The organism is Streptomyces sp. NPDC029159 (assembly GCF_055564055.1).
Genome location: NZ_JBVHWT010000002.1, coordinates 57,672 through 258,465 on the forward strand (window position 1 = coordinate 57,672; position 200,794 = coordinate 258,465).

Annotated in this window: 150 protein-coding genes, 2 pseudogenes and 1 riboswitch (1 of these 153 running past the window's edge); of the genes and pseudogenes, 87 read left to right on the forward strand and 65 right to left on the reverse strand. The window is 71.0% G+C overall.

Going from position 1 to position 200,794, the window contains the following annotated elements; translation table 11 throughout:
- A protein-coding gene (locus tag ACZ4U4_RS04615) for a trypsin-like serine peptidase (protein WP_467868984.1) crosses the window boundary here: on the reverse strand, positions 1-170 show its beginning. Its footprint begins 1,051 nt before the window's first position; 170 of the gene's 1,221 nt are visible here — the first part of the coding sequence; it begins with the start codon at positions 168-170; the stop codon falls past the left edge of the window.
- A 285-nt stretch (positions 171-455) separates the two neighbouring features.
- Here ACZ4U4_RS04615 and ACZ4U4_RS04620 point away from each other — a divergent pair, with 285 nt between their 5' ends.
- From ACZ4U4_RS04620 to ACZ4U4_RS04640, 5 genes are all read left to right on the forward strand, one after another.
- Positions 456-1,835, forward strand: a complete 1,380-nt coding sequence (locus ACZ4U4_RS04620; RefSeq protein ID WP_467868985.1) for a diaminobutyrate--2-oxoglutarate transaminase family protein — start codon at positions 456-458, stop codon at positions 1,833-1,835.
- Positions 1,836-1,905: 70 nt separating this feature from the next.
- Positions 1,906-3,825 (forward strand): IucA/IucC family protein, encoded by a 1,920-nt coding sequence (locus tag ACZ4U4_RS04625; protein ID WP_467868986.1) that lies wholly within the window; start codon positions 1,906-1,908, stop codon positions 3,823-3,825.
- Between the two features lie 126 nt (positions 3,826-3,951).
- Positions 3,952-4,623 (forward strand): GNAT family N-acetyltransferase, encoded by a 672-nt coding sequence (locus ACZ4U4_RS04630; protein ID WP_467868987.1) that lies wholly within the window; start codon positions 3,952-3,954, stop codon positions 4,621-4,623.
- A gap of 211 nt (positions 4,624-4,834) precedes the next feature.
- Positions 4,835-6,691, forward strand: coding sequence for an IucA/IucC family protein (locus tag ACZ4U4_RS04635; protein ID WP_467869757.1), 1,857 nt, complete (start codon positions 4,835-4,837; stop codon positions 6,689-6,691).
- Between the two features lie 41 nt (positions 6,692-6,732).
- Entirely contained in the window at positions 6,733-8,709 is a 1,977-nt protein-coding gene (locus ACZ4U4_RS04640; RefSeq protein ID WP_467868988.1) for an ATP-dependent DNA helicase, read from the forward strand.
- Positions 8,710-8,794: 85 nt separating this feature from the next.
- Here the strand turns inward: ACZ4U4_RS04640 and lexA are convergent, their stop codons facing one another.
- A complete protein-coding gene (gene lexA / locus ACZ4U4_RS04645) occupies positions 8,795-9,595 on the reverse strand; it encodes a transcriptional repressor LexA (RefSeq protein ID WP_467868989.1) in 801 nt (266 codons plus the stop codon).
- Positions 9,596-10,297: 702 nt separating this feature from the next.
- Between lexA and nrdR the strand changes: the two genes are divergently transcribed.
- Positions 10,298-10,825, forward strand: a complete 528-nt coding sequence (gene nrdR, locus ACZ4U4_RS04650) for a transcriptional regulator NrdR (RefSeq protein ID WP_384601943.1) — start codon at positions 10,298-10,300, stop codon at positions 10,823-10,825.
- 120 nt (positions 10,826-10,945) lie between these two features.
- The gene (locus ACZ4U4_RS04655; RefSeq protein WP_467868990.1) at positions 10,946-13,807 is read left to right on the forward strand and encodes a vitamin B12-dependent ribonucleotide reductase; all 2,862 of its coding nucleotides are present in this window, start codon (positions 10,946-10,948) and stop codon (positions 13,805-13,807) included.
- A gap of 236 nt (positions 13,808-14,043) precedes the next feature.
- Here ACZ4U4_RS04655 and ACZ4U4_RS04660 read toward each other — a convergent pair whose 3' ends face one another.
- A complete protein-coding gene (locus ACZ4U4_RS04660) occupies positions 14,044-14,565 on the reverse strand; it encodes a TerD family protein (RefSeq protein ID WP_467868991.1) in 522 nt (173 codons plus the stop codon).
- Between the two features lie 322 nt (positions 14,566-14,887).
- Positions 14,888-15,475: a TetR/AcrR family transcriptional regulator gene (locus ACZ4U4_RS04665; RefSeq protein WP_467868992.1), complete on the reverse strand. Its 588-nt coding sequence runs from the start codon at positions 15,473-15,475 to the stop codon at positions 14,888-14,890.
- A gap of 156 nt (positions 15,476-15,631) precedes the next feature.
- Between ACZ4U4_RS04665 and ACZ4U4_RS04670 the strand changes: the two genes are divergently transcribed.
- The 6 genes from ACZ4U4_RS04670 (at position 15,632) to ACZ4U4_RS04695 (ending at position 21,087) form a co-directional block, all read left to right on the forward strand.
- On the forward strand, positions 15,632-17,044 hold the full coding sequence (locus ACZ4U4_RS04670) for an amidase (protein WP_467868993.1): 1,413 nt from the start codon (positions 15,632-15,634) through the stop codon (positions 17,042-17,044).
- Positions 17,045-17,158: 114 nt separating this feature from the next.
- Positions 17,159-17,764 carry a YdbC family protein gene (locus tag ACZ4U4_RS04675; protein ID WP_467868994.1) on the forward strand — a complete coding sequence of 202 codons (606 nt, stop codon included), beginning with the start codon at positions 17,159-17,161 and terminating at the stop codon, positions 17,762-17,764.
- A 157-nt stretch (positions 17,765-17,921) separates the two neighbouring features.
- On the forward strand, positions 17,922-18,581 hold the full coding sequence (locus ACZ4U4_RS04680; protein ID WP_030288195.1) for a histidine phosphatase family protein: 660 nt from the start codon (positions 17,922-17,924) through the stop codon (positions 18,579-18,581).
- A 10-nt stretch (positions 18,582-18,591) separates the two neighbouring features.
- Positions 18,592-19,491 carry an ADP-ribosylglycohydrolase family protein gene (locus tag ACZ4U4_RS04685; RefSeq protein WP_467868995.1) on the forward strand — a complete coding sequence of 300 codons (900 nt, stop codon included), beginning with the start codon at positions 18,592-18,594 and terminating at the stop codon, positions 19,489-19,491.
- Between the two features lie 202 nt (positions 19,492-19,693).
- On the forward strand, positions 19,694-20,395 hold the full coding sequence (locus tag ACZ4U4_RS04690; protein ID WP_345086901.1) for a ribonuclease HII: 702 nt from the start codon (positions 19,694-19,696) through the stop codon (positions 20,393-20,395).
- Positions 20,396-20,460: 65 nt separating this feature from the next.
- A complete protein-coding gene (locus ACZ4U4_RS04695) occupies positions 20,461-21,087 on the forward strand; it encodes a hypothetical protein (protein WP_467868996.1) in 627 nt (208 codons plus the stop codon).
- A 197-nt stretch (positions 21,088-21,284) separates the two neighbouring features.
- Here ACZ4U4_RS04695 and ACZ4U4_RS04700 read toward each other — a convergent pair whose 3' ends face one another.
- The gene (locus ACZ4U4_RS04700) at positions 21,285-21,974 is read right to left on the reverse strand and encodes a hypothetical protein (RefSeq protein WP_467868997.1); all 690 of its coding nucleotides are present in this window, start codon (positions 21,972-21,974) and stop codon (positions 21,285-21,287) included.
- Positions 21,975-22,604: 630 nt separating this feature from the next.
- On the opposite strand from ACZ4U4_RS04700, the gene ACZ4U4_RS04705 reads away from it, so the two are divergent.
- The 8 genes from ACZ4U4_RS04705 (at position 22,605) to ACZ4U4_RS04740 (ending at position 36,284) form a co-directional block, all read left to right on the forward strand.
- On the forward strand, positions 22,605-24,764 hold the full coding sequence (locus tag ACZ4U4_RS04705; protein WP_467868998.1) for a RecQ family ATP-dependent DNA helicase: 2,160 nt from the start codon (positions 22,605-22,607) through the stop codon (positions 24,762-24,764).
- A gap of 593 nt (positions 24,765-25,357) precedes the next feature.
- Entirely contained in the window at positions 25,358-27,115 is a 1,758-nt protein-coding gene (locus tag ACZ4U4_RS04710; protein WP_467868999.1) for a DUF4192 domain-containing protein, read from the forward strand.
- A 214-nt stretch (positions 27,116-27,329) separates the two neighbouring features.
- Positions 27,330-29,330: a glycogen debranching N-terminal domain-containing protein gene (locus ACZ4U4_RS04715; RefSeq protein ID WP_467869000.1), complete on the forward strand. Its 2,001-nt coding sequence runs from the start codon at positions 27,330-27,332 to the stop codon at positions 29,328-29,330.
- Between the two features lie 49 nt (positions 29,331-29,379).
- Positions 29,380-30,144, forward strand: coding sequence for an NUDIX hydrolase (locus ACZ4U4_RS04720; protein ID WP_467869001.1), 765 nt, complete (start codon positions 29,380-29,382; stop codon positions 30,142-30,144).
- 157 nt (positions 30,145-30,301) lie between these two features.
- Positions 30,302-32,311: an ATP-binding cassette domain-containing protein gene (locus tag ACZ4U4_RS04725; protein ID WP_467869002.1), complete on the forward strand. Its 2,010-nt coding sequence runs from the start codon at positions 30,302-30,304 to the stop codon at positions 32,309-32,311.
- A 120-nt stretch (positions 32,312-32,431) separates the two neighbouring features.
- On the forward strand, positions 32,432-33,403 hold the full coding sequence (locus ACZ4U4_RS04730) for a FadR/GntR family transcriptional regulator (RefSeq protein WP_467869003.1): 972 nt from the start codon (positions 32,432-32,434) through the stop codon (positions 33,401-33,403).
- Between the two features lie 392 nt (positions 33,404-33,795).
- Positions 33,796-35,343, forward strand: coding sequence for an RNA polymerase sigma factor (locus ACZ4U4_RS04735; protein ID WP_467869004.1), 1,548 nt, complete (start codon positions 33,796-33,798; stop codon positions 35,341-35,343).
- A gap of 131 nt (positions 35,344-35,474) precedes the next feature.
- A complete protein-coding gene (locus tag ACZ4U4_RS04740) occupies positions 35,475-36,284 on the forward strand; it encodes a serine protease (protein ID WP_467869005.1) in 810 nt (269 codons plus the stop codon).
- A gap of 124 nt (positions 36,285-36,408) precedes the next feature.
- Here the strand turns inward: ACZ4U4_RS04740 and ACZ4U4_RS04745 are convergent, their stop codons facing one another.
- Entirely contained in the window at positions 36,409-36,639 is a 231-nt protein-coding gene (locus tag ACZ4U4_RS04745) for a DUF7455 domain-containing protein (RefSeq protein WP_391641079.1), read from the reverse strand.
- Between the two features lie 443 nt (positions 36,640-37,082).
- Between ACZ4U4_RS04745 and ACZ4U4_RS04750 the strand changes: the two genes are divergently transcribed.
- Complete coding sequence (locus ACZ4U4_RS04750) at positions 37,083-39,203, forward strand: DNA gyrase/topoisomerase IV subunit B (protein WP_467869006.1); 2,121 nt, start codon at positions 37,083-37,085, stop codon at positions 39,201-39,203.
- A 149-nt stretch (positions 39,204-39,352) separates the two neighbouring features.
- Positions 39,353-39,537 (forward strand): annotated as a pseudogene (locus ACZ4U4_RS04755) (cation acetate symporter); the annotation flags it as partial.
- Positions 39,538-39,549: 12 nt separating this feature from the next.
- On the opposite strand, the gene ACZ4U4_RS04760 reads toward ACZ4U4_RS04755, so the two are convergent.
- The 3 genes from ACZ4U4_RS04760 to ACZ4U4_RS04770 all read right to left on the reverse strand — a co-directional run bounded on the left by ACZ4U4_RS04760 (position 39,550) and on the right by ACZ4U4_RS04770 (position 43,639).
- Positions 39,550-40,227: a DUF7342 family protein gene (locus tag ACZ4U4_RS04760; RefSeq protein WP_467869007.1), complete on the reverse strand. Its 678-nt coding sequence runs from the start codon at positions 40,225-40,227 to the stop codon at positions 39,550-39,552.
- Positions 40,224-41,870, reverse strand: a complete 1,647-nt coding sequence (locus ACZ4U4_RS04765) for an ATP-binding protein (RefSeq protein WP_467869008.1) — start codon at positions 41,868-41,870, stop codon at positions 40,224-40,226. The genes ACZ4U4_RS04760 and ACZ4U4_RS04765 overlap by 4 nt, the downstream gene beginning before the upstream one ends.
- A gap of 758 nt (positions 41,871-42,628) precedes the next feature.
- Entirely contained in the window at positions 42,629-43,639 is a 1,011-nt protein-coding gene (locus tag ACZ4U4_RS04770) for a sucrase ferredoxin (protein ID WP_467869009.1), read from the reverse strand.
- 733 nt (positions 43,640-44,372) lie between these two features.
- On the opposite strand from ACZ4U4_RS04770, the gene ACZ4U4_RS04775 reads away from it, so the two are divergent.
- Positions 44,373-45,767, forward strand: a complete 1,395-nt coding sequence (locus ACZ4U4_RS04775) for a CobW family GTP-binding protein (protein WP_467869010.1) — start codon at positions 44,373-44,375, stop codon at positions 45,765-45,767.
- Positions 45,768-45,984: 217 nt separating this feature from the next.
- On the opposite strand, the gene ACZ4U4_RS04780 is transcribed toward ACZ4U4_RS04775, so the two are convergent.
- A complete protein-coding gene (locus ACZ4U4_RS04780; protein WP_467869011.1) occupies positions 45,985-48,432 on the reverse strand; it encodes a DNA gyrase/topoisomerase IV subunit A in 2,448 nt (815 codons plus the stop codon).
- A 294-nt stretch (positions 48,433-48,726) separates the two neighbouring features.
- Between ACZ4U4_RS04780 and ACZ4U4_RS04785 the strand changes: the two genes are divergently transcribed.
- From ACZ4U4_RS04785 to ACZ4U4_RS04800, 4 genes are all read left to right on the forward strand, one after another.
- Positions 48,727-50,064 carry a M16 family metallopeptidase gene (locus ACZ4U4_RS04785; RefSeq protein ID WP_467869759.1) on the forward strand — a complete coding sequence of 446 codons (1,338 nt, stop codon included), beginning with the start codon at positions 48,727-48,729 and terminating at the stop codon, positions 50,062-50,064.
- A gap of 38 nt (positions 50,065-50,102) precedes the next feature.
- Positions 50,103-51,485 (forward strand): M16 family metallopeptidase, encoded by a 1,383-nt coding sequence (locus tag ACZ4U4_RS04790; protein WP_467869761.1) that lies wholly within the window; start codon positions 50,103-50,105, stop codon positions 51,483-51,485.
- Between the two features lie 242 nt (positions 51,486-51,727).
- A riboswitch (cyclic di-AMP (ydaO/yuaA leader) is annotated at positions 51,728-51,884 on the forward strand.
- 12 nt (positions 51,885-51,896) lie between these two features.
- A complete protein-coding gene (locus ACZ4U4_RS04795) occupies positions 51,897-52,673 on the forward strand; it encodes a M23 family metallopeptidase (RefSeq protein WP_467869012.1) in 777 nt (258 codons plus the stop codon).
- A 227-nt stretch (positions 52,674-52,900) separates the two neighbouring features.
- The gene (locus ACZ4U4_RS04800) at positions 52,901-53,593 is read left to right on the forward strand and encodes a GntR family transcriptional regulator (protein ID WP_467869013.1); all 693 of its coding nucleotides are present in this window, start codon (positions 52,901-52,903) and stop codon (positions 53,591-53,593) included.
- A gap of 297 nt (positions 53,594-53,890) precedes the next feature.
- On the opposite strand, the gene ACZ4U4_RS04805 is transcribed toward ACZ4U4_RS04800, so the two are convergent.
- Positions 53,891-54,172 carry an HPr family phosphocarrier protein gene (locus tag ACZ4U4_RS04805; RefSeq protein ID WP_030285249.1) on the reverse strand — a complete coding sequence of 94 codons (282 nt, stop codon included), beginning with the start codon at positions 54,170-54,172 and terminating at the stop codon, positions 53,891-53,893.
- A gap of 211 nt (positions 54,173-54,383) precedes the next feature.
- Between ACZ4U4_RS04805 and ACZ4U4_RS04810 the strand changes: the two genes are divergently transcribed.
- The 5 genes from ACZ4U4_RS04810 (at position 54,384) to ACZ4U4_RS04830 (ending at position 60,900) form a co-directional block, all read left to right on the forward strand.
- The gene (locus ACZ4U4_RS04810) at positions 54,384-57,233 is read left to right on the forward strand and encodes a bifunctional acetate--CoA ligase family protein/GNAT family N-acetyltransferase (RefSeq protein WP_467869014.1); all 2,850 of its coding nucleotides are present in this window, start codon (positions 54,384-54,386) and stop codon (positions 57,231-57,233) included.
- Between the two features lie 88 nt (positions 57,234-57,321).
- Positions 57,322-57,915, forward strand: a complete 594-nt coding sequence (locus tag ACZ4U4_RS04815) for a DUF5998 family protein (protein ID WP_030285252.1) — start codon at positions 57,322-57,324, stop codon at positions 57,913-57,915.
- Positions 57,915-59,105 carry an alkaline phosphatase family protein gene (locus ACZ4U4_RS04820; RefSeq protein WP_467869015.1) on the forward strand — a complete coding sequence of 397 codons (1,191 nt, stop codon included), beginning with the start codon at positions 57,915-57,917 and terminating at the stop codon, positions 59,103-59,105. The genes ACZ4U4_RS04815 and ACZ4U4_RS04820 overlap by 1 nt, the downstream gene beginning before the upstream one ends.
- A 196-nt stretch (positions 59,106-59,301) precedes the next feature.
- A complete protein-coding gene (locus ACZ4U4_RS04825; RefSeq protein ID WP_467869016.1) occupies positions 59,302-59,952 on the forward strand; it encodes a thymidine kinase in 651 nt (216 codons plus the stop codon).
- Between the two features lie 123 nt (positions 59,953-60,075).
- Positions 60,076-60,900 (forward strand): MMPL family transporter, encoded by an 825-nt coding sequence (locus tag ACZ4U4_RS04830; protein WP_467869017.1) that lies wholly within the window; start codon positions 60,076-60,078, stop codon positions 60,898-60,900.
- Positions 60,901-60,958: 58 nt separating this feature from the next.
- Here ACZ4U4_RS04830 and ACZ4U4_RS04835 read toward each other — a convergent pair whose 3' ends face one another.
- Positions 60,959-61,762, reverse strand: coding sequence for a VOC family protein (locus tag ACZ4U4_RS04835; RefSeq protein ID WP_467869018.1), 804 nt, complete (start codon positions 61,760-61,762; stop codon positions 60,959-60,961).
- Between the two features lie 249 nt (positions 61,763-62,011).
- Between ACZ4U4_RS04835 and ACZ4U4_RS04840 the strand changes: the two genes are divergently transcribed.
- Positions 62,012-62,848, forward strand: a complete 837-nt coding sequence (locus ACZ4U4_RS04840) for a sulfurtransferase (protein ID WP_467869019.1) — start codon at positions 62,012-62,014, stop codon at positions 62,846-62,848.
- A 67-nt stretch (positions 62,849-62,915) separates the two neighbouring features.
- Here ACZ4U4_RS04840 and sepH read toward each other — a convergent pair whose 3' ends face one another.
- A complete protein-coding gene (sepH, locus tag ACZ4U4_RS04845; RefSeq protein WP_467869020.1) occupies positions 62,916-63,983 on the reverse strand; it encodes a septation protein SepH in 1,068 nt (355 codons plus the stop codon).
- 500 nt (positions 63,984-64,483) lie between these two features.
- Here sepH and ACZ4U4_RS04850 point away from each other — a divergent pair, with 500 nt between their 5' ends.
- The gene (locus ACZ4U4_RS04850; RefSeq protein ID WP_467869021.1) at positions 64,484-65,644 is read left to right on the forward strand and encodes a hypothetical protein; all 1,161 of its coding nucleotides are present in this window, start codon (positions 64,484-64,486) and stop codon (positions 65,642-65,644) included.
- A gap of 64 nt (positions 65,645-65,708) precedes the next feature.
- On the opposite strand, the gene ACZ4U4_RS04855 is transcribed toward ACZ4U4_RS04850, so the two are convergent.
- Both ACZ4U4_RS04855 and ACZ4U4_RS04860 read right to left on the reverse strand, forming a co-directional pair.
- Positions 65,709-67,049: a D-arabinono-1,4-lactone oxidase gene (locus ACZ4U4_RS04855; RefSeq protein ID WP_467869022.1), complete on the reverse strand. Its 1,341-nt coding sequence runs from the start codon at positions 67,047-67,049 to the stop codon at positions 65,709-65,711.
- A gap of 603 nt (positions 67,050-67,652) precedes the next feature.
- Positions 67,653-68,918: an MFS transporter gene (locus ACZ4U4_RS04860; RefSeq protein WP_467869023.1), complete on the reverse strand. Its 1,266-nt coding sequence runs from the start codon at positions 68,916-68,918 to the stop codon at positions 67,653-67,655.
- A gap of 316 nt (positions 68,919-69,234) precedes the next feature.
- Between ACZ4U4_RS04860 and ACZ4U4_RS04865 the strand changes: the two genes are divergently transcribed.
- Together ACZ4U4_RS04865 and ACZ4U4_RS04870 are read left to right on the forward strand one after the other, a co-directional pair.
- Positions 69,235-70,380 carry a ferrochelatase gene (locus ACZ4U4_RS04865; RefSeq protein WP_467869024.1) on the forward strand — a complete coding sequence of 382 codons (1,146 nt, stop codon included), beginning with the start codon at positions 69,235-69,237 and terminating at the stop codon, positions 70,378-70,380.
- Between the two features lie 129 nt (positions 70,381-70,509).
- Positions 70,510-71,310 carry an inositol monophosphatase family protein gene (locus ACZ4U4_RS04870; RefSeq protein WP_467869025.1) on the forward strand — a complete coding sequence of 267 codons (801 nt, stop codon included), beginning with the start codon at positions 70,510-70,512 and terminating at the stop codon, positions 71,308-71,310.
- A 67-nt stretch (positions 71,311-71,377) separates the two neighbouring features.
- Here the strand turns inward: ACZ4U4_RS04870 and ACZ4U4_RS04875 are convergent, their stop codons facing one another.
- Complete coding sequence (locus ACZ4U4_RS04875; RefSeq protein ID WP_467869026.1) at positions 71,378-71,551, reverse strand: hypothetical protein; 174 nt, start codon at positions 71,549-71,551, stop codon at positions 71,378-71,380.
- A 302-nt stretch (positions 71,552-71,853) separates the two neighbouring features.
- On the opposite strand from ACZ4U4_RS04875, the gene ACZ4U4_RS04880 reads away from it, so the two are divergent.
- The 4 genes from ACZ4U4_RS04880 (at position 71,854) to ACZ4U4_RS04895 (ending at position 75,488) form a co-directional block, all read left to right on the forward strand.
- A complete protein-coding gene (locus ACZ4U4_RS04880; RefSeq protein ID WP_030285276.1) occupies positions 71,854-72,507 on the forward strand; it encodes a response regulator transcription factor in 654 nt (217 codons plus the stop codon).
- Between the two features lie 3 nt (positions 72,508-72,510).
- Positions 72,511-73,770, forward strand: coding sequence for a sensor histidine kinase (locus tag ACZ4U4_RS04885; RefSeq protein WP_467869027.1), 1,260 nt, complete (start codon positions 72,511-72,513; stop codon positions 73,768-73,770).
- Positions 73,771-74,328: 558 nt separating this feature from the next.
- Positions 74,329-74,631, forward strand: a complete 303-nt coding sequence (locus ACZ4U4_RS04890; RefSeq protein ID WP_016575747.1) for a DUF4193 domain-containing protein — start codon at positions 74,329-74,331, stop codon at positions 74,629-74,631.
- Between the two features lie 14 nt (positions 74,632-74,645).
- Complete coding sequence (locus ACZ4U4_RS04895; RefSeq protein WP_467869028.1) at positions 74,646-75,488, forward strand: hypothetical protein; 843 nt, start codon at positions 74,646-74,648, stop codon at positions 75,486-75,488.
- Between the two features lie 13 nt (positions 75,489-75,501).
- Here ACZ4U4_RS04895 and ACZ4U4_RS04900 read toward each other — a convergent pair whose 3' ends face one another.
- Positions 75,502-75,945, reverse strand: coding sequence for a DUF3093 domain-containing protein (locus ACZ4U4_RS04900; RefSeq protein ID WP_467869029.1), 444 nt, complete (start codon positions 75,943-75,945; stop codon positions 75,502-75,504).
- Between the two features lie 58 nt (positions 75,946-76,003).
- Here ACZ4U4_RS04900 and ACZ4U4_RS04905 point away from each other — a divergent pair, with 58 nt between their 5' ends.
- From ACZ4U4_RS04905 to ACZ4U4_RS04915, 3 genes are read left to right on the forward strand one after another with little or no spacing between them, the layout of a single operon-like run.
- The gene (locus tag ACZ4U4_RS04905; protein WP_467869030.1) at positions 76,004-76,597 is read left to right on the forward strand and encodes a PaaI family thioesterase; all 594 of its coding nucleotides are present in this window, start codon (positions 76,004-76,006) and stop codon (positions 76,595-76,597) included.
- Positions 76,594-77,115 (forward strand): dUTP diphosphatase, encoded by a 522-nt coding sequence (gene dut / locus ACZ4U4_RS04910; RefSeq protein ID WP_143941510.1) that lies wholly within the window; start codon positions 76,594-76,596, stop codon positions 77,113-77,115. Before ACZ4U4_RS04905 ends, dut begins: the two co-directional genes overlap by 4 nt.
- Before the next feature lies 1 nt (position 77,116).
- Positions 77,117-77,887: a DUF3710 domain-containing protein gene (locus ACZ4U4_RS04915; protein WP_467869031.1), complete on the forward strand. Its 771-nt coding sequence runs from the start codon at positions 77,117-77,119 to the stop codon at positions 77,885-77,887.
- A gap of 301 nt (positions 77,888-78,188) precedes the next feature.
- Here ACZ4U4_RS04915 and ACZ4U4_RS04920 read toward each other — a convergent pair whose 3' ends face one another.
- Entirely contained in the window at positions 78,189-79,013 is an 825-nt protein-coding gene (locus tag ACZ4U4_RS04920) for a MerR family transcriptional regulator (RefSeq protein ID WP_467869032.1), read from the reverse strand.
- A gap of 417 nt (positions 79,014-79,430) precedes the next feature.
- On the opposite strand from ACZ4U4_RS04920, the gene ACZ4U4_RS04925 reads away from it, so the two are divergent.
- The 6 genes from ACZ4U4_RS04925 (at position 79,431) to ACZ4U4_RS04950 (ending at position 86,577) form a co-directional block, all read left to right on the forward strand.
- Positions 79,431-80,165 carry an ABC transporter ATP-binding protein gene (locus ACZ4U4_RS04925; RefSeq protein WP_467869763.1) on the forward strand — a complete coding sequence of 245 codons (735 nt, stop codon included), beginning with the start codon at positions 79,431-79,433 and terminating at the stop codon, positions 80,163-80,165.
- Positions 80,166-80,562: 397 nt separating this feature from the next.
- Entirely contained in the window at positions 80,563-81,402 is an 840-nt protein-coding gene (locus ACZ4U4_RS04930) for a pentapeptide repeat-containing protein (RefSeq protein ID WP_467869033.1), read from the forward strand.
- Between the two features lie 421 nt (positions 81,403-81,823).
- Positions 81,824-84,406: a DUF4118 domain-containing protein gene (locus ACZ4U4_RS04935; protein ID WP_467869034.1), complete on the forward strand. Its 2,583-nt coding sequence runs from the start codon at positions 81,824-81,826 to the stop codon at positions 84,404-84,406.
- 148 nt (positions 84,407-84,554) lie between these two features.
- The gene (locus ACZ4U4_RS04940; RefSeq protein WP_030285294.1) at positions 84,555-85,238 is read left to right on the forward strand and encodes a response regulator; all 684 of its coding nucleotides are present in this window, start codon (positions 84,555-84,557) and stop codon (positions 85,236-85,238) included.
- 94 nt (positions 85,239-85,332) lie between these two features.
- The gene (locus ACZ4U4_RS04945; RefSeq protein WP_345086802.1) at positions 85,333-85,731 is read left to right on the forward strand and encodes an OB-fold nucleic acid binding domain-containing protein; all 399 of its coding nucleotides are present in this window, start codon (positions 85,333-85,335) and stop codon (positions 85,729-85,731) included.
- Positions 85,732-85,734: 3 nt separating this feature from the next.
- Positions 85,735-86,577: a DUF3159 domain-containing protein gene (locus ACZ4U4_RS04950; RefSeq protein ID WP_467869035.1), complete on the forward strand. Its 843-nt coding sequence runs from the start codon at positions 85,735-85,737 to the stop codon at positions 86,575-86,577.
- Positions 86,578-86,676: 99 nt separating this feature from the next.
- Here ACZ4U4_RS04950 and ACZ4U4_RS04955 read toward each other — a convergent pair whose 3' ends face one another.
- Both ACZ4U4_RS04955 and ACZ4U4_RS04960 read right to left on the reverse strand, forming a co-directional pair.
- Complete coding sequence (locus ACZ4U4_RS04955) at positions 86,677-87,348, reverse strand: potassium channel family protein (RefSeq protein ID WP_030285300.1); 672 nt, start codon at positions 87,346-87,348, stop codon at positions 86,677-86,679.
- Positions 87,345-88,013: a potassium channel family protein gene (locus tag ACZ4U4_RS04960; RefSeq protein WP_467869765.1), complete on the reverse strand. Its 669-nt coding sequence runs from the start codon at positions 88,011-88,013 to the stop codon at positions 87,345-87,347. The genes ACZ4U4_RS04955 and ACZ4U4_RS04960 overlap by 4 nt, the downstream gene beginning before the upstream one ends.
- A 512-nt stretch (positions 88,014-88,525) precedes the next feature.
- On the opposite strand from ACZ4U4_RS04960, the gene ACZ4U4_RS04965 reads away from it, so the two are divergent.
- The 7 genes from ACZ4U4_RS04965 to ACZ4U4_RS04995 all read left to right on the forward strand — a co-directional run bounded on the left by ACZ4U4_RS04965 (position 88,526) and on the right by ACZ4U4_RS04995 (position 103,426).
- Positions 88,526-90,508, forward strand: coding sequence for an NAD-binding protein (locus tag ACZ4U4_RS04965; protein ID WP_467869767.1), 1,983 nt, complete (start codon positions 88,526-88,528; stop codon positions 90,506-90,508).
- Between the two features lie 137 nt (positions 90,509-90,645).
- On the forward strand, positions 90,646-91,761 hold the full coding sequence (locus ACZ4U4_RS04970) for a PucR family transcriptional regulator (RefSeq protein WP_467869036.1): 1,116 nt from the start codon (positions 90,646-90,648) through the stop codon (positions 91,759-91,761).
- 166 nt (positions 91,762-91,927) lie between these two features.
- A complete protein-coding gene (locus ACZ4U4_RS04975; protein ID WP_467869037.1) occupies positions 91,928-92,527 on the forward strand; it encodes a hypothetical protein in 600 nt (199 codons plus the stop codon).
- Between the two features lie 113 nt (positions 92,528-92,640).
- On the forward strand, positions 92,641-94,779 hold the full coding sequence (locus ACZ4U4_RS04980) for a flotillin family protein (protein ID WP_467869038.1): 2,139 nt from the start codon (positions 92,641-92,643) through the stop codon (positions 94,777-94,779).
- A gap of 124 nt (positions 94,780-94,903) precedes the next feature.
- Positions 94,904-99,769, forward strand: coding sequence for a DNA repair ATPase (locus ACZ4U4_RS04985; RefSeq protein ID WP_467869039.1), 4,866 nt, complete (start codon positions 94,904-94,906; stop codon positions 99,767-99,769).
- Between the two features lie 139 nt (positions 99,770-99,908).
- Complete coding sequence (locus ACZ4U4_RS04990; protein ID WP_467869040.1) at positions 99,909-101,960, forward strand: APC family permease; 2,052 nt, start codon at positions 99,909-99,911, stop codon at positions 101,958-101,960.
- Between the two features lie 137 nt (positions 101,961-102,097).
- Positions 102,098-103,426: a class I SAM-dependent RNA methyltransferase gene (locus ACZ4U4_RS04995; RefSeq protein ID WP_467869041.1), complete on the forward strand. Its 1,329-nt coding sequence runs from the start codon at positions 102,098-102,100 to the stop codon at positions 103,424-103,426.
- A gap of 755 nt (positions 103,427-104,181) precedes the next feature.
- Here the strand turns inward: ACZ4U4_RS04995 and ACZ4U4_RS05000 are convergent.
- Genes ACZ4U4_RS05000 through ACZ4U4_RS05015 form a run of 4 tightly spaced genes read right to left on the reverse strand, consistent with a single transcriptional unit; the run spans position 104,182 to position 112,094 of the window.
- Positions 104,182-105,246 (reverse strand): Wadjet anti-phage system protein JetD domain-containing protein, encoded by a 1,065-nt coding sequence (locus ACZ4U4_RS05000; protein ID WP_467869042.1) that lies wholly within the window; start codon positions 105,244-105,246, stop codon positions 104,182-104,184.
- Positions 105,243-109,700, reverse strand: coding sequence for a coiled-coil domain-containing protein (locus tag ACZ4U4_RS05005; RefSeq protein ID WP_467869043.1), 4,458 nt, complete (start codon positions 109,698-109,700; stop codon positions 105,243-105,245). Before ACZ4U4_RS05005 ends, ACZ4U4_RS05000 begins: the two co-directional genes overlap by 4 nt.
- A gap of 28 nt (positions 109,701-109,728) precedes the next feature.
- Positions 109,729-110,544, reverse strand: coding sequence for a hypothetical protein (locus ACZ4U4_RS05010; RefSeq protein WP_467869044.1), 816 nt, complete (start codon positions 110,542-110,544; stop codon positions 109,729-109,731).
- Positions 110,541-112,094: a hypothetical protein gene (locus ACZ4U4_RS05015; RefSeq protein ID WP_467869045.1), complete on the reverse strand. Its 1,554-nt coding sequence runs from the start codon at positions 112,092-112,094 to the stop codon at positions 110,541-110,543. The genes ACZ4U4_RS05010 and ACZ4U4_RS05015 overlap by 4 nt, the downstream gene beginning before the upstream one ends.
- Before the next feature lie 660 nt (positions 112,095-112,754).
- On the opposite strand from ACZ4U4_RS05015, the gene ACZ4U4_RS05020 reads away from it, so the two are divergent.
- The 5 genes from ACZ4U4_RS05020 (at position 112,755) to ACZ4U4_RS05040 (ending at position 117,201) form a co-directional block, all read left to right on the forward strand.
- Entirely contained in the window at positions 112,755-113,372 is a 618-nt protein-coding gene (locus tag ACZ4U4_RS05020) for a tyrosine-type recombinase/integrase (protein WP_467869046.1), read from the forward strand.
- 228 nt (positions 113,373-113,600) lie between these two features.
- Positions 113,601-113,807 carry a helix-turn-helix domain-containing protein gene (locus tag ACZ4U4_RS05025; protein ID WP_384600701.1) on the forward strand — a complete coding sequence of 69 codons (207 nt, stop codon included), beginning with the start codon at positions 113,601-113,603 and terminating at the stop codon, positions 113,805-113,807.
- Between the two features lie 66 nt (positions 113,808-113,873).
- Positions 113,874-114,962 carry a tyrosine-type recombinase/integrase gene (locus tag ACZ4U4_RS05030; RefSeq protein WP_467869047.1) on the forward strand — a complete coding sequence of 363 codons (1,089 nt, stop codon included), beginning with the start codon at positions 113,874-113,876 and terminating at the stop codon, positions 114,960-114,962.
- A 418-nt stretch (positions 114,963-115,380) separates the two neighbouring features.
- Positions 115,381-116,346, forward strand: coding sequence for a serine/threonine-protein kinase (locus ACZ4U4_RS05035; RefSeq protein WP_467869048.1), 966 nt, complete (start codon positions 115,381-115,383; stop codon positions 116,344-116,346).
- 168 nt (positions 116,347-116,514) lie between these two features.
- Complete coding sequence (locus ACZ4U4_RS05040) at positions 116,515-117,201, forward strand: RraA family protein (protein WP_467869049.1); 687 nt, start codon at positions 116,515-116,517, stop codon at positions 117,199-117,201.
- A 1,081-nt stretch (positions 117,202-118,282) separates the two neighbouring features.
- Here the strand turns inward: ACZ4U4_RS05040 and ACZ4U4_RS05045 are convergent.
- On the reverse strand, positions 118,283-119,953 hold the full coding sequence (locus tag ACZ4U4_RS05045; RefSeq protein ID WP_467869050.1) for a TIGR04141 family sporadically distributed protein: 1,671 nt from the start codon (positions 119,951-119,953) through the stop codon (positions 118,283-118,285).
- Between the two features lie 141 nt (positions 119,954-120,094).
- Between ACZ4U4_RS05045 and ACZ4U4_RS05050 the strand changes: the two genes are divergently transcribed.
- Entirely contained in the window at positions 120,095-121,759 is a 1,665-nt protein-coding gene (locus ACZ4U4_RS05050) for an N-6 DNA methylase (RefSeq protein ID WP_467869051.1), read from the forward strand.
- Between the two features lie 153 nt (positions 121,760-121,912).
- Here ACZ4U4_RS05050 and ACZ4U4_RS05055 read toward each other — a convergent pair whose 3' ends face one another.
- From ACZ4U4_RS05055 to ACZ4U4_RS05090, 8 genes are all read right to left on the reverse strand, one after another.
- Positions 121,913-124,042 (reverse strand): UvrD-helicase domain-containing protein, encoded by a 2,130-nt coding sequence (locus ACZ4U4_RS05055; RefSeq protein WP_467869052.1) that lies wholly within the window; start codon positions 124,040-124,042, stop codon positions 121,913-121,915.
- A gap of 27 nt (positions 124,043-124,069) precedes the next feature.
- Complete coding sequence (locus ACZ4U4_RS05060) at positions 124,070-125,395, reverse strand: McrC family protein (protein WP_467869053.1); 1,326 nt, start codon at positions 125,393-125,395, stop codon at positions 124,070-124,072.
- Positions 125,392-127,191 (reverse strand): AAA family ATPase, encoded by a 1,800-nt coding sequence (locus ACZ4U4_RS05065; RefSeq protein ID WP_467869054.1) that lies wholly within the window; start codon positions 127,189-127,191, stop codon positions 125,392-125,394. The genes ACZ4U4_RS05060 and ACZ4U4_RS05065 overlap by 4 nt, the downstream gene beginning before the upstream one ends.
- A gap of 112 nt (positions 127,192-127,303) precedes the next feature.
- Positions 127,304-129,814, reverse strand: coding sequence for an Hsp70 family protein (locus ACZ4U4_RS05070; RefSeq protein WP_467869055.1), 2,511 nt, complete (start codon positions 129,812-129,814; stop codon positions 127,304-127,306).
- Between the two features lie 49 nt (positions 129,815-129,863).
- Positions 129,864-130,451 (reverse strand): nucleotide exchange factor GrpE, encoded by a 588-nt coding sequence (gene grpE, locus ACZ4U4_RS05075; protein ID WP_467869056.1) that lies wholly within the window; start codon positions 130,449-130,451, stop codon positions 129,864-129,866.
- Positions 130,448-130,720, reverse strand: coding sequence for a hypothetical protein (locus ACZ4U4_RS05080; RefSeq protein ID WP_467869057.1), 273 nt, complete (start codon positions 130,718-130,720; stop codon positions 130,448-130,450). The genes grpE and ACZ4U4_RS05080 overlap by 4 nt, the downstream gene beginning before the upstream one ends.
- Positions 130,717-132,873: a hypothetical protein gene (locus ACZ4U4_RS05085; RefSeq protein ID WP_467869058.1), complete on the reverse strand. Its 2,157-nt coding sequence runs from the start codon at positions 132,871-132,873 to the stop codon at positions 130,717-130,719. Before ACZ4U4_RS05085 ends, ACZ4U4_RS05080 begins: the two co-directional genes overlap by 4 nt.
- On the reverse strand, positions 132,827-133,465 hold the full coding sequence (locus tag ACZ4U4_RS05090; RefSeq protein ID WP_467869059.1) for an ATP-binding protein: 639 nt from the start codon (positions 133,463-133,465) through the stop codon (positions 132,827-132,829). Before ACZ4U4_RS05090 ends, ACZ4U4_RS05085 begins: the two co-directional genes overlap by 47 nt.
- A gap of 145 nt (positions 133,466-133,610) precedes the next feature.
- Between ACZ4U4_RS05090 and ACZ4U4_RS05095 the strand changes: the two genes are divergently transcribed.
- On the forward strand, positions 133,611-134,477 hold the full coding sequence (locus tag ACZ4U4_RS05095) for a helix-turn-helix domain-containing protein (RefSeq protein ID WP_467869060.1): 867 nt from the start codon (positions 133,611-133,613) through the stop codon (positions 134,475-134,477).
- The gene (locus ACZ4U4_RS05100; RefSeq protein ID WP_467869061.1) at positions 134,470-134,661 is read left to right on the forward strand and encodes a DUF397 domain-containing protein; all 192 of its coding nucleotides are present in this window, start codon (positions 134,470-134,472) and stop codon (positions 134,659-134,661) included. The genes ACZ4U4_RS05095 and ACZ4U4_RS05100 overlap by 8 nt, the downstream gene beginning before the upstream one ends.
- A gap of 58 nt (positions 134,662-134,719) precedes the next feature.
- Here the strand turns inward: ACZ4U4_RS05100 and ACZ4U4_RS05105 are convergent, their stop codons facing one another.
- From ACZ4U4_RS05105 to ACZ4U4_RS05115, 3 genes are all read right to left on the reverse strand, one after another.
- Positions 134,720-138,835: an Eco57I restriction-modification methylase domain-containing protein gene (locus ACZ4U4_RS05105; protein ID WP_467869062.1), complete on the reverse strand. Its 4,116-nt coding sequence runs from the start codon at positions 138,833-138,835 to the stop codon at positions 134,720-134,722.
- Positions 138,835-141,795: a helicase-related protein gene (locus ACZ4U4_RS05110; protein WP_467869063.1), complete on the reverse strand. Its 2,961-nt coding sequence runs from the start codon at positions 141,793-141,795 to the stop codon at positions 138,835-138,837. Before ACZ4U4_RS05110 ends, ACZ4U4_RS05105 begins: the two co-directional genes overlap by 1 nt.
- A 92-nt stretch (positions 141,796-141,887) precedes the next feature.
- Entirely contained in the window at positions 141,888-148,214 is a 6,327-nt protein-coding gene (locus tag ACZ4U4_RS05115) for a protein kinase domain-containing protein (RefSeq protein WP_467869769.1), read from the reverse strand.
- A gap of 275 nt (positions 148,215-148,489) precedes the next feature.
- Here ACZ4U4_RS05115 and ACZ4U4_RS05120 point away from each other — a divergent pair, with 275 nt between their 5' ends.
- The 3 genes from ACZ4U4_RS05120 to ACZ4U4_RS05130 all read left to right on the forward strand — a co-directional run bounded on the left by ACZ4U4_RS05120 (position 148,490) and on the right by ACZ4U4_RS05130 (position 149,777).
- Positions 148,490-148,864 (forward strand): transposase, encoded by a 375-nt coding sequence (locus tag ACZ4U4_RS05120; protein WP_467869771.1) that lies wholly within the window; start codon positions 148,490-148,492, stop codon positions 148,862-148,864.
- Positions 148,865-149,140: 276 nt separating this feature from the next.
- Positions 149,141-149,284, forward strand: a complete 144-nt coding sequence (locus ACZ4U4_RS05125; RefSeq protein WP_359828049.1) for a hypothetical protein — start codon at positions 149,141-149,143, stop codon at positions 149,282-149,284.
- 211 nt (positions 149,285-149,495) lie between these two features.
- Positions 149,496-149,777, forward strand: coding sequence for a tyrosine-type recombinase/integrase (locus ACZ4U4_RS05130; RefSeq protein WP_467869773.1), 282 nt, complete (start codon positions 149,496-149,498; stop codon positions 149,775-149,777).
- Between the two features lie 655 nt (positions 149,778-150,432).
- On the opposite strand, the gene ACZ4U4_RS05135 is transcribed toward ACZ4U4_RS05130, so the two are convergent.
- The gene (locus ACZ4U4_RS05135; protein ID WP_467869064.1) at positions 150,433-151,137 is read right to left on the reverse strand and encodes a response regulator; all 705 of its coding nucleotides are present in this window, start codon (positions 151,135-151,137) and stop codon (positions 150,433-150,435) included.
- A complete protein-coding gene (locus ACZ4U4_RS05140) occupies positions 151,134-152,762 on the reverse strand; it encodes an ATP-binding protein (protein WP_467869775.1) in 1,629 nt (542 codons plus the stop codon). Before ACZ4U4_RS05140 ends, ACZ4U4_RS05135 begins: the two co-directional genes overlap by 4 nt.
- A gap of 222 nt (positions 152,763-152,984) precedes the next feature.
- On the opposite strand from ACZ4U4_RS05140, the gene ACZ4U4_RS05145 reads away from it, so the two are divergent.
- Genes ACZ4U4_RS05145 through ACZ4U4_RS05160 form a run of 4 tightly spaced genes read left to right on the forward strand, consistent with a single transcriptional unit; the run spans position 152,985 to position 156,303 of the window.
- Complete coding sequence (locus ACZ4U4_RS05145; RefSeq protein ID WP_467869065.1) at positions 152,985-153,800, forward strand: ABC transporter ATP-binding protein; 816 nt, start codon at positions 152,985-152,987, stop codon at positions 153,798-153,800.
- Entirely contained in the window at positions 153,790-154,680 is an 891-nt protein-coding gene (locus ACZ4U4_RS05150; protein ID WP_467869066.1) for an ABC transporter permease, read from the forward strand. Before ACZ4U4_RS05145 ends, ACZ4U4_RS05150 begins: the two co-directional genes overlap by 11 nt.
- Before the next feature lie 40 nt (positions 154,681-154,720).
- Entirely contained in the window at positions 154,721-155,782 is a 1,062-nt protein-coding gene (locus tag ACZ4U4_RS05155) for an ABC transporter substrate-binding protein (protein WP_467869067.1), read from the forward strand.
- Positions 155,783-155,790: 8 nt separating this feature from the next.
- Positions 155,791-156,303, forward strand: a complete 513-nt coding sequence (locus ACZ4U4_RS05160; protein ID WP_467869068.1) for a WD40 repeat domain-containing protein — start codon at positions 155,791-155,793, stop codon at positions 156,301-156,303.
- A gap of 568 nt (positions 156,304-156,871) precedes the next feature.
- On the opposite strand, the gene ACZ4U4_RS05165 is transcribed toward ACZ4U4_RS05160, so the two are convergent.
- Positions 156,872-157,084 (reverse strand): hypothetical protein, encoded by a 213-nt coding sequence (locus ACZ4U4_RS05165; protein WP_467869070.1) that lies wholly within the window; start codon positions 157,082-157,084, stop codon positions 156,872-156,874.
- Positions 157,085-157,346: 262 nt separating this feature from the next.
- Here ACZ4U4_RS05165 and ACZ4U4_RS05170 point away from each other — a divergent pair, with 262 nt between their 5' ends.
- The gene (locus ACZ4U4_RS05170) at positions 157,347-158,024 is read left to right on the forward strand and encodes a TetR/AcrR family transcriptional regulator (protein ID WP_467869072.1); all 678 of its coding nucleotides are present in this window, start codon (positions 157,347-157,349) and stop codon (positions 158,022-158,024) included.
- Between the two features lie 392 nt (positions 158,025-158,416).
- Here ACZ4U4_RS05170 and ACZ4U4_RS05175 read toward each other — a convergent pair whose 3' ends face one another.
- Entirely contained in the window at positions 158,417-158,758 is a 342-nt protein-coding gene (locus ACZ4U4_RS05175) for an MBL fold metallo-hydrolase (RefSeq protein ID WP_467869074.1), read from the reverse strand.
- A 738-nt stretch (positions 158,759-159,496) separates the two neighbouring features.
- Between ACZ4U4_RS05175 and ACZ4U4_RS05180 the strand changes: the two genes are divergently transcribed.
- Positions 159,497-160,813, forward strand: a complete 1,317-nt coding sequence (locus tag ACZ4U4_RS05180; RefSeq protein WP_467869076.1) for a flavin monoamine oxidase family protein — start codon at positions 159,497-159,499, stop codon at positions 160,811-160,813.
- A 323-nt stretch (positions 160,814-161,136) separates the two neighbouring features.
- On the opposite strand, the gene ACZ4U4_RS05185 is transcribed toward ACZ4U4_RS05180, so the two are convergent.
- The 17 genes from ACZ4U4_RS05185 to ACZ4U4_RS05265 form a co-directional block, all read right to left on the reverse strand.
- Positions 161,137-161,667 carry an NUDIX hydrolase gene (locus ACZ4U4_RS05185; protein WP_467869078.1) on the reverse strand — a complete coding sequence of 177 codons (531 nt, stop codon included), beginning with the start codon at positions 161,665-161,667 and terminating at the stop codon, positions 161,137-161,139.
- Between the two features lie 76 nt (positions 161,668-161,743).
- Entirely contained in the window at positions 161,744-162,382 is a 639-nt protein-coding gene (locus tag ACZ4U4_RS05190; RefSeq protein WP_467869080.1) for a class I SAM-dependent methyltransferase, read from the reverse strand.
- Positions 162,383-162,389: 7 nt separating this feature from the next.
- Positions 162,390-163,073, reverse strand: a complete 684-nt coding sequence (locus ACZ4U4_RS05195) for a phosphatase PAP2 family protein (RefSeq protein WP_467869082.1) — start codon at positions 163,071-163,073, stop codon at positions 162,390-162,392.
- Positions 163,070-163,315, reverse strand: coding sequence for an acyl carrier protein (locus ACZ4U4_RS05200; protein WP_467869084.1), 246 nt, complete (start codon positions 163,313-163,315; stop codon positions 163,070-163,072). The genes ACZ4U4_RS05195 and ACZ4U4_RS05200 overlap by 4 nt, the downstream gene beginning before the upstream one ends.
- Positions 163,312-164,127: an ABC transporter permease gene (locus ACZ4U4_RS05205; protein WP_467869086.1), complete on the reverse strand. Its 816-nt coding sequence runs from the start codon at positions 164,125-164,127 to the stop codon at positions 163,312-163,314. The genes ACZ4U4_RS05200 and ACZ4U4_RS05205 overlap by 4 nt, the downstream gene beginning before the upstream one ends.
- Positions 164,120-165,031: an ABC transporter ATP-binding protein gene (locus ACZ4U4_RS05210; protein WP_467869088.1), complete on the reverse strand. Its 912-nt coding sequence runs from the start codon at positions 165,029-165,031 to the stop codon at positions 164,120-164,122. The genes ACZ4U4_RS05205 and ACZ4U4_RS05210 overlap by 8 nt, the downstream gene beginning before the upstream one ends.
- On the reverse strand, positions 165,028-166,596 hold the full coding sequence (locus ACZ4U4_RS05215; RefSeq protein ID WP_467869090.1) for an alkaline phosphatase family protein: 1,569 nt from the start codon (positions 166,594-166,596) through the stop codon (positions 165,028-165,030). Before ACZ4U4_RS05215 ends, ACZ4U4_RS05210 begins: the two co-directional genes overlap by 4 nt.
- Positions 166,593-167,198 (reverse strand): histidine phosphatase family protein, encoded by a 606-nt coding sequence (locus ACZ4U4_RS05220; RefSeq protein ID WP_467869092.1) that lies wholly within the window; start codon positions 167,196-167,198, stop codon positions 166,593-166,595. Before ACZ4U4_RS05220 ends, ACZ4U4_RS05215 begins: the two co-directional genes overlap by 4 nt.
- A 1-nt stretch (position 167,199) precedes the next feature.
- Positions 167,200-168,183, reverse strand: coding sequence for a UDP-glucose 4-epimerase GalE (gene galE, locus ACZ4U4_RS05225; RefSeq protein ID WP_467869094.1), 984 nt, complete (start codon positions 168,181-168,183; stop codon positions 167,200-167,202).
- Complete coding sequence (locus tag ACZ4U4_RS05230; protein ID WP_467869096.1) at positions 168,180-168,887, reverse strand: PIG-L deacetylase family protein; 708 nt, start codon at positions 168,885-168,887, stop codon at positions 168,180-168,182. Before ACZ4U4_RS05230 ends, galE begins: the two co-directional genes overlap by 4 nt.
- Positions 168,884-170,263, reverse strand: a complete 1,380-nt coding sequence (locus ACZ4U4_RS05235) for a glycosyltransferase family 4 protein (protein WP_467869098.1) — start codon at positions 170,261-170,263, stop codon at positions 168,884-168,886. Before ACZ4U4_RS05235 ends, ACZ4U4_RS05230 begins: the two co-directional genes overlap by 4 nt.
- Complete coding sequence (locus tag ACZ4U4_RS05240; RefSeq protein WP_467869100.1) at positions 170,263-171,174, reverse strand: GNAT family N-acetyltransferase; 912 nt, start codon at positions 171,172-171,174, stop codon at positions 170,263-170,265. The genes ACZ4U4_RS05235 and ACZ4U4_RS05240 overlap by 1 nt, the downstream gene beginning before the upstream one ends.
- A gap of 2 nt (positions 171,175-171,176) precedes the next feature.
- Positions 171,177-172,190, reverse strand: a complete 1,014-nt coding sequence (locus ACZ4U4_RS05245) for a radical SAM protein (RefSeq protein ID WP_467869102.1) — start codon at positions 172,188-172,190, stop codon at positions 171,177-171,179.
- A complete protein-coding gene (locus ACZ4U4_RS05250; protein WP_467869104.1) occupies positions 172,190-173,152 on the reverse strand; it encodes an NAD-dependent epimerase/dehydratase family protein in 963 nt (320 codons plus the stop codon). Before ACZ4U4_RS05250 ends, ACZ4U4_RS05245 begins: the two co-directional genes overlap by 1 nt.
- Positions 173,134-173,928: a nucleotidyltransferase family protein gene (locus ACZ4U4_RS05255; RefSeq protein WP_467869106.1), complete on the reverse strand. Its 795-nt coding sequence runs from the start codon at positions 173,926-173,928 to the stop codon at positions 173,134-173,136. The genes ACZ4U4_RS05250 and ACZ4U4_RS05255 overlap by 19 nt, the downstream gene beginning before the upstream one ends.
- A 163-nt stretch (positions 173,929-174,091) precedes the next feature.
- Positions 174,092-175,090, reverse strand: a complete 999-nt coding sequence (locus ACZ4U4_RS05260) for a GDP-mannose 4,6-dehydratase (protein ID WP_467869108.1) — start codon at positions 175,088-175,090, stop codon at positions 174,092-174,094.
- Positions 175,091-175,189: 99 nt separating this feature from the next.
- On the reverse strand, positions 175,190-176,482 hold the full coding sequence (locus ACZ4U4_RS05265) for a glycosyltransferase (protein WP_467869110.1): 1,293 nt from the start codon (positions 176,480-176,482) through the stop codon (positions 175,190-175,192).
- A 498-nt stretch (positions 176,483-176,980) separates the two neighbouring features.
- On the opposite strand from ACZ4U4_RS05265, the gene ACZ4U4_RS05270 reads away from it, so the two are divergent.
- Positions 176,981-177,118 carry a hypothetical protein gene (locus ACZ4U4_RS05270; protein ID WP_467869112.1) on the forward strand — a complete coding sequence of 46 codons (138 nt, stop codon included), beginning with the start codon at positions 176,981-176,983 and terminating at the stop codon, positions 177,116-177,118.
- Between the two features lie 276 nt (positions 177,119-177,394).
- A complete protein-coding gene (locus ACZ4U4_RS05275) occupies positions 177,395-178,162 on the forward strand; it encodes an SDR family NAD(P)-dependent oxidoreductase (RefSeq protein WP_467869114.1) in 768 nt (255 codons plus the stop codon).
- 68 nt (positions 178,163-178,230) lie between these two features.
- Here the strand turns inward: ACZ4U4_RS05275 and ACZ4U4_RS05280 are convergent, their stop codons facing one another.
- Entirely contained in the window at positions 178,231-179,268 is a 1,038-nt protein-coding gene (locus ACZ4U4_RS05280; protein WP_467869116.1) for a C40 family peptidase, read from the reverse strand.
- A 352-nt stretch (positions 179,269-179,620) separates the two neighbouring features.
- On the opposite strand from ACZ4U4_RS05280, the gene ACZ4U4_RS05285 reads away from it, so the two are divergent.
- Positions 179,621-180,640, forward strand: a complete 1,020-nt coding sequence (locus ACZ4U4_RS05285; RefSeq protein WP_467869118.1) for a metallophosphoesterase family protein — start codon at positions 179,621-179,623, stop codon at positions 180,638-180,640.
- Between the two features lie 82 nt (positions 180,641-180,722).
- Here the strand turns inward: ACZ4U4_RS05285 and ACZ4U4_RS05290 are convergent, their stop codons facing one another.
- From ACZ4U4_RS05290 to ACZ4U4_RS05300, 3 genes are read right to left on the reverse strand one after another with little or no spacing between them, the layout of a single operon-like run.
- Positions 180,723-180,938 carry a DUF397 domain-containing protein gene (locus ACZ4U4_RS05290; RefSeq protein ID WP_467869120.1) on the reverse strand — a complete coding sequence of 72 codons (216 nt, stop codon included), beginning with the start codon at positions 180,936-180,938 and terminating at the stop codon, positions 180,723-180,725.
- Positions 180,939-180,993: 55 nt separating this feature from the next.
- A complete protein-coding gene (locus tag ACZ4U4_RS05295) occupies positions 180,994-181,263 on the reverse strand; it encodes a DUF397 domain-containing protein (protein WP_467869122.1) in 270 nt (89 codons plus the stop codon).
- Positions 181,260-182,171, reverse strand: a complete 912-nt coding sequence (locus ACZ4U4_RS05300; RefSeq protein ID WP_467869124.1) for a helix-turn-helix domain-containing protein — start codon at positions 182,169-182,171, stop codon at positions 181,260-181,262. The genes ACZ4U4_RS05295 and ACZ4U4_RS05300 overlap by 4 nt, the downstream gene beginning before the upstream one ends.
- A 171-nt stretch (positions 182,172-182,342) precedes the next feature.
- Between ACZ4U4_RS05300 and ACZ4U4_RS05305 the strand changes: the two genes are divergently transcribed.
- Positions 182,343-182,864 carry an ATP-binding protein gene (locus tag ACZ4U4_RS05305; protein WP_467869126.1) on the forward strand — a complete coding sequence of 174 codons (522 nt, stop codon included), beginning with the start codon at positions 182,343-182,345 and terminating at the stop codon, positions 182,862-182,864.
- Between the two features lie 120 nt (positions 182,865-182,984).
- On the opposite strand, the gene ACZ4U4_RS05310 is transcribed toward ACZ4U4_RS05305, so the two are convergent.
- On the reverse strand, positions 182,985-186,128 hold the full coding sequence (locus tag ACZ4U4_RS05310; protein ID WP_467869777.1) for an amidohydrolase family protein: 3,144 nt from the start codon (positions 186,126-186,128) through the stop codon (positions 182,985-182,987).
- A gap of 348 nt (positions 186,129-186,476) precedes the next feature.
- Here ACZ4U4_RS05310 and ACZ4U4_RS05315 point away from each other — a divergent pair, with 348 nt between their 5' ends.
- The 6 genes from ACZ4U4_RS05315 (at position 186,477) to ACZ4U4_RS05340 (ending at position 192,653) form a co-directional block, all read left to right on the forward strand.
- Positions 186,477-187,763 (forward strand): flavin-containing monooxygenase, encoded by a 1,287-nt coding sequence (locus ACZ4U4_RS05315; RefSeq protein ID WP_467869128.1) that lies wholly within the window; start codon positions 186,477-186,479, stop codon positions 187,761-187,763.
- A 10-nt stretch (positions 187,764-187,773) separates the two neighbouring features.
- Positions 187,774-188,253, forward strand: a complete 480-nt coding sequence (locus tag ACZ4U4_RS05320; protein ID WP_467869130.1) for a RidA family protein — start codon at positions 187,774-187,776, stop codon at positions 188,251-188,253.
- Positions 188,250-188,927: a DUF1028 domain-containing protein gene (locus ACZ4U4_RS05325; protein WP_467869132.1), complete on the forward strand. Its 678-nt coding sequence runs from the start codon at positions 188,250-188,252 to the stop codon at positions 188,925-188,927. Before ACZ4U4_RS05320 ends, ACZ4U4_RS05325 begins: the two co-directional genes overlap by 4 nt.
- Positions 188,924-190,069, forward strand: coding sequence for a M20 family metallopeptidase (locus ACZ4U4_RS05330; RefSeq protein ID WP_467869134.1), 1,146 nt, complete (start codon positions 188,924-188,926; stop codon positions 190,067-190,069). The genes ACZ4U4_RS05325 and ACZ4U4_RS05330 overlap by 4 nt, the downstream gene beginning before the upstream one ends.
- 246 nt (positions 190,070-190,315) lie before the next feature.
- Positions 190,316-191,686, forward strand: coding sequence for an MFS transporter (locus tag ACZ4U4_RS05335; RefSeq protein WP_467869136.1), 1,371 nt, complete (start codon positions 190,316-190,318; stop codon positions 191,684-191,686).
- A 52-nt stretch (positions 191,687-191,738) separates the two neighbouring features.
- A complete protein-coding gene (locus ACZ4U4_RS05340; protein WP_467869138.1) occupies positions 191,739-192,653 on the forward strand; it encodes a LysR family transcriptional regulator in 915 nt (304 codons plus the stop codon).
- Between the two features lie 452 nt (positions 192,654-193,105).
- Here ACZ4U4_RS05340 and ACZ4U4_RS05345 read toward each other — a convergent pair.
- The 3 genes and pseudogenes from ACZ4U4_RS05345 to ACZ4U4_RS05355 all read right to left on the reverse strand — a co-directional run.
- Positions 193,106-193,222: pseudogene (locus ACZ4U4_RS05345) on the reverse strand (TetR family transcriptional regulator); the annotation flags it as partial.
- A 1,029-nt stretch (positions 193,223-194,251) separates the two neighbouring features.
- Complete coding sequence (locus ACZ4U4_RS05350; RefSeq protein ID WP_467869140.1) at positions 194,252-195,175, reverse strand: 5'-methylthioadenosine/S-adenosylhomocysteine nucleosidase family protein; 924 nt, start codon at positions 195,173-195,175, stop codon at positions 194,252-194,254.
- Complete coding sequence (locus tag ACZ4U4_RS05355) at positions 195,172-196,917, reverse strand: hypothetical protein (protein ID WP_467869142.1); 1,746 nt, start codon at positions 196,915-196,917, stop codon at positions 195,172-195,174. The genes ACZ4U4_RS05350 and ACZ4U4_RS05355 overlap by 4 nt, the downstream gene beginning before the upstream one ends.
- Positions 196,918-197,002: 85 nt before the next feature.
- Here ACZ4U4_RS05355 and ACZ4U4_RS05360 point away from each other — a divergent pair, with 85 nt between their 5' ends.
- From ACZ4U4_RS05360 to ACZ4U4_RS05370, 3 genes are all read left to right on the forward strand, one after another.
- Positions 197,003-197,731: an NUDIX hydrolase gene (locus tag ACZ4U4_RS05360; protein ID WP_467869144.1), complete on the forward strand. Its 729-nt coding sequence runs from the start codon at positions 197,003-197,005 to the stop codon at positions 197,729-197,731.
- Between the two features lie 398 nt (positions 197,732-198,129).
- Positions 198,130-199,017, forward strand: a complete 888-nt coding sequence (locus tag ACZ4U4_RS05365; RefSeq protein ID WP_467869146.1) for a DUF1259 domain-containing protein — start codon at positions 198,130-198,132, stop codon at positions 199,015-199,017.
- Between the two features lie 402 nt (positions 199,018-199,419).
- A complete protein-coding gene (locus ACZ4U4_RS05370) occupies positions 199,420-200,625 on the forward strand; it encodes a cytochrome P450 (protein WP_467869148.1) in 1,206 nt (401 codons plus the stop codon).
- Positions 200,626-200,794: the final 169 nt, after the last annotated feature.

A 200,794-nucleotide genomic window follows, 5' to 3' on the forward strand; every position in this document is an offset into this window, starting at 1 on the left:
CCGCCCGGGGCGTCCTGCGCCGCGGACGCACTGGCCTTGGCATCCGCGTCGCCGTCGGGCCCGCAGGCGGTCGCGGTCAGCGCCACGACGACGGTCAGCGCGGCGGCCAGGGCCGGGGAACGGCGTGCGCGCGACGTGGTGCGGCGGGCGGGCGGACGTATGGAACGCATGGGTGAACTCCCCCTGAGACATCGAATCTGACCGGCGGTGGCACGCCCCGCGCGGCTCTTGTCATGAACGCCGAGCCCGCCGGACGCAGGCCCCCACTATGCCGGTGCCGAGAGGGACGACGTTAGCCGGGCCCCCGGTTCCGGCTGGTAACGGCCTGGGGAGTAACGATCTTTCCCCGCGACCGTGATCCCGCGCCGCGAGCGTCGTTGGTACGTACGGGGGAACGCCGGGCCGCCCGCCGGGCCCCGTGCGCCGTAGCTCAGCATCCGGAGGACACGACCGACGTGGCGTTGACCGAATCCGTACCGACGGCCCCGCCGCCGGGCCACGAGGGGATCCTGCGACGGCAGGCCCAGCGGGAATCCGCGGCCCGCACCTATGCCCGCTCGCTGCCGATCGTGCCGGTGCGCGCCCGCGGGCTGACGATCGAAGGGGCCGACGGCCGCCGCTACCTCGACTGTCTCTCGGGCGCCGGGACGCTCGCCCTGGGGCACAACCACCCCGTCGTCCTCGAAGCCGTCCGCGCCGTCCTCGACTCCGGCGCCCCGTTGCACGTCCTCGATCTGGCCACCCCGGTCAAGGACGCCTTCGTCACCGAGCTGTTCGCCTCGCTGCCCGCCGAGTTGGCCGAAAACGCGCGGATCCAGTTCTGCGGGCCCGCCGGGACGGACGCCGTCGAGGCCGCCCTCACCCTCGTCCGCACGGCCACCGGTCGGGACGGGCTGATGGCCTTCTCCGGCGCCTACCACGGCATGACGACCGGCGCCCTCGCCGCGTCCGGCGGCGCCCGGCACACCGCCGTGACCCGCCTGCCCTACCCGTACGACTACCGCTGCCCGTTCGGCACCGGAGGCGCCCGCGGCGCCGAACTCGGTGCCCGCTGGACGGAATCCCTCCTCGACGACCCCAAGAGCGGGGTGCCCGACCCGGCGGGGCTGATCGTCGAGCCGGTCCAGGGCGAGGGCGGCGTGATCCCCGCCCCGGACGCCTGGCTGCGGCGGATGCGGGAGATCACCGCCGCCCGCGGCATCCCGCTGATCGTCGACGAGGTCCAGACCGGCGTCGGCCGCACCGGTGCCTTCTGGGCCATCGAGCACAGCGGCATCGTCCCCGACGTCCTCGTCCTGTCGAAGGCGATCGGCGGCAGCCTGCCGCTCGCCGTGATCGTCTACCGCGAGGAGCTGGACACCTGGCGGCCCGGCGCGCACGCCGGGACCTTCCGCGGCAACCAACTCGCGATGGCCGCCGGACGTGCCACCCTCGCCCACGTCCGCGAGACCGGACTAGACCGGCACGCCGCCGCCCTCGGCGCCCGGATGCTCGCCCGGCTCCAGGCCCTCGCCGCCGCCCACCCCTGCATCGGCGACGTCCGCGGCCGCGGCCTGATGCTCGGCGTCGAACTGGTCGACCCGGCGGCCGAAGCGGGCCCGGCGGGCGATCTGCCCGCGGACCCCGGCCTCGCGGCGGCCGTCCAGCGCGCCTGCCTGGACCGCGGCCTCATCGTCGAACTGGGCGGCCGCCACCAGTCCGTCGTCCGGCTGCTGCCGCCGCTGACCCTCACCGACGAACAGGCCGAAGCGATCCTCGACCGCCTCGCCGACGCCCTGGAGTGCGTCCGCACGCCGCCACCCGGCTCGCGAGGCGGCACCCCGCACACCCTCTAGCCGCAGTGTTCCGCCCCGCCCCGGGCGGACCGGCACGCCCTCCCCACCCCACACAGTGAGGCACCTCCCCATGAACGAACGCCCCGCGACCGACGGGACGCAGGCCCCCGAACGCCCCGCCCACCACCCGGACACCTTCGGCCCGGCCGTACCCCGCCAGCAGCAGCGGCACGGCGCCGACCCCGCGCCGCCACCGGACGCCGTACCGCACCCCCTCCCCACGGACCCCGACCCCCTCGACCACCCCGACCCCGCCCGCGCCGCCGACGCCGCCGCCGTCGAGAACCTGCTGCGCTGCTGGATCCGCGAGAGCGGCGGCCACCGCCCGGCCGGCGGCCGGCTGCGCATCCCGCTGCACGCCAGCGCCACCGCCCTGCACGTCCCCGTCCGCTACTGGTCGCCCACCGGCCTGCACCGCCTCGGCGCCCCCGCCCTGGAGGGCGCCCCGGCCGACGCCGCCCCGCTCGACGCGGTCACCCTCGCCGCACTGCTGCGCCGCGAGGCCACCCACGGCGCGGCCCGCCCCGGCGCCGAGACCGCCTGCGGCGACGGCGCCGACCTCGTCGGCCGGGTCGCCTCCTCCGTCCGCACCACCGCCGTCTTCCTCGCCGACCGCCGCGCCCGCCCCGCCGACGCCGGACACTCCCGCTTCCTCGACGGCGAGCAGTCCCTCCTCCTCGGCCACCCGCTGCACCCCACCCCCAAGAGCCGCGAGGGCCTCACCGACGCCGAACACCACGCCTACGCACCCGAGTTGCGTGGCGGCTTCGCCCTGCACTGGATGGCCGTCCACCCCTCGGTCCTCGCCGCCGACTCCGCCTGGACCGAACGCGGCCGGACCGTCCCCGCCGACCGGCTCGCCCACGCCCTCGCCGCCGGCGCCCCGACCCCGCCCGACGGCACCGTCCCGCTGCCGCTCCACCCCTGGCAGGCCCGCGATCTCGCCACCCGCCCCGAGGTCGCCGCCCTCCTCGACTCCGGTGCCCTCACCGACCTGGGGCCGGGCGGGGAGACCTGGTACCCGACCTCCTCGGTCCGCACCGTCTGCCGCCCCGGCTCCGAGGCGATGCTCAAGCTCTCCCTCGGGCTGCGGATCACCAACTCCCGCCGGGAGAACCTCCGTAAGGAACTGCTCCGCGGTGTCGAGATGCACCGGCTGCTGCGCACCGGCCTCGCCGCCGACTGGCAGGCCGTCCACCCCGGGTTCGACATCATCCGCGACCCGGCCTACCTCGCCGTCGACGGCCCGGACGGTGCCCCCGTCCAGGGCCTGGACGCCGTCGTCCGCCACCACCCCTTCCGCCCCGGTGACGACGCGGTCTGCCTGGCCGGGCTCACCTCTCCCCGGCCCTGGCCCGGCCGTCCCGCGATGCGCTCCCGCCTGGCCGTCCTCGTCACCGCCCTCGGCGCGCGGACCGGTCGGCCCCCCTCGGCCGTCGCCACCGAATGGTTCCTGCGCTACCTCGAAGCGGTCGTCCGGCCCGTCCTGTGGCTCGACGGCACCGCGGGTGTCGCCCTGGAGGCCCACCAGCAGAACACCCTGGTCCTCCTGGACGCCGACGGCTGGCCCGCGGGCGGCCGCTACCGCGACAACCAGGGCTACTACTTCCGCACCTCGCGGCGGGACGAACTCACCGCCCGCCTGCCCGGTCTCGGTGAGGCCAGCGACACCTTCGTCCCCGACGACGTCACCGACGAACGCTTCGCCTACTACCTCGCCATCAACAACGTCCTCGGCCTCATCGGGGCCTTCGGCGCCGAACGCCTGGTCCGTGAGGAGGTCCTGCTCGCCGCCTTCCGCCACTTCCTCGCCGACGCCGCCACGGCGCCCGTGGCCCACCGCTCCCGCCTCCCGGAGCTGCTGCTGACCACACGCACCCTGCGCTGCAAGGCCAATCTGGCCACCCGGCTGCACGGCCTCGACGAACTCGTCGGGCCCGTCGACACCCAATCCGTCTATCTCGCCCTGCCCAACCCCCTGGTCGCCTAGGGCCTTTCACCTGCACCCGCAACCAGCGGAACACCCCGGGGCGCGGCGCACCCGTCACCGCCCCGGCCCGCCCGCCCCGGGGCCGCGCCGATCCGCGGCTCCGGGCCACGAGAGGAGAGCGCCGCCGTGCCACCCACCGAACCCGGCTCCGGCACCACCCCCGCCCGGCAGTCGCCGCACGCCCCGGAGCCGCCCGCCGCACGTCCCCCGGCCCACGCCGGACCCGCCGGGCCGCTCCTCGACGGGCTCGCCGACTGGCCGCCCGCCCGGACCGCCGAGGGACCGTTCGCCCTCGTCCCCGTGGATCCCGCCGCCGACCTCGCCCGTATCGCGGCGTGGATGAACGATCCGGCGGTCGCGGCCTATTGGGAACTGCCCGGCCCCGACGAGGTCACCGCGGCACATCTGCGCCCCCAGCTCACCGGCGACGGCCGCAGCGTCCCCTGCCTCGGCGTCCTGGCGGGCGTCCCGATGAGCTACTGGGAGGTCTACCGCGCCGACCTCGATCCACTCTCCCGCCACTACCCGGCCCGCCCGCACGACACCGGAGTGCACCTCCTCCTCGGCGCGGACCACCGGGGACGCGGCCTCGGCACGGCCCTGCTGCGCGCCGTCGCCGACCTCGTCCTCACCCACCGCCCGCGCTGCACCCGCGTCGTCGCCGAACCGGACGTCCGCAACACCCCCTCCGTCTCCGCCTTCCTCGCCGCCGGATTCCGCTACGACCACGAGATCGAACTGCCCGGCAAACGCGCGGCGTTGATGATCCGAGACCGCCACCCCCTCGACCCGCTCTGACCCGGGGCCGTCCACCGACGGCCCCGCACCGCTTTCCGGAGCGCCCCCCTCCCGCGCCACCGCCCCTCCGAAGGAAACGCGCCGCCCCTGACCGACCCCCAACCATCCGGTGACCGCCGGCTTGTCCCCGCCGTGCCGGTGCGGTCCCACAACGAGGAGTCCCGCCGTGACCGCTGACCACCGGCCCGCCGCACACCGTGCCGCCGACGACATCCGGCCCGCCCCGCACATCTGGCGCCGCGCCGCCCGCCGCCTGCTCGCCAAGACCCTGGCGGAGTTCGCCTACGAGGAGATCATCCGCCCGGAACCCGTACCGGAGGCGGAGCCCGAACCCGGGCGGAGGCCGGAGCAGGCGGCCGACCCGCGCGCCGCAGGGCCCGCGCCCGCCGTGCCCGCCCCCGATACGACCGAGCCCGCCATCCCCGACGGCCGCCCCGCCTGCTACCGGCTGCCCGTCGCCGACGACCTCGTCTACCGCTTCACCGCCCGCCGCGGCGCCTACGGACACTGGCGCGTCGACCCCGACTCACTCACCCCGGACGCCGATCCGCTGCGCTTCCTCGCCCGCGCCCACGACACCGTCCTGGAACTCCCCGGCGACACCACCGGCCACCTGCTGCGGGAGCTGACCGCCACCCTCACCGCCGACGCCCGGCTGGACGCCACCGCGCTCGACGCCGAAGCCCTCGCGGACCTGGACTACGCCTCCCTGGAAGGCCACCAGAGCGGCCACCCCTGGCTCGTCGCCAACAAGGGCCGGCTCGGCTTCTCCGCCCGGGACACCGCGGAGTGGGCCCCCGAATCCCGCACCCCGCACCGCCTGCCCTGGCTCGCCGCCCACCGCGACCTCGCCCACTACCGCGGCATCCCCGCACTGGCCACCCCCGACCGTCTCTACGGCGAGGAGCTGCCCCCCGCCGTCCGCGACCGCTTCGCCGGCGCCGTCGCCGCCGAGGGCCGCGACCCCGCCGACTACCTCTATCTCCCCGTCCATCCCTGGCAGTGGGACGAGACCGTCGCACCGCTCTTCGCGCCGCAACTCGCCGACAGATCCATCATCGCGCTCCCCACTGACAACGACCTCCGCCTGCCGCAGCAGTCGATCCGCACCTTCCTCAACATCACCCGCCCGCACGCCCGCACCGTCAAGCTCCCGCTGTCGGTCCTCAACACCCTCGTCTGGCGCGGACTGCCCACCGAACGCACCGCCGCCGCCCCCGCCGTCACCGGCTGGGTCCACGCGCTGCGCGACCACGACCCGTATCTGCGCGACGAGACGCGGGTGATCCTCCTCGGCGAGACCGCCTCCGTCACCGTCCACCACCCGCTCTACGACCGGCTGCCCGGCGTCCCGTACCAGTACAAGGAGCTGCTCGGCTGTATCTGGCGCGAGCCGCTCACCGGCCACCTCGACGCCGGGGAGCGCGCCCGCACCCTCGCCTCGCTGCTCCAGACCGACCCGCACGGCCGTGCCCTGACCGCCGAGCTCGTCCGCCGCTCGGGTCTTGCGCCCCGCGTCTGGCTGCGCCACCTCTTCGCCGCGCTGCTGCCGCCGCTGCTGCACTTCCTCTACCGCTACGGCACGGTCTTCTCCCCGCACGGCGAGAACGCCATCGTCGTCTTCGACGACCGGGACGTGCCTGTACGGCTGGCCGTCAAGGACTTCGTCGACGACGTCAACATCAGCGCCACCCCGCTGCCCGAGCACGGGGCGATGCCGGACGAGGTCCGCGAGGTGCTGCTGACCGAGCCCCCGGCGTTCCTCACCCAGTTCATCCACTCCGGGCTGTTCATCGGCGTCTTCCGCTACCTCGCGCCGCTCTGCGAGGAGCAACTGGACGTTCCCGAAAGGGAATTCTGGTCCCTCGTCCGGGCGGAGATCCTGCGCCACCACGAACGTTTCCCCGCCCTCAAGGAACGGCACGCCCTCTTCGATCTGCTCACCCCGCGGATCGAGCGGCTGTGCCTGAACCGCAACCGGCTGCACACCGACGGCTACCGCGACCGCGCCGAGCGCCCGCACGCCACGGTCCACGGGACCGTCCCCAACCCGCTGCACGCGCCGTGACGGGGCGGGCTGTCAGTGGTCCCGCGTAGGCTGGCCACGCTATGACGAAGCCCTCCCTCAACGATCTGCTGCACGCCGCCGTCGCCGCCGTCGGCGGCACCGAGCGGCCCGGCCAGGTGGCGATGGCCGAGGCCGTCGCCGAGGCCGTGCACGACCAGTCGCATCTGCTGGTCCAGGCCGGCACCGGCACCGGAAAGTCCCTCGGCTATCTGGTGCCGGCGCTGGCCCACGGCGACCGCGTGGTCGTCGCCACGGCCACTCTCGCCCTCCAGCGCCAGCTCGTCGAGCGTGACCTGCCGCGCACCGTCGACGCCCTCCATCCGCAGCTGCGCCGCCGCCCCGACTTCGCCATGCTCAAGGGCCGCTCCAACTACCTCTGCCTGCACCGTCTCCACGAGGGCGTGCCGCAGGAAGAGGAGGAGGGGCTCTTCGACCCGTTCGAGGCGGCGACGCCCACCAGCAAGCTCGGCAAGGACCTGCTGCGGCTGCGCGACTGGGCGGACGAGACCGAGACCGGCGATCGGGACGACCTGACCCCCGGCGTCTCCGACCGTGCCTGGGGCCAGGTCTCGGTCGCCTCCCGGGAGTGCCTCGGCGCCTCGAAGTGCGCGTACGGCGCCGAGTGCTTCGCGGAGGCGGCCCGGGAGCGCGCCAAGACCGCCGATGTGGTGATCACCAACCACGCCCTGCTGGCGATCGACGCGATCGAGGGCGCGCCGGTCCTGCCGGAGCACGACGTGCTGATCATCGACGAGGCCCATGAGCTGGTCTCCCGGGTCACCGGTGTCGCCACCGGCGAGCTGACCCCCGGCCAGGTCAACCGCGCGGTCCGCCGCGCTGCCAAGCTCGTCAACGAAAAGGCCGCCGACCAGCTGCAGACGGCGGCCGAGACGTTCGAGCGGCTGATGGAGCTGGCGCTGCCGGGCCGGCTGGCGGAGATCCCCGAGGATCTCGGTTACTGCCTGATGGCGCTGCGGGACGCCGCCCGTACGGTGATCTCCGCGCTGGGCTCGACGCGCGACAAGAACGTCCAGGACGAGGACGCGGTCCGCAAGCAGGCCCTCGCCTCGGTGGAGAACGTCCACGCCGTCGCCGAGCGCATCGCGGGCGGCTCCGAGTACGACGTCGTCTGGTACGAGCGCCACGACCGCTTCGGTGCGTCGCTGCGGGTGGCGCCGCTGTCGGTCTCCGGGCTGCTGCGCGAGAAGCTCTTCGCGGACCGCTCGGTGGTGCTGACGTCCGCCACCCTGAAGCTGGGCGGCGATTTCAACGGCGTCGGCGCGTCCCTGGGCCTCTCCCCGGAGGGTGTGCAGGAGGACGACGCCCCGGTCTGGAAGGGCCTGGACGTCGGCTCGCCCTTCGACTACGGCAAGCAGGGCATCCTCTACGTCGCCAAGCACCTCGCGCAGCCCGGCCGGGAGGGCAGCCGGGACGACATGCTCGACGAGCTGGCGGAGCTGATCGAGGCGGCCGGCGGCCGGACGCTGGGCCTGTTCTCGTCGATGCGCGGGGCGCAGGCGGCGGCCGAGGCGATGCGGGGCCGTCTCGACATGCCGGTGCTGCTGCAGGGCGAGGAGACTCTGGGCGAGCTGATCCGTACGTTCGCGGCGGACGCCCGGACCTGCCTGTTCGGCACGTTGTCGCTGTGGCAGGGCGTGGATGTGCCGGGCCCGAACTGCCAGCTCGTGGTGATGGACCGGGTGCCGTTCCCGCGTCCGGACGATCCGCTGATGAGCGCCCGCCAGAAGGCGGTGGAGGAGGCCGGCGGCAACGGCTTCATGGCGGTGGCGGCGACGCATGCCGCGCTGCTGATGGCGCAGGGCGCCGGACGGCTGGTCCGGGCGACGGGGGACCGCGGCGTCGTCGCCGTTCTCGATCCCCGGCTGGAGCGGGCCCGGTACGGTTCCTTCCTGCGGAAGTCGATGCCGGACTTCTGGTACACCACCGACCGCAATCAGGTCCGCCGCTCGCTCGCGGCCATCGATGCGGCGGCCCGGGAGGCGGAAAGCGGCGCGTGACCCAGCCCGGCGGCCGGGCGTCGCCGGGCAGCGCAGAGCCCCGGAACCGGCGCAGTGGTCCCGGGGCCCGCTCGTGGGGGCGAGGTCAGACCCGCCGCAGGACCGCCACGACCTTGCCGAGGATGGTGGCCTCGTCGCCGGGGATCGGCTGGTAGGCGGCGTTGTGCGGCAGCAGCCACACATGGCCGTCCTCGCGCTTGAAGCGCTTGACGGTGGCCTCGCCGTCCAGCATCGCGGCCACGATGTCGCCGTTCTCCGCGACGGGCTGGCGGCGGACGGTGACCCAGTCGCCGTCGCAGATCGCTGCCTCGATCATGGAGTCGCCGACGACCTTGAGGACGAACAGCTCGCCGTCGCCGACCAGCTGCCGGGGGAGCGGGAAGACGTCCTCGACGGACTCCTCGGCGAGGATCGGGCCGCCGGCGGCGATCCGCCCGACGAGCGGGACGTAGGACGCCGCGGGCTTGCCCGCCGTCTCCGTGGCCGCGCTGCTGGCCTGGTCGGAGCCGCGGACCTCGTACGCGCGGGGGCGGTGCGGGTCGCGCCGCAGGAAGCCCTTGCGCTCCAGGGCCATGAGCTGATGGGCGACGGAGGAGGTGCTGGAGAGCCCGACGGCCTGGCCGATCTCCCGCATCGACGGCGGGTACCCGCGGCGCTGCACGGAGTCCCGGATGACCTCGATCACGCGGCGTTGGCGATCGGTCAGCCCCGAGCTGTCGGCCCGGATCCCCGGCGGCCGTCCCGGCAGCGCACGGGTGGGCTTCTGCTCCGCAGTATCCGGCGCGGCGTCGTCCATCGGTGTGCTCCGTGCCACTTGAGGGTGTTCGAACCGGCTCTGGGAGTGGCTCTGTGCGGTGATGGTCGCGCTGTCTGCGGTGGTGGTCACGTCGGCCCCTCTCGGAATGTGCTCCCTAGTTAGCCAACGGTAGTTGCTTTCGAAAGGTTGCGCCAAACACACGTTCGAGTGAAAAACAGCGAATCTGCTGACTCGCTCGCATGTCTGGTGTATAGGCCAGGAGCCCGAACGGCGATTCGGCTCCGCGTCCGCCGCGCCGTATCTCCCGCGGACTCCGTCGCATTCGGAAAGACGGCAAAGCCTCGGTGAAGAGTCATCGGGGCGTCGACGGGTGAGGCGGCTTTCCCGGCATCGCCCGTGGCGTGGGGTCCGAAGGCCACTTCGCTCCGTATTATCCCCTTCGGCCCGTGCGTGCCCGTAGCGGGGTGGGAGGGGGCGGCGCGGGGCCGTCCGGATCGCGCCCTGCGCCTCTGTCGCTGCCTGCGGATCCCGCCGTTCCGGCCCCTGCGGGTCGCCTCGCGGCGGGCTTCCCGTACGCTCGTGGGCGACCCCGACAGTCCGCCGCCACCGCGACACGCGGTAGGCGGCTATGTGCGTCCCGACACCACATCTAGTGCTTGTATGGCGCCGACCGCCCACAAGTTGTGGTGTCTGGTCCGGTGGGCCCCCGCGCATCGCCTATGCTGGTGACTGCTCCGAGGGCCTGGAAAGGGCCCTCGTGGGGCCGATCAGTCGTACGCGGGCTTCCGGCGACGTACGTCCGCGCAGTTCCGAGGTGAGGAGGGTGGAGCCATGCACTGCCCCTTCTGCAGGCACTCGGACAGCAGGGTCGTGGACAGTCGCACCACCGACGACGGCACATCGATCCGCCGCCGTCGCCAGTGCCCCGACTGCTCCCGCCGTTTCACCACCATCGAGACGGCGTCCCTGACGGTGATCAAGCGGAGCGGGGTCACCGAGCCCTTCAGCCGCACCAAGGTCATCGCGGGCGTGCGCAAGGCGTGCCAGGGGCGGCCGGTTACCGAGGACGCCCTCGCCAAGCTCGGCCAGCGGGTCGAGGAGGCGGTGCGCGCCACCGGTAGCGCCGAGCTGTCCACCCATGACGTCGGGCTCGCCATACTGGGACCGCTGCGGGAACTCGACCTTGTCGCGTACCTGCGTTTCGCGTCCGTGTACCGGGCCTTCGACTCGCTGGAAGACTTCGAGGCGGCCATCGCCGAGCTGCGTGAGCAGCGCGAGCAGGGCCCGCCCGAGCGGGAGTGCGGGGCGGACGGCGGCGATGCCGCGTCCGTTCCCGAGCCCGCCACCGCCGCCGACTGAGCGCGGCGCAATCACATCTGACCGGGGCGCGTGCAGGCGCTCCGGCCGCAGAACGACAGACACTGTGCCACGGGAAGAAGTGTGCACATATGGGCGTTTTCGCCCGTATAGGGAGGCGGAATGACAGAGACGACGAGCGGCCCGGCACGCGGCTCCCGCGCCAAGGGCAGCAAGGCGAGCAAGGGGCTGCGTATCGAGCGCATCCACACCACCCCCGGCGTGCATCCGTACGACGAGGTGGAGTGGGCGCGTCGTGACGTCGTCATGACCAATTGGCGCGACGGCTCGGTCAACTTCGAGCAGCGTGGCGTCGAGTTCCCCGAGTTCTGGTCGGTGAACGCGGTCAACATCGTCACCAGCAAGTACTTCCGTGGTGCGGTCGGCTCGCCGACCCGCGAGTCGAGCCTGCGGCAGCTGATCGACCGGGTGGTCAAGACCTACCGCAAGTCCGGTGAGGACAACGGCTACTTCGCCTCCCCGGCGGACGCCGAGATCTTCGAGCACGAGCTGGCGTACGCCCTGCTCCACCAGGTCTTCAGCTTCAACTCGCCGGTCTGGTTCAACGTCGGCACCCAGCAGCCGCAGCAGGTCAGCGCCTGCTTCATTCTCTCCGTCGACGACTCCATGGAGTCGATCCTCGACTGGTACAAGGAAGAGGGGATGATCTTCAAGGGCGGCTCCGGCGCCGGTCTGAACCTCTCCCGCATCCGCTCCTCCAAGGAGCTGCTCTCCTCCGGCGGCAACGCCTCCGGCCCGGTCTCCTTCATGCGCGGCGCCGACGCGTCCGCCGGAACCATCAAGTCGGGCGGCGCCACCCGCCGCGCCGCCAAGATGGTCGTGCTCGACGTCGACCACCCCGACGTCGAGGCATTCATCGAGACCAAGGTGAAGGAGGAGGAGAAGGTCCGCGCGCTGCGCGACGCCGGCTTCGACATGGACCTGGGCGGCGACGACATCACGTCCGTCCAGTACCAGAACGCCAACAACTCCGTCCGCGTCAACGACGAGTTCATGAAGGCCGTCGAGAGCGGCTCGAAGTTCGGCCTGCGCGGCCGGATGAACGGCGAGGTCATCGAGGAGATCGACGCCAAGGGCCTCTTCCGCAAGATGGCCGAGGCCGCCTGGGCCTGCGCCGACCCCGGCATCCAGTACGACGACACCATCAACCACTGGCACACCTCGCCGGAGTCGGGCCGGATCACCGCCTCGAACCCGTGCAGCGAGTACATGCACCTGGACAATTCCTCGTGCAACCTCGCCTCGCTCAACCTCATGAAGTTCCTGCGCGACGACGACCAGGGCAACCAGTCGTTCGACGCCGAGCGCTTCGCCAAGGTCGTCGAGCTGGTCATCACGGCGATGGACATCTCCATCTGCTTCGCCGACTTCCCGACCGAGAAGATCGGCGAGACCACCCGCGCCTTCCGCCAGCTGGGCATCGGCTACGCCAACCTCGGCGCCCTGCTGATGGCCACCGGCCACGCCTACGACTCCGACGGCGGCCGTGCGCTCGCCGGTGCCATCACCTCCCTGATGACCGGCACCTCCTACAAGCGCTCCGCCGAGCTGGCCGCGGTCGTCGGCCCGTACGACGGCTACGCCCGGAACGTCGACGCCCACAAGCGCGTCATGCAGCAGCACTCCGACGCCAACGGTGCCGCCAAGCGCATGGACGACCTGGACACCCCGGTCTGGGCCGCGGCGACCGAGGCGTGGCAGGACGTGCTGCGGCTCGGCGGGAAGAACGGTTTCCGCAACGCGCAGGCATCCGTCCTCGCACCGACCGGCACCATCGGCCTGATGATGGACTGCGACACCACGGGCGTCGAGCCGGACCTCGCGCTGGTCAAGTTCAAGAAGCTGGTCGGCGGCGGCTCCATGCAGATCGTGAACAACACGGTCCCCAAGGCGCTCAAGCGGCTCGGCTACCAGCCCGAGCAGGTCGAGGCGATCGTCGCCCACATCTCCGAGCACGGCAACGTCATCGACGCCCCCGGCCTGAAGCCGGAGCACTACGAGGTCTTCGACTGCGCCATGGGCGCCCGCTCGATCTCGGCCATGGGCCACGTCCGGATGATGGCCGCGGCGCAGCCGTTCCTGTCGGGTGCGATCTCCAAGACCGTGAACCTGCCCGAGACGGCCACCGTCGAGGAGGTCGAGGAGGTCTACTACGAGGGCTGGAAGCTCGGCCTGAAGGCCCTCGCGATCTACCGCGACAACTGCAAGGTCGGCCAGCCGCTCTCCGCCAAGAAGAAGGAGGAGAAGAAGGCCGAGCCGGTCGCCGAGAAGAAGGTCGTCGAGTACCGCCCGGTCCGCAAGCGCCTCCCGAAGGGCCGTCCCGGCATCACCACCTCCTTCACCGTCGGCGGCGCCGAGGGTTACATGACCGCCAACTCCTACCCGGACGACGGTCTCGGCGAGGTCTTCCTGAAGATGTCCAAGCAGGGCTCGACCCTCGCGGGCATGATGGACGCCTTCTCCATCGCGGTGTCGGTGGGCCTGCAGTACGGCGTGCCGCTGGAGACCTACGTCTCGAAGTTCACCAACATGCGCTTCGAGCCGGCCGGTATGACGGACGACCCGGACGTGCGGATGGCGCAGTCGATCGTCGACTACATCTTCCGCCGCCTGGCGCTGGACTTCCTGCCCTTCGAGACCCGCTCCGCGCTCGGCATCCACTCCGTCGAGGAGCGCCAGCGTCACCTGGACACCGGCTCGTACGAGCCGTCCGAGGAGGTCGACGTCGAGGGCCTGGCGCAGTCCGCGCCGCGTCAGACCGAGGCGCCCGCCCCCGCGGCCCCGGCTGCGGAGACCGAGGACCCGGCCCCGAAGAAGCAGGCGCACACCAACGCCGAACTGGTCGAGATGCAGCTCGGCATCAACGCCGACGCCCCGCTCTGCTTCTCCTGCGGGACGAAGATGCAGCGCGCGGGCAGCTGCTACCTCTGCGAGGGCTGCGGCTCGACCAGCGGCTGCAGCTGAGAACGGCGGAAGGCATCGGACGCCGCAGTGAGCGTCCGGTGCCGGAGCCGCTGATCCGCAGGTGAGAGAGGGAGCCGACCCCGCGTCGGCTCCCTCTCCGCCGTTTCCGCCCGTTTCCGCCCCGGGGTGTCCGAGGGGCGGATCGCCTGCGGTGGCGCCGGCCGCGTCCGTGATCGCGGCGGCCGGGCGCCACGCCGGAGACGGCCTCCGGCGAGGCTTCCCGTGCGGTGCTGCGGTCAGCTGCCCATCAGGGCGGTGAAGGCGTTCGGGTCGGCGTCGAAACCGCGCACCCCCTTCTGCAGGCGCCATTCGCCGTCGGTGTCCCGGGTGAACGCGGCGACGACGGCGGCCTTCGACGGGGCGACCGAGGCGAAGTCGTCCTGGACGAGGTCGGTGTAGCCCTCGCGGATCTGGACCTCGGTGTTGGGCACCTCGCCGAAGGTCTTGGGGCCGCCGCTCTGCTGGATGACGACGCCCACCACGACCCGGGTGTAGCGCTCCGCCAGGCGCTCCAGCTCCAGCGTCATGACCTCGTCGGAGCCGAAGCCCTGACCGGTGCGGCTGTCGCGGTTGAGGGTGATGGTGCCGTCGGGGGAGCGGCTGTCGAAGTGGACGAGGTAGACGGGCTTGTCCGTGGGGGTGTCCGCCTCATAGGTGGCGGCGATGAGGTCGAGGTCGTTGTCCGGCTCGCCGGCGGGGCTGGGGTCCCACTTGAGCGTGACCTCGACCTTCTCGATGCCTTTGTTGAGCGTGCTCACCGGGCTTGTCCTTCCGTCGCTGTCCGTCTCACCGCCCGCGCGGAACGGCTCCGCGCGCGGCCGACTGCCCTTCCCGGCCCGGGCGGTGAGGCGTACGGCCGGTGGCGGGCAGCCGCGGAGCGCCGGGCGGTTGCCCTGGTCGTGCGGGCAGCCCGCCGTAACACCCCGTTGGATGTCCATGGTGCCATGGCGGTGTGTCATCGCGACCGGACGAACTGTGCCTGTGGACAACTGCGTTGGTCGGGAATCTGGCTTGATCCATTGCCCCGTAGGGGGGTTGGGAGGAGGCCCGGTACGGGGCGGCCCTGGATCCGCGCCGGTCTCACTGCTGCGGCTCGCCCCACAGGCGGCACAGATGGTGGTCGAGGACGTCCAGCGCGGCGGCGGGGGAGATGTGGTCGATCAGCACATGGGTGGTGAGGCCGTCGACCAGGGCGAGGAGGGTGCGGGCCTCCAGGGAGGCGTCGGCCTCCGGTGCCGCCTGGGCGAGGAGCGCGGTGAACGCCTCCTGGAGTGCCGTGTAGTTGGCGCGCAGGATCTCCGCGAGCGGACGGCTGACGGTGGCCTGGGCGAGGAAGGCGAGCCAGACGCGGGCCTCGGCCCGGTGCTCCTGCCGCAGCAGGGAGAGTTCCGTCGCGGCGTGCCCCAGGGTGGTGCGGGCGGACTGTGCGGGGGACTGGGAGATGCGCGCGGAGACCCGGGTGGTGACGCGTTCGCCGATGTAGGTGAGGGCGAAGGTGAGCATCTCGTCCTTGGTGCGGAAGCAGCGCTGGACCGCCCCCATGGAGACGTCCGCGCGGGCCGCGACGTCCCGCAGGGTGACCCCTTCCAGACCGCGTTCCTCGGCGAGTCGGCAGACCGCGTCGGCGATCTGCCGGCGTCGGCCCTCGTGGTCCACCAGCTTCGGCATGGCACTCCGTTTATTCGATGCGTACGTATCGCCGGTCAGGGTACGGTGTTTTTTCGATGCGACTGCATCAATACGACTGGTGGGGGCGGGAATGCGACAGTGCTGCCCCCGGGATGCGCCTGCCCCTGAGGGCGGGGTGACGGGAGGAGTCCGGGCATGCGGGACGCACTGTGGCGGAAGTCGGCGGGTGCGCAGGCGGCGGCCGTACGGGAAGGGACCGTGACGGCCGCCGAGCTGCTGGAGGCGCATCTGGCGCGGATCGCCGAGGTCAACCCGGAGGTCAACGCGGTGACCCAGCTGATCGCCGGCCGGGCACGCGCCGACGCGGACGCCGTCGACCGCCGCCGGGCGGCAGGTGAGGAGCTGGGACCGCTGGCCGGGGTGCCGTTCACGGTCAAGGAGACCACCGCCGTCGAGGGCGTCCCGACGACCTTCGGCGCGAGCGCCTTCCGGAACGCCACGGCGCGCGCCGATGCGCCTCCGGTCGCCCGGCTGCGCGCCGCCGGGGCCATCCCGGTGGGGCACACCAACATGCCCACCCTCGTCCTCGCCGGGATGCACACCCGCAGCGAGCTGTTCGGCGACACCGTCAACCCCTGGAGCCGCGCGGTCACCCCGGGCGGCTCCAGCGGCGGCGACGGGGCGGCCGTGGCGAGCGGCATGGTGCCCCTCGGTCTCGGCAACGACGCCGGGGGCTCGGTCCGCATCCCCGCCGCCTTCTGCGGCATCGCGGGGCTGAAGCCGACCACGGGCCGCTACCCCGCCGACCACCGCGTCGGCGCCGACGACCCCGCCCTGGCCGCCCAGGAGTTGGTGGTCGACGGACCGCTCGCCCGCACCGTCGCGGACCTGCGGCTGGTCCACGGGGTGCTGGCCGGGGCCGCCCCGTGCGACCCGAGGGCCGTCCCCGCACCGCCCTTCGGCGCGCCGCTGCCGGGCCCCCTCAAGGTGGCGAAGGTGACCGACCCCGGGGGCGAAGGGGTGCACCCGTCGGTCCGCGCGGCCGTCGACGCCGCGGCGGACGCCCTGAGCGACGCCGGTTACGAGGTGTGCGAACTCCCCGACGTCCCGCGTCTGGAGGAGACCCTGGACGCGTACGCCCGGATGACGCTCACCGAGTTCGCCGCCGCCTGGCCGCGCGTCAAACCGCTCCTGGGGGAGGGCGGCCACCGCTTCATCGAGTGGGGCATGGCGCGCACCCGCCCCGTGGACCTCGCGGAGTATCTGCGGCTGACCGGGGCGCGGCTGGGCATCCGCCGGGACTGGGCGGCGTTCCTGGCGGAGTACCCGCTGGTCCTGGGGCCGGTGTTCACCCTGCCGCCGTTCGCCCCGGGGGAGGAACTGCGCGACCCGGAGAGCTCGTTGCGGCTCCGGCGCGCCATGCGGCTGTGCACCGCCACCAGCTTCGCCGGGCTGCCCGCCGTCGCGGTGCCCGCGGGAGAGGCCGACGGGCTGCCCCGCGGCGTCCAGCTCATCGGCCGCTCCTTCCGGGAGGACCTGTGCCTGGGCGCCGCCGAGGAGGTGGAGCGGCGGCTCGCCGTCCCGGTGCCCATCGACCCCCGCCCGTAAGGTCGTTCGTACGACGGGGCCCGGGCGCCCAGGCCCCGTCGTCGCGTGCGGATCCGCGGATGTTCGCCGGTCGGCGGCGGTGATTTGGCCGGTCCCGGGCCGTACGATGGCGCGGTGCTTGTCAAGTGGATTCGCCTCACCGTCGTGGACCGTCGAGGGTTCGAGCGGGGGCAGCGGAAATGGGCGGGACTGCTGGGGGAGCCGGGATTCCGGGGGCAGGGCGGCGGCTGGAGCAGAAGCCGTCCCGGGGTCGCCCACCTCGTCGCCTTCTGGGAGAGCCGGGCGTTCTACGACTCCTTCATGGCGCGCTCCCACGACCGGCTCGCCGCCGCCCAGGTGGGAACCTTCAAGGACAGCCAAGTCCGCCTCTTCGAGCACGAATTCGACGTGAAGGTGGGCTTCGAGCCGGTCTTCGCCGATGTCGACGTCCTGCGGCTGGCCCACTCCCAGGTACGTGCGGACCGCGTCGAGCACTTCACGCTGATGCAGGAGAAGGTGTGGAACCCGGCGATGGCCGGATCGCCGGGCATGGTGCGCGGGATGCTGGGGCGGGCGCCGGGGGAGGAGTTCCTGGTGCTGTCGATGTGGCAGTCGGCCGCCGAACGCGGCAAGTACCGCCCGGAGCGGGTCGAGCGGCTGGCCCTGCGCGCCCAGATAGCGGCCGATGTGGAGGCCCTCGCGGGTGATGTCGTCCAGCTCGAACCGGCGTGGACGGTCTGAACGCACGCCCCCGGGGTGCGCCCGGGCGCCCTTGGTGGCGCGTGGATGATCACCCCCAGGGGTGCCGGACGGAGTCGCCCGCCGCGCCCCGGGGCGAGCGGCCTTGCCCCGTGTCCGCCGGTCGCGACGCGCGTGGCGGGCGTTCTAGGGTGGCCGCATGGCACGGCCGCGACGCATCGTCCTCATCCGCCACGGAGAGTCGGCGGGAAACGTCGACGACACCGTCTACGAACGCGAGCCGGACCACGCGCTCAGCCTGACGGACAAGGGCCTCCACCAGGCCCGCGAGGCCGGGGGCCCGCTCCGCGACATCTTCGGCGACGAAAGCGTCTCCGCCTACGTCTCCCCGTACCGCCGCACCCACCAGACCTTCCGGGCCCTCGGTCTCGACCTGGACCGGGTCCGCGTCCGCGAGGAGCCGCGGCTGCGCGAGCAGGACTGGGGCAACTGGCAGGACCGCGACGACGTACGCCTCCAGAAGGCGTACCGCGACGCCTACGGGCACTTCTTCTACCGCTTCGCCCAGGGGGAGTCGGGCGCCGACGTCTACGACCGGGTCGGCGCCTTCCTGGAGAGCCTGTGGCGCAGCTTCGAGGCCCCCGACCACCCGCCGAACGTCCTGATCGTCACGCACGGTCTGACCATGCGGCTGTTCTGCATGCGGTGGTTCCACTGGTCGGTCGCGGAGTTCGAATCGCTCGCCAACCCCGGCAACGCCGAACGGCGCATCCTCCTCCTCGGCGACGACGGCCGCTACACCCTGGACCGGCCGTTCGAGCGCTGGCGGGAACCGGAGCCGTACGGCATCTCCGGTTAGAGTGCGAGCGATGACCGCCGACGACCGTGACGCAGACCGCCGCGCGCGGGCCCTCGCCAGCCTGCGCGGACTCGCCGTGGGCGACGCCCTCGGCGCCCGCTTCGCCACCCCCGCCCACCTCCCCGCCCTCCGGAGCCGCGCCCTGCCGCCCGGCCCCTGGCGGTGGACCGACGACACCGAGATGGCCTGCTCCGTCCTGGCCGTCCTGAACACCCACGGCCGCATCGACCAGGACGCACTCGCCCGGTCCTTCGCCGACCACCACCACGCCGACCGCGACTACGGCCCGGCCGTCGACCGCCTGCTGCGCAGCCTCCGCGACGGCGCCGACTGGCACGACCTCGCCGCCGCCCTCTTCAACGGCCACGGCTCCTGGGGCAACGGCGCCGCCATGCGGATCGCCCCACTGGGCGCCTGGTACGCCGGCGACGCCGAGCAGGCCACCCACCAGGCCGAGATCTCCGCCTACCCCACCCACCAGCACCGCGAGGCCGTGGTGGGCGCCATGGCGGTCGCCGCTGCCGCCGCCCTCGTCGCCGACCCGGACCGTGCCATCGGCCCGGCGCAGCTGATCGACGACGTCCTGGCGCTGATCCCGCGCAGCGCCGTCCAGGCCGGCCTCCGCCGCGCCCGGGACATGCTCGACTACGGCGACCCCGGCACCGTCGCCGCCGTCCTCGGCTGCGGCCGCCGCACCAGCGCCCACGACACTGTCCCCTTCACCCTCTGGGCCGCCGCCCGGCACCTCGGCGACTACCCGGCGGCGTTCTGGGCCACCGCCCGGGCCGGCGGCGACGTGGACACCACCTGCGCCATCGTCGGCGGCATCGTCGCCGCCGCCCCCGCGGGCGCCCCGCCGGCCGACTGGCTCGCCGCCACGGAGCCGCTCCCGGCCTGGGTACCCGCCTGACCCACCGGGCAGGGCCCGGCCCGGGGAAACGCCGCGCCAACAGGCGCCCCGGCCCGGCGACTTAGCCCCGGAGGAGCGCCGCACGGCACCCCGTGCCACCCGCCCCGTGCGCCCCCGAGACCGGCCCCGGCGGCGGCGTTCGCACTCTCATCCGGATCCGGTGGCGACGCGCGCCCCGAATAGGCGTACGCTTGCTGGCGCCATGCCGTACGAGCCTCCCACCCATACCGTCGAGCGATCACTGCGCGCCACGACGGGCGCCAAGATCGTCGCCGGTGTCGACGAGGTCGGGCGAGGAGCCTGGGCCGGTCCCGTCAGCGTCTGCGCGGCCGTCACCGGCCTGCGCCGCCCGCCCGCCGGACTCACCGATTCCAAGCTGCTGACCCCCAAGCGCCGCACCGACCTCGCCGAGGTCCTCGGCGACTGGGTTACCGCGTACGCCCTGGGGCACTCCTCCCCGGAGGAGATCGATGCCCTGGGCATGACCGCGGCGCTCCGGCTCGCGGCCGTCCGCGCCCTGGAGGCGCTGCCGGTCCGCCCGGACGCGGTCATCCTCGACGGCAAGCACGACTACCTGGGCGCGCCGTGGCGGGTCCGCACGGTCATCAAGGGCGACCAGTCCTGTATCGCGGTCGCCGCCGCGTCCGTGCTCGCCAAGGTGCGGCGCGACGCGATGATGGCCGAACTGGGCGTCGACCACGCCGAGTTCGACTTCGCCGGTAACGCCGGATACCCCTCCCCGACCCATCGCACCGCCCTGGAGGAGTACGGTCCCACGCCGTACCACCGGGTCTCGTGGTCCTACATGGACGCGTTGCCCCGGTGGCGGCATCTGAAGAAGGTGCGCGTCACCCCCGAAGCAGCCGCTCTGAAGGCCGGTGGCCAACTCGGCTTCGACTTCTGAGCGGTGCGGGCGTCGAGGCGGACCCGCCGACACGTCCCGCACCCACGTTTGATAGATATCCCTTCATGCCTCTCATCCCCGAGGAGCCTCAGATTCACGAGAGTGTCCCGGGTCCCCGCGCAACTCCGGCCGCCGGCCGCACCGCGCCGACCCCCCGCCCCGTTCCCGGCCCCCGCCCCGCGCCTGCGCGCGGACCCCACGCGGCCGGAATCCGTCCGGGCAAGCCCGGTCCGCCCGCACCGCCGCGGGCGCCCGTCACGGCCCCGCCCGCACAGCGCACCGGCCCCCGCCCCGCGGCGGCCACCGACGCCCAGCTCCAGCTGATCCCGGCCCCCGCCGACGGCGCCCTGGACGCCGCCGACGAGGCCGTCGACCTGCTGCTGGACTCCGGTCGCGCACCGAGCGACATCCTGGTGCTCACGACCGGTGACCCGCACCCCTGGGCCGCCCACGAGCTGTCCTTCGGCGAGGCGTCCTACTGGGCGCAGTACGACGCCGCGGAGGACGTGTTCTACGCGGACGCCGCCGCCACCCGGCCCGCCGGACGGCCCGTCGTGGTCGTCGCGGTCAACGGCGGTACCGACGAGACCACGGCACGGGCCCTGCCCGCCGCCCTGGCGCGCGCCGGTGCACTGCTGATCGTCTGCGGCGACCCGCAGCGGATCAACGCCGTGCTCGGCACGTCCGCCTGACCGGTCCCGCACGCAGCGGCCCGCCGGCCATCAGGCCGGTCGGGCCCGCACGCGTACCCGGAGGCGGCCCCGGGGCGCACGGTGCGGCCACGGGCGCGGCGAGGCACGGACCGCGAGCCGTGCGCCGCCCGCCGCCGTGCTTCCCCGGTGCACCCGGGGGCGGCGGCTCCGCTTCCGAAGCGGCCCGCCCCGCCGCCTCAACTCCCGCTCGCGGCAACGCTCCTGTGCCCCCGGCCGCCCGCCGGAGCCTCGGACTCCGGCAGCCGTCGGGGCCGCTCCACGCCGTCGGCGGACCGCCGCGCCCCGCCCGGCCGCCGGGCCGCCTCCGTACGGGGCCGCTCGCCGTCCGCCGTGACCGCGGTGCGTCCGCCCGGCCGCCGTCCGCCGCGCTCCTCGCCCAGCACCTGCCAGCGCTCGCCGTTCATCATGAGGTACGCCCCGCACCGCAGCCCGTGCAATGTGCACGCATCCCGCAGCCCCCACATCCAGGCGCCGTCCGTCTCCGTCCACCGCAGCTCCCCCGCGCGGCAGTACACGAGCACCGCCGTGCGTACCGGGACCCGCAACCGCAGATCGTGCGGCACGATCCGCCGTAGCTGCACCAGCAGGGCGTGCCGGAACCGCCAGCCGTCTGGGTCGGCGGTGGCGAGCGTGAACGACGCGCTCGCCCGCACCCGCTGATCCGGGTCGAGCACCGCGACCACCGCGGTGGCGAGCGCCGGGGCGTGCCGCTCGTGCAACCCGTTGACCAGCTCACGAGGGGTGCGCAGCAGCGGAATCCCGGCCGTGGCCCACTCGTCCGGCTCCAGCACCCGGCGGCGCCGCACGGCCGGGTCGGCGGACGCGGGCCGGGACACGGGTGTGCGCGGGGCATCGGCGAAATCCACGGTCCTCCCTTCGGCCGCGCGTCCCGTCGGCGGGACATATAGGGCGCGTGACTCCACGGCGCCCCGGCATGCACGGCCGGGTACGCGGAAGCGGCACCGGCCCCGCACGGGCGCGGGGTACCCCACACGCGCGCACTCCCGCCTCACCGATGGCGCTGCCTCCATCCTTCCCGCCACCGCCCCGCCCGACGCCCTGGCACTCCGTCCGCATGCGGCCTGCACGGGCCCTTTCCGGCCGCGGGCGTACGGGGCGTATCGCGCGGGCGGATGGGGGCTCACTGCGTGGCGCCCTGCGGACCGGCACGCGCTCGGCGGCGTCGCGCTCGACTGGGCCGACGGCCGACCCGCTGCGGCCGCGGGACGCGCCGCGGCGCCCCCGGACCGGGCCTCCTATGGGGGCGGACCCCCAATTTCGTCTGTGTGCCGAGTACCGCGCCACGACTTTGGGCCGTTCCGGCGAGCCCGAGCCTTGCGTCTCTGACCTGCGTGAACAACCTGGTTCGGGAAGCGCGGATCCGTCTGCTCGGACGTCCGGCGACGCCGCTGCCGGACGGCGGAGGTGGGTGCGGGCGGCCTCCGCGGCGGTGGGCGGTTCGCTGTTTGTCAGTGGCGTGCGGTTGCATGGAGGGCATGAACGAACAGGAGCTGCGTGCCGAAGCCGACGCCATCCTCGCCGAGCTGGTCGGCGACCCGGGAGGCCCGGCGACGCTGCGGGAGGACCAGTGGCAGGCGGTGGCCGCCCTGGTGGTCGAGCGCCGCCGTGCACTGGTCGTGCAGCGCACCGGCTGGGGCAAGTCGGCGGTGTACTTCGTCGCCACCGCGCTGCTGCGCCGCCGCGGCTCCGGCCCGACGGTGATCATCTCGCCGCTGCTGGCACTGATGCGCAACCAGGTCGAGTCCGCCGCCCGCGCCGGAATCCAGGCGCGGACGATCAACTCCGCCAACCCGGAGGAGTGGGACGCCATCCACGAGGAGGTCGAGCGCGGCGACGTCGACGTCCTCCTGGTCAGCCCGGAGCGCCTCAACTCCGTCGACTTCCGCGAACGGATGCTGCCGAAGCTCGCGGCCACCACCGGCCTGCTCGTGGTGGACGAGGCGCACTGCATCTCCGACTGGGGCCACGACTTCCGCCCGGACTACCGCAGGCTGCGCACCATGCTCGCGGAACTCTCCCCGGGCGTCCCCGTCCTCGCCACCACCGCCACCGCCAACGCCCGGGTCACGGCGGACGTCGCCGAGCAGCTCGGCACGGGCGCGGGGGAGGCGCTGGTGTTGCGCGGCACCCTGGAGCGGGAGAGCCTGCGGCTCGGCGTGGTCCGGCTGCCGGACGCCGCACACCGGCTGGCCTGGCTCGCCGACCACCTCGACGAACTGCCGGGCTCCGGAATCGTCTACACCCTCACCGTCTCGGCCGCCGAGGAGGTCACCGCCTACCTGCAGGGCCGCGGCTTCCCCGTCGCCTCCTACACCGGCCGCACCGAGAACGCCGACCGCCAGCAGGCCGAGACCGACCTGATCGACAACCGCGTCAAGGCGCTGGTCGCGACATCCGCGCTGGGCATGGGGTTCGACAAGCCCGACCTCGGCTTCGTGATCCACCTCGGCTCGCCGTCCTCGCCCATCTCCTACTACCAGCAGGTGGGCCGCGCGGGCCGCGGCGTCGCACACGCCGATGTCCTGCTGCTGCCCGGCAAGGAGGACGAGGCCATCTGGCGCTACTTCGCCGAGGTCGCCTTCCCGCCCGAGTCCCAGGTCCGCCAGACCCTCGCCGCCCTCGGCGACGCCGGCCGCCCGCTGTCCGTACCCGCCCTGGAGGCCCAGGTCGACCTGCGGCGCAACAGGCTGGAGATGATGCTGAAGGTGCTGGACGTGGACGGCGCGGTCCGGCGCATGAAGGGCGGCTGGACGGCCACCGGCGCCGACTGGGTGTACGACGCCGAGCGGTACGCCTGGGTCGCTCGGCAACGCGCCGCCGAACAGCAGGCGATGCGCGACTACGTCAGCACCTCCCGGTGCCGGATGGAGTTCCTGCGCCGCCAGCTGGACGATGAGGGAGCCGCCCCCTGCGGCCGCTGCGACAACTGCGCGGGGGAGTGGGCCCACTCCACGGTCTCCCCGGCGGCGCTGGCTGGCGCCACGGGCGAACTGGACCGCCCGGGCGTGGCGGTCGAGCCCCGCCGCATGTGGCCGACGGGCATGGCCGCCCTGGGCATCGACCTCAAGGGCCGCATCCCGGCACAGGAACAGTGCGCCCCTGGGCGGGCCTTGGGCCGCCTCTCGGACATCGGCTGGGGCAACCGCCTGCGCCCGCTGCTGGCCGAGCAGGCCCCCGACGGCCCCGTTCCGGACGATGTCCTCCAGGCCGCGGTGGCGGTCCTCGGCGACTGGGCCCGCTCCCCGGGCGGCTGGGCCTCGAAGGCCCCGGACGCCGCCGCCCGCCCGGTGGGCGTCGTCGCCGTCCCGTCCGTCAGCCGCCCCCGGCTCGTCCACTCCCTCGCCGAGGGCATCGCCCGCATCGGACGCCTCCCCCTCCTCGGCTCCCTCGCCCACACCGAGGAGAGCACCGGCCACCGGAGCCACCGAAGCAACTCCGCACAGCGCCTCCAGGCCCTCTCCGCTGCTTTCACCGTCCCCGGCGAACTGGCCGACGGCCTCGCCCGCACACCGGGCCCGGTCCTGCTCGTGGACGACTACACCGACTCCGGCTGGACCCTCGCCGTCGCCGCCCGCCTCCTGCAACGGGCGGGCACGGAGCGGGTGCTGCCGCTGGTGCTCGCTGCGGCGGGGTGAGCGGGCGGGGGCTGCCTGGCCCTGGCTGAACGGTGCGATGGCGCGGGCTGCTCCTTGGCGGAAGGCGGGGCGCGGTCGTTGCGTTCCGGCGCAGCGGTTTGGCTTACGGCCGCTGGCCGCTGGCCGCTGGCCGCTGGCCGCTGACCGGCTGCTCTGGCCTTCGTCGGGGACGGGGTGTCGCCGTGCCGGGATGGTGAGGGCGGGCCGGGGGCGACGCTCCTGGCGGTGTTGTGCCGGGCGCCTGCCACGTCTACGGGGGAGACCGCCCGGCGTCTGCGTCCGCGTCTTCCGCACCGTACGGGTGTGGGGCGACAGCTCTCGGCCCTCCTGGTGCAGGAGGCGCCGGAGCTGCGGACGCCCTCCGCCGCTATAACAACCACCGGCGCCCCTCAGAGCCGCGCCCGGCCTCTCGGGGCGCGCCCGACGTAACGGCGACTCGCCGCATCCGCCCTGCCCGGGCCCTGGAATGCGCCGTGTGCCCACGGCTCGCGCCCCGGGGCTCGCCCCTGCCGCGGTACCTGTGGATATCTCCGTCACCCGAGGGTTGTCCACAGGGGTCGCGGCGCAGCGGACAGGCGCGGGATCTTCGAGCCATGAACCAGCACAGCGAACGGCCTCACGACCCGAACCGCACCGGCGAGCCGCACCCCCGCACAGGTACGTCCGCCTCCTCCGGGCGCCCGGAGGAGGCGCCCACGGCCGCCGCACCGGCCCCCACGCGGCCACCGGCTCCGACGATTCCCGCGCCCCGCCCGCCCCTCTCCGCAAAGTCCCAGGAACCCGACTCATCCCCGCAGGAGCCCGTCCGCCCCGACGTCGGGGCCACCCGTGTCACAGGGCCACAAGATCCCGCCCCCACCGAGCGAACCGAGGCGTCCCGCCCCGGCGCGACTGGCCACACCGACCTCTCCCTGCCCGCGAACCTCTTCCTCCCGACCGGCCCCGTTCCGGACAACCAGGACCCGGACGCCACCGGCCCGGCGGCCGCCACCACACCCGGCGCCGCCGCACCCGAGGGAAACCACACCGCCGACCCCGACTCCGAGCCCGAACAGCAGGTCACCCTGCGCGACGCCGCCGATCTCGCCGACGCCCTGCCGTATCTGATGGGTTTCTATCCCGACGACAGCATCGTCCTGGTGGGACTCCACGGCCCCCGCGGACGGTTCGGCGCCCGGGCCAGGCTCGGCATCCCGGCCGACCCGGAGCAGTGGCCCGACGTCGCCGACCAACTCGCTTCCTGCCTCATCACCACCGCCGACGACCGCGGCGTCCGGCCCGCGGGCATGCTGATCTTCCTCTGCCAGGAGCCGAAAAACGGCGAACGCGGCCAGGACGTCACCCGGCGACTGCGGCCCCTCGCCCAACGCCTGCGCATCGCCTGCGGCGCCCTCGACGTCCCCGTACTCGAAGCACTCTGCCTCTCCAACAACCGCTACTGGTCCTACTGCTGTCCCAACTACCGCTGCTGCCCCGCCGACGGAAAGCCCATGGTCATGCCCGGCACCTCGGTCATGGCGGCCGCTGCCGCGTACGCGGGCATGCAGGTGCGCGGTTCCCTCAAGGAGATGGAGGCCCGCCTCACCCCACGCACCGGTCCCCGCGCCGCCGAACAGGTCAAGGCGCTCGACACCGCGGTCAGCCGGTTCCTGCCCCGGATGCTCCACGCCAATGGCGCCCGGGCCGTCCGCCAGGACACCCTCGACCGGGCAGCCGCCATGATCCACCGCTTCCGGGAGGACACCCCCACCGGAAGCAACCGGGCCCGCGACGCCTGCGACGACACCCTCCTCACCGACACCGAAGCCGCCGAACTCATCCTCGGCCTCCAGGACCGCCTCACCCGGGACCGGGCCGCCGAATGGCTGGAAGGCCCCTCCGCCGCGGCCGCCCTCCGCCTCTGGCGCGCCCTTGCCCGCCGCTGCGCGGGCGCCTACCTCGAACACTCCGTCGCCCCGCTGACCCTCGCCGGATGGGTCGCCTGGTCCACGGACGACCAACCCTCCGCCCGCGTCGCCCTCAGCCGCGCCCTGGGCATCGACCCCGACTACGTCTTCGCCCAGCTCCTGCACCGCGGCATCAACGAGGGCCTCGATCCCGAACCGTTGCGCCGCTGCCTGAGGAGCGAACGAGAGGAGCGCGAAGCACGAGCGGCCCGCACGACGGGCGGCTCCCGCGACGCGGCGGCCGCCACCCGCACCGCACCGGCCACTGGCACCGGTCCCGCCACCGCACGCTCCCGCCGCGCACCGGCCGGCCGTCCCAGCACGCCCCGGGGCAGCTCCGGCCCGCCCGGCACCCGTCCCGAAGCCCGCCGCACCCGACGTGGTGGTGACCGGAGCCGCAGGTGATCCAGGAATGCGGTGCGGCCGGCGTGACCTGCACGCCGGCCGCACCGTTCAGGTGGGTGGCGTCAACAGCCGTCCGCACCGGTACCACCAAGGAGCACCACCCGTGCCAGGCATCGAACACTCCACCCCACCGACCCCACGCGCCCCCGGAACACCCCGCCCTGCCCCGCCCCGCGTCCCACGACCCCAGCCTCTCCACGCCTCGCTGATCTCCGTGGCGCTGCCCCATCTCGCGATCTCCCCGCCTGACGGCCAGCTCAGAGGAGAGAACGCCGACGGCTGCTACCGCGATGGCCGTCGCATACTCTCCCGCTGCGAACTGCGCGCCGGAGCGGGCGAACCCGTCATCCTCCAGAGCAAGCAGCCCGCGGCGGATCACACCCGATTCCTCGGCACCGTGCGCCTGACCGGCGACCGCAGCCCCGATCCCGACATCCGCCTCGAACGGCTACGCCGCGCCGACGGCAGCGAACGCCTCACCTTCCGCAGCAGCGCCTCGCGCCCCGTCCGGCTCCCCGTCGATCTCCGGCTCGGCACCGACCTCGCCGAACTCGGCGCCGCGGCCACCGGCCTGCCCGGACCGGACCTGCGCCCCGCCGTCCACGGAGCGGGCCTGCGCTGGTCCGGCCCCGGGGCGCACGCCGCGGTCACCACGACCCCCGCTCCCGACGACGCCCTCGCCTCCGCCGGCCTCCTGCGCTGGGAACTCGACATCCCACCCGGCGGCAGCCGCACCATCGACCTCCGCCTCACCCTGGAACTCACCCCGTCCGGCGGCCCGGACACCCGCACCGCGCCCGACAGCCCCCACCCCGGCCCGGAGCTCCGGGGCCCGTACGCCGCACCTCGACCCGCCGGCCCGCGGCTGCGCACCGCACGGCCGCAACGTCTGTGGGCGGCCCGCCTGGAATGCGACGACCCCCGTGCCGACGTCCTCTTCGCCACCTCCCTCGACGATCTTCACGGCCTCCTGACCCGCGACCCCGGCACCCCCGCCGACCTCTACACCGCAGGCGGCATCCCCTGGCGCCCCGGCCTCTCACCGGCCGAAGCCCTCTGGTCCGCCCGCATGCTCCTGCCTCTCGGCACCCACCTCGCCGCCGGTACGCTCCGCCTCCTCGCCCGCACCCAGCACACCGGACCGGGACCGGACTCCGGGCGCCTCCCCGGCCCCCTCCGCGACGCCGGACCGCACGCCCCACCCAGCTGCGCCGGCACCGAAGCCACCCTGCTCTTCCCCACCGTCCTCGCCGAGGCACGCCGCTGGGGCCTGCCCGACCACGAGACCGAGCACCTGCTGCCCACCGCCGCACGCTGCCTGGACTGGCTCCTCCGCACCTCCGCCACCGGTCGCCCGCCCTACATCCCCGACCCCGCCCCGTCGGGCCCGTACCGCTGTGAAACCCAGGCACACGCCCACCGCGCCGCACTCCTCGGCGCCGACCTCCTCGACGCGTACGGCCAACCCCGCGCAGACGACCTGCGGGAATGGGCGGCCGACCTCCGCACCCACTTCCGTACCGACTTCTGGCACGAGGACCGCTACGGCGGCCGTCCCGCCGCCCTGATCACCCCTCAGGGCCGTCTCCTGGCACACCTAGGAGCCACCACCGGGCACCTCCTCGACACCGGTCTGCTCGGCGGCGGCCGGTATGCCCCGGGTCTCCTCGACCCCGTCCGCACGGCCCAGCTTGCTGCCCTCCTGGCCGGCCCCGCCATGGACACCGGCTGGGGCCTGCGCAGCCTGAGCGCCAAGGAGAAGGGCCACAACCCGTTCGGGCACCGCAGCGGAGCGGTACGTCCCCACGAAACCGCGGTCACTGCCGCCGGACTGGCCGTCACCGGCCACGAACCCGCCGCGAACGCCCTGCTCAAGGGCGTCCTCGATGCATCGGAGAGCTTCGGCCACCGACTTCCCGAGATGTACGCGGGGGAGCAGCGCACCGCCGGAGCCACGCCCGTGCCCCACCCGGCGGCCTGCCGTCCCGCCTCCGTCGCAGCGGCCGGAGCCGTCCACCTCCTGCTGGCCCGCGCCGGTCTGCGCCCCGACGTCCCCGGCGGCACCCTCACCCTCCGCCCCGTGGGCAGCGCCCCGCTCGGCGCGCTCCAGTTCACCGGCCTCCGCGCCGCCGGACAATCCCTCGCCGTACGGATCAGCCGCCTCGGCATGGGCATGGTGGAGGAGGCCGCCGATGGCTTGCAGCTGAAGTCCTGATCTGGCGCGACGGCCTGTTTATCGTCAGGCGGACGACTATGATCACGACATGCCTCCCTACGACCCGTCGGCCTTCCCGCCCTTCGCCGTCACCGTCGATCTGGTCGTGCTCACCGTGCGCCGCCACTCCCTCTGCGCCCTGGCCGTGCGCCGTGGTGAGCCGCCGTTCCAGGGGCGATGGGCGCTGCCCGGCGGCTTCGTCCGCGCCGACGAAGACCTGGCGGGCGCCGCGGCCCGGGAGCTTGCCGAGGAGACGGGTCTGCACGCCCATGACCCGGCCGACCCCACCGCCCCGTACGGCGCGCATCTGGAACAGCTCGCCACCTACGGTGCCCCGAAGCGCGACCCCCGGATGCGGGTGGTGAGCGTCGCCCACCTGGTGCTCGCCCCCGACCTGCCCGCCCCGCGGGCCGGCGGCGACGCCCACGGCGCCCGCTGGGCACCGGTCGAATCCTTCCTCGACCAGGAGCCCACGAACGCACCCGAGGAGGAGGCCCCGGCCCCGCTCGCCTTCGACCACGCCCAGATCCTCGAAGACGGTGTGGAACGCGCCCGCTCCAAGATCGAGTACTCCTCGCTCGCCACCGCGTTCTGCCCCCAGGAGTTCACGGTCGGCGAGCTGCGCCGCGTCTACGAAGCGGTCTGGGGCGTCGCCCTGGACCCCCGCAACTTCCACCGCAAGGTCACCGGAACCCCCGGGTTCCTCGTCCCGACCGGCGGTACGACGACCCGTCAGGGCGGCCGCCCGGCACAGCTGTTCCGTGCAGGCGGCGCCACCCTGCTCAACCCGCCGATGCTGCGCCCCGAGGCTTGATCTCCCCGGCGGGCGCGCTCGCGGCATCACCGTGACACGGCACGGCACCTCACTCGGTAATTACGAGTAAATAGGACATATAGGGTTACCTTGGCGGAGTGAGCCCCTTCGTGCCCTCCACCCCGTCCGACCGGTCTCACGCCCCGCGAGGGACGCGATGATCCAGGCCATCGGGCTGACCAGCGACCCCCGCGGCGAACACCCGCCCGCCGTCAACGACCTGACCTTCGACGCCCGACCAGGAAACGTCACCGTCCTGCTCGGCCCCGCCGCGTCAGGAAAGACCACTGTGCTGAGGCTGATGCTCCAACTCCAGTCCGGTCGCGGCGTCGCCCTCTTCCGCGGACGCGCACTGCACCGGGTTCCCAACCCTCCACGCGAAATCGGCGTCGTCCTCGGCGACGTCCCCGGCGACCCGTCGCGGACTGTCATCGGTCACCTGCGTCTCCTCAGCGCGGCAGTCGGCGTACCCACCGGCCACGCCGACGACGTCCTGGACCTCGTCGGCCTCACCGGCCTCGCCGACAAACAGCTCGGTGACCTCTCCCGAGGCATGGACCGACGCCTCGCCCTGGCCGCCGCCCTCCTCGGAGACCCTCACACCCTCGTCCTCGACGAACCCGCCGACGGCCTGCAACCACGCGACACCGCCTGGCTCCACGGACTGCTACGCGGCTACGCGGCCCAAGGTGGCACCGTTCTCGTCACCTCGCGCCACTCCCGCGAAGCCGCCCGCAACGCCGACCGCGTCATCACTCTCGACGACGGTCACCTCGCCGCCGACCAGGACGCGGCGACCTTCGCCCGCACCCGTATGCGCCCCCGCGTCGTCGTCCGTTCCCCGCACGCCGATCGCCTCGCGGCGGTGCTCACCGACGAATCACAACGCGCGCACCATGCCTCGGACCCTGCCATCGGCCGCGGCATCGAAGTCGTCCGCGAGAGCGGTAGTCGCCTCGCGGTGTACGGCAGCGACTGCGCCGCAGTCGGCGAAACAGCCTTCCGTCACCGGGTGCTGGTGCACCAACTCGCCGACGAGTCAGGCGACAGCGGCCTCGTCGAACCGCTCCACCGAGCAGATGGTCGACAATCTCATGCAGCGACTGCGTCTCCCGATGCAGCCGACGTGTCTGACCACGTCACTGTCACCGAACCCGCATCCGTAGCCGCAACCCTCAATATCGATATGCCGACATCCCGTGTTGGCGACATGGCGCCATCCCCAGCCAGCGACTGTCGCCACACACCCCCTGTCACCCCCACCATCGCCCCCGACGACCTCACCGACACCCTCACCCTCCCCGTCATCACCGCATCCGTGCCCGCCCCAACTCCCCGCCCCGCACATCCCCCCAGGGCCGCCTCCTCCCCCCAACTGCAGATCCCTCGCCTACCAGGCCCCGGCCCCGCCTGGCCCCTGCGCTACGAAGTCCGCCGCACGGTGAGCGACCGCACCGTCGCCCTGGTCGCTGTCATCTCCCTTCTGGCGTCGCTGGTGCCGGCGCTCCTCCTGGCGCGTCACGGCGCCGCTCCCTTGTCGCGCGTGTTGAGCGGATGGCCGCGCCAACTTCCGTTCCCGCCTGCTGCGCTCGGTGCAGGGATGGTCGGATCGCTGGCGTTCGGGCAGGAGTTCCGCTTCCCCGCGCTGGCTCATGAACGCGGTGCCGTTCCCCGCAGACTGGGGCTGTTGGTCGCGAAGCTGGTGGTCAGCGGAGCCTGCGCGCTACTGCTCGGCGTGGTCGTCCTTCTGGCCGACGAGGCGGTCGTGCGGCTGGTGTTCGGGGTCGACGGGCTGGGCGGGCTCCCCGACGTCCCGGTTTTCGTGGTCGGTTGGGCGGGGCTGCTGGTCGGCTGCGCCTGGGCGGGCGTGCTCGCCGCCGGGCTGTTCCGTTCCACAGCAATGGGGTTGGCGGCGGTGCTCGCCGTCCCGGTGCTCGTCGTTCCGGCCCTGCGGTACGTGCTGGCCGAGCAGGCGGGCCGTTCGCTGGCGGGGCTCACCGCGAGGCTGCGGGCTTCGGGTCCCGTTCGGTGGCCGTCCGGATTCGATCACGGCGCCTCCGTTGTCGTGCGTTGGGTGACTCAACCCGTAGGTGGCGCACTGGCGTTGTCCGTCGCCGCGCTGGTCTGCGCTTATGGCCTGACGGTGCTCCGGAGTCGGGTGCGCTGACCGTCGCGTACGGGTGTGGCGTGTGCCCCTGGGGCGCTCGCTGTCCACAACTCGCCCTGGAGCGCGCATTTCTTTCCGATAAAGCGTCAATTATGAGGTACCGGGCGATCACCCTTTCGTGTGCTTTTCACCAAAGACCTCAAGGGTGTTCGGGACGCCGCCGACAAAGGATGCGTGAGTACCCTTGCGCACACCATGATGACCGCGGCTCGCCCCGCCGATGCCGGCCACGCAGGCCCGGGCGAGCTCGACCGCTACCCCTACGGCACCGCCGTCAACAGTGCCCCGGACCGCGTCGCACCGGCGTGGGACGGCGCCGAGGCCGACATCGCCCGCGCCGGCCGGCGCACCGCCAGCAGCCGTGGCCGGGGCCTGCACGGCCAACTCGTCCAGCAGCTCGGGCAGATGATCGTTTCCGGCGATCTCGGCGCCGACCGTCCACTTGTCCCCGAGGAGATCGGCCAGCGATTCGAGGTCTCCCGCACCGTCGTCCGTGAGTCGCTGCGGGTGCTGGAGGCCAAGGGGCTCGTCAGCGCACGCCCCAACGTGGGCACCCGGGTGCGCCCTGTGAGCGACTGGAACCTCCTCGACCCCGACATCATCGAATGGCGCGCCTACGGGCCGCAGCGCGACGCCCAGCGCCGGGAGCTGTGCGAGCTGCGCTGGACCATCGAGCCGCTCGCCGCCCGCCTCGCCGCCGGGCAGGGGCGCGAGGACGTCCAGCAGCGGCTCGCCGACATGGTCGACGTCATGGGGCACGCCGCGGCCCAGGGCGACACCATGAATTTCGCCCGCGCCGACGCCGAATTCCACGCCCTGCTGCTCCAGCTCGCCGGCAACCGCATGCTCGACCACCTCTCCGGCATCGTCTCCTCCGCCCTCCACGTCTCCGGCGGCCCGTCGGGCGGCTGCGAGCGACCGGCCGAGACCTCCGTCGGCCAGCACATGCGGATCGTCGACGCCATCGCCGCCGGGGACGCCGCGGCCGCCGAGGGCGCCATGCGCCAGCTCCTCGCCGCCCACGGCGAGAGCGGCGGCCAGGCATCCGGGGCGCCCGCGGACCACGTCGTGCCCGCCCCTCGCGAGCACTGACGGCGCCACCTCCCGCGCACCCGCCACGGACCCGGAGGCGGTCGGTCCGGCGGCGCGCATCCCGAAGGCCGGGGCGCCGCACGGCAGCGCGACCGCAGCCCGCCGGATCCGGGCGTCATCCGGATCCGGCGGCGGGCTTCGGCAGGGTTGCATGCCATACGACGGGGAATGTGTCGTTATGAGGTGTGACTCGGGCCACGCGGATTGGGCGTAACGCTCGTCGGGGGAGCGCGATGACTTAAGAGGTGATAGCCGAGGAGGGAATACGGGCGGCGTCGGTGACGCTGTTCAACTCCCCGGTTACCCCTGCGCCGCCGGCCATCCCCTCCGGCGGTCGTCGGCTCCGATCCACACAGGACGGGGTCGGAAGCCGTTTCCATCGTTCCGAGAGGTTGTTCGTGTCGGCCAGCACATCCCGTACGCTCCCGCCGGAGATCGCCGAGTCCGAGTCTGTGATGGCGCTCATCGAGCGGGGAAAGGCTGATGGGCAGATCGCCGGCGATGACGTGCGTCGGGCCTTCGAGGCTGACCAGATTCCGCCAACCCAGTGGAAGAACGTTCTGCGCAGCCTCAACCAGATCCTCGACGAGGAGGGTGTGACGCTGATGGTCAGTGCCGCAGAGGCGCCCAAGCGCACCCGCAAGAGCGTCGCAGCGAAGAGTCCGGCGAAGCGCACCGCCACCAAGACCGTCGCGGCCAAGACCGCTGCGGTGAAGAAGACCACCACGGCCGCCTCCCTGGGGGACGCGTCCGCCGAGGCGGAGTCCGCGCCTGCCAAGAAGGCTGTGGCCAAGAAGACCGCGGCCAAGAAGACGACCGCCAAGAAGACGGCGGCCAAGAAGACGACCGCCAAGAAGACGGCGGCCAAGAAGGACGTCGACGAGCTGCTCGACGACGAGGTGACCGAGGAGACCGCGGCGCCCGGCAAGGGCGATGCGCCCGAGGCCGCCGAAGGTGCCGAGGCCGCCGGTTTCGTCCTGTCCGACGACGACGAGGACGACGCGCCCGCGCAGCAGGTCGCCGCGGCCGGCGCCACCGCCGACCCCGTCAAGGACTACCTCAAGCAGATCGGCAAGGTCCCGCTCCTCAACGCCGAGCAGGAGGTCGAGCTCGCCAAGCGCATCGAGGCCGGCCTGTTCGCCGAGGACAAGCTGGCCACCGAGGAGAAGATCGCTCCCAAGCTCAAGCGTGAGCTGGAGATCATCGCCCTGGACGGCCGCCGGGCCAAGAACCACCTCCTGGAGGCCAACCTCCGTCTGGTCGTCTCCCTGGCCAAGCGGTACACCGGCCGCGGGATGCTCTTCCTGGACCTCATCCAGGAGGGCAACCTCGGTCTGATCCGTGCGGTCGAGAAGTTCGACTACACCAAGGGCTACAAGTTCTCGACCTACGCGACGTGGTGGATCCGCCAGGCCATCACCCGCGCCATGGCCGACCAGGCCCGGACGATCCGTATCCCCGTCCACATGGTCGAGGTCATCAACAAGCTCGCGCGCGTCCAGCGCCAGATGCTCCAGGACCTGGGCCGCGAGCCCACCCCGGAGGAGCTGGCCAAGGAGCTCGACATGACCCCCGAGAAGGTCATCGAGGTCCAGAAGTACGGCCGTGAGCCCATCTCGCTGCACACCCCGCTGGGCGAGGACGGCGACAGCGAGTTCGGTGACCTGATCGAGGACTCCGAGGCGGTCGTCCCGGCCGACGCGGTCAGCTTCACGCTCCTGCAGGAGCAGCTGCACTCGGTGCTGGACACCCTCTCCGAGCGCGAGGCCGGTGTCGTCTCGATGCGCTTCGGCCTCACCGACGGCCAGCCGAAGACGCTGGACGAGATCGGCAAGGTCTACGGCGTCACGCGTGAGCGGATCCGTCAGATCGAGTCCAAGACCATGTCGAAGCTGCGTCACCCGTCGCGCTCCCAGGTGCTGCGCGACTACCTCGACTAGCGGACACGGCAATACGGTTTCTGCGGGCCCGGCCCCCTTCGAGGGGCCGGGCCCGCGGCCGTCCGGGTGCGCAACGCATCCGTTTGGGTCACGCTGGGTGGGCGATCACTGCCTCGGAGTCAGGAGTCCGTATGCGCCCGATCTTCCGCGCCGTACCCGGAGCCCTCGCCATGGTCCTCGCTGCACCGTCCTTGGCCGTGGCCGACGCATCGGTGGTCGGGGGACAGCCCGTACAGGTCGTGGAGAGCCCCTGGGTGGTGGCTCTCGCCTCCCAGAACCGCTTCGGCAAGCAACGGTCCGGTCAGTTCTGCGGCGGCGTCCTGGTCGGCCGCTCAACGGTGGTGACCGCCGCGCACTGCCTGAGCACCCAGGTGCTGGGGATGCCCTGGCAGCAGGTCCGCGACCTGCGCGTGCTCGTGGGGCGTGAAGATCTCGCCGGCACCGGGGGACAGGCGCTGAAACCGGCCAAGGTATGGGTCAATCCGCACTACGACAGCCGGACGAACGCCGGGGACATGGCGGTCCTCACCCTGCCGAGCCCCGTCACCAACCGGGCTATCCCGATCGCCCCCGAGGGCTCCGGGGCCTACGACGAGGGCACCTCCGCCGTGGTGTACGGCTGGGGCGACACCACGGGCCGGGGCGCCTACGCGACGCATCTACGGTCCGCGGCGGTGAACATCCTGTCCGACGACGCGTGCACCCGTGCCTACCCGGGCACCGCCGACGGGGCGTACCACGCCGCCACGATGCTCTGTGCGGGTGAACCGCAAGGGGGCCGAGACGCCTGTCAGGGGGACTCCGGCGGTCCGCTGGTCGTCGAGGGGCGCCTGGTGGGGCTGGTGTCGTGGGGCGCCGGCTGCGGGGAGCCCGGGAGCCCCGGGGTCTACACGCGGGCGTCCGCGCTGGTCCCGGCCGTCGAGCTGCACGGCGCGGGCTGAGGGCCGCCTGGCGCGGCCGGGAGCGGGAAAACACGAGTGCGGGCGGTCTCCCCGGTGATACCCGGGGTGACCGCCCGCCGCACGGCCTGGGCCGCTACTCGCTCGTCGTCGTGGATGCGATGTGTCAGCGTTCCTCATCGGGCGCAGACGCCGGAGGGGCGGTCAGCCGCTCCGTCTCGTCCTGTATTTCCGCGGCGATCTTCTTGAGTTCTGGCTCGAACTTGCGACCGTGGTGGGCGCAGAAGAGCAGTTCTCCGCCGGACATCAGGACGACGCGCAGGTATGCCTGGGCGCCGCAGCGGTCGCAGCGGTCAGCGGCCGTCAGCGGGCTCGCGGGTGTCAGAACAGTAGTCACGTCGCCTCTTCTCTAGCTCGACGAGCTGTCGTACCAGGGTCAACATCCAACCAGGCCGAAAACGTTCCCGCTCGTGCCTTTTCCTCGAAAAAAATCTTCGAGAGGTTGGCCGGGTGCTGCCGGGTGGCGGCGAATGAGCCGTATTGCTTGGTGGTTCGATCACGGTTGCTGGGTGTGTCCTCCCGGCTGGCTTGCCGGTCGTTGATGAGGACGTGCCCGGAGCCTAAATGGTTCATGCCTCGAAGGGAACGTGATGTTCGCGTCACGTCCGCCTCACCCCTTCGAGGGATCGAACTGGCGATCGAAATTCTACTACCATGAGCGTGGTGGCGGGTGGCGTCACATCGGCTCTACCTGGCCTCGGTACGCTCTTGACCGGCGATACCGCCACAACCGAGTCCGCGGAATGCGGACTGCCAGAAATTCAGCGAGGAGCGAACCGCGTGACCGCCGAGATGTCCGTGCCGTCCACCGCAGTGCTGACCGGGGCTGACCGGGACGGTTCCAACTACACCGCGCGGCACCTGCTCGTCCTGGAGGGACTCGAGGCCGTCCGCAAACGTCCCGGTATGTACATCGGCTCCACGGACAGCCGCGGCCTGATGCACTGCCTGTGGGAGATCATCGACAACTCCGTAGACGAGGCGCTCGGCGGCTACTGCGACCGCATCGAGGTGCTCCTCCACGCCGACGGCTCCGTCGAGGTCCGGGACAACGGCCGCGGCATCCCCGTCGACGTCGAGCCCAAGACCGGCCTCAGCGGCGTCGAGGTCGTCATGACCAAGCTGCACGCCGGCGGAAAGTTCGGCGGCGGCTCCTATGCCGCCTCCGGCGGTCTGCACGGCGTCGGCGCCTCCGTCGTCAACGCCCTCTCCGCCCGCCTCGACGTCGAGGTCGACCGCAACAGCAAGACACACTCGATCAGCTTCCGCCGCGGCGTCCCCGGGACCTTCACCGCATCCGGCCCGGACGCCCCCTTCGAGCCGGGCAACGGCCTGGTCAAGGGCAAGCGCGTCGCCAAGACGAAGACCGGCACCCGGGTCCGCTACTGGGCCGACCGCCAGATCTTCCTCAAGGACGCCCGGCTCTCCCTGGAGACGCTGTACGCGCGAGCCCGGCAGACCGCCTTCCTGGTCCCCGGCCTCACCCTCGTCGTCCGCGACGAACGGGGCATCGACGGCGCCGCCGCCACGGAAGAGACCTTCCACTACGACGGCGGCATCAGCGAATTCTGCGAGTACCTCGCCCAGGACAAGGCGGTCTGCGACGTCCTGCGGCTGAGCGGGCAGGGCACCTTCAAGGAGACCGTCCCCGTCCTGGACGACCGTGGCCACATGACCCCCACCGAGGTCACCCGCGAGCTGGGCGTCGACATCGCCCTCCGCTGGGGCACCGGGTACGACTCGACGGTCAGGTCCTTCGTCAACATCATCGCGACCCCCAAGGGCGGCACCCACGTCTCCGGGTTCGAACGGTCGGTCGCCAAGACCGTCAACGAGGTGCTGCGGTCGAGCAAGCTCCTCCGCGTCGCCGAGGACGACGTCGTCAAGGACGACGCCATGGAGGGGCTCACCGCCGTCGTCACCGTCCGGCTCGCGGAGCCCCAGTTCGAGGGCCAGACCAAGGAGGTGCTCGGCACCTCCGCCGCCTCCCGCATCGTCGCCCAGGTGGTCGGCCGGGAGCTCAAGGCGTTCCTGACATCCACCAAGCGCGACGCGAAGCAGCAGGCCCGCGCCGTCCTGGAGAAGGTCGTCGCCGCGGCCCGTACCCGTATCGCCGCACGTCAGCACAAGGAGGCGCAGCGCCGGAAGACGGCTCTGGAGTCCTCCTCCCTGCCGGCCAAGCTCGCCGACTGCCGCAGCGACGACGTCGAGCGCAGTGAACTCTTCATCGTCGAGGGCGACTCGGCGCTCGGTACCGCCAAGCTCGCCCGGAACTCCGAGTTCCAGGCGCTGCTGCCGATCCGCGGCAAGATCCTCAACGTACAGAAGTCGTCCGTCTCGGACATGCTCAAAAACGCCGAGTGCGGCGCCATCATCCAGGTCATAGGAGCAGGCTCCGGCCGCACCTTCGACATCGACACCGCGCGGTACGGCAAGGTCATCTTCCTCGCCGACGCCGATGTCGACGGCGCGCACATCCGGTGCCTGCTGCTGACGCTCTTCCAGCGCTACATGCGGCCCATGGTCGAGCAGGGCCGGGTCTTCTCCGCCGTCCCGCCCCTGCACCGCATCGAACTGATCAACCCCAAGAAGGGGCAGGAGAAGTACCTCTACACCTACTCCGACAACGAGCTGCGGCAGACGCTGCTCGAACTGGAGCGGAAGAAGGTCCGCTACAAGGACAGCATCCAGCGCTACAAGGGCCTCGGTGAGATGGACGCCGACCAGCTCGCCGAGACCACCATGGATCCGCGCCACCGCACCCTGCGCCGGATCAACATCAGCGATCTCGAAGCGGCGGAGCGCGCCTTCGACCTCCTGATGGGCAACGAGGTCGCCCCGCGCAAGGAGTTCATCACCAACTCCGCCTCCACGCTGGACCGTTCGCGTATCGATACCTGAGCCCCGCCGGGCGCGCTGAGGGGGTCTTCCTCCATCCAGGAGTGGAGGAAGACCCCTCGAGTGGAGGAAGACCCCCTCAGCTTTCCACCCGGGCCCCACCTCGCGGGCTGATCCGTCGGAGGCGGACGTTCCGTAGCGTCGGTGGCCGTGGGCAGCCCGACGCGGTCTTCCCCAGGGGCGGCTTTCGCCTCTTCGCCTTGGAGGACCCTGGCGTCGTATCGATCCCTCTGGGTTTTCTGTCAGGGGGTTTGGGATGGTTACTTCTGACGAGCTCGCTGATGATGCCCCATACGCGGAGATCGAAGTACGGTCCCTGACCGGCGCCGGTGCGGCCTGGACCACGTCTTCATACCCACGCATAGCGATGCTCGGGGCGCCCGGTCTCACCGTATCGGAGAGTCAGGCGAACGCGTCCTGCCCGCTCCAGGAGCTTCAGATAGCGCTGCGCCGTCTGCCGACTGAGTCCGGCTCGTACCGCAACATCCTGAGCGGACAAGGGCGCACCGGAGGTACGGAGGACGGTGCGCACACGGTCGGCTGTGGCGGCGGAGTGGCCCTTCGGCAGCTGCTCTGTCGCAATCCTGCCGGCTGACCCCAGCGCTCCGAAGATCCGGTCCACCTCTGACTGCTCGGCCTGGCCGCCGCCCTCGAAAGTTCGACGCAAGGCGGCGTATCCCTCCAACTTGGAGCGCAGGCCGGCGAACGTGAACGGTTTGACGAGGTACTGCAGAGCGCCGTGACGCATGGCCGCTTGAACCGTCGCGATGTCACGCGCCGCGGTCACCATGATGACGTCTGTCGGAATGCCGCGGCTCCGTAGGCTGCTCACCAGTTGCAGCCCCGTCCCATCGGGGAGGTAGTGGTCCAGGAGGATCAGGTCGACCGCGTGGGTGCGCAGCGCTTCGTGTGCCTGGGCTGTCGTATGGGCGAGGCAACTGACATGGAATCCTGGCACTTTGCCGACGTAGGCGGCGTTGATCTTCGCTACGTGAACGTCATCGTCCACCACGACGACATTGATCACTGATTGGCTCCTGTCGCCTCGTCGGGGAACGCATTCGTAGCGGTGCCGTCACGCCATGGGGCATCGGCTGCTGCCCTTGGAACAGCTGAGCGTCCCTCGGGCAACTCGTCGGACAACGCATCGGGGAGCGTGACCGTGAAGACAGCACCGCCTTCGGGGCGTTCGCCGACCATCGCGGTGCCGCCGTAGCGTTCGGCCAGTCTCCGCACCAGCGCCAGGCTGATGCCACGCTGGCCATGAGGCGGTGCTTCCTTCGTCGTCCACCCCTCGGTGAAGACCGAGGCGTGGTGAGTCGTCGGGACGCCGGGACCGTTGTCGCTGACGCGGATGACCGCTGTCCGCCCGTCCGCGTGGAGCTGCACTTCCAGTTGCGGGTCGGGCACCGCGGCTGTGGCATCCAGGGCGTTGTCGACCAGGTTGCCGAGAATGGTGACCAAGCTGTGGGGATCGATGAGGCGGTCGGGGAGGTGAGTGCCGGAAGAGAAGGTGAGCGAGACGCCGCGTTCGGCAGCCATAGTCGCTTTACCGACAAGAAGAGACGCCACAAGCGGATCGTGAATGCGCTCCGTGACTTGCTCGGCCGTTGCTCGATGGGCACCGACTGCATGCTGGATGAAGGAGCTGGCCTCCTCGTGAAGTCCTAGCTCCAGCAGGCCGAGCAGCGTGTGGAGTTGGTTGGCATGTTCGTGATCCTGGGCGCGCAGTGCGTCGATAAGGCCGCGGGTGCCGTCCAGTTCGCGCCCCAGCCGCTCCAGTTCCGTTCGGTCCCGCAGTGTGACCACTGCCCCGCCATCGTCGGTGGGCATCCGGTTGACCACGAGGACGCGTTGACCGCTGACGGCCAGTAGATCCGCTCCGGACACGCGGCCGGTCAGTACATCCGCCGTGCGGCCAGGAGGGAGAGCAGCATCCGCTGCCTTCCCGGTGGCCTCGGACGGCAGGTCCAGCAGCCGCTGTGCCTCGTCGTTCAGCAGGCGGATCCGCCCGTTTCTGTCGAGGGCGAGGACTCCCTCCCGGATGCCGTGCAGCATTGCTTCCCGTTCGCTGAGCAGGGCGGAAATGTCAGAGAACGCCAGGTCATGCGTACGACGTTGCAAGCGACGGGCTACCAGATAGGCAGCGAGTGCTCCTACTGCCAGGGCGCCGCCCGCATAAGCGAGCAGTTGCGGGACGGTGGAGAGAAGCCGTTCGTGCACGCTCTCGTAGGCGATGCCCACGGAGACGGCGCCGATGATCTCCTTCTCGTCGTTGCGAAGCGGTACCTTGCCGCGGGCCGATCGGCCGAGGATTCCGTCGTCGATCTCCATGACCTCGTGGCCTGCGAGGGCCAGACTGGGGTCGGTGGAGACGCGCCGTCCGATCTCGTTCGGGTCGGTGTGGGACCAGCGCACACCGTGCCTGTTCATGACCACTACATACTCGGCACCGGTGGCGTTGCGGATTCGCTCGGCTGCCCGCTGGACGGGGCCGTGGCGCGTGGGGCGTGAGTTCTCCAGCGCGTTGTCCAGTCGAGGCTCGGCAGCGGTGGTCTGGGCGATGGACAGGGCGCGGCGCATCGCCTGGTTGTCGAGTTCCGCGCTGAGCGGGGCGAGGAAAAGTCCGGTGGCGAGTGCTGTCACACCGGTGGCAATGGCCAACTGCATCAGCAGAACTTGAGCGAAGACGCGACGCGGCCAGTGGAGGCGTGGTCGCCACCAGTAGTGGGCGACTGCGGCGCATGCGGTGGTGGCTCGTCTTGACCGGTACGACATCGGCCTGCGATGCGTATCGGCCCCCGGCGGGGGTGTGCAGTGGTGGCCTTCGGCACCTGATGACTTGGGCGGCAGGACGGTGTGACCCGAGGGCTTCTCAGCGCTCGGGATCGGAAACCTTGGTCTTTCCGGGTCACCCATTTGGATGAACATTAAGGGCGGGCGCTGCCGCCTCGGTAATCCCTTGCAGTGCGAACCGGGCCTGTATACGGCTGGTGCTTATGCGATGACAGAGGGGAGTACTGGGTGGTCGGGAGCTGGTTCGGCGGAGTTATCCACAGGGCTTTCAACCGCGGATCGTTCAGTCCTAACCTCGCGAAGTGAGGGCGGGCGACACCGGAACAGCTTGGCCTGGAGGGAGAAGGCCGTGAAGCGTCTGATGTTGTTGCGCGCGACGCAGCGAGCGGGGGAGACAAGGGATGAATGCAGTAACGCGGGACTGTGCTACGCGGGGGACCCTGCCCATTCCGGGTGGTGGGCGAAGGGGGTACCTGGTGTGGCCCGTGCTCGGAATCGGCATCGCCGTCGCGGTGGCCTTGACCTTCCGGGCGGGGCCTTCCACAAAGGGGAGTCAACGGGGGGCCGTTCCAGCCCAGGAGGTGAGGGGAACTGCTCGCAGGCAGGCCCGGCGTCCTGTTGCCGTAAGTACGTCAGGACGCCGCGACGAGGCGACTGCTCCCCAGGCCCGTGGGCGAGTCGCTGCTGAGGCGAGTGATGGCCGTAACGGCCATACGCGCAGGTGGGCCGAGCAACGAGCCACAGCTCGCGGGCGCAGGAGCACCATCGGTCCGTTGTTCGACCAGCACCCGCCACAGACGGCCGTCGGAATGGGAGACGGTAATGGACCAGGCGGGGAGGGTTTCCGAAGCGGTGGCTCGCGGGGCGGCCGGGTGGTCGGCTCGCGCCGTTTCGGTCCGCACCGCGTCGGTCCGTACGACGTCGAGTGCGTCCGCACGGTGCTCACCGAGCATGGCCCGGACGGCGAGGTCGGCGGCCTGGGCGGGGCGGTCCCAGGTGGAGCGTCCTCGGCAGTGGTCGAGCAGGATCCGGCCGTCGCCGGCCGCCTCGATGGCGTGCCTGACCAGGTCGGCCGAGGCACGACCGTAGGCGTACCCGTAGGGCAGCACGACAAGGGTGGGCGCAAAGCGGTGCCCACCGATGTGGGTGACCTCCCATGCCTCGGTGCCGCTCTTCGCGAGGTCGGCGGCGAGAGGGCGCCCCAGGACGGCGCAGCACCGGTCCCGCTTGCCGTTCGTGCAGACCAGGACGAGAGGGGGGCCGGCGTAGGCGTCCCAGAGCCCATCGTGATGACCGGCGCCCGCGGCGGTGAAGCCCAGCCGGAGCAGGCTCTTCGGATCGGCGAGCGTGGTGGTGCGGATCCAGGAGCGGCCCGGTGCGGTATGGGCGAGGAACGCACGGCGCCGGAGCATGGAGCCTCTCCTGCTGTACGGGCCGGGGCGGCGGATCAGCGCAACGCGGACGCCGGTCCCGTCGGTAGCAGCCTTCAAGGCTCGTCCGAGGTCCGGGTCGAGGTGGCTGTTCGTCAGCGCCTCGGCTCCCCACGGGCCCGGCTGCTCGATGAGCAGCCAGGTTCGGGCGGTGGCCGCGGTTCCGGCGAGGGGCTCGGCGCCTTCGCGGGAAGCAAGAGTGCAGGTGCTCACGAAGGTAAGCCTAACCTGCCTGAGGTGGAGGGTGACCCGGACAACGTGCTGGCGGGGGAGCGGGCTGCGGATGCTGGAGGAGGAGACGCAGGTGGTGAGCCGCGCGACGGGCACATGAGCGACTGCCGTCCCCACCGGGCGACGGGCGATGTTCGGAGGCATCGCAGGAAGTCTGCTGCCACGACGGGGCCGCGCGGGGCTGCGCGACCTGCCGGTGGACCGGGGCGAAAGGGCACCGGGCGGTCCCGGCGGACAGGACGACGGTAGGGCTGGGAGGGCGCGGGGTGGCCTCGGGGTGGCACGGTGCTCAGAGCTCTCTGGAGACTCGGCTGTAGTCCTGTGAGACTCAGCGGCAGATATCAGGGACGGGGGAGCGTCGTTCCCTCCCGCCAGTAGTGACTGAGGCGGTGTCCCTCAAGGCGGGGAGCACCGCAGCTTCAGGCCGTAGGCAACCGCGGTCATGGGAACTAGTGCTCTGGTTTGGCCTGCGGGATTGGATTCTGCTGGGGGCTGGGTTTCCCACCCCGCTTGCCTTGCTGCTGGTTGTGGGAGAAGGCGTGGGCGGCAGACGGCTCGGCTGATGACGGCGGATGCGGACCGCTTCGCTTCGTCGGTCGAGGTGCGTCACCTGGGCGCAGTGCGGGGTCCGTTACGATCGGCAGCCTGATTTCCGCCGGTCCGCTCAGTCCGCCACCGTGTCGCGGTCCGGCCTCCGAACCATGGAGGCGCCCCCTTGGCCACGCAGCAGATTCCGGTCGTCGTCCTCGCCGGCTTTCTGGGATCGGGCAAGACCACGTTGCTCAACCATCTCCTGGCGGCAGGGGACGGCACGCGCATCGGCGCCGTTGTCAACGATTTCGGGAGCATCGAGATTGATGCGATGACGGTCGCCGGCCAGGTGGACTCGATGGTTTCGCTCGGTAACGGATGCCTGTGCTGCGCGGTCGATACCAGTGAGCTGGACGAGTACCTGGAGCGTCTCGCACGGCCCGCAGCCCGTATCGACGTCATCGTCATCGAGGCCAGCGGCCTGGCCGAGCCCCAGGAACTCATCCGCATGATCCTCGCCAGCGAGAACACGCGGATCGTCTATGGCGGCCTGGTCGAGGTCGTCGATGCCGCCGAATTCGATGCAACGCGCAGTCGCCATCCTGAACTCGACCGGCATGTGGGCATCGCCGACCTCGTCGTTCTCAACAAGGCTGACCGCATCGGTGACGAACAGCGCCGACGGCTCACCACCACCTTGAGTGAGCTGGCGCCGGGGCGGCCCGTGATCTGCGCGGCATACGGACGTATCGACCCGGAGATGTTCTTCGACCGCGGGCCGGGAGATGACTGTGACCCTGCGGTGAAGCAGCTGTCATTCGAAGACCTGCTGCGCGAAACGGCCGACTACCGTGCTGCGCGCCGTCGCGACGAGGAGGCGGTCACGCGTATTGGTTCGCAGAGTGATTACCAGTCGGGTGCGGCACCGCGTGACAGTCACCATCCTCAACCTGAGCTGGTGGTTGCCCGAGACGGCAGTACGCGTGCGTATGACGCGTCGCCCGAGGACCAGCGACAGTTGCAGCCTCACGAGGGGCATTGCCACGCCGACGGTGAACCATGCTCGGGCGACTGCCGCGGACAGCATCTGCACAGTGGCTACCAGAGCGTGGAGTTCATTTCGTCCATCGCCATGCACCCGCGTCGGCTGATGGACTTCCTCGACAGTCGCCCGGCAGGTCTGTACCGCATCAAGGGGTTCGTGCACTTCGATGTCCCGGGAAGCAGGCAGAAGTTCGGGGTGCATGCGGTGGGCGACTTTCTCCGCTTCTACCCGACGTCCTGGGAGCGCGGTGAGGAACGTTGCACGCAGCTCGTTCTCATCGGTAGCGGTATCGATGCTGAGTCACTGCAGAGTGAGTTGAGCGCGTGCAGGATGACGGAAGCGGTGACTGTCACCGCACCGCCCCCTCACGCCACACCCGCGCCCAACCAACCACCCCAGGGCGCAACATCACCCCAAGACGCGGCACCACACCACCCCACGTCCTCCCACGACGACGACCTCCTGGAGCGCGCCATGTGGGGCGTCCTGCGTTACGTAGCCGATCGCGATGACCAGGACGGTCAAGGGGCATAACGCCGACCACGAAGCCCCAGCAGCCCAGGGACAACGGCGATGACCCGCCCGCCTCTCTCCCCCCCCCGCCCCGCCGCCCTGCCCACACAGCACAAGGGGCGCCCCCCATCCCACCCGATGCGGGAGCGCCCCTTCAACGTGACTGTCGGCTCAGCTCAACGTCGCTGCTGCCCCAACGCCGCAGACAGCAGTCGGCCCGTCGGCCGTGACGGTGCCGCTACACCGGCCCCGCCACCGCCGTCACCTGCTTCGCCAGCGGTACGCCGGAGCCGTCGCGTCGCGGGTCCGGCTCCGGGAGGGGGGCCGGGGCGCCCTTGGCGTCGGCGGCGCGGGCGGGGGCCGCGCCCGCCCAGGCGAAGGTGAGACAGTCCTCGCCCTTCAGGAAGCGCTGGCAGCGGACGCCGCCGGTGGCGCGGCCCTTGCGCGGGTACTGGTCGAACGGGGTGAGCTTGGCCGTCGCCACCGAGTCGTCGAGCATGCCGTGGGAACCGGCGACGGTGAAGACCGCCGCGTCGGCGGCCGGGTCGACGGCGGCGAAGGAGAGCACCTTGGCCCCCGCGCTGAGCTTGACGCCTGCCATACCGCCCGCCGGGCGGCCCTGCGGCCGGACCTGCGAGGCCGGGTACCGCAGCAGTTGCGCCTCGTCGGTGATGAAGACCAGGTCCTCCTCACCGGTGCGCAGTTCCGCGGCGCCGACGATGCGGTCACCCTCCTTGAGGGTGATGACCTCCAACTCGTCCTTGTGCGCCGGGTAGTCGGGCACCACGCGTTTGACGATGCCCTGTTCCGTACCGAGTGCGAGGCCGGGCGAGGACTCGTCGAGTGTGGTCAGACAGATCAACGTCTCGTCGTCCTGCAAGGTCAGGAACTCCGACAGTTGCGCGCCGCCGGCGAGACTGGGGGCGGCCGCCGTCTCGGGGAGCTGCGGCAGATCGATCACCGGCAGCCGCAGCAGCCGTCCCGTCGAGGTCACCGCACCGACCTCACCGCGCGTGGTCGCGGGTACGGCGGAGACGATGACGTCGTGCTTGACGCGCTTGGCATCGGCGTCGAACGGAGTGTCCCCGCCGACCGTCCGGGCCAGCAGGCCCGTCGACGACAGCAGCACCCGGCACGGGTCGTCGGAGACCTCCAGCGGCACCGCGGCGACCGAGGTGCCGGCGGACTCCAGCAGCACCGTGCGGCGCTCGGTGCCGTACTTCTTGGCGACGGCGGCGAGTTCGCCGGAGACCAGTTTGCGCAGCTCGGCGTCCGAATCCAGGATGCGGGTCAGCTGCTCGATCTCCTTGCGCAGCGTGTCGCGCTCCGACTCCAGCTCGATGCGGTCGAACTTGGTGAGCCGGCGCAGCGGCGTGTCCAGGATGTACTGCGTCTGGATGTCGCTGAGGGAGAAGCGCTCGATCAGCCGCTCCTTGGCCTGCGCGCTGTTCTCGCTGGAGCGGATCAGGCGGATGACCTCGTCGATGTCGACAAGGGCGGTGAGCAGGCCCTCCACCAGGTGGAGCCGGTCGCGGCGCTTGCCGCGGCGAAATTCGCTGCGCCGCCGTACGACCTCGAAGCGGTGGTCGACATAGACCTCCAGCAGCTCCTTGAGGCCCAGGGTGAGCGGCTGGCCGTCGACGAGGGCGACGTTGTTGATGCCGAAGGACTCCTCCATCGGCGTCAGCTTGTAGAGCTGCTCCAGGACGGCTTCCGGGTTGAAGCCGTTCTTGATCTCGATGACCAGACGCAGACCGTGTTCGCGGTCGGTGAGGTCCTTGACGTCGGCGATGCCCTGCAGCTTCTTCGAGCCGACCAGGTCCTTGATCTTCGAGATGACCTTCTCGGGACCGACGCTGAAGGGCAGTTCGGTGACGACCAGGCCCTTACGGCGCGCGGTGACGTTCTCGACCGCCACCGTGGCGCGGATCTTGAAGGTGCCGCGGCCCTTCTCGTACGCGTCGCGCACCCCGCCCAGCCCCACGATCCGGCCACCGGTGGGCAGATCGGGGCCCGGTACGAACCGCATCAGCGTTTCGAGGTCGGCGTTGGGGTGCTTGATGAGGTGGCGCGCGGCGGCGATGACCTCGCCGAGGTTGTGCGGCGGCATGTTCGTCGCCATGCCGACGGCGATCCCGGACGCGCCGTTGACCAGGAGATTCGGGTATGCGGCGGGGAGGGTGACCGGCTCCTGCTCCTGACCGTCGTAGTTCGGCGCGAAGTCGACGGTGTCCTCGTCGATCGACTCCGTCATCAGGGACGACGGGGACGCCATCCGGCACTCGGTGTACCGCATCGCGGCGGGCGGGTCGTCGTTGCCGAGCGAGCCGAAGTTGCCGTGGCCGTCCACCAGGGGCAGCCGCATCGAGAAGGGCTGCGCCATGCGCACCAGGGCGTCGTAGATGGAGGCGTCGCCGTGGGGGTGGAGCTTACCCATGACCTCGCCGACGACGCGGGCGCACTTGACGTAGCCGCGGTCGGGGCGCAGGCCCATCTCGTTCATCTGGTAGAGGATGCGGCGCTGCACGGGCTTCATGCCGTCCCGCGCGTCCGGCAGGGCGCGGGAGTAGATGACCGAATACGCGTACTCGAGGAAGGAACCCTGCATCTCGTCGACGACGTCGATGTCGAGGATCCTCTCCTCGAAGTCGTCCGGCGGCGGGGTCTTCGTGCTGCGGCGGGCCATCGCGGCTGCGGCTCCTTCTGCTGCGTCTACTGCCGATGTGTGGGTCGACCAGCCGTTGGTGAACAGCTGCCGGTCCGACCGGCGGGGGATCGACCGGTGAGTCTGCTGACTCCGACGCGGACCATTGTGGACCGCCCCACCGACAACGCCGGACGCGACTCCCCTCCAGGGGGCCGTGGCGCGCCTCCGGACGCTCGTACGGGGGTGGTCGGACGGGAACTTCGCCAGATGCCGACGCGGTTGCATACAGTGACAGGACTTCCTCGCAAGCGGATCGAAGGGACGTACATGCCCATGGGTCACACGGCCACAGAAAAAGCCGGCTCCGGCGGCCTGACAGCGACCGAGCACCGGCTGGCCAACGGCCTGCGCGTGGTGCTCTCGGTAGACCCTCTGACACCGGTGGCAGCGGTCTGCCTCTGGTACGACGTCGGCTCCCGTCACGAGGTCAAGGGCCGTACGGGTCTGGCCCACCTCTTCGAGCACCTGATGTTCCAGGGGTCCGCGCAGGTCAAGGGGAACGGTCACTTCGAGCTGGTGCAGGGCGCCGGCGGGTCGCTGAACGGCACCACGAGCTTCGAGCGCACCAACTACTTCGAGACCATGCCCGCCCATGAGCTGGAGCTGGCGCTCTGGCTGGAGGCGGACCGGATGGGCTCCCTCCTGACCGCGCTCGACGAGGATTCGCTGGAGAACCAGCGCGACGTCGTCAAGAACGAACGCCGCCAGCGGTACGACAACGTCCCCTACGGCACGGCCTTCGAGAAGCTGACGGCCATGGCGTACCCGGAGGGCCACCCGTACCACCACACGCCGATCGGGTCGATGGCCGATCTGGACGCGGCGTCCCTGGAGGACGCGCGGGCGTTCTTCCGCACCTACTACGCGCCGAACAACGCCGTCCTGTCGGTGGTCGGCGACATCGACCCCGAGCAGACGCTCGCCTGGATCGAGAAGTACTTCGGGTCGATTCCCTCGCACGACGGCAAGCAGCCGCCGCGCAGCGGCGAGCTGCCGGAGACGATCGGCGGCCAGCTGCGGGAGGTCGTCGAGGAGGAGGTGCCCTCGCGTGCCCTGATGGCGGCCTACCGGCTGCCGCACGACGGCACCCGGGAGGCGGACGCCGCCGATCTCGCGCTGACCGTCCTGGGCGGCGGCGAGTCCTCGCGCCTCTACAACCGCCTGGTGCGCCGCGACCGCTCCGCCGTCGCCGCCGGGTTCGGTCTGCTGCGGCTGGCCGGCGCGCCGTCCCTGGGCTGGCTGGACGTCAAGACGTCCGGTGGCGTCGAGGTCGCGGACATCGAGAGCGCCGTCGACGAGGAGCTGGCCCGGTTCGCCGCCGAGGGGCCGACCCCGGAGGAGATGGAGCGGGCGCAGGCCCAGCTGGAGCGCGAGTGGCTGGACCGCCTCGCGACGGTCAGCGGTCGCGCCGACGAACTGTGCCGCTACGCCGTCCTGTTCGGTGACCCGCAGCTGGCGCTGACCGCCGTGGGGCGTGTTCTGGACATCACGCCCGAGGAGGTGCAGGCCGTCGCCCAGGCCCGGCTGCGCCCCGACAACCGCGCGGTGCTCGTGTACGAGCCGACCGCCGCCGACGACAGCGCCGACAACGACGAGGAGGCGGACCGGTGAGCGACGCCACCACCCGCGAGGACCTGGCCATGAGCGAGATGACCTTCCACCCGCAGCCCCGGGGCGGGGCGCCCAGGCCGTGGGCCTTCCCGGCGCCCGAGCGCGGTGCGCTGCCCAACGGCCTGACGGTGTTGCGCAGCCACCGCCCCGGCCAGCAGGTCGTCGCCGTCGAGGTCGACATCGTCGCGCCGCTGGAGACCGAGCCGGAGGGTCTGGACGGCGTCGCCACGATCATGGCGCGGGCGCTGTCGGAGGGCACCGACCGGCACGACGCCGAGGAGTTCGCCGCCGAACTGGAGCGCTGCGGCGCCACGTTGGACGCCCACGCCGACCACCCCGGTGTCCGCGTCTCCCTGGAGGTCCCCGCCTCCCGGCTGTCGCGCGCCCTGGGGCTGCTCGCCGACGCGCTGCGCGCCCCCGCCTTCCCCGAGGGCGAGGTGGAGCGCCTGGTGCGTAACCGTCTCGACGAGATCCCGCACGAGCTGGCCAACCCGGGGCGCCGCGCCGCGATGGCGCTGTCCAAGGAGCTCTTCCCCGCGTCGTCGCGGATGTCGCGGCCCCGGCAGGGCACCGAGGAGACCGTCGGACATATCGACGCGGCGGCCGTCCGGGCGTTCTACGACGCCCATGTGCGGCCCGCGGCGGCCACCGTCGTGATCGTCGGCGACTTCACCGGCATCGACGTGGACGCGGCGCTCGCCGACACGCTGGGCGCCTGGCAGGGGCCGGCCGCCGAGCCGGTCGCCGTCACGCCGATCACCGCGGACGACACCGGCCGCGTCGTGATCGTCGACCGCCCCGGCGCGGTGCAGACGCAGCTGCTCATCGGGCGGATCGGCGCCGACCGCCACGACCGTCAGTGGCCCGCACAGGTCCTCGGTACGTACTGCCTGGGCGGCACCCTGACGTCGCGTCTGGACCGCGTGCTGCGTGAGGAGAAGGGCTACACCTACGGGGTGCGGGCCTTCGGTCAGGTGCTGCGGTCGTCGGCGCCGGACGCGCCCGGGGGGCCCACCGGCGCCTCGATGCTGGCGATCAGCGGTTCGGTCGACACCGAGTCCACCGGCCCGGCCCTCGACGACCTGTGGAAGGTGCTGCGCACCCTCGCGGCGGAGGGGCTGACCGACGCCGAGCGGGACGTGGCGGTGCAGAACCTCGTCGGCGTCGCGCCGCTGAAGTACGAGACGGCGGCAGCGGTCGCGGGCACCCTCGCCGACCAGGTGGAGCAGCATCTGCCGGACGACTACCAGGCGCAGCTGTACGCGCGGCTGGCCGAGACCGGCACGGTCGAGGCGACCGCCGCCGTGGTCAGCGCGTTCCCGGCCGACCGGCTGGTGACGGTGCTGGTCGGTGACGCGGCGCAGATCGCCGAGCCGGTCCGGGCGCTGGGCATCGGCGAGGTGACGGTCGTCAGCGGCTGACGAACCGTGGGGCGGTGGCCCCGGCCGGGCTGTTCCGGCGGCCCGGCACAGTAGGGCAGAAGGGGATCCCGGGGTGGCGAAGTGCCCTCGGGATCCCCTTTGTGCTGTGGAATGTCAGCTTCCGGTTCCCTCGTCCCGGTGTGGCGTAACGCACAAAAACGCGTTTCTGTTTGCCGATTGAAAGTTGCCGCGATTAGCGTCAAGCGCGCTGTCCGCCAGCAGCAGGCCGCAACCGCGGCACCGGACAGTCATCGCCGAGTCCCCGTACGGCGCGAGCCAGGGGAGCCGGGGACCCACACGTCCCCTGGGGTGAATCGGGTACCTCTCCGGAGGAACCCGTAGGAGACCTTCCTGCTCCGAACCCGTCAGCTAACCCGGTAGGCGAGAAGGAAGGAAAGGACCAGCCAGCACATGGCGTTCACCCGTGCCACCGGGAAGCACCGCCGTCCGAGCCGCAGCGCCCGGACGACCCGCAACATCGCCGGCATCGCCGGTCTCGCCGCATCCGGCGTCGTCGCCTCCGTCTCCTCTCCCGCGATGGCCGCCACCTCCGGTGCCGGGCACGACACGGGTCTGCAGCGGGCCGTCGTCCTCGGCGACGAACTCGCCGAGCGCGTCCAGGCCCAGGCCGATGCGCAGCAGGCCGTCGCCGAGACGGCCGAGGCCAAGGCGAAGGCCGAGGCCGACGCGGTGAAGCAGGCCCAGGCCGCCAAGGCGGCGGCCGACAAGCGGCACGAGGCCGAGGTCCGCGCGGCCCGCGAGGAGGAGCGCAAGCGCCTCAACGCCTTCGTCGCCCCGATCGCCGGCTCGTACGTCTCCACCGCCTACAAGGCGTCCAGCGGACTGTGGTCCTCCGGCACCCACACCGGTATCGACTTCCACGCCGCCACCGGCACCACCGTGCACGCCGTCGGCGCGGGCACCGTCGTCGAGGCCGGCTGGGGCGGTGCGTACGGCAACAACATCGTCATCAAGATGAACGACGGTACGTACACCCAGTACGGCCACCTGTCGCAGATCGGTGTCTCGGTCGGCCAGCAGGTGATGCCCGGTCAGCAGATCGCGCTGTCCGGCGCGACCGGCAACGTCACCGGCCCGCACCTGCACTTCGAGGCCCGTACCGGCCCCGACTACGGCTCGGACATCGACCCGATCGCCTACCTGCGCGCGCACGGCATCAACGTCTGACCCCGCACTTCCCGGAGCCCCGGACCGCCCTGACAGGGTGTCCGGGGCTCTGTCGTGTCCGGTGCCGTACGGCGGATGGCCGGATTTCCCGGGGGCCGGGGAACGCACTCACCAAAAGATTTCCATGAATGTGTGAAGGCGGTAAAGGAGTCGACACCGTCGAATAGAGTCACGGAAAAGGCGCCGTGCACCGGCGTTTTCCGGGGAGGACGGTGGAGGTGCCCACGATGACGCAAGGCGAGATTTCCGTGCAGCGCATCTCCACGGCGATTCGTGACGACATCGTTTCCGGCACGCTGATCCCCGGCAGCCGGCTCGTCGAGGACATTCTGGCCACCCGGTACGGCGTCTCCCGGGTGCCGGTCCGCGAGGCGTTACGGACCCTGCAGTCGGAGGGGTTCGTCACCGCGCGGCGGCACGCGGGCGCCTGCGTCGCCGCGCCCACCGCTCAGGAGGCGGCCGACCTCCTGGACCTGCGGGCCCTCCTGGAGCCGATGGGCGCCGCCCGCGCCGCGGCCCGCCGCACCGATGCGCAACTGAAGGTCTTACGGGGCGTGGTGCGGCTCGGCAGGGAGCGCGCCCGCCGCGACTGCCCGGGTGACCTGCCCCGTCTGGACGGCTGGTTCCACGAGACGCTGGCGCGGGCGGCGGGCAATCCGGGGCTGACGGCGCTGCTGACCCAGGTGCGGCGGAAGATCGAGTGGATGTACGTCGTCGAGCGTCCGGCGCGGTACGCGGAGACCTGGGACGACCACGGCGCGGTGCTGGACGCGGTGGCCCGCGGCGACGCGGAGGCGGCACGAGCCCTGATGGCCTCGCACGTGGCGCGGTCACTCCCGGCCTACCGCCCGCGGCACCGGCAGCCCGCGGCGCGCCCCGTGCCGCGCCCCGTCGGCAGTGGGCGTGTGCGTTCTTCCTAGAGGCGCGATGAAACGGGACGGCCGGAGCATGGCGGAATCCTGTCGGCCTCGTACGGGAAATTGCGGAATCGGGTTCCGATAAAACACGCCATCCGGGAATTGCCGCACCGAGTGGCGTGTATTCAACTATTCGGCCGTGCGGCGCAGACGGGCCGGGAATTACGGGCGGGGGAGTGTGCGGCGCTTCGGCGCGCGGCGTTCCGTCGCCGGGAACGCGAAAGGCCCCGCCGCGGTGACCGGTTCCGGTCGGGGCGGCGGGGCCTTTCCCCGGTTGCGGGGAGGCGGGGGAGTCCCGGCTCAGACGGTCTCCGGCAGCTCGTCGAGCCCCTCGGCGACCAGCTTCGCCAGACGCTCCAGCGCGGCCTCCGCACCCTCGGCGTCCGAGGCGAGCACGATCTCCTCGCCGCCCTGGGCGCCCAGGCCCAGCACCGCGAGCATCGAGGCCGCGTTCACGGGGTTGCCGTCGGCCTTGGCGATCGTCACGGGAACGCCGGCGGCGGTGGCCGCACGGACGAAGATCGAGGCGGGACGGGCGTGCAGCCCTTCGGCCCAACCGACATTGACGCGGCGCTCAGCCATGGTGTTGCCCTTCGAGTCGTCACAGTTGTCTAGACCAGTCTCTCACGCGGTCCCCGGTGCTCCGGAAGTCCCACCTCCGGTGTTCCGCACCACGTCCGGACCGGTCCGCCGCTGCCGCGCGGGCTCCACCGTTCGCCCACCCGCGGCCCGCCTCGCACCCGGCCCCGCGCGCACCGGGCCGGTTGTCGGTGGCCGGTCGTACGCTGTCCGCATGCAGCAGCCGCCGGATCATGCGTACCCGAGCCACTGGGAAGCCGATGTGGTGCTGCGCGACGGCGGCACCGCCCGGATCCGCCCGATCACCCCGGACGACGCCGAGCGCCTGGTCTCCTTCTACGAGCAGGTCTCGGACGAATCGAAGTACTACCGCTTCTTCGCGCCCTACCCCCGCCTCTCCGACCGCGACGTGCACCGCTTCACCCACCACGACTACGTCGACCGGGTCGGCCTCGCCGCCACCGTGGGCGGCGAGTTCATCGCCACCGTCCGCTACGACCGGATCGACCACCGGGGCCTGCCGGCCAAGGACCCGGGGGACGACCAGGCGGAGGTCGCCTTCCTGGTGCAGGACGCCCACCAGGGCCGCGGCGTCGCCTCCGCGCTGCTGGAGCACATCGCCGCCGTCGCCCGGGAGCGCGGCATCCGCCGGTTCGCCGCCGAGGTGCTGCCCGCCAACACCAAGATGATCAAGGTGTTCACGGACGCCGGGTACACCCAGCAGCGCACCTTCGAGGACGGCGTCGTCCGGCTGGAATTCGATCTCGAACCGACCGAGCAGTCGATGGCCGTGATGCGCGGCCGCGAGCAGCGCGCCGAGGCCCGCTCCATGCAGCGCCTCCTCGCCCCCGGCTCGGTCGCCGTCATCGGGACCGGCCGCACCCCCGGCGGCGTCGGCCGCACCGCGCTGCGCCACCTCCTCGACTCCGGCTTCACCGGCCGCGTCCATGCCGTCAACCACGCCTTCCCCGAGGGGACGGACCGCCTCGAACCCGAGGGCGTGCCCGCCGTCCGCTCGCTGCGGGAGATCGACGGCCCGGTCGACCTCGCGGTCATCGCCGTCCCCGCCGACCGCGTCCCCGAGGTGATCGACGACTGCGGGGAGCACGGCGTCCAGGGAGTCCTGGTCCTCTCCTCCGGGTACGCCGAGGCCGGCGCCGAGGGGCGCGAACGCCAGCGCGCCCTGCTGCGCCGCACCCGCTCGTACGGTATGCGGCTGATCGGCCCGAACGCCTTCGGCCTGATCAACACCGCCCCCGGTGTCCGGCTGAACGCCTCCTTCGCCCCGGAGATGCCCGCCACCGGCCGCATCGGGCTCTTCACCCAGTCCGGCGCGATCGGCATCGCCCTGCTCAGCGGATTGCACGAGCGCGGCCCCGGCGACGGCTCGCCCGCCGGGATCTCCACCTTCGTCTCCGCGGGCAACCGCGCCGACGCCTCCGGCAACGACCTGCTCCAGTACTGGTACGACGATCCGGACACCGACGTCGCGATCCTCTACCTCGAATCCATCGGCAACCCCCGCAAGTTCACCCGCCTCGCCCGCCGCACCGCCGCCGTCAAACCGGTCGTCGTCGCCAAGGGCGCCCGCCACCACGGCACCGCGCCCCTGGGCCACACGGTTCCCACCGTCCGCATCCCGGACAGCACCGTCGCCGCCCTGATGCGGCAGGCCGGGGTCATCCGCGTCGACACCGTCACCGAACTCCTCGACGCCGGGCTGCTGCTCGCCTCCCAGCCACTCCCCACGGGCGCCCGCGTCGCCGTCCTCGGCAACTCCGAGGCGCTCTCCCTCCTCGCCTACGACGCCTGCCTGACCGAGGGCCTGCGTCCGCGCCGCCCCCGGGTGCTGCCCTCCGCGGCGTCCCCGCACGACTTCCACACCGCCCTCACCGAGGAGTTGGCGCGCGAGGGCTGCGACGCGGTCGTCGTCACCGCGATCCCCTGGGTCGGCGAGGGCGAGGCGACCACCCGGGGAGAGGCCGAGGAGCTGGCCACGGCGCTGCGCTCGGCGGCCGCCACGGGCCCCGCCAAACCCGTTGCCGTCGCCCACCTGGCCATGGACGCGCTCGCCATGGCCCTGGCCGCCCCGGCCGTTCCGGGGAGGGACGAGGACGCGGCCCCGGGCGGCGACCTCGCGGGCCCGGAGCCTGGAGCGGATTCCGCCACCCCGTACCCGGCCGCCCGCGTCCCGCTCCCGGCCTATCCTGCCGCCGAGCGCGCGGTCCGGGCCCTCGCCGAGGCCGTCCGGTACGCCGCCTGGCGCCGGGAGGCCGCCGAGCCGGGCCGGGTCCCCGCGTACGACGACATAGAGGAGGCCGCGGCCGGCGCCGACATCGCGCGGCTGCTCGACCGCCTCGACCCGCCCGCCGGCCGCTCCGTCCCGCTGCCCACCGAGGACGCCGCCGCCCTGCTCGCCCGCTACGGCATCCCCACCGAACCGTCGCTGCCCGCCCCCGGCCCGGACGCCGCCGCCCGCGCTGCCGCCCGGCTCGGCTACCCGGTCGCCCTCAAGACGACCGCCCCCCACCTCAGACACCGCAGCGACCTCGGCGGCATCCGCCTCGACATCGCCGACGAGGAGGATCTGCGCCGCACCTATGGCGAGCTGACCGCGGCCCTCGGTACCCCGGAGGAGCTGGTGCCCGTGGTGCAGAAGATGGTGCCGCGCGGCGTCGACACCGTCGTCCGCGCCGCCATCGACCCGGCGGCCGGTGCCGTCCTCTCGTTCGGCCTGGCGGGCGCCCCCTCCCAACTGCTGGGCGACATCGCGCACCGCCTCATCCCCGCGACCGACCGCGATGTCGACGCCCAGATCCGGTCGATCCGCGCCGCCCCGCTCCTCTTCGGCTGGCGCGGCTCCCAGCCGGTCGACACCGCCGCGCTCGCCGATGTGCTGCTGCGGGTCTCCCGGCTGGTCGACGACCACCCCGAGGTGGTGGGCGTCGATCTGGAGCCGGTCGTCGTCGCCCCGCACGGCCTGTCCGTCCTCGGGGCATCCGTCCGCCTCGCCCGTCCGCCCGCCACCACCGACCTCGGCCCCCGCCGCCTGCCCGTCTACTGACCACCCGCGCCGGGCCCGCCGGCGCGGGCGCGGACCGGCTCGTCCCGGGCGTCCTGCTGCCCCCTTGGGGGCCCGTAAGATGGAGGACATGGCTAAGACCGGTACGACGACCCAGGGGCTGCGCGCGGCGATCGAGCGCAGCGGCTACTACCCGGCCCTCGTGGCCGAGGCGGTGCAGGCCGCCGTCGGCGGTGAGCCGGTCGCGGCGTACCTGGTGCACCAGGAGACGACCTTCGACGCCAACGAGGTCCGCCGCCATGTGACCGTCCTCGTCCTCACCGACACCCGCTTCATCGTCAGCCACACCGACGAGCAGGCCGCCGACGCCACCTCCCCGTCCCCGTACGCCACGACCTCCACCGAGTCCGTGAAGCTCGGCCGGATCTCCTCGGTGGTGCTCAGCCGCGTGGTGGCCAACCCGGAGTCGTACACCCCGGGCCAGCTGCCCCGCGAGGTCGTGCTCACCATCGGCTGGGGCGCCGTCGCCCGCCTCGACCTGGAGCCCGCCACCTGCGGCGACCCCAACTGCGAGGCGGACCACGGCTACACCGGCTCCTCCACCGCCGACGATCTCTCGCTGCGGGTCAGCGAGGCCGGTGACGGCCCCGACTCCGTCCGCGAGACGCTGACCTTCGCGCAGGCGCTCTCCGAGGCCACCGCGGCCACCACGAGCGCCCGCTGATGGGGTACACCGCCCCCGCCTGGCCGGAGCCCGAGCCGCTCGACCCGCTGACCGCCCCGCCGCCCCGCTACGGCACCGGCTCGCTCGCCGATCTGCTGCCCGCCGTCGTCGCAGGTCAGGGCGTGTCCGGCCCGCCGACGTCGATGGAGCTGGCCCCCGCCGACCGGGCCTGCGTCTTCCTCATCGACGGTCTCGGCTGGGAGCTGCTGCGCGCCCACCCGGACGAGGCGCCGTTCCTGACGTCCCTCCTGGACACCTCCTGCAACGGCACCGGCCGCCCGCTCACCGCCGGTTTCCCCTCCACCACCGCCACCTCGCTCGCCTCCGTCGGCACCGGCCTGCCGCCGGGCGCCCACGGCCTGCCCGGCTACACCTGCGAGGACCCGTCCTCCGGCGCGCTGATGAACCAGCTGCGCTGGCAGCCGTGGACCGACCCGTACGCCTGGCAGCCGTATCCGACGGTGTTCCAGCTGGCCGACGCCGCGGGCGTGCACACCTGCCAGGTCTCCGCGCCGCACTTCGCGCAGACCCCGCTGACCAAGATCGCGCTGAGCGGCGGCACCTTCCACGGCCGCCTCAGCGGCGAGGAGCGCATGGACCTCGCCGCCGCCCAACTCGGCGCGGCCGACCGCTCGCTGGTCTACACGTACTACGCCGAGGTCGACGGCAACGGCCACCGCTACGGCGTGGACTCCGACGCCTGGCGCGGCCAGTTGATGTACGTCGACCGGCTCGCAGAGCGCCTCGCCGAGCAACTCCCGCCGCGCAGCGCCCTGTACATCACCGCCGACCACGGCATGATCGACATCCCCTTCGACCCGGAGTCGCGTATCGACTTCGACGAGGACTGGGAACTGCGCGCCGGTGTCCGCCTGTTGGGTGGCGAGGGCCGCGCCCGCCACGTCTACGCCCACCCGGGCGCCGCGGGCGACGTCCTCGCCGTGTGGCGGGAGGTCGTCGGCGAGCAGATGTGGGTGGCGAGCCGCGACGAGGCCATCGCGGCGGGCTGGTTCGGGCCGCACATCGACGACCGGGTACGTGGCCGGATCGGGGATGTCGTCGCCGCCGCCCACGCCGACATGGTGATCATCGCGAGCGAGCGTGAGCCCGGTGAGTCGAAGATGGTCGGCATGCACGGGTCGATGACATCCGTGGAGCAGCTGGTCCCGCTGCTGGAAGTCCGTACCTGACCTGCGAAGTCCCGGTCCGACCCGCGCTGCTCCGCCGCGCCGCTCCCGTTCCCGTCCTGCCGTCGCGAGCCCGAAGGGCCCGCGCTGCGGCGTGCCCGGGCCGGTGCCCCTCCGGGGTGCCGGGTGGACCGGTGCGGCCCTCATTCCGGCCTGTCGCCCACCGCACCCCGCCCGTCCGAAAGGTCCCCCTCTCCCGATGTCCGAACTGGTCTTCTTCTCCGGCACCATGGATTGCGGGAAGAGCACCCTGGCGCTCCAGATGGGCCACAACCGCTCGGCGCGTGGCCTGCAGGGCGTGATCTTCACCCGCGACGACCGGGCGGGCGCGGGCAAGCTCTCCTCCCGTCTCGGCCTGGTGACCGACGCCGTCGAGGCGGACCCGGACATGGATCTCTACGCCCATCTCGTCGGTGAGATGTCGAAGGGCGGCAAGGTCGACTACGTGATCGTGGACGAGGCACAGTTCCTCCACCCCGAGCAGATCGACCAGCTCGCCCGCGTCGTCGACGATCTGGGGCTGGATGTCTTCGCCTTCGGCATCACCACCGACTTCCGCACCCGGCTCTTCCCCGGCTCCCAGCGGCTGATCGAGCTGGCCGACCGGATCGAGGCGCTCCAGGTCGAGGCGATGTGCTGGTGCGGCGCGCGCGCCACCCACAACGCCCGCACGGTGGGCGGCGAGATGGTCGTCGAGGGCGAGCAGGTCGTCGTCGGCGACGTGAACCAGCATGCGGGCGACATCGGCTACGAGGTGCTGTGCCGCCGCCACCACCTGCGCCGGGTGACCAGCGCCGCCGCCCACGCGGACGCCCTCTCCCCGGACGTCCTGCCGGTCGACCCCGCCTGACCGCCCCGCCGGAGCCTTCCGGTTCGCGCCTTCTGCAGGGCCGTCGCCTGTGGGTGTACGGCGCTGAACGACCTCGCCCGCCGTGCCGCAGCCGGCCCGAAGTTCTCCAAGAAGCCGCCCGAGGTGACGTCGACGCCCGACGGCCGGATCAGCATGATGACGCTGTCCGTGCCCTTCAACCTCAGCTCCCCGCAGGCGTCCGGCTCGCTGAAGGAGCTGCGCGGGACCTACCTCCCGGCCACGCTCGGGAAGGTGCCGGGCGCCGAGTACGCCGTCACCGGCCCCGTCGCACAGGACGCCGACGACCTGGCCCACCAGAACGAGAAGCTGCCGGTCGTCATCGGGTTCCTGTTGCTGCTGACGTTCGTCATGACGCTGCTGGTCTTCCGCTCGGCGGCCATCGCCCTGATGGGCGTGGCGCTCAACCGGCTGTCCGTCGGCGCGTCGTTCGGTCTGGTGGTCATCTTCTTCCAGTGGGGCTGGGCCTCCACGGTGTTCGGCTTCGAGGAAGGCGCCACCCACGCGATCGGCTCCCGGGTGCCGCTGTTCCTCTTCGTGATCCTCTTCGGTCTGTCGATGGACTACCAGGTCTTCGTCGTCAGCCGGATCAAGGAGGCGGCGATGAACGGAGTACCCACCCGGCAGGCGGTACTCGACGGGGTCGACAAATCGGCAAAGGTGGTCACCAGTGCCGCCGTCGTGATGGTCACCGTCTTCGCCAGCTTCATGCTGCTGCATCTGGCGGAGATGAAGCAGATCGGCTTCAGCCTCGCAGTCGCCGTCCTGCTGGACGCCTTCATCATCCGGATCCTGATCCTGCCGTCGGCCCTGGCACTCCTGGGCAACGCCGCCTGGTGGCCGTCCCGCCGTATGCGACGCGCCCAGGAAGGCGTCACCCCGGCGTCGCCCGAGGCAGTCCCGGCCGCAGCGGCGCCCGCCGATCACTGACCGACGGACCGTCGACGACACGGGCTCCGGGGCACGACCAAGCCCCGGAGCCCGCGCCTCACTCGTAGGTATGCGTCCCGACGCCCTCAGGTACGGGCTGGATGACGCTGAAGGTGGCGCCCCCGGGGTCGGTCACCGTGGCCAGCCGGCCGTGGGGGGAGTCGCGGGGCGGCCGGACCACCTGACCACCAAGCCCCTCGACCCGCCGCACCGCGGCGTCGGTGTCCGACACCGCGAAGTACGTCATCCACCGCGGGCCTGCCTCACGCGGCAACGCGTTGCCCACTCCGTGGAGACCGGCCACGGGGCGGCCCTTCAGCCGCAGCGTCAGATAGTCGAAGTCGGCCGAGACCACCGCCTGGGACTCGTAGCCGAAGACATGCTCGTAGAACGGTCCTGCGGAGTGGGTCTCGCGGGTGATCAGCTCGTTCCACACCGGGGTGCCCGGTTCGCCGGCGGCTGCGGTGGCGGTCGTCGCACGGGTCTGCCAGATGCCGAAGACCGCGCCCTGCGGGTCGCAGGCGAGGGCCATCCGCCCGGCGTCACCGGCATCGAGCGGCCCCACGCCCACCGTCCCGCCGCAGTACCGGATGCGCTCCGCTGTCGCGTCCACGTCGTCGGTGGCCAGATAGGCGGTCCAGGAGACGGGCAACCGGCGGTCGGCCGCGGGCTCGCCGAGCCCGGCCACTTCCCGCCCGTCCAGAACGGCATGGCGGTACGGTCCGAGGTGCTGCGGCCCCGGGCGGAACTCCCAGCCGAACAGTGCACCGTAGAACTCCTGCGTCGCGGCCAGGTGGTGCGTCAGCAGGCTCACCCAGCAGGGCGCACCGGTCAACCGCCGGGGTGCTGCCTCGGTCGTCATTGTCACTCACTCCTCGGTCCATCGCGGTGGCGGCCAGGGGACGGGCGCGGGACCCGAGGCAGATGCTCGCACCAGGCGCCCCGGGGAACCCTTCGGCCGCGCCGTGACCGGCAGTTCCGTCCTGGAGAACGCCCGATTTCGGCGGTGTTACCCCGATACCGTGGCGGGAGCGGGCGGGGCATCCTCGGTCATACGGAGGGTGTGCGTCCGCCTTCCGTACGTAGCCGTCCCTACGCAAGGATGAGTGCCATGAATGACATCATCACCGCTACCGAACTCGCGAACGAGTCGGCGGGCGACAACCCGCCCGTCCTCCTGGACGTCCGCTGGCAGCTCCAGGGACCGCACGGCCGCCCCGACTACGAGGCGGGGCACCTGCCCGGCGCTGTATTCGTCGACCTCGACGCCGACCTCGCCGGCCCGGCGGGCGACGAGGGCCGCCACCCCCTGCCCGACGTCGCCGTCTTCACCGCCGCCATGCGCCGCGCCGGGGTACGGGACGACCGCCCCGTCGTCACCTACGACGCCGGACTGGGCTGGGCCGCGGCGCGGGCCTGGTGGCTGCTGCGCTGGGCCGGGCACCGTGACGTGCGGGTACTGGACGGCGGGCTGGCGGCGTGGACGGCGTCCGGCGGCGCGGTGACGACGGAGATCCCGCAGCCACAGGAAGGCGACTTCACGCCCGAGCCCGGCGGCCTTCCGCAGCTGACGGCGGACGAGGCGGCCGCGCTGGCTCGCCGCGGTGTCCTGCTGGATGCGCGGTCCGCCGAGCGCTACCGGGGCGAGGCCGCCTCCGTCGACCGCGTCGGCGGCCACATCCCCGGCGCCGTCTCTGCCCCGACGACGGAGAACGTCACCGAGGACCACACCTTCCGCCCGGCCGCCGCACTCGCGGAGCGGTTCGCCGCGCTCGGCGCCAAGAGCGACACGGAGGTCGGCGTGTACTGCGGTTCTGGCGTCTCCGGCGCCCAGGAGGTGCTGGCCCTGTCGCTCGCGGGCGTCCCGGCGGCGCTGTACATCGGTTCGTGGAGCGGCTGGACCGCCGACTCCTCGCGCCCCGTCGCCACCGGCGCGCAGCCCGGCTGAGCCGCCACACAGCGTTCCGCCCGCCCCGTCGTGTGGACGGGGCGGGCGGAACGCGCGGCGTGTGGCGCTACTCCTGCTTCTTGCGCCGGGTGCCGAAGACGATCTCATCCCAGCTCGGCACCGCGGCCCTGCGCCCGGGGCGCACGCCGTCGGCCTCGGCCTGCCGGTCGGTGGTCCCGGTCAGCCGGTCACGGTGCCCGGCAACCGCGCGAGGCATCAGCACATCGGCGTACGCGGACCCGGCGCCCGCACTCGCCGCCGGCGCGGCCGGCTCCTCGACCTCGTCGTCCATCGGCTCGTCGACCGGCGCCGTGACGCTGTCCGGTACGACCATGTCGCCACGGAAACTCGGCACCGCCTCCAGCAGGCTGGTCAGCGAATCCCGCTCCCGCTCGCCGACGGCCTCCTCGGCGACCTGCGGTTCGGCCTCCTCCTCGGCGGGGGTGACGCGCTCCGCACGCTCGGCACGGTCCGGCGTCTGCCGGTCCAGGGCGCGGTCCAGCGGCCGGTCACGCGGCAGCCGCGCGATCCGGGGGACGAACGGGAAGCTGGGCTCGGGCGTGTCGTCGGCCTCGCCGATCAGCGCCCGAGCCTCCTCGCCGACGGCCTGGACGAGCCGCCGGGGCGGGTCGTACGTCCATGCCGCGGAGAACGGCTCACCGGCGACGCGGTAGACCAGCAGCACCTCCCAGGTGCCGTCGTCACGGCGCCAGGAGTCCCACTGCACGCTGTCCTTGTCGGCGCCGCGCAGCGACAGCCGCTCCGCCACCGCCTCACCGAGTTGCGGCCCGGCATTCTCCCCGGGGCGCCGGACAGGAGTCTTACGGGCCCGCTCGGCCATGAAGGCGCGCTCGGCGAGAACCGGCCCCTCGAAGCGGCGGACGCGCTCGACGGGGATCCCGGCGAGCTGGGCGACCTCCTCGGCGGACGCACCCGCTCTTATGCGCGCCTGGATGTCCCGCGGCCGCAGGTGGCTCTCGACCTCGATCTCGATCTGGCCCAGGCGCGCGCGGTCGTTGCGGACCGCGGCGCGCAGCCGCTCGTCGATCGGCAGTGTGTACTCGGTGCTGTCCGCAGCTTTGAGCACCAGCCGTGTGCCGTCGTTGGAGACGGCCACGACACGCAGTTCGGGCATGGGGACCTCCCGGGTGGTGCCTGCCGACGTCACGTGCGTCGCTGCTTCCGCTGGTCGAGTGTGGCCTGCCCGGGGTGCAGCCTGCCACAACATTGTCGAGTTGCCCGGCGGATCGGACCGGAGTCCGTAAACGCCGAAGCGAGACGGTTACCTGTTCGCAACGCCGGTGTCCGTATCGCCTGCCCTGGGACCGATCACCCGTGCCGAGCGGCGGCGCTCCAGGGCGGGTGCCACCTGTTGGGCCCCTCTCCCCGTGAGTCCGGGCAGCCGGACGGGATCCCGGGGCCAGGGTTCGCCACAGTACTCCATTCGGGCCACTGAAGTGCACCGCCGCGCCGCTGAAGTTGTGGTGCGACAACGGAGTTGAGTCGTCTTGTCGACCTCTCTACCACACCGGTAGGTGGCAAGGTTCACAGAATCGCCAGATCCGGAACTATTCACTTCGCACAAAAGTATCTTTGGAGTGCAAGACGGATCGAAATGCCGATCAAGGGCTGGAGATGGACGAAGAAACCAAAACGGACCCGAAGGGTAAGGGGAAACGGATCGACCTGAGCGTTCCTCAGGTCGCGGGCAGTGCTCTCGCAGCGGCCGTCGCCGCTTTCCTCGCGGGTCAGCTCGGCGTCTACGGAACGATCATCGGCGCCGGTGTGGTCAGTGTCGTGGCCACCACCGGTGGCTCGATCTTCCAGCATCTGTTCCGGCGCACGGGGGAGCAGATCAAGGAGGCGACGATCACCACCCGTCCCCGGCCCCGTCGCACCCGCACCAACCGGAAGGGCGGCCCGCACGCCGCGGCCACCATGGTGCGGCCGACCTTCGACCGGGACGGGGCACCGGACGAGGTCACTGCCGTCTCCGCGCAACCCGCTGCCCCGGCGGATGGCGCCCGCACCCAGCTGCTGCCCCGGGTGGATGCCACGCCACCCACCGGGGACGACGCGGCGACCCGTCTGCTCCACCCCGGAACGGCCACTCCGCCCGACGATGCGACCCGCGCCCTGCGCACGGGGCGCCCGGCCGGTCCCACGGACCGTACGCAGTTGGTGCCGCGTCTCGACGAGCGCACCGTGGCCCTGGGGGCGGTGCCCTCCCCCGATGGCCTCGCCGACGGTGTGGAGACGGCGCAGTTCCCCGGCGACGAGACCGTCACTGCCACGTACGGGACCCGGCTGCGTGGCTGGCGTCGGCCGGTGCTCGGCGCGGTCGGCATCTTCGTGCTCGCCATGGGCGCGGTCACCGGCGTCGAACTGCTCACGGGGGAGACCGCGAGCGGCAGCTCCGGCACCACCCTCGGCCGCCTCACGCACACCGGTGGCAGTCAGCGCGACACCGCTCCGGACGATGCCCCGGTGTCGCCCCGTCCGGATCACTCCCACGGCACGGAGCGCGACAGCGGCACGCCCACCGATGCGCCGGACGCCACCACCGGTCCCGGCAACGGCAGCACGCCGTCCCCGGGCGGTGACGCGAACGGCGGATCGTCCGCGACCACGCCCGCGCCCACGCCGTCCGACGGCACTACCCCTTCGACCGAGCCCACCACGCCCGAGCCTACGGGGCCGGCCGGGGACAAGAGCGGCACCGGCGACGCGGGCACCACCGGCCAGGACGCCGGAGGAAAGACCGCCGCCCAGGAGCCCGACCCGAACCCCTCCTGACGGCACCCATCCGACGCGGCCGCGGCCGGCCCCCCTCCCCGGGGCGCCGGCCGCGGCCGCGTTGTCACTCGCCCAGCACCCGTCGCAGATAGGCGTTGCCGAACAGCCGCCCCGGGTCGAGACGGTCCCGCACCGCGGTGAACTCACCGAACCGCGGATAGACGCCGGACAGATACGCCGCGTCCCGGGTGTGCAGCTTGCCCCAGTGCGGCCGGCCGCCGTGCGCCGTCATGATCCGCTCGGTGGCCGCGAAGTACGCACCGTACGAGGGGCCCCGGTACATGTGCACCGCTATGTACACGGTGTCGCGCCCGGACGCAGTCGACAAAGCGATATCGTCGGCCGGTGCGCACCGTACCTCCACCGGGAACGACACCTTGAAGTCCGACCGGTCCACGAGGGCCTTCAGCTCACGCAGCGCACCGATGGCGGTCGCCCGGGGCAGCGCGTACTCCATCTCCACGAACCGCACCCGGCGTGGCGAGGTGAACACCTTGTAGGGGATGTCGGTGTACGTCCGTGCCGACAGGGCGCGACTGGCGAGCTTGGCGACGGCGGGAATGGTGGCCGGCGCGGCGCGGCCCAGGGTGCAGGCGGCCTGGAAGACGCCGTTGGACAGCAACTCGTCCTCGACCCAGCCGCTGACCTTCCCAAGCGGTGCGGCCGGCCCCTGGCTGCGGTTGTTGCGCTTCGTATTGCAGTTGCCGGTGTGCGGGAACCAGTAGAACTCGAAGTGCTCGTTCTCGGTGGCCAGCTCCTCGAACCGGTCGGTCACCTCGTCGAACGGCATGGGCTCCTCGCGGGCGGTCAGTAGGAACTCCGGCTCCACCGCGAAGGTCAGCTCGGTGACGACGCCGAGCGCCCCCAGGCCGAGCCGGGCCGCGGCGAAGACATCAGGGTTCTGTTCGGCCGAGCAGCGCAGCACCGAACCGTCGGCCGTGACCAGTTCCAGGGCGGTGATCTGCGCGGCGAGAGAGGCGGAATCGCGGCCGGTGCCGTGCGTACCGGTGGCGGTCGCCCCGGAGACGGTCTGCTCCATGATGTCGCCCATGTTGGTCAGCGACAGCCCGTGCGCGGCCAGTGTGCGGTTCAGCTGATGCAGAGGGGTACCGGCCGCCACCGTGACCGTCCCGGCCTGTCGGTCGATGTCGCGTATCCCGCAGAGGCGCTCCGGGCGTATCAGCAGTCCGTCGGTGGCGGCGGCCGATGTGAACGAGTGGCCGGTGCCGACGGCCTTGACGGCCAGCCCGTCCTCGGCGGCGGACCGGACGGCGGCCGCCAGCTCCTGGGAACTCGCTGGTGCCACGGTGCGGGCGGGACGGGCGGCGACGTTCCCCGCCCAGTTCCGCCACGACGCTCCGCTGTCGCGCCCTCCCGAACCGCCGACGGCGTTGCTGACTGCCATGGTGACGTCCCCTCCCTGCGCGGGCGGCCCCTCAACAGGGCAGCCGTCGGTCTGAGTTGAGCGCATGATGCCAGCCGCTACTGGCCAGTTCGGGGGAGGTGACGGGAATCACAGGGAGTGGCAGGGGTGGAAGCTGTCGCCTCCCGGACATGTTGCGTCGCCTTGCGTGCCATGAGGCGAGGTGCTGGCTGTGTCGACGTGTCGACCGGGGGTGGATCCGCCTGAGGGCGGCGTTGCGGGTGACTTCCCGGGGGGGGGCGACTGTCGCCGCCGATTCGCCTATCGGGAGATTGCCGACGCTGCCCGATGGGTGTTGCCTTTTGTCGCTGTCGCTGTCGCTGTCGCTGTCGCTGTCGCTGTCGCTGTCGCTGTCGCTGTCGCTGTCGCTGTCGCTACCTACCTCCGTAGGTCTGCGTTGCGTAGCCCTGTACGCGCACCTCATTGCGTGGGTGCGGACGTGCAGGTCAGGTCACTGCACATCACTGTCGACAAAGCGACTTGCATGAAAGTGACAGTCACCCGCGGCCATTAGCCACCCCGTCACCCAGCCACACCCACAACGTCCCCGAAGCCCCCGCCCCGAGCCCCGAGGCCCCACCCCGCCTACAACACCCGCTCCCCATCAGACTGCTCCGTGCTGCTCACAGGACCGCCCTGCTGCACCACCCCGGCAGACCCGGTGGCCGGGGCCGCGGGGCGGAGGCGGCGGTAGCCGAGCAGGGCCACCACGGCGCCGAGGAGTCCGGCTGCGCACGGTACGAGGTAGCCGCGACCCGCGCCCGCGGCGTCCACCACCCAGCCGGCGGCGGACGAGCCGAGTGCGACGCCCACCGCGAGGCCGGTGCTCGTCCACGTCATGCCTTCGGTCAGCTTCTCCCGGGGCACGTGCTCCTCGACCAGTGCCATCGTCGTCACCATCGTGGGCGCGACGGACAGCCCCGCGATGAACAGTGCGACGGCCAGCAGCGGCAGCGTCCCTGCCAGTTGCAGCGGCACCATGCTCAGTGCCATGACGCAGACGCCCACCACCCACCGGCGGGATGCGTGCCCCTTCAGGTGCAGCAGTCCGAACACGGCGCCCGCCAGGCAGGAGCCCAGTGCGTAGACGGCGAGGACGAGGCTTGCCGCGCCCTTGCGGCCGTCCGCCTCGGCGAAGGCGACGGTCACCACGTCGATCGAGCCGAAGATCGCACCCGTCGACACGAATGTCACCACCAGCACTCGCAGTCCCGGCGAGCGCAGCGCCGACCCTGCCGTGTGGGCGACGCGCGGATGCGGCACCGGCTCCGTGGCGCGTTGTGCCGTCAGCCAGAACACGCCGGCCACCAGGAAGACGGCTGCCAGCAGCGGCCCTGACTCCGGGAACCAGGCCGTGCACAGTCCGATCGACAGGATCGGGCCGAAGATGAAGCAGCACTCGTCGACGATCGACTCCCACGAGTACGCGGTGTGCAGCTCGCGCGGCGAACCGCGGTAGAGCGCCGCCCACCGTGCCCGCACCATTGAGCCGACGCTCGGCACGCACCCCGCGCACGCCGCGAAGACGAACAGCGTCCAGTCGGCCCACCGCTGCTGCGCGCTGAGCAGCAGACCGGCGACGGCGGTTACCGACACCAGCGTCGCCGGGCGCAGCACCCGGCGCTGTCCGTGGCGGTCGACCAGCCGGGAGATCTGTGGCCCCAGGAGCGCCGCGGACAGCGCGAGGGCCGCCGACAGGGCCCCGGCGAGGCCGTAGCGGCCGGTCAGCTGCGAAACCATGGTCACCACGCCGATGCCCAGCATCGACAGCGGCATCCGCCCCAGCAGCCCGGCGGCGGAGAAGGACTTGGTGCCGGGCGGGCCGAAGATGGCGCGGTAGGGACTGGGCAACGAGGGTGCTCCGCCGGGTGAGGACCGAAGATCGGTAAGGGATGTCTGTGGCCGATACAGCTTACGGGGGCGGAGGAGCGGACGCCTCCGAATTTCCGGCCTTTTCGCCCCGGCCGTCGCGGTCCGCTGCGGCCCCGATTCCGTCCGCATCCAAGGGAGGGGCGGCCTCTGGGCGACGCCACTGAGGTACGCCCTGCGACGGTCCGCCTTATGAGGCAGAGCACATGCGTCGCCCACGGGGCAGTGCGCCCCGTGCCGCACACGGGGCCGCAGGACCTGCCCGTCGCGTCGTGGCGAAGGGTGGCAGGATCGAGGCATGCCCGAACAGTGCGATCCCCGTCCCTACGACGCCCTGCTGCTGCTCTCCTTCGGTGGCCCCGAGGGGTCCGATGACGTCGTCCCGTTCCTGGAGAACGTCACCCGCGGCCGCGGCATCCCCCGTGAGCGTCTCAAGGAGGTGGGTCAGCACTACTTCCTGTTCGGCGGCGTCAGCCCCATCAACGCCCAGAACCGCGGCCTGCTGGACGCGCTGCGCAAGGACTTCGCCGACCACGGCCTGGACCTCCCCGTCTACTGGGGCAACCGCAACTGGGCGCCCTACCTGACCGACACCCTGCGCGCCATGGTGCGCGACGGTCACCGCCGTATCGCGGTCCTCGCCACCAGTGCGTATGCCTCGTACTCGGGCTGCCGCCAGTACCGCGAGAACCTCGCCGACGCGCTGGCCACCCTGAAGGCCGAGGGCCTGGACGTCCCGCAGGTCGACAAGGTCCGGCACTACTTCAACCACCCCGGGTTCGTCCGCCCGATGATCGACGGCGTGCTCGCCTCCCTCGCGGCGCTCCCCGAGGAGGTCAGGGACGGCGCGCACCTCGCCTTCACCACCCACTCCATCCCCACCACCGCCGCCGACACCTCGGGCACCCCGGCCGATCACACCTCCGACGGAGCGGGTGGCGCGTACGTCGCCCAGCACCTGGACGTGGCCCGGGTGATCGCCGACGCGGTGCGTGAGGAGACCGGCGTCGACCACCCCTGGCGCCTCGTCTACCAGTCGCGCAGCGGCGCCCCCCACATCCCGTGGCTGGAACCCGACATCTGCGATCACCTGGAGGAACAGCACCGGCAGGGCGTTCCGGCCGTCGTGATGGCCCCCATCGGGTTCGTCTCCGACCACATGGAGGTCAAGTACGACCTCGACACCGAGGCCACCGCCAAGGCCGCGGAGCTGGGCCTGCCCGTCACCCGGTCGGCGACCGTCGGAGCCGATCCCCGCTTCGCCGCAGCCGTCCGCGACCTCGTCCTGGAGCGCGCCGCGACCGAACGCGGTCAGGACCCCCGGCGCTGCGCCCTGGGCACGCTGGGCGCCTCCCACGACCTGTGCCCCGTCGGCTGCTGCCCGGCCCGCGCCCCCCGCCCGGCGGCCGCCGGCGCCGATTGGACCGGCCCCGTCGCCCCCTAGGGCACGCCCGCACAGCCCCGCCCGGCCAACACGCCCCAGGGACCCCTCCGTGCGGCGCAGCGCCTCACAAGGGTGTGCCCACGCCGCCGTCCGCCCTCCCGCCCGCCGCTCGACCGAGCAAGGAGCCCAGTGTCCGATCCGCTGTACGACGAACTTCTCCAGCTGGCCCTCGAGGCAGCCGACCGGGCCGGCCGGTTGCTGCGTGACGGCCGCCCCGCCGACCTCGGTGTGGCCGCCACCAAGACCAGCCCCATCGATGTCGTCACCGAGATGGACATCGCCTCCGAGAAGCTGATCACCGGCTTCCTCACCGAGCACCGGCCGCACGACGGGTTCCTCGGAGAGGAGGGCGCCAGCGTCGCCGGCACCAGCGGGGTGCGCTGGGTGATCGACCCCGTCGACGGCACCGTCAACTACCTCTACGGACTGCCCTCCTGGGCCGTGTCCATCGCCGCGGAGAAGGATGGCGAGACCGTCGCCGGCGTGGTGGCCGCCCCGATGCGCGGGGAGACCTACCACGCGGTTCTGGGCGGCGGCGCGTTCAACAACGGGGAGCGCGTGCGTCACCGGCCCGCGCCCCCGCTCTCCCAGGCCCTGGTCGGCACGGGCTTCGGCTATCTCACCGAGCGCCGCATCGGGCAGGCCGAGGTGGTGCGCGCGCTGGTGCCGCAGGTCCGCGACATCCGGCGTGGGGGATCGGCCGCCATCGACCTGTGCGACGTGGCGTGCGGCCGCCTCGACGCCTACTACGAGCGCGGCCTGAACCCGTGGGACCTGGCGGCCGGGGTGCTCATCGCCCGCGAGGCCGGGGCGCTCACCGGCGGCCGCCCCGGCGAGCCCGCCTCCCACGAGCTGACCGTCGCCGCGTCGCCCGAGCTCTTCGGTGTACTGCAGCCGCTGCTGGAGGGTCTGGGCGCCTGGCACGACTGACGGCGCCGCGCACGACTGCGCCCCGGCACCTGTGCGGTGACCGGGGCGCGGCGGTGTGCGGTGGACGTCAGGCGCGGACCGCGCCGACCTCCACTCCGTACTCGCTGGCCAGGCGCTGCAGGTCCTCGAGCTCTGCCTGCTCGACGTCGACGAGGTAGTCGTCGCCCGACTCACGAGCCCGGTCCAGAACGGCTTCGGTGTTCCGTATGCGCTGCAGAATGCCTGCGGTGAACGCGTCCATGGTGCGCCCCCTCGTCGTGGGTCCGGGTTGGCACTGGTGTGCCGACGGGTGGGTCGATCACGCATGATCCCTGCGGAGGGTCGTCAAGAGAGGCCCGGCGGGGCGTGATCGAGGGTGTGCAGTCGTCCTCCCCCCGCCCCACCTCATGGAAACCTCAACCCGCCCGTGAATCCGGCGAATCGGGATCCGTGCGCCCCGCGAGCCCCCCTTACCGCCGGTTTATGGCTCTTCGGGGCAGGATGGAAGGGCTCTGAGACATTGTTGTGCCCTGCCTGGCAGGGCTTTGCGGAAGGAATTGCGACGTGCGTGTTCTCGTCGTCGAGGACGAGCAACTGCTCGCCGATGCGGTGGCCACCGGACTGCGCCGGGAGGCCATGGCCGTCGACGTGGTCTACGACGGCGCAGCAGCCCTGGAGCGGATCGAGCTGAACGACTACGACGTCGTCGTCCTCGACCGTGACTTGCCGCTCGTGCACGGTGACGACGTCTGCCGCCGCGTGGTGGAGCTGGGTATCGCCACCCGCGTCCTGATGCTCACCGCCTCCGGTGACGTCAGCGACCGGGTGGAGGGCCTGGAGATCGGCGCCGACGACTACCTCCCCAAGCCGTTCGCCTTCACCGAGCTGACCGCCCGGGTGCGCGCCCTGGGGCGCCGTACGACCGTCGCCCTGCCGCCCGTCCTGGAGCGGGCCGGGATCAAGCTCGACCCCAATCGCCGCGAGGTCTTCCGGGACGGCCGGGAGGTGCAGCTCGCGCCCAAGGAGTTCGCGGTCCTGGAGGTGCTGATGCGCAGCGAGGGGACGGTGGTCTCGGCGGAGCAGCTGCTGGAGAAGGCGTGGGACGAGAACACCGACCCGTTCACCAACGTCGTCCGCGTCACGGTCATGACGCTGCGCCGCAAGCTGGGTGAGCCGGCCGTGATCGTCACCGTCCCCGGTTCGGGATACCGGATCTGAGAGATGCCTCCCTTCTCCAAGGCGACCCCCACGCCACCCCCCACCCCGCCCAAGCCGACCTGGGATCCGAAGCCGGTCAACGTCCGGCCCTTCCCCTGGCTGCGTCCGACCATCCGGATACGGCTCACGCTGCTGTACGGCGGCATGTTCCTGATGGCCGGGATCGTGCTGCTGACGATCATCTACATCCTCGCGGCCGACGCCCTGGGCGCAGGCAACCAACCGCCGTTCAAGATCATCGACGCGCAGAGCCTGCGGATCTCCAGCAGCACCTGCAGCGGTCTGTCGTCGGTCGCCGATGTCGAGCAGCTCAACCGCGCGGTCGGCGAGTGCATCCAGCACCAGCGCGCCTTCGCCCTCAACACCCTCCTCAACCGCTCGCTGCTGGCGCTGCTCGGCCTGACGGTCGTCGCGTTCGCCTTCGGGTACGCCATGGCGGGGCGGGTCCTGTCGCCCCTGGGGCGGATCACCCGCACCGCGCAGCGGGTGGCCGGTTCCGATCTGCACCGCCGGATCGAGCTGGGTGGGCCCGACGACGAGCTGAAGGAGCTGTCGGACACCTTCGACGAGATGCTGGACCGCCTCGACCGGGCCTTCGAGTCACAAAGGCGCTTTGTCGCCAATGCCTCGCACGAGCTGCGCACCCCGCTGGCGATCAACCGCACGCTTCTGGAAGTGCAGCTCGCCGACCCGGATGCGTCACCGGAGCTGACCCAGCTCGGCAAGACGCTGCTGGCGACCAACGAGCGCAGTGAGCAGCTCGTGGAGGGGCTGCTGCTGCTCGCCCGGAGCGAGAACAAGATTGTCGACAAAAAGCCCGTCGACCTCGCCGAGGTCGCCTCCCAGGCCGTCGACCAGACCCGCGGTGAGGCACAGGAGAAGGGCATCGAGTTCCGCGGGGCGCGCCATCAGGTGTTCGTCCAGGGCAACGGCGTCCTTCTGGAGCGGATCGCACTCAACCTCGTCCAGAACGCCGTGCGCTACAACATCCCCGAGGGCGGCTGGGTGGAGGTCACCACCGAGCCGCAGCCGGGCTGTGCGGTGCTGATCGTCTCCAATACGGGCCCGGTGGTCCCCGCCTACGAGGTGGAGAACCTCTTCGAACCGTTCCGGCGGCTGCGCACCGAGCGGACCGGCAGCGACAAGGGCGTCGGCCTGGGGCTGTCCATCGTGCGCTCGGTGGCCCGCGCGCACGACGGCACCATCACGGCGGAACCGCGCGAAGGCGGCGGCCTGACGATGCGGGTCGTGCTCCCGCTGTGAGGTGACCGCCGCCCCGGTGGACCTGCGGGGCGGCGTGCGAGCGGCCTGCGCGGCCCGCTGGGGCGCGAACAGGAGCCCCCGTACGTCATACGGCGTATGCGTGTACGAACGCCCGCTGGGCGGCCGTACAGCGCCATAAGGGCGAAGCGCGGTTTGACGGACCGGGGGTCGGGCGGCCATCCTTCGCCGAGTTCGCTTTGCGCGGAATTCGGACGGCCTGCCCGCCGCCCTTTCCGTGTGTGATCGCTCACAGCGGTCGCATTCCGCCCCTCCACCCTCCGTGATCGAAATGCCCGGCAAAAAGCCGGGAAAATCCGGGTTTCCCGGAGCCCTGATCACGGGAAGTACACGGGTTGGCATCTGCGCGATGCGACATTCGGACCGTGTACGGTCCAGTTCGCCATCCAAACCGATCACCCCTTCCGGGTGCGGTTGGGTGTCGATTGAGTAACAGACCTTGATGTGAGGCAAAATCTCCGCCTCAGGTCGGGCACAAGTCCGGCCTCTCACGCGTTACGAGCGCTGAGACACCGCAGACACCCAGAGGGGGAGAGCGACATGGCTACGGATTACGACACCCCACGCAAGACCGATGACGACCTCAACGAGGACAGCATCGAAGAACTGAAGTCGCGGCGGAACGACAAGTCCGCCTCGGCCGTCGACGTCGACGAGTTCGAGCAGGCCGAAGGTCTGGAGCTCCCTGGCGCCGACCTGTCCAACGAGGAGCTCGCCGTTCGGGTCCTGCCCAAGCAGCAGGACGAGTTCACGTGCATGAGCTGCTTCCTGGTTCACCACCGCAGCCAGCTCGCGGCGGAGGACAAGAACGGCAACCCGATCTGCCGCGACTGCGCGGCCTGAGTCCGGTCGGCGCCGTGACAGGCGTGAACCCGTTCCGTAAGGGCCTCAAGGGCGGGAAAGGCCCGGCGGCCGGCGCACGACCACGTGGAGAACACGCGCCCGTGCCCGCCGACCCCACCGCCCTCCCCACGGAGCGGACGGCCGGCTCATCGCAGGAGCGGGGCCGTGTGGCCTCGCTCGCCGCCACGATCGGCAAAGGCGCCGTACGCGGTGGCGGCAGTGCCCGGGCCCAGCTCGCCGCACTCGCCGACCGGCTCATCGCCATCGCCCCGCGGATCCCCGTCCGCGATCTTGAAACCCTGCGCACCCAGTTCCCCGGCCTGACCCCCGAGGAACTCGCCGACAAACTCGTCGCGGGTGCCACCAGGGCCACCGCTGCCGTCGGCGCCGGTGTCGGGGCGGCCGCCGTGCTGCCCGTACCACCGGCGATGCCGACCCAGCTGGCCGCCGAGATCGTCGGCGTCGCCTCGATCGAGATCAAACTCATCGCCGAGCTCCACGAGGTCTACGGCCGACGCGCCCAGGGCACCACCCGGCAGCGCGGCTTCGCCTACCTGACCTCCTGGACCGAGGAACGCGGCATCGACGTCGCCCGGCCCGCCACGCTCAACCTCGCCCTCGGCGGCCAGGCCAAACGCGAGCTGCGTCAGCAGATCATGAAGCGCACGCTGCGCAATCTGCCCAACCTCACACCGTTCATGGTCGGCGCCGCGGTCGGCGCGTTCCTCAACCGCCGTGAGACGGGCAAGCTCGCCGACACCGTCCGCAAGGACCTGCGCGCCCACCAGATCCCCTGGGACGCCCTCCCCGGCGCCGCGGCCCCCGGCCGGCTCCCCGGGCCGCAGGGCACCGCGTAACCTCCGCCGCCCGTCAGACGCGCGCCGCCGCCAGCGCCGCCACCAGGCGCTCCGGGTCCCGCGTCGACAGGTACGCGTACGGCGTCGGATCCGACGGATCGACGATCTCCACCCGCACCGCGGTCCGGATGTAGCTGCGCAGCAGCATGAACGCCCGCGCATCGGCCTTGTGCGTCCGCCAGGCCACCGCCTCCTCGGCGTCCAGCACCTGCGCCTCGCCCAGCGCCGCCACCGGGATCTTCGCGTCCCCCGCGATCAGCGCGTCACCGACCACCCGGATCCGCACCGACCCGTACGCGCTCACCACCACGGCGGACAGCGCGCACCCGCCGATCAGCCCGCCGAGCATCGGCAGCGTCCCCACGGGGAGCAGCATCAGGGCGCAGGCCACACCGACCAGCGCGGCGACAAGCCACCAGGAACGGGGCGCGGTGAGACGTTCTTCGTACGACTGCATGCCCCAAGCTTGGCACGGCGGCGCAGGCCCTCGGCGCGCGCGGGTAGGGTCTCCCCTCGTGAGTGGAACTGACGAACCCAGGACGCGGCTGACGCCCCCGGAAGGCGCCGCCGCCCCGGTCCGGCACCCCGACGCCCCGGCCCCCGGTGAGCTCCTCGGCGCCCATTACGACCGCTGCTTCGGCTGCGGCGAAGGGCAGCCGCACGGCCTCCACCTGGAAGCCCGCGCCGGCGACGGCGTCTGCGTACGCGCCGAATTCACCGTCAAGGAGGCCCATCAGGGCGCTCCCGGTCTGGCCCACGGCGGCGTGCTGGCCACCGCGCTCGACGAAACCCTGGGCTCGCTGAACTGGCTGCTGCGCGTGATCGCGGTGACCGGCCGCCTGGAGACCGACTTCCTGCGCCCCGTCCCCCTGGGCACCGTCCTGCACCTGGACGCGCGCGTCACCGCCGTCCACGGCCGCAAGATCTACTCCACCGCTGTCGGCCGGATAGGCGGACCCGACGGCCCCGTCGCCGTACGCGCCGACGCCGTTTTCATCGAGGTCAAGGTCGACCACTTCATCGACAACGGCCGCAGCGAGGAGATCCGGGCCGCCATGGAGGACCCGGACCAGATCAGGCGCGCCCGCGCCTTCGAGGTGAACCCGTGAGCGAACGACGCAACCCGGTCGACGTGCTGCTGCGCCGTCTCGACCCCGAGGTCCCCGTCCCCTCGTACGGGCACCCCGGCGACGCGGGCCTCGACCTGGTGACCACCGAGGCCGCCGACCTCGCCCCGGGTGAGCGCGCCGTCCTGCCCACCGGCATCTCCCTCGCCCTGCCCGACGGGTACGCCGCCTTCGTGCACCCCCGGTCCGGTCTCGCCGCCCGGTGCGGACTGGCGCTGGTGAATGCCCCTGGGACGGTCGATGCCGGGTACCGTGGAGAGATCAAGGTGATCGTGGTCAATCTGGATCCGCGCGAGAGCGTGCGGTTCGAGAGGTTCGACAGGATCGCCCAATTGGTCGTCCAGCAGGTCGAGAAGGTGCGCTTCCACGAGGTGGCGGAACTTCCCGGCTCGGCGCGGGCCGAGGGGGGATTCGGGTCCACCGGCGGTCACGCGGCGGTGGGCGGCTCCACGGGCGGGAATGAATACGCATCGGTCGGTGCCGACCGGGAAGGACAGTGACGTGTTCGGACGTCGCAAGAAGAACGAGAGCGCGCACGAGCCGGCGGAGGACACGGAACTCGCCGACGAGGCCGCGGTGAGCGAAACCGACGCGGACGCGGATGTGGAGGAGGGGCGAGTCGCCCTGCCGCCCGCGCCCCGTCCCGACGGACCCTGGGACGTGTCCGAGGTCAAGAACCCCGGCGAGGGCCGCGTCGATCTGGGAGGACTCTTCGTCCCCGGCGTCGACGGCATGGAGCTGCGGGTGGAGGTCGCCGGTGACGCGATCGTCGCCGCGACCGTCGTCCTCCAGGACAGCGCCGTGCAGGTGCAGGCGTTCGCCGCACCTCGGAACGAAGGCATCTGGGGCGAGGTCCGCGAGGAGATCGCCTCCGGCATCACGCAGCAGGGCGGTGTCATCGACGAGGTCGAGGGCCCCCTCGGCTGGGAACTCCGCGCCCAGGTTCCGGTGCAGCTGCCCGACGGCACCAACGGTGTGCAGGTCGTGCGCTTCGTCGGCGTCGACGGCCCGCGGTGGTTCCTGCGCGGTGTCATCTCCGGCCAGGGCGCGGTGCAGCCGGAGGCCGCCAGCGTGCTGGAGCACATCTTCCGGGACACCGTCGTCATCCGCGGTGACGCCCCCATGGCGCCCCGTGACCCCATTGTCCTGAAGCTTCCGGACGACGCCCAGATGGTGCCCGACGGCGTACAGCAGGAGCCGGCCGAAGGCTCCCGCTTCGGCGGCGGCGTGGAGCGCCTGGAGCGCGGCCCGGAGATCACCGAGATCCGCTGACCGCGAGGCCGGCCGGGTTTCTGGGGTGCTTGCGCCCCGGCTGTGTGGTCGGTGCGGTGGAGCAGTGAGAGACGGATGCCCGTGGGCGTACCCGAGAGGGTGCGGCCACGGGCATCCGTGCGTTCGGGGTGAGTGCGCCGGGGACGGGTCGGCGGGGCGCAGAGTCGATATGTCAGTTTGGCGTCACTGCGTCACTGCGTCACTGCGTCACTGCGTCACTGCGTCGCGTCGCTGTCACTGTTGGTGGGTGGTGTCCTGAGGTCGGTTGGCGGTGAGGTGACTGTCACCGTTACTGGCGCCGTCAGCGGCGGGTGATGGGTTCCTGGAGTTCGGTGACCCAGTGGGCGGGGTCGTCGTCGCAGGCGAGATAGAGCTCGCGGGCGTATCCGGTGGAGCGGTAGCCGTTGGCGTCGATCCAGTGGGCCAGCGTCTGGGCCGTGGGGAGTACGGCGTCCATGGAGCCGCGGTGCACGACGGTGGCCGCGTTCTCGATCGCGGGCAGGTCCACGACGGTCAACCCGTGCAGGCCACCGGGCGCAGCCGTGACGGGGATCGCGGCATGTACGAGTACGGCTTCTCCGGAACCGGGGGCCGCTTCGTAGTACGCGATCGGCGGGCCGGCGGGTGTCACGGCTGCGCGGTCGAGTTGTTGGCACAGCTCGTCGAAGAGCGGTCCCACGACCGGACCGATGGCTTCCGGTGCGAAGCTGTCGGCCGTGGCGCTGAGTTCGGCGACGCGTACCGGCGGAGTGCGCTTGACCACTACCTCGTCGGGGCTCATATGTCCTTCGCTTTCGATCGACCGGAGCCTCGTCTCGACACGTACCAGCCGTGCCGCTGCCGCCGCCATGGCTGCCTCGAGCTCCGCCTGCCGTAGCCGCAGCATGCCGCGCAACTGCTCGGGCCCCACGGTCTCGTCGAGGATTTCCCGGACCTGTTGGAGCGTGAACCCGAGGTCTTTCAGTGCGAGGACACGGTTGAGGCGGGCGAGTTGGGTCGCCTCGTAGAAGCGGTAGCCGTTGACGGGGTCGACATGGGCGGGGCGCAGCAGTCCGAGCGCGTCGTAATGGCGCAGCATGCGGACGGACACGCGGCCGTGCCGGGCGAAATCTCCGATGGTGAACATGACGCCCCTCAGTGCATGACCTCACACGGTGTCAGGGTCAAGGGTAGGCGGGCGAGTGCGTGGTGACCTGGGCCGGGAGTTCTCTGCTCGGGTGAGGGGCGGGTCGTGGTGGCGTGCCGAGCGGTCCGCCTGGGGCCGACGGACCGGTTCCTGCTCCGGGCTGATGCGTGAGATATCCACAGGCGTTGCCCTGCCGATCGCGCTCTACGCATACTGACGCCGTCGGTGACCGCCTCCGCGCGACGTGGTTCGCGAGGCGATCGCGGGCGGGGAGGCCCGTGGTGCACAGGGCGAGTGGCGTGCGCACAGGGAGTGCGCGATGGGGACGGGGGAGCAGGTATGGCAGCCGGAAGCGGGAGAGGGAAGTTCCGTAAGGGCCTGGCGCGGCGCGGTGATGTGGGACCGGGCGCCGGGACGATGACGGCCGGCGGGACGGAAGCCGCGGTCGACGTGTCGGATTGGCCCATGGTCGTGGTGCGGGACCTGCACCGGAGTTACGGGCGGGCCGCGGGAGCGGTGCACGCGCTGCGTGGAGTGTCCTGTGAAGTGCCGAGAGGTGAACTCGTCGCCCTGCGCGGCCGGTCAGGATCGGGGAAGACCACGCTCCTCAACCTCATCGGCGGGCTCGACACCCCTGACGCGGGGCAGGTCACCGTGGACGGAACGGCCCTGGCCGACCTGGACGAGAGCGGACTGCTGGAGATGCGGCGCGACCGGATCGGTTTCGTCTTCCAGACGTTCGGACTGATACCGATCCTCAGCGCGGCCGAGAATGTCGGAGTTCCGCTGCGCCTGCGCCGTATGCCGTCGCGGGAGCGGGAGGAGCGGGTGGCGCTGCTGTTGTCCCTTGTCGGGCTCGCCGACCATATGAAACAACGTCCCGGTGAACTCTCCGGCGGGCAGCAGCAGCGTGTCGCCATCGCCCGGGCGCTCGCCAACCAGCCGTCTCTCCTCATCGCGGACGAACCCACCGGGCAGCTGGATGCCGAGACCGGGAGAGAGGTGATGGAGCTGCTACGGGCCGTGGTCCGCAGCGAGGGTGTGACGGCGCTGGTCGCGACCCATGATCCGCACCTCGTCGGTCTGGCGGATCGGGTGCTTGAGCTGAGTGATGGGGTGATCGAAGTGGGCGACCAGGGGGCGGAGGAGTAGGCGGCGTCGACCAGGGCGGGGCCCGGGCGGGGGGCTTGCCGGGGTGTCGATGTGCTGGCCGTCCGTGGGCTGTCGGGGGATGGGGAGTGGCTTGCAACGGGCGTGAGTTGAGGTTCGCGGGGTGCAGGACGTGAGCTGGTGGATCGGGGGCGGTGTCCGCGCTGGTGGTGCGCGGGCTGTGTCCGCGGCTGGTGCCTTGTGACCTGCTGCGCCTGGTCTTGCGAGCTGTGCTTGCGCATTCGCGGTGGGGGTGGTGGCGGTGGGTGGGAGAGGGGAGGGTGGGGAGGGGGAGAGGCCCCGAAGGAAAAGCAGAGGCGTGCGGTCCGTCAGCTCGAAACAATGCTGCTCTTCGGCGCGGCTAGCGGTGGCGCCTTTTTGTGGTCGGAGATGGCGGACGGTGTCCGAGAAGCGTGAACTGCCGTTGCTGGGCGCTGATGTCGCGGACCTGCAGCCGGACTGTACGAGGTGCTTCGGTCTGTGCTGCGTCGCCCTGCCGTTCGAGGCTTCGTCCGACTTCGCGGTCGGCAAGGCGCCGGGCACGCCGTGCGTCAACCTGCGGGACGACTTCCGCTGTGGCATTCACCGTCAGCTTCGTGAGCGTGGCTTCTCCGGATGCACGGTCTTCGACTGTTTCGGTGCGGGGCAGAAGGTCTCGCAATTGACGTTCGAGGGCCGGCACTGGCGGGAGAGCCCTGGGACGGCTCGCCGGATGTTCGAGGCGTTCGCCGTCATGCGGCAGCTCCATGAGTTGCTGCGGTATCTGGCCGAGGCGTTGGCCTGGCCACAGGCTCGCACGATGCGGGGCGAGTTGCGCCGGGCGTCCGACGATCTTGACGGGCTCACGCGCGGCAGCGCGGAGGAGATCACCCGGGCCGATGTGGCGGCGATTCGGCAGCAGGTCAACGGCCTGCTGCTGCGGGCGAGCGAGCTGGTACGTGCCGAGGTGCCCGGGCGGAAGAAGGACCACCGTGGTGCCGACCTGATCGGTGCGCGGCTGCGTGGGGCGCGGTTGCGCGGTGCCGTTCTCAGAGGGGCGTATCTCATCGCCGCCGATCTTTCGGGCGCCGATCTGCGGAGGGCGGATGTGATCGGTGCGGATTTCCGCGACGCCGACATACGTGGTGCGGACCTCACCGGTTGTCTGTTCCTCACGCAGGCACAGCTCAGCGCTGCGAAGGGGAATGCCATGACCAGGATCCCGTCGGGGTTGCTGCGTCCCGCGCATTGGCCTAGCTGAGTGCCGTATCGCTTCATCGCTTCCGGGTGAAGTGGAGGAGGCGACTTCTCGCCGTCGGCGAGGGCGTGGTCGCCTTGTTCCGAGTTGTTCGCCAGGAGATCCGGGCATGGGTGCCAAGGCGCCCGCAGGCTGCTGGGCTATGGCTCCGGCCGCGTCGGCCGGTGCGGATGCCCGGCACCGGGGCGTCGGCCTGATGCCGAGGTCTGTTCCGGGACCGGCCCCCGCGCCCGGCGCTCTCGCCTATCTGCCCCTGGACGGCCCCCGTGCCCCGTCACGCCCGACACGCTTGCCTCACCCATCAGAGTCCCGTCAAAACCGGCGCCCGAGCCCGTTCCCGGGGGCCGTCGGGGGGTGGCCGGTGGGTACTGTCGGGAGCAGGCTCAGCCCGGTGGGGGCGGGCTTGACGTAAGACAATGGGGCCATGGCACGCGGCAAGCTACGGATATATCTCGGTGCGGCGCCCGGCGTGGGCAAGACCTACGCCATGTTGTCCGAGGCGCACCGGCGTGTGGAGCGCGGTACGGATGTTGTCGTGGCGTTCGTCGAGGCGCACGGCCGGCCGCGTACCGAGGTGATGCTGCACGGTCTGGAGCAGGTGCCGCGCCGCGAGATGGAGTACCGCGGCGCCACCTTCACAGAGATGGACGTCGACGCGGTGCTCGAACGGCGTCCCGCGGTCGCGCTGGTCGACGAGATGGCGCACACCAATGTGCCCGGTTCGCGCAACGAGAAGCGTTGGCAGGACATCGAGGAGCTGCTGGAGGCGGGCATCGAGGTGATCTCGACCGTCAACATCCAGCATCTGGAGTCACTCGGGGATGTCGTCGAGTCGATAACCGGCGTCCGGCAGCAGGAGACCGTCCCGGACGAGGTGGTGCGGCGCGCCGGGCAGCTGGAGCTTGTCGACATGTCGCCACAGGCGCTGCGTCGCCGCATGGCGCACGGCAACATCTACCAGCCGGACAAGGTCGATGCCGCACTGTCGAACTACTTCCGCCCCGGCAACCTGACGGCGCTGCGGGAACTGGCGCTGCTGTGGGTCGCCGACCGGGTGGACGAGTATCTGCAGCAGTACCGTGCCGAGCACTCCATCCGGAGCACGTGGCAGGCGCGGGAGCGCATCGTCGTCGGCCTCACCGGCGGTCCCGAGGGCCGTACGCTGATCCGCCGCGCCGCCCGGATGGCGGCCAAGGGGTCGGGCAGTGAGGTGCTCGCCGTCTACATCGCGCGCAGTGACGGGCTGACGTCCGCGTCACCGAAGGAACTGGCCGTGCAGCGCACGCTGGTGGAGGACCTCGGGGGGACGTTCCACCACGTCATCGGGGACGACATCCCGGCGGCGCTGCTGGAGTTCGCGCGGGGGGTGAACGCCACGCAGATCGTGTTGGGCTCCAGCCGCCGCAAGAGCTGGCAGTACGTGTTCGGGCCGGGGGTGGGGGCGACGGTCGCCCGGGAGTCGGGCCCGGACCTCGATGTCCACATCGTCACGCACGACGAGGTCGCGAAGGGCCGCGGGCTGCCGGTGGCGCGGGGTGCGCGGCTGGGGCGGGCGCGGATCGTGGCCGGGTGGCTGGTCGGCGTGGTCGCCCCGATGCTGCTGTCGCTGCTGCTGTACCGCGTCGACACCGGGCCGGGCATCGCCGACGACGGGCCCGGGCTCGCCAACGACGTGCTGCTGTTCCTCTTCCTGACGGTGATGGCGGCGCTGCTGGGCGGGCGGCTGCCGGCACTGGCGTCGGCGGCGGTCGGGTCACTGCTGCTGAACTTCTATTTCACGCCACCGACCCACACTCTTACGGTCAGCGATCCGCAGAACATCGTCGCCATCGTGATCTTCTTCGCGGTGGCCGTGTCGGTGGCGTCGGTGGTGGACCTGGCGGCGCGCCGCACCCAGCAGGCGGCGCGGCTGCGGGCCGAGTCGGAGATCCTGTCGTTCCTGGCCGGCAGTGTGCTGCGCGGCGAGACCAGCCTGGACGCGCTGCTGGAGCGGGTGCGGGAGACGTTCGCGATGGATGCGGTGGCGCTGCTGGAGCGGCACAGCGACGTCGACCCGTGGACGTGCGCGGGGCAGGTCGGCGAGCCGGCCAAGGGCGCGCCGCTGCGCCGCCCGGAGGACGCGGATGTCGACATGCCGGTCGGTGACCACATGGCGCTGGCGCTGAGCGGCCGGGTGCTGCCGGCCGAGGACCGCCGGGTGCTGGCGGCGTTCGCCGCGCAGGCGGCCGTCGTCCTGGACCGGCAGCGGCTGATGGGCGAGGCGGCGCGGGCCCGGGAGCTGGCGGAGGGCAACCGCATCCGGACGGCGCTGCTGGCCGCGGTCAGCCACGATCTGCGTACCCCGCTGGCCGGGATCAAGGCGTCGGTGACCTCGCTGCGCTCCGACGACGTGGCGTGGTCGCCGGAGGACGAGGCGGAGCTGCTGGCGGGCATCGAGGCGGGCGCCGACCGCCTCGATCACCTGGTGGGCAATCTGCTGGACATGTCGCGGCTGCAGACCGGCACCGTCACCCCGCTGATCCGGGAGATCGACCTGGACGAGGTGGTGCCGATGGCGCTGGGCGGTGTGCCGGACGGCAGCGTGACGCTGGACATCCCGGAGGCGCTGCCGATCGTCGCCGTCGATCCGGGGCTGCTGGAGCGGGCGGTCGCCAATCTGGTGGAGAACGCCGTGAAGTACAGCCCCGAGGGGGCGCAGGCGCTGGTGGCGGCGAGTGCGCTGGGCGACCGGGTGGAGCTGCGCATCGTCGACCGGGGGCCGGGCGTGCCGGACGAGGCGAAGGACCGGATCTTCGAGCCGTTCCAGCGGTACGGCGACGCGCCGCGCGGGGCGGGCGTGGGCCTGGGGCTGGCCGTGGCGCGCGGTTTCACCGAGGCGATGGGCGGCACGCTCGCCGCGGAGGACACCCCGGGCGGCGGGATGACGATGGTGCTCACCCTGCGGGCGGCGGCGGACCGGCCGCCCGCCGCCGGGTCCCGGTCCTCGGCGGCCGGGGCCTTCACATGAGCGGGCGGGGCGGGCGGCCCGAGGGGCGCGGCTCGCCCAGGGGCGCCGTCCCCGTTCCGCACCGTCCGGGCGGCGCCTTCGCCGCCCGTACCCCCTTCCCCTCCCCGGGCCGGGCGCCCGGGGTCCCGACATCGCGAGGAGAACGTCAGTGAACCGGGTGCTCGTGGTGGATGACGAGCCGCAGATCGTGCGGGCCCTCGTGATCAACCTGAAGGCGCGCAAGTACGAGGTCGACGCGGCCCCCGACGGGGCCACGGCCCTCAAGCTGGCCGCGGCCCGCCACCCCGATGTCGTGGTGCTGGACCTGGGCCTGCCGGACATGGACGGCGTCGAGGTGATCAAGGGGCTGCGGGGCTGGACGCGGGTGCCGATCCTGGTGCTGTCCGCCCGGCAGACGTCGGACGAGAAGGTCGAGGCGCTGGACGCGGGCGCCGACGACTACGTCACCAAGCCGTTCGGGATGGACGAGCTGCTGGCGCGGCTGCGGGCCGCGGTGCGCCGGGCGGAGCCCACGGGGCCCGCGGAGGCGGACGTCGTCGTCGAGACGCCGGGTTTCACCGTCGATCTCGCGGCGAAGAAGGTCAACCGCGGGGGCCGCGACATCCGGCTGACGCCCACCGAGTGGCATCTGCTGGAGGTGCTGGTGCGCAACGCGGGCCGGCTGGTGAGCCAGAAGCAGCTGCTCCAGGAGGTCTGGGGGCCGTCGTACGGCAAGGAGACCAACTATCTGCGGGTCTACATGGCGCAGCTGCGCCGCAAGCTGGAGGCGGACCCGTCGCATCCGCGGCACTTCGTCACGGAGCCGGGCATGGGGTACCGCTTCGAGCCGTAGCCCCGTGCGGGCGGTGCGGTCTCGGGCGGGGCGGCGGGGGAACGGGTGTGTGCATGCCGTGAGCGGTGTCGGTGGGCACCGGTACGCTGGGTTCATGAGTGCTGGTACCCGATCCGAGAAGCCGGCCGGCCGCTTCCGCCGGATGCTCGACAGACTGTCCTCCTCCGAGGAGGAGCTGCACTCCGCCGAGCTGCGGGAGGACACGCAGGCGACGGGCTGCACCCGGATATCCGACTGCGACGACCGGCAGATCGTGAAGGTCACCGGCACATTGCGCCATGTGACGCTGCGGCCGCGCGCCGGGGTGCCCGCGCTGGAGGCCGAGCTGTTCGACGGTTCGGCCGCCCTCGACGTGGTCTGGCTGGGCCGCCGTTCCATCGTCGGTATAGAACCGGGCCGCAAGCTCATCGCCTCGGGCCGTGTCTCGATGAGCCACGGGCGCCGGGTGCTCTTCAATCCGAAGTACGAACTCCGACCGCTCGGACAGGAGTAGCCGGTGACGTCGACCGACCGACCGACCACTGATGCATCCCCGAACCACCCGCCCGCCGCAGGGCACACCGCCGAGCCGTCCGACGGCCCGGCGCCCGCGCCGACGGGCCCGGACGCGGACAGCAGGGCCGTCACCGAGGCGGCGCTGTTCGAGGCGTTCGGCGGGGTGCGGGGCATGGTGGAGACCGTGCTGCCGGGCCTGCTGTTCGTCGCGATCTTCACGGTCAACAAGGACCTGAAGTCCTCGGCACTCGCGGCGCTGGCGGTGTCGCTGGTGCTGGCCGTGGTGCGGCTGGCGCGCAAGGACACCCTCAAGCATGCCCTCAGTGGCGTCTTCGGCGTCGGGTTCGGCGTCGTCTTCGCGATGATGACCGGCAACGCCAAGGACTTCTACCTGCCGGGCATGCTCTACACCCTCGGCCTGTCGCTGGCCTACATGGTCACGACGGTGGCGGGGGTGCCGCTGATCGGCCTGATCCTGGGCCCGGTGTTCAAGGAGAACCTCTCCTGGCGCACCCGTAACCCCGGCCGTAAGACCGCGTACGCCAAGGCGAGCTGGGCGTGGGGGCTGATCCTCTTCGCCAAGTGCGCGATCCTCTTCCCGCTGTACTGGTGGGCGGACACCACGCAGCTGGGCTGGATCCTGATCGCGCTGAAGATCCCGCCGTTCCTGCTGGCGGTCTATCTGACCTGGGTCTTCCTGGCGAAGGCACCGCCGCCCATCGATGTGTTCGCGGAGATGGAGGCGGCCGAGGAGGCGGAGAAGGCCGAGCAGGCCGAGCGGGCCGAGCGGGTGGCGGCCACCGGGCGGCAGGAGCCGTCGAGCGGTCCGCGCCACCGCCGCTGAGCCGACCGGCGCGCTGTACGACCGGCCGCCCGTGACGCCGAAGGGCCCGGGAACCACCACCACGGTTCCCGGGCCCTTCGCCGTATGCGCGCGCCTGGGTCAGGCGTCCTTGCGGCGGACCGACAGCAGGTCCTCCAGCTGCTCCTCGCGCGACTGCGCCGCGACGAACAGCAGCTCGTCACCGGCTTCCAGCGCGTCCTCCTTGTTGGGCGTCAGGACGCGGGTGCCGCGGATGATGGTGACCAGCGAGGTGTCCTCGGGCCAGTCGACGTCCCCGACCCGGGTGCCGGCCAGCGCCGCCTCCGGGGGCAGCGTCAGCTCGACGAGGTTGGCGTCGCCGTGGCTGAAGCGCAGCAGCCGGACGAGGTCGCCGACGCTCACCGCCTCCTCGACGAGGGCGGACATCAGGCGCGGCGTGGAGACGGCGACGTCCACGCCCCACGCCTCGTTGAACAGCCACTCGTTCTTCGGGTTGTTGACCCGGGCGACGACGCGCGGCACGCCGTACTCGGTCTTGGCGAGCAGCGACACGACGAGGTTGACCTTGTCGTCGCCGGTCGCCGCGATGACGACATTGCAGCGCTGCAACGCCGCCTCGTCGAGCGAGGTGATCTCGCAGGCGTCGGCCAGCAGCCATTCGGCGAGCGGCACCCGCTCGACGGAGATGGCGGTCGGCGCCTTGTCGATGAGCAGGATCTCGTGACCGTTCTCCAGCAGCTCACCCGCGATGGAACGGCCCACCGCGCCGGCTCCGGCAATCGCGACCCTCATGCGTGGGCCTCCTCGGGACCTTCGGCGAATGCCGCCTCGACGGTTGCGACGTCGTCGGTGCGCATCATGACGTGCACCAGATCGCCTTCCTGCAGCACGGTCTGGGAGGTCGGCAGCATCGCCTCGCCCAAACGGGTGAGGAAGGCGACGCGGACGCCGGTCTCCTCCTGGAGCTTGCTGATTTTGTGGCCGACCCAGGACGGGGAGGTGTGCACCTCGGCGAGCTGCACTCCGCCGCTCGGATCGCGCCACAGCGGCTCGGCGCCGGACGGCAGCAGCCGCCGCAGCATCTGGTCGGCGGTCCAGCGGACCGTGGCGACGGTGGGGATGCCCAGGCGCTGGTAGACCTCGGCGCGGCGCGGGTCGTAGATCCGGGCCGCGACGTTCTCGACGCCGAACATCTCGCGGGCCACCCGGGCGGCGATGATGTTGGAGTTGTCGCCGCTGGAGACCGCGGCGAACGCGCCCGCCTCCTCGATACCGGCCTCGCGCAGCGTGTCCTGGTCGAAGCCGACGCCGGTCACTCGGCGACCGCCGAACGACGAGCCGAGGCGGCGGAACGCGGTCGGGTCCTGGTCGACGACGGCGATGGTGTGGCCCTGGCTCTCCAGGGTCTGGGCGAGCGCGGAACCGACCCGCCCGCATCCCATGATGACGATGTGCACGTCCACCTACCCCGCAGTCCTGGTCACTCCGCCGACCCGCACGAACACGCTGTTCACTCTTCTCTCTCCGCTTTCCGGGCAACAAGGGGCCGCACCGCGTACGGCGCCGCCCGGGGACGAGCTTAAGCGTCAACGCCGGTGCCGCCCGCATCCCCGGGGGCCTCGCGGCGCCCCGGAAGGGTGGTGTGCGCGGTCGGTGAGGTGACCGCCACCGAGCGAAGCGGTATGCGGGATTCCGGATGCCGGGCGGCGCTCGCGGACGTACGCCGGAGCGGCACCTTACGGCCCGCACCTCGCGCGGTGCGGCCCGGGGGTGCCCGCCGCGTACGCCGCCCCATGTGGTCGACGGCCCCGCCCCGTGCGGCCCCGGAGCGCGCCGTGCGGGCCCGATCCGGAGCCCGTGCGATCGGGTGCGCCGTTCGGTGATCATGAGGCACGCTACGCGGGTGCCCAACCTGCCGCACCAGAGCCCGTCCGCACCGCCGTCCCCACCGTCCCCGGCGTCACCCGCCATGGTGGTCTGCGGTGACGACGCCCTCGCGCACCGCATCGCCGCCGAACTCCGTGACGTCTACCGCGAACGCGTCACCCTCGTCATGCCGTCCGCCCGCGAGCCGCACCGGCCCCGTCTCCCGCCGTCGCTGCGCGGGCTGGGACGGGCCTCCGCGCTGCTCGGCCGGGTCACCGCCGCGGTGGCCCGCACCTCGCTGCTGCCGTCGGACACACCGGGCGCGGACGGCGGCGAGCCGCCCGAGGAGACCGTACGGATCCTGGAGTCGGCCGAGGCGGACGACGCGACGCTGATCGAGGCGGGGGTCCCCGGGGCGGAGGCGCTGGCGCTCGTCTACGACGACGATGAGACCAACATCCACGCGGCGCTGCGTGCCCGCCGCCTCAACCCCCGGCTGCGGCTGGTCATCCGGCTCTACAACCGCAAGCTCGGCCAGCACGTGGAGGCGCTGCTCGACCAGGCGGCGGCGGTCGCTGCGGACACCGGTCCGGCGGATGCGGAGCGGATCGACGCCTCGACCACCGTGCTCTCCGACGCCGACACCGTCGCGCCCGCCCTCGCGGCCACCGCCGTCGCCGGGACCAGCAAGGTCATCGAGGCGGACGGACTGCTGCTGCGCGCCGTGGAGCGCGGCTTCGACGCGCCGGGCCGCGGCACCGGAACCCAACTGTGCACCCTCGCGCTGCTGTCACCGTCCGCCGACGACCCGGACGAGGGCCACCGCCCGGACCACCCCGCGGGCCGCCACCGGGGTGCGTCCCGCGACGACGACGGGCCGGTGATGCTGCCCGGTGAGGGCGCCGTCGCCGTGGCGCGGGAGGCCGGCGGCAGCCGCGTCGTCCTGGAGACCGTCACCTACGGGGGCCGTCAGGTGCGGCCCCGTGCGCTGCGCGGCCGCGGCGCCCCGCTCGGCTCGCTCTTCTCGGCCCGGCTGCGCTGGTCGATCGCCGGGATCGTCGGTGCGGTGCTGGCGCTGGCCGTCGCCTCCACCCTCACCACCGGCGAACCCCCGCTGCACGCCGCCTACCTCTCGCTCCTGGACCTGTTCGCCATCAACGACCCGGCCGTCGACGAACCGCTCGCCCGCAAGGTCCTCCAACTGCTGTCCGGACTCACCGGGTTGCTGCTGCTGCCGGTGCTGATCGCCGCGGTGCTGGAGGCGCTCGGCACGTTCCGCAGCGCCGCCACGCTGCGCCGCCCGCCGCGCGGACTGTCCGGCCATGTCGTCCTGCTGGGCCTGGGCAAGGTCGGCACCCGCGTCCTGGCCCGGCTGCACGAACTGGGCATCCCGGTGGTGTGCGTCGAGGCCGACCCGGAGGCGCGGGGCATCCCGCTCGCCCGCCGGCTGCGGGTCCCCGTCGTGCTGGGCGACGTCACCGACGAGGGCGTCCTGGAGGCCGCCAAGATCGAACGGGCCCGTACGTTGCTCGCCCTGACCAGCGTGGACTCCACCAATCTGGAGGCGGCGCTCTACGCCCGTTCGCTCACCCCGCGGCTGCGGGTGACGCTGCGGCTCTTCGACGACCGCTTCGCCACCGCCGTCTACCGCACCCTGCGCGCCGCGCATCCGCGGGCGCTGACCCGCAGCCGCAGCGTCACCTTCCTCGCGGCGCCCGCCTTCGCCGGTGCGCTCATGGGCCGTCAGATCCTCGGCGCGATCCCCGTCGAACGCCGGGTCCTGCTGGTGGCGCGCGTCGAGGCGCACGGCCATCCGGAGCTGTCCGGCCGCACCGTCGCCGAGGTGCTGCGCCCCGGCCGGTTGCGGGTGCTGGCGGTGGACACCTCCGCGCCCGACGACGCCGGTTCGGACGCCGCGGCGGCCGAACCCGACGGCACGGAGCGGGAGCCCGCCCGTCTCGTCCATGAACTCGGCGACACCTACGTCCTGCGCCCGCAGGACCGGGTCCTTGTCGCCGCCACCCGCGAAGGACTCGGTGATCTGCTGGGCCGGCGCCCGACCACTTCCGGGATCCGGCAAGATTGAGGGCACGGAGATGTCCGGGATCCGGCAAGGAAGGTGCGGGGAGTGCGCGACGTGGTGGAGCGGTACGGGGGAGAGCGGCCGGCGGGCCGGCGGGGACGGGGCGGCGTCACCGGCGCGCGGCGCGGCGGCGGCGCCCGGTGAGCCGCCGTACGCCCGCCGCGATACCCGACGCCTATCTCGACGGCTACGCGGCGCTGCTCGGCGAGGTCTCGGCCACCGGCCGGGCGCTCGGCCGCCCCGAGCGGGAGGCCCTGCGCGAGCTGGGGGAGCGGGCCGCCGAGGCGGGGTACGGCCTGCGGGAGCTGGTCGGCCTCTATCTCGGTGAGACCCGCAGGCTCTGGGGCTCCCTCCCCGGCGTCGCCCGCGCGGCCGGGGTCGCCGAACGCGCCCGTACCGGCGATGCGTTGCTCGGCGCCGTGGAGGCGGCGGTCTCCGCGCTCGGCGAGGGCCATGAGCGGGCGACCCGGCTGGCGGTGCGGGAGGAGGAGGCCGCCCGCCGCGAGTTCATCGACGATCTGCTCTACGGCCGCAGCGACCTGGGGCGGCTGGCCGAGCGCGCGGAGCGGTTCGGTCTGCGGCTGGCCCGGGCGCACGCCGTCGCGGTCGCCGAGGGCAGCGGCCCGTACGACGACGTCCACCCCCTCGCCGGGCGCGTGGAGCGCGAGCTGATCGGCCGCTTCGGCGACCGGGACACGCTGATCACCACCAAGGACGGGCGGCTGATCTGCATCGCGGCAAGCGCCGAACCGGCCCTTCTGGAAGCCTTCGCGGTCACCGCCCGCAGCGAGGTGGCCGGACGCGAGGGCGCCCGGCGGGTCGCGATCGGCCGCCCGCACGCCGGCGCCCAGGGAGTGGTCCGCTCCTACGAGGAGGCGCTCGGCACCCTGGAGCTGGGGGAGCAACTGGACCTGTCCGCACCGGTGCTGCGCGCGGCCGAACTGCTGGTCTTCCCGGTGCTGCTGCGCGACCGGGCCGCCATGGCCGACCTCGTCCGCAGCGTCCTGGGCCCGCTGACCGAGGCGCGCGGCGGCGCCGAACCGCTGCTGGAGACGTTGTCGGCGTGCGCCGCGGCCGGATACGTCAACGCCGAGGCGGCCCGCCGGCTGTCGGTGAGCGTGCGCACCCTCTCGTACCGCCTGGAGCGCATCAAGTTTCTGACCGGCTACGACCCCGCCGACGGGTTGCAGCGGTTCACCCTGGAGACCGCGGCGCTGGGCGCCCGCGCGCTGGGCTGGCCGGGGAATCCGCTGTGACGGTGTGCCGGGCCGCTCCGCGTGCCCGGCACGTCGCCTGGCGATAACAGGCCATCAAGAACGCATAAAGATTGCCGGAAACCGGCAATGTGCCCGGTGGCCTTCTGCTGCCACGATGCGGACATCGACAGCGGTACCGCCATCGGCAGCACAACGGGGGCACGATATGGCCGATTTCCTGAGAGCCGCGCTGGCCTTTCCGGCAGTGCTCTTCAGCTTCGCTCTGATCGTGGTCGCCGTGTACTGGCTGCTGGTTCTGGTCGGCGGCGCCGGCGTGCACCTCCTCGACGGGGGTGAGGATGTGCACGCCGGCGCCGCCGACCCGGCCGGCGCCGGACTGCCGGTGACGGTATCGCTGTCACTCGGACTGCTCCTGGCCTGGTTGATCTGCCTGGCCGGTGCGGCGCTGACGCCCGCGGGGCCCGCGCGCACCGCCACGCTGGTCGCCGCCCTCGCGGTGGCCTGGGCCGGGGTCCGCCTCGCCGGGCGCCTCGCCCGCCGCCTGCTGCCGCCCGAGAAGGTCGCCTCCCGCGACGACTTCATCGGCCGCGTCTGCACCGTACGCACCGGCCGCGTCGCCGCCGACTTCGGCCAGGCGGAGGTCCGCGCCGACGACGGCTCCACCGCCGTCGTCCAGGTCCGCACCGACGAGAGCGGACTCGTCGCGGGCAGCACCGCCCTCATCTACGCCTACGACGCCGACGGCGAGTTCTTCCGGGTCGCGCCCTTCGACGGCGCACTGGACCCGCACAAACCCGTCGTCTGAGCCGCGGCCGCACGGCCGTACCCGCCAACCGCCCGCCCATGGGTGCGCCGCCGCATGCCGCGCGCCGGGCCCCGTGCGTCGTCACCCTCTCGAATCGACACAGGGATTTATCGATGGATGCCCTCACCATAGGAATCGGCGTGGCAGTCGCCGTAGCCGTCCTCATCGTGCTGGTCGCGGTCTTCGCCGTGACCCGCCTCTACCGCAAGGTCCACCAGGGTCAGGCGCTGATCGTCTCCAAGTACCGCAAGGTGGAGGTGACGTTCACCGGCGCGGTGGTGCTGCCGGTGCTGCACAAGGCCGAGGTGATGGACATCTCGGTGAAGACCATCGAGATCGGCCGCACCGGACACGAGGGCCTGATCTGCAAGGACAACATCCGCGCCGACATCCGGATCGCCTTCTTCGTCCGCGTCAACAAGACGAAGGAGGACGTCGTCAAGGTCGCCCAGGCCATCGGCACCGAGCGCGCCAGCCACGACAGCACCCTCCAGGCGCTGTTCGCCGCGAAGTTCTCCGAGGCGCTCAAGACCGTCGGCAAGCAGCTGGACTTCCAGGACCTGTACACGATGCGGGACGAGTTCCGGGACCGGATCATCGCGGTCATCGGCACCGACCTCAACGGCTACAGCCTGGAGGACGCGGCCATCGACTACCTGGAGCAGACGCCGCTGGCGCAGCTGGACTCCGCCAACATCCTCGACGCGCAGGGCATCCGCAAGATCACCGAACTCACGGCGATCGAGCACGTCCGCACCAACGAGTACCAGCGCCACGAGGAGAAGGAGATCACCCGGCAGAACGTCGACGCCCGCGAGGCCGTCCTCGAACTCCAGCGGCGGCAGGCCGATGCGGAGATCAAGCAGCAGCGGGAGATCGAGATCGTCCGGGCGCGGGAGGAGGCCGAGACGGCGCGGGTGCAGGCCGAGGAGCGGCTGCGGGCGCAGTCCGCGCACCTCAAGACGGAAGAGGCGCTCGGCATCCAGAACGAGAACCGCGAGCGGGAGATCGTGGTGGCGGTCAAGAACCGCGAGCGGATCGTCGCCATCGAGAACGAACGCATCGAGAAGGACCGTCTGCTGGAGGTCATCGCCCGGGAGCGGGAGACGCAGCTGACCCGGATCGCCGCCGACAAGGAGGTCGAGGCGGAGAAGCGGGAGATCGCCGACGTCATCCGCGAGCGCATCGCCGTCGAGAAGACCGTCGCCGCGCAGGAGGAGGAGATCAAGAAGCTGCGCACCGTCGAGGAGGCGGAGCGCGAGCGGCAGTCGCTGATCATCCGGGCCGAGGCCGAGGCGCAGGAGCGGCTGGTCAAGGACATCAAGGCGGCCGAGGCGGCGGAGGCGGCGGCCACCCACCGCGCCGCCGAGGAGATCACCCTCGCCGAGACCCGGCACAAGACCGCCGAGCTGGACGCCCAGGCCAAGATCCGGCTCGCCGAGGGGGAGCAGGCCCAGGCGGCGGCCGCCGGCCTCGCCGAGGTGCAGGTCCGCGAGCGGAACGCCGAGGTCATCGAGCGGTCCGGGCGGGCCGAGGCCGAGGCCGCCGCGGCGCTGCTGCGGGCCGAGGCGGACGGCGCCCGCGCCAAGGCGCTGGCCGAGGCCGAGGGCACCACCGCGCAGGCGCACGCCGACGCGGTCGCCATCGGCGAGAAGCTGAAGGCGGAGGCCGCGGGGCTCACCGAGAAGGCAGCGGCGATGGCCGCGCTGGACGCCGCCAGCCGTGAGCACGAGGAGTACCGGCTGCGGCTCGCCGCCGAGAAGGAGATCCGGATGGCCGACCTCGATGTCCGGCGGCAGGTCGCCGAGGCGCAGGCCACGGTGCTCGCCACCGGGCTGGAGAACGCCCGGATCGACATCGTCGGCGGTGAGAGCGCCTTCTTCGACAAGGTCGTCGGCTCCATCGGCACCGCCAAGGGCCTCGACGCCCTCGTCGACCGGTCCGAGACGGTCCGCACCGTCGCGGCGCCCTGGCTCGACAAGGAGCACTCGACGTTCACCGGCGACCTCGGCGCGATGCTCGGCGGACTCGGCGCCTCCGGGCTGCGGGACCTCACCCTCGCCGCGGCGCTCGGCCGGCTGATCGCGGGCGGCGGCCCGCAGGCCGCGCCGCTCCAGGGCCTGCTGGACGCGGTCCGCGCCAACGGCCTGGACGGTCTGCGCCTCGGCGACCTCGGCGGTCTCGCCGCCGCACCGGCCGCGGCCCCCGGCGGCCCCGCCGCCGTCAACGGCTCCGCGGCACCGGTCGCGTAGCCCGTACGCAGCAGGGGACGGGGCGCGCCGCCGGGCCCGCCCCGTCCGCCCCGTACGACGTCAGCAGCCCGGTGGCCCGGCAGACGGTGCCGGGCCACCGGGAGAGAACCGGGAGAGCCAGAACGTGAACACCGACAGCGCGCAGCAGACCACGGACGCCGCGGACCGTACGCCGGACGCCTCACCCGGCGACGGCACGTACGAGGTGCTGCGCGACCGGCTGCTGGCCGCCGCGGGGGAGCTGGCCGAGCGGGCCCGCGCCCTCAACGCCCGCCGCACCGAGGAGTTCGGCGGCGCGGGCCTGGAACTGGCGGCCACCGGGCGGCTGGAGAGCGCCGCGCCCTGCCTGCCCGGCGACGTCGTGGAGGTCGGCGGCCATCTGCTCTTCGGCCATCACCCGCCGGCCACCGTCACCGAACCAGGCCCCGATGACATCTTCGCGCTCCACCGCCGCGACGGCGACACCCTCGCCCCGGCCGCCCCCGGCGCGCTGCCCGGCCTCCTTCAGGACCCGCGCTTCCGCCGCGACGTCGGCGAGCTGCACCGTTACTACCGTCAGGCCCGGCTGCAGGAACTGCGCCGTACCGACGCGCTGTTGCTCGCCGTCTTCCGCACCGGTGAGCGCCCCGGCGACCTGCGGGTGCTGCGCTGGCGCCTGGCCGCCGACGGCACCCCCGCCTACCTCGACGACCAGGGCGAACGCGATCTCACCGACCCGCCCGCCCACGACGTCACCTGGACCGCCGCCACCCGCGAGGACCAGGTCGCCGGACGCCACCCGCACCTCGACGTCCAAGGCGCCGTCTACGTCTCCGTCTCCGGCGGCCACCTCACCCTCAAGGCCGAGAACGACACCACCACGCCCGACGGCATCCACCGCGAGCCCGTCGACGAACCGCTCCAGTCGCTCGCCGACGCCGAGGTCGAGCACGCCCGCACCGGCCCGCTGATCCTGCTGCGCATCCGCCCGTACAACGAGGAAACCGTCCGCTGCCTCGTCTACAACACCCGCACCCGCACCGCGCGCCGCATCGACGCCGTGGGCCGCGCCTGCCGCACCCTTCCCGACGGGCAGGGCCTCGTCTTCCCCGGCGGCTACCACCTCGCCACCGGCACCACCAAACTCTTCGGCACCGCCGCCGACGGCCTGGAGTTCGCCCGCGCGGTGCGCTCGCCCAACGGCGAGGACATCCTCTACGTCTTCCGCCGCCCCACCGACGGCCACACCCTGCTGCTGCCGTACAACGTCATCCGCGAGGAGGCCGCCGCCCCGCTCACCGGACGCGGCCACGCCCTCTTCGACGACGGCACCCTCGCCGTGCTGCGGGACGCCGGCACCGAGGCGGCCCGCGTCCACCCGCTCCAGATCTGGCACACCCCCTTCACCTCCGACGCCCACGCCGCCGCCCGCCCGCAGGGCGACGGACCGCTCGCCCGCATCGGCAACGCCGAACTCGTCTCCGGCATCGCCGACCTGCTCGGCGTCGCCCGGATGGCCACTGCCACCGAGCCGTCCGCCGCCGTCTTCGACGCCCTCGCGGCGGCCGCCACCCGCGCCGCCGACACCCACCACTGGCTCACCGACCCCGACCTCGGCGCCCCCGCCGAACCCCTCGCCGCCGTCGGCGCGGCCGCCACCCAGGTCGTCGCGGAGTTCGCCCGGGTCACCGCACTCCGCGACAGCGCCGCCGACCAGCTGGAGCGCGCCACCACCGAGACCACCGCACTGGTCCGCCGGGTCCGCGGCGAGCAGCCCGACGAGGCCGCCGCCTGGGTCGCCCACCTCACCGCGCTGCGCCGCGCCCAGGGCCGCCTGGAGTCGCTGCGCGAGGTCCGCTACGTCGACCGCACCGCGCTGGACGCGCTCTCTGCCTCGCTCACCGACGACCTCGCCGCCACCGCCCGCCGCGCCGTCGCCTTCCTCGCCGCCGACGACGCCTTCGCGACCACTCACGCCACCGTCGCCGCGCTCACCGACGAGGCGTCCGCGCTCGCCACCGTCGCCGACGCCGCCGCCCTCACCGCCCGGATCGACGAGGTCGCCGACGGCCTGCGGACCGTCACCGACATCGTCGCCACCCTCGATCTCGACGACACCACCGTCCGTACCGCCGTCCTCGGCCGCATCGGTGACGCCCTCGGCGCCGTCAACCGTGCCCGCGCCACCCTCGACGCCCGCCGCCGCACCCTCGCCGAGGCCGAGGGCAAGGAGGAGTTCGCCGCCCGCCTCGCCCTCCTCGGCCAGTCCGTCGCCGGTGCGCTCGCCGACGCCGCCACCCCCGAGGAGTGCGACACCCAACTCGCCGCGCTCCTTCTCCAGGTCGAGGACCTCGAAGCCCGCTTCGGCGGACCCGACGGCGGCGCCGACGACGTACAGGACGCCCGCCTCGCCCGGATCGCGGAGCGGCGCGACGAGATCCACGAGGCGTTCGCCGCCCGCAAACAGGCCCAGCTCGACGCCCGCGCCCGCCACACCGACCGGCTCGCCGAATCCGCCGACCGCGTCCTCGCCACCGTCACCCGCCGCGCCCGCGCGCTGGCCGCCGCCGACGACATCCACGCCTACTTCGCCACCGACCCGCTCGTCGCGAAGGTCCGCGCCACCGCCGCCGAACTGCGCACCCTCGCCGACCCGGTCCGCGCCGGGGAGCTGGAGGGCCGCCTCGCCGCCGCCCGCCAGGAGGCCGTCCGCGCGCTCCGCGACCGCGCCGACCTCTACGACCCCGAGGGCACCCTGCGGCTGGGCCGCCACCGCTTCGCCGTCAACACCCAGCCGCTCGACCTCACACTCGTCCCGCACGGCGACGGCCTCGCCTTCGCGGTCACCGGCACCGACTACCGCGCCCCGGCCGACGACCCCCGCCTCACCGCCGACCGGGAATTCCGCGACCAGCCGCTCGCCTCCGAGTCCCCGTCCGTCTACCGCGCCGAACACCTCGCCGCCCTCCTCCTCGACCACGCCGAGACCGGTCACGACGGCCTGACCCTGGCGGCGCTGTACGCGGCGCGGGCCGACGGCACCCTGCCCGACCTGGTGCGCGCCGCCGCCCAGGCCCGGTACGACGAGGGGTACGACCGCGGTGTCCACGACCTGGACGCCACCGCCGTCCTCGACGCCCTGCTGCGGCTGCGCGCCGACGCCGGACTGCTCCGCTTCACCCCGCAGGTCCGCGCCGCCGCCCAGCTCTTCTGGCACCACGGCACCGACCCCGCGGCCCGCACCGCCTGGGCCACCCGCGCCCACTCGCTGGCCCGGGCCCGCGCCCGCTTCGGCCACGGCACCGGCCCCGCCGACCTCGCCGCGGAACTGACCGGCGCCGCCACCGCCTTCCTGACCGCCTCCGGGCTGAGCGGCTTCGCCGACGGAGCCGCGGCCGGGCAAGCCGGTGCGTACCTCTTCGAGGAGCTGGCCGACGGCAGCCCCCGCTTCACCACCGGCGCCGCCGCCCGTGATCTCCTCACCGGCTTCCACCAGGCCCTCGGCGGCCCCGGCTCCACCGCCGTCAAGGAGTACGCCGAGGACCTCACCGCCCTCGGCGACGACCTCGCCGCCCGCCACCAGCTCGTCACCGCCTGGCTCGGCGGTTACGCCGACGACCGCGGCGCCCCGCGCGCCGACCTCCCCGAGGCCGCCGCCATCGAACTGTGCGGCCCCGACCTGCCCCGCCGCCCCGTCGACGCCCCGGTCAGCTGCACCGTCGACGGCCTCCTCGGCAGCCACCCGGCGCTCACCGGCGGCACCCTCCCGCTCCGCCTCGACGAACTCCTCGACCGCACCCGCACCTTCCGCACCGAGCGCGTCCCCGCGCACCGCGCCTACACCCGCCACCGCACCGCGCTCCTCGACGCCGAACGCCGCCGGCTGCGCCTGGACGCCTACCGTCCCCAGGTCATGCCCGCCTTCGTCCGCAACCGCCTGATCGACGAGGTCTACCTGCCGCTCATCGGCGACAACCTCGCCACCCAGCTCGGCACCGCGGGCGACGACCGCCGCACCGACAGCCAGGGCCTGCTGCTCCTGCTCTCGCCGCCCGGCTACGGCAAGACGACCCTGCTGGAGTACGTCGCCGCCCGCCTCGGACTCGTTCTCGTCAAGGTCGACGGCCCCGCCCTCGGGCAGCACACCACCTCCCTCGACCCGGCCGCCGCCCCCGACGCCGCCGCCCGCCGCGAGGTCGAGAAGATCTCCTTCGCCCTGGAGATGGGCAGCAACGTCCTCCTCCACCTCGACGACATCCAGCACACCTCGCCCGAACTCCTCCAGAAGTTCATCCCGCTCTGCGACGCCCAGCGCCGCATGGAGGGCGTCTGGAACGGCCGGGCCCGCAGCTACGACCTGCGCGGCAAGCGGTTCGCGGTCTGCATGGCCGGCAACCCGTACACCGAGTCCGGCCGCCGCTTCCGGCTGCCCGACATGCTCGCCAACCGCGCCGACGTACGGAACCTCGGCGACGTCCTCGCCGGGAAGGAGGAGCTGTTCGCCCTCTCCCACATCGAGAACGCGCTGACCGCCAACCCGCACCTCGCCCCGCTCGCCACCCGCGACCGCGCCGACACCGACCTGCTCGTCCGCCTCGCCCGCCGCGACCCCACCGCCCACGCCGACCGCCTCGTCCACCCCTACGCCCCCGCCGAGCTGGAGCAGATCCTCGCCGTGCTGCGCACCCTGCTGCGCGTCCAGGAGACCGTCCTCGCCGTCAACCGCGCCTACATCGACTCCGCCGCACAGGCCGACGCCACCCGCACCGAACCGCCGTTCCTGCTCCAGGGCTCGTACCGCAACACCAACAAGCTCGCCGCCCGGCTGGTGCCCGTGATGAACGACACGGAGACCGAGGCGCTGCTCGACGACCACTACCGCGCCGAGGCCCAGACCCTCACCGGCGGCGCCGAGGCCAACCTCCTCAAGCTCGCCGAGCTGCGCGGCCGCCTCACCCCCGAGCAGGCCCGGCGCTGGGCCGAGATCAAGCGGACCTGGCGCACCGGCTGAGCCCGCCCGGGCCCCGTGAGGGAGGTGTGCGCGTGCGGTGAAGAGTGCGGAAAGGGAGCCGTGCCGCCCGCCACCTGCCGTTCCTGCGAGCCGGGTGGCGGGTGGGCCGCGCTCAGGATGAAGGCTTAGCATCCTCTGCGTGTCCAAACTGACCGACGTGCCCAAACGCATCCTCATCGGGCGCGCACTCCGCAGCGACAAGCTCGGGGAGACCCTTCTCCCCAAGCGCATCGCCCTCCCCGTCTTCGCCTCCGACCCGCTCTCGTCCGTGGCCTACGCCCCGGGCGAGGTGCTGCTGGTGCTGTCCGTGGCAGGTGTCTCCGCCTACCACTTCAGCCCGTGGATCGCGCTCGCCGTCGTGGTGCTGATGTTCACCGTCGTCGCGTCGTACCGGCAGAACGTGCACGCCTACCCGAGCGGCGGTGGCGACTACGAGGTCGCCACCACCAACCTCGGACCCAAGGCGGGCCTGACCGTCGCCAGCGCGCTGCTGGTCGACTACGTCCTGACCGTCGCCGTCTCCATCGCCTCCGGCGTCGAGAACCTCGGCTCGGCGATCCCCTTCGTCGTGGAACACAAGACGTTCTGCGCGATCGGCATCATCGTCCTGCTGACCTTGATGAACCTGCGCGGCGTGAAGGAGTCCGGCAAGCTCTTCGCCATCCCGACGTACGTCTTCGTCGCCGGTGTCTTCCTCATGATCTGCTGGGGCGCCTTCCGCGGACTGGTCCTCGGCCACGACATGGAGGCACCCACCGCCGGCTACACCATCCACGCCGAACAGGGCGGACTGGCCGGCTTCGCGCTGATCTTCCTGCTGCTGCGCGCCTTCTCCTCCGGCTGTGCGGCGCTCACCGGCGTCGAGGCGATCTCCAACGGCGTCCCGGCGTTCCGCAAGCCCAAGTCGAAGAACGCCGCCGCCACCCTCGCCCTCATGGGCGGGCTGGCCGTCACGATGTTCTGCGGCATCATCGCGCTGGCGATGACCACCGGCGTGAAGATGGCGGAGAAGCCCGCCACCGACCTGCTCGACCACGGCCATCCGGTCGGTTCCGGATACACCCAGAACCCGGTCATCTCGCAGGTCGCCGAGGCGGTCTTCGGCAAGGGATCGTTCCTCTTCGTGATCCTCGCGGCGGCGACCGCGCTGGTCCTCTTCCTCGCCGCGAACACCGCCTACAACGGCTTCCCGCTGCTCGGCTCGATCCTCGCCCAGGACCGCTACCTCCCCCGCCAGCTGCACACCCGCGGTGACCGCCTCGCGTTCTCCAACGGCATCGTGCTGCTCGCCGGCGCCGCCGCCGTCCTCGTCTACATCTACGGCGCGGACTCCACCCGGCTGATCCAGCTCTACATCGTCGGCGTCTTCGTCTCCTTCACGCTCAGCCAGATCGGCATGGTCCGGCACTGGAACCGCCATCTGCGCACCGAGAAGTCCCCGGCGGCCCGCAACCGTATGCACCGCTCCCGGGCGATCAACGCCTTCGGCGCCAGCCTCACCGGTCTGGTCCTCGTCGTCGTGCTGCTGACGAAGTTCACCCACGGCGCGTGGGTGGCCCTCCTCGGCATGGTCATCTTCTTCGTCACGATGACCGCGATCCGCCGCCACTACGACCGGGTCTCCGAGGAGATCGCCGCCGAGGACACCCCCGACGACGACATCGTCCGCCCCTCCCGGGTGCACTCCCTCGTCCTCGTCTCCAAGGTCCACAAGCCGACCCTGCGGGCCCTGAACTACGCCAAGCTGATGCGCTCCGACACCCTGGAGGCGGTCAGCGTCGACGTCGACCAGGCCGATACGAAGGCGCTGCGCGCCGAGTGGGAACGCCGCGGCATCGAGGTCCCCCTCAAGGTCCTCGCCTCGCCCTACCGCGAGATCACCCGCCCCGTCGTCGACCACGTCAAGTCGCTGCGCCGCGAATCGCCGCGCGACGTCGTCTCCGTCTACATCCCGGAGTACGTCGTCGGCCACTGGTACGAGCACCTGCTCCACAACCAGTCCGCGCTGCGCCTCAAGGGCCGGCTGCTGTTCACCCCCGGCGTCATGGTCACCTCCGTGCCCTGGCAGCTGGACTCCTCCGAGGCGGCCAAGAAGCGCGCCCGCCGCCGCGCCGAGTGGAACGCGCCGGGCGCCGTCCGCCGCGGCCCGGTCAGCCCGCCGAAGAAGGACAAGGCGGCACCCCGCAAGTGAGCGAGGACCGTGCCGGGCGCGCGCGATGCGCCCGGCACGGGGCACGGCACGGCGGCACGTAGACTCGAAGGCTGTCGTCCGCCGTACCCGGCCGCGGCCCCGCCGCGCCGGTCCCACCCTTTGGAGCTTCGCCCACCATGCAGACAGAACCCGAGAAGTCGCTGGTCGGCGAGGAGTACGAGGTCGAGGTCGGCCCCGTCGCCCACGGCGGCCACTGCATCGCCCGCACCGACGAGGGCCAGGTCCTCTTCGTCCGCCACGCGCTGCCCGGCGAGCGCGTCACCGCCCGCGTCACCGAGGGCGCCGAGGGCGCCCGCTTCCTGCGCGCCGACGCCGTGGAGATCCACACCCCGTCCAAGGACCGTGTCGAGGCGCCCTGCCCGTTCTCCGGCCCCGGCAAATGCGGCGGCTGCGACTGGCAGCACGCCGCCCCCGGCGCGCAGCGCCGCCTCAAGGGCGCCGTCATCACCGAACAGCTGGAGCGGCTGGCCGGCCTCACCCCCGAGGAGGCCCGCTGGGACGGCACCGTCGCCCCCGCCCCCGGTGACAAGGTCGCCAAGGGCGAGGTCCCGGCGTGGCGCACCCGCGTCCAGTACGCCATCGACGCCGACGGCCACGCCGGTCTGCGCAAGCACCGCTCCCACGACGTACAGCCGATCGACCGCTGCCTGATCGCCGCCCCCGGCGTCACCGAGCTGGGCATCGAGAAGCGCGAGTGGCCGCAGATCGCCACCGTCGAGGCCATCGCCGCCACCGGCTCGCACGACCGCCAGGTCGTCCTCACCCCGCGCCCCGGCGGCCGCCTGCCGATCGTCGAGCTGGACAAGCCGGTCTCGGTGCTGCGCGTCAACGAGAAGGACGGCGGCATCCACCGCGTCCACGGCCGCCCCTTCGTCCGCGAGCGCGCCGCCGACCGCACCTGGCGCGTCGGCAACGGCGGCTTCTGGCAGGTCCACCCCATGGCCGCCGACGTCCTCGTCGAGGCCGTCATGCGGGGCCTGATGCCGAAGAAGGGCGACACCGCCCTCGACCTCTACTGCGGCGTCGGCCTCTTCGCCGGCGCCCTCGCCGAACGCGTCGGCGAGAAGGGCGCGGTCCTCGGCATCGAATCCGGCAAGCGCGCCGCCGAGGACGCCCGCCACAACCTCCAGGACCTCGACCGCGTCCGCATCGAACACGGCAAGGTCGAGCAGATCCTGCCCCGCACCGGCATCACCTCCGCCGACCTCATCGTCCTCGACCCGCCCCGCGCCGGCGCCGGCCGCAAGACGGTCACCCACCTCGCCTCCCTCACCCCCCGCCGCATCGCCTACGTGGCCTGCGACCCCGCCGCCCTCGCCCGCGACCTGGCGTACTTCCGCGAGGCGGGGTACGTACCGCGGCGGCTGCAGGCGTTCGATCTGTTCCCGATGACGCATCACGTGGAGTGCGTGGCCATCCTCGAAAAGGCCGCGAAGGGCTCTTGACCTGCGGTTTTGCGCGTGCGCATTATGTGCGGTGTGGGCGTTACGGGCGATATCTTGACGCTGAAATGACGCTCGTGACGCTCAAATGACGCTCGTTCTGACGGGACGTCACATGGCTGATGGTGCAGGTCACGCTGGCTGGGAGGTGTGCTCCCGTGGGCTGGTTTTGCGGGAACTTGAAGAAGGTTCCGCCGGGTTACGGCGCCCGCCGCTGGTTGCGGTGGCAGGCGCGCTGCTGCCGTACTTCGGCGGGCCGGACGTGTGGCGGAGAGGGCGTCAGTAGGTGGAGCCGTAGGGGCTCCAGTGCCCGAGAAAGGGCTTCAGGTCGTCGGGGCGTGGCTCGGGGATGTCGGGCAGCCGCAAATCGACCGAGAAGCTGCCTGCCCTTAAACGATCTGAGGCAACAAGGCTGGCTCGCGAAGCCATCCGAGTGACCGCTTCGAACGACCGCGAGAGCGTCGGGCATCTCCGCACAGCCGTGTTCGGCGGCCAAGCCGACCGGAACCTTCAGCACCTCGGAGAGGCTGAGACATGCCACATCATCCAACACTGGCCCCAGTTCGCTGGCGCGTGGTGGATATCAGACGATAAGTCTGCCTTGGAGTATGCGATCAGGCAGGGCATCATGACGGCGGAGAAAGCAGAACTTCTGCCTGGACAGAGCGACGACGAAACCACCGCATACGCCACGTAGCAACTCGTGACGTGGCGGTCATGCCGTCGGGCCTGAAGTCGCTCACGATCTCCCGACGAGCTCAAGGGCACCAGGTGGCGTCGCCGGCCAGCTGGTTACGGTTGGTGGCTTCCTGTGCAATACGGCGGCTTGACAGCAGGACCTCGTGAGTCCTCTGTCGCAGTCTGGGCGGCAGCCAGGCCGTAAGCGTGTGGGCGCGCTCATCGGAGACCATCTGGCCCGGGGTGGAGGCGTGGCTCAGGAGGAGGTCGTACAACGCGGAGGCGGGTTCGACCGGGGGCAGCCCGCACTGGGTGGCTGTCAATGAGGCGCGGGCGGGAATGGACAACCCCTCAGCGTCGAGGTCGCCGTAGTAGACGATCCGTTGGATTCCGTGGATCTCTTTGACAGTCTCGATGGAGGCTTCGAAGGCTCGTCCGGAGCCGAAGGCCACGGCTCTGGTGCGCCCGGGATTCGAGGTGAGCAGGTTTCGGAGTGTGGCGTAGGTGTCGCTGTTCTCGGCGACCAGGAGGGTGTCTCCGTTGCCGATCAATCGGTAGGCGAGGGGCGGTGGTTCGCGAAAGGTGCCGAGCTGTTCCAGGGTAAGGCGGCCGGGGGCGAACAGCGCACCGGAGAGGAGACCGTCGAGGCGCTTTTCGTCCCGGAAGATCTCGTAGGAGCGTTCACGCAGGGGGATCGGTACGCGAAATTCGGGGCGATTGCTGGTGTCGCGGAACCATCGGTTGATGGGGGCCAGGTCTTCGTGATGGGCGGAGGTGAGGTATGCGGTGTGGGCCCAGTCGAGTTCTGGGCGGTAGGAGCGCCGTGTGCTGACAGGGGGAGGCTTGTGCGGGGTGACTGCGATCAACCGGATCTGTTCGGGCAGGGCGGGACGGCCTGCGTCCCATTTGTGTCTCTGGCCGTGAGGGAGTCGCAGGGTGCCGGCGTCGGAGAGTTCTTCGAGCAGGGTGGCCAGTGCGGTGCGGGAGTCCTCACCGCGGGCGGTGCCGGGGAGGGCCGCGGTGAAGGCTTCCATCACGGTGGCGCGTGGCACGGTGGCCTTCTCGGCGCGAGCGTGCAGTGCGGCACTGAGGCGCACTGCGCCTGGCGAGAGGTGAGGAAGCTGCTCGGGGGTGGGCGCCGTCATCGGTTCGTATCCCCCTTGGTGTACAGGCGTGCGGAGCTGAGGTAGCCGTTTGCTTCGGGCTCGTGGGTGTCCGGGGCGGTCCGAGGGGTGGGGATGAGGGCGTTGCGGACGTGGTCGTCGAGGCGGATGCGGGAGAGGCCGGTGCGGGCTTCGACGTCGTTGCGCAGCTGGATGGTGGCGGGGAATCGGGCCGTTACGGCTTCGTCGCTCAGGCCGGTGGTGTAGATGAGCTGGATGCCGAGGGCTGCCGCCATCTGCGTCTGGATGTCTACGAGGTAGGGGGCATTGGCGCGGCCGATGGGGTTGTCGAGGAGGAGCAGTCCGCCGTGGCGGGTGCGGCTGCGGGGGCCGGGGGAGGTGCGCAATGCGGCGAGAGCGCAGTAGAGCAGGATGGCGCCGGTCAGTTCCTGGCCACCGGAGAAGATCTTGCCCATCTTCTCGACCGGCACGCGTTCGATCCGTTGGGTGGCGTTGGGTTTCATGACCTCGGCGGTGAAGCGGGGAACGGCTGCGTGTAGGCAGCGCATGACCACGTCGGTGCCTTTGAGTTTGCGGGTGCGCGGGTTAGCGGCGAGGTTGTCGATGGTTTCGCGCATATGGGCGGTGAGCACGGAGGGCTCGGGCTTCCTGTAGCGGATGGTGAGGAAGCGCTGCCCTGCCCAGAGCGTGGGACCGTCGGGGAAGAGGGAGAACCGGCTTGCCTGGTCCACTTGTTGGAGAAGTTCGGTGACGAAGCCGCTGAGCTGGGACACAAGGGCCTCACGCGCCTTGCTCATGCCTTCGAGCTGGGTCGTCAGGGCTGCGGCAGCGCGGTGCAACGCCGTAGTCCACTCTCGGGCGGCAGCAGGAATATGCCGCCGGTCAAGAGCCGAGATCTGGTTACGCAAGGGGATGTCGAGTTGCTCGAAGCGGACGTCGCCGGCCTGGTCCTTGAGCAAGGACACGCTGTCTTCGACGCGGCGCTCGGTGCTGGTGAGCTTGCGCCGGGCGTCTTCGTAGCGGGCTGTGGCTTGCCGTACGGCGGGTTCGGCCCCATCAGCGGTGCCTTCGTAGGGGTCCGCCGCGGGGTGAATACCGAGCTGCTCGATCGTGGCATCCAAGCGGGCCAGGACACGACCGAAGGCGTCGAGTTCGCGAGTGTGCTGGCTCTGCTGCCTACGGGCCGCGTTGTACTCCTCGCCGGCACCGCGTTCGGCCTGCTGCGCCTTCGCCTGGGCGTGCTCGGCACAGGCGGTGAGGTCGTAAGCCTCTTCGAGGGAGTGTGGGGTCCACTGCGCGACGTCTTGAGTGCTGATGTCTTGTGCCGCGGTGGCGAGCGTGTGGTGTCGTTCCTTGAGACGGCTCTCCTTGTCCCGAAGGCGCCGTAACTGGTCGTGGAGATCGTCGATCTGTTGGCCTAGATCGCGTTGTACGGCGTCGCGCTGGACGTCATCCGCCGCGGCGGGAGAACGGCTGTACTCCTGGGCGAAGGGCTTGACCCGGTCAGGGACCTGCGCCCACTCGTCCTGGCAGGCGCGCAAGGTGTCTTCTGCTTCCTTGGCACGCTGACGCTGGTCTTCTCCGATGTCCACACTCCGCAGGTCCTCGAGTGCCTGCTCATAGCGGTGCTGGAGGACGGTGAGTGCTTCGCCGGGCGCTCCCTTGGCGTACTGAGCCTGCTCGGCCTCGGGCGTGGCGGTGACCTTCTTCCGCGCCTGGGCATGGCTCTGGGCCTGCTGGACGGCGGCTTCCACCGCCTGGGTCATGCGTGCGATGTCGCCGTGTGCCGTCTCCTCTTTCTCGCCCAGCTCTTCGAGTTCGCGCTGACGCTGCTGAGCTTCTTCCTCGAGCGCGGTGATCCGGTCGCGTGCCTGGCTGGCTTTCGCCTCGGCTTCCGCGAGGCGACGCATCGCCTGCGCGGCCTCGGCGGCCTCGCGGTGAGCCGTTTCCTGTTGTTCGTAGACCTCCTCGGCAGCGGTGACGGCGTCGTCGTTCTGTTCGGCACTGGCGCGCGCGACCTCAAGGCTGGCCTGGGATGCCTGCGCTGCCGTCCGGAGCTCCTGAAGCTGTTCGAGCCGTGCCCCTACGCTTACGGAGCCGATCTCGTCCAGCCAGTACGTGATCTTGTTGCCCAGGTCGCGGGTGACGCTGATGCGTTCCTCGAGCTCACTCAGTGCCTGCGCGGAGGCGGCCAGGCGTGCCTCGACCTCGGCTCGTTCGAGTGTCGCGGCCTGTTCGTCATGCAGGGCCGGGGTCGGCTCGGGCACCATCCGGCCACTCGTGTCGGGCACCGGCGTCAACATCCGCTCCCCGGTTCCTACCGCGACGGCCGCCGCGGGCAGGGGACGGGTGCGCTCCAGATGACGCTGCGCCTGATCCAGCGCTGCGGGGCCGCCGCCTACGATGATGCCGCCGACCAGGTCCGGGTGGTCGTTGATGAGGCGCTGGTGATCGTCCGCCGGGACATTGTCGCGCAGCCACTGCCAGCCGGGGACGGCGTCGATACCCTGGGCACAGAGGTCGGCACACAGGGAGCGGACCTCCTTGGTGGCGGGCAGGAGGCCGTCGCTGGTGTCCAGGGCGGCGAGGAGTTCTTCATCCGCGCTGTGCTGGAGCTGTGTTTGCCTGAGCGCACCGTCCAGAGCGGTGATCTTCCGCCCGAGCAAGTTGTGCAGGTCAGCGTAGTGGTCGGCGAGCCAGGTCAGGGCATCGCCGTCCTGCAGCTCTTCGAGGCCGAGTTCAAGCAGTTCCGCAGTCACGGGATGGCGGCGCACGGAGTCAGCGCGGACGCGGACCCGGTCTGTCTCCGCTTCGGCCGCTTCTGCTGCGCGGCGGTCATCGAGAGCCCGCTCCTGCAGCGCAGGCAGCTGCTGATATGCCTGCGTCCGGCGGCTGCGGGCCTCATCCTGTGCCTTCTTGGCCTCTGCACAGAGCCGGCCGTGGTGATCAGCTTCGCCGTCCATCCGGGAGGCGGCGTCTGCGGCGCTTTCGCCGGGCTGTACCTGTCCCTCTTCCCGCGCGGTGTGCAGCTGCTCTTCGAAGTCCTGCACCTGACGGCGTAACTGGCGCTGTTCTCCCTCAGCCGTACCGGCATCCCTATGGAGAGAGTCGCTTCGTTCGCGCCACTGCTGGATCTTGCTGCGAGACTCGGAGATCTCTTTCTCCAGATTGCCGGCCTCGGCGCGTGCCTGCGTTTCGGCCGCCGCGTAGCCCGCCCGTAGCGCTGCCGCGGCGCTATCACACGCCTGCACATAGGGGGCGGCTGTTTCCTCGGCCTCGGAGAGGGACCGCTGCATGCGGCCGTGGCGCTCCTGGGCAGCCGCGTGACGCACAGCGACCGGGACACTGCGCCAGCCCGCAAGGCGGTCTTCCAACCGTTGCGTCGTCGCGGCGACTCGCTTCTGTTCCTCGGCTGATTCGCCCAGCTCGATGCCGCAGGCAGCCCAACGCACATGCGCCACACGTGCATTGGCGACGTCCAGTTCCTGCTTGGCCGCTTCATGTGCCCGGTATGCGGTATTGACCGTGCCTGTGGTGGCCTGAGCCGCGGCGGTGAGGATCTGATGCCGACGCATCAGCCCTGCGGCAAGGGCGGTGAGGTCGCCCTTGGCCTGGCCAGCCTCGCGCTGCTGGTCGGTGTGCTCCTGGTACCGCTCGGCCACCCGGGCGCAGATCTCCTCCATGGCCAGCGCGAACTCCCGCTCCTTGACCAGTTTCTCGCGCTGGTCGTGGGCGCCGGCATACGTCTCGAAGGCACTACTGAGGCTGGCGTACTTGTCGTCGTCGTTGGCCTTCTCCAGGAGCCACTGGACGAACGCTGCCGCGCTGGAGGTGGTGAACGCCTCGGCCGCGCCGCTCTCGGTGGCGTTCATCTTCCGCTGGACATCGAAGAGGCCAGGTTCAAGACCCAGACCAGCCTGGTGCTTCTCCCACTTCTCCTGCCCGTCCACGATCTGTAGTTCCAATGCCTCCACCGTGCTCTGCAGTTCGCACAGCTCGGTGTAGTAGTGGTCGAACGGCAACCAGTGACCGTCGCGGTGGAAAGGTAGATCGTCCGCGGATAAGGCGGCACCCGGGTGGAAGCTGTAGAAGCGGCGCCGGAGCTTGCCATCGCCCTCGGGCGCGAGGATCTGCGCGGTGACCAAGAGCCTGCCAGTTCGGGCATCAGCCCACTCCAGGACGATGTGGGAGGGCTGAGCCGGAGAAACGACGAAGCTCCGCAGCTCCTCCGGGTCATGGTGACGCAACGGGATCGTGGTGCAGGTGATGCCGGTCAGCAGCACACCCTTGCCGCCGCCGTTCTGAAGCATGACCAGACTGGCCGGCGAGGGCCGCTGCGTGACGTGTCCGGGCGTCGGCATCAGGGATGCTGTCTCAACCAGGGGGCCCACGCCAGAGAAGTCCAGGTTCACGTCTTCGTAGCGGGCATCGAGCGGACCGAAGTTGCGCAGCAGGATGCGGTTCAACTCGTACATGGAGAGGGGTCCTTACATCGCGATGGCGTCAGGTGGCTGGGGCGGATTCCGGGAGCATGCCGTGGTCCGTAGCATCGGGCTGCTCCGGATCCTCGGATGGGAGTGGCGCATCGTGGTGCGGCAAGGCCGCCACGCCCAGGGCGGCCAATTCCTGGAGCATCTCCCGGGCTGCTTGGTCACGGATGTGCAGCCTGTACAGGACGTTGGTGGCGTACGTGCCGCCCTCTTCCTCACTGGTCGCGCGGACGAACCCGCGCTGCTCGAGATGTGTGAACGCCTTCCTCACCAGCGCGTAAGTCGCCGACCGCGGAGTCCTGTCCTTGTCCGTACGACCGGTGGGGTTGCGACGCAGGTAGGCCCGCCACAAACCCTCCAGCCCGGGGCTGCCGGCCGGCGGGTCGGTGTCCTCGTCGGCGGCTGCAGCGCGGCGCTCAAGGACGGTCGCGTAGGCCCTAACGTCTCCGTCGACCTTCTGCACCGAGACCCGGGCGACGTGCTCGTCGTCGTCCAAGTTCTCCGGACGCGGGAAGGCCCGCGACGCGATGGCCAGGTGGGCGAGCAGGTACAGCGGCCGGTTCTCCGCATTCGGCACGAGGTCGGTGACCGAGACGGCAAAGTCCGTCTCGTTCGTGGTCGCCAGGACCAGCCCCGCCTGCGGGTGTACCTCCTGAACCGTGAGGTCAAAGCCCTGCGCGACCTTCCGTACCAGCTGTGCGAAGTCCGGTTCCGTATCGAACCGCCGCACGAGGCGGGCGTAGTCTCCAGAGCGCCCTGGGGACTTGCCGCGTGTCATAGCCAGAGCCACCATCCGGGCTGCTGCGGCAACATCGTCGTACTGCGTCATGCACTCGGCTCCAGATCGTCGTTCGTGGCGAGGGGGACAAACTCTGGCGAATGGGGCGGTTGCATGTCCGGGGTCGCATCAACGTTGTCGGAGACCGGTTCACCCGCGGCCGGCAACAGCAGGAAGTCGCTGCCACCGAAAACCGTGTCGTCCAACTCAGTCCCGTCATCCACGACAATGACGGCTTCCTCACCGCGCGCCAGCTCGGCGACCGGGACATGCCGAAACCGATGCGCGGTCTCCATAGCCAGCAGATGGTCAGTGTCGTCACCAGGCCCTCTGTCCTCGCCCCACTGGCGGGCACGCTCGAGCAACCGAGACAGTCGCACGCCCTCCCCGGAGACAGCTGAAAGCAACCTGTCCACCCATGCATGCTGCGCGTCGTCGAACCTCGGTGGATCGGACGTGTCTTCCCAGTCGTCCGGTGCACCCACCGCGACCAGCTCAACCTCGGCCTGTTCCGGCATCCGTGTGAGGGCCTCGAAGTAGTCCGGCAGGTACATCACTCGCGGACGGACCGGACCCAGCACCCCGCGCACGAACGCCTCCAGGGGCCGCTCGCTGTCGTCGATATTCAGCTCAAGCGCCGGCTCCAGGAGCTGGCTGCGCAGGTGCACCCGTGCATGGACCACGGGAGGTACGAAGATCTGCCGGTCCTGCTGGCGCCGGAACTCCGGGACCACCCTGAGCAGCATGTCGATGAGCATCAGGTGCCGCTGAAGACAATCCTCGATCAGTGCATCCAGTGCCTCCAGCCGCTGCCGCTTGTCTTCCTCCTCCGTAACCGCGAGCAGTTGCGCCACCTGCGCCTTCAGCTGAGTCTCCGCCCGAGACCTCTCTTCAACGTGCTCCTGCGCCTCCTTCAGCGGGTCCTCAAGATCCGCCTCCCAGTCGATGGCCCGTACGTTGCGTTTCATCTCCTCCATGCGGTCGAGCAGCTCCTTCGCGTACCGGATGCTCTGCACGTGGGCGGTGCGGGCGGCCTGCCACGCCTCACCGATCCGCGCGCGCTTGAGCAGCGCGGCCAGCTTGGCCTCCGCCGCGATCTGCTCTGACGCGATGTCCACATCGACCGCATGGACGAGCACCGTGATGGCCGCATCAGTAACTGTCAGCGCAGCCTGTCCAGCTTCGTCCGGCACGTCTTTGAGGATCTGGAACGGAAACTCCCTGACGACGAAGCCGTCGCTTGTCACGCTGCCGATCTCGTGCCGAAAGCACCGGTCGTGTCTCTCGGTGTTGATCATCCGCTCCACAAGCCAGCGCGCGACCTCCCGATACTCGGTACCCGCCCGTCCGGGAACCTGGAGCGCCGCAGACTCAGCCACCTGTTCCACGACGGCTTCCTGCCGAACTGCCGTCCGCGCCCCTATCCGCAGCGTCACGAAGTCGATGGCTGCCAAGGCGAGTTCGGCCAGCCGGTACTCCTCCCAGCCACGCTCCCGCTTCGCCGGACTCTCATCGAGCGCTAATAGTGGCCGAACCACGGCCAGCGCCTTCATCCGCGACGTGATGCTTTCGTACGCCGCAGATGACTCGCCAAAGAACACAGAGAGCCCCCCAACATCATTCGCTCGACTGGCAATTCACGCTAGGACACGGCACTGACAATACTCCGAGGTCGAACGCATAAGCGATTGTTTTCGGCTGCCCTGCCACTGGCGGCAGGCTTGGGAAATCTGTGTCGAACTTCCATTCTGTATCGCTGACGCTGTGTCACCGTCGCTGGTTCGAACGAATTAGTCGCCAGCGGTTCGGTGTCTGCGGCATGTTGAATGGCACATTCGGCTAAAGCAGGACAGTCAGGCAGCGAGAGGTGAAGGGGATTTCTCGGTAATGGTTTGCTGCGGAGCGAGTGCAGTAGTCATTCGATGGGGCTACGTGAGACAGGGTAGGCGCTTAGAAGGCACCTGCTCTGTTCTCGTGTTTCTTGGCTGCCGACGTCCATTTCTGGGTGTTTCATTCTGATTCGCCGACAGCGGACACATTGAGTCCTGTACGGACTGGGTTAACTCGGCGAAGGAAGTAAACCTAGAGCGTCTTCGGAAAGTGAAACCTGCTCTCTGTGCATCAACCGGGTCCGCGAGAGGTGCGTCGCGGGCGCAACATAGCCGACGATCGGCGGTTAGCCAAACCGCCGATTCTCCGGACCATTGAATGACCAGGGGACGCCGACGCGTCCCGATGTCTCGTGTGAGGAGTCATGTAGCTTGTCGAAGCTGGCAATAGGCGAATCGTCCTTGCTCTCTGCGGACCACGTCCGCGCCCTTCTGGAGTGGATCCAGCAGGAATCCTCGGGGGCCGTTTTCCCTTTCCTCGCCTCTATGGCGGGCACCGCGCTTTCGCCGGGCGAAGCAGCCTCGATTCGGGTACACGACGTGACGCTCCCGGACGGGGAGCTCGGGGAGGTGCTGGTCCGTGCCGGCGAGGGCCGGAGGGTTCCTATCTCTCCGGACCTCGTGGGTGTGCTGAGGCGCTGGATCGACGAGGCGGACTTGGAATCCGAAGATCTGCTGTTCCCGGCTGAGCAGGGTGGGCCGTTGGCGTCCTCCGAGTACATGAGGGCGTGGAGGCAGGCTCGCCAAGCGGTGTTGAGCCCGGACGAGGTTCAAGCAGGCTTGGGGGAGCAGGTCTCCAGCCTGCGTGACTCCTGCCTGGACCGCTGGCTCGACGCGGGCGTACCGGCGTGGGGTGTCGCCGAGTGGGCCGGTGTGAGCGCGAGCTGGATTGCGCTGCGGTACCCGCACCGCTTCCGGCTGGAAGACGTCGAGATCGACTGGGATTACCTGGAGGAGATCCTGCGCCTTCCCGACATTCCCGAGCGGTAGCTTCCCGTCCCGCGCTCCGACTCATGATCCGAGCGCGCGAGCACCGCCGCATACTTCCCGAACGTCGGTGGTCCACGCCTCACGCGGCCGTGTCACATGGCCGGCCCCTCAGCGATTTGGTCCCACTGCCCTGACGGGGCTGGTTGACCTGCGCCGTGGACCACCGACAGCCCGGCTGAATCAATTCGCCTGCTTGGCTTTTCCGCCTCTGTTTCCGAGGACTCGCGCATGCCTGCCCATTTGCTGTCCATTCCCGCTGTCGCCGCCGCCCTGGACGTTGACCGTCGCACCATCTACCGCTTCATCGCCGCTGGAGACCTCCCCGTCGTCGACCTGCGCACCGGAACGGAACGATCCCGCGTCCGTGTCCCCGCTGCCGGGCTGGAGGAGTTCATCGCCAGCAGGCTGGTTCCTTCCCCTCGCACCCGCCGGTGATCTCTCGCCGCCAGTCCCGCCCTCACCGTTCCCGAACGAAGGAGTAGTACCGCGTACCTGCGTAAATTGAAGTCCGGCAAGTGGCAGGCGACCGTCCGCAACCGGGCCGGAGACCGGTTCAGCGAGTCCTTCCCCCTCAAGGCCCAGGCGCGGGCCTGGGGCATCGACCTGGAGACCCAGTTCGCCCGCGGAGGCATGCGCGACCCGCGGGCCGGCGAAATCGCGTTCCAGGAGTGGCACGATCGATGGTGGAACGCCCGCATCGTCGAACCCCACACCCTGCGAGGCGACGCGTCGAGCATCAAGAACCACGTCATGCCCTACTGGGCAGACTGGGAAATGCGGGCCATCACCCGCATGGACGTCCAGAGCTGGATCCGCTCCCTGGTCGAGAAGGGCACAGGCCCCTCCGCGATCAAGCGGGCCTACAACCTGACGTCGTCCATCATGCGCGCAGCGGTCGACGACGATGTGATCGCGGTCAGCCCCTGCCGCAGTATCGATCTGCCGCCCATCGCGATCAAACCGCCGCAGTGGTTCACGCCCGACCAGGCGCAGAGCATCCTCGACGGACTCGCCCCTGTCTGGCGAACGATGTGCCTGCTCGGCTTCTACACCGGACTGCGCTGGGGAGAACTCTCCGGCCTGCACCGTCATCGCATCGACACGCGCCGCTCCCGCCTTTTCGTGGTGGAGGTCAATACCAAGAGCGGCATCAAGGAGTACCCCAAGAGCTCCAAGAGCCGCAGGGAGGTCCCGCTCCCGCCCCACGTCCTGGAGGCCCTCGAACGCCACACCCACCGGCTCGACCGCGACGCAGTGGTCTTCACGACCATCACCAAGGGCCGTTCCGGGCGCCTCCTCGCCGATAGCAACTGGCGTCGGCAGACCTGGTGGCCTGCCGTCGAGGCTGCCTACCACTTCGGTGACGACGGCGAGTTGCAACTCGTTCCGCACTACCCGCCGCACTCCATGCGCCACACCTGTGCCTCGTGGCTCGTGCAGAGGGGAGTCTCGCTCTACGAGGTCCAACACCTCCTAGGCCACGAGAGCTTCCAGATCACCCAGCGCTACGCCCACCTCCAGCCGGACGCACACAAGGCCGTCCTCGGAGCCTGGGAACGCATGGAAATCCCACTCACCATCGGCGCATGAACGTTCCTTCGCCCTGTCCTCCACGGACAGGGCGAAGCCGTTTGTCGGCGATGAGGGAGCGGGAATGACGCCTCGTTGACCGACAGGTCTTGGGTCAGGGCCCAACGGGCATCAGGGTTGAACGCCTACGGGTGGGCATAGGTATTGACCTCACGATCTCGTGGAGTTTATCGCGTCGCCGGATGGCTCGGCGGAGCCTTCAGCTGGTCCTGCCACGGGTCGACTTGTGTCGCATACGCCCAAGACCAGGGCCGTGGCGACGTCCTTGGGCGCGCTGGGGAAGAGGTTGACGCGCTTCTTGTGCCGGGTCAGGACGCGAGGTAGGAAGAACTCGCCCACGGCTTACCAACCTCCCACCTCAACAACTGACTTGCTCTACCCCGACCCGCCCCCATCCCCTCTGACGTATCGTCCTCGCATGAACCCGTTGACCCCAGACGATCCGCCCGAGATGGGGCCCTACCGGCTCCTCGGAGTGCTGGGGGAAGGGGGCATGGGCCGGGTCTACCTCGCGCGGTCCGCAGGGGGACGGACCGTCGCCGTGAAGGTCGTACGGGCCGAATTCGCCGGGCAGGACGACTTCAGACAGCGGTTCGCACGGGAGGTCGACGCCGTACGGCGCGTGGGCGGCGACTGGACCGCGCCCGTCCTGGACTTCGACACGAGCGCCGAGACCCCCTGGGTCGCCACCGGCTACGTACCGGGACCCGACCTCCGTACCGTCGTCGCCGAGCACGGCCCGCTGCCCGAGCACTCGCTGCGCACCCTCGCGCACCGGCTCGCACTCGCCTTGGAAGCCGTCCACGGCGCCGGTCTCGTGCACCGGGATCTGAAGCCGTCCAACGTCCTCGTCACCGTCGACGGCCCGCGCGTCATCGATTTCGGCATCGCCCGCGCCCTGCACGCCGTTTCCGGCGACAGCTTCCGCACGCGCACCGGAGTTGTCATCGGCTCGCCCGGCTTCATGTCGCCGGAGCAGGTGCGAGGGTTCGAAGTCGGGCCGCAGAGTGACGTGTTCAGTTTCGGCTCGGTTCTCGCGTACGCGGCGACTGGGCGCATCCCGTTCGGCAGCCTCGACATCGGGCTGCACGCGCAGATGTTCCGGGTGGCCGAGGAGGAGCCGGACCTAGAAGGCGTGCCTGAGGGGATGCTCGGGCTCTTACGCCAGTGCCTGGAGAAGGCGCCGGAGAAGCGGCTCACGCCCGCGGAGCTCGCGGCCCGTACCGGCGCCGGAGAGACGGCGGGGCCGTGGCTGCCGGGCGAGGTGCTCGACCAGCTCGGGCGGCATGCAGCGCAGTTGCTGGACCTTGACCCGCAGGTGCGGACGCCGGGTGGGCCAGAGCGGACCGATGCGACCGGGGGAGCGCTGCCGGAAGCGGAGTAGATCGCCCTGCCCGCGCGGCCGGGGGCACAGCGGTGGGCCAAGCGGATCGCCGTCCTCGGCGCTGCCGCCGCTGTACTGGCTTTCTCCGTCGGAACGTTGATCAGGGTGGACCCGTGGGGCGACAAGGGTACGGACAGCGGTACGGACGGTGCTCCGGCGGAGGTGACCGTGCCGAAGCAGTTCCTCGGGGCTTGGGAGGGCGAGATGCCCGGCAGTACGTACGTACGTGTCGAGTTCGAGAAGGACAAGCAGGGTCGTACGGTCGCCAGGTCCTCCTCCGTGCTCTTGCGCAACACGCGCGGCGGATCGCTCTGCGTCGAGAACAAGGAGCTGAAGGCGGTGTCCCCGGCCCGGCTCTCCCTGGGGGAGGCCCGTATTAAGGACGCCTTCAGCAGCAGCGCGTGCAAGCCCCTGCCGTCGTACAGCCTGAAGATCGGCGAGGAGGACGGCACCCTCGACTTCGCCACGGACGACGGCCGGTTCAGGGGCGCCCTGCGTAAGGTCAGGGCGGGCAGGACGCCCGTGCCCGAGAAGTTCCTCGGGCAGTGGGTGCCCATGGGCGATGGGGACAAGTGGTCGACCCGGCTCACCATTGAGCAGGCGAAGCCCGGCAAGGTCTTCATCCAGGGTGTGGACAACTCCACCGGGAATCGCTGCGTCTGGAAGGAGGTCCTGGCGGCCGTGGACGACTCCAGCGTCATCTCCAGCCCGGCCGAGCGCCCCAGAGAGGAGCTCACCCCGTGCGGCAAGGCCGCTGTCCTGACCCGCAGTTACGCCATCGAGGGCGACGTTCTGTACATCTGGCAGCCCGACGGAAAGGAGCAGCAGCAGTACCTCCGCTTGCCCGGGGCGTAGCGCGTTGGCCCCGGGACGGGCGGCCGTCTCGCGGGCGTGATCGGCCCACGCGACCGCCGGCATGGCCGGATCCGCCAGGCCCGCTCAAAACCTCTCCGGTTGATCCGCGACGGCCTCTGCGTCACGATGCGCCATCGGTGCGTAGATCCCCGCACTCGGTCAGCGACGTCGCAGCGGGGGTCACCCGCCAACTGGGGCGGTGCAGGTGTGGGCACCCGGCGGCCCGATGTACGCACCGGGACACCGCGTGAGGCTTCGTACTGTTGGGGGTACTGCGGGTAGCCATGACGCGCCAGATTGCCCGTGCCGAACTGCCGAACCGATACACGAGCGTGACGCTCATTTGACGCTCCGGGTGCCCCCTGGCCCACATTCGAGACACGAAAGGCTCTCTGACCTGGTGCTTTGCCGCCTGCGTCCAGGGCGACCTGTTTCCGATGACCTCGCACGTAGAGTGCGTGGCAATTCTTGAACCGGTCACAAAGGGCATCTGACCTGCAGTTTCTTCGATATCTTGTAGGCCTCTAGTGGGTCGGTCGACCTGTTCTTCGAAGTGCGCCATGTGGAGCGACTCACGGGCCTTGAAGTGCTCGTGGAGGGTGCCCGACCTGCTAGTTCGAGACCAGCGCCTTTCGGGTGGTGTGGTCGTTACACGCGATATCGCCTTGCCGAAATGATGTCCTGTCGCGAATGGTGACGCTCGCTTGACGCACATTCTGATGGGTTGTCAGATCGGTGGTCGCAGCGGGGCTGGCGTGATCGGGGGGTACGGCTGAGAATGGCAGGTTGGCGGGTGCAGACTGTGGCATCGGTACTGGCTGAGATCAACAGGCAGTGAGGGCTCGCGAGTCGTGCATCGTAGGAAGGTGCCAGGCGGGATTGCCGCGCAATCGGGTGGCATCTGAACTGGCTTGCGGGCGGGTGGGAAGGGTGTCGCTGTGCCCAAGCCTTATCCGGAAGAGTTTCTGTCAGGTCGTCGTGCGGGTTGCGAGAAACCGCGATTCTGGGGTGATCGTCGAGCAGATTCGGCACGCAGTGCACGCCTGCCCTGGCAGACATCGGTGGACAAAAGGCGGGGACGTTATGCCGCAGTGGTCCGAGCGATCCCGGCTGCCGTCGGTACGGGAATGACCTCGACGCTCACCCCGCGTGTGGTCAGCTCCTGTGCTGTCCGGTGGAGCGTGATCTGGGAGAAGGCGAAGAGCGAGTCGGGTGTGAAGGTTGCTCCGGACTTGTGTCGGACCGCGAGGACTAGCCGACGAGGCGTGAAGTCTTCGGGCAGCCTGATTCGCCCGCCACTGTCCTGTGCGACCCGGCGTACGAACTGGCAGCGTGCCTCGGGTGAGTTGACGAGGAGCTCGACGGCGACCTGTGCCTGCCCGAGAAGGTGGCTGAAGGAGCCGGAGGAACCGGCTTGCTTGACCAGGACCAGGGTGCCGTCGGGAGTCAGCAGGTCGCAGATTTCGACCCGATCGGTGCGCTTGAGGGGGTTGTTGATGAACTCGCCGTCGAGGAAAAGCCATTCAGGCTGGACCTTTGTGACCGCTCGGTTGTAGGCGCGTTCGTTCACACCTTCGGGCCAGTGCGGCAGGCCGTACACGGCGGCATCAGTGAACAACCGTCGCAGGTCGTCTCGGACGGAGTCGATGTACCCGGCTCCGAGCTCGTACCAGTCGCCGTCCAGAAGGCAGTACGTCCGTGACCCGAGGGACAAGTCGGCCTGGATCCAGTCCAGTGTGCGGGTGGTCGCCAACGGTACGGAGGATCTGGGCGAAGGGCCGCGGTGGAGGGCCACCGTGCCGTCGCGCAGGGCGGCGAGACGGCTGCCGGGTCGGTTGATTCGGGCACGGGTGAGGACGTAGGCCAGGTCGAAGTCGTCGGACATATAGGCCTCGGTGGTGCCGATGCGGGTCCTGTAGACGGTGGCCTCTGCATACGTGTCGTGCAGTTCGAGGGGAACGGAGAAGGAGATACGTCCGTCGGGGGGAGCGCCGAGATGGCGGTCGAGGGAGGCGTCGAGTGCGGCGCGGGTGATGGCGTCGGTGACCGGGACGATGTGGTCGACGAATTCCAGGTCGGGGTGCGGGATGTCGTCCTGGCAGACCTGGGTGATCGTGCGCAGGTCTTCGACCAGATCTGCCGGTTCGATGCCGAGGGGAAGGCGGAGGCCGACACCACCCTGGGCGCTGTAGGCCCGGCCGTTGGCATGGCGGCTGCGGGTGAGCGGGACGTCGTCGAGATGGCCGCCGAGGTGGCGGACCACCCGTGCCTGGTCGCGGATGCCGAGCGCCGGGACCGAGGTGCCGGCGGCTACCAGGGAGATGTCAGTGCGCGGCCGGCCGAGCGCTTTGGTGACGGCGCCGCTGATGTGCCGGGGGTCGATCATGCGGATGGCGAAGGAGAGGCCGAACCGCTTGTCCTTGTGGGCGTCGGGGACCAGGCGGTAGCCGTTTCCGCAGGTCACGGCGTAGACCTGGCCGTCGATGGCGAGGAGTAGCAGGGCTCCGGTGCGGCGGACGGGTTCGAAGACCGGGATTCCGGTGGTGCGGGCGTTGGGGGCGCACCAGGTGTCGGCGGCCTCCTCCTTGCCGTAGGTGAGGTAGACCGCGGGCACGCCGAGGACGTCGGGGTGGTGCAGTTCGGCTCCCAGCCGGTCGAGCTGTTCGTGGTCGAGTGCCTCGAACATCGCCTCGGGGGTCGGGGAGAGGGTGGAGAGCCGATAGACGGTGCGGACTGCTGTGTGGGTGGCCATGGGAAGTTCTCCGAGCGTCTGTGGGGGCAAGAAGGCTGACGAAGCCTCGCCTGTATACGAAGAACAGTGACAGTTACCTGTGTACGTTGTCAACGCATTGTTGCTGTTCCCTCATCGCGCCACTGCGTGTACGGTGGGCGTATGTCGGACCAAGCTGCCCCCGCCACCGGCCCCCTCGTCACCGGATCAGAGATCGCGAGGCTGGCCGGCGTCACTCGCGCCGCCGTGTCCAACTGGCGGCGCCGCTACGGCGACTTCCCCGCCCCCTCGGGAGGCGGGGCGAGCAGCCCGCTGTTCGCGCTGGCCGAAATCCAGGCGTGGCTGGAGAAGCAGCGGAAGGGACAAGAGGTCTCGGCCGAGGTCCAGCTCTGGCAGGAGCTGCGGGCCGCCTATGGAGAGGACATGGTCGCCGGACTCGCCGATGTGGCCGAGCTGCTCTCCGAGGGGCACGGTCGAGGGCTGTCGGGGTTGCGCCTGTCGCGCGAAGCCGTGGCGCGCGTCCGTACACTCGCCGAAACCGAGCGGCCCGTTGACGTCGTGAACGCACTGACCGAACGGTTCACCGACGCCGTACGCCGCGCCGGGTCGGATCAGGTGACGTCGACCCGCCTGGCCCTCGCGGTACGCCACTTCGCGCCGCCGCTGCCCTCCGGGGCGTCGGTCTTCGATCCTGCTTGTGGCATCGGTCTGCTGCTCTTCTCCGTCGCCGGGCAAACCGGGGCGCTCTGCCGCGGGCAGGAGGCCGATGCCGACTCCGCGCGGCTCGCCAGGCTCCGTGCCGCCCTGTCCTCGATGCCCGACATCCGGATCGAGACAGGCGACTCGCTCCGCGACGACCGGTGGCCCGACCTCCGGGCCGAACTCGTGGTCTGTGATCCTCCGGTAGGCGTCACCGGATGGGGCCGCGAGGAACTCCTTCTCGATCCACGCTGGGAACTCGGTACCCCGTCCAAGGCGGAGGGCGAACTCGCCTGGCTGCAGCACGCCTACGCACACACCGCGCCGGGCGGGCACGTCGTGATCGTGCTGCCCGCCTCGGTCGCCTACCGCAAGGCCGGGCGAAGGATCAGGGCCGAGATGGTCCGCAGGGGCATCCTCACTCAGGTTGTCGCCTTGCCGCCGGGCACGGCCTCCTCGCACGCCCTCCCCGTTCACCTCTGGACTCTGCGTCGTCCCGGGCCGGCCGACGTCCCCCCGGCCACGGTGCGGATGGTGGACCTCACCGCCAACGATCCCGACGGCAGCCTCGCCCCCCGCCCCGAGCAGATCGTGGACGTCCCTCCGATCAGTCTCCTCGACGACACGGTTGACCTCACCCCGGGCAGCCACCTCCAGGCCGTGCACCGCGACTACTCCGGTGAGTTCACGGCCCTCCGTGGCGATCTGGAGGAGCAGCTGCGCCGACTGGCCGCACTGCTGCCTCAGCTACGGCCCGGTACGGGGGCAGGCTCGCTCGACGGTGCCACGACGGGCGTCGCCGAACTCCTCCGGGCGGGCCTCGTGACCTTCGAAGGCCCGGAACCGGTCTCCGTCAGCGACCAGCTCGACACCGACTACCTCCAGGGCTTCCTGCGCAGCCCGGCCAACACCCGCCGTGCCACCAGTGCCTCCGGCACCTACCGGCTGGAGGCCAAGGGCGCCAGGATTCCGCAGCTGGCCATCGAGGAACAGCGCCGATACGGTGCGGCCTTCCGGGACCTCACCGAATTCGAGGCGACGATGCGGGCTGTGTCCGAGCTCAGTCGCCAGCTCGCCGAGCTGGCCCGCGACGGACTCTCCACCGGCGCTCTGGCCCCGGAGGACTGAGGACATCCGGCGGGGCGGCTCCAGGGGCGGAGCCGCCGTGGTCCCGGTGCAGGGGCAGATCTGGTGCTGCTGCAGTTCGTGGACCCGGTACTGCGGCAGCGCTCATGCCGCCGCAGTGCCGGGGCCCGCAGTCTCAGAGTCACCCGTTCACGCCTAGGTCGGCAGGAACTCGCTCGGACTTCCGGTCCAGCTCACGCTCAGTGCCTCGCGCGCCCTGGTGCAGGCGACGAAGAGCAGACAGCGCTCGCGCAGGAGGTCGGCTTCGTGCTGCGGTGCGTCCGTCTCCAGCGGGGTGATCTCGCGGGCGAAGGGCACCGTTCCCTTCGTGACCCCGAGCACGGAGACCGCCCTGAACTCCAACCCCTTCATGGCGTGCATAGTGGCCAGCCGGACTCCTGGCGTCTCCGCGGCGACCTGCCCCTTCACCCGCACCACCGGAATCCCAGCTTCCTTCAGCCGGGACTCCGCCGCGTCCAGTGCCAGGTTGAACCGGGCGCACACCCCGATCTCGTGCGGTGCGAGCCCTTCGCCGATCCATGCCCGCACCCGGTCCACGAGCGCGGCGTACTCCTCCGGCTGGGTGGTGTACCCGCCGGCCTCAGGTCGGCGGCCGCGCAGCAGCGAGCGGTAGCCGGCCAGGGAGTCGGTTCCTTCGCCTTCCAGGGCGTCCACGCTGACCGGTGCGAGCAGGCGCGCCGACCAGACCAGGATCTCCTCGGTGGAGCGGTAGTTGAGACGCAGCCGGAAACTGCGGCCGGCGGTGGCGATCCCCAGCGAGCCGAGCGACACCCGGGAGTCGTAGATCCGCTGGTGCGGGTCGCCGGTGAGGAATAGATCGTCGGGGCCGGGGGCGACGGCGGCCCGGAGCACCCGCCACTGCGCGGGGTGCAGGTCCTGCGCCTCGTCCACCACGACATGGTCGTACGGGGCCGGACCGGAGGCGAGCAGATCGGCCGCCTGGGCACAGACCCGCAGATGGGTGGTGGCACCGCGCTCCAGCAGCAGCTTTTCGAACCACTCGACGCCGTTCCACACGAGCCCGCGCCTGGCCGCTCCGAGGCCGGTGCCGCGTCCGCGCCGGCTCGCCGCGAGATAGCCGTCCAGATCACGGATGTCCTGGCCGAGCACCACGTGACGGTACTCCTGTGCCAGGAAGCGGGCCTGGAACGGCAGATCCAGCTGCTCGACCGCCTTCTCCCAGAGCTGCCGCTGGTCGCGGTCGCCCACTGGCTTCGGGGTGACGCCGGTGTGCTGCCGCACCACGCCGTTGGCATAGGCGTCGACGGTCGTGACATCGACCCGGGAGAGTAGGAGTTCGTCGTCTTCGAGGAGTAGACCGAGCATGTCGCGCAGTCCGGCGGCCAGCGCGTTGGTGTACGTCGTCAGCAGGACCCGGCTGTCCGGCGACCGCCCCAGCAGGTGCCGGACCCGGTGCAGCGCGGCCACCGTCTTTCCCGTCCCCGGGCCGCCGGTGACCTGCACCGGACCGCCGTACGAGGTGCGCTGGGCAACCCGCCGCTGGGAGGGGTGCAGGAAAACCCGCCAGGCCGCGAACGGTTTCGCCAGGATCTCCTCCAACTCCTGCGGGCCGGTGACGAGACGGATCCGGGCGGTGGTGTTGCTGATGACGGTGGCCAGGTCTTCGTCCGGCTCGGGCGGTGCGTCCACCGGGCGGCGTACGACCACCACGTCCCGGTAGACCTCCTCCGGCGAGAATCCTTCCGCGAGGTACTGGAGGACCTCCAACTGGTCCTCGGGCAGCAGCGTCGCGAACGCCTCCAGCTGCGCCTTGTCCGCCATCGAGCGCGCCGCACGCAACACCTGGGCGTCGATGCCCAGTTCGCGCAGGACTCCGTCCGAGACGCCGGAGAACAGCAGCTTCGGCGCCTTGCGGGACGCCGTCTCATACAGCGGTGTCAGCTCGTCCAGTGCGACCGTGTCACGTACCTCCAGGCCGCGGGTGGCGCTGTTCGTGCTGTACAGGCGTTTCGCCGCCCAGGTGTACGCGTCGTCGTGCGGCAGCACATGGACGAGGAGGAAGAGATCGCTGCCGTCGTCCGGCGCGAGGACCACGCCGCGCCAGAAGTCGGTGATCCGTATGGTGCGCATCCGCCGGTCACGGGCGTTCTCCACGGATTCCAGATGCAGGCCTTTGTCAGCGTTGAGCTCGGCTACGGTCAGGGCCTGGAACTTCGTCATGGCCTTGCGGACGCCGGCTCTGACCGGCTTCTCCAGGGTGTCGAATCCGTCCCAGAAGCTCTGGGCGAAAGCGAGTCGGGGCATGGGCCGTGGGCCCCCTTTCCGTGTGTGTCAGGACGTAGGTCCGGCCAGGCGGGCGGCGAGTTCCCGGAAGGTCCGCAGCAGCGCCGCGGGTTCAGAGGTGAGGTCGAGGCTGTGCTGGAACAGCCGCAGGCCGCCGGTGCCGCGGACCTCGGTCGTCCGCTCGGGCAGACGGCCCGCCGCGTACACCAGATGCGCCTCGCGCAGGCCGAGCACGGTGGCGTAGGCGAGCGCCTGGTACAGGTCGGCGTTCGGGTATCCGTGGGCCCGGTGGGACTTCTCGGTTTTGTACTTGGCGTCGACGACAGCGACAGGTGTACGGCCGTCCGCGCCGTACACCACCAGATCTGGCTTCATCCGGACCTGGCCGCCCGGGTCGAGAGCGTGTACGTCCTGCAGTCGCGCCGTCAGGCCGTACTCCCGGAGGGCCTCGCGCAGTGCGACCGTCACGAAGTCCTCGAAGAGCTGGTTCATGTCGAGCAGGAAGCCGTCCAGGGCGAGCGGGCCGGCCCGGTGCTCGGGCGAGGTGGAGGACAGTACGGCCTCGGCGAGCCGCAGGGCGGGCTGGTACCGGGAGTTGAGACGGGACGGCTGCCAGTGCGGCAGGTCCTGGCCGCGGACCAGAGGACCGGCGTCCGCGAGCCGGATGCGCTGGTGGGCGAGACGGCGCCGTACCGTCCCAGGAACGGACGGCAGCCGCAGCAGCCGTTCCACCGCGGCGCGCAGGATACGGTTCTCGGCGGTGTCGGCGGTGTACGCGTCGTAGACGATCTCGGCGGGCGGCATGCGCCCGAAGTGGAGCCGGATCTGCTCGGCCTCCCGCAGTCGGCCCCGGACCACCAGGGCGGACTCCGCCGTCTCCCGGTAGCCCTGGAGCACCCCTTGCCGCAGCGCCGCGTCGATCTGCCGCTCCACCGCGTACGCGAGCGCGGGTACCACCTCGTCGTGCGCGCCGGTGCCGACCGTGCCCTCACGGCTGTCGCGCCAGGCGCCACCCGGGTCGAGGCTGAAGCCGAGCAGGAAGAACAGCCGCTCCACGGGTGTCTTGGGCGCGATCCGCAGGACCGTCCCGCCCGGGAGCCGGACCGCGCCGACCTGGTGGCCCGCCCGCAGCCTCCAGTGTCCGGGCCGCTCGGGGTCCGGCGCGGCGGCGTCGAGGAACCGCGCCGCGACGAGGGCCCGCCCGGTGGCCGCGTCCAGCGGTACGGACAAGGCGGCGCCGTACTCCCGCAGGGTGATCTCGACCGGGACGTCGCCGCATGCTGGGCCCGCGCCGTCTGCCGCGTTGCCGTCGGTGGTCGCGGCCGGGATGTCACTGTGCGCCGGGGCGGCGCCGCCCGCCGCGTTCCCGCTCATGACCGCCGGGTCCGCTCGCGCAGCGCGTCCAGGCCGTAGCGGGCGGCGAAGTCGATGCCCTCGCCGTAGTGGTGCTCCTCAAGAAGGGGGAGGATCTTGGTGCGCCAGGTCCGGTCGAGGCCGCCCTCGCGGTAGACGCCGGGCTTCATCAGGTAGGACGGGCCGATGGCGAAGTCCGGGTCGTCGATCGCCGTGTTGAGCGCGTCGAGCAGGCGGGCCGGCTCGGGATCCTTGCCCTCGCGCTTCAGCCAGCGGGTGAGGAGGCCGGCGGTGGGCTCCACCCGGGGGGAGAGCTCCACGAAGGCGAATCGGCGCCGCATCGCCGCGTCCACCAGCGCGATCGACCGGTCCGCGGTGTTCATGGTGCCGATCACGTAAAGGTTCGGCGGCAGTCCGAAGTCGTCCCCGGAGTAAGTCAGTCGCACCGAGCGCTTGCGGTACTCCAGGAGGAAGTACAGCTCGCCGAAGACCTTCGCCAGATTGGCCCGGTTGATCTCGTCGATGATCAGGAAGTGCGGCACATGCCGGTTGCCCTCCCGGGAGGCGGTGTCGGCGAGCTCTCGCAGCGGTCCCGCCGTCAGCCGAAAGGCGACCTCCCGTGTCTCGGGGTCCTCGACCGGTCGGAACCCCTCGAAGAAGTCCTCGTACGCGTACGACGGATGGAACTGGACGATCTTGACCTGCTCCGGGCCGCCGCCGAAGTACTCGGCCAGCTTCAGCGCCAGATACGTCTTTCCGGTGCCGGGCGGCCCGTAGAGGACCATCTGCCGCTCGTCGAGGAGGAGTTCACGCAGCTCGTCGAGGAAGGACCGGTTGTGGACGAGGAGTTTTCGGGCGAACTCGTCGGTGACCTCGGGGAAGGTCAGGACGCGCTGCTCGGCGGATTCCAGAACCTGCCCGGCTTGCGCTGGCGCTGTCCCCGGGCTGCCGGTGAGCGCGGTGAGCTGTTCCAGGACGGGGGTCAGGTCGACCACGTCGTGCTGGGCGGAGAGCTTCTGCTGCACTTCCTCCGGCAGCTCCTCGTACGGATGTGCGGTCTCTTGCCAGGCCACCGGGCGCCGGAGGTTCGAGAGCCCACCTGGGGAGCCCGACTGCACCAGGTCGCCGGTGATCCGCCCGAGGTGGAGCAGGCCGTCGCTGAGGGTGGCGACGGTGTCGCCGATCCGCATCTGGGTGAAGAAGGCGTGCAGTTCGTCGACGAGACCGCGCTTCTGGTGGTACGTCGCCGAGCCCTCGTAACCCTCCTCGACGAAGCGGCGCAGCACGCTCTTGGTCGGTTCGGGCTCGTCCACTTGCGGCAGGTGGGGTGCGTCGTGCGAGACGAGGCCCTCCTTCAGCCAGAGCCGGCGGACCAGGTTGTGGCCGGAGACGTTGTTCCCCCGCACCAGCCATGCCTTCTGCGGGGCCCGCCAGCTCTGCGGCAGGAAGTCCCCCAGGCGGTGCCCGTCCTCGGCGCTGCGCCAGGTGCCGGGGCCGGTGGCTCCGTAGCCGAGGACCAGGGAGGCCGCGGCGGATGGCGAGTTGCACACGATGTCGCGGGACGCGGTCCAGGCGCCGGGGCGGGGGCCGTCGGCCAGCGTCCCGTTCTCCCGCAGTCCGGAACGGAGCCGGCGAGCGAAGTCGCTCAGCCCCGGCCAGTCCTCCGCCGACACCGCCGACCCCGCGCTCACCAGGAACTTGTGCGAGCCGTTGTCGCCGGGCTCGGTGAGCAGGAAGCCGTGGGCCTCCCCGGCGTCCTTGGGCAGGGTGATCCGGAAGTCCGGGAAGCCGGGAAGACGGTCGGGGAGCTGGGGCATGGGGACCTTCCGGGGCGTGGGTGGTTCAGGTGGCAGGAAGCGCGTCCAGCCTACGTGTTGACGATGTCAATCGGTACGTTCGGTGTGCTGGACGCTCACCACACCCGTTCGGCTATCGGCGCTCGGGGAACACCTGGGCGCTGTCCCGCTGCTTGCGCGCCGCCGCGGTGGGCGCCTGCGAGTGACCGGCGAGCTCGTTCAGTTTCATGTGCAGCGCGTCCTGGACGGCGTAGTCCCCGCGAGAGGCCGCGGCGCGCAGGTCGTCCCAGGCGGTCAGGACGGGACGGCGTACGGACTCCGGGAAGCGGCCGAGCTCGGCATCGTGGGCAGCGAGCATGGACCGCCAGATGGTGGTGTCGAGCTGCCGCCACAGGCCGCGGGCGTGTTCCGTCGCTGCTCGCATCGCGGGTAGATCCAGCCGATCGCGTGCCGCGTCCAGGGCGCGCCGTGCGTCGGCCAGTTCTTCGGCCGGCGCGCCGAGGCCCAGCTCCCGGCCCCGGCGTGCGGCGATGGACGCGTTGGCCGACCAGCCGCGGGCGTCCCGGCACGTCTCCACCTTGTCGCGAGCCTCGTCGAGGAATCCGTCGAGGGACCGGCCGAGGGGTTCACCGCGCACGATCGCGGTGAGCTGGTCTGTCAGTTCGGCGAAGACTCCGTGCTCGGCCTCCGTCAGCCCGCCGCCGAAATGGGCGACATGGGTACGGATCTCGTCGAGGAGTCGAGAGGCGTCGCGGCCGATGCCGTCGGCGACGGCGCTGCGGCGCAGCCGCGCGCCCAACTCCTCGCCGTCGCCGATACGGTAGGCGAGGTTCACGGTGCGGTTCTCGTCCAGCTGTACCCGGAGTGTGAGCCGCTCCACGCTATCGGTGCCCCTGTCGAAGACATGCGTGTGCTCCCCGCAGAACTCGTTGCGGGCATGGGACTTCTCGTGCGGTCCTTCGACGATCCGGAAGGTCAGCGCGGTGGTGCCGTCCGGCCGGATCTGAAGGTTCTCGATGTTCCGCCAGTCGGTCGGGTACGTCGTTCCGGCGGTGAAGAGGACCGCGACGGTGCCGTCGTCGAGTGCCAGTCCCAGGTTCTGGGCGGTGACCTGTTCCGGCTGGTCGGTCTGGAACAGCGTGTCACAAGCCGAACACGCCGTCAGACCGGTGGCGTTGACCATCTGACACCCGGGGCACTTCAGGCCGCCCGCGTCGAGCGGCTGGTCGCAGTCCTGGCACAGAGTGGCCGAGGTGGAGTTCTCCGGGCAGCCGCAGTGCGGGCACGCGGCGCGGGACGCGACGGGGGCGGCCGCCCGCAGCCCCGAGAGGCTGACAGTGCAGACCGGACAGCTCGTGGTCCCCTCGGCGGCGGGCACATGACAGCCGGGGCAGTCGACCGTCGCCGTGCCGAGCAGAGAGGTGCCGCAGTCGGGGCAGGCGCTCTCGGTGAGCGGGATCCCGGTGGTCAGGCACGACTCGGAGGGGCAGGCGAGAGCGGACGCGAGCCCGGCCTCGATGCCGGCGCCCAGCGCGACGGCGGACATGGGGTCGATTCCGCTGTGCACCTTCTCCTCGCCGAACAGTTCGGCCAGGCGGCGGCGGACCAGCGGGATACGGGTCGAGCCGCCGACGAGCAGGACCTTGTCGACGTCCTCGGTCGTCCTGGACGCGTCGCGCAACACGCCGCGGGTGAGCTCCAGGGTGCGGTCGATCTCGGCGCCGATCAGCTCCTCGAAGTCGTCGCGGGTGACCCTTCCCGTCCAGGAGCCGCCGTTCTTTCCGAGCGGCGCGAGGATGATCTCCGCTGCGGTGACGTCCGAGAGTTCGATCTTGGTGCGTTCGGCGGCGGCGCGGATCCGTGCCGCGTCGCCGGTCCCGGAGAGGTCGCGGCCGCCGAGTCGTTTCTCGGTGAGCATCCGGCACAGCGCGGAGTCGAAGTCGGCCCCGCCGAGCGACTTGTCCCCGCCGAGCTTGTAGACCCGGAAGTACCCCGACCCGATGATCAGCAGGGACACGTCGAAGGTGCCGCCGCCGAGGTCGTACACGAGCACCGAGCACATGTCGTCTTCATCCTCGACGAGGCGCTCCACCCCGAAGGCGTGGGCCGCCGCGGTCGGTTCGGGCAGGATTCGTGCGACGGCGAATCCCGCAAGCTCCCCGGCTTCCCGCACCGCCGCGTACTGCGGTTCCGTGAAGTACGCCGGGACGGTGATCACGGCTCGCGGGAAGGGTTCGCCGGCGGTGTTCTCGGCGTCCGTGCGCAGCCGCCGCAGCAGGATCGCCGAGATCTGTACGGGCGTCAGCCAGTGGGGGCCGAGCCGGATCTCGATCCCGCCGTCCGTGGACTCCCGTACCGGCGGTGCGTCCACGGGCCGCTCGTCGAGCAGCCGCTGTACGTCGGCGTCGGCGTGGCGGCGGCCGATCAGCCGCTTCACCTCGGTGATCACGGAGCTGGGTAGCTGGTCGCGCACGCCGAGTGCCTCGCTGCCCACCAGGAGGGATCCGTCGGCGCCGGTGCCGACGGCTGACACCGTGGCCTGCTCGCCGTGGCGGTTGGGGAGGACCGCCGGAACTCCGCCGTCCATCCAGACGGTGACGGAGTTGGTGGTGCCGAGATCGATTCCGAGTGTGCGGTACGGCATGACGTGGCCTTCAGGTGGCAGGGACGGGAGGGGGCGGTGCGGAGCGGGTTCAGCGGCGGCGCTTGGAAGGTTTGCGAGGCAGCGGCTGCCGGCGCTGGGCGCGGCTGGTGCGGTGCGGCTGGTTGCGGCGCTCCCGCGTGGCCCCGCCGTCGGAGCGGCCAGCGGGTGCCGCCTGTTCAGCGGCGGGCGCGGGCCCGGGTACGGCCAGGACGACATCGGCACGGCGCAGGCAGTCGGTCCCGTGGCGGAAGCCGGTGACGGTCTCCCGCAGGACGGTTCCTTCGGGGGCGGTCGGATGCGGTTCGACGCCCGTCGCCCGTGCCTCCACCGGGTCGGGGATCTTCCCGACGAGGTCCATGGGATGTACGCCGTGGCGCGCGAGTTCGGCCCGGAGCATCCGGTGGGCGGCGTCCGTCTGCTGTTGCACGGCGGCCGCGAGCTGTCCGGTACGGCCTGTCCCGGAGTGGCCGAACTGCTCGGACCGGTTCGCCGTGTCGGCGAGGAGATCGTCGAGTGGCAGCAACGCGGTGAGGAGGTCGGTCAGTTGGGCCACGGCCTCTTCGCGTTTGCGGGAGAGGGCCGCGACGCGAACGCGCAGCTTGCGCAGCTCGTCGGTGCCGGGCGGGGGAGCGGTCACTTGGATGCGGGACCTTTCGGAGCGGTGGATGACGGGAGGGGCGGTGTGAGCAGTTCACTGACGAGGGCGTCGCCCGGGGTGCGGGCTGCGTCGTGGGCGGTCTTCAGGGCGCGCTCGCGGTCCGTGTCCCGTGCGCGGCGGGCCCGGGAGACCGCCACGCCCGCCGCCTTCGCGAGGTCTCCCTGGCCGATGCCCGGCCTGGCACGCGGAAGGAGCTCGAACACGGTGGGGCCGAAGGAGGGCATCGGTGTGCGGGAGTGCGCGGTCACAGGGTCTCCTGGATGTACGGCGGGTCGTCCGGGTCCGGTGTTCCAGGTGAGTCGAAGAGGCCGGGGAACATCATCGGTTCGAGCGGGAGGGAGGTCTGCCGGCCGGTCTCCAGCCCCAGGGCGGTCGCGGTGCGTTCGTCGCGTACGGCACCGGCGCGGTTCCCGTCGGCACGGCGGGCGCGGGAGCGCCGGTGGTACGCGACGGCGACGAGCTGGTCGTACTCCGCGGAGCGGCCCGGGGTGATCAACAGCCCGCCCTGGAGGGTGATCAGCTCGGAGAAGCGCCCGGTGTCGACCAGTTCGGCGGCGAACGGAAGGACGGTCTCCAGCGCCTGCCGCTCGGCCTCCGTCCCGGTGAGCCGTGCGTAGGACGCGGCGGCGGAGAGCAGCAGAGGGACCTGCCGGGTGTAGTCGCCGGACCGTGCTCCGAGCTGCCGGACGGCCGCGTCGTGCAGGAGGCGGGCGATGTCACCGTCGTCGTCCTGTTCTCCTCGCTCGTCCTTGGAGGGGCGGACCTCCTCCAGTCGTCGCAGGACCCGACGGGCCTCGCTCTTCCTCCCGTCGAGTGCCTTCCGCACGGTCCGTTCGATCATCCGGTCGCAGTACCAGGAGTACACCTCGTGCAGATCATCGGCTGGGTTCTCCGTACGGAACCCGCGGCGTAGAAGTTCCCCGACCCGTTGCAGGCCGGGCTGCCTGCCCGGCCTGTTTCCTGTGACGACGGAAGCGATGTCGGCGAGATCCAGCGCGTCGAGCGCGCCCTGTGCCACCGGATCGCCGGGGCGTACGCACAGCGCACGCTGGAAGCGGGCACGGCCCTGATCCCTGTCCTTCGTCCCCAGCGCTTCGGTGCCGCGCCGGACAAGGGCGGCTGCCAGCTCCTCGGCGAGGGCGGTGTCATCAGGGGCGAGCGCGTGCGCGCACTCCAGCCAGTGGATGCGCTGGACGAGCGGGGCCTGCTGGTAGCCGTTGCCGTTCCGACCGGCGCTCAGTCCGGCTTTGCGGGCCATCTCGTGGTGGCGACGGTCGAGTACGAGGCCGAGGCGGGCGGCCGAGGTGAGGTCGGTGAGGGTGTCCTGCCACGCGCCCTTCGCGAACTGCTCGCAGGCCCTGGTGGCCAGGGCGTTGGCGAGGTAAGGCGCGCAGGCCCGGTGGGTGTCGGAGTCCGCCTGCCAGGTGGCGGGTTCGCCGTGACGGCGGGTGTACGCGGTGAGCAGGGCACGGTGTTCACCGTATGCCTCCAGATGCTCGGCGGCGCTGTCCACGGTGACGGGGGAGCCGGTCCAGGGCCGGCCGCCGAGCAGCAGCCCCAGGCACGGGGGAGCGGTGTCGGGTGTGGGCGGCTGCCAGGTGTCGACGTCGCACTGGCAGCCGAGACCGCCGTTCCAGTCCTCGTCCCAGAAGTCGAGCTGGTCGTTGGCGCATTGGCCGAAGCATTCCTCGGTCCGGAGGTAGGCGCGTATGCCGCGGACGAGTTCGCCGCTGTACTCGTACTCCTCGACGGCCCAGACGGTTTCCCAGGCGTCGAGGACGTCGCGTCCGTCGCGTTCGTCGACCGAGCGGAGCGCCGTACGGATCCGGTCCGTCAGGGTGTCGCGTGCGGACCGCCAGTCCTCTGCGCCGAGGGGAGCGCCGCGCCGGGCGGTCACCATGTCTTCGAAACCGAGGGGGTCATCGTCGTCGAGCAGCAGGTGCCAGACGGCGATGGTGAAGACCGCATGAGCGGGATCGGCCTTCTCGCTCTGGGCGAGCGACCTCAGCGTGCCGACCGCGAGCGCGTGCATCAGGGCGGTACGGCGGTTCCCGGACGGGTCGGGGACGGCGTCGAGGACCTCGCCGATCGCGCCCTGGCGGGCCGCCCGCCACACCAGGCGCCACAGCGCGTGTGCCGGGCAGCAGAGGCAGGGCGTCTCGCCGGACGTGGTGTCCGGAGCGTCGAGTACGGTGCGGACGTCGCAGTCGCAGCCGAGGTCGCAGGGCTGGTCCTCGCCGCTCGCGGGCGGAGTGGTACCGAACACCGCGAGCCAGCGGTGGACCGCCTCGGGCCAGTTGCCCGCGCGTTCCGCGAGCAGGGCGCGCAGTGCGTCGTAGGAGGCGCGGTCGTCCTCAGGGAGGCCGGAACGGTCTGTGGATATCCGGTCCAGCAGGTTCAACGTGCGCGCGAAATTGCCCGTGCCGTAGGCGTCTTCGGCCCGACGGAGCATGCGGGCGGCGTCGGTAGTGTTCAAGCAGGTCCCCCATGTGCACGTGGTGCGCGGTTGACCTTATGCGGCGTCTGTTGGCTCGGTCAACGAACCGCCAGATACGGGACGGTGTGGCCAGTTCCGCTCGTACGGTCTTACCGCCCGGCGGGCGTGGCACGGTCTCCCAGTGGTCGGCGAGGAGGGTGACGAGGGTCAGGCCCCGGCCGCCGGTGGAGAGGTCGTGGTCCTCGCCGGCGGTTCGGGGGAGGCGGTCGCCGCGGGCGTCGGAGACCTCGATCAGGAGGCGCCTGGGGTGGGGCAGCGGGGTGTAGGTCAGGGCGAGTTCGAAGTCGCGGCCGGGAACGCGGCCGTGCAGGACGGCGTTGGCGGCGAGTTCGGCGACGACGTGTTCGGCACGTTCTGTGATGTCCGGCGGGACGCCCCAGGCGTGGAGTTCGGTGACGGCGAGGATTCGGGCGAGGCGTGCGCCGCGACGGGTGGAGGGCAGCTGTTGCCTGAACGTCCGGGTGGAGATTGTGAGTTGGGGTGCGGTGTGGTTCATGGGGCCAGCGTGGCCTGCGCGGAGGCTGGACGGCGAGAGGTGCGCCCCGTACGGACGGTCACCGTACGGGCGCGCAGGGTGGACAGTGCGAGGTGTGCGCCGTCACTCTGGGTGCGTGTGATCGTGCGGGAGGAAGGGGTGGCGGATGGCCAACGTCGGAGAAGGGGTCGGCGCGTTCTCGGAGGGGGAGCGGGAACCGCATCCGTCGGACAGTCTGCGGACATTCGGGGCGGTCGTGCAGGCGCTGCGTGAGCATGCGGGGCTGAGCAGGGTGGAGTTCGGGGAGCGGGTGCGGTTCTCGAAGCACACGGTGGAGTCGGTGGAGCTGGGTCGGCGGATGCCGGACGAGCTGTTCGTGGAGCGGGGGGAGGATGCGACGGGGAACACGGGGGCGTTGCGGAGGGCGGCGCCGTATCTGTCGCGGGGGGAGGCGGGGTTGGCGGCCTGGTTCCGGGAGTGGGCGCGGCTGGAGCGGACGGCGGTGAGTCTGTGTACGTATGAGTGCAGGCTGGTGCCGGGGTTGTTGCAGTCGGAGGCGTATGCGCGGGCGGTGTTCGACAACAGCATTCCGCTGCTGACGGACGAGCAGACGGAGGCGCAGCTCGCGGCGCGGATGAAGCGGCAGGTGATGTTGCGGGAGCGGCCAACGGTGCCGTTCGGGTTCATCGTGGAGGAGTCGGTGTTCCGGCGGAAGCTGGGTGGGTCTGCGGTGCAGGCGGGCATGTTGGAGCACGTGCTGGAACTCACGGCGCCGCGCAACGTCACGTTGCAAGTTATGCCTACGGAAACGGAGTTCCACGGGTGCCTGGACGGGCCGGTGCAGATCCTGGAGACGCCGGACAATCGGAGGCTCGGATACTCCGAGGGACAGCAGAACGGGAGGCTGATCTCGGACCCGAAAGCGGTGGCCCTCCTCTGCCAGCGCTATGACACACTGCGCTCGCAGGCCCTGAACCCCAAGGAATCCAGGGACCTGTTGGAGCGACTCCGAGGAGATCTAGAGCATGAGTAGCGACATGACAGGACTCACCTGGTTCAAGTCCAGCTACAGCGGGACGCAGGGCGACAGCTGCGTGGAGGTCGCGATCGCCGAACAGGTCATCTACGTAAGGGACTCCAAGGACGTGGCGCGTCCGGCCTTTGCTGTTGGTCGCGACGGGTGGGGTCGGTTCGTACGGTTCGCGTCAGAGCGCTGATACGACGAGGGGCGCCGCATGCTGAGCAGCGGGCGGCGCCCCTCGCGTTGTCCGGACGTCAGTCGTCCTCGCGGGCCGGGTGGCGCGGGCCCTGCCCCGGGGGCGGGGTGAGTGTGGAGCGGTACGCGCCGGAGTCGCTCTCGTCGAGTGGGGTCTCCAGAGTGAGGCCGGCGGCGGCCATGCGGTCGTACTCGGCGAGGATCAGGTCCTTGGTGCGGTAGGTGCCGTGGGCCGCTTCGTCCTTGCGCTTCACGATGGGGAACGTGTCGAGGATGTACGAAACGTCGTCGCGGGTGATGCCGTAGAGGTGGAAGAAGAGGGCGTCGAGTTCGGCGCGGATGATGGTGCGGCGCTCCTCGTCCCAGCGGAAGGGGGCTCCCGTGTCGCCGAGGTCGCGGGCGAATGGGGTCATGTCATGTGCGGTGTAGGTGAGTTCGAGTACGCGCGACGTGATCGTAGAGTCGTGGATGGTCAGTTGAGTCGGGGACGGGACGGGAAGTTGCTTGACGAGGAAGAAGGACATGGATGTGCCGCCGATGGCCTGGCGGGCGGCGTAGTCCAGCGCGAATGAAGAGAGAGCGGCTGCGAGCAACTCGGGGGTCTTGACCAGAGCCAGAAGGAACTTGTGGCCTACTCCGGTGGCAGGCGCAAGGGAAGCGATCATGGTGCGTGCATCCGTGGCACGGCACATGTCGCGCCAACCCAGCATCCATTGGGCATTCCACCCCTTGTTGGCCAGTCGGCTCCTTACGCCGTCTGCTTTGATTTCGGCGCCGTGTTGATCGGTGGTGCCTGTCGTGATATCCGATTCGCCTACCCAGTAACGAGGAAGGGCGAGGACGTTCGGATCTTGCTTCTCGCTGACACGGAGGTCCTGGGAATCGCCCTCAGAGGTGTACGTGGCCCACCTGTGGTCGTAGTGGTGCAGCATCTTCGCTTCGTACAGCGGTAGCAGTCGCTCTGTCCCCCGCACCAGCACATTCCCGTCGAGGCGCCAGCCGTCCGCGAGCATCGAGCCAAGAGTTTCGCCGCTGGCGGGCGAGGGGCGAAAGAGATGGGAGTCGTGGGACATGTGGAACATTGTCATGAACGACACGCCCCACGGGTTGCCGTTCGCCTTGTCCGACTCCTTGAGGAGGACCGGAACCCGGCGGTAGATGCCGAGGGTGATCTCGGCGTCGCGACGGCTGCGGAAGACCGGGCAGGTCCCGGTGTTGGGGTTGAGGAGGGTGATCTCCTCGGGGGTGAGGGTGAAGACCTTGTCGGGGGCCTCCAGTTCCGCCGGGTCATGGACGAAGAAGGCGAATCGGGCGGCTGGTTCACGCAGTGAACGGCCTGCGAGGGACAACACGCAGAACTTCATGCGAGAGTCCACCGCTGGGAAGAGACCGCTGCGGTTCTCGAAGTCGAACAGCGCCGCCAGCGACCCCGCCGACACCAGATCCTTGAAGAAGTACTGCGTCCGCGCGTCCGTCGCGATACCCGTCGGGACGATGACACCGGTACGCCCCCGGCTGCCGGTCAGGATGCGGTCGGCCTCGGCGAACAGCGCGTACAGGTTGAGGTTTCCCTGCCCCGTCAGGGGATAGCGGCCGGAGATGCGCAGGAAGTGGCTCTCGCCGTACACGCGGCGCTTGGCGGCCTCGTACTCGTTGAACAGCCCCACCGTGTCGAGGTCGTCCCCGAGCGCCTGGATCTTCTTCTTCCGGGCCGCCGTGTTGTTGGTCGCCGCGATGTCCGGTGCTCGTACTGCGAAGAACTCTGTCTCGGGGAAGTTGATGCTGTCCCACGGCGGATTCCCCACCACCGCGTCGAACCCCCCGGCCCAACCCGTCGCCGGATCGACGCCCGCCCCCGACTCCGGGACGGCGAACACCTCCGGGAACTCCAGGTGCCAGTGGAAGAATCGGTACCGCTCGCTCAGCGCGAGCACCTCGGTCAGCGTCGCGTCGTTCACCGCCGCCGTGCCCCCGGCGAGCAGGTTCCGTACGACGTCGTGCGTCGGCGCCTCCGGTGCTCCCGTCTGCTTCGGCCAGACAAAGGCAGCGCACCACGCGTCCGCCGTCTCGCGGTCCCGCGTGTACGCGGCGGAGTTTACGTATGCCTCGTACGCCGCCTCTTGAGCATGCACCTGACCCAGATCGTCGGACGGAGCATTGGTGATCCGGCTGAGTTGCGCCGCGAGCCGCGCATTGCTCGGCACCGTGACCTCGGACTCGGCGAACAAGTCACCCTGGCCGCCGCGTTGAGCCTTATTGCGTTTCTTGAGCGCGGCCGCGTACTTCTTGTCGTCGCCCTCGATCGCGTCGAACGCCTCGTCGGGCACGCCGCCCGCGAGGAGTGACGGCGTCGTGCCGAGCAGCGCGTTGCCGTGCCGGACATGCGCATCCAGGAACCCCAGCGCCTTCCCCGGCTCCATCGCCTCCAGCCATAGCGACACCTTCGCCAGCTCCACCGCCATCGGGTTGAGGTCGACGCCATAGATGCACCGGGCCACGACCTCCCGCAGCGCGTGCCGTACTGCGTCCACCGTCGGCTCCGGGTTGTGCTCGCGCACCGCCGCGACCCGCTTCGCGATCCGTCGCGCCGAGGCGACCAGGAAGTGTCCGGAACCGCACGCCGGGTCGCACACCGTAAGACCGAGCAGCTCCGCAACGATGTCGTCCGCCGGGTCGGGGCGTCCGCCCGCCGAGGCCCGCTGCTCGCCGCGCTTGACCGCGTCGTCGATGACCGGGTCGAGAGTGGTGTCGAGGAGGCACTCGATCAGCGACGACGGGGTGTAGTAACTTCCCGTCGTCTTGCGGCTGTTGCCCGCGACCTCAACCAGCTCGAACGACCGGTCCGCCGCCGAGTGCTTCGGCTCCAGTTCGAGCAGCGACTCGTACACCGAGCCGAGCTCCTCGGCGTCCAGGTGCCGGTAGTCGACGGCACGCCAGCGCCGTGCCCCCGGGTCGTGGACCTGCGCCAGGTGCCCGACGGCCTTGAGCAGCGACTCGTTGGAGATCTTCAGCCCCTCCAGCGGTGCGTCCGCCTCCGTACGTGAGAAGAGCCCGCCGAGGCCGGGCAGCCCCAGTTCGGGCCGCCCGCCCTCCGTCCCCAGCGCGTCGAGTACGAGCCGCAGTGCCTCGTACTGGTCACCGTGCGCGGTGCCCTGGCGCCGCCGGGCCCGCCTGCGCAGCCGGTCCGAGGAGAAGTACCGGGCGTACGCGTTCTTGGCGGCCTCGTCCGCCGCCGGGTCGAGCAGCGCGTCCCGGTCCTCGGCGACGAAGACGAAGAGGAGCCGGTAGACCAGCCGGAGGAGCGCCGCCTGGAGTGCCTTCGGGTCGGTGTCCTCGCGCAGCCGGCCGTTCTCCGGATGACGGAGGAACCCCGTACCGAGCACGGTCAGTGCCTGCTGGACGCCGAGCCGCAGCTGATCCAGCGCACGCGCACCGGACGTGACGGCCTCGGTGCGCCACTTCTCCAGCCAGCACCCAGAAGGTGCCGCCCCCTCCGCCACCTCGAACCGCGACGCGTGCAGCACGCAGTACAACAGCACGAACTCGCTGAACAGTTCACCGTCGAAGATCGCCTCCAGGTCGAACTCGACGTACGCGGCCGTCGCGAACGACGACGAGTCGCGAAGCAGCCGTAGCGTTCGACCGTTGGTAAGGACCGCCCAGAGGTGAGCCTCGGTCCGGTTGAGGCCGTCCTGGACAAGGGACTGCGGCGGCACCTGCCCGGCCGCCGGCCGCTTGTCCGGTTCCTGGTTCCAGGGGATCAGGTGGAGCAGCGCGGGCCCGTGCCGGTGCGAGATGCGGAACCGGGTCTCCGTATCGGAGTCGGCGGGGATGCCCTCCGGGCCGACCTCTGCCAACGCCCCGAAGTCCAGCTTGCGGAAGAGCTGGGAGAGCCAGTCGGAGGAGGCCCGGCCGGTCGGGTCGGCGGCGGGCGCGCCGGTCTTCGGATCGGCGGGCAGCGCGGCGCGCAGTTCGCGCCAGAGCGGCTTGAGGTATTCCCAGGCACGCTCGGCCTCGTCGCGGACGGCGACCGAGCCCGGCAGGCCGTAATCGGCGGACTTGGTACCGGGCAGGTTCCGTGCCTCGGCGATGCGGACGAGCATGTCGCCGGGAAGCAGTCCGCCGACGGTGGTGACGGCGGCGAAGACCGGTGCGGTGCGGGTGGCGGCGGACATCAGGCTTCGGCTCCGGTCACGAGAGGGGCGGATACGGCGGTGGGCTGCTGTGGCAGATACACGTACACACCCAGGACGTCGGCGGGCTCCTGCGGCACGACCTTGAGGCCCCGAACGATCTCGGCACGGTCGCTGGTGTCGGCCTTCCGTACCCGGCGGTGCGAGGCGTCGAGGTCGGCGGCGAGGGCGACACCGTACTCAGTGATGTGACCGGACAGTTCGGGGAGTCCGTCCAGGGTGCGGGTGATCTGGTTGCGGGCCAGCTGCTCATGGGTGTTGGCGGCGGCCCGCGCCCCGAGGAGCGCCGCTGCCGCGTCGTCGTCGAGCCAGCGGGCCCGGGACGGCAGGCCCTCGAAGGCGAGCAGCCGGGCGTCCTCGGCGACGATCTGCCGCTCCCCGGTGCGGGACGGCAGCGTCAGGTGGAAGCGGTAGCGGACCAGGAGCAGGGTGGTGCGGATGGTGACCGCGTCCGTGGTGACGACGCCGCAGCGACGGGCCGGGCGCGGGCCCGGAGTGTTCGCGTCGAGGGCCGAGTCGAGGACGTACGAGGCGAGCGCGCCGACCGCCGGGTCGGTGCGGACCAAAGCCGCCTCGCCGCGCCCGATCGCCGGGGAGGTGCGGAACGGGATCTCCCGGTCCTCCTCCACGATCCGTCCGCCGAGGACCGCCGCGAGACCGTCGCGCACACCGGCCGGCGTACCGCCGACCTGCGCGGCGAAGTCGCCGGAGCCGTCGCGGGGGTCGCGGACCTGGGCGTCCAGGTCGCGCAGCGCCTCCAGCACGAAGTCGCGGACCTCCTCGGAGCCGCCGAGCGCGGCCCGTACGGCGGTGACCTCGCGGGCCACCTCCTCCGGGTGGATGGCGCGCTGCGCGTACTTCGAACGAGAGGTCCGCTCGCGCTCGGCGGCCGAGTTCCACTCCCGTTCCATCCGGTCCAGGGACTCCTGGTGCCCGTCGAGGTCGAAGAGCCCTTCCTGGGTGCCCTGCCTGCCGTGCAGGAGCAGCCATTCGACCACCGCGTCGGTGACGCCCGAGGCCGTCTCGTCCGGGACGGAGACCGAGATGCCGAGGTCCTTCTTGATCTGCCGGTGCTTGGCGAAGAGGACTTCGAGGACCTTGCCGTCGATGCCGTTGTCCTCGCCGAACATGGTGATCACGCGGACCTGGTCGCGCTTCTGCCCGTACCGGTCGACGCGGCCCTCCCGCTGGTCGTGCCGGGTCGGGTTCCACGCCAGGTCGTAGTGGATCACCGCGTCGAAGGCGTGCTGGAGGTTGACGCCCTCGGAGAGGCAGTCGGTGGCGATCAGGACCCGGCGGACGGCCGGGTCGCCGCTGTCCTCGGCGGCCAGCTTCTCGATGCGCTCCAGACGCTGCTGCGGGGAGAGCGTGCCGGTGACGGCGGCGATCCGCGTCTTCGCCCCCAGCTTCTTCTCCAGGTGGGTCGCCAGGTACTCGGCGGTGGGGATGTAGCGGCAGAAGACGATCGGGCTGTAGCCGTCCGCGATCAGCGACTTGAGATGCGCGGTCAGCGCCTTGAGCTTGGCGTCGGGCGCCGGGCCGTACAACTCGGCCGCACGCGCGGCGAGTTCACGCAGCCGCGGGTCGCCCTGCTCGCTCTCCGCCGCGCCCGGCGCGACGTCCATGCCCTCCAGCCGGTCGCTGTCCGAGGAGTCACGGGTCAGCGGCGCACCGAGGGCGTCCGCCTCGACGGCGGTCCGGGCGGCGGCGGACTCGGAACGGGTCTCCAGGGTGCGGGCCGCGGCGGCGGGCGAGGACACCATCGACCGGAGCAGTGCGATCACCGACCACCAGGCGATCCGGGCCTCCCGCTTGCCCTGGCGACCGGCGGTCTCCACCCGGTCCGCGGCGTAGGCGATCGCGTCGTCGAGCAGTGCCCGGTAGGCGGGGGTCAGCTTGTACGGCTCGTCCTTGGTCCACCGGTCGGAGGGGAACGCGGTCCGCTCGACGAGGGAGTCGTCGGCGAGGCCGTCCTCCTTGGTGAGGTACTGGCGCACGTCGGCCCGCTTACGGGCGACGAAGTGCTCGGCGAGACGGGCCCGGCCCGCCGGGCTCTCCAAATCGACCGTGGCCAGGTCCGGCCGGACGAGACCGAGCAGGTTGCGGAACGCGGACTCCTTGCCGGAGTGCGGGGTGGCCGTGAGCAGCAGCAGATGCCGGTCCTCGTCCGCGGCTACACGCCGCAGCAGTTCGTAGCGGAGCTGACTGGTGGACGAGGAGGCCGGGCCCTGCGCGTCGTCGGCCGCGACGCACGTGTGCGCCTCGTCCACCACCACCAGGTCCGGACAGTGCCGTACGAAGTCCTCGCGGTGCCGGGTCGACTTGATGAAGTCCGTCGAGATGATCGTGTACGGGTGCCGGTCGAAGAGTGACTGCCCCAGCTCCAGGCCGCGTTCCAGACGCGACACGGTGGAGGCGAGGACCAGCTCGGCGTCGATACCGAACTTCTCCCGCAGCTCCCCCTGCCACTGCTCGGCGAGCGAGGGAGAGCAGAGCACCGCGAGGCGGCTCGCCTCGCCCTGCGCGAGAAGCTCCTTGACGATCAAACCGGCCTCGACGGTCTTGCCGATGCCGACGTCGTCCGAGATCAGCAGCCGTACGGTGCGCTGCCGCAACGCCATGAGCAGCGGCACCAGCTGGTAGGCGCGCGGCTCCACGGCGATCGACGCCAGCGCGCGGAAGGGCCCGGCCCCGGAACGGAAACCGATGCGCAGCGCGGTCCGCAGCAGGCCGGCCGCCCGCTGGTCACCCAGGTCGGACGGGCTCGGCGCCGCGAACTGGGCGGGCCGTACCTCCTCGAAGGCGGGAAAGACCGCCGCGACGTCGTCCTCGCCACCGCCCAGCGGGCGCAGCACCAGCATGCCGGAGGCGCTCTCGGGGAGCACCACCCATTCCCGGCCGCGGGCGTTCACCAGCGAACCGGCCGTGTACGTGGGGCTCATGGGTCTCTCGGTTCCTTCGGGGTCGGCGGGGTGGAGTGGTTGGGGTGGGACCGGGGCGGTGCGCTTAAGGATCGACGGGGAAAACGTAACGGTCAACGGGTCTGGAAATACGTCGCGTTGTCGTCCGCCACGGCGTCCCAGTCGGATCCGGCCCGGAAACGCAGCACGTCCCAGCCGGCCTCCTCAAGGCGGTAGCCGGCCTCGCGGTCCCGGGTGGAATCGGCGCCGTGGTCGGGAAGGTCGACGAAGACCGCGAGATGGGCACCGTCCATACGGAACACCAGATCCGGCTTGGCGGCGGCCTCCGGAACCAGGACGTCGACCTCGTCCGGCAGCCGGTAGCCCTTGGCCTTCAGCCAGCCGAGGAGATCACCCGAGGCGATCAGGGCTTCGAGGTCGGCCTCCAGCGGAGTGGGTGCGGCGGGGCCGTCGCTGCCGTTCCGGGCGGGGCCGCCGGACCCGGCCGCGGCGGGTGCCGCCAGCCGGTGGAACTGCTCGCTCCGGGATTCGCCACGGTCCTCGCGTTCGGTCTGCGAGCCCGCGAGGCGCAGCAGCAGCGGGCGGGCCGCGTGGCGGCTCAGCAGGCGGTGGTGGGTCTGGTTGCCGTACGTCAGGAGACAGGCGTAGCAGCCGCGGGCGCACTCCTCGCCGCCCTCGGGACCGCCCAGGTCCTCGTCGGTGTCCGGGTCGAAGTGGCAGATCTCTAGGGCGGCGCGGGCCGCCTTCGCCAGCGCCCCTCGCTCCTGTCGCAGCCGGCGCAGCACACCGGCTCCGCCCTCCGCTGCCTCGGTGAAGAGCAGTCGGCGGCGCGGTCCTTCGGGCGGCGGCAGGAGTTCGGCCGTCAGCTCGGAGTCCTCCAGCTCGAAGGCGGCCTCGATGCCCCGCTCCAGGGCGTACAGGACGGAGAACGCGACCGGTTCCGGCAGTGGCTCGTCCAGCGTCGCCACCAGGATGTTCCGCCGGTCCTCCACGTACGGCAGGACGCGCTTCCGGCGGCGCTTCTCGTTGCCGTCCTCGTCGACCACCGGCATCCCGGTGCCCTCCACGGCGTCCGCCGCGGCCCGGTCGTTGAGCCAGCGGCCGTCGCCCAGGTCCAGCCAGTAGCCGTCCTGCACGTCCTCCTTGTCGCGGACCCGGCCCAGGTTGGTGATCCGGACCGTGGCCGAATCGCCGTAGTCGAGAGCGAGGACGGCGGCACCTTCTCCGTCCGTCACCCATGAGGTGAGACGGCCCTTGCGGACCCCGTGGTCCTGGAAGGCGTACGAGGTCTCCAGCCGGAAACCGGCCCGGCGCCGCTCCTCCTCGTCGGAGGAGATCCGCTCGCGGGGGGTGGTGTACACGGTGTGGAGATGGATCAGGCCGGTGCGCTTTCCGGTCAGCTCCGTACGGCACATCGCGCAGCGGTCGAGGCCGGGACGGACCGGGTGGTGGTAACCGCAGGTGTCGCAGCGGCGTGCCTCCGCCGTCGCCAGATCGCCGGAGGCGTCCGGCGGCAGCTGGATCCGGGTCACCTGGTAGCGGGCGCCCTCGTGGTAGATCAGCGCACCCGGACCGAACTCGCGGATCGCCAGGAAACGCGGCCGCTGGAGATAGTCGCCGTCGGCGTTGCGCCGGTTGCCCGAACGCGGGATGTACGCGGCCAGCGGCAGGCGCGGGAAGCTGTAGCCGGGGAGGAAGCCCTCGGAGGCCAGATAGCGGTAGGGGTTGAAGTCGCTCATCACCGACTTGTTGTCGGTGGAGCGGTTGAGCAGCAGATTGGTCTGCGTCTCGGCCTCCCGGCGGCGGGTGCGGGCGCGGCCCTGCTCGCCCTGGCTGAGCGTGTGGTCCACCACCCGCTTGTTCTGCTCGTACTGGTCGAGCACGGCGGCCCGGAACAGCTCACGCCACCGGTCGAAAGACTCGTCGAACCTGTCCGCGGCCCGCTCGACACGGTCCTCGATCCACTCGTCGTACCACCAGGTGGTGTCCTGGAAGTCCGGGATCAGCGGCGCGAGCACGTTGTGCGCGGCGGCGACCGCGCGGCGCCGGGCGCCCTCGTCGAGCGACCTGTCACGGATGTGCGTGTGCAGCGGCAGCACCATCCGGGGATCGGGCCGGTCCCCGCTCTCCGGGTCGTACGCCACGTCGACGACGTCAGGTACGGCCGTACCGAGCTTCATCTCGGTCTCCGCCAGCCAGATGCTCTGGACGTGCGAGCGGACCAGGTCCTCGTTGGCGAGATCGAGGCGGGGCGGTGCGACCTGGCCGGAGACCATCGCCTCCGAGCGGCGGAAGTAGTACTGGTCGTGGCTGTTGCCCGTCGCGCAGTACGTGGTCACCAGCGCCGGCTGCCCCGAACGGCCCGCACGGCCGGAACGCTGGGCGTAGTTGGCCGGGGTCGGCGGCACGTTGCGCATCATCACCGCGTTGAGCGAGGAGATGTCGACGCCCAGCTCCATCGTCGGCGAGCAGTAGAGCAGCGGCAGTTCGGCCGTGCGGAACTCCTCCTCGCGGAGCAGCCGGTCCTCCGGCGGCACCTGCGCGGTGTGCTCGCGGGCGTAGAGCCCCGCCAGCTCGGTCGCGGCGTCGCGGTACAGATCGCGGAAGAAGGGGTTGACGCGCGGCCCCTCGCCGTGGCTGTAGGTGCGGGTCAGCGGGTCGATCGCCCCCGTCTCTCCGGTGCCGGCCCGCCACACGATCGCGGCGGCCGACACCCGGTACCCGGTGCGCTTCTCCGCCGCGCGCCGGCGGAACGCCGGCCCCGAACGCTCCGGGGCCGCCTCCACCTCGCGCACCAGGTCGGCGTCATGGAGCACGGTGAGCAGGGTCTCGATCACCCCCTGCACATCGTCCTGCGGGGCCTCGCGCAGCGCGGGTACGTTCCGGCGCAGATACTTGCCGAACTTCCCGCGCGGCGAGAGGAACAGAGCGGTGCGCTCCATACCGGGCTTGGAACCGTACGGGTAGGCCGTGCCGACATTCGGCTTGTCGCTTTCACTGAGGACCCAGGGGCCGGTCAGCCGCTCCTCGCTGGCGCCCTTCAGCGCGTCGAAGTCGTCCCGGAAGTACTGCACATCGATGGCCAGGCCCCGGCGCAGGAAGTCCAGGAGGGTGCGGGCGATCTCGGCACGGAGCTCCGCGTCGATCTCGCGGAGCACCGGGTGCGCCGATTCCCAGCGCTCGGCGCGGGCGGCCACCCACTCCAGGTCCTCGTAGTCGATGCGCAGCAGGCCCGTCTGCTCCAGGTTGGGCATGGTGATCCGCCAGCCGCGCTCCAGGTCGCGGTAGAGGCGGTAGCCGACGACGTCCCTGAAGGTCTTCGTCGCCCGGCGCTCCATGGACGGCGGCTGGTCGGCGACACCGGTGTACTCGCGCGGCGCGAGGCCCATCACCTGCGTCACCGCCAGAGTCAGGTCGTCGTGGCGCACCCCCTCTTCACCGGAGCGCACGACCGCCGCGTACAGCGCCCCGCGCAACTGGGTGACCTGCGCGAAGTCGTTGAAGTGGCCGGCCTGCAGCGAGGCGTCCTGACGGTTGTCGACGAAGGTGAGGAGCTTGCGGGCCTCCTTGTCGAGGCTCTTCTCCGGCACGGCGCGCAGCGACTTGAGGATGGAGGCCGAGATCAGGGAGGTGGCGGAGGAGCGGCCCTCCTGGTCGAGCGTCGCCAGCTTGGCGAAGTCACGGCCGCGGGTCTGCTCGTACGACACCTGGCAGTGCACACAGAACAGGAACGGCGCCGGGACGAACGCGGCCTCCAGGCCCTGGCCGTCCTCCACGCCTGCCGCGCTCTCCGTGCCGAGGGAGTCGACGACGACGCGCCTGGGCACCCGCTCCCGGTAGGACTTCTTCACCACCGTCAGACCGTTTGCGTCCTGCTCCAGCCAGGACTCCGGGAGCCGCCGGTCGTCCACGGCCCGCTGCGGATCGGCGGGCCAGACGTAGTCCTCGCCCGGCACCCCGACATACAGACAGCCCTCGCCCTCGCGGCCACCGGAAGCCGAGGTGCCACGCCGTGGCTCGTAACGGAAGACGCCGTCACGGCCTTCCGTGCGCCACACCGTGAGGTACTCCTGACCGCACTCCCGGCAGAACGACAACGGGTACAGCGGCATGCCGCCGCTGCCCGGCTGCTCCAGCTGGAAGGTGCGGGTCAGCGGGCGGGTGAGCGGGTTCTCCAGGGTCGTGTACACGGTGTCGCCCTTGGAGAGGAACTGGTGCAGGCGAAAGGCGAAGAGGGGACGTTCGGTCACCGGGTGCTTGGCCTGGGAACCGGCCTCCAGGGTGGCGCGGATCGCCTCCCGGACCTGGTCGGCGGGGACCCCGGAGCCGGTGGACAGTTCCTCGGCGGCCGATTCGATGGTCTGCGGCGCGCAGCGGCGCAGCCGCTCGGTATCCGGCTCCTCCTCAAGGCCGAACTGGGACTCCACCCAGCGGGCGAGGGGGTCCCGGGTGAGTGCCTCGTACGCGCGGGGCGCCGCGGGCATCCGTAGCCGCTCGGGGGGAACGGCCGCCGGTGGCTGATCGGTGGCCCGGACCAGCGTCTCGCCGATCACCCGGGTGGGCAGCACCGTGGTGCCGAAAAGGCGGCCCGCGACCCGGGCGACCTCCCGCCGCTGGTCCTCCCAGGTGCCCTCGGTGGACATGGTCGCGGAGGTGCCGATGCACTGCAGGTTCTGTCCCGCACGGCATGCCTCGCGGACCCGGCGGATCAGCAGCGCGACGTCCGCGCCCTGCCGTCCCCGGTAGGTGTGCAGCTCGTCAAAGACGAGGAACTGCAGGCCTTCGGCGTTACGGACCAGACCGTCGCGGTCGTCCGGCCGGGTGAGCATCAGCTCCAGCATCACGTAGTTGGTGAGCAGGATGTCCGGCGGATTCCGGCGCAGCTCCTTGCGCCGCTCCTCGTCCTCCTGGCCCGTGTACCGGGCGAAGGTGACAGGCTCGCGGCTCTCCCCGAAGCCGTGCCGCAGGTACTTCTGCAACTCCTTGAGCTGCGAGTTGGCCAGCGCGTTCATCGGGTAGACGACGATCGCCCGTACCCGTCGCGGAGTTCCCGGAGCGGCCGCGTCCCGCTCCCTCAGCACCTGGTTCACGATCGGCACGATGTAGGAGAGTGACTTACCGGAACCCGTGCCGGTGGTGAGCACGTACGAGTCGCCTTCCTGGGCCGCCTCGATTGCCTCGCGCTGATGGCGGTGGAAGGTGAGCGGCCGGCCGTCCGGACGGCGGGCGTCCTCCTTCTTGCCGGCCTGGAAGATCTCGGCACAGCGGGGATGCAGCAGCCCGTCCCTGACCAGATCGGTGACCTGGCCGCCGTCGGCGAAGAACGGATTCAGCGAGAGCCAGGGGTCGGGCCACTGCGACTTCGAGGCCAGGTCGTCCTCGACGAAGTTCTCGATTCGGGCGTCACGGATGACGGTGGCGCTCCGTGTGAAGCTCTCGTACTCCTCGATCAGATTCTTGTGGATGCCGAAGACGTCCATGGTCTCCGGCAGGCGGGGCGAACGGCGCGGTAGCGGGGCCGGCTTCACGGCGGCGGGCTGCGGCAGGTCGGCGCGGAGCCGGGCCACCGGGTCCATCGCCGTCCACTCCGGGGCGAGCAGGCCGACCGTCGCGTCGGGGGCGAGCGCGTGCGGGATAAGGGCCTCGCGGACCAGGGTGGCGTTCTCCGGCCGGTTCTCCGGCTCCTTCTCCAGGAGCCGGGAGATCAGGCGCACCAGGGCCTGCGGCAGATCGGGCCGGACGATGGTCAGCCGCGGCGGTGGGTCGTACTGATGCTGCACGGACAGTTCGTAGGCGGTCCGGGCGGAGAACGGGGGGCGGCCGATCAGCATCTCGTAGAGGACGCAGCCGAGCGCGTAGAGATCGGCCGCGGCGGAGACCGGCTCGGCGCGGAACTGCTCGGGTGCCATGTACCGGGCCGTGCCGACGCTCACTCCGGTGCTGGTCAGCCGTGTCTGGTCGGGGTCGTCGACGATCGAGCCCATGCCGAAGTCGAGGATCTTCACGGTGCCGTTGCACAGCAGCATCGCGTTGGCCGGCTTCAGGTCGCGGTGGACGATGCCAGCTGTGTGCGCGGCGGCGAGGCCGGACGCGATCTGCGCGCCGATCGCGGCGACCCAGGAAACCGGGAGCTGCGGCTCTTCGTCCATCAGTAGGCCCAGGGTGTGGCCGTCGAGCAACTCCATTGCCAGGTAGGGAAGACCGCTGCCGCCCGGTGCGTCGTCGACCCCGCCTGCGATCAGATGGGTGAGGTTGGGGTGCCCCTGGGAGAGCATGCGCATGATCTTCACCTCACGGTGGAAGCGCTGTGTCTCCTTGTTCTCCTCCGCAGCCTCGACCAGTAGGCCTGTGCGGTTGCGCAGCACCGTCTTCAGCGCCACCTCGTACTGCGTCGAACCGGGTGCGGCTTCCAGGTCCACGGCCCGGTGCACCTCTCCCATGTTTCCGCGACCCAGGTCACCGGTGATCCGGAAACGTCCACCGACCTGCTCCAGTGCCACTGCTGCTCCCCGTCACTCGCGTCGTGGTGGAAGGTAAGTATCTCGCGGGGAGTGTACACCAAGAGTGAGGACGTGGACTGTGAAGTGCTGTTGACAATGTAAACGTGCTCTGACCGTCGAGGTGCTCGATGTCTGTACGTCCCTGTTCTGGAGCGCAGATTCCGCCGATGACCGTGCGGGTGGTGCGGCCAAGCAACCCCCGAGGCACGACAGCGATGTGGGTGCGCGACCGGCTTGATGGCCTGCGGCGCGACGAGGACTTCGCGGCCTGGTGTCCCCGCGGCGGGCGACCAGGGCTATCGCGCGCACAGTTGGCCACCGTCTGCGTGCTGGCGTTCCCACGCAACCTGTCCGACCGGCAGGCCGCCGAGGCGGTGCGCTGCCGCCTCGACTTCAAGTACGCCCTGACTCTGGAGCTAGACGATTCCGGGCTTCCACCACAGTGTGCTGGGCGACTGCCGCGACCGGCTCGCTCAGGACGGTCGTGCCGACCAGCTGCTCGACCTTGCTCTGGGGCGCCTGACGGAGGCCGAGCTGGTCAAGCAGTAGGGGCGGCAGCGCACCGACTCCACCCGTGTCCTGGCCGCTGACCGGGAACTGACATGCCTGGAACTGGTACTGGAAGTGGTCCGGGCTGTGTTAGAGGAACTCGCCTTGAGTGTACCTGAGTTGCTCGAGCCCTTGGTTACGGCCGAGTGGGGCGAACGTTACGGGCGCCCGGTGCGCCTGTGTTCCCAGCCCCGTCATCCGGTCTCCCGGCTTACCCAGGCCGGCGGCGACGCGCGGGCTCTGCTCGCCACGGTCGCCACCGACGCGCCCGACCGGATCGCAGTACCCGCGCGCTTGAGGCGCTGCGGCAGATCCTGGTGCAGCAGTTGACCGTCGCCGTCCGCGGCAGGTTGCGGCCACGCACCGGCAAGGACGGCTTCCCGCCCGGCTCTTTACAGATCCGCTCGCCCTACGACCTGGACCTCTTCGCGATACGAGGGAACACCCGCTGGAGCGTCTAGCTGCACGTCACCGAAGCCTGCGACGCCGACTGCCCGAACGTCATCACCGATGAGGCCACCACCCTTCCTAACTTTGACCAAAGGACACGCTGGGCGTCGCCTCGACGGAGGTAACTGGCGACGTCAAACCTGGTGGACGACCGTCGACAGTGCCACCTTCGATGACATGGAAGGGCAGCGACTATTCGTTCCGCACTACCCGCCGCACTCCATGCGTCACACGTGTGCTTCGTGGCTTGTCCAGAAGGGGGTGTCGCTCTACGAGGTCCAGCACCTCCTGGGCCGCGAGAGGTTTCAGACCACGCAGCGCTACGCACACCTTCAGCGGGACGCGCACAAGCCGTCCTCGACACCTGGCAGCGCCTGGAGACTCCCTTGGCCATTGCTTCGTAGCGGAGAGGCCGGCTTCGTCATGGTTGGGGGTGACGTATTGGCCGCGGTCACAGTGCTCCGCGGCCTTGATCCTTCGGCCGTCGGAGAGGGCAAGGCGTGACGCTCATTTGACGCTCACGCCCCGAGAATCCACCGCTCAGATACCGAAGAAGCCTCCTGAACTGCGGTTTCTAGACCGGCATGGAATCGCACATGTTTTCGATGACGCACCATGTGGAGTGCGTGGCGATCCTGGAGAAGGCGGGCAAGGGGGCCTGAGCTGCACTGCTGTCCGGCGGCGACTTCGACGGGTCGGTCAACTCCGACTTCGATCTCTTCGTGCGTCGGCCGGACGGTGAACTGACCGTCTACGAAGACATCGGCGCCCACAGCCTGGGCAAGGAGAACAGCCTCAAGGGCCCGAACGGCACCTGGAAGCACGCCCGCCTCCTCCACGGGCACCCGCCCCGGGGAGCCGGATGGCGCGTTGCGGCGTGCGGAGGGTGCGCTGGATGCCGCTGCCGACGACGCCACGGAACCGGAGCCCGTCGACTCGCCAGGTCCCGCACGAGCCGGTACCGGCTCGTGCGGCGTGACGAAACCGGACCTGATGGGGACGGCTGGAGCGCGCCTGCCGACTTCGCCGGCTGAGGCTGCCCGCCACCGGCCGGCGCCACGACCGTTTGGAGTGCGTGGTCGCGGACGTACCCGGCGACGGTGATCAAGAAGATCGACTGCGCACGCCACGGCGGGGTCGCTGCCGCGTGCGGCGCCGGTCAGTCCTCCCACGGTCCGGGGGCCGCGCGGGCGTATCGGTGCTCGGGCCTGCCGGCGTCGCCGTAGCGCAGGGAGAGCCGGAGTGAGCCGTGCTTCTGGAGGTAGCGCAGGTATCGATGGGCGGTCGAGCGGCTGATACCGGCGCGGGCGGCCACGTCCTGTGCCGACAGAGGGTGATCGGCCTCGGTGATGACCTGGCAGATCAGGTCCACGGTGGGGCCCGACCAGCCCTTGGCGGGTGACGCGGCTGTGGCCGCCGGCGTGCGCACGGCCCCGAAGATGCGGTCGATCTGTTGCTGCCCCGGGCTCGTCCCGGCACCGGCGTCCTGCAGACTGCGCCGCAACTCGATGTAGCTGTTCAGACGGGAGCGCAGCCCGTCCAGGGTGAACGGTTTGACGAGGTAGTGCAGCACGCCGTAGCGCAGAGCGGCTTCCACGACCTCGACGTCCTGCGCCGCAGTCACCATGATGACGTCGCTGCGCATGCCTTTCTCCCGCATCCGGCGCACGAGGTCCAGCCCGTTCCGGTCGGGGAGGTAGTGGTCGAGCAGGAGCAGGTCAACGTGCCGGCTCTCCAGCATCTGCATGGCATGCAGAGCGGTGTGGGCGGTGCCCACGACGTGAAAGCCGGCCGTCTTGTCGACATAGGCGGCGTTGATCTCCGCGACGTGGAAGTCGTCGTCGACCACCAGGACGTCAATCACGGTGCGTCTCCTGCCAGGGCGGGCTGCGTGCGGGCTGCGGATCTTGTGACGATGTCGGGGAACGTGACGGTGAACACGGCGCCGCCGCCGGCCCGGGCGGCGATGCGGGCGGTGCCGCCGTAGCGTTCGGCGAGGCTGCGCACCATGGCCAGTCCGAGTCCGCGTCCGCGGTGGTGCGGGGACTCCTTGGTGCTCCATCCCTCTTCGAAGATGGCTTCGCGCAGTTCCACGGGCACTCCGGGACCGTTGTCGCTGACGCGTGCCACGACCGTGTCGGCCTCGACGAAGACCTCGACTTCCACCGCGGGATGGGTGGCCCGACCGCCGACGACATCGAGTGCGTTGTCGATCAGATTGCCCAGCACCGTCACGATGTCCCGGGCGTCGATCAGCTGGCTGGGCAGCTGGCTGCGGTCGGACAGGCGCAAGGTCACGCTCCGTTCGGCGGCGATGGCCGATTTCCCGACCAGGAGAGCCGAGACCATCGGGATCCGGATGCGTTCCGCGATGTTGTCTGCCGAGGCGCGCCGGGCGTGCGTGAGGCCGGCGACGTAGTCGCGGGCCCGCTCGGGCATGTCCAGGTCGAGGTAGCCGAGGACGGTGTGCAGGCGGTTGGCGTGCTCGTGGTCCTGGGCGCGCAGCGCGTCCAGAAGGCCCTTGATGGAGTCGAGTTCGCGGCCCAGCAGTTCGACCTCGGTGCGATCCCGCAGGGTGACGACAGCGCCGCCGTCGGGGGTGGGCATCCGGTTGGCGATGAGGACACGGTTCTCGCGTACGGTCAGCAGGTCGCGTCCGGTGACTTGCCCGGTGAGGACGTCGCGGGAGCGTCCGGGCGGAAGGACCTCTTCGAGGTCCCGGCCTTCTGCTTCCTCCTTGAGCGCGAGCAGGCGGGAAGCCTCGTCGTTCACCAGCCGTACGCGTGCGTGCTGGTCGAGCGCGATGACTCCCTCCCGTACGGCGTGGAGCATCGCCTCCCGCTCCGACAGCAGTGCCGCGATGTCGGCGACGGATACCCCGTGCGTGCGCTTGCGCAGGGTCCGGGCCACGAGGAACGCGGCGCCGGCGCCGACCGCGAGGGCTGCGCCCGCGTAGCGCAGCAGTCCGGGCAGGGCGGCCAGGAGGCGTTCTTGGACGCCGGAGTAGGCGATGCCGACCGACACCGCACCGATGACCTCGCCCGTGCTGTCGCGCAGTGGGACCTTTGCCCGCGCGGACGTGCCCAGGGTGCCACGGTCGATCTCCAGGATGACGTGACCGTGCAGCGGAGTGGACGGATCCGTCGACACGCGGTGGCCCACTTGCTGCACATCCGTGTGGGACCAGCGGATCCCGCGCAGATCCATGACCACGATGTACAGGGCGCCCGTCGCTTTTCGGGTGCGCTCCGTCTGCCGCTGCACGGGCCCGGTCGGATCGGGGGTGCTCGACAGCAGACCCGCGGCGATCTCTGGATCGACCGCCGTGGTCTGGGCGATGGCCAGGGCTTCGTGCTCGGCCTGGTCGTCGAGCTGGGTACGGAGCGGCTGGAGGAACAGGCCGGTCAGCAACAGCAAGACGCCTGTGGTGATCAGCAACTGCACGATCAGCACCTGTGCGAACACCTGCCTCGGCCAGCTGATGCGCAAGCGGGCCACTTCTGACACCTGCTTTCAGGAACTCTCCCGTGCGACCGGACGTTTCGCCGGGGTGAACGCACCGTAACCGCAGCTGTTTCAGCCAGGGAAGAGCCTGGACAGCAGCGGGCCCGGATGCGGTCGGCACAATGCGCAGAATTGCTTTTACGGGAACTGGCAGTGGTTGTTGGCCAAAACTTCCCAGCCCGCACGACTGTTTCTAACGTCCCCGGCATGACAAGCCCATCGAGCCCGGCCATCGAACTGCGCGGTGTCCGCAAGGCATTCCGAACGCCGTCCGGCGCCTTTCACACCGCCGTCCACGATCTCGATCTGACCGTCCAGCAGGGCGAGTTCGTCGCCGTCGTCGGCCCCACCGGCTGCGGCAAGTCCACCACCCTCACCCTGGTCAGCGGGCTGGAGGAGCCGACCGACGGCGAGGTGATGCTGTCGGGTGCCCCGGTGCGCGGCATCGACGAGCGGGTCGGCTTCGTCTTCCAGCAGGATGCGACGTTCCCGTGGCGGACCGTGCTGTCCAACGTGATGGCCGGGCCCCGCTTCCGCGGCGTCCCCAAGACCGAGGCCAAGGAGAAGGCCCGGGAGTGGCTGGCTCGCGTCGGGCTGAGCGCGTTCGAGGACCGCTATCCGCACCAGCTCTCCGGTGGCCAGCGCAAGCGCGTCGCGCTGGCTTCCACCTTCGTCAACGACCCGTCGATCCTGCTCATGGACGAGCCGTTCTCCGCGCTCGACGTCCAGACCCGCGCTCTCATGTCGGACGAGCTGATGGAGCTGTGGGCGGGCACCGGATCCTCCGTCGTCTTCGTCACCCACGACCTGGAGGAGTCCATCGCGCTCGCCGACAAGGTCGTCGTCATGACCGCAGGGCCGGCCACGGTCAAGGAGATCTTCACGATCGACCTGCCGCGCCCGCGCCGCGTCGAGGCGGTCCGCCTGGAGCCCCGGTTCGTCGAGATCTACCGGGAGATCTGGTCGTCGCTCGGCGAGGAAGTCCGTATCACCCGCGAGAGGGGTGCCCAGAATGTCGCCTGACATCACCGTCGAACCGGACACCGCTGCGTCCACCGTGACGGACTCGGGCGGCGTCACCAAGCCGGCCCGTACCGAGGAGCGTGCCCGGGCCGCGCGCCGCCGCCGCGGCATCGTCCTGCTGTCCCGCGGCGCCGTGCTCGTGTTCGTCCTCGGCGTGTGGGAGTGGTTCTCGCGGGCCGGGATCATCGACCCGTTCAACTTCTCGATGCCCTCGAAGATCTGGGACCAGATCCAGCAGTGGGCGCTGCACGGCACCCCGCAGGGCTCCCTGCTCGAACAGATCTGGTACACGCTCTACGAGGCCCTGCTCGGCTGGGTCGTCGGCGTCATCGGTGGTGTCGTGCTCGGCATCGCGCTCGGCCGGGTCCGCTTCCTGGCCGACGTCATGGGCCCGTACATCAAGGTCCTCAACGCGCTGCCGCGGATCGTGCTCGCGCCGATCTTCCTCATCTGGTTCGGCCTCGGACCGGCCTCGAAGGTCGCCTCCGCCGTCGTCCTCGTCTTCTTCCCGGTCTTCTTCAATGCCTTCCAGGGCGCCCGTGAGGTGGACCGCCACCTCATCGACAACGCCCGCATCCTCGGCGCCCGCGACCGGCAGGTCACCTTCCAGGTCGTCATCCCCGCCGCCACCTCGTGGATCTTCACCAGCCTCCACGTCAGCTTCGGCTTCGCCCTGATCGGCGCCATCGTCGGCGAGTACATCGGCGCGACCAAGGGCATCGGCCTGCTCGTCTCCGCCTCGCAGGGCACCTTCAACTCCGCCGGGGTCTATGCCGCGATGGTCATCCTCGCCGTCGTGGCCCTGCTCGCCGAGGGCCTGCTCACCTTCATGGAGCGCAAGCTCTTCCGCTGGAAGCCCGCCGCCGATGAAGCCCGCTAGATCCTCCCGTCACCGCCCGTCCTGCCTCCAGGAGCCGCACATGTCCCGTCGCACCCTCGCCGCCAAACTCACCACCGTCACCGCAGCCCTGGCCGCGCTCACCGCTCTCAGCGGCTGCGCCGACCAGGTCTCCTCCCATGCTTCCGACAGCGGAGGCTCGGGAGGCAAGGGGCCGAAGGTCAAGATCATGGTGGGAGGCATCGACAAGGTCATCTACCTGCCCGCGATGCTGTCCCAGCGCCTCGGCTACTTCAAGGACGAGGGCGTCAACGTGGAGTTGCTCAGTGAGCCCGCCGGCATCGATGCCACCACCTCCCTCGTTGCCGGGAACGTCCAGGGCGTCGTCGGCTTCTACGACCACACCCTCGACCTGCAGACCAAGGGCAAGCAGGTCGAGTCCGTGGTTCAGCTCGCCCAGACCCCCGGCGAGGTCGAGATCGTGTCGAACAAGGCGGCGGACAGCCTGAAGTCGCCGAAGGACTTCGCGGGCAAGAAGCTCGGCGTGACCGGGCTCGGCTCGTCCACCGACTTCCTCACCAAGTACCTCGGCGTCCACGACGGGGTGTCCACGGACAAGTTCAGCAACGTTGCGGTCGGCGCGGGCCAGACCTTCATCTCCGCGCTGCAGAAGGGGTCCATCGACGGCGGCATGACCACCGACCCGACCGTCGCGCAGGTCCTCGACAAGAAGATCGGCAAGGTCTTGATCGACATGCGCACCCCCGAAGGCTCGAAGCAGGCGCTCGGCGGCCTGTACCCATCCTCCAGCCTCTACATGAACACCGACTGGGTCGACGGGCACAAGGACACGGTGCAGAAGCTCACCAACGCGTTCGTGCGCACCCTCAAGTGGATGTCCACGCACAGCGCGAAGGAGATCGCGGCGAAGATGCCGAGCGATTACGCGCAGGGCGGCGAGGGTCTCTACGCCAAGGCGATCGAGAGCACGCTGCCGATGTTCACCAAGGACGGCAAGATGCCGGCCGATGGACCCGCGACGGTGCAGCGCGTGCTCAAGTCCTTCAACCCGAACCTGAAGAACGCCACGATCGACCTGGAGAAGACGTACACGAGTGAATTCACACAGAAGGCCACCGGCTGATTGAGCCTGTGCCGTGGGCTTGCCGTGCTCGGAGTGGTAGGAGGGCGGCAGGCCCAGATCGAAGCCCGCCGGAACGACCCTGCCCTGCGCCCTTTCCTGGCCCCCGGTGGCCGCTACCGGACACCCCCAGCCCGGCATTGCAACGCACCCTCACCGACCACACCGGTTCCGTGGTGTCGGTGGTGATCTCGCCCGACAGCACCTGGCTCGCCACCACCAGCAACGACGGCTTGGTCTATGTCTGGTCTGTTGAGGAGCGTCGCACGGTTGCCGTCATGCGAGTCTCCCTGTCTGCATTCGTGCGTTTGGGGGACCGATCGGGTCCCCGTTGCACGGCTCTGCTCGCTCTGCCGCTCACGGGCCTGCATGACGGCCGTGTACCACCGGCGTTGCCGCTCAACTTCGAGGAGCACCTGTTCCAGGTCCTGGCGTTCAGCTTCCGTAGCGCGGTGTTCCAGATCTTGCAGGAGAAGCCCAGCCAGGACTCCAACGCCCTTCGTGCTCCGTCGCTGTACAAGTAGGAATACCCGCTCTTGGCGGGTGGGCCGAGGGCAAGGTGACCGCGTAGGGCTCCTCCTCGTACTTCCTGTGCGGTCGATTGGCGCGCCCACGTCGATGGGCCGGGAGGGAGCCGTGCGCGACCGCAGCTGCTCCGCCCCAGGCGGATGATTTCCGGGCTGTGACGCTCGTGATGCCTTCGTGAAGGGGGGAGGGCCAGAAAACTGTCTCTGACCTGGGGTTTTTGAGCCACGCCGAGGCCGACATCTTTTCGATGACGCACCATGTGGAGTGCGTGGCGATCCTTGAGAAGGTAGGGAAGGGTGTCTGACCTGCGGTTTTGTCCGCGTGCATTATGTTCGGTGTGGGCGTTACGGGCGATATCTTGACGCTGGAATGACGCTCGTGACGCTCATTTGACGCTCGTTCTGATGGGGCGTCAGGCCGCTTGTCGGCAGGTCGGACCCTGTCAAGACAGCAAGCGCCGTTGGGGCGTTGAGGGGTGGCGACGCTGAGCGCGCGCCTGCTGGCTCAGTTCCACCATCGCCGACGAAGCGCGCGGAGAGTTCATCGACCATCGTGATGGGGTGATCACGCTTGCCGGCTGTGCGGCGCCCTTCTGCACGGTATGGCGATGCCTTCGGCGTCGAGGTCGCCGTAGTAGACGATGCGACGGATGCCGGCGAGCTCGGCAAGATTTTCGACGGATGCCTCGAAGGCCGTCCGGAGCCGAAGGCGATGGCCCGCCTCGCCGGGCACGGGCTCCTCGACGCCGCGGCCACGGCCCTCGGTCGCCGCCCCCACACCCCATCCCGGTCGTCGGCCGCCCCGGAGCCAGCGCCGTCATCACCGCTCCTGGAGCGGAACACGCCTACACCGCCCTGGCCGGCCCGACCTGGCGCAACGAGATCTGCGCACGCCACCCCCTCAACGTCGCCCGCAAACCGGCCGGTGACCGCCGCGCACCGCGTACGGTACAGATCGGCACGGAAGACCAGGTCGCCTTCCTCGTACACGCACTCAGCTAGGATCTGAAACATGTCCGAGCTCCTCCTTCCTGTCTGCCATGGCTGAGGCGAGTCGGCCGCGGCGCCGTACGGCCGCCCTTTCCGGAGAGCAGAGGCCACAGGTCCCAGCTCGGCCGAACGCGCAGCCGTACCGGCGAGGGGTCGAGCGGATCAGCGCGATACTTGACGCCGCCGAGCAGATCCTCGTGACCCACGGCTACGAAGCGGCCACGCTCAAGGCCGCGGGAGAGCGCGCCGGTATCCCCACCGCCTCGGTCTACCACTATTTCTCCGACCGGCATCAGGTCGATGCCGAACTCATGCGCCGCCACGTAGGCAAGCTCCAGGCCCTGGTCTCCGGAGCGTTGGCCGACAACCCGCCGGCCACGCTGGACGACGCCGTGGACGCGGTCGTGGATCTGATGCTGGACTACTTCCGCGGGCACCCGAGCTGTGTCGAGCTGTGGTTCGCCCGGCGCAGTGACGTCCTCGAAGAACTGGTCCGCGCCTACGACGAGGCGATGGCCGAACAGCTGTGGCGCTTCGCGCGGGATCGCGGGCTGCTGCGCCCTGATACCCCGCTGCTGGTAGTGCAACTCGCTTTCGAGGCCGGCAACAGGCTCTTCGACGTAGCGTTCCGCGTCACACCGGTAATCGGTGACGACATCGTTCTCGCGGAGCATCGCCGTTTTCTCCTCTCCTACTTGCGCACGTACGCGCCGAATCCGTCAGCCTGATGGACGGGACGGGCGAACGGGGCCGCCACCGTTTTTCGTACAACCGCTGTTGCCCCGCCTGCCGGTTGAAGCCTCACGAGCTATCGGTGACGGTGGAGTCCGGCTCGACCAACGGCGAGTTCACGACCATCGCGCTCCGTTGCTGACCAAGCCCTTCGGTTTCGCGGACAGCCCTGCGGTGCCTGAACTGACTCGTTCTGTTGACTTGTTCAATCGACTGAGCCATTACGCTGGTCATTTGGCTCACGTTCCCGCGGCCGAGCGCCGCCCCAGCTCATCAGGGCCGCCATCGACCTCATGACGCGAGAGGGCGTGACCGCCGGCGGTTTCGAGGAGACGATCGCCGCGCTGGCCGACGCCCTGTGGCGCGACGCGCACGAGGAGTCGACCAGTTACCACCTCCTCACCGCGCTGGCCACGCGGAGTCGGTGGCCCGCTTCTTCCTCGCTGGCTTCGACCTCTGGGAGGGTCCTCGGTCCGGCGAGGCCGCCCTCGTGGGTGTGCACCGGCACGTCGTAGCGGCCGAGCCCCGCGATGTGGTCCTCGTGCGCGTGGCTCACCAGGACCAGATCGGCGGGTGGGGCCTCCGCGGCGAGCGACAGCGACGGGTCGAACACCAGGGCGGAGTCCGTACCCCCCACAAGCAGCGAGTTGCCGTACGGGTACGCGCCACGGCGAGCGCCGACGAGCACCGTGACCCCACCGTAGGTCTCCTCGGTGTACTCCCCGCCCATGTACGGCCACCCACCCCTCAGCCCGACATGTAAAGATCGAATCGAATTCGAGGTTGATCTTACTGGCCGAGCACGTCGATCGATGAGCGCCGGCGCGCGGTGGTGACACGGCCGCAGCATTGGGCGGCTGTGTCGTCGGCGGCCGGCTCTGTCAGTTGGTACATCGCGCGCCGCCTCTTCCAAGTGGTGCACGTGTCTTGCGTCCTTGTTCCGCATTCACGTGCGTGGGCGGTGATGGAGGGAGCTGGTCGCCGCCGTGGTCCACGCCGCGGGGAGGTTGCCGGCGTGTGTCGCGGCGGGGCGGGGCGAGGCGTTCGAGGGCCCGTATTCGTGCTGTCGGGCGCCCGCGTCGTTCCGTGCCGGGGGTGGTGCCCAGGGTGGTGATGCGCCTGTAAAGTCGAACTCGATTCGATATCGTGTCATGCTGACGGTCTGTTGGCGGGGCGTATGGCACGGGAAGGTCGCGGCGGTGACGGCCTCGCTCGCGCATGAGCAGGGAAGCGCTGCGTGCTGGTCGGCATGGCGTACGCCGCCCGGGCGCGGAGATCCGCGTGTCCGCCGAGAGCGGGGCGGGGCCTCTTGGTGTGCGGCCGTCACGCGGCCGTGATGCCGGCTGTGTGCATCGAAGCCGACGCGGAAGTCGTTCTGAATGACGGAGTGAGGAAGAAAATGGCAAACGCGGAGCCCAGGTTTGGCGCGACTGACGCAGTGCGACCTGCGCGTGAGGAGAGCCGTGACGTGGTCGTCGTCGGTGCGGGCATGGCAGGGCTTATGGCGGCCACCACGCTCGCCGGCAAGACCGACGTCATCGTGCTCGAGGCGTCGGAGCGGGCGGGTGGACGTGTCGAGACGGTCCGCAAGGACGGCTACTGGATCAACGTCGGGACGCAGTTCACCGAGGGGACCGGCCCGCTGATCGACGCTCTCCATCACCACGGCATCGAGATGGGGTCGCTGGCCGACAAGAGCGCGGCGCTGGTTCTCAACGGTGGAATGGTGGACACGTCCAAACTGTCCGAGCTCATGTTCCGTACGCGGATGAGCTTCCTGGACCGGATCGCCATGGCGGTGGTCGGCGCCCGTATCGTCTCGTCCGTCCCGTTCATGGAGTCGCACAGCGGCATGGCGAAGAGGGTGCGTGCCAGGCTGGACGGTCGTTTGGCATCGGACCTTCTTCGCGGAATCCGATCCAGGTTGGCTCATGACGTTCTCAGGTCATTGACCGGCCAGTGGATGGGGTGTGAGCCCGGCGAAACGGCAGCGGCCCAGCTCATGATGTCGCTTGCGATCATGATCACGGACCCGGACAAGGAGTCCAACTTTGCGCTCCCGGTCGGAGGTAACCAGACGCTGACCGACATACTGGCCACCGATCTCGGGGAACGCCTCCGTCTCCGGGCCGGCGTCCGGTCCGTGGAACCGGACGGAGACGGGGTCGTCGTCGATTACGTCGATGCGGAAGGCCCGGTGCGGGTACGTGCGAAGCGGGCCATCGTCGCGGTCCCCAGCGATGTCGCGTTGCAGATCCTTCCGGGACTTCCGCAGACGTACCGCGACGCGTTCGAGGACATCCGCTACGGCCGCTATGTGGTTGTCGGCTTCTTCACCGAGGAGGAAGGGCCCCAGCCCTGGGACGACTTCTACGCTGTGTCCACGCCCCAGCTCACAAGCCAGGCGGTGTTCAACCACGCCGCCGCCCTTCGCAAGAACGGCACACGTAAGCCCGGCGGTGCGCTGGCGTGTTTCGCGGGCGGCGCGGTGGCCGACACATTGTTCGAGCTGTCCGACGAGGAGATCGCCGCTCGGTTCGCATCGGATCTGCTTTCGGTCTACCCCCAGCTCCGAGGGAAGCTCGGTGAGGGCATCGTGCGGCGGCACCGTCGTGTGGTGCCTTTCTGGGCTCCGGGAAGGCGCGAATCACTGCCGACGCTGGGGGCCCCTCTCGGGCCGATCCACCTGGCCGGCGACTACCAGCTCCACATGCCCTCGCTTGCCGACGCGGCGACGTCGGGCGACAACGCGGCAAAGGCGGTCCTTACGAGTCTGGGGCGCTGACTCCGGCTCCCGGCCGGATCTCCTTCGTGGTCCTCACGCCCTGAACGGCCGGTCGGAGAGGGGGCATCGCGTGGACGCCGGTCGGCGTCGGCACCGGTCGCCCAGGAGCGCACGGTCCGCATGCGGCGGGCGCCGGGCCATCGCAGGCTGGGCGCATGGCCTATCGGTGTGCGAGGAGAGGTGAGTCATGAAGGTTGCGGTCATCGGTGGTACCGGTCTGGTCGGGGCACGGGGCACGGGGCACGGGGCGCGGGTCGTGGAGAGGGTGAAGGCGGGCGGGTATGAGGCCGTGCCGCATGCGCAGTCCACATCGCCCCCACCCATTACAGCGACTGGCTCTCCTGAACCACCCGGTCGGTCGGCGGGAGACCCTCATCCGGCACACGAGAGCCCTCGCCGGTGTTCACTTCCCGTACTCCGAGCATGTCCAGGAGGGTGGCGCCCTCGTGGATGCGCAGCGGGACCGTGTGCCGGGCGTTGAGCGTGTCTTCCAGGCGGGGTCGGTAGAGGGGGTGGAGGAGTTCCAGTGCGTCGGGGATGTCGGACCAGCGGGCCTCGCTGGATTCCTCGGTGGGGCGGGGGGTGCCGGAGACCGGGGTGGCGAGGAAGAGTGCGGCGAGGATGCCCCGCGCGGGGTGCTGGTAGACGCCGACCAGGCCGTGCACCGTGACGGTCACGCCGGTCTCTTCGAGGGTCTCCCGGGCGGCGGCATCGTGCAGGCTCTCGCCGGGGTCGACCAGGCCGCCGGGGAGTTCCCAGCGTACGGGGGTGCGGCGCCGGGTGAGGAGGACCTGCCCGGCGGGGTTGAAGGCGACGCAGGTCGCGCCCAGGCGGTAGGCCGCGTGGTGTTCCACGACGGTATTCCTTCCTTCGCGGTTTCTTTCCGTGGCTGCCGCGTGCTTTCCGGGTCCCTGTCCGCGCGCGGGGCGATCAGGGCTGCGGAGCGGCGCGGTCCGTGCGGTGGACGAGGAGATAGCGCCAGAGCAGGAGGCGGCGGATCTCGCTGCCCGGCACCAGGTCCCGGGCGCCCTGGGTGATGTCTTCGAGGCTCATGGCGGGTGGCATCGTCGGCGGGGCGGGGCGTGGTGCGCGCGGCGTGCCGGTGACCGCGTCCCGGACGGCCGCCACCGTTCCGTATGCGGCGTTCACGGCGACCCCGGCCAGGCTCGTCAGCCGGTCGGCGAGGGTCTGTTCGCGGTAGCAGCCGAGGATCAGGAGGACCCCGCCGGGGCGCAACGCGTCCCGCAGCACCGCGAGGGTGGTGAACGGCATGTGATGCAGGCTTGCGATGCAGGAGATGACGTCATAGGTGGCGGGCCGCGGCGGAGTGCGGGTGATGTCCGCGCAGCGGAAGTGCAACCGCCCGGCCACGGCGTCCTCGGCGTGGAGGCGCCGCGCCGCGGCGACGGTGTCCGCGTCGCGGTCGACCGCGTCCACGTCGAAGCCGCGCCGGGCCAGCGCCACGGCGAACCGGCCGGTACCGCAGCCCACATCCAACGCCCGGCCACCCCCGGCGGGCACCTGGCGGAGCAGGAGGGGGTGGTAGTGGTCGTTGTGGTCGAAGGGCATATCCGCATCATGGCACGGGGCGTTCCGCACTCCGGGCGGCATCGGCCGGGGCGGCCCGGGCCCGCCCGGACGCGGTGAGCACGGACGCCGCCACGGCGAGCCAGCCCACCGCGAGGAGCTGGCCCGCGAGCACATCGACGACGTGGTGCACGCCCAGCAGGACCCGGCTGAAGGACACGAGGTCGGCGAGCGCCGCCGCCGGGACGACGAGCGCGGTGAGACCTCCGCCGCCGAGCGCCGCGCTCACGCACACCGCGACGAGCACGTACCCGGTGGTGACGCCGACGGCGTGGCCGCTGGGGAAGGAGAAGCCGTCGGCGGTCAGCGATGCGCAGGCGAACCGGGGGCGTTCCCGGGCCGCCCACTCCTTGACGAGGTTGCTGCTCAGCGTCGCCGCGTACGGGACGGCGAGGTGGACCCCGGCCGCGACGACGTCCCGGCGGACCAGGGCCACCAGGGCCGTGCCGACGGCCAGCCAGGTCACCGGCGAGGGGTCGCCCCACGCGGTGACCTGCCGCAGCGCCCCCGCCACGGCCGGGCGGTCCGCCGTCCACCCGCACAGGGCACGGCTGAGTCCGACGTCGCTGCCGGACGCCGCCACCGTGAGCAGCGCTGCGAGGTGGACGGCGAGCCAGGCCGCGAGGAGGCGGGCGCCGCACGGCGTCAGGGCCGGTCGACGGAGACGGTTCACCGGGCGGCGGTGGTCTCCCGTATGGCTGTCATCAACTCGCGTGGTGAGCTGATGGATTGCAGCACGGAGTCGTCCATCTGGCAGTCGAAGCTCTCCTCGATGCGGTTGATGATCTCCAGCTGGCTCAGGGAGTCCAGCCCGAGGTCGAGGAAGGAGGCGTCGAAGCCGTCTGCGCCGAGGGGGTCCCCGGTGATCTCCTCCAGCAGCGGGTTGAGGATCGCGATGAATTCCTGCTCGGTCATGAGCGGCTCTCCTTGTACGGAGTCGGGACGGAACTGTTGCGGACGGTGATGCGCCGGGCGCGGGCGCGCCAGCGCATCCGGGCGGTGGTGAGGCCCCAGACGGCGAGGGAGAAGACCGCGAGGACCGCGAGGTCCGCGGCGGGCTCGCCCTCGCCGGTGAGCGCGGCCCGCAGGGCGGCGGAGGCGTGGACGGCGGGGTTGATCTGGCCGATCCACACCAGGCTCGCGGGGAGCAGCGTGGGCGGGACGGCGACCGGGCCCAGCGCCATCATCAGCAGCGTGGTGGCGAGGCTGAGCGAGGTCGCCTGTTCGATGGAGGCCGACCGGCTGCCGATGAGCGCGCCGAGGCCGGCCGACGGCAGCAGGGCCAGGGCGAGGCACACCGGCAGCAGCGGGGACGGCCGCAGCGGTACGTCCAGCAGGAGCGATCCGGTGACCACGGTCACCAGGACGGCCGGGAGCGACAGCAGGAAGAAGGCGGCGAGGGTGGCGACGATGAGCGCCTCGCGGCGTACCGGCATGGCGGCGTAGAACTCGAACGCCCCGGTGTTCCGCATGAAGGAGAAGTTGCTGGCGATCTTGTTCTGGGTCTCGAAGAGGATGGCCATCGTCACGCTGCCGGTCATCACATAGGCGCTGGCCTCGGGGCCGGCGTGCCGGGCGAACAGGCCGAGGCCGGCCAGGCTGACCAGGGGGGCGAGGATTCCGGTGAGCACCATCTGGGGCCAGGACCAACGCCAGTTGGTGAGCTGGATGCGGAAGAGGTCCCAGACCTGCCCGGCGAGGCCGAGGCTCCGTGCGTCGTCATGCATAGCTGAGGTACACGTCCTCCAGCGTCGCGGTGTGCAGGGCGAATTCCGGCAGCGCGGCGAGGTTCACGTCGTCCGCGAGCCGTGCCAGGTCGGCCGAGGCGACGTGGGCGACGACCTTGCCCCCGTGGGAGGACTGCACCCGTACGTAGCCCGGCAGTTCGGGTGGTCGGCCGTCCAGGTGGGAGAAGGTGAGCCGGACATGGGAGCGGAGCGGAATCTTCAGCTCGGCCGGTGGGCCGACCGCGACCAGCGCGCCGTCGCGGAGGATGCCGACCCGTTCGATCACCTGCTCCGCCTCCACGGCGTTGTGGGTGATGAGGACGATGGTGCGGCCCTCCGCCCGGTGCAGTTTCTGCAGCAGGTCCCAGACGTGGCGGCGGCGGGCGGGGTCGAGTTCGTTGGTCGGTTCGTCGAGGACGAGGACGGGCGGGGTGCCGGTGAGGGTGACGGCCAGCTGCAGCAGCCGCCGTTCGCCGCCGGACAGTTGCCGGGCCACCCTCCCGCCCAGACGCCCCAGGTCGAGCAGGTCGAGAAGCTCGTCGCGCTGGCGGCGGGCGGCGCGAGCGGGCACGCCGCGCAGATGGGCGCTGTAGTAGAGCGCCTCCCGCACGGTCAGGCTGTTCAGTGCGAACGCGGTCTGCGGCATGTAGCCGACGGTGTGTGTGGTGAAGCGGGGGCTGGTGAGGACGTCCCGGCCGAAGAGCAGGACACGCCCCCGGCCGGGCCGGAGAAGGCCGAGCATCTGCTTGATCAGCGTGGTCTTTCCGGCGCCGTTGCCGCCCAGGAGACCGAAGAACTCGCCCTCACGGATCCGGAAGGTGACGTCCTTGGTCGCGGGTGACGACGTTTTCTCGTACCGCATGCTGACGTTCTCGACCTCGTAGGCGTACGGGCTGTCGGTCATGCGGGGCGCGTCCCTTCTGCCATGCGCAGCCAGGTCCGCCGGATCAGGGCGGCGGCTCCGGTGATGTCCGGGGCCGTCTCCTCCGGGCGGACCGTCCGGCCCGACCGGCGGAGGAAGCCGCTCATCGTGTCCGCGGTGGGCAGGTGGCCGTGGGACGCGGACGCGACCCGCTCCCGGGCCGCGTCCTGGCCGTACTGGAACTCGATGTGCGGACCGCAGGAGATCGCGAGGCGGCCGGTGCGCGGGCTCTGCGCGGGCAGCCCCAGCCGCTCCAGTTCGGCGTGCCCGAGCAAGGACACGGTCGGGTCCAAGGCACGTAGTCCGCCCGCCAGTTGCTGTTCCTCGTCGTCGGTGAGCGGGGCATCGGCGTACAGGTAGGCGCAGTTGGAGTCGCCCTGGAAGACCATGCGGTCCAGCAGTCCGGCGTCGGCGAGGAGCCGGTTGGGGCGCAGATGGGTCTCGACGTAGTCGATGCCGTGGTCGGAGAAGAACACCACCTCGGTGCCGGGCCCGGCCTCCTGTACGAGGCGGGCCGCGGCCGCGTCGATCTCGGTGTAGACGTCGAGGATCTGCTGCCAGGCGTGCCGCCGCTCGGTGGCGGTCCCCCGCACGGCGTGCCAGTAGAGGAACTCCTGTGCGTGGTCGGCCTGGTTGAAGCGGACGAACAGCACGTCCGGGTCGTGGGCGTGGAGCGCGGCGCGTGCGGTCCGCTCGATCCACGCGGCACGCGGTGCCTCGTGGAAGTGGTGGCCGGGGTTGGCGGTGTACGTGACGTGCAGGGAGGCCGGTCCGCCGCCGGGGGGTTCGGCGGCGACGGACAGCCCGCCGTAGCCCCGGGCGATGACCGCGGTGCCGAGGCGCAGGGTCACGGCGGCGGGGTCCCGTTCGAGGGCGGTGACCGCGACCGACACCTCGCCCACCGCGGTCCGTCCGTCGAGCCGTACGGGCTCCGCGGACCGCAGCGCCACGGGCGCCGAGCCGGCCAGGGAGACCTGGACGGCGTCGCCGGACGCGTCGAGGGCGGCGGTGACACGAACGGTCTCGCCGAGGTAGGTCACGGTGCCCGTCCCGGTGCGGGTGCCCGGGACGCCGTCGGTGAGGGGGACGGTGAGGTCGTGGGCCGGGGCGTAGAGGCAGTAGCAGCCGGGGATGTCGGGGGTGCCCGCCCGGGCGGCGAACGTGTGCGGGAAATGGACCGCGACGGCTGACGCCCCGCGCCCGGCGAACCAGTCGAGGAGGCTCGGCGCGGTGAGGGAGCCCCGCTCGTAGGGGTGGAACGCGGACAGCGGGTCGTCGGCGCGGGCCCGTATCTCGGCGACGCTCTGCGTCTCCCAGAAGCGGTTTCCGACGATGCCGTGGTCCGCCGGGGGGCGGCCGGTGAGGAAGGAGGCGTGCGCGGGCGCCGTCGACGACGGGAAGACGCTGCGCATCGTGCGGACCCCGGAGTCGGGCCGGCCGGGCAGGACGCGGGTGGCGTCGAAGAAGCCGTGGCGGCGGATCACGTCGGGGCGTCCGCCGTCCACGCAGATGATCAGCAGGCGGGGGCGGGGGCGGGGGCCGTTCATGCCGCTCCTCCGCGCGGGTGGCCGGGCACGGTCCGGCCGGGGCAAGGGGTGAGGTTGTGGCAGTGCAGCAGCCAGATCCCGGCCGCACAGCCGGGTCGGTACTGCCAGTGGGTGACCGCCGCGTGGTCCACCTGGAGCTCCATCCTGTTTCCTCGGCCTCCGATCAGTTCGTGCAGGGCGTCGAAGAAGCCGCTGTGGGTGACCAGGACGATGCGGCGTCCCGGATCCGGTCTCCGGCACAGGTCGTTGACGCAGTCCCGGACGCGGCCGAGAAACTCCGGCCACGACTCGGTGTCCGGTGGGTGTGCGGCGTCCCGCCGCTCCCTGGGAGGCGGCAGCGAGGCGCCGCCGGGCCCGGTGCGGACCTCGTCGAGCCTCGGGTCCTCCCGGAGGGCGAGGCCGGTCTCCCCGGCGACGACGGCGGCGGTCTGCCGGGCCCGCAGCAGGGAACTCGTCCGGATCTCGGTGACTTTCCGGGCGGCCAGCCAGCGGGCCGTGACGGCGGCCTGCCGCAGCCCGGTCCGGGTGAGAGCGCGCCGGTCGCCGTCCGGCAGCCCGGGACGGGAACGGTCCTCCGCGTGACGCATCAGATGCAGGTGCATGTCACCCCAGGGAAGCGGGGGTGGCGGAGTGCCAGGCCCATGCCGTCCGGACGATGTCGTCGAGGCCGTACTCGGCCCGCCAGCCGAACCGTTCCCGGGCGAGCGTCGGATCGGCCCAGGAGGCGCCGGGGTCTCCGGGGCGGCGCGGTGCGGGGCGGATGTCGAAGTCACGGCCGGAGACCGACCGCACGGTGTCGAGCAGCTCACGGACGCCGGCCGGGCGGCCCGTGCCGATGTTCACCGCGCCCGACCAGGGCTCCTCGTCGAGGTGGGCGAGCACCTGGACATGGGCGCGGGCGAGATCCACGACGTGGACGTAGTCGCGCAGCGCCGTGCCGTCCGCCGTGGGGTAGTCCTGCCCGAACACCTGCACCCCGGGGACGAGGCCGAGGGCCGCGCGGACCGCCACCGGCACCAGCTGCCGGGACGCGGCGGTGGTGTACTCCCCGAGATCGCCTCCGGGGGCCGCGCCCGCCGCGTTGAAGTAGCGCAGGTGGGCGTAGCGCGCCCCGATGACCTGCGCGTAGGAGGCGATCATCCGCTCGGACAGGTACTTGGTCTCCCCGTAGGGGCTCTCCGGCCGGACCGGGGTGGCCTCGGTGACGGGGCAGACCGACGGGGTGCCGTACACGGCGCAGGAGGAGGAGAAGAGGAAGCGGGCCACGCCGGTGTCGGCGCAGGCGGCGAGGACGTTGTGGGTGCCGACGACATTGACGTCGTAGTAGGTGGCGATCCGGGCGAGGGACTCCTCCGACGATTTGAGCGCCGCGAAGTGCAGGACGGCGTGGGGCCGGAAGTGCCGGAAGATGCCGCGCAGGGCCTCCGCGTCGCGCACGTCGGTGACGGTGAGCGGCACCTCGCCGACGGCTTCGCGCCGCCCGCCGGTGAGGTTGTCGACGACGAGCGGTTCGTGCCCCGCTCCCACCAGGTCGCGGAGCGTGAAGGAGCCGACGTAGCCCGCGCCTCCGGTGACCAGAACTCTCATACGGGGATGCCTTTCCGTGCGTGGTCCGGCGCGGCGGGGCCGCGCAGTTCCCGGCCGAGGGCGAACGCCTCCGCCGCGGGCACGCCCGCCTGCACCCCGCGCAGCGTGGCCTGGGCGCGGACCGCTTCGGCGGACCGTGGGTGCGGGGGTGCGTGGACCTCGTAGTCGTAGACCGCGAGGGCCCGGCATTTGGCGTCGACGTACCCGGTCACGTCGTAGAAGACCTGCGGGGTGAACGGTGCGACCAGGCCCGTCTGCTGTTCCGTGGAGGACAGCACCTCGAAGTGGAGGACCTGCCGGACGGGGCCGGTTCCGAGCAGCCGCGTCTGATAGGTGACCGCGTGGGCGACGAGCCGGTGGTCGGCGTGGATGTCGCCGGGGTGATGGGTGAAGACGATCTCCGGCCGGTGGGCGCGGAGTTGGGCGCCCGCCGCTTCCACGGTCATCCGCTGCGGCAGCTCGCACAGCAGCCGGGCGTCGTCGGTGAGCCCTCCGAACGACACGTCCGCCACCCCGAGTTCCTCCGCCGCGGCCGCACAGCGCGAGCGGGCCTCGGCGCGGGTGACGCCCTCGTGGCGCAGCGACACCCCTTCGGCGAGGAGGTGCAGATGCACCCGGGCTCCCCGGTCGGCGAGCATCGCCACGGTGGCCCCGGCGCCGAGGACTTCGTCGTCGGGGTGGGCGGCGAGAACGAGCGCCCTCACTCCGCCACCTCCGGGGCAGAGGGGCGCACGAGCGCGCCCATCGCGTACAGCTCGCCCACCAGGTGGCGAGGGTCGCCCGGACCGGGGCCGAGCAGCGCCGCCGGGGTGCCGGCGGTGACGGCCGCGCGCACGGCGGGGAAGACGTCGGCCGTCAGCTCCATGAGCTGCGAGGTGCGCGGTACGAAGAGGAATCCACTGTCGGCCTCGGCACGCAGGCGCACCTCGTCCCAGGCCAGTTCGGGCAGGACCGTGGCGAGGGGCGTATGGGCCAGGGCGAGCAGGTCGAGCCGGTGCATCAGGTACTCCACCCGCCGTTCCAGGCGGTGCCCCACGGCGATGGTGTGCCGTGCTGCCGCACCCCATCCGTGGGCCGTGTCCGGGTCGCGGACCAGGTGCTCCAGCGCCTCGCGCAGATCCTCGTCGTCGACGACGAGGCGGCCGTGCCGTTCGTCCTCGACGAACTCGGGGATGCCGCCCTGCGCGGATGCCACGACCGGGAGGCCGCCGACCATCGCCTGCTTGAGGGCGAGCGGCCCGGTGTCGGGGACGGTCGTGGCGAGCACCGCGGCGTCGCCCGCGGCGACCAGGTCGGCCATGCCGTGCCGTCCGCCGAGGAAGAGAATGTGTTCCTCGATCCCCAACTCGGCTGCCTGCTGCCGCAGTTCGGCGCCCACCGGGCCGTCTCCGACCACGGCGACCCGGATGCGCGAGCGGGTTCCGGAGTCCATCGCGCCGACCGCGTCGAGGACCCGGTCGACGCCGTCCTCCCAGGTGAGGCTGCCGAGCACCAGGAAGAGGAATACGTCGTCGGCCACGCCCAGCGCGGTGCGGGCGGTGGCGCGGTCGACGGCGGCGAGTTCCTGACGGAAGTCCTGGCCGACGGCCGTGGTGACGACCTCCACCCGGTCCGCGGGCAGCACCCCGCCCGCGGCGAGCGGGGCGAACTGCCGCTCCCGCTGCTCCTCGGACCCGGCGAGGACCAGATGGACACCCGCCAAGAGGCCGCGGACCTGGTCGGTGGTGCCGAGCGGGTAGGGGGAGTCGTGGGTGAGGACGACGGCGGGTGCGCCCGCCGTGCGTGTCAGTGCCTGAGCCATGACCAGCGCGTCCGGGACCCCGGTGACCCACACGATCCGGGGGGCGCCGTCGTCGAGCTGCCGCACGGCGGTCTCCACCGCGTGCGCGGCGGACGCCCCGAAGGCGGGTACGGCGACGGCGGGCAGCCCGGCCCGGGCGCAGCGGGTGAGCACCGCGCCGCCTTCTTCGGCGAGCACGGTCACGGTATGTCCGGCCGCCGCCAGCCCGCGGGCCTGGTCGAGCGGGTGACACCAGGCGTCGCCGTACGCCGGTTCGGCGACCGTGAGGAGGATGCGCACTAGTTCCGCACCCCCCTGCCGAAGATGCCCGGGCAGGAGCCGGGGATGGTCCACAGCGAGGCGAAGACGCGCAGCGCCTGCCGCCGGTGGCTGACCCCGCCGAGCACCGCGTACGGCATGCCGGACGTCTGTGCCTCGCGCAGGCACTGCGCGATCAGCGTCGTCGCCACCCTCGCGAGCCCCCGGGCGGCCGGTGCGAGGGCGATGGACGACAGCATGCCGAGGCGGGCGGTGTCGTAGGAGATGAAGCCGAGCAGCCTGTCCTCGGCGGGGAGGTCCCGGTCGGCGTCGACCACGATCACCGAGGAGATCGGGTCGCGGGCGAAGGACCGGTGGACCTCGCTGGCCCAACCGCCGCCGAACGTGCGGCGTATCCACTCCGTCAGCAGCAACTGCTCGCTCGTCTCCGGCCTGCGGATCTGCACCGTGCGCCCGGCGGCGTCCAGCGTGGGCCGGGCCGGTGGCGGCGTCCAGCGGCGCAGGTCGATGAAGAAGTCGCCCCATTCCAGCTCGGGCGCGTCCCGCCGGGCGGCGGGTACCGGTCCCTCGTCGCCGGGCAGCCACCACAGGGCACGCTCCAACTGCGGCGGCAACGCGGCGCCGTCGGGCACGTCGATGAGCCCGTAGGCGAACCCGAGCCAGTGGAGCCGCTCCAACGCGAGCCGGGTCAGCGTCCAGCCGACGTCCTGGTGGGTTCCGGCAGCCTCGTACTCCCAAGGGCCGACGGTGCCGGGCCCCTGCGCGTTGAGGGCGCACCGGCCGAGCCGGGTGCCGCCCTGCCACAGCTCCACCTGGGCCGCGCTCCTGGCCCCCGCGCCGGGCAGGTGCACCACGTGCCGCTCCTCGGTCAGGGCGCTGTTCCCGGGGGCGCAGGCGGGCAGGTCGTAGAGGCGGACAAGTGCTTCGGGCACGCTCACCTCACCTCGGCGCCTTCGAAGATCTGCCGGTCGAGGAGGGAGGTCAGCGGGATGACCTGGCCGTCGTCGGCGGCGAAGTCCCAGAAGATCTCCCGCAACCGCTCCTCGGTGAACTCCTCCTGCTCGGCCACCAGTTGCTCCTGGCCCTCGGCCCAGATGCGGTCCACGGACGCGTCCTTCGTGTTGCCCAGGGGCGCGGCGCTGTAGAGGCGGCTCATCGTCACATCGCCCGTCGCGGAGATCGCGACGCTGCTGTCGCGCACCAGGTAGGGGAACATCACCACGTCCTGGTAGGTCCGCAGCTGCTCGCCGGGCACCAGGTAGGGGGCGTTGAGGTTCAGATCGAATTCGGTGGCGGGGACCGTGCGCTTGAAGGCGGTGACCTTGTCGTGGACCGCCATGGTCTCGGCCTCGGTGAGCAGCAGCCGGTTGCGTCCGCCCCGCCCGTGGGCGCGGACGAGGATGAGGTCCTGGCGGCGGAAGCCCTCGGCGCGCAGGAAGTCCGTCAGGTCGAAGATGTTGTGCTGGTTGGTCTTCATCACCGTCGTGAGGACCTTGAAGCTCCGTACCCGGTCGCGGAGGTAGACGGAGTTCGCCACGACGGTGTCGAAGACGTCCTTCAGGCGGACGGCGGCGAACGTCTCCCGGGTGCCGTCCATGCTGACCCGCACGGACGAGATCCCGCTGTCCACGATCCGGTCGAGCTGTTCGCGGGTGTGGTTGGCGGCGTTCGTGATCAGGGTGACGGTGGCGTGCCGCAGTTCGGACACGACGTCCAGCAGGTCCCAGAACCCCTTGCGGAGGGTGGGCTCACCGCCGGTGAGGGTGATCTCGAAGGTGCCCATACGGTCGAGTTCCCGCATCACCTGCCGCAGTTGCTCGATGGAGAGCATCTTCCGCCGGATGTGCGCGGGGATCTCCCCGGTGTTGGTCCGGCAGTGGATGCAGCGCAGGTCGCAGGCGTAGGTGACGTCGATACTGGCGCGGACGGGAGCGGTGTACCCAGCCATCAGTCGGATTCCTCCTTGAGGAGACGTCGGGTGATGTCGTCGAGGTCGCGGGTCGCCCACCAGGCGAGGGTCTGTCTGACGCCGTCGGCGATGTCCACCGCGGGTGCGGCACCGTCCAGCAGGCGGTCCTGTACGGCGGTCGACGCCCGGAACTCGCGGATTTCGTTGGTCCGTCCCCTCCTGCGGACCACCTCGGTGCCCGGGGCCGTGGCCTGGAGGATCTTCACGATCTCGCCGACCGAGTGGGAGCGGCCGGAGCCGAGGTTGACGACGGGGGCGGGGCGGCTGCCGGCGAGCCCGTCCAGCTTGCGGACCACGTCGGTGATGTAGCTGAAGTCCCGGCGTTGCTCCCCGGTGCCCTCCACCGGCAGCTCCCCCTTCAGCAGGAGGTTCGCGCAGAGCCGGGGGACGAGGGCGTCGGGGCGTTCGGCGGGCCCGTACACGTTGAAGAACCGCACGATGGTGACCTCGGTCCCGCCGGTGCCGCGCTGGTAGGCGCGGGCGAGCATCTCCAGGGCGACCTTGCTGGCGGCGTAGGGCGAGCGCGGCGACAGGGGCGTGTCCTCCGGGGTGGGGAGCGTCCTCGCCTGTCCGTAGACCTCGCAGGTGCTGCCGATGATCACGCGCGCGACGCCGGCGGTCGCGCACAGGGCGAGGAGGTGACGCCCGGAGTCGACGTTGTCGAGGTAGTCGAGGGGGCGGTGGAACGAGCGGGGCACGCTCTTGTGCGACGCCAGGTGGTAGACGAGGCCGACGCCGTCGAGGTCCGCGGCGGTCAGGTCGAGCAGCGGCTTCTCCAGGAACTTCCCGATGCCCTCGGGGCTCACCATCGGCTCGACCCGCAGGTCGTCGATGACCACCACCTCGGCGTGTCTCGCGGCGAGGTGCCGGGCGAGGTGAGCGCCGATGAATCCCGCACCGCCGGTGATGAGGACTCGACCGTTCACCGAGTTGCCGCCCATGGACGTACTTCCTTCCTCAGCTGGACCGGGTGGTGGGGCGCGGCGGGTGATCGGGAGTCGACGGTCTGCAGCTGCCGCGAGAAGAGCGCCGTGTCGGTCTCGAAGGCCGTGCGCGCCTCCTCCAGCTGCCGAGGCGTGCCGATGTCGCTCCACTCCCCTTCGAAGACATCGGCGGCGACGGTGCGGCCCGCCGCGCGCGCCGTCTCCAGCAGGGCCGGCATGTCGCACGGTTCGCCGTGCGGCAGGTGGCGGAGGATCACCGGGTCGAGTACGTAGATCCCGCAGCTGATCAGGTGCCGCCGGCGGGGTTTCTCCGTGAGGCGGACGACGTGGTGGTGCTCGTCCACCTCCACGACGCCGTGCGGGATCTGGAATTCCTGCGGTGTGACGACGAGGGTGGCGTCGGCGCCGGACAGCTCGTGCCGGTGCATCAGCCCGGCGAAGTCGAGGCTGGTCAGCAGGTCGGCGTTCATGACCAGGGTCGGCGTCGACGGGGCCGGTTCCAGGGCGAGGGCGCCGGCCGTGCCCATGCGCTGCCGTTCCACCACGAACCGGAGGTCGAGTCCGCCCCGGTCCGCGCTCTCGCAGCTCCTCCTGATGACGTCGGCCTGGTGCCGCAGGGCGAGGGTCACCTGCGTGAATCCCGCGTCGCGCAGCTGGCGCAGGATGAGATGGAGCAGCGGCACCCCGCCGAACTCCATCAGGGGTTTGGGGGTGACGTCGGTGAACGGGCGCAGCCGGCTCCCCTCGCCGCCCGCCATGATCGTGGCCTTCATCAGAGCACTTCACCCTTCTTCCTTGCCTGCTCGGCCGAGGCTCCGGCACGGTGATCGGTCCGGACCGGCGGGAGATCCACGCGGAGAACTTCACGGAGATGCGGGGGAGTGGGGCGGGGCGAGGGGACCGATCCGAGCCCTTCGTACGCGGTGTGGGCGCGGCTCAGACCTGGTAACGCCCGGGGGCGAACAGCTGAAGGTTCTCGGCGACCCAGTCGGAGGTCAGCCCGAGCCCCTGATCGAGGGGGACGAGCGGCTCCCACGAAGCCCAGGAGCGGGCCCGGGAGTTGTCCGACCGCAGGTGCTCCACCTCGCTGCCCTTGGGCCGGATGCGACGGGGGTCGACGACGACCTCCGCGTCCTTCCCGGACGCCGCGATGAGCGCCTGCACAAGATCGCCGATCGTGAGGGAGCGGCCGGTGCCGAGGTTGACGACCTCGCCGACGGCACGGTCACACTCCGCCAGTGCCAGGAACCCCGCCGCCGTGTCCGTGACGTAGGTGAAGTCACGGCTCGTGGTGAGCGAACCGAGCTTGATCTGCCGTGCCCCCGAGTGCAGTTGGGCGAGGACCGTCGGAATCACCGCCCGCGCGGACTGCCGCGGGCCGTAGGTGTTGAAGGGGCGTACGACCGTCACGGGCAGCTGGAACGTATGCCAGTGGGACAGCACCAGCATGTCGGCGCCGATCTTCGACGCCGAGTACGGCGACTGCGGCTGGAGCGGGTGGTCCTCGGCGATGGGCACGGACAGCGCCGATCCGTACACCTCGCTCGTGGAGGTGTGCACGAGGCGCCGCACGGAGTGCCGGCGGCACGCCTCGGCGATGTTCTCCGTACCGCCCACATTCGTCTGGACGTAGGCGCCGGGGGAGACATAGCTGTACGGGATGCCGACCAGCGCCGCCAGATGGAACACCGTGTCGCAGCCCTCCACGGCGTCCATGACCCGGCCGGCGTCCCGTACGTCCCCCGTGATGATCTCGATGGCGGCGGAGGTGTCCAGATAGGGGGCGAGAAAGCCCTTCTCGGCGTATGGCTTGTAGTGCGTGAGGGCCCGCACCCTGGCCCCCCGGTCGAGCAGCAGATCTACGAGCGTCGACCCGATGAAGCCCTCCGCACCGGTCACCAGAACCGTACGGTCGGCCCAGCTGAAAGCAGACACCAGCGCCCCCAAGTGCATACGGATGGAAGGCCCGCCACGCCCGTGCACGGCGAACCGTCGAGAGGAAGGAAGAGGCGGACGGGAGAGGGAGAGCGGCGGTCAGGCGGCTTCGGCCGGCCGCACGAGGGCGCCCATGGCGTGGAACGTCTCGATGTGCGCGGCGGCGTCCGCGGGCAGGGCGGTCAGGCGCCGCGGGTCGCCCTGACGGACGGCGTCCCGCAGCACGGTGTGGATGTCGGGCGCCAACTCGACGAGGGCCGAGGTGCGGGGCACGAAGAGGAAGCCGGTGTCCCGCTCGTCGCGCAGCCGCACCTCGTCGAAGGCGAGTTCACCGAGGACGGTGTCCAGGGGGAGGTGGCGGATCGCGTGCCGGTCCAGACAGCGGGAGAGGTGCCGGGCCTTCTGCTCGAAGAGGTGCCCGCCGACGATGGTCTGCCGTGCGCGGCGTCCGAGCGCGGCGGCCAGACCGGGCTCGGTCGCGATCCGCACCATGGCCCGTGCCAGCTCGTCGTCGGAGACGAGCAGGCCGTTCCCGCCGTCGGTGACGAACTCGGGGATGCCGCCGATCCGTGAGGCGATGACCGGGCGGCCGATCGCCATGGCCTCCTTGAGGGCGAGCGGCTGCGGCTCCGGCACCACGGTGGCGAGCACGGCCACGTCCGCCGCGGCCACGGCGGGCGCCACGTCGGGGAGATGGCCGGTGAAGAGCACCCGGTCGGTCAGGCCCGACTCGCGCACCAGCGTCTCCAGTGCCGCGCGTTCCGTGCCCTCGCCCGTCAGCACCAGCCGGGCGGCGGCGCAGACCTCGCTCACCGGTTTCATCGCGCGGATGACCCGGTCGATGCCCTTCTCCCACGACAGCCGGGAGGCGACGGTGAAGACGAAGGCGTCCTCGGGGATGCCCAGTTCGCCACGGGCGGCTCCGGGGTCGAGGGCCGCCAGCCGCTCCGCGAACTCCCGCTGCACGCCACTGGTGACGATCACGAGGTCACGGTCCTCCTCCTTGTCGGGGAAGAGACGCTCCCGCTGCTCGACGGAGGTGGCGATGACGAGATCGGCCCGGTCCGCGAAGTCCCTGGCGTCCCCGCTCTCCTCCAGGGGGAAGGCCGACAGCCGGTAGAGGACCGTCATCGGTTCCGCCGGTGCCGCTTTCAGCGCCCGGTTCACCGTTGCGGCGTCATGGCGTCCTGTCGCGCACAGGATGTGCGGCTCGGCCGCTGCCACCTCCCGGGCCACGGCGGCCGCCGCCTGATCGGAGCGTGTGGCGAAAGGAGGAACGGCCAGGGGCGAGAAGCCGTGCTCCACCAGCTTGGACGCCACCATCCCCGCGTCCTCCACGACGGGTCTGACCGTATGGCCGAGACGCTGCAGAGCGAGCAGCGTGTCGAGCATGAATTGATGCTTTCCGCCCCAGACGCGGTCGGATATGGTGACGAGAATTCTCACAGCGGCGCCCTCGATGCATGCGTTTGTGACGGATCAAAATCCCACGCCCATGGCGTACACCAGGTGATCTGTGCCGGTATCTGCAAGGGGTTCGGGAACGACGAACAGCGAGCCGGAGTCGACCTTCTCTGGAGCGTTCACCCTGGATCGCGTCCGACGAGTTCCGGTTCTTCGCCTTCGAAGTCCGCGTCAGCCATGGCGCCAAGGAAGCTCGGTTCCATTGGAATCGACTAAAGCAAAACAGATTAACCATTCCAATGTGATTGAGGTCACGTTTGAATGTCGCCGTATGGTGTTTTAGTAGGTCAAAGCGAGAAGAAAGGTTTCGTTCCAGACGCAAAAAGACGCACAACATGACGAGAATCCGTCGACCGGTGTGTATGTTCAGGCCGTCATGTTCCACCGGCGAATTTCAGCCGTCGCAAACCGGCCGAAGGTGAGGTGATGGCGGCGGATATGGGCGCCGGCAATGCCGCACCGGTTAACCGGGTTCAAACAATTCGCGGCAGCAGTTTCCCATTTTTTACTTCCCCCTTTCCGTGGCGCAGTGACGCCCGTGAAGAAAAGCTGCTCACGGATTGAGGCGGGGCCGCGCCGATGGTGCGCCTGTTCGAAAGTCTCTCCCGGCCGTGTGACCGCTTCCGGATCGGCGCCCCGCACCGGGGCCGTGGGGCATACAGGCCATTCGGTGCCGCCGTTCGGCGGATGCGGCGGCCGGTTCGATGCGCCCGCCGTCAGGGCGGGACACCTTTCTTGCGGAGCCTGGTGGACGCCTCTTGCGCGAAGAGGCGTCCGACGCCGTAAGGGTCCGAACCGTTGCCGTCGTGCACCTGCGTGTCCGCAGAAAGGATCCTCGACATGTCTGATCCCGTCGTCCTCATCACGGGCGCGCTGACCGGCATCGGCCGGGCCACCGCCTTCGCCTACGCCCGTCACGGCGCGAACCTCGTGGTCTCGGGCCGCCACGAGGACGCGGGCGAACAGCTCGCCGCGGAGCTGTCGGACCTCGGCTCTCCGACGCAGTTCCTCCGTGCCGATGTCCGTTACGACGCCGAGGTGAAAGATCTCGTCGACCGCGCGGTCGGGCGGTTCGGGCGGATCGATGTGGCCTTCAACAACGCCGGCACGGAGGGCTCCCCCGGCCCTCTCACCGAGGTGACCGACGACCTCTACCAGGCCACCTTCGACACCAACGTCAAGGGAACACTCCTGTGCCTGAAGCACGAGTTCCGGGCCATGCGGGAACAGGGCGGCGGCAGCATCGTCAACGTCAGCTCCAACTACGGAGTGATGGGGTACCCCGGGGCGGCCCTGTACGTGGCGAGCAAGCACGCCGTCGTCGGCCTCACCAAGGCGGCCGCGCTGGAAGGCGCCGCCGACGGCATCCGGGTCAACGCGATCGCGCCGGGCTACACCCGGACGGCCATGTACGAGCGGTTCACCGGCGACGACGCGGCACGTGACGCGGTCGATTCGGTGCTGCCCATGCACCGCGCGGGCACCCCGGACGAGGTCGCCGAGGCCGTCCGGTACCTCGGCTCCGACAAGGCCGGCTACGTCACCGGACACGTGCTCCTCGTCGACGGCGGCCTGACGGCGGGCGGACCGCTGCTCCCGAGCACCTGACCGCACACGCGGACGAGCCGCCGCGCCTCGTCAACGAGGCGCGGCGGCTCACCGGACGAGGGCGCGGGTCAGACGCGGATGCCGAACATGAAGGGTCCGCCGATGGTCTCCATCGACTCGTACCGCACGACGGTGCCGGTGCGCGGGGCGTGGAGGATCTGGCCGTTGCCCGCGTAGAGGCCGACGTGGTGCAGGTCGTTGAAGAAGAACACCAGGTCGCCGACTTGGAGTTGGCTGCGGGAGAGGTGGGTTCCGATGCCCGCCTGCTCCTCGGAGGTGCGCGGGATGTGGACGCCGGCCTGTGCGTAGGCCCAGGAGGTCAGGCCCGAGCAGTCGTAGGAGGCGAGGCCGGTGCCGCCGCGGAAGTACGGCTTGCCGAGCTGGCCCTGGGCGGCGGCGAACGCGGCGGCGGCCCGGCCGGAGGCGGAGGTGTCGTTGCCGAGCTCCACACGTTCGGTGGCGGAGCGGCTGGCGCGCTCCTGCTCGTGGGCGAGGGCCGACTTCTCCTCGGTGGTCAGGGTGTTGAGGAGCTTCTGCGCCTCGGCGAGCTTGCCCTGGATCTCCTGCTTCTTCTTGCCCAGCTCGGTACGGGTGGCGGCGAGGTCCTTGAGTCTCTCGGTGGCCTTGGCCCGCGCCTGGGCGATCTCCCGCTGCTTGTCCTGGATCTTCTTCAGGGCGGCGACCTGCCGTCCGCCCACCTGGTCGAGGGTGGCGGCCTTGTCCAGGTAGTCGTCCGGGGCGGAGGAGAGGAAGAGCTGGACCGAGGCGTCGATGCCGCCGGAGCGGTACTGCGCGCTGGCCAGTGAACCCAGGCCGTTGCGCAGCGCGTTCAGCTCCTGCTGGCAGCGGGCGACACCGTCCTGGATCGAGGAGATGTCCTTCTCCAGCTTCCGCTGCTCCTCTCTGGACCCGTTGTACTTCTCGGTGGCCTGCTCCGCCTGCTCGTAGAGCTTGTCCACCTTCGCCTTGACCTCGTCCTTGTCAGGCTTCTGGCTCGGTTCGGCGTTGGCGGCCTGCGAACTCAGGGCCACGGCGGCGGCTGCGGCGGTGGTCAGCACGGTGATACGCGTCCGGCTGGGCTGCTTGGGTCGACGATGGGACGCCACAGGGGCGAACTCCTTGCTCCTTCAGCCGCCTGCCGGCAGCCGGTGGGCGGGGCCCGCCGCTGTCACTCCGTCTGAGCGAACGCTGAACGGGGGTTGGAGCATGACCTTAATGAAATTCCTCCTATTGGATCAATTGTTTGCATGGAACAGCCCTTTGTCGGGATGTGTCGACGGGGTGGTTGCCCACCGGGCGTGAGAGAGCGGCGGCGCCGGCGAGGCGACCGGGCCCACGGCCGGGATGTCGGAGCACGTTCATCTGCCCGCCCGCTTGATCGCATACGGGTAACGGGTCCAGTCCCACACGCGGACGGTGCCGCCCCGGCTCCCGCGCGGCATCCGGAAGGAAAGACCCGTGGAACGCAGATCCCTGCTGAGTGCGACCGCCGGAGCCCTGGCCCTCGGAGGACTCGCCCAGGCGCCCGCCGAGGCCGCGCCGGTCGCCGGTGGCAGCGGTGGCCGGCCGGTCACCTCGTTCAACGTCATCAGCGACATCCAGGGCGACCTCGGCGACTTCACCCAGGCGCTCCAGGACATCGAGGCCGTCAACCCGCACTCCTCGGGCCTGGCCGTCGCCGGGGACATCACCCCGCGCGGCTACGACTTCGAGTACGCCGAGGTGCAGAAGGTGCTGGACCGGGGTCCGAAGCCGCGGGAGATCGCCTGGGCCATCGGCAACCACGAGTTCTACGTCCCCAAGTGGGCCGACCCGGACACCCTCGCCCAGGACACCTGGCCCAACGGCACCACCGAGGACTCCCTCTTCCGCAGCTTCCACCGCTTCGCCGAGCGGTCCAAGATCTACGCGGAGACGACGTTCGGCGGCATCCCGGTCCTGACCCTCGGCACCGAGCGCTACATGAAGTACCACGACCACTCCCTGTGGGACGAGGTGTGGATCAGCGACGCGCAGTTCCAGTGGCTGGCGGACCGCCTGCGGTACTGGGCACGGCGCCGCAGGCCGGTCATGGTGATCAGCCACCACCCGCTGCCGAACACCGTCTCCGGCACCCGCAACAAGCTCTACATGAGCGACTACCTCCAGCCCGACCGCCTTCTCGGCCTCCTCGGCCGCCACCGCGACGTCTTCCTCTTCAGCGGCCACACCCACTGGGACCTGACCCTGTCCGACTGGTACGTACGCCGGATCGTGCCGGGCACCGCGAACCTCGACGGCTTCTCGGTCGTCAACACCGGTGCGGTACAGACCGGTTACGCCGACAACGGCCAGGGCGGCGAGACCACCGTCCCCGGCCGCTTCAACCAAGGTCTCCAGGTGGACGTCCACCACGACCGCGTCGTCATCAAGGCCCGCGACTTCGCCACCGGCACCTGGCTGAAGCAGATCTCCGTCCCGCTCGCCACCCGCATCTGACACCCGGCCGCCGTCTCCTTACGCACGGGAGCCCTGCCGCCCGACTAGGACGGCAGGGCTCCCGCGTGTGTACGTACGGCGGTCAGGCGCTCCGCTCCGACGTGGCCAGGGCGAGGAAGCCTGCCCATGCTTGAGGCGAGACCGTCACGACGGGCCCGGCCGCGGTCTTGGAGTCCCGGATGTGCACCGCTTCCGTACTCGCCGCGATCTCGACGCACTGGCCGCCTTCGGCCCCGCTGTAGCTGCTTTTGAACCAGGTGAGGCCGGGTGCAGTGGTGGAGGACTCGACGTTGTTCATGGCGATCACAGCGACCTTTCGATGAACTCCGGTTACTCCTGCGGACGTGCGGCGGTCAGGCGCTCCGCTGCGACTGGGCCAGGGCGATGAAGCCTGCCCATGCCTGAGGCGAGACCTGGATGATGGGCCCGGCCACCGTCTTGGAGTCCCGGACGTGCACCTTCTCCGTGCCGGCGGCAACCTCTACGCACTCGCCGCCCTCGGTTCCGCTGTAGCTGCTCTTGAACCAGGCGACCTCTACGCACTGGCCGCCTTCGGTTCCGCTGTAGCTGCTTTTGAACCAGGCGAGGTTGGCTGCGGCAGTCGAGGACTCAGCGGTGTTCATAGCGATCCCAGCAACCCTTCGATGAACTTCAGCGACTCTCGCGGCGTGAGAGCCTGTGAACGGATAATCCCATAACGGGCGGCGGCCAGGACCCCCTGCTCCGGGTCGGTTTGAAGAGAGCCGACACCCTGCGCCTCGGCGTACACGAATCTCTTGCCGTCCTTGCGGGTGACGACGGTGAACGGCCCGTTCACGCCCGCGTTGTCTTCGCTGTCGAGCGGCAGAACCTGGATTTCGACATGGGACTTCTGGCCGATCAACAGGACATGCTCCAACTGCCCACGCAGTACGCCCTTGCCGCCGTAAGGGCGCCGCAGGATGGACTCGTCGAGGATGAAACTCAGCAGAGGCGCAGGCCAGCGTTCGAGGACGTCCTGCCGCGCCAACCGCGCCGCCACACGCTGCTCGATGGTCTCCCGGTCCAGGACCGGGCGCCGCATCGCGAGCAGCGCCCGCATGTATTCCTCGGTTTGGAGCAGCCCCCTGAACACGAGCATGTCGTAACAGAGCAGTTCGACGGCCTCCTTCTCCAGTGCCGCCATCCCCTGGAAGAACACCGGATACTGCGCCCGTTCCACCTCCTCCTTCCACACCTTCAGCAGGCCGCCCGCTTCCAGGATGTCGTCCGCGCGGTCGATCGTCCGTGGTGAGGGGATCCGGCGCCCCTGCTCGTACGAGGCGATCGTGGATGCCGAGTAGCCGAGCTTCCGTCCGAATTCCTCGCGTTCCATTCCGGTGCGCAGTCGCAGCGTCTTCATGCTCTGTCCGAACGCGATGACCACGCCCTGTGCGGACTTGTCCGCCGCGCGGGCGCCGCCGCCGTCGTCCTCCCAGCCGCCGCCGAGCGCGACCGCCGCTTCGCCGCCTGCCGGAGCGGTTCCGATTTCCGTCCGTGTGTGTTCCGTCATCACACCTCTGTCTCCCCGACCCACCCGCTCATCTGCTCACCTGCCCAACGCAGGGCCGCCGGTGGGGTGACGCCGGTTGTCTCGTACTGGTTCCGGTGCCGCGCGTACAACCCGCCTACGTCCGTGCGTCGTCGCTGGTCACGCCAGGCCACCGAACGGATCGTGGGCGGCATGACGAGCAACCTCGGCGGGACCGTCCCCGCCGACCAACACACCTTCACCGCCCCGCCCTTGAGCGCCACGGCCGACCCGGACCCGCGCGTCTTCGCGATGCGTTTCACCGCCACGCCCAGAGGCGCCCGCCTCGCCCGCCGGTTGGTGGCGGTCCGGCTGGACGAGTGGGGTGTGCCGTACGGGACGGACCCGCACGACACCATCGTGTTGATCGCCGGGGAGCTGAGCGCGAACGCGGTGCGGCACGGCCGGGTGCCCGGGCGGGACTTCCAGCTGCGGCTGCTTCTCGTGGCGGGTACGCGGGAGCGGGCGACCGTCCGCGTCGAGGTCGGCGACACCCGTACCGAACGGGTACCGCCGCGCCCGGATGCCGTCCGCGAACCGGGGGACGCGGAGACCGGCCGAGGGCTGCTGCTCGTCTCGTGCCTGGCCGCCCGCTGGGACTGGCACCCGCGCCCCGGCGCGCCGGGCAAGACGGTGTGGGCGGAATATGCGCTCACCCGCCCCTTCTGTCCGTGAGCGTGGGAGAGGCGGCTGCGGGTGCCGTCCTTGCCGGTACGGCGTCCCTTCCGGTTGCGGGGCGGACGCAGGCGCGGCGCCGTACCGGCCGGGGAAGGGGCTCACCGGCCCCCGGTCCGCCTACAGGCAGCAGGCGTCGCGTCGGATCGCCCGGCCGGTCGCCAGCCACTCGGCGTGCTCGGCGGCGGTGTGCGCCGCCGAGCCGTTGCCGAAGGCCGCCACGAGGTCGGACTGACGGTGCGTCACACCGTCCCGCATCACCATCGGTGTGCGGACCAGCGAGGCGAAGTCGGTGAACGGATCGCCGTCGACCATGGTCAGATCGGCCAGTTTGCCGGGCTCGACGGTGCCCAGATCGGCGGCGACCCCGAACAGCTTCGCCGGCACCACGGTGGCGGTGCGCAGCGCCTCGGTGGTGCTGAAGCCGTACCGGTGCAGGGCGCGCAGTGCCACATGCAGATGGAGGCCGACGGGCGTGAGAGGCGCGTCGGTGCCCAGCGCGAGCGTGCCGCCCTCGGTCACGATGTGGCGGTACGTCCCGATCTCCCGGGCCAGGGCGGCCAGCTGCACTTCGGTCGGCGGGGTCCGGGTCCCGTCGCGTACGACGGCGGTGTCCCAGGGCGGCATCAGGTCGGTGACCCGTGGGTCATCGGCCAGCGAGGGGTCCTCGCCGAGCAACGGCCGTGCCGTGAACGGAGTGATGATGATCTTGAAGTGGCCGTCGCGGTACTCCTCCCGCAGGTCCTGGTAGGAGTAGCCGCCCGGTGAGATGGCGTGCCCGTACTCCACGCGCTGGGTGGCCTGGAGATGGGTGGTGAGATCCTGGCCGACGTTGCGGCCGGGGAAGCACAGATGGCTGCCGCAGCGCACGCCGAGCCTCTCGTGCGCGGTGCGCGCCGCCTCGGCCATGACCGAACCGGACGCCCGTACGTACGTCTTGACGAAGTCGTGGTCGAGGGCGACCGTGCGCTCCAGCGTGCGCCGCACCCCTTCTTCGGTGCGATGGGCGCGCCCCATGCTGTACGCGACCCGGGCGCCGTCGAGCAGCTCCGCGCAGGTGAACAGCCGTGGCCCCAGGGCCGTCCCGGCGCGGAGCGATTCGCGCAGCCGCACCGCCTCGTATCCGAAGCCGCCGAGGGAGACGTTGGTGGTGACGCCGTAGGCGAGCATCAGCGCCGCCTGCCGGCCGCCGTAGACGTAGTTCCAGGGGTGGGTGTGGGCGTCCCACAGCCCCGGCAGGACGGTGTACGAGGAGGCGTCGACGCTCCGGCCGCCGCGTCGGTGGGGCTCGACCGCCGTGATGCGGTTGCCGGAGACGACGATGTCGACGTCCTCCCTGACGTGCTCCCCGGTGCCGTCCCACAACCGTCCGGCGTGCACCCGCACCACGTCCGGGCGGTCCGGCACCGTACGGCGGCCGGTCAGCGGTACCGGGACGGTGCGGCGGCCGGTGCCGTCACGCCGGATCAACCGCAGCTCTCCGCCGGACAGGTGGAGGAGGGTGCGCGAGTCGGCCGCCCAGGAGGGGTGGTCGGCGTGCTCATCGGTCAGCCGCCGCGGCTCGCCGGCCGGAGCGCCGTCGGCGGTGACGGGCAGCACCCAGAGCGCGGATTCCAGGATGAGCGCCATCCACCGGCCGTCCGGGGACCACACCGGACCGCTGTCGCAGCGGTCGGAGATCGACTGGTGCGCGGCGGGCAGATGGCAGGAGGACGCGCCGGTCTCCGTGTCGATGACGCGGATGAGGTTGTAGCCCTCCCGGAAGCGCTGGTTGAGCCGGTTGCGGTCGCAGAGGGCGATGCGGCGGCCGTCCGGGGACCAACTGGGCCGGCCGGGCGGTCCGTTGCCGCCGAGCGGGGTGGCGAGCGTGCGGGAGGCGCCGGAGGCGAGGTCGTACAGCAGGAGCGCACCGGTGCTGTCCTGGCAGGCCAGCTGCGTGCCGTCCGGGGAGAGCGCGGGGTTGAAGCGTCCTCCGGTGGCGAGCACGGTGTCGGTGCCGTCGTCCAGGTGATACCGGTGGACGGCGGACAGCCCGTCGCGGTCGGACACGTAGAGGACGCTGCGGCCGTCCGGTGCCCAGGACGGCATCTGCACGTAGTACGCGGGATCGGCCTTGACCAGCTTGCGCGGCCGTCCGCCGATCGGCATCACCCAGAGTGCCCCGAGGGCGACGAACGTCACGGAGGCGCCGTCGGGGGAGAGTGCGGGCAGATGGATGCCGCGCACCGGGCGGGGCCTGGCGGAGTCGAAGTCGTACTTCTTGTCCTCATACACGGGCTCCTCCACCGTCAGCCGGGCGGAGAAGGGGAGGTGCCGCACTGCCGCGGAGGTCAGCGTGCGGACGGTGAACTGCCCGTCGGCGACATACAGGATCCGGTCGTCGGACAGCCAGCGCGGCGGCGCGGCCAGCACGTCCTCGCCGTCGCTGACCTCCTTCCCGTCCACGATCAGGGCCGAGTGCGTCACCAGCGTGCCGGGACCGCTGCCGGACACGCTCAGCTGAAGGTGGGCGAGGCGGCCGGTCGGTGACACCGACGGGCACAGGAGCGGGCCGTCCGCGTCGGCCAGCACGGTGCTGACCTCACCTCCCTGGGCCGGTACCCCGGCCAGGGTCCGGCCCCCGTCGGTGTCGCCGTTCCGGGACCGGAGGGCCCGGACGAACAGCACCTGGCGCCCGTCGTGGGACCAGGTCGGATCGTAGTCCTCCGCCTGCTCCCCGCCGGTGAGCCGGGTCAGCGCACCGCTGCGGACGTCGACGGTCCAGATGCCGTACGACGAGCCTGCCGCCGGGTCGCCGCCGCGTTCGGAGGAGAAGGCGATCCTGGTGCCGTCGGGGGACCAGGCGGCGCCCCGGTCGTCCCACGGCCCGTCGGTGAGCTGACGTAGTCGGGAGCCGTCCCGTGCCATGGTCCAGAGGTGGAAGCCGCCGCCGCGATAGGCGCAGAACGCCACGGCCGAACCGTCCGGGGAGAAGGCCGGACGGGTGGGCTCCAGCTGCCAGTCGGTCAGCTGGACGGCCTCGCCGCCGTCGGCCGGCACCGACCACAGGATCCCCTGGACCTCGGCGATCAGCCCGCCCCCCTCGGGGGAAGCCGTCACCGACGCGCCGGTGCCCGCCGTGTACGTGAGCACCCGGCGATCGGCGGCGGCAGCCACCTGCACGGGGACGCTCCGGGTGGCCGCCGCGGCGGCCGGGGCCACCGCCGCACCCGCCGCCGTACCCGCAGCCACCTGGAGCAACCGTCTTCTCGTGATGCCGTCCATATCCACCGCAGCCACCTCTCCGTCCCACCGGGCCACCGCTCCTCGCGCCCTCGGAGATCCGCCCCGACGGCTTTCCGTACCGCGGCTTACCGATCGAGCGTCAATTTCGATGAGTGTTACAAGCGTTGAGGTGGTGAACAACATCGCTTCCGGCATCCGGAGGTACGGAGCCGCCCGTGCCGGGCCGCCGTGGTGATGCCGGTGGCTCCCTCCATTGGCATCTGGAAAACAGATCGCTCGCAACAAAAACATCTGTTGGACAGGTGGTTGGGTGCGTCCAAGGATGTCTCCTGCAGCAGCGCAGTCCGTGCGACAGCGGGATGGACTGCCGCGTGAGTGGAGGCACACATGCCGAGTGAAGAGACCGAAGTCGTCGTCGTCGGCGCGGGCCAGGCAGGCGTGGCGATGAGTGAGCATCTGGGGGCCCAGGGCATTCCGCACGTCGTGCTGGAGCGGGAGCGGATCGCGGAGCGGTGGCGTTCCGAGCGGTGGGATTCCCTGGTCGCGAACGGGCCCGCGTGGCACGACCGGTTTCCGGGGCTGGAGTTCCCCGATGTCGCTCCGGACGCCTTCGCGTCGAAGGAGCAGGTCGCGGAGTACCTCGTCGCGTACGCCGAGAAGGTCGGTGCGCCGGTCCGGTGCGGGGTCGAGGTGACCTCGGTGCGCAAGCGCGCCGACCGGCCCGGTTTCCGGGTGGAGACGTCGGAGGGGGCCATCGACGCGCGGTTCGTCGTGGCCGCGACCGGGCCGTTCCAGCGGCCGGTGATCCCGCCGATCGTGCCCGACGGCGCCGTCCCCGTGCAGCTCCACTCCAGTGGGTACCGGAATCCGGAGCAGCTGCCCGAGGGGGCGGTGCTCGTCGTCGGGGCCGGTTCCTCGGGGGTGCAGATCGCCGATGAGCTGCGGCGGTCCGGGCGCCGGGTCCTGCTCTCCGTCGGGCCGCACGACCGGCCGCCCCGCTCGTACCGCGGACGGGATTTCTGCTGGTGGCTGGGGGTGCTCGGGATCTGGGACGCGCAGACGCCGCCGCAGGGGGCGGAGCACGTCACCATCGCGGTCAGCGGTGCCCGCGGCGGGCACACCGTGGACTTCCGGGAACTGGCCGGCTCCGGAATCGAACTCGTCGGCCTCACCGCCTCCTACGACGAGGGGGTGCTGCGCTTCGCGCCGGACCTCGCGGCGAACATCGCCCTCGGCGACACCAAGTACCTGGAGTTCCTCCGCGCCGCCGACGCGTACATCGCGCGCAACGGGCTCGACCTTCCCGAGGAGCCGGAGGCCCATGTCCTCGGCGCCGACCCGGAGTGCGTGACCCGCCCCCGGCTGGAGCTCGACCTCGCCGAGGCGGGCGTCACCTCGATCGTCTGGGCGACGGGCTTCGCCACCGATTACAGCTGGCTCGACGTCGACGCGTTCGACGAGAAGGGCCGACCGGACCAGCGGCGGGGCATCTCGTCCGAACCCGGCGTCTACTTCCTGGGCCTGCCCTGGCTCTCCCGCCGCGGGTCGAGCTTCATCTGGGGCGTCTGGCACGACGCCCGGTACGTCGCCGACCACATCGCGATCCAGCGGGGCTACTTCGCGTACGAACCCACCGACCGGCCCGGCGCCACGACGGCGACCGGACAGCACTGAGGAGCAGACGATGACCTCCACGACCCCGACCGGCGGAGGCCGCCCGGTGAACGCCCCGATCGTGACCGGCGGGCACACCCGGATCCGTCCGTTCAACACCCGCGACACCTACCCCGAGCAGAACCTCGACAACGACCTCTGCCAGGCCGTCGTCGCCGGTGACACGGTGTATGTGCGCGGGCAGATCGGCCAGGACCTCGACACGAGCGCGTCGGTGGGCATCGGCGACGCCGAGGCACAGGCCGAGCAGGCCATGGCCAACATCGCGATGCTGCTCGAAGAGGCCGGTGCCCGGATGGAGCACCTGGTCAAGCTGACGATCTACCTCGTCGACCCGCGCTACCGCGAGGCCGTGTACCGCACCGTCGGCCGCTGGACCAAGGGCGTGCACCCCATCTCCACCGGGCTGGTCGTCTCCGCCCTCGCCCGCCCGGAGTGGCTGTGCGAGATCGACGCGATCGCCGTGCTGCCGAAGGGGGAGCGGGCATGACGTTCTCCCTGGTGGTCCGGGACGGTGAGCGGTTCGGCATCGCGGCCAGCTCGTCGAGCCCGGCCGTCGCCGCCCGCGTCGTCCATCTGCGGCCCGGCGTCGGCGCCGCGACCTCGCAGAACATCACCGACCCCACACTCGGCACCGACCTGCTCGACGCGCTCGCCGCGCACGGCGACGCGGAGCGCGCCCTGGCCGAGGTCACCGGCGCGGCGCGCAGCGAGCAGACCATCGCCTACCGGCAGTTGACGGTCCTCGGCCGCTCCGGCCCCGGGTACGCCTTCAGCGGTCCGCAGACCCTGGGCACCCACGCCGCCGCCACCGCGGACGGCGCGGTCGCGGCCGGCAACATGCTCTCCGGTCCGCACATCCCCGGCGTCCTCATCGACGCGTACGCCGCCGCCACCGGGGAGCTGGAGGAGCGGCTGCTCGCCGCCATGCGGGCCGCGGTCGCCGCGGGCGGTGAGGCGGGGCCGGTGCACTCGGCCGGGCTGGCGGTCGTCGCGGACGTCGGCTGGCGCGTCACCGACCTGCGGGTGGACTGGGCCGACGACCCCATGGACCGGCTCGGCGAACTCCTCGACGTCTGGCTGCCGCAGCGGGACGACTACGTGACCCGCGGCCTCGACCCGGCCACCTCGCCCTCGTACGGCGTCCCGGGCGATCAGCGATGAGTGCGCTGAAGGAGGCTGCCCGGCGGGCGGTCGACCGGCGGGCACAGGAGCTGATCGGCCTCTCCGAGCGGCTGCACGCCGACCCGGAGACCGCCTGGGAGGAACACCGGGCCGCGGCCACCGTGCCGGAGCTGCTCGACCGGGTGGGGTACGACGTCACCTCGTCGTACCTGGGCCTGGAGACCGCGTTCCACGCGCGGTTCGGCAGCGGGCCGGTCCGGATCGCGCTGTGCGCCGAGTACGACGCGCTGCCCGGCCTCGGCCATGCGTGCGGGCACAACCTCATCGCGGCGAGTTCCGTGGGCGCCGCGCTCGGACTGGCCGCCGTCGCCGATGACGCGGGCCTCACCGTCGAGGTCTACGGCACCCCGGCCGAGGAGGGCGGCGGCGGCAAGATCGAGCTGCTGGACCGGGGCGCCTTCGCCGGGGTGGACCTCGCGATGATGGTGCACCCGGCGCCGGTCGACGTCGCCGAGGCCCGGCCGTTCGCGGTCAGCCACTCCAAGGTGTCGTACACCGGCAAGTCCGCGCACGCCGCGGCCTATCCGGAGGCCGGGGTGAACGCGGCCGACGCCTTCACCGTGGCGCAGGTCGCGATCGGTCTGCTCCGCCAGCACCTCCCGGCCTCGGCCCGGGTGCACGGCGTGGTGACGCACGCCGGGGACGCCCCGAACGCCATCCCGGAGCGGTCGAGCGGACGCTGGTACGTACGGGCGGAGACGCTCGCCGAACTCGCCGAGCTGGAGCCGCGCGTCCTGCGGGCCTTCGAGGCCGGAGCCCTGGCGACCGGCTGCGAGCTGGCGATCGAACCGGAGAGCAAGCCGTACGCGGAGTTCCGCGCGGACGAGACGGCGCTCGCCCACTACCGCGCCAACGCCGTCGCCCTGGGGCGGGAGTTCGCGCCGCCCGGCCAGGCCGCACGGATGAACCGCGCCTCCACCGACATGGGCAACGTCTCGCAGGTGGTGCCGGCCATCCACCCCTACATCGGCATCGGCTCGCTGCCCGCCACCAACCACCAGCACGAGTTCGCCGCGTACTGCGTGGGGCCGACCGCGCAGCGCGCCCTGCTCGACGGGGCGCTCGCGCTGGCCTGGACCGGCGTGGACCGGGCCGCCTCCGCCGGGGGAGCGGCGGGGTGACGGGGACGGCCGCCGGGACCGACGACGCTCCCGGCGGCCGCCCCCGGCGCGCCGCTCACCGCCCGCCGGAGCTGGATCCCACCCACCTTCGGCCTCATCCGCGAGCGCGGACTGCTGACCGCCGCACAGCTCCACGAGCTGACCGGCCCCGCCGCCCCCACCGGCCTGCCGGCGGCGCACTGAGCACACCGCGCCGCCGGCCCCGCACCGCTCCGGCCCCTTTCCCCGTCCCCCAAGGAGGCGCGCATGCGCACCCGTAACAGCGGCACCGTAGAGAACGAAGCCGTGGTGCCCACCGACGTGGCCGACCTGCGCAGGAGCGTCGCCGCGGGAGCCATCGGCGTCTTCGTGCACTGGTTCGACTGGGCCGCCTACGCCTATCTCGCCGGTACCGTCGCGACCGTGTTCTTCCCGGCGGAGGACAGCACGACCGGGCTGCTCGCCGTGTTCGGGGTGTTCGCCGTGTCGTTCGGCATCCGGCCGGTCGGCGCCCTGGTGTTCGGGCCGCTCGGCGACCGGATCGGCCGCAAGCGCACCCTGTCGCTGGTCATCTTCCTGATGTCCGGCGCGACTCTGTGCATCGGCCTGCTGCCCGGCTACGCCTCGATCGGGATCGCCGCCCCGCTGCTCCTGGTGGGCCTGCGGCTGGTCCAGGGGTTCGCCGCGGGCGGCGAGTTCGGCAGTGCGGCCAGCTTCCTCGCCGAGAGCGCGCCCCGCGAGCGCCGCGGCTTCGGGGTGAGCTGGCTGGAGGTCGGCTCGCTGCTGGGCTTCCTCGCCGGATCGTTCGTCTTCCTGCTGCTCTCGACGGGGCTCGACGCCGACCAGCTGACCTCCTGGGGCTGGCGGATCCCCTTCCTCGTCTCCGCGCCGCTGGGCGTCATCGGCTACGTCATCCGCAACAGGATCGAGGACACCCCGGAGTACCGGACGCTGGAGGCCAACGGCTCCGTCCCGCGCAGCCCCGCCCGCGAACTGCTCCGCCACCACAAGCGGGAACTGCTCCAGGCGGCGGGCCTGATGGCGGCGATGCACGTGCCGTTCTACGCGGTGCTGACCTACCTCGTCACCTACGAGACCGACCACCTCGGCCACCCGGCCGACAGCGCCGCCCTGCTGGCCACGGCGATCTCACTGCTCGGCCTGGTACTGGTGCCGCTGTTCGGGCTGCTCTCCGACCGGGTGGGCCGCAAGCCGGTGTTCATCGGCGCGACCGCCGCCCTGCTGCTCCTCGCCACCCCGGCGTTTGCGCTGATGCGCACCGGACTCGTCGGGACATGGATCGCCGGTCTGGCGCTCGGCGTGATCCTGGCCGCGATCCTCGGCACGTACGCGGTCTGGTCGGCGGAGGTCTTCCCCACCCGTACCCGGCAGAGCGGGCTGTCCGTCGCCTACAACATCACCGCGGCGCTGTTCGCCGGTACGGTGCCGTACCTGATGACCGTGCTCATCTCGGCGACCGGCAGCACCCTGGTGCCCGGCCCGTACCTGATGGTGTTCGCCGCCGGCGGGCTCGTTGCCGCCCTGTCGCTGCGGGAGACCGCCGGCTCCGCCCTGCTGCACCCCGGGGACGTGGCCGAGGCGGCGCCCGTCGAGAGCCGTGAGCCCGCCGCGCCATAAGGTCGGCACCGACCGGATCACCAGGAGCCGAGGGCCGCAGATGATGTCACCAGTGGGTTTCACGCTCGTTCAGCTCCGCTACTTCCTGGTGGCCGCCGAGCGCGGGTCGATGACGGAGGCGTCGGCGGAGCTGCACATCGCGCAGTCCGCCGTCTCCACCGCCGTCCACAACCTGGAACGGGACCTGCGGGTGCAGCTGTTCATCCGCCGCCGGGGCCGCAGCCTGACGCTCACCCCGGCGGGGGAGCGGCTCCGGCAGCAGGCCCGGGAGCTGCTGGGCCGCGCCCACGAGGTCGAACGGGAGGCCCAGGGCAGCGGCGAGTCCCTGTCCGGGCCGGTGGCCGTCGGCTGCTTCGTGACTCTGGCCCCCTACTACCTGCCGCCGCTGTTCAGCGAGTGCACCCGGCGCCATCCGGGCATCGAGATCGACGTCGTGGAGGCGGAGACCGACCAGCTCCTGGCTGCCCTGGCGGCGGGCCGGATCGACTTCGCCCTCACCTACGACCTCGGCCTGTCGACCGAACCCGACCTGCACTGCGAGACGATCGCCCACGCCCCGGCCTATGTGATCGTCCCGGCCGCCCATCCGCTGGCCGACCGGGACGGCGTGGAGCTGGCCGAACTCTCCGCAGAACCGCTGGTCCTCCTCGATCTGCCGCACAGCCGCGACTACTTCCGCTCGCTGGTCGCCGCCACCGGCACCGCCCCCGACGTCCGCTACCGCACCCGGAGCTACGAGACCGTGCGCTCCCTGGTGGCCCGCGGACTCGGCTACTCCGTCCTCAACCAGCGGCCGGCGACCCGCCAGACCTACGGCGGCGGAGAGATCGCGGCGCTCCCGCTCCGCGACGCCGGACCGCCGCTCGCCGTCCAGATCGCCTCCGTGGGCGGCGTGACCCAGACCGCCCGCGCCCGAGCGGCCATGGACGTCCTGCGGAACATCGCACCCCGGCCCGCCGGGGCCTGACCGGCAACGCTCAGAGATTCGGCGCGCCCCGTCACCGCCCGGGCGTGGGCGAGAAGCAACTCCTGGGCCCGCTCGGGGCGGAGCGCGGCGTTGCGGCTGACGATGTGCAGCCCGCAGCCGTCCTCCAGGGCCAGCAGAGTGTGTGCCGGAGCCGGCGCGGACGCGGCGAGCGCGAAGCCGCCGCTCGCGGCGCCCACCTCCAGGGCGGTGGTGTGGAGCGCGACCTCCCGGGCGAAGAGCGAGGCCATCAGCTCGGCGTGGCCCGGGCTGCGCCCGGCGGGCCGGTGCAGTTCGTGGCGGAGTCCGTGGGCCGGATCGTCCGTCATGGCCGGCAGCCCGCTGCGCAGCAGGGCACGGAGGCGGGTGGCGGGATCGTCGGGCGGCGCCTCGTCGTACGCCCGCTGTCGGGAGGCCAGATAACCTTCCACGGCGCCCCGGTGCACCTCCAGGACCAGGTCGTTCAGCTCGGGGTAGTAGTACAGGACCGAGCCCTGGGAGACGACCGCGGCATCCGCGATGTCCTTGATGCGCAGGGCTTCCAGCCCGCGCTCCGCGATGGCCCGCCCCGCGGCGGAGACGAGGGCCTGCTCTCTTCGGCCTCCACTACGCCTTCGCCGGCACCTGGGCCGTCTCCCGCACCACCTTCGAAGCCTTCACCCTCGGCACGGTCGCGGTACTGCTGCTGGTCGGCGGCGTGGGGTGCGGGTGGGGCGGAGGGAGGGGGACGGGGCGAGCGTCGGCGGTGAAGTGGCCGGTTAGACAGGCGTGTTACGAGAGGTGTTCCGGCAGATGGGGTGTGGGGGTGAGGCCGGAGGCCCGGCCCTCACACCCGCGCCGCGGACCGCATCCGGCCGGACAGCGCGGAGAGCTCCCTGGACGGTCGTTGAGATCAGGGCCCGGGCGTCGGGTGTGCGGGTGAGCTGTTAGTCCAGGCTGTGTCGAACTGCTGCAGGGCGATGGAGTACAGGAGTCCAGGCGCACGGGCGTACAGGCACGGGGAGTTCCGGCCGTGAGCGGAGCTGCTGTAGAAGGTGAGGTAGGCAGCCCGATCCGTTGCGATCACACGGCAGGAGTTTGGGAGGTTGAAGCTGCGAAGCTCGAAGTTGCGTTGTGTACAGGCCGCATGAGCGAGGTAGTCCATGTTCGTCCGCACCTGGTTTCTGAGCAGGTCTGGAGTGAAGCCGGGATCGAACTGGCATATCTCGTGTGAGCGCCGGTCAAGCCATGAGTCGTCTCGAGGGCGAGGATCGGGTAGCAGAACCTGGACGGAATCCGGGGACAGCTCCCCCGACCACAGAGGTGAGAAGACCTCACGGGTGAGCACATTTCCACGTCCTGCCAGGACTTTGACCCAGCGAGCCCGGGCGAGGTCGTGTGCGATGTCCTGTTCAGTGGACGACTGATGCCGGTATACGCGGCCGAGCCCCGTGCCGGTGGGCCGGGAGCAGACGGCCACCAGCCACCACAGTGGACGTGAGCCGCGTAAGAGGCCGAGAACCAGCAGGATCGCGCTGGCAGCAAGAGAGCTGAGTATCCCGAACAGAAAAGCAGTCATACGAGCCGTCTCCCTCTGGTAGGGGCCTCTCGGTGCCTTCGATTCAAGGCCAGCAGAGGTAGGAGAGAAGCTCTCGCAGGATGTGCGCAGCGTTCCGAGCCGCGAGGTCGTGATATCCGTGACCTTTTTCCTCATCGGCGTTGTCGGATACGCCTCGGATGACGATCCAGCCAGGATTGATTCCGCTGTGAACGGAGTTCTCCTGCCAGTACTGGCTCAGGCCTCCTGCTTCCATGTCTACCGCCAAAACTTTCTCGTGGTAGCTCGTGAGGTAGCTGCGGATGTCGCTCTCGCGGTCGGCGATGACGGCTTCTCCGGACCCGATCACGCCCGGGTAGACCTCGAAACCCTCAGATGCGTGTGCGGGTAGTTGGCCGTGGATGCGTGCCGGTGTCCCGTGATCGGTGAAGAAGGCGTTCACGGCATGGACGACCGGTGCGGGCGCCTGTCGGTGTTCCCCGCGGCGATGGACTTCCCCTCGCGGACTGATCTTGCGGTTCTCGTAGTAGACGATGTCGGTGGAGACAATGACATTGCCGATGCGGGCGTGCTCTTCATGGAGGCCGCCACCCACGCCTACCAGGGCCCAGAGTCGCGGTTCGTAGTGGCGGCGAAGATTTTCCAGAGCTGCCATTGTCGAGCGTTGTCCCTGGCTCTGGGCCTGGGTGGCCACGATACGAACAGTCGTTTCCGCCATGGTGTGTTCGCCCCGGTAGAAAAACAGCCCGCCGGGTTCCTTGTGGCGTACCAGTTTCAACTCGTCCACCACGCTGCGCAGTTCCTCACTGAGGATCGTGACCACTCCGATGTCCCACACGGTGTTCTGGGCGTCAGTCGCCCCGTCGCCGGTGGGAAGGGTAGTGCTGTGGGAAGGAGTGGAGAGGGCGACGCTGGCGTTTTCTCCAATGGCGTTGTTACTGAAGTTGTTGTTGTCGCCATTACTGATGATGCCGTGATTGGTGATCACTGCTTTCCTCCACCGTTGGAGTTTTCCGGGCCGGTCGGTTGGCTGGCGGCAACGCCGACCTGAGCCGCATTGCCCACGGCGTTGTTGCTGAAGTTGTTGTTGTCGCCGAAGTTGAAGATGCCGCTGTTGATGATTTTAAGTGCGCGATCGTTGAACTCTGATATGTCAACATCCTTGATGGTCAGGAAGTCGCTGGCGGCCCGAAGCAGTCGACGTTCGATCGTCTTCATTCGGCCGAGGATGTCGCTCTTCTCAAGCTGAATCTTGGACCATGCCTGGGCCGATCTCTCCCGTATGCTCACCCGACTACCGATCAGGACATTGCGGATCGGCGTGATGGTGAGGTCCCGGGGAAGTATCACTGCCTTGAGAAAGGCATAGAGATACAGGATCAGTCGCCATGAGTGCTGGATTTCTGAAGGTAATGTGGCCAGTTCCCGAAACGCTGACCAGACGACTGCTATGAATCCGTGATGGCCGAACTCTGCGGTGCGTTGGAAAGTCCTCGGCGTATGAGCGAGGACGCACGCCGCCGTGGAGATGCTCAAGGTACGGCCTTGAAGGCTGACGTGCAGTAGAACGGTCGCCACGAACTCCGCGCCCTCCGCAGGCGTTGTCACCTCCAAGAAGTGATGCTGTTTGGATCCGGGTGTATTGATGATGACGCGGAGGTCGCGTTCGTCGAACTCCTGCGGAAGAAGCGAACGGTCCACCGCTACATCGGTTTCGGCTACGTAGACGCGGTCGCGGACCTGTGCGGGTAGCCGTACATCCTGACTGTCGGAGTCCAGTAGTTGAACGGCCTCGCGTAGGTAGTCGACCAGTTCGTGTGCGTGGAACGGGGGGACGGGGTACTCGCGTTCATGGAGCGGCGCGTCGTCATCGCTGGGGCGGAGCAGCTGAATGCTCATCGGCGGGTTCCACTGGTAGACGAGCTCGCCGGCCCCGATGAACGGCGATTCGTCCCCGAACAGCGTGAACATGGTGAGGTCGTCCTCGTCTTCGTCCTCGCTGTGACGTGGGCGGCGGTAGACGGTGCAGAGATGCTGTTGCTGTGTGTCCGCCGCCTTCTGTCGCCCGGACAGGCGTGAGGGCCGAAGGCTTGGTGCGCGCAGGATTCGATTGAGTATCAGTTGGCGTGTGACCCCGACGCTGAGACATATGAGAGAGATTCCCAAGGCCAGGTGAAATGCTCTGACAGCGTGGTCCGGGTAGAGGAGTGCGAGCGTCAGGCCGGCCACTGTGAGTGATAGTGCGGCGAAACCGATACGCCGGAGGGCATATGTCTTTTCCGAGTACCGGCGCGGCAGTAGTAGCTTGAAGAGACGCCGATGATTTCGTACCGCTCCCAGGCCGCGGCGCTTGGACTTTTGCCTGACTCTCGGGTCCTGGTCGACGTCGCGGAGCAGTACGGCGAGACGGAGTAGCCACAGGAGGGCAAGGCCGCTGGCGATGAGGGCGGCGGTGGGTAGGGCACCTGTGACGGCGGGGGCGATCGCTGTTCCCACCACTGCAATGCGGGTGAGCGCGCTCAGTGCGGCGGCTCGCCAAGCGTGGTGCATGACAGGGACGATGTCGAAGCCGTAGGACGGTGCGACCCTCCGGTGCGGCGCGGTGCACACCTCATTGATCACGAGGTCTCGAAAACGTTCATCCACGTACACACCGGTGCATAAGTGGCGGGTGGCGGCGGTGGGTTCACCGGTCGCTTCCGTGGCCGGTGGCGCTTGAGAAGTGATCACGCTCTGTCCCTGCCTCGTAGAGTTATGGTCTGCGAGACCATAAGTGCCGGCAGGGTTTAAGTCAACGTGACCTTTAGGGGTTCTGGTGGATGACTGGCTGAAAGCCTCCACTGAAGTGGAGGCGTCGTGGGTGACCGTGGACTTGGCGATCTTCACGATCAGAGATGGGCGCCTGATGGTGCTCCTGATCGAGCGCGGACTGGAGCCTTTCCTCGGCCGGCCGGCGCTCCCTGGCGGCTATGTCCAAAAAGGCGAGACCTTGCGGGAGGGGGCTCTGCGTGAACTCGGGGAGGAGGCTGGGATCGATGGCAGCCAGCTGCATCTGGATCAGTTCGGCGCATACGGGGACCCTTGGCGTGACCCGAGGGGGAGGGTGGTCACGATCGCCTATCTCGCATTGGGGTCGGATCTGCCCGCTCCCGTGGGGGGCACCGATGCCAGGCATGCCTATTGGGCCCCTGTGTCACCACTGGCCACCGAGGAGCGGTTGGCGTTCGATCACCAAGCCATCCTGGCGGATGCGCTGGAGGAAGTGCGAGGAAAGCTCGAATACACCGCCGTCGCTACAGCCTTCTGCCGGGAGCCGTTCACGCTGAGTGAGCTGCGCACGGTCTACGAGGTGATCTGGGGGCAACGCCTGGACCCGAGCAACTTCCGCCGGAAAGTGCTCAACTCCGCAGGGTTCGTGGAACCCACGGGGGAGCAGAGACTGCCTCCCACCGGCCGCCCAGCTGCCCTCTATCGTCGCGGTGGCGCGTGGCTGCTCAATCCGCCCCTGCTGCGTGGCGGCGGCGGTGCCGGGTATGCCGTATAGCGCGGTTCGGAGGTGGCCGACGGGTGAGAGCGGCTCCGGCCGGGCTCGGAACGAGAAGGCTGTCCGAGTGCGTTCAGGGCGAGTAGGGCGACTGTGCCTCCGCCTCGTCGCTTGGAGCCGTGGCCTGTGCTGCTCATGATGACGGCCACCGGGGTGCTGACCCGTGGTGGCACGAAGGGTACGGGCCTTCCGGGACACCCGGTACTGAATATCCCCTTTCCCCCGCTACATCATGATTTCATCCCGTCATGAAAGGCGACGGAATGAGGAGCGGAGACCGTGCGTACGACGCCTGTCCGCGGGGGTCCGCCTCGCGGCGGCGGTTGTTGGCCGCGGTGGTGGCGGCGCCGGTGGTCGTCGGGGTGGGGGCCGGGGGTGCTGCCGCTCGGAGTGACGGGATGGCGGGTGGGGCGGGGCGGCGGGAGATCGAGCCGGTGGCGACCGGTGAGGCGGAGTGGGCCGGTGTGGGGCGGGCGCTGGGGCGGGGCGGGAACATGTTGCGGGGCGTGATCTACCACACCGGCTTTCCGCGGCGGGATCTGAGCGTGGTCTCCGATGGGGTCATCGTGCGGCCGGGGCTTGCGCTCGGGGCGCATGTGTCGTTCGTCCGGTACGCCGACGGCAGCGCGATGGCGATGGGTGATGTGGTGGTCACCGAGGACGAGATGCAGCGGGCGATCGACGCCTGGCAGGCGCACGGCATCGCGCTGACCGCGCTCCACAAGCATCTGCTCGCCCAGCACCCGGACATCTGGTGGGCCCATCTGCACGGGCACGGCCGGGACGCGGAGGCGCTCGCCCGCGGGCTGCGCGCCGGGTTCGACCGGACCGGCACCCCGCCCCCGGGGCCGCCGGGGCCGTCGCTCCCCATGGATCTGGACCTGGCCGGGATCGAGGCGGCGCTGGGCGTCCGGGGGACCGTCGAGGAGGGGGTTTTCAAGTGTCTGTTCGTCCGCCGGGAGACGGTGCGCAGCGGACCGCTGGTGCTGCCCGTCGGCCTCGGCTCGACCTGCGCGTTCATCTTCCAGCCGGTGGGTGGCGGCCGGGCGGCGCTCGCCGGTGACTTCGCCATGACGGCGGACGAGGCCCCAGGCGTCCTGGGGGCGCTGCGGCGCGGCGGGATCCGCCTCGTCGAACTGCACAACCATCACCTGGACGAGTCGCCCCGGCTGTTCTTCACCCACTTCTGGGCCGTCGCGGACGCCGTCGCGCTCGCCCGGACCCTGCGCCGCGCGGTGGACGCCGCCCGGGTGGAGGCCCCCGTGGGGGAGGTCCCGGCCGGTTGAGGGGCGATCCCGGCCTGAGGCTCTTCGGCGTACGGCCACCGGGCCCGGCGGCCGGGGCGGTGGGCGTGCCGTGGGCCGGGCGGTACGCGATTCATGGGGCAATCGGACCAATCGCCCGGATGCGGCGCGTGTGCCGACAGGTGATCGGGTACCTAGGTCCTGTCGTCCACGCCGGGACCGGTCCACGGGGTTCGGCAGGCGAGGTGCGGTACGCCCGTGCGCGGTGCGGTCGTCGGTCGTCGGCGCGCCGTGTCGCTCGTCCCGCCGCGCCTCGTCGTCGCCGACCGGAGCCCGTGGAGCCGCCCGACGGGTGAACGACGCCACGCAGACGGCCCCCCGAGGGGTGTGTCCGTCCCCTTCGGTGCCCGCCTCATCCGTCCGATCCCGTACCTGGAGCTTCGTATGGACCCCGTGCCTCCCACGCGGAACTGCCCCTTCGACTATGCCGAGGCCCTCGAATTCGACCCGCAGCTCAGAGCGCTGCAGAACGAGGGGCCCGTCTCCCGTATCAAGCTGCCCTACGGGGAGGGGGAGGCGTGGCTGGTCACCGGCTACGACGACGTGCGTACCGTCACCACCGACCGGCGGTTCAGCCGCCGGGCGGTGGTCGGCCGGGACTTCCCGCGGATGACGCCGGAGCCCATCGTCCAGGACGAGGCCATCAACGTCATGGACCCGCCCGGCAGCAGCCGGCTGCGCAGCCTGATCTCGAAGGGGTTCGCGCCGCGGCACATGGAGCGGATGCGGGTCCGTACGCAGCATGTCGTCGACGAGCTGCTGGACCGGATGGAGGCGCACGGCGCGCCCGCCGATCTCTTCGAGCACCTCGCGGCGCCGCTGCCGCTGACCACCATCTGCGAGGTCCTCGACATCCCCGAGGGGGACCGTGCGCAGCTGCGCAAGCACGCCCGGACGATGATGAACGTCACCGTCGAGAACAAGGAAGCGGCCATCCGCTCCAAGGCCGAGCTGCGGGCCTATTTCGCGAAGCTGACCGCGCAGCGCCGGGCGGACCCGGGCGACGACCTGATCAGCGTGCTGGCCACCGCCCGCGACGGGGACGAGCTGCTCAACGACGACGAGCTGACCGTGATGGCGATGGTGCTGCTCATCACGGGCCAGGACACCACCACCTATCAGCTCGGGAACATCTCCTACGCCCTCCTGACGCGGCCCGACGAGATGGCGATGCTCCGGGACACCCCGGAGAAGTTCCCGCAGGCGCTGGAGGAGCTGCTGCGCTTCATTCCCTTCCGCAAGGGCGTCGGCATCCCCCGCGTCGCCCTGGAGGACGTGGAGCTGAGCGGCGTGCAGATCCGCAAGGGCGACATCGTGCACGTGTCGTACCTGACGGCCAACCGGGACGGGCGGAAGTTCGACCGGCCGGACGAGCTGGACCTGGAGCGCAACGGGCCGTCCCACATGACCTTCGGCTGGGGCGGCCACCACTGCCTCGGTGCGCCGCTCGCCGCCACCGAGCTGGAGGTGGCGCTCGGCACGCTCATGAGGCGCTTCCCGGCGCTGAAGCTTGCGGTGCCCGCCGAAGAGGTGCAGTGGAACAAGAATTCCATCTGGCGCTATCCGCTCGCCCTGCCCGTCACCTGGTGAGAGGGGCGTGAGCGGCGGCCCGCCGAGGCGGTGGGCCGTGAGGTGGGGGGGGGGGGGGGGGGGGGCGGGGGGGGGAGGGGGGGGGAAGCCAGAGACGCCAAAAAGGGAAAGGGCACCGAAAAGAAAACCGACACTGCGGACACCCCTCCCCACCCAGAGGGAAAAAACA

What these genes read in the sequence shown, in the direction of transcription:
- ACZ4U4_RS04625 (WP_467868986.1), top strand. Translation starts at nt 1,906, where the DNA reads ATGAACGAACGCCCCGCGACCGACGGGACGCAGGCCCCCGAACGCCCC.
- ACZ4U4_RS04640 (WP_467868988.1), top strand. Translation starts at nt 6,733, where the DNA reads ATGACGAAGCCCTCCCTCAACGATCTGCTGCACGCCGCCGTCGCCGCC.
- nrdR (WP_384601943.1), top strand. Translation starts at nt 10,298, where the DNA reads ATGCACTGCCCCTTCTGCAGGCACTCGGACAGCAGGGTCGTGGACAGT.
- ACZ4U4_RS04655 (WP_467868990.1), top strand. Translation starts at nt 10,946, where the DNA reads ATGACAGAGACGACGAGCGGCCCGGCACGCGGCTCCCGCGCCAAGGGC.
- ACZ4U4_RS04665 (WP_467868992.1), bottom strand. Translation starts at nt 15,475, where the DNA reads ATGCCGAAGCTGGTGGACCACGAGGGCCGACGCCGGCAGATCGCCGAC.
- ACZ4U4_RS04670 (WP_467868993.1), top strand. Translation starts at nt 15,632, where the DNA reads ATGCGGGACGCACTGTGGCGGAAGTCGGCGGGTGCGCAGGCGGCGGCC.
- ACZ4U4_RS04680 (WP_030288195.1), top strand. Translation starts at nt 17,922, where the DNA reads ATGGCACGGCCGCGACGCATCGTCCTCATCCGCCACGGAGAGTCGGCG.
- ACZ4U4_RS04685 (WP_467868995.1), top strand. Translation starts at nt 18,592, where the DNA reads ATGACCGCCGACGACCGTGACGCAGACCGCCGCGCGCGGGCCCTCGCC.
- ACZ4U4_RS04690 (WP_345086901.1), top strand. Translation starts at nt 19,694, where the DNA reads ATGCCGTACGAGCCTCCCACCCATACCGTCGAGCGATCACTGCGCGCC.
- ACZ4U4_RS04695 (WP_467868996.1), top strand. Translation starts at nt 20,461, where the DNA reads ATGCCTCTCATCCCCGAGGAGCCTCAGATTCACGAGAGTGTCCCGGGT.
- ACZ4U4_RS04705 (WP_467868998.1), top strand. Translation starts at nt 22,605, where the DNA reads ATGAACGAACAGGAGCTGCGTGCCGAAGCCGACGCCATCCTCGCCGAG.
- ACZ4U4_RS04710 (WP_467868999.1), top strand. Translation starts at nt 25,358, where the DNA reads ATGAACCAGCACAGCGAACGGCCTCACGACCCGAACCGCACCGGCGAG.
- ACZ4U4_RS04720 (WP_467869001.1), top strand. Translation starts at nt 29,380, where the DNA reads ATGCCTCCCTACGACCCGTCGGCCTTCCCGCCCTTCGCCGTCACCGTC.
- ACZ4U4_RS04725 (WP_467869002.1), top strand. Translation starts at nt 30,302, where the DNA reads ATGATCCAGGCCATCGGGCTGACCAGCGACCCCCGCGGCGAACACCCG.
- ACZ4U4_RS04740 (WP_467869005.1), top strand. Translation starts at nt 35,475, where the DNA reads ATGCGCCCGATCTTCCGCGCCGTACCCGGAGCCCTCGCCATGGTCCTC.
- ACZ4U4_RS04765 (WP_467869008.1), bottom strand. Translation starts at nt 41,870, where the DNA reads ATGCAGTTGGCCATTGCCACCGGTGTGACAGCACTCGCCACCGGACTT.
- ACZ4U4_RS04780 (WP_467869011.1), bottom strand. Translation starts at nt 48,432, where the DNA reads ATGGCCCGCCGCAGCACGAAGACCCCGCCGCCGGACGACTTCGAGGAG.
- ACZ4U4_RS04785 (WP_467869759.1), top strand. Translation starts at nt 48,727, where the DNA reads ATGGGTCACACGGCCACAGAAAAAGCCGGCTCCGGCGGCCTGACAGCG.
- ACZ4U4_RS04790 (WP_467869761.1), top strand. Translation starts at nt 50,103, where the DNA reads ATGACCTTCCACCCGCAGCCCCGGGGCGGGGCGCCCAGGCCGTGGGCC.
- ACZ4U4_RS04795 (WP_467869012.1), top strand. Translation starts at nt 51,897, where the DNA reads ATGGCGTTCACCCGTGCCACCGGGAAGCACCGCCGTCCGAGCCGCAGC.
- ACZ4U4_RS04800 (WP_467869013.1), top strand. Translation starts at nt 52,901, where the DNA reads ATGACGCAAGGCGAGATTTCCGTGCAGCGCATCTCCACGGCGATTCGT.
- ACZ4U4_RS04805 (WP_030285249.1), bottom strand. Translation starts at nt 54,172, where the DNA reads ATGGCTGAGCGCCGCGTCAATGTCGGTTGGGCCGAAGGGCTGCACGCC.
- ACZ4U4_RS04810 (WP_467869014.1), top strand. Translation starts at nt 54,384, where the DNA reads ATGCAGCAGCCGCCGGATCATGCGTACCCGAGCCACTGGGAAGCCGAT.
- ACZ4U4_RS04815 (WP_030285252.1), top strand. Translation starts at nt 57,322, where the DNA reads ATGGCTAAGACCGGTACGACGACCCAGGGGCTGCGCGCGGCGATCGAG.
- ACZ4U4_RS04820 (WP_467869015.1), top strand. Translation starts at nt 57,915, where the DNA reads ATGGGGTACACCGCCCCCGCCTGGCCGGAGCCCGAGCCGCTCGACCCG.
- ACZ4U4_RS04825 (WP_467869016.1), top strand. Translation starts at nt 59,302, where the DNA reads ATGTCCGAACTGGTCTTCTTCTCCGGCACCATGGATTGCGGGAAGAGC.
- ACZ4U4_RS04835 (WP_467869018.1), bottom strand. Translation starts at nt 61,762, where the DNA reads ATGACGACCGAGGCAGCACCCCGGCGGTTGACCGGTGCGCCCTGCTGG.
- ACZ4U4_RS04840 (WP_467869019.1), top strand. Translation starts at nt 62,012, where the DNA reads ATGAATGACATCATCACCGCTACCGAACTCGCGAACGAGTCGGCGGGC.
- sepH (WP_467869020.1), bottom strand. Translation starts at nt 63,983, where the DNA reads ATGCCCGAACTGCGTGTCGTGGCCGTCTCCAACGACGGCACACGGCTG.
- ACZ4U4_RS04850 (WP_467869021.1), top strand. Translation starts at nt 64,484, where the DNA reads ATGGACGAAGAAACCAAAACGGACCCGAAGGGTAAGGGGAAACGGATC.
- ACZ4U4_RS04855 (WP_467869022.1), bottom strand. Translation starts at nt 67,049, where the DNA reads ATGGCAGTCAGCAACGCCGTCGGCGGTTCGGGAGGGCGCGACAGCGGA.
- ACZ4U4_RS04865 (WP_467869024.1), top strand. Translation starts at nt 69,235, where the DNA reads ATGCCCGAACAGTGCGATCCCCGTCCCTACGACGCCCTGCTGCTGCTC.
- ACZ4U4_RS04875 (WP_467869026.1), bottom strand. Translation starts at nt 71,551, where the DNA reads ATGGACGCGTTCACCGCAGGCATTCTGCAGCGCATACGGAACACCGAA.
- ACZ4U4_RS04885 (WP_467869027.1), top strand. Translation starts at nt 72,511, where the DNA reads ATGCCTCCCTTCTCCAAGGCGACCCCCACGCCACCCCCCACCCCGCCC.
- ACZ4U4_RS04890 (WP_016575747.1), top strand. Translation starts at nt 74,329, where the DNA reads ATGGCTACGGATTACGACACCCCACGCAAGACCGATGACGACCTCAAC.
- ACZ4U4_RS04900 (WP_467869029.1), bottom strand. Translation starts at nt 75,945, where the DNA reads ATGCAGTCGTACGAAGAACGTCTCACCGCGCCCCGTTCCTGGTGGCTT.
- ACZ4U4_RS04920 (WP_467869032.1), bottom strand. Translation starts at nt 79,013, where the DNA reads ATGTTCACCATCGGAGATTTCGCCCGGCACGGCCGCGTGTCCGTCCGC.
- ACZ4U4_RS04925 (WP_467869763.1), top strand. Translation starts at nt 79,431, where the DNA reads ATGACGGCCGGCGGGACGGAAGCCGCGGTCGACGTGTCGGATTGGCCC.
- ACZ4U4_RS04935 (WP_467869034.1), top strand. Translation starts at nt 81,824, where the DNA reads ATGGCACGCGGCAAGCTACGGATATATCTCGGTGCGGCGCCCGGCGTG.
- ACZ4U4_RS04945 (WP_345086802.1), top strand. Translation starts at nt 85,333, where the DNA reads ATGAGTGCTGGTACCCGATCCGAGAAGCCGGCCGGCCGCTTCCGCCGG.
- ACZ4U4_RS04955 (WP_030285300.1), bottom strand. Translation starts at nt 87,348, where the DNA reads ATGAGGGTCGCGATTGCCGGAGCCGGCGCGGTGGGCCGTTCCATCGCG.
- ACZ4U4_RS04965 (WP_467869767.1), top strand. Translation starts at nt 88,526, where the DNA reads ATGGTGGTCTGCGGTGACGACGCCCTCGCGCACCGCATCGCCGCCGAA.
- ACZ4U4_RS04975 (WP_467869037.1), top strand. Translation starts at nt 91,928, where the DNA reads ATGGCCGATTTCCTGAGAGCCGCGCTGGCCTTTCCGGCAGTGCTCTTC.
- ACZ4U4_RS04980 (WP_467869038.1), top strand. Translation starts at nt 92,641, where the DNA reads ATGGATGCCCTCACCATAGGAATCGGCGTGGCAGTCGCCGTAGCCGTC.
- ACZ4U4_RS04995 (WP_467869041.1), top strand. Translation starts at nt 102,098, where the DNA reads ATGCAGACAGAACCCGAGAAGTCGCTGGTCGGCGAGGAGTACGAGGTC.
- ACZ4U4_RS05000 (WP_467869042.1), bottom strand. Translation starts at nt 105,246, where the DNA reads ATGACGGCGCCCACCCCCGAGCAGCTTCCTCACCTCTCGCCAGGCGCA.
- ACZ4U4_RS05005 (WP_467869043.1), bottom strand. Translation starts at nt 109,700, where the DNA reads ATGTACGAGTTGAACCGCATCCTGCTGCGCAACTTCGGTCCGCTCGAT.
- ACZ4U4_RS05010 (WP_467869044.1), bottom strand. Translation starts at nt 110,544, where the DNA reads ATGACGCAGTACGACGATGTTGCCGCAGCAGCCCGGATGGTGGCTCTG.
- ACZ4U4_RS05025 (WP_384600701.1), top strand. Translation starts at nt 113,601, where the DNA reads ATGCCTGCCCATTTGCTGTCCATTCCCGCTGTCGCCGCCGCCCTGGAC.
- ACZ4U4_RS05035 (WP_467869048.1), top strand. Translation starts at nt 115,381, where the DNA reads ATGAACCCGTTGACCCCAGACGATCCGCCCGAGATGGGGCCCTACCGG.
- ACZ4U4_RS05045 (WP_467869050.1), bottom strand. Translation starts at nt 119,953, where the DNA reads ATGGCCACCCACACAGCAGTCCGCACCGTCTATCGGCTCTCCACCCTC.
- ACZ4U4_RS05050 (WP_467869051.1), top strand. Translation starts at nt 120,095, where the DNA reads ATGTCGGACCAAGCTGCCCCCGCCACCGGCCCCCTCGTCACCGGATCA.
- ACZ4U4_RS05055 (WP_467869052.1), bottom strand. Translation starts at nt 124,042, where the DNA reads ATGCCCCGACTCGCTTTCGCCCAGAGCTTCTGGGACGGATTCGACACC.
- ACZ4U4_RS05060 (WP_467869053.1), bottom strand. Translation starts at nt 125,395, where the DNA reads ATGAGCGGGAACGCGGCGGGCGGCGCCGCCCCGGCGCACAGTGACATC.
- ACZ4U4_RS05065 (WP_467869054.1), bottom strand. Translation starts at nt 127,191, where the DNA reads ATGCCCCAGCTCCCCGACCGTCTTCCCGGCTTCCCGGACTTCCGGATC.
- ACZ4U4_RS05070 (WP_467869055.1), bottom strand. Translation starts at nt 129,814, where the DNA reads ATGCCGTACCGCACACTCGGAATCGATCTCGGCACCACCAACTCCGTC.
- ACZ4U4_RS05090 (WP_467869059.1), bottom strand. Translation starts at nt 133,465, where the DNA reads ATGAACCACACCGCACCCCAACTCACAATCTCCACCCGGACGTTCAGG.
- ACZ4U4_RS05095 (WP_467869060.1), top strand. Translation starts at nt 133,611, where the DNA reads ATGGCCAACGTCGGAGAAGGGGTCGGCGCGTTCTCGGAGGGGGAGCGG.
- ACZ4U4_RS05100 (WP_467869061.1), top strand. Translation starts at nt 134,470, where the DNA reads ATGAGTAGCGACATGACAGGACTCACCTGGTTCAAGTCCAGCTACAGC.
- ACZ4U4_RS05105 (WP_467869062.1), bottom strand. Translation starts at nt 138,835, where the DNA reads ATGTCCGCCGCCACCCGCACCGCACCGGTCTTCGCCGCCGTCACCACC.
- ACZ4U4_RS05110 (WP_467869063.1), bottom strand. Translation starts at nt 141,795, where the DNA reads ATGAGCCCCACGTACACGGCCGGTTCGCTGGTGAACGCCCGCGGCCGG.
- ACZ4U4_RS05115 (WP_467869769.1), bottom strand. Translation starts at nt 148,214, where the DNA reads ATGGGAGAGGTGCACCGGGCCGTGGACCTGGAAGCCGCACCCGGTTCG.
- ACZ4U4_RS05120 (WP_467869771.1), top strand. Translation starts at nt 148,490, where the DNA reads ATGTGGGTGCGCGACCGGCTTGATGGCCTGCGGCGCGACGAGGACTTC.
- ACZ4U4_RS05130 (WP_467869773.1), top strand. Translation starts at nt 149,496, where the DNA reads ATGCGTCACACGTGTGCTTCGTGGCTTGTCCAGAAGGGGGTGTCGCTC.
- ACZ4U4_RS05145 (WP_467869065.1), top strand. Translation starts at nt 152,985, where the DNA reads ATGACAAGCCCATCGAGCCCGGCCATCGAACTGCGCGGTGTCCGCAAG.
- ACZ4U4_RS05150 (WP_467869066.1), top strand. Translation starts at nt 153,790, where the DNA reads ATGTCGCCTGACATCACCGTCGAACCGGACACCGCTGCGTCCACCGTG.
- ACZ4U4_RS05155 (WP_467869067.1), top strand. Translation starts at nt 154,721, where the DNA reads ATGTCCCGTCGCACCCTCGCCGCCAAACTCACCACCGTCACCGCAGCC.
- ACZ4U4_RS05170 (WP_467869072.1), top strand. Translation starts at nt 157,347, where the DNA reads ATGGCTGAGGCGAGTCGGCCGCGGCGCCGTACGGCCGCCCTTTCCGGA.
- ACZ4U4_RS05175 (WP_467869074.1), bottom strand. Translation starts at nt 158,758, where the DNA reads ATGGGCGGGGAGTACACCGAGGAGACCTACGGTGGGGTCACGGTGCTC.
- ACZ4U4_RS05190 (WP_467869080.1), bottom strand. Translation starts at nt 162,382, where the DNA reads ATGCCCTTCGACCACAACGACCACTACCACCCCCTCCTGCTCCGCCAG.
- ACZ4U4_RS05200 (WP_467869084.1), bottom strand. Translation starts at nt 163,315, where the DNA reads ATGACCGAGCAGGAATTCATCGCGATCCTCAACCCGCTGCTGGAGGAG.
- ACZ4U4_RS05205 (WP_467869086.1), bottom strand. Translation starts at nt 164,127, where the DNA reads ATGCATGACGACGCACGGAGCCTCGGCCTCGCCGGGCAGGTCTGGGAC.
- ACZ4U4_RS05210 (WP_467869088.1), bottom strand. Translation starts at nt 165,031, where the DNA reads ATGACCGACAGCCCGTACGCCTACGAGGTCGAGAACGTCAGCATGCGG.
- ACZ4U4_RS05215 (WP_467869090.1), bottom strand. Translation starts at nt 166,596, where the DNA reads ATGAACGGCCCCCGCCCCCGCCCCCGCCTGCTGATCATCTGCGTGGAC.
- ACZ4U4_RS05220 (WP_467869092.1), bottom strand. Translation starts at nt 167,198, where the DNA reads ATGCACCTGCATCTGATGCGTCACGCGGAGGACCGTTCCCGTCCCGGG.
- galE (WP_467869094.1), bottom strand. Translation starts at nt 168,183, where the DNA reads ATGAGAGTTCTGGTCACCGGAGGCGCGGGCTACGTCGGCTCCTTCACG.
- ACZ4U4_RS05245 (WP_467869102.1), bottom strand. Translation starts at nt 172,190, where the DNA reads ATGGCTGGGTACACCGCTCCCGTCCGCGCCAGTATCGACGTCACCTAC.
- ACZ4U4_RS05250 (WP_467869104.1), bottom strand. Translation starts at nt 173,152, where the DNA reads ATGGGCGGCAACTCGGTGAACGGTCGAGTCCTCATCACCGGCGGTGCG.
- ACZ4U4_RS05255 (WP_467869106.1), bottom strand. Translation starts at nt 173,928, where the DNA reads ATGAAGGCCACGATCATGGCGGGCGGCGAGGGGAGCCGGCTGCGCCCG.
- ACZ4U4_RS05265 (WP_467869110.1), bottom strand. Translation starts at nt 176,482, where the DNA reads ATGCTCGACACGCTGCTCGCTCTGCAGCGTCTCGGCCATACGGTCAGA.
- ACZ4U4_RS05270 (WP_467869112.1), top strand. Translation starts at nt 176,981, where the DNA reads ATGGCGGCGGATATGGGCGCCGGCAATGCCGCACCGGTTAACCGGGTT.
- ACZ4U4_RS05275 (WP_467869114.1), top strand. Translation starts at nt 177,395, where the DNA reads ATGTCTGATCCCGTCGTCCTCATCACGGGCGCGCTGACCGGCATCGGC.
- ACZ4U4_RS05290 (WP_467869120.1), bottom strand. Translation starts at nt 180,938, where the DNA reads ATGAACAACGTCGAGTCCTCCACCACTGCACCCGGCCTCACCTGGTTC.
- ACZ4U4_RS05295 (WP_467869122.1), bottom strand. Translation starts at nt 181,263, where the DNA reads ATGAACACCGCTGAGTCCTCGACTGCCGCAGCCAACCTCGCCTGGTTC.
- ACZ4U4_RS05300 (WP_467869124.1), bottom strand. Translation starts at nt 182,171, where the DNA reads ATGACGGAACACACACGGACGGAAATCGGAACCGCTCCGGCAGGCGGC.
- ACZ4U4_RS05305 (WP_467869126.1), top strand. Translation starts at nt 182,343, where the DNA reads ATGACGAGCAACCTCGGCGGGACCGTCCCCGCCGACCAACACACCTTC.
- ACZ4U4_RS05310 (WP_467869777.1), bottom strand. Translation starts at nt 186,128, where the DNA reads ATGGACGGCATCACGAGAAGACGGTTGCTCCAGGTGGCTGCGGGTACG.
- ACZ4U4_RS05315 (WP_467869128.1), top strand. Translation starts at nt 186,477, where the DNA reads ATGCCGAGTGAAGAGACCGAAGTCGTCGTCGTCGGCGCGGGCCAGGCA.
- ACZ4U4_RS05320 (WP_467869130.1), top strand. Translation starts at nt 187,774, where the DNA reads ATGACCTCCACGACCCCGACCGGCGGAGGCCGCCCGGTGAACGCCCCG.
- ACZ4U4_RS05325 (WP_467869132.1), top strand. Translation starts at nt 188,250, where the DNA reads ATGACGTTCTCCCTGGTGGTCCGGGACGGTGAGCGGTTCGGCATCGCG.
- ACZ4U4_RS05330 (WP_467869134.1), top strand. Translation starts at nt 188,924, where the DNA reads ATGAGTGCGCTGAAGGAGGCTGCCCGGCGGGCGGTCGACCGGCGGGCA.
- ACZ4U4_RS05335 (WP_467869136.1), top strand. Translation starts at nt 190,316, where the DNA reads ATGCGCACCCGTAACAGCGGCACCGTAGAGAACGAAGCCGTGGTGCCC.
- ACZ4U4_RS05365 (WP_467869146.1), top strand. Translation starts at nt 198,130, where the DNA reads ATGGCGGGTGGGGCGGGGCGGCGGGAGATCGAGCCGGTGGCGACCGGT.
- ACZ4U4_RS05370 (WP_467869148.1), top strand. Translation starts at nt 199,420, where the DNA reads ATGGACCCCGTGCCTCCCACGCGGAACTGCCCCTTCGACTATGCCGAG.